Origin of the sequence: Streptomyces capitiformicae (assembly GCF_002214185.1) — a bacterium.
Lineage (GTDB): Bacteria > Actinomycetota > Actinomycetes > Streptomycetales > Streptomycetaceae > Streptomyces > Streptomyces capitiformicae.
This window is the reverse complement of the sequence record NZ_CP022161.1, coordinates 4,892,165-5,091,475: the sequence shown is the minus strand read 5'-3', so window position 1 is coordinate 5,091,475 and position 199,311 is coordinate 4,892,165. Positions and strand designations below refer to the sequence as shown.

The following is a 199,311-nucleotide window of genomic DNA, read 5'->3' as shown; positions in this document are numbered from 1 at the left end:
TGTGGGGTTCTCGCTGGCGGCGGGTCGTTCGGTGTTCGAGCACCGGGTGGTGGTGACGGGCCGGGATCGCGGCGAGCTGCTGGCTGGTCTGGGGGCGGTGGCGTCGGGGTCGGATGTGCCGGGTGTGGTGCGGGGTGTGGCGGGGGCTGAAGTGCCTGATGTCGCTGTGCTGTTTTCGGGTCAGGGTGCGCAGCGGTTGGGTATGGGGCGGGGTTTGTATGAGGCGTTCCCGGTGTTTGCGGGGGCGTGGGATGCGGTGTGTGAGGTGCTGGATCCGCTGCTGGGGGCACCGCTGACGTCGGTGGTGTGGGCACCGGAGTCCGATGGTGGGGGGTTGTTGGATCGGACGGTGTGGGCTCAGGCGGGGTTGTTTGCGTTCGAGGTGGCGGCGTTCCGGTTGGTGGAGTCGTGGGGTGTGGTGCCGCGGTTCGTGGTGGGTCATTCGGTGGGTGAGCTGGCTGCGGCGCATGTGGCGGGTGTGCTGTCGCTGGGTGATGCGTGTCGTGTGGTGGCGGCGCGTGGCCGGCTGATGGATGCGCTGCCTGGGGGCGGGGTGATGGTGGCGGTGGAGGCTTCCGAGGAGGAGGTGTCCCCGCATCTGGGTGAGGGTGTGTCGGTTGCCGCGGTGAATGCTCCGGGTTCGGTGGTGGTGTCGGGTGAGGCCGAAGCCGTGCGGGGGGTGGTGGAGCGGTTTGCCGCCCTGGGGCGGCGGACGCGGTCTCTGCCGGTGAGTCATGCGTTTCATTCGGTGTTGATGGAGCCGATGCTGGAGGAGTTCCGGCGGGTTGTGGAGGGGGTGTCGTTCGGCCCGGCGCGTCTTGCGGTGGTGTCGACGCTGTCGGGTGGTGTGGCGGGTGCGGAGTTCTGCACGCCGGAGTACTGGGTGCGTCAGGTGCGTGAGGCGGTCCGGTTCGCCGACGCGGTCGAGTGCCTGGCCGGACAGGGCGTGTCGGCGTTCCTCGAGGTGGGGCCGGATGCCGCGCTGAGTCCGATGGCCGCACGGTGCCTGGACGACGGGACCAGCGTGGTGGTGCCGCTGATGCGCGAAGGGCGTGGTGCCGAACCCGCGCAGTTCGTCGAGGCGTTGGCGCTTGCGTACCAGCACGGGGTACAGGTCAGGTGGGCTGAGCTGTACACCGGTGCTGGAGCCCGGCGGGTGCCCCTGCCGACGTATGCCTTCGAGCGTGAGCGCTTCTGGTTGTCAGGCACGGATCGCCGTACCGAGGTGGAGAATTGGCGTTATCGCGCGGTGTGGCGTCCGGCGCCGGTCGGGCCGAGTGCGGATCAGCGGCTGTCGGGCCGGTGGCTGGCCGTGATTCCGGCGGGTACGGCTGAACAGGCCGACATGCGCGCGGTGTTGGCGGCCCTGAACGCGGCCGGCGCGGAGGTCGTGCCGGTCGAGGTGGGTGCCGACGCCGACCGGAACGCCCTGGCCGGGCGACTGCGCGAGGTCGCCGAGGACGTGGTCGGTGTTGCCTCCCTGCTGGCGTTGGGGGATGACGCTGGGTTTGTGCCGAATGCTCCGGCGTCGTCCCGCAGCAACCACCGATGAGGGACAGACCGTACTCGTGGACGAAGTTCTCCTGGGCGTCGGCGAGTCCCTCGGGGCCGAGCGGGAAGTGGGCACCGTCCCGGGTGAGGATCGGCAGGCCGGCGTTCGGCATGCACAGCAGCGGGGTGCGGGAGTGGCGGGCGAGATAGCGCAGGTGCTCGCTCATCTCCGCGGGGCCCGTCGAACAGTTCAGGCCGATCATGTCGATGCCGAGCGGTTCGAGTGCGGTGAGCGCGGCGCCGATCTCGGAGCCGAGGAGCATGGTGCCGGTCGTCTCGAACGCCATCGAGACCAGCAGGGGGACCTCGACGCCGGTGGCTTCCATGGCGCGGCGGGCGCCGAGGATGGAGGACTTCGTCTGCAGGAGGTCCTGTGTGGTCTCGACGATCAGCGCGTCGGCGCCGCCGGCGAGGAGTCCCTCGGCATTGGCCTGGAAGCCGTCGCGGAGGGTGGTGTAGCCGATGTGGCCGAGGGTCGGCAGCTTCGTGCCGGGGCCGATGGAACCGAGGACCCAGCGCTGGCGGCCGTCGCGGGCGCCGAACTCGTCGGCGGTCTCGCGGGCGATCCGTGCCCCGGCCTCGGACAGCTCGTACACGCGGTCGGCGATGTCGTACTCGGCCATCGCCGAGTGGTTGGCCCCGAAGGTGTTCGTCTCGACGCAGTCGACGCCGACCTCGAAGTAGGCCTCGTGGACGGAGCGGACGATGTCGGGGCGGGTGAGGTTCAGGATCTCGTTGCAGCCTTCGAGGTTCTCGAAGTCCTCCAAGGTCGGGTCCTGGGCCTGGAGCATCGTGCCCATCGCGCCGTCGGCGACCACCACGCGGGTGGCGAGGGCCTGGCGCAGTGCGTCGGATCGGGCCCGGCCTGCGGAGGCGGCGGACGAAGGGGACGTGTTCGGCGACGAGGCCATGAAGGTGCTCCCTGGAGTGCGACGGCTGTCGGCTTTGCGTCTTCCCATGGAAGTCGATGGAAGGCGCACGCCGTCAGCCTAGCCCGGCGCACGCGCGGACGGTCAGGGGCGTCCACGGGGCGGACGGGTGTGGCGTCTGTGGCGAGGTGCGGTTTACTCCGACGACGAACGGACGACGGGCGCGAGGTGGGCACGGTACGAGCATCGGACGGGCACCGGATGCACACGGGACGGGCACGGGATGGACACCGAACGGGCACGGGACAGACACCGTAAATCCACGTGGTGACCCGCGCGGCCGAAGAACTGTTGACGGCCATTGGCGGGAGGTCGGCAAGGACCGGTAGTGTTCGGCATTGCCGAACGTGGGAAGTTCATGCGCGTACGGTGGTCGAAGGGGACGGAGGGCAGGACGGCGATGGCACGGAACATCCAGTCGCTCGAACGGGCGGCCGCGATGCTGCGGCTGCTCGCGGGCGGCGAGCGGCGGCTCGGCCTGTCGGACATCGCCTCATCGCTGGGCCTCGCCAAGGGCACCGCCCACGGCATACTCCGCACGCTCCAGCACGAGGGCTTCGTCGAGCAGGACGACGCCTCCGGCCGGTACCAGCTGGGTGCCGAGCTGCTGCGGCTCGGGACCACCTATCTCGACGTCCACGAGCTGCGGGCGCGTGCCCTGGTGTGGACGGACGACCTGGCCCGCTCCAGCGGCGAGAGCGTCCACCTCGGCGTGCTGCATCAGCAGGGCGTGCTGATCGTGCACCACGTGTTCCGGCCCGACGACAGCCGGCAGGTCCTGGAAATAGGGGCCATGCAGCCGCTGCACTCCACGGCCCTGGGCAAGGTGCTGGCGGCGTACGACCCCGTGGCGCACAGCGAGGTTCTGGAGGGCGAGCGCAAGGCGTTCACCGAGCGGACCGTCTGCGCGGCGGCCGACTTCGAGGGTGTTCTGGACATCACCCGCGCGCGCGGGTACGCGGCCGACGTCGAGGAGACCTGGGAGGGCGTCGCGTCCATCGCCGCGCCCATCCACGACCGGCGGCGCATGCCCGTCGGCGCGGTCGGCATCACCGGCGCCGTGGAGCGCCTCTGCCGTGAGGGCGAACTGCGCCCCGAGCTGATCGCGGCGGTACGGGACTGTGCCCGCGCCGTATCACGGGACCTGGGCGCCGGGCGGTTCTGACCGGGCGGTTCCGAGCTGCCACGAGGAGGGCCGGGGCGCACTGGGCGTCACGGCCCTTTCCGGCGTACCCGTTCCGCCCTTTCCGCCCCTTTCCGCGCCCCTTCGAGATCGACGGGGCCGATCGCTCAGTAACGATCGTGTTTTCGACAGCACAACTCTTGACGCACCCGTGACGCCAGAGCAAGACTCCCGTCCATCGGTCGACATTGTCGAACACCTACCGGCAATACGCGCTACAGTGTCACAGCGCCAAGGGCCGAACCTTTTCCCCTGGACGAAGGACAAAGGAGTCGCGGGTGTCCAGCTCCGACATCTTCATCGGCGAGACCATCGGTACCGCCATACTCATCCTGCTCGGCGGTGGCGTGTGCGCCGCCGTCACGCTGAAGGCTTCCAAGGCCCGTAACGCCGGTTGGCTCGCCATCACCTTCGGGTGGGGTTTTGCCGTTCTGACGGCCGTCTACACCTCCGCGCCGCTCTCCGGCGCCCACCTGAACCCGGCCGTGACCCTCGCGCTCGCGCTCAAGAACGACGGCATCGACTGGAGCCAGGTCCCCACCTACTGGGGCGGGCAGCTCCTCGGCGCGATGATCGGCGCCGCTCTGGTCTGGATCGCCTACTACGGCCAGTTCCACGCCCACCTCACCGACAAGGAGATCGTCGGCGGTCCGGGCGCGGAGTCCACCAAGGCCAAGGCCGTCGAGGCGCGGGAGACCGGCGCCGGCCCGGTGCTCGGCATCTTCTCCACCGGCCCGGAGATCCGGAACGCGGCGCAGAACATCGCCACCGAGGTCATCGGCACCGTCGTCCTCGTCCTCGCGGTCCTCACCCAGGGCCTCAACGACAGCGGCAAGGGTCTCGGCACCCTCGGCGCCCTGGTCACCGCTCTCGTCGTGGTCTCCATCGGTCTGTCCCTCGGCGGCCCGACCGGCTACGCGATCAACCCGGCCCGCGACCTCGGTCCGCGTATCGTCCACGCCCTGCTCCCCCTGCCCAGCAAGGGCGGCTCCGACTGGAGCTACGCCTGGATCCCGGTGGCCGGTCCCCTGATCGGCGCAGCCATCGCGGCAGGCGTCTACAACGTCGCATTCGCTTAAGAGCACCAGAGCCGCCAGCCGCCGGCCGCCAGAGCCGCAGTCCTACGGAACGCTCAGCACGCGCCGTACGTACAGCCCGTTGACCAGTTGAACCTTCAGGAGCACACCGTGACCGACGCCCACACCGCCGGACCGTTCATCGCCGCGATCGACCAGGGCACCACCTCCAGCCGCTGCATCGTCTTCGACCGGGACGGCCGTATCGTCTCCGTCGACCAGAAGGAGCACGAGCAGATCTTCCCGAAGCCGGGCTGGGTCGAGCACAACGCCACCGAGATCTGGACCAACGTCCAGGAGGTCGTCGCCGGGGCCATCGAGAAGGCCGGCATCACCCGCGACGACATCAAGGCCATCGGCATCACCAACCAGCGCGAGACCACGCTGCTGTGGGACAAGAACACCGGTGAGCCCGTCCACAACGCCATCGTCTGGCAGGACACCCGCACCGACGCCCTCTGCAAGGAGCTCGGCCGCAACGTCGGGCAGGACCGTTTCCGCCGTGAGACCGGTCTGCCCCTGGCCTCCTACTTCGCCGGTCCGAAGGCCCGCTGGCTCCTGGACAACGTCGAGGGTCTGCGTGAGCGCGCCGAGGCCGGCGACATCCTCTTCGGCACCATGGACACCTGGGTCATCTGGAACCTGACCGGCGGTGTCAACGGCGGCCACCACGTCACCGACGTCACCAACGCCTCCCGCACCCTGCTGATGAACCTGCACACCCTGCAGTGGGACGAGAAGATCGCCGAGTCCATCGGCGTCCCGCTGTCGATGCTGCCGGAGATCCGCTCCTCCGCCGAGGTGTACGGGGAGATCACCGGCGGCAAGCTGGGCGACCTGCTCGGCGGCATCCCGGTCGCCTCCGCGCTCGGCGACCAGCAGGCGGCCCTGTTCGGCCAGACCTGTTTCGCCGAGGGCGAGGCCAAGTCCACGTACGGCACCGGCACGTTCATGCTCATGAACACCGGCGAGAAGATCATCAACTCCTACTCCGGCCTGCTGACGACCGTCGGCTACCGGATCGGCGACCAGAAGCCGGTCTACGCGCTGGAAGGCTCGATCGCCGTCACCGGTTCACTGGTGCAGTGGATGCGCGACCAGATGGGACTCATCTCCACGGCCGCCGAGATCGAGACCCTCGCGCTCTCGGTCGAGGACAACGGCGGCGCCTACTTCGTGCCGGCCTTCTCCGGTCTGTTCGCCCCGTACTGGCGCTCCGACGCCCGCGGTGTGATCGCCGGCCTGACCCGGTACGTCACCAAGGCGCACCTCGCGCGTGCCGTCCTGGAGGCCACGGCCTGGCAGACCCGTGAGATCACCGACGCCATGACGAAGGACTCCGGCGTCGAGCTCGCGGCCCTCAAGGTCGACGGCGGCATGACCTCCAACAACCTGCTGATGCAGACCCTCTCGGACTTCCTGGACGCCCCCGTGGTGCGCCCGATGGTCGCCGAGACCACCTGCCTCGGCGCCGCCTACGCCGCCGGTCTCGCCGTCGGCTTCTGGACCAGCACCGACGACCTGCGCGCCAACTGGCGCCGGGCCGCCGAGTGGACCCCCCGCATGGACGCGGAGACCCGCGACCGTGAGTACAAGAGCTGGCTCAAGGCCGTCGAGCGGACCATGGGCTGGATCGAAGACGAGCACTGACGAGAGCTGACGAGAGAGCCCAGGAAGCTCTGATCTCGAAGCTCTGATGAGGAGTAAGAACCCGACATGACCAGTCAGTCCACCCTGCAAGCCCTGCCTGCCCTGGGGACGCGCCCGGCGTCCGGCTCGAACCCGAGCCGTGCCGAGACCCGGGAGCAGCTCTCCAAGGCGTCGTACGACCTCCTCGTGATCGGCGGCGGCATCCTGGGCATATCCACCGCCTGGCACGCCGCGCAGTCCGGGCTCAGGGTGGCGCTGGTCGACGCCGGTGACTTCGCCGGCGCCACCTCCTCCGCCTCCTCCAAGCTGCTCCACGGCGGTCTGCGCTACTTGCAGACCGGCGCGGTGAAGCTGGTGGCGGAGAACCACTTCGAGCGCCGAGCGGTCTCCCGCCAGGTGGCCCCCCATCTCGCGAACCCGCTCACGTTCTACCTCCCCGTGTACCGGGGCGGGCCGCACGGCGCGGCGAAGCTCGGGGCGGGCGTCTTCGCCTACTCCGCGCTCTCCGCGTTCGGTGACGGCGTCGGACACCTGCTGTCGCCGGCGAAGGCCGCGCAGGACGTGCCCGAGCTGCGCACCAAGAACCTCAAGGCCGTGGCCGTGTACGGCGACGACCAGATGAACGACTCCCGGATGGCCCTGATGACGGTCCGCGCGGCCGTCGAGTCCGGGGCGGTCGTACTGAACCACGCCGAGGTCACCGGGCTGCGCTTCACCAAGGGGCGCGTGACCGGTGCCGAGCTGCGCGACCGGCTCTCCGGTGACGAGTTCGGGGTCGACGCGCGGCTGGTGCTGAACGCGACCGGGCCGTGGGTCGACCACCTGCGCAGGATGGAGAACCCGAACGCCGCGCCGTCCATCCGGCTGTCCAAGGGCGCGCACCTCGTCCTGAAGCGGACCTCCCCGTGGAAAGCCGCGCTCGCCACCCCCATCGACAAGTACCGCATCACCTTCGCCCTCCCCTGGGAGGACATGCTGCTGCTCGGTACGACGGACGAGGTGTACGAGGGCGACCCGGCGGACGTCGCCGTCAACGACAAGGACATCGCTCAGATCCTGGACGAGGCCGCGTTCTCGATCCGGGACCAGCAGCTCGACCGTGGTCTGATCACGTACGCCTTCGCGGGTCTTCGGGTGCTGCCGGGTGGGCCCGGGGACACGGCGAAGGCCAAGCGGGAGACGGTCGTCACCGAGGGTCGGGGCGGGATGCTGTCCGTGGCCGGCGGCAAGTGGACGACCTTCCGGCACATCGGGCGCACGATCATGAAGAAGCTGGAGGCGCTGCCGGGGCACCCGCTGGGTGAGGACTTCGAGCCGGTCTCCAGGCTGCCGAAGAAGCTGCCGCTTCCGGGGGTCGCGAATCCGCGCGCGGTCGCTCACCGGCTGCTTGTCGACCGGCCCGCGCCCAGGCCCCGCATGGGCGCCGACACCGCGCGGCATCTGGCCACGCACTACGGGTCGCTGGCCTTCGACATCGCTCGGCTCGCCAACGAGAACCCCGAGCTCGGTGAGCGGGTGCACCCCGACGCGCCGGAGATATGGGCGCAGGTCGTGTACGCGCGGGACACCGAGTGGGCCGAGACGGTCGACGATGTGCTGCGGCGGCGTACGACGTTGACGATCCGGGGGCTGGCGACGGACGAGGTCCGCGCGAAGGTCCAGGACCTGCTCGACAAGAAGTAGGACAGTAGGCCCCAGTAGGCCAAGGGGGCGGCTGCACATCCATGGGCCGGTGGAGCCGTCCCTTTCCTTTGTCGTGTAAAGGCGCTGATGGAGGCCCCATAATGGCCTGAGACATCGGATGTCTGAACGACAGGGAGGGCCGCCATGGCAGTCACTGACGAGGCGATCGAGAAGATCAAGGGGATGATCGTCTCCGGCGCGCTGCGCCCCGGCGACCGCCTGCCCAAGGAGAGCGAGCTCGCCGCCGATCTCGGGCTGTCCCGCAACTCCCTGCGCGAGGCGGTGCGCGCCCTGTCGTTGATCCGCATCCTGGACGTACGACAGGGCGACGGCACCTATGTCACGAGCCTGGACCCTCAACTCCTCCTGGAGGCGCTGAGTTTCGTCGTGGACTTCCACCGCGACGACACCGTCCTGGAGTTCCTCGCGGTACGCCGCATCCTGGAGCCGGCGGCCACCGCGATGGCCGCCCTGCGCATCAGTGAGCAGCAACTGGACGCACTGAGCGCGCAGTTGGACAAACTGGGCACCGAGCCGTCGGTGGAGGAGCTGGTCGCCTGCGACCTGGAGTTCCACAAGGGCATCGTGCAGAGCTCCGGGAACTCCGTGCTCTGCTCCCTCCTCGACGGCCTGTCCGGCCCGACCACCCGGGCCCGTATCTGGCGCGGCCTCACCCAGGAGGACGCCGTCAGCCGCACCCTTCACGAACACCGCGCCATCCTCGCCGCCCTCCGCGACCGCGACGCGGAGGCCGCCCGTTCGTGGGCGACGGTCCATATCGCGAGCGTGGAGCAGTGGCTGCGGTCGTCGCTGTGAGAAGTCGATCACTCAGGGCGCCTGTGGTCCGCGAGTGTTTGAGCCGTGCGAACGGGGCATTGATCCGTTCACTCCCCCGTGCAAGGGGGCTGCGGAGGCCCCCTGGGCACGCCGTAAGGTTGAGGCGTACGCGAGGGCACGTCGGAAGGAGGCGCTGGGTGATCGAGCTGGAGGGGGTTCCCGAGCTGATCGACCCAGTCATGGTGGCCGCGTTCGAAGGCTGGAACGACGCCGGCGACGCCGCCTCAACCGCGGTCGCGCACCTGGACAAGGAGTGGAAGGGCGAGGTGTTCGCGGCGCTGGACGCCGAGGACTACTACGACTTCCAGGTGAACCGGCCCACGGTGTGGCTGGACGGCGGCGTACGGAAGATCACCTGGCCGACGACGAGGTTGTCCGTGGTCAGGGTCGGCGGCGAGAAGCCCCGTGATCTCGTACTCGTCCGAGGCATCGAACCGTCGATGCGGTGGCGCTCGTTCTGCAACGAGCTGCTGGGCTTCGCCCACGAACTGGGCGTGGAGCTGGTCGTCATCCTGGGCGCGCTGCTCGGCGACACCCCGCACACCCGTCCGGTTCCGGTCAGCGGTGTCACGTCCGACCCGGACCTGGCGCAGCGGATGGATCTGGAGGAGACCAAGTACGAGGGCCCCACGGGCATCGTCGGCATCCTCCAGGAAGCGTGCACGCACGCGGGCGTCCCGGCGGTCTCGCTCTGGGCCGCGGTGCCGCACTACGTGTCGCAGCCGCCGAACCCGAAGGCGACGCTGGCCCTGCTGAACCGGCTCGAGGACCTGATCGACGTGCGCATTCCACTGGGCGAGCTGCCCGAGGACGCGCGTGCGTGGCAGGTGGGCGTGGATCAGCTGGCCGCCGAGGACAGCGAGGTCGCGGAGTACGTGCAGACGCTGGAGGAGGCCCGGGACACCGCGGAGCTGCCGGAGGCATCGGGCGAGGCGATCGCTCGGGAGTTCGAGCGGTATCTGCGGCGCCGGGATGGGGGCGGGAACCCTGCGGGGCCGACCGGGCATGCTACGGCTGACGGGGGTGACGGGGGGGCCGGTACATGGCGTACGCGGCCGCCCAAACCGCCACGGCCGGATGCCGGTGACGAGGAATCGTCCGAGGAATGATCAGCTGTGTTGGGGACGCTGCGCGACAACCTGCGGGCCTGTTGTGGTTGATCGCGCAGTTCCCCGCGCGTTTTTATAAGTGACCTCAGCGTTCCACTGCGACAACGGCGTACGTCGTGTCCGGGGTGGGGGTTGTGGTGAAGCGGGCGTTGGGCAGGTAGAGGCGGTTCTTGAACGCGGCCACCGTCGTCGGGACGTCGAAGTCCGCGTCCGTGATGCGGCCCTCGAAGATGCCGCTGCGGCCGTCCTTCGAGAGCTTGAAGATGTCGATCGCGTTCTGGCGGTTCTGTACGACGTAGAGGCGCCGTCCCAGGAGCAGCAGGCCGTCGCCGTTGGTAAGGGGGGCGGCGTCGCCGAGGTCGACGAGCTTGGTCACGCCGGTCCTGGGATTGACGCGGTGCAGGCCGCCGACGCCGGACTGGACGACCAGCAGGGCCTTGCCGTCCGGGGTGCTGGTGATGCCGTTGGCGTTGACGGTCTCGCCCGGCGTCTGGGTCCAGTCGCCGCTGAGCGTGACCGTCACGGCCTCGTCCGCGTCCGGCAGGGCGCCGTGGCGGCCGAGCGGCAGGGCGTAGAGCGCCGGCTGGAACGAGTCGGTGAACCAGGCGCTGCGCGGGGTCAGGAAGACGTCGTTGGCGAAGGTCGGCGTCTTCGTGGTGAGCACGTAGGACGCGATGATCTCGCCGGTGCGCACGTCGACCACCCGGGCGCCCTGACCGCGTCCGGCGACGAACAGCCGCCCCCGGCCGTCGAGTTTGAGCCCCACGGAGGGCGTACCGGGGCCCGCGGAGATGATGCCGCCCTGGCCCGTACGGAGGTCGGCGCGGTAGATCGAGCCGTCTCCGAGGGAGCCGAGATAGGCGTACGGGCCGCCGCCGATGGTGATGCCCTCGGGGCGGAAGCCGTTGGGCAGTGGGATGACGTCGGGCCAGGAACTCGCGGGCGTCTCCGCGGTGCCGGCGGCCGTCTCCGCGGTGTCGGCCGCCGTCGCGGTGCCGGCCGCCGTTGCCCCGACGAGCAGCGCGCCCGCCGTGGCCGCGGCCGACGTGGCGAGCAGTCTTCGCCGGCTGATGTGAGGTGCGGAGGAGGAGTGCGGGGGTGCCACTGTTCGTCCCTTCCACGAAGGGACCGGCAGCTGGCCGGTCCGGCTTTCAACTGGCTCTGTCACCCCATCACATGCCGATGGTCCCCGTAGTGCTTCGCCATTCGAACGACAGCGTCTTGACAGCGTCACGACAGTTACCGGCCGGATTGTCACGTGACATCAATTTCCGGACGGATTGCTGAAGTTGTACCTGATGATCACCGGCTGACGGCGGGTCAACGAAGAGGGCGCCCCCTTCGGTCGAAGGAGGCGCCCTATGAGTCAGGATGTCACAGCGCCACACCCAGCAGCCCGTCCACGGCACGGGATACGACGCCGGGCGCCGCCTCGTCCGTACCGCCCTGCTCCTGCTGGAGCGTGGCCCAGCGGTCGACCGCGGCGAGCGCGGCCGGGGCGTCCAGATCGTTCGCGAGGGCCTCTCGGATCTCCTCGACGAGCGCCTCGGCGGGCGGCCCGTCGGGACGGGAGACGGCGGCGCGCCACCGGTCGAGCCGCGCGACGGCGTCTTCGAGGACCTGGTCGGTCCACTCCCAGTCGGCCCGGTAGTGGTGCGCGAGCAGCGTGAGCCGTATGGCGGCCGGGTCGACCCCGTCGCGCCGCAGTTTGGAGACGAAGACCAGGTTGCCCTTGGACTTCGACATCTTCTCGCCGTGCAGCGCGACCATGCCGGCGTGGACGTACGCCTTGGCCATGGGGAACTCGCCGGTCAGCACCTGGGCGTGCGAGGCGCCCATCTCGTGGTGCGGGAAGGCGAGGTCGGAGCCTCCGCCCTGGACGTCGAAGCCCATGCCGAGGTGGTCGAGGGCGATGGCGACGCACTCGATGTGCCAGCCGGGCCGACCGCGCCCGAGGGAGCCGCCGTCCCAGCTGGGCTCGCCCTCGCGCGCGGCCATCCAGAGCATCGGGTCGAGGGGGTTCTTCTTGCCCACGCGGTCCGGGTCGCCGCCGCGCTCGGCGGAGAGCAGGCGCATGGCGGCGGCGTCGAGGCCCGAGACCTTGCCGAAGTCCGGGTCGGCCTCGACGGAGAAGTAGATGTCGCCTTCGAGTTCGTACGCGGCGCCGGCGTCCCGGAGACGTTCGACGAGCGGCACTATGCCGGGGATGGCCTCGACAGCGCCGATGTAGTCCTGCGGCGGCAGCATCCGCAGGGCGGTCATGTCCTCACGGAAGAGGGCGGTCTCCTTCTCGGCGAGGGCCACCCAGTCGACGCCGTCGCGCTCGGCCCGCTCCAGGAGCGGATCGTCGACGTCGGTCACGTTCTGGACGTAGTGAACCTGCCGCTTGGTGTCGAGCCACACGCGCTGTACGAGGTCGAACGCGTTGTAGGTCGCCGCGTGACCCATGTGGGTCGCGTCGTACGGGGTGATACCGCAGACGTAGATACGGGCGACGGGACCGGGCTCGAGGGTGACGAGCCTCCCGGTCGCGGTGTCGTGGATCCGGAGGTCGCGGCCCTTGCCAGGCAGGGCGGGGACCTCAGAAGCGGGCCAGGCATGCATGTACATGAGCCTAACCCGATCCCTCCGGGGCTAAGCCGGGCGCCTGGTGACTCGGGGGTACGCGGGTGGGCCGGGGTGGGGCGCCCAATAGCTCGGGGATACGGCTTGTACGGCGGCCGCGGGTTGTGTGTGGCTGGTCGCTCCCCCACTCTCGGCTTCGCTCGAGCGGGGGGGGACCCCCATCGCGGCGGAGCCGCATATCGGCAGAGCCCCGCGCCCCTTGAGGGGCGCGACCCCGCCCGGCCACAGCCGAGGCGCACCTCACACCGGCGGCCACGGGATCGCCGGCCACTCTCCGCTGGGCTCCGGGTGCCGGCCGCTTTTCAGGAGGGCAGCCACCCGCTGCCTCGTGGCCTCCAGCTCCGCCCCCGTGATCAAGGGCGACAGCCGCGCCGCCAGCGGCCCGCCCTCCCCCAGCCCGTCCCGCAGCCGTTCCAGCACAGCCACGGCCTCGTCGGTGAGCGACTCCCCCGCCCAACCCCACAACAACGTCCGTAGCTTGTTCTCGACGTTGAAGGTCACCCCGTGGTCGATCCCGTACAGCCGCCCGCCACCCGTCGGCAGCAGATGCCCGCCCTTGCGGTCGGCGTTGTTGACGACCGCGTCGAGGACGGCGAGCCGCCGCAACCGCTCGTCGTCGGCGTGCACGAGGAGCGCGGTCTTCCCGTCCCCGACCTCGGCGAACCCCACGGCCTTCCAGCCCTCGCCCGCCTCCTCACCGTCGACGAGCGCGAGCAGCTCCGACCCGGGCTCCCCCTCGATCCACAGCTGGCACATGCCCTCCCCGTACGGGCCGTCCCGCAGCACGGTGGGCGGCACGAGCGCCCACCCGGTCGCCTCGGACACCTCGTACGCGGCGACCTCCCGCTGTGCCAGCGTGCCGTCGGGGAAGTCCCAGAGTGGCCGCTCCCCGGCGACGGGCTTGTACACACAGGCCGCCTCTCGGCCCTCGTACGAGACGGTGCAGTACAGCACCGCGTTGGACGCCTCACGGACGCGCCCGCGCACGGTCAGCTCACCGGCGGCGAGCAGCTCGACCACGGGGTCGGCGGCCGTCAGGCCCCGCGGCGGTATCCGTTCTGGCGCGGACATACGTGTCCCTCCGGGTCGAGCGGCAGGCTGCACAGGGGGCACGGCGGCCGCCCCGCGTTGACGACGTCGAGGGCGCGCTTGGCGAAGGCCCGGGCCTGCGCGCCGGTGAGGCGGACGCGTAGCATCGGCGGACCGTTCTCCTCGTCCTGGAGCATCCGCTCCTCCGCCTCGGCGAGGTCCTCCTCGGAGTCGGCGTCCAGCTCGACCAGGGCCTGGGCCTCGACGATCATGCGCTGCTCGTCGCCGTCCCAGGCCAGCGCCATGGTGCCGACCCGGAACTCCTCCTCGATGGGAGTGTCGAGCGGCGCCGTGTCCGCCACCTCGGTGGGCGCGACGGCGGGCACCGAGGCGCTGCCGCCGCTGCGCCGTACGACCTCGTCCAGCAGTTCGTCCATGCGTTCGGCGAGCGCGGCGACCTGGGTCTTCTCCAGGGACACGCTGGTGACGCGTTGTCCTGCGGTGGCCTGCAGGAAGAAGGTCCGGCGCCCGGGCAGCCCGACCGTACCGGCCACGAAGCGGTCCGGGGGGTCGTAGAGGAACACCTGACGGGACACGTCCTGTCTCCATTGGAATCGACGTCGGGACCGGCCGCGTCGGCGGCTGAGTGGTTCAGCGTGCCGCCCGCGACCGCTTCACCCTACTGCGGTTGACGATCACGGTGCCCCCGCACCGCCCCCGATGGTCGCGTCACCGCTCGGGGGCTCCTCGCGCGGCGCCAGGGACGAGAAGTCCCCGGTGTCGCCGAGACGGACGAGAAACGGCCTCAGGCGTGTGTAACGGATCGCGGTGATGGAACACGGTTCGACGGCGATCCGCTGGAAGAGGTCCAGATGAAGTCCGAGTGCGTCCGCGACGAGCGACTTGATGACGTCGCCGTGCGAGCACATCAGATACACGGCGTCGGCCCCGTGCTCGCGCTCCACGCGCGCGTTCCACTCCCGTACGGCCTCGGCGGCCCGGTGCTGCATGGCCCGCATCGACTCACCACCGGGGAACTCGGCCGCCGTCGGATGCGCCTGTACGACCTCCATCAGCGGCTCGTCCTTCAGTTCGGCGAGCTTGCGGCCGGACCAGTCGCCGTAATGGCATTCGCCGATGCGTTCGTCGGTGTGCGGGCTGAGCTCGGGCCGGGCATCGAGGAGGGGACGGAGCGTTTCCTGGCAGCGCTGCAGCGGGCTGGTGACGACCTCGGCTATCGGCAGCCCGGCGAGGCGGCCGGGCAGCGCCGCGGCCTGCGCGGCGCCGCGCTCGTCGAGCGCGACACCGGGCGTCCAGCCGGCGAGCACTCCCTCGGTGTTGGCGGTGGAACGTCCGTGCCGGACAAGGATCAACGTGGGCATGCGGCCCAGCGTAGGCGCTCCGCTGGAGGCGCAGTGATGAACCTGCGGGCCGGTGGGGGCCGGTCGCGCCCACGCGGCGGAGCCGCATATCGGCAGAGCCCCGCGCCCCTTTGGGGCGCGGTACCGCGCCGGGGGGCGGAAGGACGCTCCCGGAGACCGGAGAAAGGAATCTCCCGTGATCGTCGACTGCGCCGTCTACCGCGACGGCCATCGCACCGAGGGCCCCGACGACCTTTCCGACGCCCTGGCCACCGCCCGTGCGTCCGGCGGCTTCGTGTGGATCGGGCTGCACGAGCCGACGGAGAAGGAGTTCGCCCTGGTCACCGAGGAGTTCGCGCTGCATCCGCTGGCCGTCGAGGACGCTCTGAAGGCCCACCAGCGGCCCAAGCTGGAGGTGTACGAGGACTCGCTGTTCATGGTCATCAAACCGGTGGTGTACGAGCCGGCCGGTGACACCGTGACCACCGGCGAGATCATGGTCTTCCTCGGCGACTCGTTCGTGGTGACCGTCCGCCACGGCGAGGGCTCGCCCCTGGGTCTCGTACGCCGCCGTCTGGAGCGGGAGCCGGAACTGCTGGGCGAGGGGCCGACGTCCGTGCTGTACGCGATCACCGACGCCGCCGTCGACCACTACCTGGACGTGGCGACCGAGCTCCAGACCGACCTGGAGGAGCTGGAGGCGGAGGTCTTCTCCCCGGACGTCGGCGGTTCACGGAACACGGCGTCCAGGATCTACACCTTCAAACGCCAGGTGCTGGAGTTCCGCCGCGCCACCGGCCCGCTCGCCGCACCGCTCGTCCGCCTCTCCGGCACGGGCAACCACAGCACCGCGGTGCCCTTCGTCGACGAGAAGGCCCGGCCGTTCTTCCGCGACGTCAACGACCACCTCACCCGGGTGAACGAGTCCGTCGAGGGCCTGGACCGGCTGGTGTCGGACATCCTCTCGGCGCATCTGGCCCAGATGAGTGTGCGACAGAACGACGACATGCGGAAGATCTCCGCGTGGGCGGCCATGGCGGCGATCCCGACGATGGTCGCCGGGGTCTACGGCATGAACTTCGAGCACATGCCCGAGTTGCGCTGGGTGTGGTCGTATCCGGCGCTGGTCGCGCTGATGGCCGTGGCGGAGGTGTTGGTGTACCGGCTCTTCAAGCGGCGGGGGTGGCTCTAGGGGGTGTTCTGAATGCCCCCGCACGCGCGCGTGCGGCGGTGTTCGGCCGCACGCGCGCGTAAGGACGGTCGGGGTGCGGGCGGGGGTTCAGGCGAACTCGGGTGCCGTCGTCGCCGGGCCGCCCAGGGCGTCGCGGCGTTCCGGCATCGACAGGGTGACCATGCGGCGCCAGCCGAAGGCCCGCTCGTAGGCGTACATGGCGCGGATACCGGCGGCGAGGACGGCCGCCTTGGCCTTCGGCCAGCCGAGGATGCGCCCCATGTGGTCCATCACGGCGAGGCTGACGTCCCGGTAGATGCCGATCTCCGCGAGGGCGCACTCGCGGAGCGTCCGCTGGATGAGGCGGCCATGCCCGGCGGCGGCGAAGCGCAGCAGTTCCTCGTGGGTGTACGCGAGGTGGTTGTCCTCGTCGTCGGAGATCATCCGGACGGCCTTGCCGATCTCGGGGTGGCTCGCGAAGTGCTTGCGGAGCATCACCATCTGGTCGGCGGCCCGCTGTTCGGTGACCCGGCTGTGGGACAGGTAGACGATGATGTCCCGCACCGTGAGCGGCTGGTCGGCCTTCAGCTTGTCGTGTGCGAGGCCGATGCCGTGGCGCTCCAGGAGCATGGTGTAGTCGGTCTCGGGCGGGACCTCCATGGGCTGGAGGCCACGCTTCTTCATGAGGGCGTTGAAGATCCGCCCGTGTTTGTCCTCGTCGGCGCCGTGCCGGGTGATCTTGGGCGCGAGTGCGCGCTCGCTCTGCGGGACGAGCGCGGCGATGCGCGCGTTCTCCCAGCCGCCCTGTTTCTCCCCGCTGGCGGCGATGGAGCAGAACAGTCGGAACGACTCGTCGTTGTCGACGATTTCCTGGAACAGACTCTTGGCCGAAAGCATGTGAGGCACCTCTCTGCAGGACCCTGCAAAACGAGTCAAATGGGGTGCCAGGAGCCCGGCAACAGCTGTGTCGGACAAATCCGCCAAACGAAGGACGGCGGGCTCCGCGGGCGCGTAACCGAACGGGCCGGTGCCGCGTTGTCCCCCGTGACGGCCGTGGCGGGGAAGACCCCCGAGCCCCCACCACGGCCGTAGGGCCTGTCGTCAAATTCCCGTCGTCGCCCGAAGGGCGGCCCCGCGGCGTCTGGTGCGTGCTCTCGGCGTGCCGGGCGGAAGGCCCCGTAGATGGACTGGATGTACTTGGGCTTTCGCCCGGTGCGGCGGTGGGGCCCCTCCCGCTCATGGGGCCCCTCCCGCTCGAGCGAAGCCGAGAGTGGGGGAGAAGCCGAGAATGAAGGAGAAGCCGAGAGTGGGGGAGCATGCCAGGCGTCGCGGGGCAGACGGGAATTTGACGACAGGCCCTGCTTCGCCGGATCCCGCAGGGCCTGTGCCGTCCCGTTACGCGAGTCCGGCCCGCTCCAGGGCCTCGGAACCGGCCCGGAGCGAGGCGACCCGCTCCTCCAGCGTGAAGCCGGCCGGGGCCAGCGTGAGGGTGGTGACACCGGCCTCGGCGTACGCCTTCATCCGGTCGGCGATGCGCTCCACGGAACCGAGCAGCGTCGTCTGGTCGATCAGCTCGTGCGGGATGGCGGCCGCGGCCCCGGCCTTGTCACCGGCCAGGTACTTGTCCTGGATCTCGGCGGCCTCCTTCTCGTAGCCCATGCGCTGGGCGAGCTGGTTGTAGAAGTTCTGCTTGCGGCTGCCCATGCCGCCGACGTACAGCGCGGTGTACGGCCGGAAAGTGTCGGCGAGCGTCGTGACGTCCTTGTCGTCGCCGACGGCGAGCGGCAGCGTCGGGCAGACGTCGAAGCCGTCGAGGGTCTTGCCGGCTTTCTCGCGGCCGACGCGGAGGTACTTGATCGCGGTGTCTTCGAGGTGCTCGGCGGAGGGGAAGATGAGCAGGGCGCCGTCGGCGATCTCGCCGGTCTGCTCCAGGTTCTTCGGGCCGATCGCCGCGATGTACAGCGGGATGTGCTCGCGGGTGGGGTGCACGGTGAGCTTCAGCGGCTTGCCGGGCCCGCCGGGCAGCGGCAGCGTCCAGTGCTCGCCGTCGTGCGACAGCCGTTCCCTGGTCATCGCCTTGCGGACGATCTCGACGTACTCGCGGGTGCGGGCGAGCGGCTTGTCGAACTTGACCCCGTACCAGCCCTCGGAGACCTGCGGCCCCGAGACGCCGAGGCCGAGCCGGAAGCGGCCGCCGGAGAGCGAGTCCAGCGTCGCGGCGGTCATGGCGGTCATCGCGGGCTGGCGGGCCGGGATCTGGAAGATGGCCGAACCCACGTCGATGCGCTCGGTCTTGGCGGCGACCCAGCTGAGCACGGTCGCCGCGTCCGAGCCGTACGCCTCCGCGGCCCAGCACACGGCGTATCCCAGCCGGTCGGCCTCCTGGGCCACGGCCAGATTGTCCCCGTCCATTCCGGCACCCCAGTACCCGAGGTTGATCCCGAGCTTCATATAGACCAGCCTTCCCCTTACCGATCAGTAACGTCCCTTGTGTGGCCGACCCTACCGGCAGACCGCCGCCTTGGAGCTCGGGTGGTGCGGTGGTCGGGCGACCGCGGGTGAGTGGGCGATCGACCATGAGCGCCCCGCACGTACTCACTGACCGCAGAAATCGGTTATCCACAGGCACCCCCGTGGCGAACTCTGGACAGTAATGTCGGCGTTCATGGAGCAGAGGCATCTCGGCCGTACCGGCCTGCGTGTGTCCCGGATCGGGCTCGGCACCCTGACGTGGGGCCGCGACACGGACGAGCACGACGCCGCGGACATGTTGAAGGTGTTCTGGGAGGCGGGCGGCACCCTCGTCGACACGGCGGACGTGTACGGCGACGGGGAGGCCGAGTATCTGCTCGGGCAGTTGATGGACGGTCTCGTGCCCCGCCGCGACCTGGTCATCTCCACCAAGGCCGGCAGCGTCCCGGACCCCGACCGCCGCTTCGACGGCTCCCGCGGCCATCTCCTAGCCGCCCTGGACGCCTCCCTCGCCCGCCTCGGCACGGACTACGTGGACCTCTGGCACATCCACGCCTTCGATCCCGAAACCCCGCTGGACGAAACGCTGCAGGCCCTCGACCTGGCCGTCAGCAGCGGCCGCGCGCGTTACGCCGGCGTCTCCAACTTCTGCGGCTGGCAGCTCGCGAAGGCGGCCACCTGGCAGCTCTCGGCGCCAGGGATACGCACCCGCCTGGCCAGTACGCAGATGGAGTACTCCCTGCTGCAGCGCGGCGTCGAGCGCGAGGTGCTGCCCGCCGCGCTGGACCTGGGCGTCGGTCTGCTGCCGTCCTCGCCGCTGGGCCGTGGGGTGCTGACCGGCAAGTACCGACACAGCACGCCCCCGGACTCGCGGGGCGGCTCGGAGCACATGGCGCCGTTCGTCGCGCCGTACCTCGACGACACGGCGACCGGCATCGTGGACGCGGTGCAGACCGCCGCGGACGGCCTTGCCGTGACCCCGCTCCAGGTGGCCCTCGCCTGGGTGCGCGACCGGCCCGGCGTCGCCGCGCCCATCGTCGGCGCCCGCAACGCGCTGCAGCTCACGGCGGCGTTGTCAGTGGAGACCCTTAGTCTTCCTGACGAGATCTGCCGGGCGCTCGACGACGTGTCGGCGCCCGTGCACCACTATCCCGATCACGACTGGAGCACGCTGTGAGCACGGAGCCCGCGACCACGGAGCCGGAAGAGCCGGCGGGACGGGGCGACGGGACCCCCGACGGCGGGACCCCGACGACCGAGGGCGCTGGGACCCCGACGACGGAGGGCGCTCCCGGGTCCGGTGACGCCGAGGCCGCGCCCGAATTGTCCGAGGTGCAGGCCGAGTTGGAGGCGCAGCGGCTGGAGCGGGAGCGGATCGAGCGGCGCAAGGCCGAGAAGAAGGGGCCGATCGCGAGCGGGGCCAAGCTCAGCGGTACGGCCGCGGATCTGCTGGCCGCCGTACGGGCCGTGGAGGGTGGGCAGAAGCCCGCGGCCACCGTTTTCAGCGAGCCGGAGCCCGCGCCGCGTCGGCCCGCGCCGGAGCCGGTGCGGCAGCCGCAGCCTGTGGCGCTCCCGGCCGGTGCGGCCGCGCCCTCGGGCGAGACCGTCGAGGCCGTGCGCGCCGTGCTGGCCGAGGGCGGTGCTCCCGAGGCGCTCGTGCCGCAGGTCGCCGAGGTGCTCGGCGAGGGGGCGGGCGGCCGGCTGCGTGAGGATCCCTGGCAGTTGCTGCGGGTTCCCGGAGTGCGGCCGGAACAGGCCGACGGGTTCGCCCGGGCACTCCTCGGCGCGGAGTGCGGCCCGGACGACGAGCGGCGGGGGCGAGCGGTCACCGTATGGCTGCTGGACCAGGCGGCCGTCGCCGGGCATACGGCCCTGGAGGCCCCGGCGCTCGCCGCCGCGCTCGCCCAGCGGTCGGTTCCCGACCCGGACGCGGCGGTCCAGAGCACCGTCGCCGAGGGAGAGGCCCTGGTCTTCCAGGACGCACTCGACGACGCGCCGCCCGCCGCAGCGGCCGGCGATGCCGAGGACGACGAGGCGGAGCAGGAGCGCCCGGTGCGCGTCCTGATCGGCCTTGAGCGTTACGCCCTCGCCGAGGAGAGCCTCGCCGACGGTCTCGCCCGGGTCATGAACTCCCTGCCCAAGGACGAGCCGACGGACTGGGCCTCGGCGGCGGCGTCGGCGCCGAGGCCCGCCGCGGAGCTGATCCGCGCCGTCGCCACGCACGGGCTCGTGCTGCACACCGGCGGCGAGGCCGCACGCGCGGAACCGGCCGCCCTGATCGCCGCCGCCCGGGCGCTCGGGCTGCGGGCGTACGCGGCGACGCACAGCGCGGACGGGAGACTCCGGTTCGCCTCCCTCCTCGCCACCGCCGAGGCGGGCGACGGCACCGCCGTGGCCACCGTCGCCGGGCTGCTCTCCGGTGCGGAAGGGCCCGGCCGGGACGCCGACGGTGCGCTGGACATCGACCTCCTCGTGGTCCTGGACGCGCCGCAGCTCGATGTCGAGACGGCCGCCGTGCTCGCCGAGTCGCTGCCCGACGGTGCCCGGCTGGTGCTCAGCGGCGACCCCGGTGTGCTGTGGTCCGCCGGGCCCGGCCGAGTCTTCGCGGACCTCCTCGCCGCTCGCGCCTGTCCGCAGGTCGCCTCGCGGACGCCCGACCCCGGGCCCATCGGCGAACTCGTCTCCGGGATCGGGATCGGGGAGCTGAACCAGGTCGACGCGCCCGGCAAGGAGGTCGTGATCGTGCCGGTGCGGGACGCCGGGGAGGCGGTGCACCGGACCGTGCAGCTCGTCGTGGACTCCGTACCGCGGGCCTTCGGCCTTCCCGACGATGACGTGCAGGTGGTCACTCCCGGTCATGGGGGCGCGGCCGGGACGCGGGCGCTCAACACCGCGCTCAAGGAGCGGCTGAATCCCGGCCCGGGGCGCTTCGGCGGCTTCGACCCGGGCGACCGCGTCGCCTACTCCCCCGCGCCGGGGCGTACGACGCCGGGGCGCGTGGTCGGGGCCGACGCGGACGGGCTGCACCTGGAGTGCGGGGGTGCGGCCGTTGTCGTGCCGAAGGAGCGGGTGGAGCGGACCGTGCGGCATGGGTGGGCCCTGACCGCGCACCAGGCCGTGGGGCACCGGTGGCCGGCCGTGGTCGTCGTCCTGCCCGGGGACGCCGCGCAGGCCCTCAGCCGGCCCTGGGTGTATACGGCCTTCGGGCGTGCGGAGCGGCACCTGTCCGTCGTGCATGGTGTGGAGCAGGCGCTGCCTCGTGCGGTCGCCGAGGTGTCGGCCAAGCCCCGCACCACGCGGCTGCCGACGTTGTTGAAGGCCCAGGTGCCGTCTTCCGATTGACCTGCTGCGGGGAGGGTGCTGGGCGGGGGTGGGTTCCGCGGCTCGGCGGTTACGAGGTGCCGCCTGCGCCCACCCTCCCCCAACGCCCCAGCGGCACGACTGCCCGCGGCTAAGCCCGAGGTTTCAGTTCCTCGTCCTCCTCCTCGTCCAGTTCGAGGTCGAGGTCGTCCTCCAGGTCGTCGTCCGGCTCGTCGTCGAAGACGGCGCTGACGTCGAAGCGGCAGACGACGCGTTGGGGATCGACCTGGTCGAACGGGGCCTCAAGCCATTCGCCGGGATCGGCGGTGTCGTCCGCGGCGGTCACCCATAGCGTGGAGTCGCCCTCCTCCAGGCCGAACTCCTTGTGCCGGGAGGCGATCTCGTCCGGTTCGAACTCACCGAACAGCACACCCAGTGCTCCATGGACCGTGCCGGACGCCCCGTTCGAGTCCGACGGCTCCTCCGCGGCCTCCACCCGCTGCGCCTGCGCCAGCAACCGCTGCGGCTCGACCACCGCGTAGTCCCGGCGGATCAGCACGCTCAGTGCGCTGGGTCCCTCGGGTCCGGTGTACGGCGGCATGTCCTCGGTGCCGGGGATCTCGAAGGGAGTGACCTCGTCATAGCGGTCGTAGAGCAATTCGTCGTACTCCTCGGCGGCCGCGGCCAGCTCGTTGAACGCCTCGTAGACGGCCGGGTCGTCCTCTCCCGTCCTCCGCTCGACCGCCGCGAGATGGCGGTCGAGCGCGGTCTTGACCGCCTCGGCGGCGGCGCGTACCTCGGCAGCGGTGGGCTGCGCAGCATCAGACATAGTGCAGACGCTATCCGTACAGGGCCCCAGCCCGCACAATAGATTCCGATGCCGGAATACGAATTTGTCGACGTGTACGTACCGCGCGGGGTCTCCCGTAAGGACGCCACACGCCTGCTGACGGACCATGCCGAGTACGGACACTGGGAGCTGGACCGACTGAGCCTGCTGCGCGATGGCAGCCGCAGGGTGCGGTTGCGCCGACGGATCATCCGCCAGGTGCGCGCCACGTGGTAGGTGGGCAGACCGAACGGAGCGGGCCCCGCACCAGCGGGGCCCGCTCCGTTTTCCGTACCACTACAGTGCCGCGGCCCGGGCCTTGCGGTAGATCAGGGCGCCTCCAAGCAGCGCGCCGGCGCCCACCGGCAGTGCCAGACCGAGCGGCAGCTCGGCGCCGGTCTGGGCGAGCTGTGCGGCGCCGCCGGGCTGGGTGACGTGCTGCGAACCCGGCTCGTTGGTGTCGCCACCGGGCTTGCCCGGCTCGTTCGGCTGCCCCGGCTTCTCGGGCACCTGCGGGGCCGGCTGTCCGGGCTCGCCCGGCGGGTTCTGCTGGCCACCGCCCGGGTTCTCGTGCGCCCCTCCGCCGCCCGAGTTCCCGCAGTCGTTGTCCGTGACCCCGTTGCCGATGCCGGCCACGCTGACGCCGTTGCCGCACACGTTGACCGGCACGTCCACCGGGGCCTGCACATTGTTCCCGGAGCCCACGCCCGGCGAGTTGCTCGTGTGGCCGTCGGCCTGGGACCCACCGTTCCCGGAGCCGTCGCCGTAGTGGCCCCCGCCGCCCGAGCCGTTGGAGCAGTCGTTGCCCATGGCCGTGTTGCCGACGCCGATCACGTTGACACTGTTGCCGCAGGCATTGACCGGCACATTCACCGGGGCCTGCACATTGTTCCCGGAGGCCACGCCCGGCGAGTCACTGGCGTGACCGCGGGCCTGGGACCCACCGTGCGACGAACCGGAGCCGTCGGCGTGCTGGCCGCCGCCCGATCCGTTGGCACACTTGTTGCCGGCCGCCGGGTTGAGCAGCCCGACCACGTTCACGGTGTTGCCGCAGACGTTGACCGGCACGTTCACCGGGGCCTGAACGTTGTTGCCGGACAGCACACCGGGCGAGTTGCCGGCGAAGCCCTGCGCTCCGGAGTCGGCGTGTGCGTAGCCGCCGGCCGCGGCGAGCACGCCGGACGCGGCCGCCACCGTCATGAGGCGCTTGCGGGTGACCTGTCGCATTGCTGATTTACCTGCCTTAACCAGATGTTCTGAACCAGATGTTCTGATCTTCTGCACCTTGCCGAGAGACCGATCGGCCCCGGAGTGCATGGCGCGCACTCCGGGGCCGACGGTTTTCAGACCCTCACCGGGTGAGGCACAACGTCACTTGTTGATGCAGGTGTTGCCGAAGGCGGGGTTCAGCAGCCCGATCACGTTGACCGTGTTGCCGCACACGTTCGTGGCGACGTCGACGGGCACCTGGACGACGTTGCCCGACGCGACACCCGGGGAGTGCACGGCGGCACCGTGGGCACCGGCGTCGGCGACAGCCAGACCCGCACCCGCGAGCACCAGACCACCGGTGGCAGCCGCAGCAGCGACGACCTTCTTGATCATTATTCCTCCTTGTTGGCAATGCGACCCCGAGTAGCGAGTCGCATCACCTGTAACGAGGAGGGAGTAATCGAGCTACGAGCTGATGGTCCGATTCACTCGCCACGGTCGATCGTCGTACGAGCTGCCGAATACTGGAGTGTCGTTTCAGCGCGCAATTCGGGACAGAACAAAGCCGGTTGAGGATCAGGACGCGTCGATGAAACGGTCGAGCACGCGCACGCCGAACTTCAAACCCTCCACCGGCACCCTTTCGTCGACGCCGTGGAACATGCCCGCGAAGTCCAGCTCCGGCGGCAGCTTGAGCGGCGCGAAACCGAAGCCACGGATGCCGAGGTCGTCGAAGGACTTGGCGTCCGTGCCCCCGGAGAGCATGTACGGGACCGCCTTCGCGGCCGGGTCCTCGGCGACCAGCGCGGACTGCATCGCGTCCACGAGCGCCCCGTCGAAGGAGGTCTCCAGCGCCTTGTCGGAGTGCACGTCCTCGCGCCGCACGTTCGGGCCGAGGATCCGGTCGAGGTCGGCGAGGAACTCCTCCTCGAACCCGGGCAGGAACCGCCCGTCCACGTGCGCGGTGGCCTCGCCCGGGATGACGTTGACCTTGTAACCGGCGCCCAGCTGCGTCGGGTTGGCGGTGTTCCCGAGGGTCGCGCCGATGAGCTTGGCGATGCCGCCGAGCTTGGCGAGGGTGCCCTCCATGTTCTCCGGGTCGAGTTCGGTGCCGAGCGCGTCGCCGAGTTCGTCGAGGAAGGCCCGGGTCGTCTTGGTGACCCGCACCGGGAACGTGTGGCGGCCGAGCCGCGCGACGGCCTCCGACAGCTCGGTGATCGCGTTGTCCCGGTGGATCATCGACCCGTGCCCGGCCGTGCCGGCCACGGTCAGCTTCATCCAGTGCATGCCCTTCTCGGCCGTCTGGATCAGATAGAGCCGTCGCTGCTCGCTCACGGTGAACGAGAACCCGCCCACCTCGCTGATCGCCTCGGTGACACCCTCGAAGAGGTCGGGATGGTTCTTGACCAGGTACTTCGCGCCGTATGTACCGCCGGCCTCCTCGTCCGCGAGGAAGGCGAGCACGATGTCGCGCGGGGGCTTGCGGCCGCTGCGCAGCCGGTCCCGTACGACCGCCAGCGTCATCGCGTCCATGTCCTTCATGTCGACCGCGCCCCGGCCCCACACGCAGCCGTCCGCGACCTCGCCGGAGAACGGGTGGTGGGTCCAGTCCGCCGCGTTGGCCGGTACGACGTCGGTGTGGCCGTGGATGAGCAGCGCGGGCCGGGACGGGTCCTCGCCCTCGATGCGGGCCACCGTGGAGGCGCGGCCCGGGTGCGACTCGAAGATCCTCGGTTCGAGCCCCACCTCGGCGAGCTTCTCGGCGACGTACTCGGCGGCCTTGCGTTCGCCCGGGCCGGAGTGGTCGCCGAAGTTGCTGGTGTCGATCTGGATCAGCTCGCGGCAGAGGTCGACGACCTCGTCCTCGCCGGTCACGCGCCTGGCCGTGTCCGTCTCGCTCACGCTGGTTCCTCCCGCTGTCGCTGCTGGTGGTTCCCCCTCATCCTCCTCCTGCCCCACCTGCGGCATAAGAGCAGGACGGGCCCGTCACACGCCGTTCACGCCCGGCCGTCCCCGGAACGGGGCGTGATCGAGGGCCCTCGAAAGCCTGGTAATGTTTCCTTCGTCGCCGCGAGGGGAACCCCGCGCGACAGACACCTTGTCCGGGTGGCGGAATGGCAGACGCGCTAGCTTGAGGTGCTAGTGCCCTTTATCGGGCGTGGGGGTTCAAGTCCCCCCTCGGACACACTGTGGCGAAGGCCGCGACCATCAGGTCGCGGCCTTCGTTGGTTAACAGCGCCGAAATGTGGGGGACGTCTCTCCTTCCCGGAGAAACCCCAGGTCAGGGGGTATGCCCTGGAGGCTTCGGGTCGTCTCGCGGTTGCCCCCGCTTGGCCGTCTCAACAGGCCGTAGTCATCCGAGCACTAGAGTATTGGGCTTGTTCGGCGCCACAACGGAACATCCCCAGGCAGACCTGTGGGCCCGTCGGCGCCCCCGGATGGTCCGGGTTCGAGAGGCGAGGATCCGATGGCCGCCGTATACGACAGTCCCGACCTCACGCTGCTCGACGGCGAGCTGACGGAGGGAACGGGAGAGTCCGACGGCTCGGCCCGCTTCGCCGCGGGGCCCGCCGCGTCACCGCGGACGCTCGTCGACGTCTTCGAGGCGTCCGTACGGTCGTACCCGGACGAGCCCGCGCTGGACGACGGGAAGCGGAGGCTCACCTACCGGGAACTGGCCGTCGAGGTCGAGCGTCTGCGGCGGAAGTTGGGGTCCGCCGGGGTCGGGCTCGGCGACCGGGTGGGCGTGCGGGTGCCGTCGGGCACCAATGAGCTGTACGTGGCGATCCTCGCGGTGCTGGCCGCCGGTGCCGCGTACGTCCCGGTGGACGCCGAGGATCCCGATGAGCGGGCCGAGCTGGTGTTCGGGGAGGCCGAGGTGCGGGCGGTCGTCGGGGCCGGGCACCGGCTCACCGTCAACGGCACGTCCGAGGCCGCGGCCGCGCGGCCCGGGGTCGAGCACGACGCGTGGATCATCTTCACCTCCGGGTCCACCGGCAAGCCCAAGGGCGTCGCCGTGAGCCATCGCAGCGCCGCCGCGTTCGTGGACGCCGAGGCCGCGTTGTTCCTCACCGAGGAGCCGATCGGGCCCGGGGACCGGGTGATGGCCGGGCTGTCGGTCGCCTTCGACGCCTCCTGCGAGGAGATGTGGCTGGCCTGGCGGTACGGGGCCTGTCTGGTGCCGGTGCCGCGTGCGCAGGTCAGGAGCGGTGCCGATCTGGGGCACTGGCTGGTCGAGCAGGAGATCACCGTCGTCTCGACCGTGCCGACGCTGGCCGCGCTGTGGGAGCCCGAGGCGCTGGGCGACGTACGGCTGCTGATCTTCGGCGGTGAGGCCTGCCCGCCCGAGCTGGCGCAGCGGCTGGTGACCGAGGGCCGCGAGGTCTGGAACACGTACGGGCCCACCGAGGCGACAGTGGTCGCCTGTGCCTCGCTCATGTCGGGTGAGGAGCCCATTCGGATCGGGCTGCCCCTGGGCGGCTGGGAGCTGGCCGTCGTCGACGAGGCCGGGGAGCCCGTGCCGATGGGGGGCAGCGGGCAGCTGGTCATCGGCGGGGTCGGGCTGGCGCGGTATCTCGACGCCGAGAAGGACGCGGAGAAGTACGCGCCGCTCAAGTCGCTCGGCTGGGAGCGCGCCTACCGGAGCGGGGATCTCGTCAAGGCCGAGCCCGAGGGGTTGATCTTCCTCGGGCGGGCCGATGAGCAGATCAAGCTCGGCGGACGGCGGATCGAGCTGGGTGAGGTCGACGCCGCGTTGCAGGCGCTGCCCGGTGTCGCGGGTGCCGCGGCGGCCGTACGGACCGCGCGGAGCGGCAATCAGCTGCTCGTCGGGTACGTCGTCACCCAGGACGGGTGGGACCAGGCGGCGGCCGTCGAGAAGCTGCGGGCCGAGCTGCCGGCCGCGTTGGTGCCGCTGCTGGCGCCGGTGACGGAGCTGCCGACACGGACGTCCGGGAAGGTCGACCGGAACGCGCTGCCGTGGCCGCTTCCGGAGCTGGAGACCGCCGGTCCGGCCGAGGAGTTGTACGGGACCGAGGCGTGGCTCGCCGAGCAGTGGGCCGAGGTGCTCGGGGTGCCGGTCGGCGGCGCGGAGGACGACTTCTTCGCGATCGGTGGCGGCAGTCTGGCCGCCGCCCAGCTGACGACGAAGCTGCGGAGCCGGTATCCGAGCGTCGCCGTGCTGGACATCTACCAGCGGCCGACGGTGCGGAAGCTGGCCCGGTATCTGGAGGAGTCCGGCCAGGAGGACGGTGCCGAGCGTGCGGTGACCCCCGTGCCGGTACGGGCCCGTGTCGTCCAGTCGCTGCTGCTCGTCACGCTGTTCACGCTGCTCGGGCTGCGGTGGGTCGTCCCGTTGGCCGCGCTCGGGAATCTGCTCACTCCGTACGGCTGGCTGCCGACCGCGCCCTGGTGGGCGGTCGTGGCCGGGGCGGTGCTGTTCTTCAGCCCGCCGGGGCGGCTCGCGATCGCGGCGGGCGGGGCGCGGCTGCTGCTGCGCGGAGTCGAGCCCGGTCGGTACGCCCGTGGCGGAAGCGTGCATCTGCGGTTGTGGGCGGCCGAGCGGCTGGCCGAGTTCAGTGGCGCGACCTCGCTGACCGGGGTCTGGCTGGAGCGGTACGCCCGCGCCCTGGGCGCCAAGGTCGGGGCGGATGTGGACCTGCACACACTGCCGCCGGTGACCGGGCTGCTCAAGCTCGGGCGGGGTGCGGCCGTGGAGTCCGAGGTGGATCTCTCCGGGTACTGGCTGGACGGGGATCGGTTGGAGATCGGCGCCGTGAAGGTGGGCGCCGGTGCGGTGGTCGGGACGCGGAGCATGCTGCTGCCGGGGGCGCGCGTGGGCAAGCGGGCCGAGGTGGCCCCGGGTTCCGCCGTGGCCGGGCAGGTCCCGACCGGGCAGCGCTGGGCCGGGGCGCCGGCCGTCAAGCTGGGCAAGGCGAAGCGGAACTGGCCCAAGGAGCGCCCGCAGCGAGGCCTGTTCTGGCGGGCGTCGTACGGCGTGACCGGCGTCGGGCTGACCGCGCTGCCGCTGCTCGCCCTGGTCGCCGCGCTGGCCGTGCTCGGTCTGTTCGTGGACCCGGACGCCGGGCTCGGTGCGGCGCTGCGGGGCGCGGCGATCGGGCTGGTGCCGGCCACGCTCGCGTTCGGGGCGGCGTACGCGCTGCTGCTGCTCGTCGCCGTGCGGCTGCTGAGCCTCAGGCTGCGCGAGGGCACGCATCCCACGCACAGCAGGATCGGGTGGCAGGCCTGGACGGTCACCCAGCTGATGGACCGGTCGCGGGAGACGCTGTTCCCGCTGTACGCCGGGCTGGTCACGCCGGTGTGGCTGCGACTGCTCGGGATGCGGATCGGCAAGGGCGCCGAGGTGTCCACCGTGCTCGCGCTGCCGAGCCTGACCACGGTCGGGGACGGGGCGTTCCTCGCCGATGACACGCTGACTGCGCCGTACGAGCTGGGTGGCGGCTGGATGCGGATCGGGCGGGCGGAGATCGGGCGGCGGGCGTTCCTCGGGAATTCCGGGATGACCGCGCCGGGGCGGAGCGTGCCGGAGGGCGGGCTCGTCGGGGTGCTGTCGGCGACGCCGAAGAAGGCGAAGAAGGGCAGCTCGTATCTGGGGTTGCCGCCGGTGAAGCTGCCCCGGTCGACGGCCGGCGGCGACCAGAGCCGGACGTACGAGCCGCCGGCGCGGCTGTTGTGGGCGCGGGCGCTGGTGGAGCTGTGCCGGATCGTGCCGGTGTTCTGCTCGGCGGGGCTCGCGCTGCTGACGGTGGCGGCGCTGAGCGTGCTCGGCGGCTGGGCGTGGCTGCTGGGCGGGGTCGTGCTGCTGGGTGCGGGGGCCGTGGGAGCCGTGCTCTCGATCGTGGCGAAGTGGCTTCTCGTGGGACGGCATCGCAGTGGTGAGCATCCGCTGTGGAGCGGTTTCGTGTGGCGCAACGAGTTGGCGGACACCTTCGTGGAGGTGCTGGCCGTGCCGTGGCTGGCCGGGTCGGTGCCCGGTACGCCGGTGCTGAACCTGTGGCTGCGCGGGCTCGGGGCGCGGATCGGCAGGGGTGTGTGGGTGGAGAGCTACTGGCTGCCCGAGACCGATCTGGTCACGCTCGGCGACGGGGCCACGGTGAACCGGGGGTGCGTGCTGCAGACCCACCTCTTCCACGACCGGATCTTGCGGACGGATACTGTGGAACTCCGTGAGGGCGCCACCTTGGGCCCGGGCGGAATCGTCCTGCCCGGGAGTGTGGTCGGGGCCCGCACCACGCTGGGTCCGGCGTCGCTGGTCATGGCCGCGGAGTCCGTTCCCGACGACACCCGGTGGCTGGGCAACCCGATCGAGGCATGGCGCCGTTGACTGCGGCCCCGGCCGCGTCGGGGGACGATGGAGGTCGTACGAGAGCGGAGCGGGGAGCAGAAGCGGCAGTGGCGGTTCAGCAGTCAGTGGGTCCGGACCCGTACTTCCCGGCGAACGGTGATTCCCGTTACCGGGTGCACCGGTACGAGGTCGCCGTGGACTACCGCCCCGGTCCGAACCGGCTCTCCGGCACGGCGCGGCTGAACGCGATAGCGGGCCGTGCCGCGCTCTCCGAGTTCCAGCTGAACCTCGCCGACTTCAAGATCGGGCGGGTCCGGGTCGACGGCCGGGCACCGCACTACACGCACCGGGGCGGCAGGCTGCGCGTCCGCCCCGCCAAGCCGATCCGGGCCGGGGCCGCGTTCACCGTCGAGGTGCACTGGTCGGGCAACCCGAAGCCGGTGAACAGCCCCTGGGGCGGGCTCGGTTGGGAGGAGCTGACCGACGGGGCGCTGGTGGCGAGCCAGCCGATCGGGGCGCCGTCGTGGTACCCGTGCAACGACCGGCCGGCCGACAAGGCGTCGTACCAGATCTCGATCACGACGCCGTCCGCGTACCAGGTGGTGGCGGGCGGTCGGCTGCTGACCCGTACGGCGAAGGCGTCCACGACGACGTGGGTGTACGAGCAGTCGGCGCCGACGTCGAGCTATCTGGTCGGCCTGTCGATCGGCAAGTACCAGACGGTGCTGCTGGGCGACCCGGGTCCGGGTGGCGTACCGCAGCACGGGCACATCCCGGCGCATCTCCTCACGGAATTCTCCCGGGACTTCGCGCGGCAGCCCGCCATGATGGAGCTGTTCGAGGAACTCTTCGGGCCGTATCCGTTCGGTGAGTACGCGGTGGTGGTGACCGAGGAGGAGCTCGATGTCCCCGTCGAGGCACAGGGGTTGTCGCTGTTCGGCGCCAACCACGTGGACGGGGCGCGGGGTTCGGAGCGGCTGGTCGCGCACGAGCTGGCCCACCAGTGGTTCGGCAACAGTGTGTCCATCGCCGACTGGCGGCACATCTGGCTGAACGAAGGTTTCGCCAAGTACGCCGAGTGGCTGTGGTCGGAGCGCTCCGGCGGCCGGAGCGCTCAGCAACTGGCCGCCGCCGCGCACCAGAAGCTGTCCGCGCTCCCGCAGGACCTGCGGCTGGCCGACCCGGGCCGGAAGCTGATGTTCGACGACCGGCTCTACGAGCGCGGCGGGTTGACCGTGCACGCGGTGCGCTGCGTGCTCGGCGACGACGCCTTCTTCCGTATGCTGCGGGGCTGGGCGAACGTCCACCGGGGTGGTGCCGTCACGACAGCGGCCTTCACCGCCCACGCCGCGCGGTACGCGGACGGTTCGCTGGACGACCTGTTCAGGGCGTGGCTGCACGACACAGCCCTGCCGCCGCTGCCGTCGTTGCCGTCGCCGCCGGTGTCCAAGAGGGCCGCGGTGCCGGCGCGGCCGTCGTATCCGCCGACGAACGCGGGGTCCGCGTAAGGCGGGCACAATGGCAGGCATGTCGTCGCGCCGTCGCTCCAAGGCCACTCGGAAGCCAACGTCCGGGCCCTCCTCGACCGCCCCTCGGCCGTGCCCGTGCGGGCTCCCTGAGACGTACGACAGCTGCTGCGGCCGCCTCCACTCCGGTAACGTCGCCGCCCCGACCGCCGAGGCGCTGATGCGGTCCCGCTACGCCGCGTTCGTCGTACGGGACGAGGGGTACCTGCTGCGGACCTGGCACCCTCGTACGCGCCCCTCGAACGTCGACTTCGACCCGGGCATGCGGTGGACCGGGCTGGAGATCCTCGACACGCGTGACGGCTCGGCCTTCCACACCACCGGCACCGTCACCTTCCGCGCCTCTTTCCGGGGCGGCGCGCTGCACGAGCGGAGCCGGTTCGAGCGGGTGGACGGAGCCTGGGTGTATGTGGACGGGGAGTTTCTGACCTAGGCCAGAGTCTCCGACCTGGGTCAACCGGAGGCCGGGGCGTGGCCGTTGGGGGCCAGGACGTCCAGTTCCTGGAGGGCGCCGACGGTGATCTCGCGGGTGAGTTGTTCGGCTCGGGCCGCGTCGCCCTCGCGGATGGCTTCGGCGAGGTCGACGTGGAGGGTGACGGCGGCCGGGTCGGGGTCGTGGAACATGACCTCGTGGTGGGTGCGGCCCGCCAGGACTTCCTCGACCACGTCGCCGAGGCGGGCGAACATCTCGTTGCCGGACGCGTTGAGGATCAGGCGGTGGAAGGCGACGTCGTGGAGGAGGTAGCCCTCCAGTTGGTGGCCGCGTGAGTTGGCGACCATGCCGAGCGCGCACTCGGTGATCGCGGCGCACTGCTCGGCCGTGGCGTTACGGGCGGCGAGGCCCGCGGCGACCGGTTCGACGGCCGAGCGGAGCACGGTGAGCGAGCGCAGTTGGCGGGGGCGGTCGGCGCCGGCCAGGCGCCAGCGGATGACCTGGGGGTCGTAGACGTTCCACTCGGCGGACGGGCGGACGATCACACCCACCCGGCGGCGGGACTCCACCAGGTGCATCGACTCCAGGACGCGGACCGCCTCGCGCATCACCGAGCGCGACACCTCGAAGGTCTGGGCGAGTTCGTCCGTGCGCAGCACACTGCCCGGCGGGTACTCGCCCGCCGTGATCGCCGGACCGAGGGTTTCCAGTACTCGGCCGTGCAGCCCCCGGCCCGGTGTGGTCATGGGGATCAGGGTACGAGGCATGGAAGACGAAGGAAAAGTCTGATTTATTTATGCCTGGGGCTTGAAATCGTCGTATCTAATGAGCTTCAGTGTCGTCGTCGGGTGACGTCTCAGATGTCGACGAGGACAGCGAGGTAGTGATGGGTACCCCTCCCGTCGTCGTGGTGATGGGCGTGTCAGGAACCGGGAAGACCACGATCGGTCCCCTGCTCGCGGCCAGGCTCGGCGTTCCGTACGCCGAGGGCGACGACTTCCACCCCGAGGCCAACATCGCGAAGATGTCGGCCGGGATTCCGCTTGAGGACGTGGACCGGTGGCCGTGGCTGGACTCCATCGGCCGGTGGGCCCACGGCCGGGCCGGACTCGGCGGGGTGGTCAGCTGCTCGGCTCTCAAGCGCGGCTACCGGGACCGGTTGCGGTCCGCCGCGCCCGGGCTCGTCTTCGTGCACCTCACCGGTGACCGCGAGCTCGTCGAGGACCGGCTGTCGCACCGGCGGGGGCACTTCATGCCGACGGCGCTGCTCGACTCGCAGTTCGCCACGCTGCAGCCGCTGGAAGCGGACGAGGCCGGTGTCTCCGTCGATGTCTCGGGCGGCCCCGAGGAGATCACCGAGCGGGCGGTCGCCGCGCTGCGGGAGCTCGGTCCGGCGTCGTAAGCACCTTGCTCCTTGGCTCCTTGGCTCCTTGGCTCGTCCCAACTCCCCTTCCACACAAGGACTCATTCACCGTGCCCATACTCAACGTCGAGATGCTGGCAGCGGACCCCGTCGAGCCGATCACCTCGGCGGGCCACACTCAACTCGGCATCGCCGTGCTGGCAGGCATCGCCGTCATCGTCGTCCTCATCACCAGGTTCAAGGTGCACGCCTTTCTGGCGCTGACCATCGGCACGCTCGCGCTCGGCGCGGTCGCCGGAGCGCCGCTGGACAAAGCGATAGCCAGCTTCACCGCCGGGCTCGGGTCGACCGTGGCCGGGGTGGGCGTGCTCATCGCGCTGGGCGCGATCCTCGGCAAGCTGCTCGCGGACTCCGGCGGCGCCGACCAGATCGTCGACACGATCCTCGCGAAGGCCGGCGGGCGGGCGATGCCGTGGGCGATGGTGCTGATCGCCTCCGTGATCGGGCTGCCGCTGTTCTTCGAGGTCGGGATCGTGCTGCTCATCCCGGTGGTGCTGATGGTCGCCAAGCGCGGCGGCTACTCGCTGATGCGGATCGGCGTGCCCGCCCTCGCCGGTCTGTCCGTCATGCACGGGCTGATCCCGCCGCACCCCGGTCCGCTGGTCGCCATCGACGCGGTCAAGGCCAACCTGGGGGTGACGCTGGCGCTGGGCCTGGTCGTCGCGATACCGACCGTGGTCATCGCCGGGCCGCTGTTCTCCACGTACGCGGCCCGGTGGGTGGATGTTCCGGTGCCCGAGCGCATGATTTCCCTACGGGCCTCGGAGGAGCTGGAGAAGCGGCCCGGGTTCGGCGCGACCATCGCGACCGTGCTGCTGCCGGTCATACTGATGCTGGCCAAGGCGCTGGTGGACATCGTCGTGGACGACCCGGAGAACATGGTCCAGCGGGTCTTCGACGTCGTCGGGTCGCCGCTGATCGCGCTGCTCGCGGCGGTGATCGTGGGCATGTTCACGCTGGGGCGGGCGGCCGGGTTCGCCAAGGGGCGGCTGGCGTCGACCGTCGAGACGTCCCTCGCGCCGATCGCCGGGATCCTGCTGATCGTCGGTGCCGGTGGCGGGTTCAAGCAGACGCTCATCGACTCCGGGGTCGGGCAGATGATCCTGGACATCTCCGAGGACTGGTCGATACCCGCGCTCGTCCTGGCCTGGCTCATCGCGGTGGCGATCCGGTTGGCCACGGGGTCGGCGACCGTCGCGACGATCTCGGCGGCGGGGCTCGTGGCACCGCTGGCCGCGGACATGTCGACGACCCACGCGGCTCTGTTGGTGCTGGCCATCGGTGCCGGGTCGCTGTTCTTCAGCCATGTCAACGACGCCGGCTTCTGGATGGTCAAGGAGTACTTCGGGATGAGCGTCGGGCAGACCATCAAGAGCTGGTCGGTGATGGAGACGATCATCTCGGTGGTGGCGGGGGCGATGGTGTTGCTGTTGTCGCTGGTTATCTAGGGGCGCCGGAGAACTGGTGGGTGGTTGCCGGGAGTTCGGTTCGGCACCGCCGGAACCCGCCGTCGTGGCTTGGCGCCGCGGCGGCGGACTTCATCCGGGGACCCCTACGGCCGCCACAGCGGATGTTCCCGGTCCGCCCACTCCCGGCTCACCAGCCCTGTCCGCAATCCCCGCCTGGCCTCCGGGTCTCCGAGGGCCATGCCGATGTGGCCGGCCAGGACAATACCGATCGTCAGCGCGAGCCAGTCATGGACGAACGTCGCGCTGGTGCGCCACATCAGGGGGGTGAGGTGGGTGAACCACATCATCAGGCCCGTGGCGAGCATGACGAGGGTGGCGCCGGCGATCCAGGCGGCGTAGAGCTTCTGCCCGGCGTTGAACTTGGCGGCGGGGCGGGGCCCTGTCGCCACACTCCCGTCGTCCGCCCGAAGGGCGGGCCTCACGGTGTCAGGTGCGTGCTCTGGGCGTGCCGGGTGAAAGCCCTCGTACTGGATGTACTTGGGCTTTCGCCCGGTGCGGCCAGCGTGCGTGAATGGCGTCGTGAGGCAGCCGGGAGTGTGGCGACAGGGCCCAAGGCCCGGGACACGACAGCGGGCGGCGCGGAGCCAGAGGCGGTCGTGTGGACCCCAGCGGTTCAGGCGGCCGACGTCGGCGCGGAACGTGCGGGAGGCCAGGCCCGCGAGGACCGGGAGCGGGAGGAGCAGGCCCGTCCACTTGTGGAGCGTCACCACCAGGGCCCGGCGACCGACGAGTTCGGCGAGGGCGGGGACGTAGAGGCAGGCCGCCGTCGCCACGCAGACGCCCATCAGGGCGGCCGTCGTGCGGTGGATCCAGCGTTCGGCCGGTGTGAAGCGCCGGACGCGGGTCCCGGAGGCAACCGGCTGCGCCTCAAGTCGTTGGTTCATCGTCCCGCCCGTTCGATCGGCCCACCCACGCGTCGATGTCGTAGCCCCGCTTCTCCCAGTAACCCGGCTCGACCTTCTCCGTGACCTCGATGCCGGAGAGCCACTTGGCCGACTTGTAGAAGTACATGGGCGCGACGTAGAGGCGTACCGGGCCGCCGTGGTTGTGGCTGATGTCCTTGTCCTGCATGCGCAGGGCGACCAGGACGTCCGCGCGGCGCGCCTGTTCGAGCGTGAGGCTCTCGGTGTACGCCCCGTCGAAGCAGGTGAAGCGGATCGCGCCGGCCGTGGAGCGCACCCCGGCCGCGTCCAGCAGCTCCGAGAGCCGTACGCCCTCGAACGGGGTGTCCGGCACCCGCCAGCCCGTGACGCACTGGACGTCCTTCACCATCCGGGTCTGGGGCAGGGCCCGCAGATCGGCGAGGGTGTACGAGGCGGGCTTGTCGACCAGGCCGTCGACGGTGAGGCGGTAGTTCTTCGCGGACTTGCGGGGCACGGACGACGTCACCGAGTAGTAGCGGAAGCCGCCGCCGTTGGGGAGCAGACCGGTCAGGCCGGTGGGGTCCTTCTGAGCCGCCGCGCCGAGGAACGATTCCATGCCGCGCTGAAGAACGGGGGCGGCGACCACGCCCAGGGCGCCGAGGCCGAGAGTGCCGAGGAGGACGCGGCGGCCGATGGGCGCGCCGCGCTCCGGTTCCCTGTCCTGGTCTTCGGGGTCCGCCGGCGCTTCCCGCGCCTCGGGATGTTCAGGGTTCACATACCGATTCGAACATCCGCCACCCCGGTGGGGCCAGCGGCGGCGGAGGTTCGTCAGAATTCCGTCACTTCCGCGGAGACTTCAGGCCGTCGCCTTCGCCGCCGCCCGGCCCGCCATGCGGCCCGAGAACAGGCAGCCGCCGAGGAACGTGCCTTCCAGGGAGCGGTAGCCGTGGACGCCGCCGCCGCCGAAGCCGGCCGCCTCGCCCGCCGCGTACACGCCCTCCAGCGGGTCGCCGCCCTCGGTGAGGACGCGGGAAGAGAGGTCGGTCTCCAGGCCGCCGAGGGTCTTGCGGGTGAGGATGTTGAGGCGGACGGCGATGAGGGGGCCGGCCTTGGGATCGAGGATGCGGTGCGGGGTGGCGGTGCGGATCAGCTTGTCGCCGAGGTAGTTGCGGGCGCCCCGGATCGCCATGACCTGGAGGTCCTTGGTGAAGGGGTTGGCGACCTCGCGGTCCCGGGAGACGATCTCGCGGCGCAGCTCGGCCTCGTCGATCAGCGGTTCCTTGGTGAGCGCGTTCATGCCACGGACCAGGGAGCCGAGGTCCTTCTCGACCACGAAGTCGACGCCGTGGTCCATGAACGCCTTCACCGGGCCGGGGACGTCCGCGCGGGCCCGAATGAAGACGTCCTTGATGGACTTGCCGGTCAGGTCGGGGTTCTGCTCGGAGCCGGAGAGGGCGAACTCCTTGCCGATGATCTTCTGGTCGAGCACGAACCACGTGTAGTCGTAGCCGGTCTTCATGATGTGCTCGAGCGTGCCGAGGGTGTCGAAGCCGGGGAAGAGCGGGACCGGCAGTCGCTTGCCGCGTGCGTCGAGCCACAGGGACGAGGGTCCGGGCAGGACGCGGATGCCGTGGTTCTCCCAGATGGGGTTCCAGTTCTGGATGCCCTCGGTGTAGTGCCACATGCGGTCGCGGTTGATGAGGCGGGCGCCCGCCTCCTCGGCGATGGCGAGCATCTTGCCGTCGACGTGGGCGGGGACACCGGAGATCATCTTCTCCGGGGGGTTGCCGAGGCGCTCGGGCCAGTTGGCGCGGACGAGGTCGTGGTTGCCGCCGATGCCGCCGGAGGTGACGATCACGGCCTGGGCCTTGAGCTCGAAGGCGCCGGTGACGCCCCGGCTGCTGGCCTGGCCGCGCTCGATCGTCGAGGGTTCCAGGATCTCGCCGGTGACCGTGTCGACGGCGCCCGCGCTGCGCGACAGCCCGGTCACCCGGTGCCGGAACTTCAGCTGGACCAGCCCTCGGGCCACGCCCTCCCGTACCCGCCGCTCGAAGGGCGCGACGAGCCCCGGGCCGGTGCCCCAGGTGATGTGGAAGCGGGGGACGGAGTTGCCGTGCCCGTTGGCGTCGTAGCCGCCGCGCTCGGCCCAGCCGACCACCGGGAAGAACCGGACGCCCTGCTGGTACAGCCAGGACCGCTTCTCGCCGGCCGCGAAGTCGACGTACGCCTCGGCCCACTTGCGCGGCCAGTGGTCCTCCTCGCGGTCGAAGGCGGCGGTGCCCATCCAGTCCTGGAGGGCGAGGGCGTGGCTGTCCTTGATGCGCAGGCGGCGCTGCTCGGGCGAGTCGACGAAGAAGAGGCCGCCGAAGGACCAGTGCGCCTGGCCGCCGATCGACTGCTCCGGCTCCTGGTCGAGGAGGATCACCTTGCGACCCTTGTCGACGAGCTCCGCGGTCGCCGCGAGCCCGGCGATGCCCGCCCCGATCACGATCACATCTGCGTCGTACGACATGGAGGACGTCCTCTCGGGAACGGGGCAGGCAAGCGGGGCGGGGCATGACAGACAAGGCCCGCTCAGCGCTTTGTTACTGGCCGGTCAGCAGCTTTGGCATCTGATCCTTCGACAGAAGAGTGACCCAGTCAACTGCTCCGATGTGTCTCCTTTCACGGACAGCCCTCGGCCGGGTCGTTGGAGTCCCGCGGGCAGACGCCTTGCCCCTTATGCCCCCTGTTGATCACCCGAGGTACCCGGTGTGTCGGTTCTCGTCCTGATCCTCGCTGTGAGCGCCGCGTGCTGGGCTTCGGTTTCGTCCTTCAGCAGCAGGCCGCCACGCACGCCCCGCTGGGCGACTTCCTCTCGCCCCGGCTGCTCCTCGACCTGATCCGTGTGCCGCGCCGGCTCGGCGGGATCGGGCTGGTGGTGTGCGGCAGGGCGCTGGGGGCGATCGCGCTCGGCCAGGGCAAGATCAGCCTCGTGGAACCACTGCTGGCCACCAACCTCGTCTTCGCGCTCGCGCTTCCCGTCGGCGGACCCGGCAGCCGCTGGGCCGGCAGGGCTGGGCGGGGCTCGTCCTGCTCGCGGGCGGGGTGACCGCGTTCATCGTGGCCGGGCAGCCGGAGGGCGGGGACATGGCCTCCGACCCGTTCCGGCAGTGGCTGATCATCGGCGTCATGGTGGGCCTCGCGCTGCTCCTCACGACCTGCGCGAAACGGTCCCGGCTCAGTGCCGGGCCGGTGCTGCTCGCTGTCGCGGCCGGTCTTTTGTACGGCGTCCAGGACGCGCTCACCAGGGTCAGCGGGCAGCGGTTCGCCGAGGACGGCTGGGGCGGGCTGTTCACCATGTGGCAGCCGTACGGGGTGCTGCTGCTCGGGGTGACCGGGCTGCTGCTCGTGCAGAGCGCCTTCGAGACGGCGCCGCTGCGGATGTCGCTGCCCGCGCTCACCGCGGCGCAGCCGCTCGCCGGGATCGTGTGCGGGGTGGGGTTCCTCGGGGACCGGCTGCGTACGGATGCGGGGGCGCTCGCCTGGGAGGCGGCCGGGCTCGCGGGGATCGTCGTCGGGGTTGTGCTGCTGGGGATGCATCCGGCGATGCCGTGCGGCTCCGCCGGGGGCCGGGCGGGAGTACTGCAGCAGGGCTGAGCCGTCAGCAGTCGGGGCGGGCCTGCTTGGATGGGGATATGAGCGCCGCCGACGAGATCCTCGACATCGTGGACGAGAACGACCAGGTCATCGGGCAGGCCCCGCGTGGGGAGGTGTACGCGCGCGGGATGCGGCATCGGGCCGTGTTCGTGCTGGTCCGGGATGGGGAAGGACGGATCTTCGTCCATCGGCGGACGGCCACGAAGCTGGTCTTTCCGTCTCTGTACGACATGTTCGTGGGCGGGGTGGTGGGGGCGGGCGAGAGTTATGACGGTGCGGCGTTGCGTGAGGCGGAGGAGGAGCTGGGGGTCTCCGGGCTGCCTCGGCCCGTTCCGCTGTTCAAGTTTCTGTACGACGACGGGGGCGGGCGGTCGTGGTGGTCGGCCGTGTACGAGGTGCGCTGCGAGGTGGCGGTGGATCCGCAGGTGGAGGAGGTCGCCTGGTACGGGTTCCTGTCCGAGGAGGAGCTGTCCCGGCGGTTGGGTGAGTGGGCGTGGGTGCCGGATGGGGTGGCGGCCTGGGAGCGGCTGCGGGCCCGCTGACCCGCGCCCCTGAAGGGGCGCGGGGAACTGCACGAGCGACCACGTCGGACCCGCGCCCGCCCACGGACCCAGCCCCCGAGCTCTCAGGCGGGCCGGAGGCCAACGGTACTGTCCTGTACGTGAGCGAATTTGTGCGGAACATCCGGCTCTGGTTCGTGCCGGAGGGGATTCGGGAGGAGGGCGGGACGCCCGACTATCGGTTCTCGTTGGCGAATGAACGGACCTTTCTGGCCTGGCTGCGTACCTCGCTCGCGCTCATCGGCGGGGGTTTCGCGGTGGACCAGTTCCTGCCGGACCTGCGTTGGGGCTGGCGCGTGGGGCTGGCCCTCGCCCTGCTGGCCGCCGGGGTGCTGTGCGCGTTCCGCGCGGTGAACCACTGGGTGCGCTGCGAGCGGGCGATGCGGCGCGGCGAGGATCTGCCGGTGTCGCGCTTCCCGGCACTGCTGGGCGTCGTGGTCGCCGTCGTGGCCATCGCCATGGTGGTGGTCGTGCTGCTCGGGTGGGAAGGGTGACTCCTCGGCGCCCGGACGTCGAGCGCGACCCCGGTCTGCAGCCCGAGCGCACCCGGCTCGCGTGGCGGCGTACGACCCTGACGGGCGCCGTGGTCGCCGTACTCGCCGTGAAGTCGGCGCTGCGCGGCGGGCCGTCCGTGGCCGGGCTCGCGGCCGCCGGCCTGTGCGCGGTGCTGTGGCTGGGCCTCCTCGCCCTCGCTCACCGGCGCATCGGCACCCTCGCGGCAGCCCGCCCGGCTGTCCTCTCGCCCCGGACCGCCGTCGCGGCCGTCCTGTGCACGGTCGCCCTCGCGGTGTGCGGCGCGGTGCTGGTGTTCTGAACCGGAAGGCGGAAGACCGGATCGCCTGGCCGAAAACGCCTGACCGAAATCTGGGCCGTCCTTGGAACGCGCATGGGGTTTCGAAAAGGAACAAGTTGCGCTTCTGTGACTAGCCTGGAGGCGTTTGCGCGCGCACCGCCGAAGTGTTACCCCCGCACCACTGAAGGTGAGCACCATGACCACGCTCCATCAGGAACACCCCGTTCACGACCACACCCACGGCCCGGCCTGCGGACACACCGCCGTACCGCACGGCGACCACACCGACTACGCGCACGACGGGCATCTGCATCGCGAGCACTCCGGGCACTGGGACGAGTGCGAGCCGAGCGGGCACGCCGCGCACGAGGGGCACGCGCACGAGCACGGCTCGGCGTGCGGGCACGAGGCGGTCACGCACGGGGACCACGTGGACTATGTGCACGACGGGCATCGGCACGCCGCACACGACGGCCACTGGGACGACCACTGACGACCCCGGGTTCCCGTTGATCGTCGCCGGCTGGCAGGCTCTGACCACCAGTTGGCGACGATCCGGGGGATGGGGGGCACTATGACCGCGGGAGAGCCGTACACCGTCGAGCTGGCGAGCGACGTGTACGCGTATGTGCAGCCGGACGGCGGATGGTGTCTGAACAACGCCGGATGGGTGAGCGACGGTGTGAGCACCCTGCTCGTGGACACCGCGGCGACCGAGCGGCGCGCCCGCGCGCTGTACCGGGCTCTCGAGGACACGACGGTTCCCGCGCCGATGCTGCTGGTCAACACCCACCACCACGGGGATCACACGTACGGCAACAAGTACTTCATGCCGGCCACGATCGTCTCGCACGCCGCCTGCCGCCGTGAGGCGCTGGCGAGCGGGCAGCATCTGCATCTGCTGTGGCCGCAGACCGACTTCGGGGACGTCCCCATCATGGGCGCGGACATGACGTTCACGGACCGTACGACCCTGCATGTGGGCGACATCGACGTCGAGGTGATCCACCCGGGCATCTCGCACACGGTGGGCGACTCGTTCGTCTGGGTGCCGCACCGCCGGATCGTGTTCACCGGGGACCTGGTCTTCGAGGGCGGGACGCCGTTCTTCCTGATGGGTTCGCTGAGCGGTTCGCTACGCGCACTGCACATGCTGCGGGAGCTGGGCGCCGAGACCGTCGTACCGGGGCACGGGCCGGTCACCGATCCCTCGGCGTTCGACCGGGCCGAACGGTACATACGGTTCGTGGCCGACGTCGCCGAGAAGTCGCACGCGGCCGGGCTGACCCCGTTGGAGGCGGCCCGGATGACCGACCTCGGGGAGTTCGCCGAACTGCGCGAGAGCGAGCGGCTGGTGGCGAACCTGCGTCGGGCGTACGCCGAGCTGGACGGGGAACCAGAAGGTGAGGGCGTCCACCCGTTCGCCGGGTTCATGGACATGGCCGCCGTCAACGGCGGGGAGATGATGGCCTGCCACGCGTGAGGCGCGTGAGCGGCGAGAGTCCGATCACTTTTGCGGCGCCTACTGGACGACATACCGACCGGTCGGCATCATGAGGCGGGTACCGTTCATCCGCCTGTAGGAGCGATGATGCGCCCAGACCACCCACCCGGTCTCGATCCCGACCGGCTCCGCGCCCTCCTCGACGCCGAGCGGCCCGGACTGGTGGCCGGTCCGCTCACCAGCCGGCTGATCGAGGGCGGGCGGTCCAATCTGACGTACGAGGTCACGGACGGTGTCGCCAAGTGGGTCGTACGGCGGCCGCCGCTGGGCCATGTGCTGGCGACCGCGCACGACATGAAGCGCGAGCACCGGGTGATCAGCGCGCTGCACCCCACGAACGTACCGGTGCCGCGTCCCGTGCTGCTGTGCGAGAACCCCGAGAACGGGGCCGTGCCGGGCGCGCCCTTCTACGTCATGGACTTCGTGGAGGGCACTCCCTACCGCACCGCCGAGCAGCTCGCCCCGCTCGGTCCGGAGCGCACCCGGGCCGCCGTGCTGGGCCTGGTCGACACGCTCGTGGAGCTGCACGCGGTGGACCCGGCCGAGGTGGGCCTCGCCGACTTCGGGCGCCCGGAGGGGTTCCTCGACCGGCAGCTGCGGCGCTGGGGCAAGCAGTTGGACGCGTCCCGAAACCGCGAGCTGGCCGGCATCGACGAGCTGCACGCGGCCCTCGGGCGCCAACTGCCGCACTCCCCCGCCCCGGCCGTGGTGCACGGCGACTACCGGCTCGACAATGTCCTGCTGGGCGAGGACGACGAGATCAAGGCCATCCTCGACTGGGAGATGTCCACGCTCGGCGATCCGCTCACCGACCTGGGCCTGCTGGTCATGTACAGCGTGCCGCTCGCCATGCCCGACTCCCCCGTCTCCACGACCGCGGCGGCCGCCGGGCACCCGGAGCCGGACGAGATCGTCGAGCGGTACGCGGCCCGCTCCGGCCGCGATGTGTCCGCCGTCGCCTGGTACACGGCGTTCGCGTGGTTCAAGCTCGCCGTGATCCTGGAGGGCATCCACTACCGGTACACGCTCGGCCAGACGGTCGGCCGCGGTTTCGACCGCATCGGCGACCTGGTCCCCGTCTTCATCGAACACGGCCTGACGACTCTTCGTACCGGCTCCCAGGAGGGCTGATCGCCATGGACTTCGCATTCGACGCCCGTACGGAGGAGCTGCGTGCCAAGCTCCTCGCCTTCATGGACGAGTATGTCTACCCGGCCGAGGCGGTGGCCGAGGAGCAGCGGGCGGAGCTGGCCTCGCCGTGGGACACGCCGGCCGTGGTGGAGGAGCTGAAGGCCGAGGCCCGCCGCCAGGGCCTGTGGAACCTCTTCCTGCCCGACTCCGAGTACGGGGCCGGGCTCACCAACCTCCAGTACGCGCCGCTCGCCGAGATCACCGGCCGTTCCCCGCAGTTGGCGCCGACCGCGCTGAACTGCGCGGCGCCCGACACGGGCAACATGGAGGTGCTCACCCAGTTCGGGGACGACGCCCAGAAGAAGCAGTGGCTGGAGCCGCTGCTGGCGGGTGAGATCCGGTCGGCTTTCGCGATGACGGAGCCCGAGGTGGCCTCGTCCGATGCCACGAACATCACCACGCTGATCGAGCGAGCCCCCGAGGGCACGGACGAGTACGTCATCACGGGGCGCAAGTGGTACATCTCCGGGGCCATGAACCCGGACTGCCAGATCTTCATCGTCATGGGGAAGACGGATCCGGGCGGTTCCGATATCCGGCGCCAGCAGTCGATGGTGCTGGTTCCCCGGGACACGCCGGGTGTGACCGTGAAGCGCGCGATGCGCGTGTTCGGCTACGAGGACCACTACCACGGTGGTCACGCCGAGGTGATCTTCGACCACGCGCGCGTGCCGGTGTCGAATCTGATCGGCGAGGAGGGCGGTGGCTTCGCCATCGCCCAGGCGCGGCTCGGTCCCGGGCGCATCCACCACTGCATGCGGCTCATCGGCATGGCCGAGCGGGCGATCGAGCTGATGTGCCGGCGGGCGGTGGCCCGGGAGGCCTTCGGCAAGGCACTCGCCCAGCAGGGGGTCGTGCACAACTGGATCGCCGACGCGCGAGTGACCGTCGAGCAACTGAGGCTGCTGGTCCTCAAGACGGCCTGGCTGATGGACACCGTCGGCAACAGGGGCGCCCACACGGAGATCCAGGCCATCAAGATCGCGACACCGCGCGCCGTCGTCGACATCATCGACCGGGCGATCCAGCTGCACGGTGCGGGGGGTGTCAGCCAGGACTTCCCGCTGGCCGAGCTGTACGCGGGGGCGCGGACGCTGATGATCGCGGACGGGCCGGACGAGGTGCACCAGCGGTCTCTGGCTCGGCGGGAGTTGAAGCGGTACGTGTAGCGCGCGGCGGGGCGGGGGGCGCCTGACAGCTCGGGGGTCGGCGCGTTGGCGGGTGCGGGTGAGTGGGGGTTGTCGCGCCCACGCGGCGGAGCCGCAAATCGGCACAGCCCGCGCCCCTGAAAAGCAGGGCGCGGGGAACCGCGCGAGCAACCCCTACGGGCGCAGTGCTCGCAGTAGCAGGTCCGCCAAGTGGTCCGCGACCTCCTGGGGGGTCATCGGGCCGTCCGGGCGGTACCAGGTCGACAGGTGGTGGACCGAGCCGAAGTGGTAGTCGACGACCAGGTCCGCGGGGGTCGCCTTGGAGAAGACGCCCGCCTCCTGGCCCTCCTCGATGAGCGCGCGGAAGCGTTCGTGGTAGCGGCGGCGCTCGGCGCGGACCTGCTTGTTCTTCTCGGGGCTCAGATGGTGCATGGAGCGGAAGAAGATCATCGCGTCGTCGAGGTTGTCGATCGTGGTGACGACGACATCGGCCGCGGCCCCCCGCAACCGCTCCTCGACCGGCGCGTCGGCCCCCGCGAACGCGTCCAGCCGCTCCTGCTGGATGCGCAGCACGCGCGCGTACACCTCGTGCAGCAGATCGTCCTTGGAGCCGAAGTAGTGGTAGAGCGCCCCCTTGGTGACGCCCGCCGCCTCGACGATCTCCTGCACGGAGGTGCGGTCGTAGCCCTGCTCGGCGAAGAGCCGGGTGGCGGCGGCCAGCAGCCGCTGCGGGACAGGAGTACCGTCCCCGTCCGTCGTCCTGGGCACTGCCGCCACCTGCCTTCCGAGGTTCTGTTGTCGCCTGTCGCCCACTGGTCGTCCGTCGACCGCAGATCGGTTCCCGACCTGGCGGAATTGCGACTCCCGCCGAACGATCATCCCACCCTCCGGGCCCGGACCGCCGCGCAGGGCGGTCAGCCAGTCGCCTCCCACTTCTGCTGAATGTGGTTCATGTTCGTCAGCCACCGCTCCGGATCCGCGGCGCGCGCCTGGTAGAAACCGGCCACCTCGGGGTGCGGCAGGATCAGAAAACGGTCCTTCTCCATGCCCTCGACGAGCGCGTCGGCCACGTCCTCCGGCTCGATCGCGGTCGGCGCGAGCACCAGGTCGCCCGCGCTGCCGGACGCCGTCAGCATGTCGGTGCGCACCCCCTGGGGGCAGATCGCGTGAACCTTGAGGCCGCGGTGGCGGTACGTGAGCGACAGCCACTCGGCGAACGCGTACGCCCCGTGCTTGGTGACGCTGTACGGCGCGGCGCCGATCATCGTGAGCAGCCCGGCCGCCGAGACCGTGGACACGAAACGCCCACTGCCGCGCTCCAGCCAGTCCGGCAGCAACTCCTGCGCCGCCCGGACATGCGCCATCACGTTCACGTCCCAGGCGAGCGCCCACACCTTCTCATCGGCCGCCTCCGTACCCCCCGAGGCGACTCCGGCATTCGCGCAGTACACGTCGACCACCCCGCCGAGTGCCTCACGGGCCGCGCCGACAATCGTGGACGCGTCCCCGGGCACGGCGATCCCACCGATCTCCTCGGCCACCGCCCGCGCCCGCTCCGCGTCCAGGTCATTCACGACGACCCGAGCGCCCTCCGCCGCGAACCGCCGAGCCAGAGCCGCCCCGATCCCACCCCCGGCCCCGGTGACGACCACTCCCGCACCCTGCACGACTCCCACGATCGGTCTCCTTCGACACGGCGACGTACTTCGAATGGCTCCGGCCAAGCAGTCAGACTAACCGGTCGGTATGTCGCTGAGAAGGGCGCCCGGAGTACAAGCGACACGCGGAGCGCTTAGCTTGCATAGACACCGCTTCCCGCGTTGACGGAGGTCACCCCCATGCACCTCTCCCGCCGCACTCTGCTGGCCGCAGCCCCCGCGGTCCCCCTGACGGCAGCAGCCCCCACCAAGTCGGCCACCCCGAAATTCCACACCGGCTTCGAGCGCCTGGCAGCCACCGGCTACAAAGAACTCGGCGGTCAAAAAGTCGGCATCGTCACCAACCCCACCGGCATCACCAAAGACGCCCGCCACATCGTCGACGTGATGCACACCGACGACCGAGTGGACCTCAGGGCCGTCTTCGGCCCTGAGCACGGCTTTCGCGGCACAGCGCAGGCCGGCGGCTCCGAGGGCCGCCACGACGACCCGGCGACGGGGCTGCCCGTCTACGACACCTACCTGAAGAGCGGCCGCCCCCTCGCGGACATCTTCACCGCCTCCGGCGTGGACACGATCGTCTTCGACATCCAGGACGTGGGCGCCCGCTTCTACACATACATCTGGACGCTGTACGACTGCATGGAGGCGGCCCAGTCGGCGGGCAAGCGCTTCGTGGTGCTGGACCGCCCGAACCCGATCACCGGCCGCTCCGCCGAAGGCCCCGTGCTGCACAAGGAGTTCGCGACTTTCGTCGGCCGGCAGCCCATCTCGCAGGCGCATGGGATGACGGTGGCGGAGCTGGCGCGGCTGTTCAACGAGGAGTTCCTCACCACGCCCGTACCGCTGGAGACGGTGCTGATGTCCGGGTGGAAGCGGTCGCGGTTCTACGACACCTCCGGGCTGCCCTGGGTGCCGCCGAGCCCGAACATGCCGACGCCGGACACCGCTCTCGTGTACTCCGGGACGGGCCTCTTCGAGGGGACGAACCTGTCGGAGGGGCGCGGCACCACCCGCCCGTTCGAGCTGCTCGGCGCCGAGGGGATCGACCGGCGCTGGGCGGCCGCCGCGAACGAACTCGGCCTCCCCGGCGCACACTTCAGGGAGGCGTACTTCGCGCCCACGTTCTCCAAGTTCCAGGGGAAGACCATCGGCGGCGTACAGATCCATGTCCATGACCGGGCGGCGTACGACCCCGTACGCACCGGTATCGGCCTCCTCGTGACCGCGAGGAAGGTGTGGAGCGGCTTCGCCTGGCGCTCCGACAACTGGATCGACAAGCTGACCGGCTCCGCGCGTGTACGCACGATGATCGACGCGGGGGCGGACACGGACGACGTGGTGGCGGGCTGGCAGGAGGAGTTGGCGGCGTTCCGGAGAGTGCGGAAGGAATATCTGCTCTATCGGTAGCTACGTGGTCGTACGCACGCGTACGTGACGTATGGCCATCCCTCGCCGTTGGCAGGACCATGCGCGTGAGCGCACCACCAACGGGGGCCGAAGGGGGCTCGTCATGGCGGATCCGGAAATGAGCGTGACTCCCTACTGGGAACTGACCTTCGACGCGGACGGAGACGTGGACACCGGGCAGCGGGACCGGCTGTTCGAAGGGGTCGGGCGGCGCGGGATCGGGGACCTGGTCGTCTTCGCGCACGGCTGGAACAACGACCGGTCCGGCGCGACCCGGCTCTACAGCCGCTTCCTCGCCCCTTTCCCGACGCTCGCGCCGAAGGCGAAGCTGGGGTACGTCGGGGTGCTGTGGCCCTCCATGCGGTTCTCGGACGAGCCGATCCCGGACTTCAAGCCGGTCCCTGCCATGGCGCCCAGCCGTCCCGCGCTGGACAAGCACACCCGGCACGCGCTCCTCGATGTCTTCCCCGGGCGGGCAACCGTCGTCGAACAGCTGGCGCGGCTGCTCGACCAACGCCCGGACGAGGGCGCCTCGTTGGAGGAGTTCGGGCGGCTCGTACGGCTGCTGGTGGAGGTGCCGCCGCAGGGGCCGCAGGGCGCGTTCACGGCGGACACGATCGCGGAGGGGGTGCCGGAGGGCACGCCCGGGATGCTGTGCGGGGACGCGGTGACGGTGTGCGCGGACTTCGCGGCGGCGCTCGCGGAGGTAGAGACCGCGGGGGTGATGACCGGGATCGCCGTCGCCCCTCCCCAGGCCTGGGACGGCGCCCATGAACTTCTGCGGCAGGCCACCTACTTCGCGATGAAGCGCCGGGCGGGGACGGTCGGCGAGCGGGGGCTGGGGCGACTGCTGGGGCAGCTCGCCCGGACGGCGCCGAAGGTACGGGTGCACCTCGTCGGGCACAGCTTCGGGGCCCGCCTGGTGTCGTTCGCGCTGCGCGGTCTGCCGGAGGGCGTGCACACGGTGAAGTCGGTGACGCTCCTTCAGGCGGCCTTCTCCCACTACGCCTTCGCCGCCCGGCTCCCGCACGACACCCGCGCGAGCGGTGTGCTGAACGGCCAACAGAAGCGGATCGACGGCCCGTTGGTGTGCTGCCACTCCAAGCACGACTCGGCGCTCGGCACGATCTACCCGCTGGCCTCCCGGATGGCGGGCGACGCGCGGACGGTGCTCGGCCTGAGCGTGAACAGTCTGCTGGGCGCCAAGTGGGGCGCGCTCGGTTACGGCGGCATCCAGGCCGTCGCGGGCACCCGGTCGTTCAAGCTCGCCGACGCTCTCAAGGCCCAACTGCCCACCTCCGGCTGCGTGAACATCGACGCCGCGGCGGTGGTGAAACGCGGCGGCGCGCCGTCCGGCGCCCACAGCGACATCTGCCACAAGGAGCTGGCCCGGGTGGTACTGGCGGCGGGCCGTGTCGTCTGAGACCGGCCCGCCGCCGGCCGTCACCTGTGTGAGGTGAACTCCACGACCTGCTGGTAGGTCGGGCGGTTCTGCCAGCTGATCTTGTTGTGCTTGATGCCTCCCAGGGTCCGCTGGATGATCGAGTCGGCGCACCACTGGTCGCCGGCCGAGCAGTTCGCGTCACCCGGGTAGACCTGGGCGGCGGTCTTGCCGGCCGCCTCCTTGAGGGTGTTGATCAGGAGGGTGCGGCAGGCGCTGAGGCTGCCGCCGCCGCAGTACCGATTCGCCAGCGGGCCCTGCACCGTCTCACCCAGCACCGAGCGGATGTCCTTGTCGACATAGCTCCACCAGCCGTACTGGAAGGAGCTTCCGGCGTGCGAGCCGGTCGGGCCGTGCGCGGCCGACGGCGACTCGTCGATGGGGAGGTTGGCGGTCATGGCGGTGTAGAGGTCGGTACCGAGGCCGGGTTCGAACTGGGCCTTCACCAGCAGCGGCCACCAGGCGTCCAGGATGCGGATCGCCTCGGCGTGGGCGTAGGTCTTCGAACCGGCGGAGGTCTCCGTGCGTTTCGAGCCCGACGACACCCAGGTCTGGAGCTTGCTGACCGCCGCCGCTGCCGTGGAGTCGGTGACCGTGCTGCTGTTGATGACCTTCAGCAGGTCCGGCACGACGTCCTCGGCGCGCAGGTCGGCGAGGCCCGCCTCGGCCATGGCCTTGGTCAGTGAGGCCCTGGTGACGCCGCCCGCGGCGACGAGTCGCTTGACCCGGTCGTCGAGGAGGTTGCCTCGGTGGACGGAGCCGTTGCCCCAGGGGGCGGTGGTGTAGTCCTTGGCCTGCTTGTTGTTCCAGGAGATGTAGTAGTCCTGGTCGATGGAGTTGGGGTGCTGGGCGGGCGGCGTGTAGTCGGCGACGTTGGTGGCCGGGTTCCAGTTGCGCCACTCGTACGCCGACTGTGCCCAGGCCGGGAACTCGGCGTCGACGTTCGCGGCGCGGACCGGGTTGTCGCCGCTGTTGTAGTACGCGGTGTGCTCGGAGTCGGCGTAGAACCAGTTGAAGGTGTAGTTGATGTTCTGGACGGCCTTCTGGAAGTCCTCGGGGCCCTTCACGTAGTCCGGGTCGTTCAGCATCTGGAAGCCGATGATCGACTCGGCCTCGTTCAGGTACGAGGAGCGCAGGGTGGTGTAGGCGACCTTCTTGCCGCCGACCGTGGCGCGGTGGGTGACAGGGCCGTACTTGGTGCGCCAGATCTGCATGCGGTACGAGCCCGCCGGGGTGTTGTCGGCGGTGGTGGGCTTCCAGGCGTTGGTCTGCTCGACCTTCTCCATGGCCGTGCAGGTGCCGTGGTAGAGGTAGTGGACGTCGTCCTGGCACAGTTCGACTGCGTAGGAGTCGATGATGTCCTGGCCGGAAGTGGTGGCGCTCCAGGCGTAGTCCTGGCCGCGGCCGAGTTCGACGTACATGCTCAGGCCGGCGAAGGAGGCGCCGCGGGCGCTGATGCCCGGTCCCTGGATCTCCTGGAGCATGAGCAACTGCGGGGCGAAGTAGCCGGTCTGGGGCCCGAAGACGGCGATGGGGTGGCCGCTCGCGGTGTGCTTGCCGCCGACGACGAGGGCGTTGGACATACCGCGCCGGGCGGAGCTGAGGGCACTCTCGGTGGCTTCGGACGAGACGCCCTTGGAGGCGGTGGTGGCCGCGCTGCCGGTGCGGTCGTACACCAGGGGTTCCTCGGTGACGGCGCCGTTGTCGGGCAGGGCCATGCCCTGCGGGTTGGCGGGCTTGGTGGCGTACGGGAAGCTGCCGTCGTGGACCGTCAGGGCCGCCTCGATGTCGTTGCGCTGGCGGAAGGACTCCCAGACCTTGGCGCCCTCGGTGACGCCGTACTTCTCCTGGGCGGCCAGCAGGGACAGGGCGTTGTTGACCTCGCCGCCGCCTCCGGAGCCGAAGAGGGCGCCGATGACGGAGGCCAGGGCGACCAGGTCGGTGGGCTTGAACTTCTCGATGGTGCCGGCGTTGGTGATGGAGTCCTTGTGGCCGGTCAGCACGTACTCGCCGGGGAAGTAACGGCCGCTGTCGGAGGCGTCGATGTAGGCGTTGATGCCGTCGATGTAGGCCTTGACGTCGGCCAGGGCCAGTCGGCCGCGGTCGCCGTTGGCGGCCACCGCGTTGTCGATCTGGGCCTGGAGGTCGGCCTCGGTGTACGGGGCGTGGCGCCAGAACTCCTGCTCCAGGCCCTGGTTGGACGCGGCGCCGCCCGCGAACGGGGTCAGCTTGCCGCGCCCCACGTGCCGGAAGACGTCCATGAGCCACAGCCGGTCCTGGGCGGCGGCGTACCCCGCACCGAACTCGGTGCCGTAGCGGGTGGTGCCCGTGATGTGCGGCACCCCGGTCTTCTTGTCGCGGACGATGGTGACGTCGGTGCGGCCCGCCGGCTTCAGGGTGGAGGCCACCTGGTCGGAGGCGACACCGAAGGACGCGTCGTTGAAGAAGGTGTTGATGGTGGCGTTGGTGAGCCCCGAGTAGCCGGTGGCCAGGTTGTTGTAAGGCCCGAGCTGGTTGCTGGCGTTCTCCGGCATGCTGCCGAAGGCCTGGTTGAGAAGGACCTGGGCGAGGGTGGCGTTGCCGTTCTGGCCGGGCGGCAGGATGTCGGAGCACTGCCCGCCGCAGTGGTCGGTCACCGCGGCCGCCTCGACTGCCGTCTCCTCGGCGGCAGCCGTGTCGGCGGCCGCTGCGGGGGAAGTCGGGGAAAGAGGTGACAAAAGACCGGCAACGAGTGCGCATATGGAAGCGGCCTTGAGGAACTCCGGGAATCTGCGGGGAGTTCTCAGTCTGTCGAGTGTGTTGCGCGAGGTGCGTGGGGTGCGCCGTGGCATGGCAGCTCCTTGCGACGGGTGTGGGGCGGACGTTACCGCCGGTATCCCCGAGTTTGAAGATGAACATGCGTCACGTTTTCTGGATCTTCTCATCCCACGGCGCAGGGACAGGTGACTGACAGCGTGAACAGGTACTCAGAAGCAGTCGTAAGCAGACAAGAAGAAGCGAGAGACAGTCAGACATAGGCAGGAACGGTCCATGAACGGCTCAGCAGACGACTTATGGAGGTCATCGGAAATCGGATGGAGCCGAATCGCGTGTCGATACGTCTATTCGGCGACGTCGCGCGATGTCGCGACGGACGACGCCGAAGTGACCGAAGTACAGGTGCAGGTGTGACGGAGGTGCAGGGCGATGGCCGGTTTCCGGAGTCTGGCAAGACAGGTGCGCGACCCGAGGTGCGATCTGGCACTGCGGCGTTATTCGCTGCGCAAGTGCCTTGAGAGGTTTGCCCCTTACGGGCATCGGGCGACCTGGGACCACTTGTGCTCCCGGGCCGGGTTCGGTTCGGAGGACCGCAACCCCGATCCAGCGCGGCTCGTGGCCGCACTGGACGAACTGGAGGAGGCCCGCTCCGTCTGGCTCGACTATGAAGTGCAGTTCGCGCAGCGCCGCAAGAAGGAGAAGCACGACGGGCTGCGCAGGCCGGGCAGTGTCGACGACTGGCACCGGCTGACCTGGGGCGGTTTCGGTGTCGCGTGGTGCGACAACCCCAGGGTCCACCCCCATGAACCACTGGCAGAGGTGCTGCGCCGGCTGATCGCCGCGCTGGAGCGCGAGCCGGGCTCGACCTGCCCGGTGTGCGACGGCGAGCGCCTCATCTGGAAGTACGACCTGGCCCATGAACCGTCCTCGGGCCCGGTGTGCACGGAGTGCGGAATCGTGGTGCCACGACCGGTGCTGACGTCCGAGGCCCTGGCCGAGTCCAGGCGCGTACGGCTGCTGGTGTCGGCGTAGCGCGGCGGGGGTGCGCCGGGGATGCCGCACCCCCGTGTAGGTACGGCATGACCGCGGAGTGATCGGCGTGGCCCGCTTGGTGTCCCCCACGCCGCGCGCCGATTCAGCGGGTCGCGTATGAAGCGGGCCCGGTACTCCAGGACGTTCTCCCATCCCGAAGAGCGCGACCCTACCAGTCGCAAATCCCCTCGCTCCAGCCCTTTCCCGCAGGGACAGTTGGGGGCGATGAAACAGCCCTGAGGGAACGCAGGAACCGAGGAGAACCCCGATGTCGACGCTGCGCGTCACCGCCGAAGTGCTGACGATCCATGAACATCCGGGCGCCGACGCGCTGGAGCTGGCCCAGGTGGGCCTGTACCGGGCCGTCGTCGCCAAGGGCGTCTATCGCACCGGTGACACCGCCGTATACATCCCGGAGCAGTCCGTGCTCCCGGCGGAGCTGGTCGAGGAGTTGGGGCTGACGGGCCGGCTGGCGGGCGGCAAGTCGGACCGGGTGAAGGCGGTACGGCTGCGGGGCGAGCTGTCGCAGGGCATCGTGTGCCGCCCACGGGCGCTGGCGGACGTGGATCTGACGGCTGCCGCCGCCGAGGGCACCGACTTCGCGGAGCGGCTCGGCATCGTCAAGTGGGTGCCGCCCATCCCGCCCACGATGAGCGGCGAGGTCGAGTCGGCACCGGATCTGCTGCCCTGGGTCGACATCGAGAACATCCAGCGCTACCCGGACATCTTCACCCCCGGCGAGCCGGTCGTCCTCACCGAGAAGCTGCACGGTTCGGCCTGCCTGGTGACGTACTTCGCCGAGGACGGCCGCGTCCAGGTCTCCTCGAAGGGCTTCGGCTCGAAGTTCCTCGCGCTGAAGGAGGACCCGCGCAATCTGTACTGGCGCGCCGTCCACGGCCACAAGGTCGCGGAGGTCGCCTCCCGGCTCGCCGCGCGGCTCGGGGCACGTCGGGTCGGGCTCTTCGGCGAGGTCTACGGCGCCGGGGTGCAGGACCTGACGTACGGCGCCGACGGCCGCCGCGACACCCTCGGCTACGCGGTGTTCGACGTGTCGGCGGAGATCGACGGCCGGGTCCGCTGGCTGGACTCGGCGGAGCTGTCCGACCTGCTCGACGGTGAGCTGCCCCTCGTTCCGAGGCTGTACGAGGGCCCGTACGACGTCGCCCGGGTGCTGGCGGTGGCCACGGGCCGGGAGACGGTCTCCGGGCGGGACCTGCATCTGCGGGAGGGTGTGGTGATCCGCCCGGCGGTCGAGCGGTACAGCCCGGTGACCGGCGGGCGGGCCATCGCGAAGGCGGTCAGCCCGGCGTATCTCACCCGCAAGGGCGGCACCGAGTACGAGTGAGAGCGGTGAGACCCCCCACGGGATCTTCGGGGGACCCGTGGGGCCGGGGAGCCCGGGAACCGCCGGTCAACGGTAGTTCCCGGGCTCTTCCTGTTCGGCCGTACCCGGCGACGGAGGCCGTGACTCCTGTCGTGACTCCTGTCGTACGTCGGCGGTACGGCGCTCGACCATGAGGCGGGAGCCGCTCTGCCGTTCGCCGAAGACGTCGTCGGGGTTGGACAGCACGCAGGTGGCGAGGGACAGACAGCCACAGCCGATGCAGTCGGTGAGATGGTCGCGCAGCCGGTTGAGCTGCTTGATCCGCTCGTCCAGCTCGGATCGCCACGCCTCGGAGAGGTGGGCCCAGTCCTCACGGGTGGGCGTGCGCTCCTCGGGCAGTTCGGCGAGCGCCTCGCGGATCGTGGCGAGCGGGATGCCGACGCGCTGCGCGGCCCGCACGAAGGCGACGCGGCGCAGGGTGTCACGGCTGTAGCGGCGCTGATTGCCCGTGGTGCGGCGGCTGCTGATCAGCCCCTTGGACTCGTAGAAGTGCAGGGCGGAGACGGCGGCACCGCTACGCGCGGACAGCTGGCCGACGGTCAACTCGTGGATCTTCTCAGGAATCTGCGGCACCCCTCCGACCTTACCCACACCGAGTGGCGTCGCGGTCCGTTGACAGGAGCCGCGCACCCGACCATGCTAAGCAGTTGCTTAGACATTGACGCGCGGGACATGCGGGACATGCGGGAGGCCGGAACATGGCAGAGCCGAGGATCTTCACGTCCGCCGATGAGCTGAAGGCGGCGGTGGGCGAGCAGCTGGGACACAGCGACTGGCTGGAGATCGACCAGAAGCGGATCGACCTCTTCGCCGAGGCGACCGGTGACCACCAGTGGATCCATGTCGACCCCGAGAAGGCGGCGGCCGGCCCCTTCGGCACGACCATCGCCCACGGCTATCTGACCCTCTCCCTGCTGCCGCTCCTGGTCCCCCAGGTACTCAAGGTCGACAACGTCAAGATGGGCGTCAACTACGGCACCAACAAGGTCCGTTTCCCCGCACCCGTGCCGGTGGGCTCACGCCTGCGCGCCACGGCGACGCTCCAGGACGTCACGGAGGTCGGCGGCGGGGTGCAGGTCACGGCCGCGGTGGTCGTGGAGCGCGAGGGTGGGGAGAAGCCGGTCTGCGTGGCGGAGTCGGTGTCCCGGTACTACTTCTGAACCTCGTCTCCCGGTACTACTTCTGAACTTCTCGGTACCGGGTGTGGCGCGGCACCGTGGGCGCCGCGCCACGGGTGCGTGTTCCCTCGTCAGGACTTGAGGGCTGGGGTGACCGACACCGCCGTCGGAGCCACCGCGCGGCCCGTCTGAGGGGAGATCGTCCCGGCGCACAGGCCGCGACTCGCCAACCCCTGAGCTATGCGCGGGATCGCCGCGCGGGCGTTGGCCGACCAGTCGTGCATGAGCATGATCTGGCCGTTGGTCAGCCGGGCAGCGGCCTGCACGATCGCGTCCGCACTGGCGCCGTTCCAGTCCTGCGAGTCGACGTCCCAGATGATCTGGGTCAGTCCGTACCTCGCCGCGACCGCCTTCACCGTCGCGTTGGTCTCACCGTACGGCGGACGGAAGAGCCTCGGAGTGCCGCCACCCGCGCCCGCGATGGCCTGCTGGGTCCGGGCGATCTCCGAGTCGATCTGCGACTGGCTCAACTGGGTCAAGTGCGGATGGGTGTAGCTGTGGTTGCCGACCCACATCCCGGCGCTGACCTGGGCCCGGACCAGAGACGGATGGGCGGCGGCGTTACCTCCCTGGTTGAACATCGTGGCCCGCAGCCCGTTCTGCCGGAGGGCACCCAGCAGGGCCGAGGTGTTGCCGGACGGGCCGTCGTCGAAGGTGAGCCCGACGTAGCCGTTGCAGGCGGCGGCACGTGGCGGGGCTGCCGCGGCAGGGGTGAGCGTGAGGGCGACGGCGCCTGCGGCGGCCACCGCGACGACCACCGACCTCACGCCTGGGGCACGGATCGAGTAGCGCTGTGTGGCCCTCATGACTAGCGCACCGTGATGTTGGAGTTGCCGCTGCTGCGATAGCCCTCGGTCGCCATGATCATGTAGTAGCGGAAGCTGCCCAGGGGCATCCCGGCGCGGGTCCAGGCGTCGAAGTGGTTGCCGGTGGTGATGGTTCCGCCCGTCCGCTTCGACTGGCGGACGCTCCAGTACTGGTCGAAGGTCCTGGTGCCCTCGACGGACGGGGCGTTGTACCGCGTCGTCTTGTAGATGTCGTACGTACCGCCGTCGCTGGTGACGGTGCCCCTGTACGCTCCCGTGGGCCGGTACGTGCCCCAGTTGTCGACGATGTAGTACTCGATGAGCGGGCTCGACGTCCAGCCGTAGAGCGTCAGGTAGGCGTTGCCGGACGGATTGAAGGAGCCCGAGTAGGTCACGGTCCTGCGTGAGCCGGTGCTCCAGCCCTTGCCGCATACGAAGTTGCCGGTGTTGCTCCAGGAGGTCCGGTAGGCGCCGCCGGAGGCCAGGGTCATGGAGACCGTTCCCGGTGCGTCGGTCCAGAACGAGTAGTAGTAGCCGTTGTTGGTGCCGGTCTGGTTGGTCGTGACGACGGTGTCGGCGTGGGCGGTGCCGGGAAGGGCCACCGCCGTCGCGGCGGCCAGCGCGGTCGTACAGACACCGGTGACGAACAGCCTGCGGCTCGGCGAGCCGGGTGCGGGTGCGGGTGCGTCGGTCATGGGCGTGCTTCCTCCTCGTCCACGTGAGGTCGTGCCCTGTCAACGCGGAGTGTTGGCCTGCCCCTGTCAACTGTCAATAGTTTCGGCGGGAGAACCGAAACATTCGATCATCGAGGAGATCCGTGAGAAGGCGGCAAGAAGATATAGGGCCAGTTCAATGCGTGCGCTTGGCAAATCGGACCAGTCTGACCACAGCGAGCACCGATGAGGCCCCGAAGGGCCGCAGGATACTTCTTCGAATGTTTCGAAGCTTGTCCCGATCATGTCGGGAGAGGGGGCGAGGCGATGCCCCGCCGAGGCGCTACTTCTTCGCTCCCACCATCCGCAGTACCAGGTCCGCGTACAGGGCGCCGACCTCGTCGGGGGTGCGGGAACCGCCCACGTTGAACCAGCGGGCCACGTCGATGCAGAGGGAGAGGACGGCGACGGTGGTGCCCTTGATGTCAGGGACGTCGAAGTCGCCGGTGCCGACGCCGTCCTCGATGATGCCGCGCACGGCCGCCTCGTTCTGGCGGCGCAGGGTGACGATCTCGGCACGGGCCTCGGGGCCGAGGGCGTCGAGTTCGTACTGGACGACGCGGGCGACCGTGTGCTGGCCGGCATGCCAGCGGACGAAGGAGCGTACGGCCTCGGCGAGGCGGTCGGCCGGGCTGCCCTCGGAGTCGGCTGCGGTGCGCAGGACGTCGAGGGCCTTCTCGTGGCCGATGCGGCTGATCCGGTGGAGCAGCTCTTCCTTGGTCTTGTAGTGGATGTAGAGCGCGGCCGGGCTCATGCCCGCGCGGCCGGCGATGTCACGGGTCGTCGTCGCGTGGTAGCCGCGCTCGGCGAAGGCCTCCACGGCGGCCATCAGCAGCCGCCGGGCCGCTTCCGGGTTCACCTCGCCCCACGGCTGCGGCTCGCCGCCGGCCGTCTCCTCCGCCGCACTCATCGCTCGTTCGCCCCTTCCCATGGCCTGGCACCACCATACCGCCGAGGGTGAGCGAGCGCTTAGAGTGCCCGCTCAGGGCGGTACGGGACGGGGTCAGAACGTCTGGACGTCTGGACGTCAGAGCTTCTCGAAGGGGTCGTGTTCGGCGAGGAGCTTCTCCAGCCTCGCCTGGTCGACCCGGCTGACGATCTGCCCGGCCTCCTGCCGGTCGCGGATCACCTTGGCCAGGGTGAACGACGAGGTCACCAGGTAGAGGACCGCGATGGCCAGGAAGGAACGGACCCAGATGTCGGCGTCCAGGTTGTAGATGCCGATGGTGGTGGCCGCCATGGCCACGATGAAGGATGCGACGGCCTGGCCGTAGAAGGCGGCCGTGTTCTGCTGTTTGACCGGTGTCTCACTCATGGGGACAAGGGTCGGCGCGTTGTGGTCCGGGCCACATCCGTTCGGATACTCACATCAGGGGCGCGCGGACGCCCGCGTACTCAGAACGCCGATACACCCGTCAGCGCGCGGCCGATGAGCAGCTTCTGTATCTGGCTGGTGCCCTCGTACAGGGTCATCACGCGGGCGTCACGGAGGAGTTTGCCGACGGGGTACTCGTCGATGTACCCGTAGCCGCCGAAGACCTGGAGGGCGTTGTTCGCGGCGCGGACGGCGGCCTCCGAGGCGAAGAGCTTCGCCTTGCCGGCCTCCGTGGTGAAGGGCAGGCCGCGGTCGATGAGGTCGGCGACGCGCCAGGTCAGGAGGCGGGCCGCGTCGACGTCCACGGCGATGTCGCTGAGGAGTTCCTGGACGAGCTGATGGTGGGCGATGGTCCTGCCGAACTGCTCGCGCTCAGTGGCGTATCGGACTGCCGCGTCGAGTGCGGCCTGGGCGATGCCGACGCAGCCGGCCGCGACCGACATCCGCCCCTTGGCGAGCGCGGACATGGCGACGCCGAATCCCTTGCCCTCCGGGCCGAGCATCGCGGAGGCGGGGACGCGGACGCCCTCCAGGGCCAGTTCGGCGGTGGACTGGCCGCGCAGGCCGAGCTTGCCGTGGATGGTGCGGCGGGTCAGGCCGGGGGTGTCCGTGGGGACGAGGAAGGCGGAGACGCCCTTGTGGCCGGGGGCGTCGGTGGAGCGGGCGAAGAGGAGGACGACATCGGCCCAGGTGCCGTTCGTGATGAACATCTTGGTGCCGCTGATGACGTAGTCGTCGCCGTCACGGATCGCGCGGGTGGTGAGGTTGCCCGCGTCGGAGCCGGTGCCGGGTTCGGTGAGGCCGAAGCAGCCGATGCACTCCCCCGCCGTCAGGCCCGGCAGCCAGCGGCGCTTCTGTTCCTCGTTCCCCCAGGCCGCGACGGTCTTGGCGACCAGGCCGAGCGAGACGGAGACGATGCCGCGCACGGAGGAGTCGCCGCGGCCGAGCTCCTCCGTGACCAGGCAGTACGCGAGGTGGTCGCCACCGGAGCCGCCGTACTTCTCGTCGATCGTGAGGCCCAGGAAGCCGACTTCGCCGAGCTTCTTCACGACGGAGCGGTCGACGTTCTCGGCGCGGTCCCAGTCGATGACATGCGGGGCGATCTCGCGCTCCACGAAGTCCCGGGCGAGTCCGCGGACGGCGGTCTGCTCGTCGCTGAGCTCCAGGTTCACGCCGGATCACCTCGCGTTCACGGTTTAATTATCACTGCTAGTTTTATTGTCCAGCCCTACTATGTGCGCCATGGCCCGACCGCGCAAGCCCCTGTTGAGCACCGACCGCATCGTGGAGACGGCACGCGGGCTGGTGGACGCGGAGGGGCTGGCCGCCGTCTCGACGCGGCGGCTGGCCGCCGAGTTGGGCGTGAGCGGACCGTCCCTCTACAACCACTTCCGCACCAAGGACCAGATCCTCGAGGCGGTCGCCGACTCGGTGAGCGCGCAGGTCGATCTGTCGATGTTCGAGGACGGACGGGACTGGCGTACCGCGCTGCACGACTGGGCCGTCTCCTATCGGGCCGCCCTGCGCGACCATCCCAACATCGTGCCGATCCTCGCGCGCGGGCCCGGGCGGCGGCCGGCGGGGCTGCGTGTCGCGGATGTGGTGTTCGGGGCCATGGTCGACGCGGGGTGGCCCGCGGCACAGGCCACGTCCATCGGGGCGTTGATGCGGTACTTCATCATGGGGTCCGCGATCGGTTCGTTCGCCGGGGGGTTCGTGGACGACGAGAGCGCGTACGACCCGGCCGACTACCCGCATCTCGGGCAGGCCCATCTCCTGGCCGAACAACAGGAGAAGGTGGACGAGCGGGCGTTCGAGACGGGGTTGACGGCGTTGCTGGATGGGTTGGCTGTGCAGTACGAGCGGGTCGTGCGGAGGGGTTCGTAGGCGCCCGGGCGCAGCGGTCCGCAACGGCTCTGTCCGAGCCGTCACCTGCATACGCTCACCGAGATCAGCATCGTCAGCGGAGGGAGACTGTGCGTGGCAGGGAACATTGTGAGACGTGTGTGGTGGTTGGTGCCCGTCTCGGTGGTGGCGGCGGCGGTGGTGGCGGTGTCGGGCATCTCCTACGCCTTCGATGTGAAGAACAAGGCGTGCGCGGAGGACTTCGAGTCCGTGGCTCTGTCGGTGTCCGGCGTGGTCACCGCGGATTTCACATGCTCATCTTCGTTCGGCAACCCGTCAGAGAAGGGCACGATCACTCTCGACGCGAAGACCGAGGAGGAGGCGGTCGCGGTCATGGAGTCCGTCCTACGTGCCTACGCGGAAACGGACATGGATAACGCGACGACGCCGTTCGTCGACTATGTGAGCGAGGACGGCACCATCGCGGTGGGGCCCCCGGACGCGGGCTTCAACGGGCTCCCGAGCCTGAGGCAGATCCGCGATCACTACGGCCTCCAGGAGCACGTCGGGTGAGCAGTTCACTGACCATGAGGGTCTCCCGGGAAGGGATCCGGGCCGCCGCTCCCGTCGGCGTTCCGACCCCGGTCAAGGATGTGGTCCAGTTCTCCGACGGATCCGGACCGCCCCGGGTGGTCGCGTATGTGGAGCGCGAGCTGCCGCCGGGCGGCATACCCGCATACCTCGCGGCACGCGGCAGCGGCGCTCGCTCCTTCGTCCTGTGGGCCGACGAACACCGCCGAGAGCGGGTGGCCACCTTGTCGACTCCGTCGGCCACCGGCGGGGTCGCGACGTTTCAGGTGCTCGGTGCGCACGGCGAACTCATCGGCACGTTCGTGCGCGAGAAGGCGCTCCGCGGCAGGGGCCTGCGCACCCGCTGGACCGTGACGCAGGCCGGCGGCCCCGAGGCGGTGGGCTTCAAGGGCCGGATCTTCTGGTGGTGGGTGTGGTGGCTGTTGTTGCCCCTGCAGGTGCTGATTCTCGTGTTCGCCCTGTTCGACAGCAGCCCCGGCAATGAGGGGGTCGCGCGCGGCCCCCGGCGCATCGTGTGGCGCGCGGGTGGGCAGATCCCACTGGAGTTCAGATCCAAAGACGACAAGCTGCATGTGCACGCGCCGGAGTTGGACTGGCGGCTTGGGGCCTCGCTGGTCGTCCTGCTGCGCGCCTTCGGCCCCAACTCGTGGGACACCAGGAAGAAGTGACCGGAGTCGCTCCGCCGGTCGCGCCCTCGGCCAGGGCGCGACCGGCCCTGATCGGGCGCAGGCATGCGCAAGAACGGCAGTAGTCACGGCCGGCGGCGCGGTGTGCCTTGGTCAGGCACCGCCCGGGGCCGCCGGCCGCGCCAGGACGTTCAGCGAGGTGGTGCCGGCCGGCAGCGGTCAGGGCGCTTCTGATGGATCTCCGTGGGAGAAGGAGCGGCGTTCGGTGCATGCTCCCGGCGTGCCGGGCGGAAGCCCTCGCAGCGGAGCTACCAGGGCTTTGTCCGGTGCGGCGGTGGGGGCAACTCCCGCTCATGGGGGCACCTCCCGCTCATGGGGCCCCTCCCGCTCGAGCGAAGCCGAGAGTGGGGGAGAAGCCGAGAGTGGGGGAGCGTGCCGGGCGTCGCGACGCCGCGGAGATCCATCAGAAGCGCCCTGAGTGCCGCTGTTCACCGCCTGGCAGTCGAGCGCGCCCGCCGGACCCTGAACAGGACTGCCAGAGCGACGAGAGCCAATGATCCGGCCACCGTCAGCGCCCAGGCCGGGACACCGCCGACCCTCGTCACACCGCCCTCGTGGTACCACACGCGCTGGTACGGCTTGTCGGCCTTCGCCCTGCGCAGTTCATGGTCGCCGCTGATGCGATCCGGCTCGGGGAACCTCTGCTGGTACGCCGTGAGGAAGAGATCCCCGGAACCCGCGAAGTCCCGTACCGCGTCCTCGGGAACGACCTTCCCGGCGTAGAGCAGCTCCGGCTCCTGCCCCCCGATCGCCGAACGCGGCTCCATCCGGTGGTCGGCCAGCACATACAGCCCCAGCGACTGAGGGGTCTTCGCCAGCCGGGACAGCCGCATCGGGTACACCAGTTCCTCGCTGGTGAAGCTGAGCAGCAGCGGATCGAGGCTGCCCGTCAGCACCTCACCGCTCTCCTCGGGGGCCAGCCGGACCGCCACGTACTCCCACTCCGCGTCGACATACGGCTTCAGCTCGGTCGCAAGGGCGTCCGGGAGCTCGAAACCGTTGTCGGCCAGCCAGTCGCGCAGGGCGTCGGGATCGGTGGCGGTCAGCCGGGCAACGTCGAAGGGGCCGAAGCGCTCGCGGCCGACCACGCCGACGGAGTCGGAGTCCGGCGGGGCGGCGCCCGCGGAGTCGTAGCCGGAGAGCCAGTCGAAGGGCCAGTCGTCGCTGTCCGGCCAGAAGTGGGTGCGGGTGCGCACCACGGGCCTGATCTCGTTTTCCAGGGCGTCGAACAGCGAGGAGTCGCCCAGCTCGACCGTCGCCCGATCGGGTACGGGCATGATCCACGCGGCCTCCGGGGCGTTCCCGTCGACCGTCAGCCGCATCGCGATCTGCTCGGTGCGCCCGTCCCAGTGCACCGCCGAAACCTCCCGGTCCACACTGACCTGCATCGCCTCGTCGACCACCATCGCGCCGCAGCCGCACGCGTACGCAGGGTTGATCAGTGAGCCGAACTGGAGTCCGACCAGCATCAGCACGACCATCAGCAGCTTCTGTTTCACGTACTCGTCCCCCGATGTTGTTCCGCACGTACGGACGACGCGCGGACCCGGCCGGTTCCGGACCCGGTAACGGGATTGTGCCAGTGGGCGGTTCGGCGAGTTTCGGCTTCGGGGGCCCGCCCGGCATGTCGCGAATCAGGTCAACTACCCCTTTCTGCATGTCACTTGAGCGCATCCAATGACTCAATTCAGTCAAGTCTTGGTCGAATACGTTCTTGTGTGGCGTGCTCTTCCGGAACCATGCGGCACGGGCCGCGTACCTCGCGGACCTGAACCCCCCTCACCGTTGCGAGAGAACTCCATGAGAAGAAGCGCAGCCGTGTTCTGCGGCGCCACCGTCGTCCTGGCCGGGACGCTCACAGCCGTTCCCGCCAACGCCAGCGCGTCGCACTCCACGAACACCGTCCAGGCCGCCGCCGCGAAGGTCACCTGGAAGAAGTGCGCCACGGCCGACTACCCGACGCTCCAATGCGCCTCGGTCAGGGTGCCGCTCAACTACGCGAAGCCGAGCGGGAAGAAGATCACGCTGGCGCTGTCCCGTGTGCCGCACACCGCGAAGAAGTACCAGGGCCCGCTGCTGGTCAACCCGGGCGGCCCCGGCGGCAGCGGTCTGACACTGGCCGGATTCGTCGCGTCCTCCCTGCCCAAGAAGGTCGCGGCCCAGTACGACGTCATCGGCTTCGACCCGCGCGGAGTGGGCAAGAGCACGCCCGCCCTGGACTGCAAGCCCGGTTACTTCAACCCGGTGCGCCCGGACTCCGTGCCCAGCACGTCCGCGATCGAGAAGGCCAACCTCAAGCGCGCCCAGTCCTTCGCCAAGGCATGCGGCAGCAAGTACAAGGACGTCCTGCCGTACATCAACACGATCAGCGCCGTGAAGGACCTGGACTCGATCCGGAAGGCCCTCGGCGCGAAGAAGATCAACTACTTCGGATACTCGTACGGCACCTACCTCGGCGCGGTCTACGCCAAGTTGTACCCGGAGCGGGTGCGGCGCCTGGTGCTGGACTCGATAGTCGACCCGACGGGAGTCTGGTACGAGGACAACCTCGACCAGGACTACGCCTTCGACAAGCGCCACAAGGCGCTCATGGCGTGGATCGCCAAGCACAACTCCACCTACAAGCTCGGCACCGACCCGGCCAAGATCGAGGCGAAGTGGTACGCCATGCGGGCCGAACTCGCCAAGAAGCCGGTGGGCGGCAGGGTGAAGGTGGGCGCCTCCGAGCTGGAGGACACCTTCACCCCCGGCGGCTACTACAACGGCTACTGGCCCTTCCTCGCCAAGGCGTTCGCGGCCTACGTGGGGGACAAGAACGCCGACCCGCTGGTCGAGGCGTACCAGAACTTCGCCGCCGTCGACGCCTCCGGCGACAACGGCTACAGCATCTACACCTCGGTGCAGTGCCGTGACGCGTCCTGGCCGCGCGACTGGAAGAAGTGGACCAAGGACAACTGGGCCGTGTACAAGAAGGCGCCGTTCATGACCTGGAACAACGCCTGGTACAACGCGCCGTGTGCGTTCTGGCCGACCAAGTCGCTGAAGCCGGTGAACGTCGCCAACTCCAAGCTGCCGCCGGTGCTGCTGTTCCAGGCGACGGACGACGCGGCCACCCCGTACCAGGGCGGCGTCACCCTGCACAAGCTGCTCAAGAAGTCGAGCCTGGTGGTAGAGCAGGGCGGCGGCAACCACGGCATCACGCTGAGCGGCAACACCTGCCTCGACAAGTATCTGGCGACGTACCTCGACAAGGGCAAGGTGCCCCGCGGCAGCGGCAAGGTCGACGCCGTCTGCAAGAAGCTGCCCGACCCGAAGCCGCAGGCCGCGCAGCAGAACTCGGCACAGTCGACGCTGAGCACGGCACCGGGGGCCGCCGCGACGGGCGGTGACACCCTGCACGGCATCCTTGGCTTCCGCGGCTGAGTGTGCCTGCCTGAGCACCACCTCGTACGGCGATGACAAGGGCGCCCGGTATATCGCCGGGCGCCCTTGTCATTTCGCGACAGGACCTAGCCCACGGGCTGCCCCTCCTGTCGGCCCACCTGTTCGGCCTCGCGGGAACTCGCCCTGTTCGCGAGGACCTTGATCGAGACCAGGGCGATCAGCGACAGGCCGATGATGTACGCGGACACCGCCATGGACGTGCCCGTCGCCTCCAGGAGCAGGACCATGAGGAACGGGGCGAGGCCGCCGCCGAAGACCGCCGCGATCTGGTAGCCGAGGGAGGCGCCCGTGTACCGCATCTCGGGGGTGAACAGCTCGGCGAACAGGGCGGCTTGGGGGCCGTACATGATGCTGAGGAAGCAGCTCGCGACGAACGTGGCGACCGCCAGCCACAGCAGCGAGCCGGTGTCGATGAGCAGGAACAGCGGTACGGCCCACACGGCGATGCCGACCGCGCCGAACGCGTAGATCCTGATGCGGCCGATGCGGTCGGAGAGGGCCGCGGCGGCGGGGATCAGCACGAGTTGGGTGAGGCTGATGCAGAGGGAGACGGTGAGGACCGCCTCGCGCTTCATACCGAGTTCACGGGTCGTGTAGTCGAGAATGCCGGTGATGAGGATGTAGAACGTCGCGGTGTTCACGGCGAAGGAGCCGCCGGCGAGGAGGACCGTGCCGAGGTGGCCGCGGAGGATGGTCCTGAGCGGGGAGCTCTTCTCGCCCTTCTCCTGTTCCGCCAATGCCTGTTCGGCGGCCCGGAACTCGGGGGTCTCCTCGACGTGGCGGTGGATGTACCAGGCGAGTCCGAGGACGAACAGGCCGACCAGGAAGGGCACGCGCCAGCCCCACGCGGCGAAGGCACCGTCGCTGGTCGCCGCGCCCACGACGAGGAACATCGTGTTGGCGCTCACCACCCCGATGGGGACGCCGAGTTGGACGAAGCTGCCGTACACCCCGCGCTTGCCCTCGGGGGCGTACTCGGTGGCCAGCAGCATCGCGCCGCCCCACTGGGCGCCGACGGCGACGCCCTGGGCGGTCCGGAGGAGGACGAGCAGGACCGGAGCGGCGATCCCGATCGTCTCGTACGTGGGGAGGAGGCCGATGCCGGTGGTGGCCACGCCCATCAGGGTGAGCGCCAGGACCAGCATCGGCTTGCGGCCGCGCTTGTCGCCGAGGTGTCCGGCCACGATGCCGCCGAGCGGGCGGGCCAGGAAACCGACGGCGAAGGTGGCGAACGCGGCGAGGACTCCGGCGGAGGAACTGCCCGCCGGGAAGTAGAGGTCGCCGAGGACGAGCGCCGCGGCTATGCCGAAGACGAAGTAGTCGTACCACTCCACGGCCGAGGCGAGCGCCGCGGCGGTGGCCACCTTGCGATGGCTCCGGGGGCGGTCGGTGGCGGCGGAGGCGGAGTCGGGCTGCTCGGGACGCGATGCGGAAGGAGCGGTGTCCATACGTGCACACTCCGGTCGGTGCGGGGACGTTCCCGGGAACGTACTGACCGGACGGTATGCAGTCAACGGTCTTGCAGGGGTTGAATTCACGTGCTCGTTACATGTGGTTACACGTGTCCATACGTCCATGCGTCGCGGCCCGCCGCTCCCTGGCGGAAGGCTCGCCTAGAACACCACCAAGGCCCGGCCGCCCTTGCCCGCAAGCATGTTGTCGAACGCGGCGGGGATGCCCTCCAGGGTGATGCGTTCCGTCACCAGGGCGCCGAGGTCCAGGCGGCCCGTCCTGATGTGCTCGGCGAGGACCGGCAGGTCGCGGGCCGGGTCGGAGTTGCCGTAGACGCAGCCGGAGAGGGTGCGGCCCCAGTGGAAGATCTCCAGCGCGTTGAAGGTGACCTGCTGGTCCTTGCCACCGATGCCGACGACGGTGGTACGGCCGCCGCGCCGGGTGGATTCCCAGGCCGTGCGGATGGTGACCGCGCGGCCCACGCACTCCACGGCGACATCGACGCCCTGCTTGCCGGTGAGGGCGCGGATCTCGCGGGCGGTGTTCTCTGAGGCGACGACGTACTCCGTGGCGCCGGCCGCACGGGCCAGCTCCTCCTTCGCCGGGGAGACGTCCACCGCGATCACCCGGGACGCGCCCGCGATCCGCGCCGCCTGCAGCGCGGCCAGCCCGACCCCGCCGGCCCCGAACACCGCGACGGTCTCGCCCGGCTGGACCCGCGCCGAGTGGTGGACGGCGCCGTAGCCGGTGAGGACGGCGCAGCCGAGCAGGGCCGCGTCGGTGAGCGGGACGCCGGCCGGGGCGGGGAGTACGCAGCCGACGGCCACGACCGTCTCCTCGGCGAACGCGGCCACGTTCAGCCCGGGGTACAGGTCGGTGCCGTCGGAGGCCCGGTGGGCGTACACGTTCCCGGCGCCGGTCAGCGCGTTCGCGCACAGCCACACCTCATCCAGCGAGCAGGCATGGCAACTGCCGCAGGAGGGCGCCCAGTTGAGGACGACACCGTCGCCGGGCGAGACATGGGTGACCCCTTCGCCGACAGCGACGACCGTCCCCGCGCCCTCGTGCCCGAGCACGGCGGGCACCGGCACCCGCATGGTCCCGTCGGACAGGGACAGGTCGGAGTGACACACCCCGGCGGCGGCGAGCCGGACCCTGACCTGCCCCGGCCCGGGATCCGGCAAAGCGATCTCGGTGATTTCCAACGGGGCACCGATGGCGGGCAGTACGGCGGCGCGGACGGCAGCGGCCATGATCGTGCGACTCTCCTAGAACTGAAGGGACTTGGTCTGCAGGTACTCGGCAAGGCCGTGTGCGCCCAGTTCGCGGCCCACACCCGACTGCTTGTAACCGCCGAACGGGGCCCGCGGGTTGAAGCGGCCGCCGTTGATGTCGACCTGGCCGGTGTCCATACGGCGGGCGAAGGCGACCGCCTCGGCCTCCTCCCCCGCCCAGACGGCGCCGCCCAGCCCGTAGACCGTGCCGTTGGCGATCCGCAGGGCGTCCTCCTCGTCCTCGTAGCGCAGGATCGACAGGACCGGGCCGAAGATCTCCTCCTGGGCGATGGTCATCCCAGGGGTGACGTCGGCGAAGACGGTGGGGCTGACGAAGTAGCCCTGCTCACGTGGGGATTCGGGGCCGCCGGTGACCAGACGGGCGCCCTCGGCGACGCCCTTCTCGATGTAACTCCGCACCCGTTCCCGCTGCTTGGCGTTGACCAGCGGGCCGATGCGCTCGCCGTACTTCGCGGCGACCTCGGCGGCCAGCTCGACCGCCTGCTCGTACTGGGAGGTGTGTACCAGCATGCGCGTCCAGGCGCTGCACGTCTGGCCGGAGTTGGACATGACGTTCGCGACGCCGACGTTCACGGCCTTGGCGAGGTCGGCGCTCGGGAGGATCACGTTCGCGGACTTGCCGCCGAGTTCCAGGGCCACCTTCTTGAGGGCGCCACCGGCGGTCGCGCCGATGCTCCGGCCGACCGCCGTGGAGCCGGTGAAGGAGACGAGGTCGACGTCGTCGTGGGCGGCGAGCGCCTGCCCGGCGACCGGGCCGAGCCCGGTGACCAGGTTGAACACCCCGGCGGGTACGCCCGCCTCGTCCGCCGCCTCCGCGAAGAGCTGGGCGACCAGCGGGGTGTCCTCGGCGGGCTTGAGGACGACCGTGCAGCCCGCGGCGAGCGCCGGGGCGACCTTGGCGACGATCTGGTGCAGCGGATAGTTCCAGGGGGTGATCGCGCCGACGACCCCGATGGGCTCCAGGTGCACGGTCGAGTTGCCGACCTTCTCCTCGAAGGCGTAGGTCGCGGCCAGTTCCGCGTACGAGCCGGCGACCGCGACCGGCAGGTCAGCGTGCACCCTCTGGGAGAACGGCAGCGGCGAGCCGAGCTCCGCCGTCACGGTCTCGGCGATCTCCTCCCGGCGTGCGGCGAGCGCGTCGCGCAGCGCGCCGATGACCGCGCCGCGCTCGGCGGGCGAGGTCGCGGCCCAGCCGGGAAGGGCTGCGCGGGCGGCTTGTACGGCCGCGTCGACGTCCTCGGCGGTGCCCGCCGGGACCCGGCCGATCACCTGCTCGTCGGCCGGGTTCACGACCTCTGTCGTGTCGGTGCCGGCGGCGGGCCGCCAGGCGCCGTCGATGTACATGCCGTCATGTGCCTTCATCGTGCTGCCTTCCGATGCGGGTCCCGGCCGAGGCCCGGCGAGCCGTGTCGTACGCACCAAAAACTAGCCCTGATAGTTTTCCGGCACCAGAGTCTCAGGTTGTGGGTTCAGCCTCACTACCGGTGGGTTGATCTCAGAGGGCAGTTCTCAGAAGTTCACCCGCCCCGGGTCGTCGATCCTGGCCACCGCCTCCTGACCGAACGCCTTCTGGTAGTCGCCGCGGATCTCCTCGATCGTCCGGTCGCTCTTCCGCGCCGCCGTCACCGGATACAGCAGGATCAGCTCGTACGACCGCTCCTTCTCGATGGCCCCACTCGCGTCCCGCCACTGCCCGCGCCCCTGCTGCACGGTCAGCCCGTCCGGGAAGCCCGGACTCCGGCGCCGCCACGGAGCCGGTGAGGGCGTCGTCGGCGAGGGTGGCTTACGCGGTCGGGGCGCCGGCCACGAGCAGACAGGCGGCCGCGGCGAGGGCGACCCGGGTGCGGGTGACTCGGGCTGGGGCGGCGGGCGAGGTGCGGGTGGAGTGTCCGTTCAGGGCTCCACCTGTAACGGCAGCACCGGCCCCGGGGCCGTCGGCCGCGCCGGGGCCTCACCTCGTGTGCGCCTGTACGCCCCCGGTGCCCACAAGGGCGCAATCGCCGTGCCCGCTCGCTCGTTCAGGGTGTGCGCGCTGGGCCGCGGGTCGCTGTGAGGTGGGCGAAGACGACTACGTTGCTCTCGTAGCCCTTCCTCCGGTCGTACGCCCCACCGCAGGTGATCAGGCGCAGTTCGGGGCGGTTGCGGGTGCCGTACACCACCGTGTTGGGGAAGCGGGACTTCTCGTACTTCTTCACGGCGTCCACGGTGTAGACGGCGGTGCGGCCGTCGGCGCGCCGGACCTCCACGACGCGGCCTGGCTTGATCATCTCGAGCGCGGCGAAAATGGCGGGCCCCGTCCTGGTGTCGCGGTGGCCGACGGCGACCGCGGTGCCGGGGCCGCCGGGCGCGGGCCCCGCCGAGTACCAGCCGACCAGCTTCGGCTTGTCCTCCGGAGGTGCCGGGAGGCGCCCTTCACTGTCGAGGCGGAGCCCGATGACCGGGACCGCCTTGATGCCGAGGTAACGGATGGTGAGGCCCTTCGCCGGGGAGGGCGGGAGGGGACGGGGGGAGGCGGGTCCCTTCGGCTTGGCCGGCCTGGTGGGGGTGGGCCTTCGAGGCCCGGTCCGCCCGGTGGGCGTCGACCTCGGAGTCGCGGTGCGTGAACGTGTGCTCGATGTGGGCGTGGGTCTGGGTCTGGGTCTGGGTGTGGTTGTGGGTGTGGGTGTGGCGGGCGGGGGCGTGAAGTACAGGGGCTCCCGGGTGCGCGGTGCCCCCGCACCGCGCACCCGGGTGTCGGCGTCGGCGTCGGCGTCGGCGATGCGGGCCTCGGCGGGGTCGGTCCGCTCGTCGTGCTGCGCCCAATGGACGCCGCCCACCACCAGCGCGACAGTCATCGCGATCGTCCGCGTCAGGCGGTAGGCGCGCGTCCGGTGCCAGGGCCTCGGGGCGCGTCTACGCGGCGCCATCGGGGCGGCGACGGCGCAGCCGGAGGTAGACCACCCCGCCGACCGCGGCGAGGCCCACGGCAGCCGCGCCGGCGACCGGTGTGAAGTCCTGGGTCATGGCGAGACCGCCGCCACCGGCCGGGGGGCCGCCGTGGGGGGCGGTGGGCGGGCAGTTGACCGTGAAGTCCCTGGTGACCACGCCCGGGCTCGGGCTCGGGCTCGGGCTCGGGCTCGGGATCGGGTCCTCGACGATCTGCCAGGTCAGCCTGTACTGCCCGTTGGGGAACCGCACCTGGCCCCTGGGCATCACGGGCTGGGTGTACCCGTTACCCGCGTTCGGATTTGTGCCGTTGCCCGCAACCGTGATGGAACCCGTGGCAACGGGACCGGCGTCGCCCGGGAGGGGGGGCTGATTGTCGATCCTCCAGCTGATCTCCTGGCCCGGTTCGAAGTTGAACGCGGCGAGGTAGAAGTCGCAGACCCTATCCCGGTGGTTGTCCGGGTCGTTGAAATCATCGCGGCCCACCCGGTGGATCTCGACGACGTCGGGGTCCTCCGGCGCGGCGACGGCCGCCGGTGCCGTGATCAGGCCGGCTCCCGTGACGGTGAGTGCCGCGAGGGCGGCGGCACTCACGCGCGCTCCGGCACGGCGTGGACGGGACGAGGTGGACATGCGGGACCTCCGAGTCAGATGATTTTCATACAAATCACGCTGTTGTCTGACTCTCTGTCACATCACCTGACGTGCGATGGAAGCCACGCCTCACACCCCGTCAGATTTCCCTCTTCCGGCCCAAGGACGCACCGGACCGGGAGCTGTCTCCCCTTCCCGCGTCATCCTGGTCCCCCTTCTCCCCCTTCTCCCCCTTCTCCCCCATCTCGCCCCTCCCCCGCTTCGGCGCGGCGGTCGAGCGCAGGGCTATCCCCGACGACACCAGCAGCAGCGCGCCGAGCATCACGAACGGCGCGGCCACACCCGCGACACCGGCGACCAGACCGGCGGCGGCGGGCGCCGCGGCCTGTCCGAGACGGTTGCCCGTAAGCCGCAGCGCGAGGGCGGTGGAGCGGGCCTCCTCCGGGGCCGCCTGCACGACCGTCGTCATGGACAACGGCTGCCCGACGCCCAGACAGAACCCGAGGGCGGCGAGCATCAACGCCAGCCCCCACACCGGCACCGGGAACGCGATCCCGGCGCAGATCAAGGCCCCCAGCCCACAGGTCACGGTGAGCAGCGCGGTCCTGCCGAGCAGCCGCAGCATGGGCGTCATCACCAGACGGCACGCGATGGTGGCGGCCGCGCGCAGACTCAGCAGGACGCCGATCACCGACGGCGCGATGCCCCGGTCCTCACCGACCACCGGAAGGTACGCGGTGAGGATGTCGGTCGCCGACAGCACGGCGAGGCTGATGAAGATGCCGCCCGGCACCCCCCGGGTGCGCAGTATGCGGTGCACCGGGACCCGCTTGCCCTGCTCCGTACGGGACTTGGGCTCGACCGGAAGCTCAATGCGCCACAGCGAGGTGAACGCGACCGCCGCACCCGCCCCCGCGACCACCAGCGCGAGGGCACTCGTACGCGCCATGTCCGGGCCGCCGATGAGGACACCCGCCGCGATCGGGCCGACCAACTGGCCGAGCGAGGCGCCGATGGTGAAGTGGCCGAAGTTGCGGTCGTGTTCGTGCGGTGCGGACTGGCGGGCGACCAACGACTGGGCGCCGATGACGAAGGAGAGATGCCCGAGCCCCATCACACCGCTCCAGACGGCCATCGCCACCAGGGAGTTCGCCAGGCCGCTCAGCGCGCAGCCGCCGGCGATGAGGACGACGCCCGCCGGCAACAGGGGCGCGCACCGCCCCTGGTCGGTACGGCGGCCGAGCGGTACGGCGGCGAACAGCGGGAGCAGGGCGTAGACACCCGCGATCACACCGACCGCCCGCTCGTCGGCGCCCAGCGCGAGGGCCCGGTAGGAGACGGCGGGGCGGGCCATCGACACCGCCCCCTGCGCGAAGCTGAAGGCGATGACGAGGCGGAGCAGCCAGCCGCGGTTCCTACCGGGCCTCACGATGCGTTCCTCCTTGGGGAGTTGGGGCTCTTCCCGAGTCCGATACCCAGGAGGTCGGCTCAGATGATGCCCATCAGGATTCCGGCGCCCAGGATCACCAGCGAGGTGAGCGCCGCCCACTTCACGACGAACTTCGTGTGGTCGCCGAACTCGACCTTCGCCATACCCACCAGCACGTACACGGCCGGGACGAGCGGGCTGGACATGTGCAGCGGCTGGCCGACGAGCGAGGCGCGGGCGATCTCCAGCGGCGAGACCCCGTGCGCGGCGCCGGCCTCGGCGAGCACCGGCAGGACACCGAAGTAGAAGCCGTCGTTGGACATGAAGTAGGTGAGCGGCAGGCTCAGGAAGCCGGTGACGAGGGCCATGTGCGGGCCCATGCCGGATGGGATGCCGTCGACGATCCACTTGGCCATCGAGTCGACCATGCCGGTGCCCTGGAGGACGCCGGTGAAGACGGCGGCGGCGAAGACCATGCCGGAGACGTTGAGGACGTTGTCGGCGTGGGCGGCGAGGCGGGCCTTCTGGTCGGGGATGTGGGGGAAGTTGACCGTCAGGGCGAGCGCGGCGCCGAGCAGGAACAGCACCGGGATCGGCAGCCACTCCATGATCATCGCGGTGAGCAGCGTGACCGTGAGCAGCGCGTTGAACCAGTACAGCTTGGGGCGCAGCGTCGGGCGGTTGGGGTCCAGGCCCTGGAGGCGGACGTCCTCGACGTCGTCATCGTCGGCGTCGTCCGCGTCGGTGTCGGCGTCGGTGCCGGAGCCCGCGCCGCCGGTGGTCTTCTTCGTACGGACCTTGCCGTCACCGGAGTTGCCCGCGCCGACGAGGACCGTCTCCTCGGACTCCTGCTTCTCGCCGGCGTCTGCGTTCCCGTCCTTGACGATCTTCTGCTGCTCCAGGACGTCGTCGAGGCTCAGCACACCGAGGCGCTTCCGCTCCCGGATGCCGAGGAAGTAGGACAGGACGAAGACGAAGAGCAGGCCGACGAGGAGCGCCGGGATCATCGGGACGAAGATGTCGCCGGCGTCGAGCTTGAGCGCGGTGGCGGCACGGGCGGTCGGGCCGCCCCAGGGCAGCGTGTTCATCACGCCGTTGGCGGTGGCGGCGACACCGGTCATCACGACCAGGCTCATCTTCAGGCGCTTGTACAGCGGGTACATCGCCGAGACCGTGATCATGAAGGTGGTCGAGCCGTCGCCGTCCAGCGAGACGATCGCGGCGAGCACGGCCGTGCCGACGACGATGCGCAGCGGGTCGGCCTTGCAGAACTTCAGGATGCCGCGAACGATCGGGTCGAAGAGGCCGACGTCGATCATGAGGCCGAAGTAGACGATGGCGAACATCAGCATCGCGGCGGTGGGCGCGAGATTGCCCACCCCCTCGATGACGTAGTCGCCGAGATGGGCACCCTTTCCTACGAACACGCAGAAAAGTGCCGGAATCAGCACGAGCGCCGCGATCGGCGACATCTTCTTCATCATGATCAGGACCAGGAAGGTCGCGATCATGGCGAAGCCGAGGATGGTCAACATGTGTGGATACCTAACGTTCGCCCTTGAACTCCCACCAGGGCACCGGCGGTGCGACGACGTTAGGGCGGCTCCACAAGCGTTAACAAGACGTTGACATACGAGCAATAAGCGCAAAACTCCAGGTCACAGCGTTGCGCCTGCTCGGGACAGGTCCACGGGGACGCCATTCAGGACCGCGTTTCCGGACAGCGGGTCGAGCAGCGAGCCGTCGAGGAGCTGGTTGACGTTGACGCCGGGGTCGAGTGCGGCGTGGCTCAGGCGGGTGCCGGGGCGGTCGTGGCCCCAGCCGTGCGGGAGGCTCACCACGCCCGTGCGGACGCCGTCGGTGACCTCGACGGGGGCGGTGACCTCTCCCCCCGCGCCCTTGATCCGTACGGCGTCCCCGTCGGCGAGGCCGAGGCGGGCGGCGTCGTCGGGGTGGATGTGCAGGGTGCAGCGGTTGGTGCCGCCGGTGAGGGCGGGGATGTTGTGCAGCCAGCTGTTGTTCGACCGCAGATGCCGTCGGCCGATGAGGACGAGGCCGTCCGGGCGCTCCCGCAGGGCCGTCCGGAGCCTCGGCAGATCGTCGACGATCGGCCGCGGCAGCAGCTCGACCTTGCCGCTCACCGTCTTCAGCGGCTGCGGCAGACGCGGCCGCAGCGGCCCGAGGTCGATGCCGTGCGGGTGCGCGAGCAGTTTCTCCAGGGTCAGGCCGTCCGGGTCTGCGCCGAATCCCTCGCCGTAGGGGCCGAGGCGGAGCATCATGTCGAGCCGTCGCTCGGGGCCGGTCTCGCCCGTCAGCAGGCCGGCGAGTTCCTTCGGGTCCCGGCCGTGGACGGGCGAGTGGGCCTCCTTGACGGCCTTGCCCAGGGTCTGGCCGATGACCAGGTCGTCCACGGCGGAGGGATCGGCGCCGTGCATGCCGGTGGCGGCGAGGGTGAGCCGCGCGAGGATCTCCGTCTCGGCCATCCGCCCCTCCTCCAGGGGCACGGCGGCGCGGTTGTAGCGGACCTGGTTGCGTACGGCGAAGGCGTTGAACGCGAAGTCGAAGTGCGGGGCCTGGGAGGGCGGGGGCGGCGGCAGGACGACGTCGGCGTGGCGGGCGGTCTCGCCCAGATACGGGTCGACGCTGACCATGAAGTCCAGCGAGCCGAGCGCCTTGTCGAGGCGGTCGCCGTCGGGCGCGGAGAGCACGGGGTTGGCGGCGACGGTGATCAGGGCGCGGACGGGGCTGCCCTCGGGGGTGGCGGTGTCGATCTCCTCGGCGAGCGAGGACAGCGGCAGCTCGCCCTTGGCCTCGGGGTGCCCGCTCACCCGGCTGCGCCAGCGGCCCAGACCGAAGCCGCGGCCGGGCCCGGCGGGCCTGGGCGTCTTGTCGGTGGCGGACTGGGGGAAGAGCGCGCCGCCGGGCCGGTCGAGGTTGCCGGTGAGGATGTTGAGCACGTCGACCAGCCAGCTCGCGAGGGTGCCGTGCGGAACGGTGCAGCTGCCGATGCGGCCGTATACGGCGGCGGTGGGCGCGGCGGCCAGTTCCCGGGCGAGCGCGCGGATGGTGCCGGCGTCGACGTCGCAGGCGTCGGCGACGGTCTCGGGGGTGAACTCCCGTACCGCGTCGGCGAGTTCCTCGACGCCCAGCACATGCGGGGCGAGGTCCCCGAGGTCGACGAGCCCCTCCTCGAAGAGGACATACGCCATCGCCGCGAGCAGCAGCGCGTCGGTGCCCGGCCGGATGGCGATGTGCCGGTCGGCGAGCTTGGCCGTGCGGGTCAGGCGGGGGTCCACGACGGTCAGGGTGCCGCCGCGGGCCTTGAGGGCCTTGAGCTTGCCGGGGAAGTCGGGGGCGGTGCACAGACTGCCGTTGGACTCCAGGGGGTTGGCGCCGAGGAGCAGCAGGTGGTCGGTGTGGTCCAGATCCGGTACGGGGATGGCGTGGGCGTCGCCGTAGAGCAGTCCGCTGGAGACGTGTTTGGGCATCTGGTCGACCGTGGAGGCGGTGAACAGGCTGCGGGTGCCGAGGCCGGCGAGGAGGATGGGCGGGTAGAGGGCGCCGGCCATGGTGTGGACGTTCGGGTTGCCGAGGACGACGCCGACCGCGTTCGGCCCGTGCGCCTCGACGACAGGCCGCAGCCCGGCGGCGACGGCGTCGAAGGCCTCCTCCCAGGTGGCCTCCTTCAGCTCCCCGTCCTTACGGACCAGCGGGGTGCGCAGCCGGTCGGGATCGCCGTCGGCCGCACCGAACGAGGCGCCCTTCGGGCAGATGAACCCCTTGCTGAACACATCGTCCCGGTCACCGCGCGCCTTGGTCACCCGCGTGCCCTCGATGGTGAGGGTGAGGCCGCAGGTGGCCTCGCAGAGCGGGCAGATCCGCAGTGCGGTGCGGGAGTCGGTGGTGGTGGACACGGGTCCTCCCGGAGGGCGGCGGCGATGGCGCTGGGACGGGGTGCCGCACGCGTGGATTCGCACGGCACCGAGGCCGAGCATACCGACCGGTATGCACCAGCGGGAGGGTCAGCGGCGAGGTTCCGGCCGCCGCCCCCACCGGGGCCGGTGCCGGCCACCGCTCACATTCGGTCCAGGACCCGCGCCAGATACGCCCGCAGCAGTTCCCGCATCTCCTCGATGATCCGGGCGTCCCCCTCCGGGGAGACCCGGAAGGCGAGGTGGACGAGGGTGTCGGCGGTCTCGACGGCGACAAGGAAAGCGCGGCGGAGATCCTCGTCGGGGGCGCGGTCGAGGTAGGCGGAGAGCAGCTCGGAGAGGCGGTCGGCGACGCGGTGGTTGGGCTCTTGGCGGTGGCCGCCGACGGGGATCTGGTTGCCGAAGTCGATGAGAGCGAAGCCGGGTGTGTTGCGCTTCATGTCCAGGTACTCGTCGAGGACGGCGTCCATGGCGGTGCGCCAGTCCCCGCCGCCGGTTCCCTGGAGGCGATGGGCGACTCCCTCGGTGAAGCGGTCGAGGTTGCGTTCGGCGAGCGCGTCGGCCATCGCACGCTTGTTGCCGAAGAAGCGGTAGACGGAGCCGATGGGCACACCCGCGCGCAGCGCGACGGCGCGGGTGCTCAGCGCGTCGTAACCCACCTCGTCGAGGAGGTCGGCGCAGGCGTCGAGGATCCTGGTCAGTCGTTCGGCACTGCGGCGCTGCACGGGGGCGCGGCGCAGGGAGGTCGCCTGGGGCACGGGCTTCATGATGCCTTTCCGCCGAGGTCCGATGAGGTCATGAGTTCCGATGAGGTCCGATGAGCCTTCCGTTGTCTGTACGGCCGGCGCCGTCGCTCCCGCTCGGGTGTGGAGCGCGGCGGAGGGCGAACGAACATCCGCACGCCCATGGCCTGCCGGGAGAGTAGAGCACCGCACTGACAGACGGATCCGCGCCGGATCTGGTTCGGGGCATTTTCTCGCCACCGCCGCTCCTACCCGCCCCATCCCCAGGGACTGCGCCCCTTCGACCCGTGGCGGGTACGGGTTTTGTGTGGTTGCTCGCGCGGTTCCCCGCGCCCCTTTGGGGCGCGTCTGGTGCCCTCTTGCGTCGGGCCACCCTCATTCCTACGGTTAAGCATAGGAATCAGCTTGGCGAGGGAGCCGACATGAGCGAGGACCTGCGGAAGAGGGCCGAGGGGCTGGAGTATCTCTCCGGGTTCGGCAATGAACACGCCTCGGAGGCCGTCCCTGGCGCCCTGCCGCAGGGGCGCAACTCCCCGCAGCGTGCGCCGCTCGGCCTGTACGCCGAGCAGCTCAGCGGGACCGCGTTCACCGAGCCGAGGGCCCATAACCGCCGCTCGTGGCTCTACCGGATCCGCCCGTCGGCCGCCCACCCCGCCTTCGCGCGCACCGACAACGGCAGCCTGCGCACGGCCCCCTTCACGGAGACGGTCCCCGACCCCAACCGCCTGCGCTGGAACCCCCTCCCGGAGCCCCCACCCGGCACGGACTTCCTCGGTGGCCTGTGGACTCTCGGCGGCAACGGCGACGCGGCCCAGCGCACCGGCATGGCCGTGCACCTCTACCACGCCAACGCGTCCATGGACCGGGTCTTCAGCGACGCGGACGGCGAGCTCCTGATCGTGCCTGAGCGCGGCGGTCTCCTCCTGCGCACGGAGTTCGGCCCGCTCCACGCCGAACCCGGCGAGGTGGCCCTGATTCCCCGAGGCGTCCGCTTCCGCGTGGACCTCCTCGACGCCTCCGCCCGTGGCTACGTCTGCGAGAACTACGGCGCTCTCTTCCGCCTCCCCGACCTCGGCCCGATCGGCGCCAACGGCCTCGCGAACGCCCGCGACTTCCGGGCCCCGGTGGCGGCGTACGAGGACGTCGAGGGGCCGGTGGAAGTGGTGAACAAGTTCTGCGGCAACCTCTGGACGGCCACGTACGACCACTCGCCCCTGGACGTGGTCGCCTGGCACGGCAACCTCACGCCGTACGTCTACGACCTGCGCCGCTTCAACGTCATCGGCACGATCTCGTACGACCACCCGGACCCGTCGATCTTCACGGTGCTGACCTCGCCGTCCGACACCCCGGGCCTGGCCGGCGTGGACTTCGTCGTCTTCGCTCCGCGCTGGCTGGTCGGCGAGGACACGTTCCGGCCGCCGTACTTCCACCGGAACGTGATGAGCGAGTACATGGGCCTCATCGAGGGGGCGTACGACGCCAAGGCCGAGGGCTTCGTGCCCGGCGGGGGCTCGCTGCACAACATGATGTCGGCGCACGGACCGGACCGGGAGACGTTCGAGAAGGCGAGCGCCGCCCAGCTGAAGCCGCAGAAGGTGGACGACGGGCTGGCGTTCATGTTCGAGACGCGGTGGCCCGTCCTCACGACCGAGCAGGCCGCACGGGCCGAGCACCGGCAGCAGGGGTACGACGACGTGTGGTCGGGTCTCCAGCGCCACTTCGGCCCGTTGCACTGAACGCGTGACGCCGGGTACGGATACCGTCGTGACCTCCTTCGCGCCGGACTCGATCGTCCTGAACCGCAAACTGCCCCTCTGGTATCAGGTCTCGCAGTCCCTGCGCGCCTCGATACTCGGCCGCTCGCCCCAGGACCCGCTCCGGCTGCCCACCGAGGAGCAACTGGCCGGGCACTACGGGGTGAGTGTGCTGACCATGCGGCAGGCGCTGAAGGAGCTGGAGGACGAGGGCCTGATCTCCCGGCACCGCCGGCGCGGCACCTTCATCGAGCAGGACGCCCAGCGGGGCTCGCCCGTGCGGCTGCTCGGCTCGGTGGACGCGATCGTGGCCCAGCAGTCGGGCATGACGACCGAGCTGCTGGACCATGGCAAGGCCCCTCTGTCGGGTGAACTCTCGGAGTACTTCCCGGACTTGACCGAGGTGGCCACGTACCACCGGCTGCGCGGCGACGAAAGGACGGGCGAGCCCACGAACCACGCCCGCAACTACGTCCGCCCCGACCTGGCCGAACGCATCGACCGGCAGGACCTGATCCGCTGGCCGATGACCAAGGTGCTGCGCGACGTGGTCGGCGTGGCCATCAGCCGCATCACCGACACCGTGGAGGCCCGCCTCGCGGACCCCGAGACCGCCCGCCTGCTCCACGTCCCGCTGCTCAGCCCGATCCTGCACTACACGGGCGTCACCTACGACGAGGACGGCCGCGTCCTGGACGTGGCGGTCATCCACTACCGCGGCGACCGCTTCTCCTTCACGGTGACCCTCGATGCCAACGGATGAGGTCGTACGATGCCGAGCGTGACGCACGACGACGCTCCGCCGCTCGCGGACCTCATGCCGTGGTCCGTCGCACCGCCACGGCTGGGCCGGGGGTGGCCGACGGGCCCCGACGCGGCATCCCTGAAGTCCCGCTGGGACGCCCTGATCAAGGCCGAGGGTCCGGACCGCGAGACCCTGTTCGAGCCCAGTCGCTCACGTACGCTGCGGTCGGCGGTGGGACAGCTGCCGGGACAGTCCAGCGGCACGGAGAAGCTGGCCCGCGCGTCCGGCCCCTGTTCCGAGCCGGTACGGGTGCTGGCGGCGCCCTTCGACGAGCAGTGGCTGATCCCCGACCACCGGCTGATCGACTCCGCCCGCCCCGAGCTGTGGAGGGTCACGGACGAACACCAGGTCTTCGTCGTCGAGACGCCCACGGAGGGCGACGGCCCCCACCTGCTCGCCACGTCCTGCCTCCCGCTCCTGCGCCCCGGCCGCGTCCGCCCCCTCTACCGCCGCCCCGGCGGCACCGAACCCAACCTGGCGCCCGGCCTGCTGGACCACCTGAGCGCCCGCCTGGGCCTCACCCCCACCGCCCCGGACGTCCTCGCCTGGACCCTGGCGACAGCCCGCCCGCCCCTCACCGTCCCCCTCACCGACGACCCGGAACTCTGGTCCGAGGGCGTCGAGTTGGGCCACCGCCTCCTCTGGCTGATGCGCCGCCACGGCGACCGCCCCAAACTCCCCGGCGGCCGCCGCCCCTACGTCCGCGCCCCACTCCCCTCCTCCCCCCTCGAACTCCGCTACGACCCCGAGGAAGAGGCCCTCCTCATCGACGCGGGCCGCATCTCCCCCGTACCGGCCGAGGCCTGGGACTTCCACGCGGGCGGAGTCCGGGTCCTCGAGGAATGGTTCACCCGGCGGACCGAGCCCGCCGAGCCGGGAACGCTGGCAGCCATCCGCCCGGCAACCTGGCCACAGCCGTGGACATCGGAACTCCTGGAGCTGATCACGGTCCTGGCCCTGCTGGCCGAACTGAGGCCCAGGCAAGCCGAACTGAAGGTGGAGAACCAGATCACAACGGCCGAGCTGCGCGAGGCAGGAGTACTCCCCGTACCGGACGCGTCCCGCAGGCCGGCCTCAGTCCTGGACCACCCCGAGGAGGGCCCGGAGGGCCAGTTCGCGCTGTTGTGAGAAGGGGGAACCGTCGCAGCCGCTCCCGAACCGACCCGCCCTACGGCGAGAACGAATCCAGCACCCTCCCCACCATCCACTCGAACACGGCCTCCAGATCGATCGGCCCCGAATCCTCCATAAAAGCCGCCGCCAACCTGGGATAGGCCCCGGACGCGATCTGCCCACCCAAGTAGGCGATCCGCACCGCGTTCTCCTGCTCCTCCGACCACGGCAGCGACCGCACCCGCTCAGCCGTGGCCAACTCATTCGCGACATAAGTCGTCACGCACCCGTTGAGCATCCCCAACAGCTGCATCTTCGTCCCGTACGACGCCTCAAGCGGATCCATGCACGCCAGACAGTGCTCCAGATACCGCATCGCGTTGGGGCTGAACCCGTACACCGGCGACATCAGCCGCGGCATCCACGGATGCCGACGCAGGGCGTCCCGCGTCTGGTAAGCCACCCTCCGCAGATCGGCCCGCCAGTCCCCACTCAGCTCCCACAGCTCGTGCTCACCGCCGACCGCGTCGACCATCAGCTCGTACAGGTCTTCCTTGCGCGGCACGTAGTTGTACAGCGACATCGTGCCGCAGCCCAGCTCGGCCGCGACATGCCGCATGGAGACCGCGTCCAGCCCGCCTTCGTCGGCGAGCCGCACCGCTGCCGCCGCGATGTCCGCACGGCTGAACGCGGGCCTCGGCCCGCGCCCGGTGCGCTCGGGGCGCGCCCAGATCACTTCGGGTACGGCCGGTCGGACAGTCATCGATCATCACCTCGGCCACCATCCTAGTTACGTACAGCGTACGTAATGCGCTATGGTCAACTCATGACTACTACGTACGCTGTACTTAGTGAGGGTCTGGAGAAGCGCTTCGGCGACGTCCACGCGGTCCGCGGTCTCGATCTGGCCGTCGCGGAGGGCACCGTCTGCGGCATGCTCGGCCCGAACGGGGCGGGCAAGACGACGGCCGTGCGCCTGCTGACGACGCTGCTGCGGCCGGACGCCGGCTCGGCCCGTGTCGCGGGGCACGACCTCGTACGGGAGCCGGGGGCCGTCCGGCGGGCGATCGGGGTGACCGGGCAGTACGCCTCGGTCGACGGGGATCTCACCGGGCGCCAGAACCTGCGGCTGTTCGCCCGGCTGCACCGGGTCCGGGACACGGCGGCGCGCGCGGCCGAGCTCCTTGACCGCTTCGGGCTGGCCGAGGCCGCCGACCGGGCGGCGTCCACGTACTCGGGCGGGATGCGCCGCCGTCTCGATCTCGCCGCGAGCCTGATCCGGCACCCGGCGGTGCTCTTCCTCGACGAGCCCACGACCGGCCTCGACCCGGTCAGCCGCAACCAGATCTGGGACGCGGTGGGCGAGCTCAAGAAGGAGGGGACGACCGTGCTGCTGACCACGCAGTATTTGGAGGAGGCCGATCAACTCGCCGACCACATCGTGCTGATGGACCGCGGCCGGATCGCGCACAGCGGTTCGCCGCCGCAGCTCAAGGCGCTCATCGGCTCGTACGCGGAGGTCGTGGTCGCCCACGCGGACGCGATGGTGAAGGCGGCGGGGGTGCTCGATCAACTCACCGGCGCGGAACCGTCGTTCGACCGGGAGCGGCACGCGGTCGGTGCCGTCACCACCGACCCCACGCTGACGCTCCCGAGGCTCGTGCGCGAACTCGACGCGGCGGGTGTGCCGTTGATCGACGCGAGCCTGCGTCCGCCGACCCTCGACGACGTCTTCCTCCGTCTGACGAGCGGCAAGACGAGCGACAAGGCGAGCGACAAGGAGCTGGTGAAATGAGCGCGTTGGCGTACGACGGCACGGCGATGCTCGGCCGTCAGCTGCGGCGGGTCAGGAACAACCCGGGGTTGCTGATCCTGACGCAGACCATGCCGATCTCGATGCTGCTGTTCTTCGGCTACGTCTTCGGCAGCGCCCTCGCGGTGCCGGGCGAGGCGTACCGTTCGTTCCTGGTGCCGGGGCTGCTGGTGGCGACAGCCGCCGGCGGGATCATGACCGGGATGTTCCAGGCCGCGCAGGACACCCATCGGGGCGTGATGGACCGCTTCCGCACGCTGCCGATGAGCCGGGCGGCCGTGCCGCTCGGGCAGGCGGCGGCGGACGTGGTCGTCACGGCCGCCGGGACCGTGCCGTTCCTGCTGGTCGGGCTCGCGGTGGGCTGGCGGATCGAGGGGAGCGCCACGGCGGCGGTCGGTGCGTTCGCCCTGTTGCTGCTGTTCCGGTTCACGGCGGTGTGGATCGGCATCTTCCTGGGGCTGCTCACCCGGAACGAGGAGGCGGCCGGGCAACTGGGCGGCGCGACCTTCCTGCTGCCGCTGCTGTCCAACGCGTACATCCCGACCGAGGGCCTGCCGGGCTGGCTGCGCACCGTCGCCGAGTGGAACCCGATCAGCGCGGTCACGACGGCCCTGCGCGACCTCTTCGGAAACGCGCCCGTGCCGGAGGGCGCCGCCTGGCCGGTGAGCCATCCGATCGCCGGCTCACTGGCCTGGTGCGCCGTACTGCTCGCGGTGTTCGTGCCGCTCGCGGTCCGGCGGTACGCGGCCGGGGGCGAGTGACCCTCGGCACGCCCCGGTGACAAGGGCGCCGCGTGGGCGACATGATCCACACCATGGACCGTCTCCCGGCGCCCCTGGAGGGCATCACCGTCGTAGCCGTAGAGCAGGCCGTCGCGGCGCCCTTCGCCACCCGGCAGCTCGCCGATCTCGGCGCGCGGGTCATCAAGGTCGAGCGGGTGGACGGCGGTGACTTCGCGCGCGGCTACGACACCGCCGCGGGCGGGCTGGCCTCGCACTTCGTGTGGTGCAACCGGGGCAAGGAGTCCCTCGCGCTCGATCTGAAGGACCCGCGTGGCCTGGACGTCGTACGGCGGCTGATCGCGGACGCGGACGTGTTCGTGCAGAACCTCGCGCACGGCGCGGCGGCTCGGCTCGGTCTCGACGCCGCCGCGCTGTGCGCCGCGCACCCCCGGCTCGTCGCGGTGGACATCTCGGGGTACGGGGCCTCGGGGCCGTACGCGGACAAGCGGGCCTACGACATGCTCGTGCAGTGCGAGGCCGGGCTGGTGTCGGTGACGGGGACCCCGGAGCAGCCGGTGAAGGCGGGCATCCCGGCGGCGGACATCGCCGCCGGGATGTACGCGTTCTCGGGGGTGCTCGCCGCCCTCGTACGGCGGGGCAGGACCGGGCGGGGCGGGCCGGTGGAGGTGTCGATGCTGGAGGCGCTGGCCGAGTGGATGGGGCATCCGCTGCACCATGCGATGCACGGCGGGACTCCCCCGGTGCGGACGGGGCTGGCGCATGCGGTGATCGCGCCGTACGACGCCTATCCGACGGCGGACGGTGGGCGGGTGCTGCTGTCGGTCCAGAACGACCGGGAGTGGCGGCGGTTGGCCGAACTGGTGCTGGGGCGGCCTGAGTTGGCGGACGAACCGGCGTTCGCGACGAACGCGGCCCGCGTCGAGCACCGGGACCGTACGGACGAGGCGGTGGCGAGGGCACTGGGTGTGCTGGACGCCGACGAGGCGGTGGCCCGGCTGGAGGCGGCCGGGATCGCGTGCGCACGCCTCAGGGACGTACGGGAGTTGGCGGAGCATCCGCAGTTGGCGGCCCGGGACCGGTGGCGGGAAGTGGGTTCGCCGGTGGGGCCGCTCAAAGCGCTGCTGCCCCCCATCACGCTGCCGGGCGGGGACGAGGCGCGGATGGGTGCGGTGCCCGCGCTCGGGGAGCACACCGAGTCGCTGCTGCGTGCCGTGGGGATGACGGACGATGAGATCGCAGCGCTGCGCCGGGACGGTGTGATCGCCTGAGCGCGGGCTTCCTCCAGGAAATCCGTGGTGCTAGCGGCTGCCGAAGAGCGAGCGGCGCAGACGCTTCAGGGGTGCGAACAGCGAGACCCTGCCGACGCGCGTGTCCTTGCGGGCCTTGCGCTCGTGCGGGGTACGGGCTGTGATCTCGCGCATCAGCGAGGTCGCCTCGGCCGCCTCACGCTGTGGCACGGCTGGGCCGCTCAGCACCGAGAGATGGCGGTCGAGGCGCGAACTGGCCGCGCTGCTCCCATGGGTGATCGCAGGGACTCGCGCCCTGCGTACTGTTATCTGTTCCATGTCACTCCCCACCCGTACGAGTCCACCCGGCCCGGGCAGCGTAACCATATCGCTCCACCCGAGCACTCGGGAATCACCGCCCTGCTATTCCCCTTCCCTGTAACAGGGTTGTTGATTACTCTCCGAATCCGACCGATTCCAGGGCGAGTTGGACAATTGGCTGGCTGGTTGGTTGCGGTGATCCACCGTCGGGTTCGACGGTCACGGCGAGTGACGTCGCGTCGGTGTTCATTCCGCTCGTGACCAAGGGCGTGTCGCCGTCGAACAGGCCCAGGGAGCGCGGTTGCACGTCGGGGCGCATGAGCCAGAGCTGATGCACCCGGTCCTTGGGGAGGTCCTCGAACCCGCTGAGGGTGACGATGGCGCTCCCCTCTTCGGCGGAAGCGATCACTCCGATTCCATTGCCCTCCGCGTCCCGTTCGCTGGTCGCCTCGGCGTCCGGCGCGGTGAGAACGTGGGCGATCTCACGTGCCCGGTCGCGCTCGGCGGCCAGTTGGTCCTGGGTCCGGTTGGCCTGGACGGCGAAGAGCGAGGCCACGACGAGCGCGGCGGCGGCCGTCGCGGTGGCCAGCGGGGCGAGGAAAGGGCGCGAACGGGGCGCACGAGTACGCGACTTCGGCGGCGGCTCGGTGCCCCACACATGCGCCGGCAGATGCTGCTGGGGGCGCGCCTGCGCCGGAGCCTCCTGGGGTGTGTTGCGTACGGCGGCGAACACCCGGTCGCGCATCGCGGCCGGCGCCGGGGCGGCCGTCGACCACGCCAGCCGCACCGCGTCCTCGGACAGGGCGCGCACCTCGGCCGTACAGCGGTCGCAGCGCTCCAGGTGCTTCTCGAAGCGGCGCCGCTCGCCCGGATCCAGGGCGTCGAGCGCGTAGGGGGCGGCGAGCGAGTGCAGGTCCTCGCGGCGGAACAGACTCACGCGACTCCTCCCAGGCATTCGCGCAGCCGTGTGAGTCCGTCGCGCATGCGGGTCTTGACCGTGCCGAGCGGTAAGGAGAGCCGCTCGGCCACTTCTCGGTAGGTGTAGCCGTCGTAGTAGGCGAGGGTGACGGACTCGCGCTGGATGCTGGTGAGCTTCTCCAGGCAGTGGCGCACCCACTGGCGTTCGAGTCCGGCCTCGACCTCCTCGGCGACCTGGTCGAAGGCCGGGTTGTGGGCCTTCCAGCCCTCGCGCTGCTCACGCTCGGTGGCGGCGCGGGCGCTGCGCACGCGGTCCACCGCGCGGCGGTGCGCGAGGGTGAGGATCCATGACAGGGCGCTGCCTCGGGCGGGGTCGAACCGGCCCGCGGAGCGCCAGAGTTCGAGCAACACCTCCTGAGCCACCTCCTCCGACTGCGCGGGATCCCGTACGACCCGGCGGACCAGCCCGAACACCGGGCCGGACACCAGTCCGTACAGCTCCTCGAACGCTCTCTGGTCGCCTCCGGCCACCCGGACCAGAAGCTTGTCCGCCTCCACTCGCTCCCCCTCGCCTCCCGCTGAGCACGGCCATCCCCGCGCGTAAGGCATTCGCAACGAACCCACCTCCGGATGGGGTTACGGATGAGCCTGCCCAAAACGCGGGTGCCCCGTCGAGGAATCGGTTCGACGAATCACGTTCGTCACTGAAACAACTCGTCAAACGCGCCGTAAGAACGTTTGGGATTCGACCAATCCACCCCGGCGACCGCTCCGAATGGCGTTCGTCAGGCAAGTTGGGACAGAGGACGGACGGCATGACACCTACTTCCAGGAGCGGCGCGGGACGCAGGAGCATCGCGTCCCTCATCTGTGGTTCGCTGGCCGCCGGAGGGCTCGCAGCCGCCGGCGTGACCGCGCTGGAACCGGGGGCGGCCTCCGCCTCCAGCCATCGCGAGGCCCCGCTGATCTCGGGGCAGCCCCAGTTCGACAACACCGACGTGTACGCCTTCGTGAGCCCGGACAAGCCGGACACGACGACGATCGTCGCGAACTGGATCCCCATGGAGGAGCCTGCGGGCGGCCCGAACTTCTTCACGTTCGCCGAGGACGCCCAGTACGACCTGCGGATCGACCAGGACGGCGACGCGCAGGAAGACCTCATCTTCCGCTACACGTTCAAGACGAAGACGAAGAACAAGGACACGTTCCTCTACAACACGGGCGTGGTCGAAAGCCTGGACGACCCGGACCTCAACATCACGCAGACGTACGACATCGAGCTCATCAAGCTCAAGAACCGCAGCGCGGTGTCCAAGACGAAGCTCGCGGACGATGTGTGGGTGGCGCCGTCGAACGTCGGCAAGGCGTCGATGCCGGACTTCAAGAAGCTGCGCGACGAGGCCGTGTACGAGACCGCCAGCGGTGTGACGACGTACGCCGGTCAGGCCGACGACCCGTTCTTCCTGGACCTGCGCGTCTTCGACCTGCTGTACGGCGGTGACCTGTCCGAGGTCGGGCGGGACACGCTCAAGGGCTACAACGTCAACTCGATCGCCCTGCAGGTGCCGAGCGAGGCGCTCATCGAGTCGAAGGACCAGCCGATCCTCGGCATCTGGTCCACGACCCAGCGCAAGGGCGCCAACGGCCAGTTCCGCCAGGTCTCGCGCCTGGGCATGCCGCTGGTCAACGAGGTCGTCAACCCCATCAAGGACAAGGACACGTTCAACGCGTCCGCGCCCGTGGACGACGCCCAGTTCCTGAAGAACGTCACCGAGCCCGAACTGCCCAAGCTCATCGAGGCGATCTACAAGATCCCCGCCCCGGCCGAGCCGCGCAACGACCTCGTCGACGTCTTCCTCAAGGGCGTCGAGGGTCTCAACCAGCCCGAGCACGTGACGCCTTCGGAGCAGCTGCGCCTCAACACCTCCATCCAGCCCACCAAGGAGCCGAAGCGGCTCGGTGTCCTCGACGGCGACAACCAGGGCTTCCCGAACGGCCGCCGCCTCACCGACGACGTGATCGACATCGCGCTCCAGGTCGTCGAGGGTGAACTGGTCGGCGCCAAGAACGACCTGGGCGACGCGGTCGACAAGAACGACAAGAAGTTCGGCAAGTCCTTCCCGTACGTGGGTCTGCCGACGGCCGGTTCGCGCGGCAAGACCGTCAAGGGCAACAGCACGAACAACGTGCGCAGCGCCATCGGCACCGGGGTCGCCGAGTCCGGCATGGACGACACCACGCTGATCGCGGCCTCGGCCGGCGCCGGCGCGGCCGGTGTCCTGCTCGTCGGCGCGGGTCTGCTGTGGTGGCGCCGCCGGATGAACGACCGGGCGTACTACTAGGCCCACTCCGACCGGGCCCGTCCCCAGGGGCCCGGTCCACCGACCGGCGCGGCCCGCTCGTACCCATCCCCCACGGCGCGGGCCGCGCCTCACCACCGTAACTCGGGTTCACGGCACGGAATTTGAGGAGAGGGAATGTCCCCGCGTACGAACGAGAGCGCGCCGGAGGACCGGCGTCCGCGTCCCGACGAGGGGGCTCCCGCAGACGATCGACGCGACGACGGTCGCGACGACGACAGTCGGAACGACGACAGTCGGGACGACAACGGTCGGAACGACAACGGTCGCGACGACAACGCTCGGAACGACAACGCTCGGAACGACAACGGTCGCGACGGGGACGGTCGGGACGACAACGGTCGCGACGGCGACGGTCGGAACGACAACGGTCGGAACGACAACGGTCGCGACGACAATGGTCGGAACGACGACGCTCGCGACGACGAAGTGCACGACCACGAGGGCCGTGACGACGCCGGACGTGACATCGCCGCGTCCGGCCCCGCCCCGGCCCGTGCCCCCGAGTCGTTCCGGCGGCGGGTGGTGCGGTACACCGCGTGTGCGGCGGCGCTGGCGGTCGCGTTCACCGGGTTCGCGGTGGCGCTGGGGGCCGGGGAGGACGAGCGGACGGTGATCACGTCCACCTCGCCCGGGGTCTCGGCGGCGCAGCTCGCCGGTGGTGATCTCGACACGGCGGTCACGGCGTTGCAGGCCCATCTTCGGGAACAGCCGAAAGACTTCGGCTCCTGGTCCACGCTGGGTCTCGCGTACGTCGAGCAGGCCCGCACGAAGGGCGACCCCTCCCGCTATCCGCAGGCCGAGAAGGCGCTGAAGCGTTCACTGAAGCTGCGGCCGGACAACGACCCGGCGCTCGCGGGCCTCGCCGCACTCGCCGCCGCGCGGCACGAGTTCGAGGACGCGCTGCGCTACGCGGACCGGGCGCTGAAGGAGAACCCGTACAGCGAGCGGGCCTTGTGCAGCCGGATCGACGCGCTGGTCGAACTCGGCCGCTACGACGAGGCGTTGAAGGCGGCGCAGCTCGCCGACACCCGGCGCCCCGGGATCCCCGTCTTCACGCGGTACGCCTACGTGTACGAGCTGCGCGGCGACGTCAAGACCGCCCGGCGGGTCCTGGAGCAGGCGCTCAACTCGTCGGTGACGCGCGGTGACATCGCCTACGTGGCCTCCCAGCTCGGCCAACTCGCCTGGAAGCAGGGCGACTACAAGACTTCCCTCGACCACTACGCCCGTGCCCTCGGCGCCGACGACACCTACCTCCCCGCACTGGAGGGCCGCGCCCGCGCCCAGGCCGCGAGCGGTGATGAAGGCAAGGCGATCCGCGGACTTGAGCCGGTCGTGGCCACCTACCCGCTGCCGGGCCCGCTGGTGGTGCTCGGCGAGCTGTACGAGGCGAAGGGCGACAAGGCCGCGGCACGCGAGCAGTACGCGCTGGTGGACGCCTACACCGCCATCGCCCGCGTCAACGGCGTCAACGCCGATCTCGACACCGCGATGGCCGCCGCCGACCACGGCGACAAGAAGGCCGCGCTGCGGGCCGCCGAGGCCGAGTGGAAGCGCCGGGAGACGGTCCACACGGCGGACGCCCTCGCCTGGGCGCTGCACGTCAACGGCCGTGACGACGAGGCCCTGCCGTACGCCCGCCGCGCGACCAGGACCGGGTACCAGGACGCGACGGTCCTGTACCACCGCGGCATGGTCGAGTACGCCGCCGGCGACAAGAAGGAGGCGCGGGCGTCGCTGAAGGCGGCGCTCGACCTCAACCCCGGCTTCTCCCCGCTCGGCGCGGCGGAGGCCCGTAGGACCCTGAAGGCTCTGGAGGCCGCCAAGTGACGTCCCGTCGGCGCGTGTTCGCCTCCTGTGCGTCGGTCCTCCTGGCCGCCTGCGCGCTCATCCTCGTCCCCACCGGGACGGCGAGCGCCCATCCTCTCGGCAATTTCACCGTCAACCGCTACGACGGCCTGGTCGCCGCCCCCGGACAGCTCAAGGTCTTCCACGTCGAGGACCTCGCGGAGATCCCGGCCACCCAGGCCGGATCCGCCATCAAGCGGCAGGGCATGGGTGATTGGGCCCGCGAGCGGTGCGAGACGGCCTCCGAGGGCACCGAGGTCACCGTCGACGGGAGTACCGTCGAGGTGACGCTCAAGTCGAGCCGTGCCGTGGAGCGGCCGGGCCAGGCGGGGCTGAAGACGCTGCGCGTGGAGTGCCGGCTGACGGCCCCGCTGCCGGACCGGGCGGCCGACGTACGCTTCCACGCCGCCGTGGAGTCCGGTCCCGGCTGGCGTGAGGTCACCGCTCAGGGCGACCGGATGACGCTGACCGGTTCGGACGTGCCCGAGGAGTCGGTGTCCAGGCAACTCACCAGCTACCCCGAGGAGTTGCTGCAGTCGCCGAAGGACACGGCGAAGGCCTCCCTGCAGGTCCGGCCCGGCGGCCCCGCCCTGGCGGAGGCGGAGGAGCGCGACGCGCCCGGTGCCTCGATCCTGCCGCGCGGCGCGGACCGCTGGACCCGGGCCCTGGACGACCTGGTCGCCGGCAACGACCTCACCTTCGGCTTCGGCGCCCTGGCCTTCGGCATCGCCATCTTCCTCGGCGCGATGCACGCCCTCGGCCCGGGCCACGGCAAGACCCTGATGGCCGCCACAGCCGCCGCCCGGGACCGGGCCCGGATGCGTGACGTCCTGCCCATGGCCGCGTCGGTGACGGTCACGCACACCCTGGGCGTGGTCGCCCTCGGCCTCCTGGTCCTCGCCGGTTCGGCCGCCGCCCCGGCCGTCATCACCTGGCTGGGCATCGCGAGCGGCCTCTTCGTCCTGGCGGCGGGCGTGACACTCGTACGCCGCGCATGGCTGAACCGCAAGCTCGCGCTCATGCACGAGCAGGCACACGGGCACGGAGATGCGCACGACCACAACCACGATCACGGGCACAGCCACAATCATGACCACGATCACGGGCACAGTCACGATCACGGGCACTCCCACGAGCCCAAGCGTGAACTCGTACTCGCCCATGCCCACACGAACACACAAGGCGAAGCCCACTCCCCCACACACGCCCACGCGTCGACCGAGGCGCACACCCACGAGCACAAGCACGACCACGGTCACGGCCACAGGCACGACCACGGTCACGACCACAGGCACGACCACGACCACGGTCACGACCACGACCACGACCACGGTCACGACCACGACCACGGTCATGACCACAGGCACGACCACGACCACAGCCACGACCAGAAGCGCTCCCTCTTCGGCGGCGGCATCACCCACACCCACGGCGGTTTCACCCACACCCACCCCACCGCGCCCACCCTGCGCGGCACGATCCTGCTCGGTTTCGCGGGCGGCATGGTGCCGAGTCCCTCGGCCGTGGTCGTGCTGGTCGGCGCGGCGGCGCTCGGGAAGGCGTGGTTCGGGCTGCTGCTCGTGCTGGCGTACGGGATCGGGCTGGCTCTCACTCTGACGGCGGCCGGGTACGCCGTGGTGAAGGCGGGCGGCTGGGTGACGAGGGTGCTGGACAAGGGCCAGGGCAGGCTCGGCGGTCCGACGGCGGCGCTGGTGCGGCGGACGGTGCCGCTGGCGTCGGCGGCGATGGTCGTCGTCCTGGGGGCCGGTTTGGTGCTCAAGGGGGCGGCATCCGCGATCGGCTGAGCTACTTTTGGGGAGAAATCACACGGAGTGGAGATTTCACGCGGATGCGAATGGGGGACGCCCGTGTCCGAAGAACCGGGCAGTGAACGTGTGATCGCGGGCCGCTACCGCCTGCTGACCCCGCTGGGCGAGGGCGGCATGGGAACGGTGTGGCGGGCCCGCGACGAGGTTCTGCACCGCGAGGTCGCCGTCAAGGAGGTGCGCGCGCCGGGCGGGATCGCGACGTCCGACGTGGAGCGGATGTACGCCCGGCTGGAGCGGGAGGCCTGGGCCGCGGCCCGGGTCGCCAACCGCAATGTGGTCACGGTGTACGACGTCGCCATGGAGGACGGCCGCCCGTGGATCGTGATGGAGCTGGTCCGGGGGCTGTCGCTCGCCGACCTGCTGGACGCCGAGGGCCCGCTCTCCCCACAGCGGGCCGCGCACATCGGCGCCGAGGTGCTGGCCGCGCTCCGCGCCGCGCACGAGGCCGGCGTTCTGCACCGGGACGTGAAACCGGCCAACGTGCTGATGTCCAACGAGGGTCGGGTCGTCCTCACCGACTTCGGTATCGCCACGGTGGAGGGCAGCTCCGCGCTGACCATGACCGGCGAGGTCATCGGCTCACCCGAGTTCCTCGCCCCCGAGCGGGCGCTCGGCCGGGCGTTCGGCCCCGAGTCGGACCTGTGGTCGCTCGGTGTGCTGCTGTACGCGGCGGTCGAGGGCAACTCGCCCTTCCGGCAGAACACTCCGCTGAGCACCCTGCGCGCGGTCGTCGACGAGGAACTCCCGCCGCCCCGCCGCGCGGGGCCCCTTGCCCCGGTCATCGAGGGGCTGCTGCGCAAGGACCCGGCCGAGCGGATCTCCGCCGAGGACGCGGAGCGGGATCTGCGGATCATCGGGTCGGGCGGCACCCCACGCGCCGACACCGTCACCTCGACCCCGTACACCCCGACGGTGGCCGCCCAGCCGACACCGGCCCCGACGCCGAGCCGGGCACCGGCCCCGGGCGCGAACGGGTTCGGGCCGCCGACCCCGCCGCACCCCTCCCCGGCCGCCGCCTCGACGCACCCCTCGGCGGTGCCCGCGGGCGAGCCGGACCGCAATCGCCGAGCCCTGCTCTTCCTGGTCGCGGGGATCGCCGCGATCGCGCTGGCGGTCGCCGGACTGACGTACGCCCTGGTCAACCAGAACGACGGCGGGAAGAAGAACGACACCACGAACGGCGCGGGCACGAACGGCGGTGCGGGCGGCGGGACGGGCGAAGAGAGTTCCGGCGGGAGTCCGGGTGACGACGAGAGCACGGACGACAGCACCGACGACGGGGACGACAGCGAGTCGCCCTCCGACGACCCGCCCGACGACGGCACCGGCTCTCCGCCGCCCGCGAGCCAGACCGTGCAGGTGAAGGTCACGGGATCCCACACCGACTACTCCGGTGCCTGTCCGCCGCCCGACGGCGAGGCGCCCGCCTTCACCGCGACTTTCACGGTGGGCCGTGCCCCCGTGGATGTGCAGTACCGCTGGGTGACGAAGAGCGGCGGGATCTCGGATCCGGGCTGGCAGACGCTGTCGTTCCCCTCGGGTGGCGGGACGACGAAGGAGGACCAGGTCGTCGTCACCACGGACCAGACCTCCGGAACCTTCGAGGACGAGATCACCGTGGAGGTGCGCGGCCCGGTCGAACTCTGGTCGAACTCCGTGGCGTTCTCGGTCACCTGCGAGACGGAGGCCCCGACCACGGGCGGGGCCTCCCCCACGCCTTCCTGAACGCTTTTCAGCACGCCTTCCTGACGGTGACGGTGCGGGTGCGGGTGCCGGGGCCGGTGCCGGTCAGGCGACCTGGCGGAACACCGGCAGATAGCCACCCGACTGCCCCGCGGCCTTCGGGTGGTACGACTCACCGATGTTCAGCAGGTTGAGACCGTGCAGCCACGCGCTGCCGGAGCACAGTTCGTGGCCGGTGAACACGGAGCGGACGTCGCCGAAGGTGAAGCCGTGGTCGGCGGCGCGTTTGGCGATCGCGCTGTTCAGGTAGTCGGCCGCGTTGTTGATGGCGGACCGCTTGTTCTGGGACAGCCCGGGGCAGGTGCCGCCCAGTTTGTAGAACCGTGGGTAGCCGAGCACCACCACATGGGCGGCGGGTGCCTTCGCCCTGATCGCCGAGTAGACACTGTCGAGCCGGCCGGGCAGAGTCGAGTCGACGTACGCCTTCGCGGTGTTGATGCGGGAGGCACAGGCGCTGTCGGACTTCAGGACGCAGGTGGTCATGACGTCGGCGAAGCCGGCGTCGTTGCCGCCGATGGTGAGGGAGACCAGCCCGGTGTTCGGGCCCAGCGGGCCCAGTTGACTGGCCAGAACATCACCCGTTCGGGCGCCCGAGCAGGCCGTGAAGTTGAAGGACGAGGGTGAGTTGGCGGCCGCCCAGAGGTGCGGGTAGGCCTTCGTGCTGCGCTTGCAGTCGCCGCTGGAGGAGATGTAGCTGCCCGCGCCGACACCCGAGGAGTACGAGTCGCCGAGGGCCACATAGCCGGTGGGGGCGGCCTGTTGGGACGCCTGGGCCGTTGTCGCCCCGGTGAGGGCGGTACCGGCGGCGAGGAGGAGTGAGGTCGCGTATGCCGCAAGTCGGGAACGTCTCATGGAACCTCCCTTTAGCAGGATCTCTGCCTCAACCGTCGTAGCAACTACGCGGGTTGATGGGAAGTGTTCATGTCAATACTTTCCCGGCCCTACCGGAACGTACCCACCTTCCTCAACCTGTGTTCGATTACGGATGTGTGACAGAAACATGACAAGGCCTCAACTCTCTTGAGCTACCTGCCCGGATCGATCAATCTGCTTACAGCCGTGAGCGGAACGCGACGCTCCTGGTCGTGAGTGCGAGCACGCACACACCCCCCACAGACGCGCGCCCCACCCAGGCGCGCGCCGCCTATGAGGAGGACTCCCTCGTAATGGCAGAACTGCGTAGCAAGAAGACCCGTGTCGCCGCCGTCACCACCCTGGCGACCGCCGCCCTGCTGGGCGGCCTCACCGCGATGCCCGCCCAGGCCGCCCCGGCCGAGGGCAAGGTACTCGCGGCCGACTCCCCCACCGCCATCAAGGACAGCTACATCGTCACGCTCAAGAAGAGCGCGGGCCTCAAGGCGGCGTCGAGCCAGGGCAAGGACCTGATCAAGGAGTACGGCGGCACGGTCAAGCGGACCTTCAAGACCGCGCTCAACGGCTACTCGGCCGAGCTCTCCGCGACCGAGGCGAAGAGACTCGCCGCCGACCCGGCGGTCGCCTCCGTCGAGCAGAACCAGGTCTTCACGGCCGACGCCACCCAGACCAACGCCCCGTGGGGCCTGGACCGTTCCGACCAGGCGTCGCTGCCGCTCTCCGGCACGTACACCTACCCGGACAGCGCCGGCAGCGGCGTGACCGCGTACGTCATCGACACCGGCGTCCGTATCTCGCACTCCCAGTTCGGCGGCCGGGCGGTCAACGGCTTTGACGCGGTGGACGGTGACAGCGTCGCGCAGGACGGCAACGGCCACGGGACCCACGTGGCGTCCACCATCGCGGGCTCCACGTACGGCATCGCCAAGCAGGCGAAGATCGTGGCCGTGCGTGTGCTCAACAACTCCGGCTCCGGCACCACGGCCGGTGTCGTCGCGGGCATCGACTGGGTGACCGCGAACCACAGCGGCCCCTCGGTCGCCAACATGTCGCTCGGCGGCGGCGCGTCCAACGCGCTCGACACGGCCGTCCGCAACTCCATAGCCAGCGGCGTCACCTACGCCCTCGCCGCCGGCAACAGCAGCACCAACGCCGCCTCGACCTCCCCGGCCCGGGTCACCGAGGCGATCACGGTCGGCTCCACCACCAGCACCGACGCCAAGTCCAGCTTCTCCAACTTCGGCTCGGTCCTGGACATCTTCGCCCCGGGTTCGTCGATCACGGCCGGCTGGCACACCAGCGACACCGCGACCAACACCATCTCGGGCACCTCGATGGCCACCCCGCACGTCGCGGGCGCGGCCGCCGTCTACCTGGCCGGCCACACCTCGGCCACCCCGGCGCAGGTCGCCTCGGCACTGACCGCCGGGGCCGTCACGGGCAAGGTCACCAGCCCGGGCGCCGGTTCCCCGAACCGTCTGCTCCAGATCGTCCAGTAACACCAACCGGCCCGTTCTGAACGGGAGTTCCCCGGAGGCGCAGCCCGCCTCCGGGGAATCCTCGTATTCGGGCGTCTTGACTGCCCCTCACCCCCTGCGCGACATTGAAGCCCGGCATCCGGCGCTTCGGGGGGCAAAGTCGCCAATGCAGACCATAGGTATCAAGCCGTCTCCCTCTTCGTCGAGCGGTGCGGGGCCGCCGCGAGGGGAAACCCGGAGGGATCTGTCGCCGCTGTTCGCGGGCGCGGCCGCGGCCGTCGCGGGGGTCGGCGCGGTGCTCGCGTTCGCCGACGCGGACTCGGTGCTGCGCGGCCCGTTCACGCTGTTCTTCCTCCTCGTCGCGCCGGGAGCCGCCATCGGCACCGGCTTGCGCGGACTGGCACCGCTCGGCCGCATCGTGGCGTCCGCCGCCGGTGCGATCGCGGTGAACCTCCTCGTCGCGCAGGGCATGATCGCCACGCATTCGTGGTCGATGCCCGGCGGAATCGCGGCCGTGACCGTGATCAGTTCGCTCGTTCTCCTGCTGACTCCACTGCGGCGCCTGCGCGGCCGCACGGAGAGAAGACGGACCTGACGTGGACATCAGTGTGTACCGCCCCGGCGAACTGACCGCCGCCGACCGGGCGGCCTGGACCGCTTTGCAGTCGAAGGCCCATCTCCACGGCGCGCCCGAGCTGGCGAACCCGTTCCTGTCCCCCGAGTTCGCCCTCGCGGTCGGCCGCTGCCGGCGCGGGGTGCGGATCGCGGTCGTACGCGAGGACGGTGAACCGGCGGCCTTCTTCCCGTTCCAGAGATCCGCCGTCGGTGTCGGCAGAGCCATCGGCCTCGGCCTCTCCGACTGCCAGGGCGTGGTCCACCGCCCCGGCTTCACCTGGGACGCCCACGCGCTGCTGCGGGCCTCGGGACTGGCCGTATGGGAGTTCGACCATCTGGCGGCGGGCCAGACGCCGTTCGCACGCCACGTCACCGGCACCTTCCCGTCGCCGGTCATGGATCTGGAGCAGGGCTACGAGGCCTATCTCGGCCAACTGCGCGCCGACTCACCGAAGTTCATCAGGACGACACTCGCCAAGGAACGCAGGCTCGGCCGGGCGGTCGGCGAGGTGCGCTATGTGCACGACGAGCGCGACCCGAGGGTCCTGCGCACCCTGATGGCCTGGAAGTCGGCGCAGTACCGCAGGACCGGGCGCAGCGACCGCTTCGCGCACCCGTGGATCACCCGGCTCGTGCACCAGCTCTTCCACACCCGCTCCGACTCCTTCACCGGCCGGCTGTCGGTGCTGTACGCGGACGGCAAGCCGATCGCGGCCCATTTCGGGCTGCAGTCCGAGCGGGTGCTGACCTGCTGGTTCCCGGCGTACGACCCGGCGTTCGCGAAGTTCTCGCCGGGGCTGCTCCTGCATCTGCACATGGCCGAGGAGGGCGCCGCCGACGGCATCGCGTACCTCGATCTGGGCCGTGGTCAGAAGCAGTACAAGGATTCCCTGAAGACACGGGAGATCTCCGTGTCCGAGGGGTGGGTCACCCGACGCCATCCCGTGGCACTCGGGCACCGGGCTCGCAGGGCCCCGGTCCGGGCGCTGCGGAACACGGTGTTGGCACGACCGGAATTGTTCGAACCGGCAGACAAACTACTGAAGCAGATGGGCAAAATCCGGTCAGGACGACAAGTATCGGACACAACAACAAAAACGTGAGGCCGAGTAATAGGCCTTGCCATACGGGCTCAATCATCAATACCTTCATACATCGTTGTACATCCACCCGCATCGGTCCGTCGGCACATGCTCCAAGGGGAGGGCTCGAGGAGCGAGACGGTCCCGGCGCGGGGCGCGGTAGGGGGGTGCCGTGCTCGGTGATCACGCTGTTGCCGAGTCGTGCCGCGCGACCGACTGCCGAGTCGCGACAGTCGGCCGGCTTTTTGCCAGCTCACCCGGTATGCACAAAAGATCGATACGGAGATCGATACGGAGATCGATACGGAGATCGATTTCGCATGCCGTAAGTGAGAACCCCCCTTTCGAACCGGACACAAAGCCGGACCGCCCAGGGGCGGGCGGTCCACCGGACGAGAGGGACCAGACTCATGAGCTCAGTTCTGCGCCCGGCCATTTCCGAACCGGCCATATCCGATTCCGAGTCCGATACCACGCCGGCCGAGTCGGAGGCGCTCGCCAAGTACCGGCCGATCTCCCATCACCTGGCCATCGCGCCGCCGGTGAGCGTGGTGATCCCCGCCATGAACGAGGCGGAGAACCTGCCGTACGTGTTCAAGACCCTGCCGGGCTGGATCCACGAAGTGGTCCTGGTCGACGGCAACTCCACCGACAACACCGTCGAGGTGGCCCGTGAGTTGTGGCCGGACGTCAAGGTCGTGCCGCAGCGCGGGAAGGGCAAGGGGGACGCCCTGATCACCGGGTTCGAGGCGTGCACCGGCGACATCATCGTGATGGTCGACGCGGACGGCTCGGCCGACGGCCACGAGATCGTGTCGTACGTCTCCGCCCTGGTCTCGGGCGCGGACTTCGCCAAGGGGTCCCGCTTCGCCAACGGCGGCGGCACCGACGACATGACCCTGATCCGCAAGCTCGGCAACTGGGCGCTGTGCACCACCGTGAACCGGAAGTTCGGCGCCCGTTACACCGACCTCTGCTACGGCTACAACGCGTTCTGGCGGCACTGCCTGGACAAGATCGACCTCGACTGCACGGGCTTCGAGGTGGAGACCCTGATGAACATCCGGGTTGTCAAGGCGGGCCTGAAGGTCCAGGAGATCCCGAGCCACGAGTACCTGCGCATCCACGGCGCGAGCAACCTGCGGGCCGTGCGCGACGGGCTGCGGGTGCTGAAGGTGATCCTGAAGGAACGCTCCAACCGGCGTGCGCTGCGCAGCCGTTCGCACGCGACGATGCTCACCGCCGGTCAGGGAGAGTCGTCTTGAACGAGCCGGCCGTCTCGGTCGTCATCTGTGTGTACACCGAGGACCGCTGGGAGGACATCCTCGCGGCGGTCGCCTCGGTGCGCGCCCAGTCCCGGCCGGCCCTGGAGACGCTCCTGGTGGTGGACCACAACCAGGGCCTGCTGGAGCGTCTCACCAGGGAGTACAAAGAGGTCGCCGAGGTGAGGGTGCTCGCCAACGCGGGCCCGCGCGGACTGTCCGCCGGCCGCAACACCGGCATCGCCGCCTCGCACGGCGAGATCATCGCCTTCCTCGACGACGACGCCGTCGCCGAGCGCGACTGGCTCGCGTACTTCGCCGAGGGGTACACCGACCCCCGGGTCATGGCCGTCGGCGGCCGTACGGTCCCCATCTGGGCGTCGGGCCGCCGCCCGGCCTGGTTCCCGGAGGAGTTCGACTGGGTGGTGGGCTGCGCGTACAAGGGCCTGCCCGGCGGGGTCGCCCGGGTGCGCAATGTGCTCGGCGGCAACGCCTCGTTCCGCCGCACCGCGTTCGACGCGGCCGGGGGCTTCGCGACCGGCATCGGCCGCGATGGGGACAAGCGTCCGCTGGGCTGCGAGGAGACGGAGCTGTGCATCCGCCTCTCCCGCGCCAGACCGGACGCGATCCTGCTGCTCGACGACCGCGCGGTGATCCACCACCGGGTGCCCGATGTGCGGGAGCGCTTCGGGTACTTCCGCACGCGCACCTACGCCGAGGGCCTGTCCAAGGCGCTGGTCGCCCGGAGTGTCGGCGCCGGCAAGGGTCTGGAGTCGGAGCGCCGCTACACCACCCGCGTGCTGCCCGCCGGGGTGGCGCGCGGGCTGCGGGACGCGCTGCTCGGCCGTGCGGGGGGCGCGGGGCGCGCGGGCGCGATCGTCGCGGGGGTGGCCGCGGCGGCCGGGGGGTACGTTGTCGGGAGCGTCCGGGCCCGCAGGGGTGACGTCACGTTCTCGGTGGGCGAACTCGCCAAGAGCACAGCGGGCGAGGGGGGCTCGTCATGAACGAAGCGGCGGTACCGATCCTGATGTACCACGCGCTGTCCACCGCGCCGAACGACGCCACCCGGGACCTGTCCGTGGCCCCGGAGGCGTTCGCGGAGCAGATGGCGCTCATCGGGGACCTGGGCTTCACCCCGGTCGACACGGCCGCTCTGGCGGCGAGCTGGCGGGACGGCCGCCCGCTCCCCGCCCGGCCCGTGCTGATCACCTTCGACGACGGCTACGAGGGCGTGCACCGCCACGCCCTGCCCGCCCTCACCAAGCACGGCTTCGCCGCCTCGCTGTTCGTCACCACGGGCTGGCTCAAGGGCTCGTACGACAACGGCGGCGGCCTCGACACCATGCTCGACTGGGACCAGGTGCGCGAACTCGCCGAGAACGGCGTCGAGATCGGCGGCCACAGCCACACCCACCCCCAGCTCGACGACCTCGACGAGGACCGGCTCCGGTACGAGCTGCGACGGTGCCGGCAGATCGTCGCCGACGAACTGGGCACCCGGCCCGCCTCCTTCGCGTACCCCTACGGCTACTCCAGCCGCCGGGTGCGCGTCGCGGTGCGCGAGACGGGGTTCGCGCAGGCGCTGGCGGTGGGCAACGCGCTCGCCCGGCGCGACCAGGGCCCGTACGCGCTCAGGCGGGTCACGGTGCGCCGCTCCACCGGAGTCGAGGAGTTCGAGCGGCTGATCGAGGGCCGTGCGATCGGCCGCAACTTCGCCCGGGACCGTGCCCTGACCAAGGGGTACGCCATGGTCCGAAGAGCACGACAGGTCCGGAAGGCCATCCGTTCCCGTGTCTGACACGACGACCACCACGGCCGAGCAGGCCGAGACCACCACGGCCGAGGCCACCAAGGGCGCCGAGCAGCGGTCCGGCTCCGGCCGTCGGCTGCGACTGCCCGGACTGGGCAAGGGGGCGGGAGGCAACCAGCTGTTCCGCAACGCCTACGCCCTGATGCTCAACACCGGTATCTCGGCCGTACTCGGTCTCGGCTTCTGGCTGGCCGCCGCCCGCTACTACACCGAGGACGCGGTCGGTCAGGGCTCCGCCGCGATCGCCGCGATGAAGCTCCTGGCGGGGCTCACCGCGCTGACGCTGACGGGTGCCCTGGCCCGGTTCATCCCCGTCGCCGGACGCGGCACGGGACGGCTGGTCTTCCGTACGTACGCGGGCAGTTCGGTGGTCGTGGCGCTGGCGGCGGGCATGTTCCTGCTGACGCTGGGCCTGTGGGGGTCGTCGTACCGCTTCCTGCACGACCCGGTGAACGCCGTGTTCTTCGTGCTCGCGGTGGTCGCCTGGTCGGTGCTGACGCTTCAGGACGGGGTGCTCACCGGGCTGCGCAGCGCGGTGTGGGTGCCGGTCGGCAACACCGTGTTCTCGGCGGTGAAGCTGGTGCTGCTGGTGCTGTTCGCGGCGGCGGTCCCGACCATGGGTGTGTTCGTGTCCTGGGTCGCGGCGATCGCGATGTCCGTGCTGCCGCTGGGCTGGCTGGTGTTCCGGCGCCTGATCCCCCAGCACGTCAAAGCCACCGAGGACCACGCGCGTCCGCCGTCGTGGAAGGAGATCGGCCGCTTCCTCGCGGGCGACTACACCGGCTCGCTGTTCTCGCTGGCCGTGGTCTATCTGGTCCCGGTGATCGTCGCCGCCCAGGTCAGCTCCGCCGACAACGCGTACTTCTACATCACCACCACCATCGGCGGCACGGTCAATCTGCTCGCCATCAACATGGGCGCCTCGCTGACCGTCGAGGGCGCCCACGACCCGGCACGCCTCGCCGCCAACACCCGGGCCGCGCTGAAGCGGATGGCGCGGATCATGCTGCCGGTGTGCGCGGCGCTGTTCTTCGGGGCGCCCTGGATCCTGGCCGTCTTCGGGCAGGGCTACGCGGACGCGGCGACCGTGCTGCTGCGCTGGTTCGCCGTGGGCGCCCTGCTGCGGGTCGTGATGGAGACGTACTTCGCGGTGCTGCGCGCCCAGAGCCGTACCGCCGGACTCGCCTGGCTGCAGGGCCTGTTGTGCGTCCTGGTGCTCGGCCTGACGCTGCTCCTGCTCCCCCGGATGGGCCTGACCGGCGCGGGCATCGCCGAGGTCGCCAGTCTCGCGGTGATCGTGCTGGTCGCCGCGCCCAGGCTGTACAGGATCGTACGGGGAGCGCCGCCCGCCGAGGTACCGGCGGACGCGGCACCGGACGGTGACCTCGCCGACCTGGGCAAGGTGGCCTCCGCGGCGAAGAAGCAGAGCGGCGCCTGGTCCCGGCGGCTCGACTCCGACACCCTCGCGCTCGGCCTCCACGTCGACTTCGACCATCTGGAACGCCGCCCCGACGTCCGCCCCGGCCCGGGCACCCCGCCCACCGGAACGGCGGCGCTCCGCAGGGACCACCGGCCGACCTGGGCCCTCAGGACACCACCGGCGGTGGGCCTGCCCGTGGAGAGCCGGGCCCCCGGCTCGGAGGCCTCACTCGGCCCGGCCGAAGTACCGGAGGTGGACGCGCCGTTCGAGGAGGGCGAGGAGTCCGTGTCGGAGCGCGAGGAGGCCGTACCGCAGGCGACCGCCGCACGGCAGGAGTCCATCCCCCGCGAGACCGTGACGCCGCGGGCCGCCCAGAAGCCCGTACGGGAGCCGGTGAAGCCGTCCGAGGTACCGCTGCGGGAACGGCTGCTGCACCCCACGATCACCGGCGTGGTCCTCGGCTGTCTCCTGCTCTCGGCACTGCTGCTCTACTGGGTGCCCGCGCTGGCGCTGAACGACAACGACCTGGACCGGATGGACGGGCTCGGCCTGATCTCCGTGCTGCCCGCACCGACCCTGGTCGGGGCCGCGCTGCTGGCCACGGTCTTCGCCTCACTGCTGTGGCTGGGCCGCGAGCACAAGGGCCTGCTCCTCATCACCCTCCTGGCCACCGTCGTGTCCCTGCACGCCCTGCCTGCCGTGATCGAGACCGAGCCCCGCTTCGCGACCGCCTGGCAGCACCTCGGCTTCATCGACTACATCGACCGCACCGGCTCGGCCGTACCCGACCTGGACGCCCGCTGGAGCTGGCCGGGCTTCTTCGCGGCGGCCACGTTCGTCGCGCAGGCCTGCGGGGTCACCGACTTCACGGAGATCATCCGCTGGTGGCCGACGGCCATGCAACTGCTCTACCTGGCGCCCATGTTCCTCCTCACCCGCCATATGCGGGCGGGCTGGCGCGCGAAGTGGACGGGCATCTGGATCTTCGTACTGAGCGGCTGGGTGGGTCAGGACTACTTCTCCCCCCAGGGCTTCACGTACCTCCTCTACCTGGCCTTCGTGGCGATCCTCCTGGTCTGGTTCCGCGCCCCGCGCATGCTGTGGGGCAAGGTGCGCCCAGGCGAGGCGGAGGTGGAACCGGCCGACCGCCGCCAGCGGGCCGTCCTCCTGATGGTCCTGATCGCGCTCTACGCGGCAACGGTCCCCGCCCATCAGCTCACCCCGTTCGTGATGCTGGGCGTGCTCGCGGTCCTGGTCCTCGTCGGCCGTTGCGAACTGCGCGGCCTGCCGATCCTGTTCGCCGTGATGGTCGCCGTGTGGCTGGGCTTCCTGGCCGAGCCGTACTGGTCCGGCCACTTCGACGAACTCTTCGGCGGCGTCGGCGGCGTCGGCGGAAACGTCACGTCCTCCGTCTCCGGCCGTATCGGCGAAGGCAGTTCGACCCACAAACTCGTGCTGTACGCGCGCGTGGCCCTCGCCGGCACCGTGATGCTCCTGGCCTGCTACGGCTTCTGGCGCCGCCGCGAGAACAAGTACCGCGAACGCTCCCTCCTCGTCCTGACCTTCATCCCGTTCCTGGGCTTCGGCATGCAGTCGTACGGCGGCGAAATGGCCCTGCGCGTCTTCATGTTCGCCCTCCCGGGCGCCGCCCTGCTGGCCGGGCTCGCCCTGTTCCCACGCACCGGCGTCACCGCCAAGGAGCGCGACAAGGACCGGGTGAGCCTCGCCCCGCTGGCCGCCCTCATGGCCGGCGTCGTCCTCATGGGCGGCTTCCTGATCGCCCGCTGGGGCAACGAGCCCTTCGAGCGCGTCCGCACGGGCGAGGTCGCCGCCATGGAGTACGTGTACGCCCACGACGACCCGACCCTGCGGCTGCTCTGGCTGAGCGACGACCCCGTGAACTCGGTGACGCCCGCGATGCCGTGGGGCGCCCGGGACATGGAGAAGGTCGAGTACGTGCCGACGCTCGCACCGAGCGACCCGGTCCTGGTGTCGGGCCTGGTCAAGTCGTTGAAGGACGCCGGCCCCAACTCCTATCTGATGGTCAACCGCAGTCAGGTCGTCTCGCTCCAGCTGGACTCCGGTTACTCCAGGAACTGGGAGTCCCGGCTCATCCAGAACCTCGACAAACGGGGGGAACTGAAGCGGGCCTTCACCAACGAGGACGTCACGATCTTCGCCCTGCGGGACCAGCCCGGAAAGGCCCCCGAGCCCGACCCCGGCCCCATCGGCCCCCAGGTGACCTGGACCCCGTGGTCGGTGGTGGGCGGCCTGGCGGCGATCGCCCTGATCCTGCTGCTGAGCGCCCGCGAGTTCGTCCGGGTGGCGGTCCGTCCGAGCGTGCGCCAACTCCGGTGGTTGCAGAGCAGCTTCTGGTTCAGCCTGCCGCTGCTGGCGGTGTTGCTGGCGTCGCTGGTGCAGAGGTTCCTGACGATGGGCTCTTCGTAGGAGCTCAGCGCTTGAGCCACTTCACCTCGTACGCGCCCATCTCGAACTTCTCCCCGTCGATGTCCGCGCTGATCGAGCGATCCAGGGTGTTGACCACCAGCACGGCCTTGTCGTCGGCCAGCACCCGCACGTTCGGCTTGTCATCGTCGGCGACGGACACCGTCTCGTACGTCGTCCCAGGCGGGAACTCCCTGCTGAACCGGGACAGCAACCCGAACATCGGCAGCGACTCACCACCGTCGCTCTTGTCGGTCGGCGTCCACAGGCACCCAGGGCACTCCCCGGTCTTCTCCTCCGGATTCCAGTAGAACCCGGAGGTCGCCCCGCCCTTCGCCATACCGATCAACCCGGATGCCTGGACGGCGACGCGACGGGTCTCGGACCAGCCATGGCGGTTGTCGTCACCGTCGGCGGGCTCGACGTAGTACTCGGCCCACCACAGCGGCAGATCGCCGGAACGCTCCCGCACCCACTGACTCACGGCCGTGAACTTCTCGGTCGCCGCGAACTCGTCCGGCAGCAGATCGTCGTCCTTGGTGTAACTGGAGCCGTCGACGACCACGAAATCCGCGCCGGCCTTGTTCTTGTTCCAGTAGTCGAACGCGTCGAGGACCCGCTGGTCCATCGCCCCCCACGCGCCCTTCAGGGACGTGGACGCATCCTGCTTCTGGCGCGGGTCGACGCTGTCCATGACGAGATACGGCCCGCCGACCATGATGTCCTCGTCGACCTTCTTCAGGGCCTTGTGGACGAGGTTGTACAGCTCGGTGTAGCCCTCGTAGTCCCAGCGGGCCTCGCTGTCGTTCCAGAAGCCCTTGAACTCGTTCCAGACGATGAAGTGCCGTACGTCGGGGTACCGCTTGGCGACGGTCGCGGCGAGGGCGGCGTAGTCCTCGAAGTGCTCGGGCTCGGGGGCGGTCTCCAGCGCGGCCTGGCTCCAGTCCGTGCTGTCGGCCCCGGACTCACCGCCCTTCATCCAGTCGGGGGCGCAGCACAGGGTGACGACGGGCGTGCCACCGGTGGCGCGGACGAAGTCGATACGCCGGTCCATCTCCTCGAAGTCGTAACGCCCCTTCACGGGTTCGGGATTGCCGGCGCCCCAGCCCATGATGTGCTGGATCTGCGGCAGGGGCTGATCGGCGAGGCGTTCCTCGACCCGCTTCACCGCAGCCTCGCTGCCCCTGTCGGCGCTGTACTGGGTGTGGGTGAAGCCCCAGCCCACGTCGGGCCCGATGTCGCCGGACGGGACGGCGGGCGTGCCGTGCACCTTGTCGCCGTCGCGGGAGGTGCCGGCGGTGCTTCCGCCGTCCCCGGGAAGCGTGTTGACCAGGGTCACGACGAGGGCCACGGCGGCCGCCCCCACGCCGAGGAGTGCGGTGAGTCGCCACCGCCGCTCCCCCGAATTCCACCCATGACGTGCCATCAAGGGCAACAGTAACGGCGCGAGGTGGCGGTGGGGGAGCTTCCGCGGTGAACTCCTGAGCCGGGGTCGCCGTCGCCGCCGACAGGATTCGGCGCGCTACGGAAAGCGGATGCACGGGAGCCCTCGGTGACGGATCATGTCGGCATGTCCGCGAACCCACACGACGCACTGCCGATCCGGCTCAACGTCGACGACAGCGACTCCCCGTCCGATGTCGTCGACGCGCTGTTCCTCGGCCGTTTCGCGACGGGCGAGCAGCCGTACGCGCACGCGGCGAACATCGACCGCGTACGGACGGGCGCCACCCTGCTGCCGCTGGACGCGCGGGTCCTGCGCTCCGCGCGCGACGACGACCGCAGCGCGACCCTCGCCGAGGGCGACGGCTGGACCGTGCTGATCTCCCGCTGGAACCGCGGCGCCGACATCACGGTGACGGCGACCAGTGCCGAGCTGGCGGAGAAGGTGCTGGGCCAGGCCACGGACGGCGCGGCCGACGAGCCCGAGCCGCAGCCGGAGAACGTGACGATGGGCTTCTGGTACGTGTCGCCGCGCCGGGGCCCGCACCGTACGACCCGGCAGATCTCGGCGGGCACGTGGGAAGAGGTACGGCCGAACTACACGGCCCCGGTGGCCGACGCGATGGACCGGCTGATGAAGACGACCCCCGAGGACATCGCGGGCCGTCTCCTGCTGCTGCACGGCCCGCCCGGCACCGGCAAGACCTCGGCCCTGCGCACGCTGGCCCGCTCCTGGCGGGACTGGTGCCAGGTGGACTGCGTCCTGGACCCGGAGAGGTTGTTCAGTGATGTCGGCTATCTGATGGACATCGCGATCGGCGAGGAGGACGCGACGGGCAAGGGCCGCTGGCGGCTGCTCCTGCTGGAGGACTGCGACGAACTGATCCGCGGCGAGGCCAAGCACACGGCCGGCCAGGCGCTGTCGCGGCTGCTGAACCTGACCGACGGCCTGCTCGGCCAGGGTCGCAACGTCCTGGTCGGCGTCACGACCAACGAGGACCTGGAACGCCTCCACCCGGCGGTCGTCCGCCCGGGCCGCTGCCTGGCCCGTATCGAGGTGGGCCCGCTGACCCGCGACGAGGCGGTGAACTGGCTCGGCACGGACGAGGGTGTCGGCCGCGACGGGGCGACCCTGGCGGAGCTGTACGCGCTGCGCCGGGGGACGTCCCCCACGTCGGTGCCCGAGCCGCGGGGCGGGGCGGACGCGGGGCTGTACCTGTAGGGCTTCCATGAAACCTGTGGTGCCTCCACGAACGGTGCTTTCATGGAGGTATGACCCTGTTCGTCGGCACGTCGGGGTGGCAGTACAAGGACTGGCGGGGCGCCCTCTACCCGGAGGACTGTCCCACCCGGCTGTGGCTTGAGGAGTACGCCGAGCATTTCGCCACGGTGGAGAACAACAACGCGTTCTACCGGTTGCCGGCACGCGTGACGTTCGAGGCCTGGCGGGAGCGCACCCCGCCGGGTTTCGTGGTCGCGGTGAAGGCGAGCCGCTTCCTGACCCACATCAAGCGGTTGCGGGACCCCGAGGAGCCGGTGGACCGCCTGATGACCCGTGCCGCGGGCCTGGGCGACCGCCTGGGCCCGATCCTCCTCCAGCTCCCGCCCACCCTCCGCGCCGACCCCGACCTCCTGGACGCCTGCCTGGCCTGTTTCCCTCGCGGTACCCGAATCGCCGTGGAACCCCGCCACGACTCCTGGTGGACGGACGAGGTCCGCGAGGTCCTGGAGAGCCGGGGCGCGGCCCTCTGCTGGGCCGACGTCGAGTCCCGCCCCGCCACCCCTCTCTGGCGCACCACCGACTGGGGCTACCTCCGCTTCCACGTGGGCCGCGCCCGCCCCTGGCCTCACTACGGCCGCCAGGCCCTCACGACGTGGGCGCACCGCATCACCGACACCTGGCCCGCCGACCGCGACGTCTACGCGTACTTCAACAACGACCCGCACGCGGCGGCGGTGGAGGACGCGATGACGTTCGCACGGACGGCGAGGGGGGCGGGCCTGAAGGTGACACGAACACCGGAGAAGCTGGCACGGGCGTAGCCGCGGAAATCCGGGAAAATCCGTGAAAAAAGACATTTCGGGATGCCTACTCCCCGTACGCCGCCCGCAGGGCATCCCGGGCCGCGGCCAGCGCGTCCGGCTCACTCAGCCCCAGGCGCCGCACCCGCTCGGCGTAGGCCTGCGCAGCCCCGGCGGCCTCCCGTTCCGCGGCCGAGCCGGCGGCAGCCACGAACGTTCCGTTGCGGCCCCGTGTCTCGATCACCCCGTCCGTCTCCAGCGCCCGATACGCCTTGGCGACGGTGTTGGCGGCGAGCCCGAGTTCCTCGGCGAGCCCCCGCACGGTCGGCAATCGATACCCCACGGGCAGCGCCCCGGAGCGGGCCTGTTCCGAGATCTGGGCCCGCACCTGCTCGTACGGCGCGGCCCCCTCCACGATACGAATGTTCAAGGTCACGCGGCGATTGTCCCGTACCCACCGGAAAATCGAAGGCAGCCAACCGCACCTCACGCGTACCGTGCGCTCACATGACACTGATCGTGCGCGACCTCCGCACCGCCGACCCCGCGGACGCCGAGGCGTTCGCCGACGTACGAAGGCGGGCCCTGCCCTTCATGGTCAGCACCGCCGAGTCCCTCCTCCACGCCGCCACCAGCGCACCCGCCGAGGCCCACTACCAGCAGTTGGTGGCCGAGGCGGACGGCGAGGTGATCGGCACGGTACAGCTGGGCATCGTCCACGACAGCCCCGTACCGGGCCAGGGCAGCCTCAACGTGTATGTGCACCCGGAGCACGTGCGCCGGGGCGCGGGCGGGCTGCTGGTGCGCGCCGCCGAGGAGCGGCTGGCCGCGGTGGGGGCGATCCGGCTGCTCTCCTGGGTGCTGGACACCCCGGACAACCGCGCGTTCGCCGAGCGGCGCGGCTACACGAGCAGCCGCTCGGCCCACTTCCTCCGCCTGGACCTGGCGAACGGCACCCTCCCGCCGATCCAGTCCCCACCACCGGACGCCGAACTGCGCACGGCCGCCGACTTCGCCGACGACCCGCGCCCCCTGTTCGACCTGGACGCGGAGGCGACACTGGACGAACCGAGCGATCTGGACGCGGAGTTCGACGACTACGAGCAGTGGGTCGCCGAGACCTACCGCCATCCTCTTCTCGACCACGACCTGAGCACGGTGGTCATGGTGGACGGCACCCCGGCCGCGTTCACCGCGGTCCATACGGACGGCCGGAACCGCTACTTCACCGGTATGACGGGCACGGCCCGCGCCTTCCGCGGCCGGGGCCTCGCGAAGCTCGCCAAGAACGACTCCCTGCACCGCGCCCGCGCCGCCGGTTACACGGAGGCGTTCACGAGCAACGACGCCGGCAATGGGCCCATGATCGCGATCAACAAGTGGTTCGGCTACGAAATGTGCGCGACGGAGGTGCGCTATGTCCGCGAACTCGGCTGAGTCGACTGTCGAGTTGGACGTCGTCCTGCTCAAGGCGGGCCGTACGAAGATCCGTTACCCCGCGCGGCTGCTCGGCGACGACGGCGTCCGGGTCACCGTGCGCGCGGACTGGGCGAGCGACGGCGTACGGGACTTCGGCTTCGTACGGTTCGAGCCGGGTGATGTCTTCACCGAGTACTACTGGCGCGACCGGTGGTACGCCGTGAAGGAGGTGCGCGACGGGCAGGGCCGGCTGAAGGGCTGGTACTGCGACATCACACGCCCGGCCACGCTGTCCGGCGGTGAACTCGTCGTCGAGGACCTCGACCTGGACCTGTGGCGCTCCGCGGACGGCACGACCGTACTGCGGCTGGACGAGGACGAGTTCGAGGAGAGCGGGCTCTCGGAGAGCGACCCCGAAGCCGCGGCGGCCGCTGTCGCCGCCCTCGACGAGCTGGAGGTGTTGGCCACCGTCGACGGCGGCCTGGAGTCGCTGCTGGCCTAGGGCGTGTTGCGAAAGTCCCGTCGTCCGCCCGGAGGGCGGGCCGAGCGGCGTCTGGTGCGTGCTCTCGGCGTGCCGGGCGGAAGCCCTCGTACTGGATGTACTTGGGCTTTCGCCCGGTGCGGCGAGAGTGCGTGCCAGGCGTCGGGCGGCAGGCGGGACTTTCGCAACACGCCCTAGCCGGTCAAGGACGGGCCACCACCGCGTACCGCTCGTCCTCGACCGCCTTCCCCCACAGCGACGCCTCGTCCGACAGCAGCTCCACCCGTACGTCGGACACCAGCGGCGCGAGCAGCCCGGTCAGCCGCTCGGCGGACATCCCGACCGGACCGACCGTGCCCCACACCCCCTCGACCAGCACGAGCCGCCCTCCGGGCCGCAGCAGCCCGCACCAGTGGCGCAGGGCGCGCCCCGGATCGGGCAGGGCCCACAGGACGTGGCGGACGAGGACGACGTCGAAGCGCTCCTCCCCCACCGGCGGGGCCACCGCGTCGCCGACGAGGAACACGGCGGGGCGCCCGGCGAGCTTGCCGCGCGCGAGGCCGACCATGGCCGGGGAGCTGTCGACGCCGGTCGCCCGGTGCCCCTGTTCGGTCGCGAGAAGCGACAGGGTGCCGGTGCCGCAACCGACGTCCAGTACGTCGCAGGGCCGGCGCGGCAGCCAGCCCCGCAGCCGGGTCGCCCAGGCGTCCCGTACGGCGGGATCCCGCAGGCCATGATCGGGTTCGTCGTCGAACGCGGCCGCCTCCGCGTCCCAGTCGACGGTCGCGGGCGGGTCGTTCGCCGCCGAGTTCTTCGGGGTTTCGGGGGCTCGGGAGGTTTCGTCGTCGTCGATGTTGGTCATGCCGCCAGAGTGACACCTGCCACTGACAGTCCAGATGGTGACAACCGCCACTGACAGAGCACGACCGATGAGTAACGCTCCCGGAAAGGGTCTACCTCCGTGAAACCGCGGAATCCGGTAGACGCAAGGAGGCAGCCATGCGCCGTACGACCGTGCAGAAGCCCCTGAGGAAGTCCGAGTCCCGCCGGATGCGGGAAGAGGCGGACGAACGCCCCGTCGAGCGCCGGGAAGTGCGAAAGGACATCGCACGCACCTGGTGGCCGGACGGCTGAGGCCATCCGGCCCCGCCCGTCCGCCCCAAGCAACCGACCGTCAGGCAAGCCGTTTGCGGTAGTGGACCAAGTCGTGGATCCCGTCCACGCGACGCTCCACGACCACGTACCCGAACCTCGGGTAGATCTTCTGGTTCTCCCACATCAGCGCGTTCGTGTAGAGCCTGACCTCGGACAGACCGAGGGCACGCGCGCGTGTGTCCACGAATTCCAGCAGCCGCCGCCCGACGCCCCGACCGTGGGTGTCGGGGTGGACGGCGATGTTGTCGAGGAACAGATGGTCCTCGCGTGCGTCGACGACCACCAGGCCGATCACGGGGTCTCCGGTGACGAAGACCCGCCCCGCGGCCACGTTCGCCGCGTGGTCCGACTCCATGGGCTGCGGCAGCCGTCCGATGCGCTCGATGTAGTGGTGGTACGCGGCATCCGTCACGGCCTTCACGGCGGCCACGTCGGCGGGGCCCGCCTGCCTGATGCCTGGGTCACCGATGCCGTGGTCGCCCGGCACCTCTGTCATGACCGGGCCTTCAAAAGAGCGCGGTCGAACAGGTCCAGCAGCGCGGCCCAGTGGCGTTCCGTCGCCTCGGCGTCGTACGCGGCGGTGTCGGCCTGCGTGTAGCCGTGCGCGGCGCCCGTGTACACCTCGGTGCGGTGGCGGACTCCGGCCTCGGTGAACGCCTTGTCGAGCAGGTCGATCTGCTCCGGCGGCAGGGACGGGTCGTTGTCGGCGTGACCGAAGTACACCTCGCCGGTGATGCGGGGCGCCGCCAGGTGGGGGCTGTCCGGGGCGTCGGTCGCGAGCCGGCCCCCGTGGAACCCGGCCGCGGCCGCGACCCGCTCCGGGAAGGCGCCGGCGGTCATCAGGGCCAGGCGGGCGCCCATGCAGTAGCCGGTGACGCCGACGGGCCCGGCGGCGGCCCGCGGGCAGTCGGCCAGCCATCCCAGGTACGCCTCCGCGTCCCGCATCGCCAGTTCCGGGGTCAGCGAGAGCATGACCGGCAGGATCTGGTCCCACAGGTCGGGTCGCGCCTCCGTGTCGATGAAGTCGGGCAGGTCGAACACGGGGGTCCGCTTCCTGCGGTGGAAGAGATTGGGCACGAGGACCGTGTATCCGGCGCCGGCCAGCCGGTCGGCCATCGCCTTCAGATGGGGCCGCAGTCCGAACGCGTCCATGTAGAACAGGACCGCCGGGTGCGCGGCGTCGTCGTCGGGGTGGGCGAGATAGGCGTCGGCCGTACCGTCCTCGGTGGCGATGTCCACGGATGTTCCACGCACGGCGGTCATGGGCGCTCCTCTTCTGCTCTCCAACTGACAGGAACGACCACAGTGTCACGCGTCCAGGTAAGAAACGGATCATCTCCGGTCACCTTTGCGCCCTTCAACCCCCGTTCCTGAGCCCTCGGTTAGCCCATCCTTAAGGCGACCATAAGGATCTTCCGTACCCGCCCTCAGCAGCGGATCTCGCGGTTTCCTGAGGCTCAGCAGATCGGGCGAAGTCCGCTGAGGTCCGGCCGCACCCTGACGGGGCGCGGGGCGGAACATTCTGCGGCTCCGCCGCGATGGGGGTCCCCCCGCGCGAGCGCAGCCGAGCGTGGGGGAGCGACCAGCCACGACGGCGCCGAAGACGATCGTCGGCGTGTCTCGGTACTTCCAGCGGAGCGCTTGGCTTGCTGCGGGGCCTGTCCGGCGGCTCAGGCCGGACAGGCCCCGGCGCGGCACACGTACGTGTCACCGGATGTGTTGCACGTGTCAGCCGACGACCGAAAGGCAGGTCGTCGGGGTCGCGTGCGCCGGGTCGAGGGCGTTGGCGACCTCGTGGAACGCGATGCGGTCGATGAGCCCGATCGCCGCGTGTTCGGAGAGGTCGGCGGCGCACAGGTCCTGGATGAGGATGTTCCGCACGTTGGGCCCGTTCAGGAACTGTGACCGGTACGGCGTGACCACCTCGTCGTACTTGGTGGCGAGCACCGTGTACGTGACGCCCGGGACGGTGTCGCCGCCCGCGTTGAGCTTGGTCATGAAGGGCGAGCCCACCACCTGGTCGGCGAGGGCCGGGGTCGAGGACGACAGCAGATCGCCGACGCCGGGGAAGTACTTGAGGAGTTCGGTGAGGCCGCCCAGGTTCGTGCCGTGGTTGGAGGGTGCGATACCGACGAGGGCGTTCACCTCCGCGGCTCCGCCGAGGAACTTGAGGTAGTAACGGGGCATCATGCCGCCCTGTGAGTGTCCGACGAGGTCGGCCTCGGCGGCGCCGGTCGCGGCGAGCACCTTGTCGACGAAGGCGTCCAGTTGTTCCGCCGACTTGTCGATGGGGCCGAGGCCGTTGAAGAAGGCGACGCCGGGCAGTTGGCCGTAGTCGAGGGAGTAGACGCAGTATCCGCGGTTGACGAGATACGGCGCGAGGCCCAGCCAGTTGTCGACGGAGTTGGCGAGGGTTCCGTGGACGAGGACGACGGGGCGCGGGTGGGCCCGGGAGGGTTTGCAGGAGTAGTCGTTCCAGCCTCCCCCACTCTCGGCTGCGCTCGAGCGGGGGGACCCCCATCTCGGAGCATCGGCCGTGTCTGCCGTGTCGGCCGCCTCCGCGGTGGTGGCGGGGACGACGGTCACGGCAGAGGCCAGCAGCAGGGCGGCCAGGGGTCTGATCAGGCGCTTCCAGGGCAGCATCGAGTGATCTCCTTGCGGCTCAAGGGACATGCGACGGCGTGCGCCCAGTGATCCGGATCACGAGGATGCTGTTCTACTTCGCCAAGTTACGGGCGAGTAGAAAAAGTGGGAAGTTACGCGTCAGTAAAATCTTCAACCGTCACCAGGCAGGCCGGATGGGGCCGTAGGGCGCGATGCGCGTCAACTGATCGCGCAGCACCCGCACATCACCCTCCCCGCCGAGCAGTTCGACCCACTCCCGGACGACCTCCGCGGCCGCCTCCTCCGCCGCCCGAGTGCACCCCCAGCCCCGCTCGGTCAGCACGATCAGCCGGGCGCGCGCGTCCCCGGGATGCGGCCGCCGCTCGACATACCGTTCCTCTGGACTGAGCAGGAGTGAGTCCGCTCAGCCGCACGCCCCGAACGGTCTTGGGCGCTCCCCCAGACTTCGTCCGGGGGGACCCCCAGGTTCCCCGGCGTACTCAACCCCGGGGCAGCGACACGCATCCCGTGCGTGGTCCGATCCCGGGAGGCCCCCGCGGCCGGAGGCCGCTATGGACACTGCCCTGTACGACCTGCCTGTACGACCTGGCCAAATGGGTACGGCCAGAGGCGACGGGGAGGCCCCGAACCATCACTCCGGCGGAGCAGGGGCCCCGCCTGCTGGCGCCGTACCCGGCGTCCCAGATCGCACGATCACGTTGACCCGGACGGCCCAGGACGCCGCAAAACCGGAAGCCGACCATCACACGGTCGAGTTAAGCCGCCCTCGTGCACGCTCCCCCGCAAGCAGCTGACAACCCCTTGCGGACGAGCTCCACAACATCCTCTACGGGAAGGCAGCCATGCCAGTCATCCGCTCGTCCGAAGCCGTCGTCCACGAGTTGCACGGCGCCCGTTTCCTCCCGCACGCGTCTCCCCGCACCGGCAGCAAGGAACTCTGCGCCTGGCACGGCGAGATCCCCGTGGGCACGAAGGCCCCCGCTCACACCGTCGACCGGGAGGAGATCTTCCATCTGCTCGACGGCGAGCTCCTGATCACCCTCGACGACCGGACCCACCGCATCACCGCGGGCGACACGGTGATCATCAACCCGGGGGCGACCCTCGCCGTCGAGAATCCGACGGCGACGGTCGCGGTCTCCTGGGTCACCACGTCCATCGGACTGGAAGCGGTGCTCGCGGACGGTACGCGGATCGCTCCGCCCTGGGCGCGCTGAGGCCCCCGGCCGCAGGCACCGATCAGGTGGTCACGCCGCATGAGGTCCCCTGTTGATGAAGCAGGCGGCCGGGCCCACCGTGCCGGGTCCGTACCGTTCGTTGAGGGCGTCGATGACGGGCTCCGCGCGCAGCCGCGCCTCCCTGCCACGGTCCAGTGTCAGCTGGGTGTGGGCCAGGGCGGCGTCCACGATGTGCTCGGCGGTCAGGGTGAGCCGCCGGATACGGGCGCGCTGGAGGCCGTAGCCGTCGAGGACGGCGTACACCGCCTCCCGCAGGTCGTCGGTGTGGGCCGAGGGCGCGGGCAGGGTCCGGGTCCTGGACAGGTCCCGCCGGTCGGCCGTCCGTACCGTGACGGTGATCCGGCGTGCCGCCCGGTCGTGGGTGCGCAGTCGTGCGCCGAGTTCCGTGGCCAGTCGCAGTGCGGCGGCGCGGATCTCGACGCCGTCGAGTGTGTCGAGCGGGAAGTCCGCGCGGACGCTCACCGACTGCGCGCCCCGCCCCGGGACAACCGTACGGCGGTCGATCCCGCGGGCACGTTCCCGCAGCTCACGGCCGGCCTGGCCCAGGATCCGCAGGACGGTGCCGGCCGGGAGCCCGGCCAGTTGCCCGACCGTCTCCACGCCCAGGCTCCGCAGCTCCGCCGCCTGCGCGCGCCGGATCCCGTACAGGTCCTCGACGGGCAGCGGGCCCAGGAACGCCTCGGCCTGTTCCGGTACGACGCACCGGATGCCGCCGGGGCCGGTACGGGCCGAGGCCATCGCGGCGACCGTCCAGGAGGGGCCGATGCCCACGGCCGTGTCCAGCCCGTACCAGGCCAGGGCCCGCACCCGGATCCGCTCCGCGAGATCGACCGGCTCCGCCCCGAACAGCCGTAGCGCACCGCTGAGTTGGGCGACAGCGGCGGACGGCGCCAATGCCTGCACGGCAGGCGTGAACCGCTCCAGCACCGCCATCAGCTCGGGCAGCCCTTCGGGGCGCGACAGCCGTACGTGGAAGAAGGTGGACGGCTTGTCGTCAGGTACGCGAACGATGTTCATCCCGCACTCCCCGGACTCTGGTGCCACAACTTCCGTGTCTTCGTGGGCTCTTCGCCCGCGGGCCGCAGATCGGCCCATGGATTCATCTCGTATCCGGTGGGCATGCGGATGCGTCGGCCGTTCGTGGGGTCGCGGTGGGTGCCCTCCGCCACCGGCTCCGCCAGCCGTGGCATCACCGCGTCGAGGCCGCCCTCGCGGCGCAGTTCGACGAGTTCGGCGAGGTTCCAGGCGGCCGCGCCGACCACGCTGAGGCTGCGCGGGCCGCGCCGCTGCACCACGCCGCGCACCAGCAGCAGCCAGGAGTGGAAGACGGTGTGGGCGCACGCGTCGTGGGAGTCGTCGAAGAAGGCGAGGTCGACCAGGCCCGTACCGTCGTCGAGGGTGGTGAAGATGACCCGTTTGCCGGAGCGGATCGGCGGGGTCTGGGTGGCCGCCTTGGCGCCCGCGACCAGGACCGTCTCACCGTGCCGTGCCTCGCGCAGCCGCCGCGCCGGCACCACGCCCAGCTCGTCGAGGAACTTCCGGTGGTCGTCCATCAGATTGCGCGAGACGTCCATCGACAGCACGCCCAGCTCGGCACTGAGCCTCTCGGCGGAGGACAGGTCCGGCAGCCCGGCCGGCGCGGTCCTGCGCCCGCCCGCCAACGGCAGCTGGCCGCCACCCGCGCCTCGGGCGCCCCGGTGCAGCTCCGTCAAGTGCAGCTGCAGATCACGCCGGTTGGCGCCGAAGTCGTCCAACGCGCCGACCTGGGCGAGTCGCTGGGCGAGCGGTCGGCTCGGCCGCGCCCGCTCCCAGAAGTCCAGCAGCGAGGCGTACGGCTGCCCGGCCTCGATCCGCGCCGCCTCAGCCTCGTTGATGCCGTGCACGTCGGAGAGGGCCAACCGCAGCCCCCACACCCTGGATTCAGACACCAGTTCGATATGATGTGCGACCGCCGACCGGTTGACGTCCACCGGCAGGATCGGCACCCCCCGCCGCCGCGCGTCCGCGAGCAGCAGCCGCTTCGGATACATCCCGGGGTCGTGCGTGAGCAGCCCCGCGTAGAAGGCCGCCGGATGATGCGCCTTCAGCCACGCCGACTGGTACGTCGGCACCGCGAAGGCCACCGCGTGCGCCTTGCAGAAACCGTACGACCCGAAGGCCTCGACGATCTCCCAGGCCCGTGCGACCGTCTCGGCGTCGTACCCCTTGGCCGCCGCGTGCTGCGCGAACCACACACGGATCCGCCCCTGCGACTCGGGGTCGGACAGCCCGCGCCGCACCCGGTCCGCCTCGTCCCGTCCGCAGCCGGTCATGATGTCGACGATGTGGATGATCTGCTCGTGGAAGACGACGACGCCATATGTCTCCTTCAGCGGTTCCTCCAGGTCCGGATGCGGGTAGCGGACCGGCGCCCGCCCGTGCCGGGCCGCGATGAACGGCCGCACCATGTCGGCGGCGACCGGCCCGGGCCGGAAGAGGGAGATGTCGACCACCAGGTCGTGGAAGGTGGCCGGCTGCAGCCGCCCGACCAGGTCCCGCTGTCCCGGCGACTCGATCTGGAAGCAACCCAGCGTCTCGGTGGAACGGATCAGTTGATACGTCGCCGGGTCGCCGTCGCCCCGTTCGAAGTCGAGCGCGTCGAGGTCGAGCCGCTCCCCCGTCGCCCGCGCCACCTCCGCCACCGCGTGCGCCATCGCCGACTGCATCCGCACGCCCAGCACATCAAGTTTGAGCAGTCCGAGGTCCTCGACGTCGTCCTTGTCGAACTGGGACATGGGGAACCCCTCGCCGCTGGTCGGCATCACCGGCGTACGGGACAGGAGGGAGGCGTCGGAGAGCAGTACTCCGCACGGGTGCATGGCGACTCCGCGCGGGAGGGCGTCGAGCGCCTCGACCAGCTCCCACAGCCGACCGTATCGCGCGCCTTCCCGCTGAAGCTCCCTCGCCAACTTCCTCAGTTCCGGGAGTTCTTCGAGGGCCGCGCGGGCGTCGCGGGCCCGGATGTGCGGGAAGGACTTGGCGATCCGGTCGATGTCGGCGGGGTCCAGGGAGAGGGCCGCGCCCACGGCGCGGACGGCGTGGCGGACGCGGTACGTCTCCGGCATCGCGACGGTGGCGACCCGCTCGGTGCCGAAGCGGGCGATGATCGCGCGGTAGACCTCCAGACGGCGCGCGGACTCCACGTCGATGTCGATGTCGGGCAGCACGGTCCGCCGTTTGGACAGGAACCGCTCCATCAGCAGGCCGTGTTCGACGGGGTCGGCGTGCGCGATGCCGAGGAGGTGGTTGACGAGGGAGCCCGCGCCGGAGCCTCGTGCGGCGACCCGGATGCCCATCTTCCGCACGTCATCGACCACTTGGGCGACCGTCAGGAAGTAGGAGGCGAAGCCGTGGTGGGCGATGACGTCCAGTTCCTGGTGCATCCGGTCCCAGTAGGCGCGCCGGTTGTCGTAGCCGTACAGCACCATGCCCGCCGCCGCGCGTGAGGCCAGCGTCCGCTGGGCGGTGCGGCGGCCGGCGCCGACGAGGTGCGGCTCGGGGAAGTGGACGGTGCCGAGGCCGAGGTCGTCCTCCGGGTCGACCAGGCACTCGGCGGCCGTGGCACGGGTCTGCTCCAGCAGACGGTACGCGGTGTCGCGGCGGTACCCGGCGGCCTCGACGACCCGCTCGGCGACGGCCAGCATGGCGCCCGCGTCCTTGAGCCAGGCCTCGCCGGAATCCAGCTCACCGCGGGGGTCGACGGGGACCAGGCGGCGGGCGGCGTCCAGGACGTCGGCGACCGGGCCCATACCGGGGTCGGCGTACCGGACCGCGTTGCTGAGCACCGGGCGGATCCGCTGCTCGGCGGCGAAGCCGACGGTACGGGCGGCCAGGCGCAGCGAGCCCGGACCGGTGCCTTCGCGGCCGTGCCACACCGCCTCCAGACGCAGGGCGTCGCCGTACGCCTCCCGCCAGGGTGCGAGGAGCTTCGCGGCGCGGTCGGGGCGCCCGGCGGCGAGCGCGCGCCCCACGTCGGAGGCGGGGCCGAGCAGGACGGTCAGGCCCTCGGCGGCGCACTCCGCCCAGGGCAACAGGGGTGGGCTCCCCTCTCTCTCACTGTCGCCCGCATGCGCTGCCGTAACGATTCTGCAGAGCTCGGCCCAGCCGGTCGCACCCTCCCGCGCGAGGAATGCCACTCGGGGTGTCGACTCATCGATGAAGGCACCCCCGCGCACGGGAGCACGCCGCCGCGCCTGCCGTACGGGAGGCGCGGGCTCCCCCACCGCCAGCTCCACCCCGAACAACGGGCGGATCCCCGCCGCGGCACAGGCCTTGGCGAACCGGACCGCGCCCGCGAGGGTGTCCCGGTCGGTGAGGGCGAGGGCGTCCATACCCCGTTCGGAGGCGCGCTCGGCCAGCCGCTCCGGGTGCGAGGCGCCGTAGCGCAGGGAGAACCCGGAGACGGTGTGCAGATGCGTGAATCCCGGCACGCACACCTCCGTGGTTCGCACGCTAAGTCGAACATCAGTTCACAACCTTCCCGCCTCCACCATAGACCACTTTTCGAACCTCTGTACGATCCCCGTCGGCCCCCGTCCCACCTGCGCAAACGCCCGGCAGCTCGGACCGTGCGCACGGTGGACGCGACCTCGGCGCTGTGCGGGCTAGTAGTGCTTCGTTAGGTTGTGGGCTGTCTGCGGCTGCTCCGAGGGCTGGGCAGGGGGTGTCCGCAGGTGGTGCAGGTGGTACCTGCACCACCTGCGGACACCCCCTGCCCAGCCCTCGGAGCAGCCGCAGACAGCCCACAACCTAACGAAGCACTACTAGGCAGTTTCGTTTGGATCAGCCGGTCGTTGGTCCGGGTGTGCCGTTGACTGACGCGCAGTGGGCGCGGATCGGGCCGTTACTCCCGGACCGCACGCCGAAGCGGGGTGGCCTCTGGCGGGACCACCGGGAAGTGATCGACGCGATCGCGTTCAAGTTCCAGACCGGAACGCAATGGGTCCACCTGCCGGAGAAGTACGGCAACTGGCGAGGTGTCTACCACCGGCTGCGGATGTGGGCCGTCGACGGCACTTGGGAGCGGGTGTTCATCGCGTCACGAGCGAAAGGCAGCTGCCGTCATGAAGTCCAACCGCCAGATCGTCGCCGACGCCATCGCCGCATGGGCGGCCGACGTGCACTCGAGGGCCGCGTCGGTGGAAGCGGTGGCCTGTGGAGGTGATGGCTCCCTCACTGAAGCGGAGGGCGCCACGACGGAAAGCAGCGTCCCGCAGCGTGTTGGGCAGGGCGGAACAACCAGCATCGGCGACACGGGTGGGGAGCCGTGACCTCGCCGAGGCGTGTTCGATCCAGCGCGGCAGCCTGCCTTTCACAGCCATCGGGCGGAGGAACTCCAGCAATGCAGGTGTGACGACAGGAGTCGGTCCGATCCGGACCGGCAGTGCGGCATCGGCGAAGATCGAGCCGGTCACCGGATGGTCGAGGCCACCTCCCCGGGCCGAGAGCCCTCGAATGGCATCTCCGTCTGGCTTCATCCACAGTGAAACGTAGCGAATGGCGGAATCGAGCCTACTTCGTTGGTGTTCCGCATGCAGTGCTCTACGTCCGGCCCTTTCGCTCATGAAGGGCAGGCGCGGTTCGTGCAAGGAGGGTGAACGGCTACGGGCATTCCTTTCGGTCCGCAGTTGTCGGTGCCGGGGCTGTCACCGGCGCGCGGCGTGGGTGTCGAGGCGAGCAAGGCAGTCGCACGTCTGGCCCGGCTCCCGCTCGACATGGCCGCCGAGGGCGTTGGGCAGCTGACGGGAGTGCTGGGCCGTGCCCTGCACGGGCGGCCGGAGGGCCCGGCTGACCCGCTGCCCGCCAGTTCGGGGATTCCCGTGCTGTTGGTGCATGGGCTGGCCGACGGGCAGTCGGTCGTCCCGCCGCTGGAGCGTGAGCTGCACGGCGACGGCGTGGGCCCCTTTGTCCCGGTCGCCTGCAACCCGTTCGGCCCGGACATCCGCACGGCGGCCCGGACCCTGGGCCAGCAGGTCGAGTCGGCGTGTGCCGGCGGCGCGGGGCGGACCGCGGTCGTGATCGGGTACAGCCTGGGCGGGCTGATCGCCCGCTACTACGTGCAGCGGCTCGGCGGTGACGCGCACGTACCGCTGCTGATCACGCTGGCGACGCCGCACGGCGGGACCGCCACCGCTCTGCTGGCCCCGGCCCATCCGCTACTGCGCCAGCTACGGCCGGGGAGCGAGCTGCTGACCGAACTCGGCGAACCGGCCCCGAACTGCCACACCCGGTTCGTGGCCTTCTACAGCGACCTGGACGAGGCCGTCATCCCCGCCGCCAGGGGCCGCATCAGCCATCCGGACCTCAATGCCCGCAACGTGCTGGTGCCGGGTGTCGGCCACCTGACGCTGCCCCTTCACCGGCCGGTCATCGGCGAGATGCGCGCGCTGCTGGCCGCTGCCCAGGTCCTGTTCGCCGTCTGTGCCCCGGACGGTGACTCTCCGCAGCCCGGTGGGCCGGTCGGCCGCGACACGGACACCGGTTTCCCGTGACAGCAGGGGCAGAACGCAGGAGGCTGAAAGAGAGTCGGTAAAGACGTCAGCGCATGTGCGGACGGACATCCATAGCCTCTTCGTCCCACCCCCGACAGCGGGTCGACGGTACGCCCGTTTCGTCCCGACGACGAACCGCGGGTGCGGGAACTGATCGATGCCGAGCGCCTGCCGGGACAGCCGCACTACACCCCGCGAAGGCTGGCCGCCGCGCGGCGCGGTCCTGCCCCCGGCCGGCTGGGTGGTACCGGCCCGGCCGGGGCAGTGTCCTGGCCTATGCCGGGGACCGGCCTCAGGGCGTCATCGCGTATCTGTCCTGGGTCGATGTGCACTCCGAATGATTTGCTGGCTCTCCGGATGATCTGCTGGCTCTCCGGATGATCTGCTGGCTCTACGCCCTCGAGAAGCCCTCTGCCCTCGTGCCCTGATCGAGCACGCGCCCTCGCCGCGCTCGCCCACTGCCCGCTGATCGAGGCATTCGTCGGCGGTCCGCCAGGTCACTGTCTGCACTGCGCGCTGTCTGCCGAGCTCCCGCCGGCCAAACCGGTCGCCGACGTCGTCCCCTGCGGCTTCCCCCCAGGACAGCGGCTGATCGTCCACGAGGCAGCCGAGTCGTGCCTCGCCCTGCGGCCGGCGACGAGGGTACTGCCCGGACGCGGCCGGAGGCTTGAGGCCATTCGGCGCGTCCCTGGTGCCTGCGCCGTGACGGGGTTCTTGTCCTTCTGACGGTCGGCGGCCATGGAGAACAGCACATCGCCGCCGTCCCACTTCACCCACACCGACAGCAGACCGCACCACTGCGCGGTCCGGTCGGCGTGCTCGCCGCCGGGCGGGGTCAGGCGAGGCCGTTCTCGGACCCGGTCGGGGCTTGCACCGGGAAGAAGGTGATCAAGGTGGCGGTGTCCTCCGGGTCCACGACCCGGACGGCCGCCTCAGGGACGTCCTGGGTGGAGACATCGATCGCGCGCTCCGGTGAAGCACTCGATCGGCGCTGTATTGCCGATCGAGGCAAGGGGTACCCCAGTCGCATGGCTGGCATCGAGCTGAAAAGCAGCGCGTTCAATGACCACTCCTTCATCCCGTGCCGGTACGCGCGCGAGGGGGAGAACACCTCCCCTCCGCTGACTTGGTCCGAGGTACCGGAGGAGGCAGCTGAGCTGGTCCTGTTGTGCGAGGACCCCGACGCACCGTCGGGCACCTTCGTGCACTGGATCGTGGTCGGCATCGACCCGCGCAGCGGCGGCGTGGAGGCGGGGCAGTGTCCCCCGGGCGGCACTGAACTGATCAACGGCTTCGGCGGGCCCGGCTGGGGCGGACCACACCCGCCGCCCGGGGATGAGGCACACCGCTACTTCTTCCGCCTCTACGCCCTGTCCGAACCCTGCGCCCTGCCCGACGCCCCGAGCGCGGACCAGGTGCACCAGGCCGTCGAGAAACACCAGACCGCCATCGGCAACTTCGTCGGCCTCTACCACCGCTGAACGGCCGCTCTATCACGCGAACACCGGCCTCGCCCGGCCACCGCACCGCCGCGTGACACCCTTCACGGCGGCCTCCACTGCCGCCGTCGGATCACGGCCAGTACCTTCACCAACTGGCGGACGGCTCTTCGCAGGGGCCCTTGGCACACATGAGCCACTGGCCCTCACCCCCGCCCAGCCCGAGCCCATCAACACGATCGTCCTGGTCGATTTCGCCTGCACGTCTCCCTTCGAGGAGTCGTCGGCCGATGAGATCCCACGGTCCTCGCCGCCGCGGCTCCCATCAGTGGCCGTGACCGTCTCGGAGACGGTCACGGGCGGCTGTCCGGGGAACCTTCTTCGGGAGAAGGTGAGGCGCCTTACCGCATGGCCGGTGGTTCGGCGACTTCCGCCTGGGCGGGGCGCAGGATTTGGTCGCCGACGCGGTAGCCAGGGCGCAGGATCGTGGTGCATGTGGGCTGTTCGACGTGGTCGGCGCGGGTACAGGAGACGGCCTCGTGCCAGGTGGGGTCGAAGGGGTCGCCGGCCGTGCCGAAGGACTGCAGTCCCAGGGCGGCGAGTTCGCTTTCCAGCACGTCGGTGACGCGCTGGAAGCCGCCGGTGACCTCTCCTTGCTTACGGGCCTGGTCGATGGCGTCGAGGACTGGGAGAAGGCCGGTGAGGACGTTGGCCACGGCTATCTCGCCGACCGTGCGGCGGTCGCGGCTGACCCGCTCGCGGTAGTTGTCGTACTCGGATTTCAGGCGCTGCAGGTCCGCTGTGCGTTCCCGCAGCTGCGCGCGCAGGGCGTCGGTCTCGCCCGCGGCGTCGGCCTGCCTGGCGCGCTCGGCGGGCTCGACGTCGCCGTGGCGGCGCGGCTCCAGGCTGGTGCCCGGTTCCCGCCGCCCGTTGTCGCGGATGATCGACAGCGGGTGCTCACCGGGGCGGTGTGTGTCACTCGGACGGCTCATCCGGCACCCTCCTGCCGCTGGTCGTCGTCGACGATCTCGGCGTCGACGACATCCTCGTCCTGCCCGGCGGTGCCTGCCGCGCCACCGCCCGCGCCACCACCGGCAGTAGCCTGCTGGCCCTGTGCCTGCTGTGCCTGGGCGTACATGGCGGTGCCCACCTTCTGAGCCGCCGCCATCGCCTTCTCCGTCGCCTGCCGCAGGGCCACCGTGTCGCCACCCTCGGCCGGCTGGGCCTTGATGGTCTCCTTGAGCTCCGACAGAGCGCTCTCGACCTCGCTCTTCACGTCCCCGGGGATCTTGTCGGCGCTGTCGGTCAGCAGCCGATCGGTCTGGTAGACGACCTGCTCGGCCTGGTTGCGGGTCTCGGCCACCTCGCGCCGCCTGCGGTCCTCCTCGGCGTGCTTCTCTGCCTCGCGCATCATGCGGTCGATGTCCTGCTTCGGCAGCGAGGAGCCGCCGGTGACGGTCATCTTCTGCTCCTTGCCGGTGCCGAGGTCCTTCGCCGTGACGTGCATGATGCCGTTGGCGTCGATGTCGAAGGCGACCTCGATCTGCGGGACGCCGCGGGGCGCCGGCGGCAGACCGGTCAGCTCGAACATCCCGAGCTTCTTGTTGTACGCCGCGATCTCGCGCTCGCCCTGGTAGACCTGGATCTGCACGGACGGCTGGTTGTCCTCGGCGGTGGTGAAGGTCTCGGACCGCTTGGTCGGGATCGTCGTGTTCCGCTCGATGAGCTTGGTCATGATGCCCCCCTTGGTCTCGATACCGAGCGAGAGCGGGGTGACGTCGAGGAGCAGGACGTCCTTGACCTCGCCCTTGAGCACACCGGCCTGCAAGGCGGCGCCGACCGCCACGACCTCGTCGGGGTTGACGCCCTTGTGCGGGTCCTTGCCGGTCAGCTCCCGCACCAGATCGGTCACCGCCGGCATCCGGGTGGATCCGCCGACCAGGATGACGTGGTCGATGCTGGACACCTTGATCCCGGCGTCCTTGACCGCGTTGTGGAACGGGCCCTTGCACCGCTCCAGCAGATCCGCCGTCAGCTGCTGGAACTGGGCGCGGGTGAGCTTCTCGTCCAGGTGCAGCGGGCCCTGGGCGGACGCGGTGACGTACGGCAGATTGACCGTGGTCTCCGATGAGGAGGACAGCTCGATCTTCGCTCGCTCGGCGGCTTCCCTCAGCCGCTGGACGGCCATCTTGTCCTTGGTGAGGTCGACGCCGTAGTTGTTCTTGAACTGCCCGGCCAGGTGGTCGACGATCCGCTGGTCCCAGTCGTCGCCGCCCAGGTGCGTATCGCCGTTGGTGGCCTTGACCTCGACCACGCCCTCGCCGATCTCCAGCAGCGACACATCGAACGTACCTCCGCCCAGGTCGAAGACGAGGACGGTCTGGTCGTTCTCCTTGTCCAGCCCGTAGGCCAAGGCCGCCGCGGTGGGCTCGTTGATGATCCGCAGCACCTTCAGCCCGGCAATCTCTCCCGCCTCCTTGGTCGCGGTGCGTTGGGAGTCGTTGAAGTACGCCGGCACCGTGACGACCGCGTCCGTGACGTCCTCACCGAGGTACGCCTCCGCGTCGCGCTTCAGTTTCTGCAGCACCCGCGCGGAGATCTCCTGGGCGGTGTACCGCTTGCCGTCGATGCTCCCGGTGTCCGGGAACCGCCACTGCGCGTCACCCATGTGGCGTTTGACGGAGCGGACGGTGCGCTCGACGTTGGTGACGGCCTGGCGCTTGGCGACCTCACCGACCAGCACCTCGCCGTTCTTGGCGAAGGCGACGACCGACGGGGTGGTCCGCGCTCCTTCTGTGTTGGTGATGACCGTGGGCTCTCCGCCCTCCAGCACGCTGACCACGGAGTTGGTCGTGCCGAGGTCGATTCCCACTGCACGTGTCATGGGTCTTCTCCTTCATCTGCAAGCAGACGCGGGCCTTCCAGGACGCCGCCACCTGCGGATCCGAAACAAACGTTTCACTGCTTGTCGGTATATTCCAGTTTTTACCTCCTTGGGGGCTTTCGTGACGAGCGGGATGTAGTCGCCCACGAAACGTGCGGTCCCACCACGCCCCGGTCGAGCGCAGCTTGCGCCAGGTCGTGAACCGGTAGCGGTAGACGCACCCGGACGAAGGCGGGCGGCGCGTGGAGGGGGAAGGGGTTGTGGCGCAGCAGCCGCAGGACGACCCGGTTGCCGTCGAGGAGAGCGACGAGGAGGGCCAGCAGCCAGGGCGCCGCGTACGCGGGTGATCGGGCGGCGAACCACATCAGCAGGTTGCGCACCGGCCAGTAGCCGAGCACCGCCACCACCACGGTGCCGCCAGCACCAGGACCACCAACCACGCGGGAGTCGCACCGAAACCCGGCGGGGCAGGCAGGCCAGCGCATCAGTGGTTGCCGAGCCGCCGAGGACGGGCAGTGCCAGCACGATCGTCAGCCAGGCGAAGGTGCCTGCGGGGTGAACAGCGCGAACGGTACGACGAGCTGGGCGACGTGGTTGGCTGCAACCTCCACCCGGTGCACCGGCCCCGGCAGGTGGTGGAAGAACCAGCTGAGCGGACCCGGCAGGGGCTGGGTCTCGTGGTGGTAGTGCAAGCAGGCCGGATTCCGCCAGCACGGGTCACCGCGCAGCTTGATCAGACCCGCCCCGAACTCCAGCCGGAACAACAGCCAGCGCAGCAGCCACAGCACCAGCACCAGCACCAGCACCGGTGGCGCCGTGTCGTCATTGTTCAAGGAACGGGAACGCACGGGCGTCCTGCGCCGCAGCACGCGCCGGACGGGCCGGTTCGAGTACCGGGCCGTGCCGCCCGGCGAGGTCAACGCCGAAGGCGTCAACGCCACCCTGACGGACGGCGTGCTGACCGTGAACGTCTCCGAGGTCGAAGCGGCCAAGCCCCGCCACATCGAGATCACCAGCGGGGAGTGACCACCCGCCTCTGCCACGCGCTGCTCCGGTCCCCGGCAGGCACCCCCGGCCGCCCGGAGGGAAGCGTCATGGCCACTCGACTGCGAGCACCGGCCCCTGCGCCAGGCGTCGGTTGACAGCCTCCTTCCTGGTGGACACCACGACCTGCTCACCCAGACGGGCTAGGCACAGCCCGCCGGCAGACTTGCGGCCGTGGGCATGCCACCTGCCATAACCGCCCGGCCGCCCCCTGTTGGACGGGGTTTGCCGCCAGGCGATCCTGAGCTCCGTCCCACAGTCTGATCCCGTACTACGCCCGCGCCCGGCGGACGGCACACCGCCGCCTCTGACACCTCGAATCCCAGGGAGTACGGCCATGACAGTGATGACGGACGCGCTCATTCCCGCACTGGAAGACGTCCGGGACGCCCACGCCGCAGTCATCGACCGATTTCGCGCCGATATGGCCCTCACCCCCGTCGGCCCACACCGCCAGACACTCCAGCGCCACGTCCATGACACCGAGGACCACATGGACCGGATCGGCGACCACCTCCGTGAGATCCGCCCCCGGACGCTACTGCGGAACACATCCGAGCTGGTCCGCAGCGTCTCCGACGGCGCGGTCCGCACCGCCAGAGTCCCGCTGGAGATCGGCGCGGTGATCGCCGGCCGTCTCCTGTGGGCAGGGCGTCAGACCACCGAACGCGAACTGCTGAAAACCGCAGAAGGCGAGTACGCGGCCGCCGCCCGGGCCCTCATGGCCTGCCGGGCCGGGGAGAGCATCGCCGTTGTCGCCGATGATGAGGAAGCCGTGGACCTGCTCGCCACGCTGCGCCGCCAGAACGAGCAGCTGATGCAGAGGCTTCAGGACAGCGTCGAGGAACAGGCCAGGGCCCTGGCCGCCAACGGCAGCCGGCCGGCCCGCGGCAACGGCGGACCCGGCGCCGCGGCTTCCCAGGCCGTGCGCACCGTCATCGCCCGGATCCGGGAGGCCGCCCGGACCGGCGGGCAGCTGACCCGCCGAACGGCCGCCGGTACAGCCCGTGAAACCACGAGCGTGACGCGGATGGCCGAACACGTGCAAGGCGCTGTCACCCGGGAGGAGGATCTCCCGATCTCCGGCTACGGCCGGCTGACCACCACCGACATCACCCAGCGACTGCGCGATCTCTCCCAGAGCGACCTGACCGTCATCGAGGGCTTCGAGCGCGCCCACGCCAACCGGTCCCCCGTGCTGGACGCCGTCGAGGAACTGCGTGGGAGGCAGCCCTGGCCGGACTACGACGCCATGAGTGTTGACCAAATCGCTGCCCACCTGCAGAGCGCGGAGCCCGCCCTGGCCCGGCAGGTGCTGGACTACGAGCAGCAGCACCGGCAGCGTGATCAGGTTGTCGCCGCCGCCAGGCAGCACCCGGGCGCCACAACACTCTGACGAAGTCGGTCACCACCGCCGCAGCAACGACATCCCGGCCCCGATCCCCACACGGGCCGGCGTGCCGGCCGGACGGCGAAAGCCCGTGGGCCCCGGCCGTTTCCGGTCGGGCCCACGGGTCTGGACGCCTGGCCGTCAGCCGGCGAGTACCTTCCTCTCCTCGGCGTGACTGATCTCGATCTTGCGGGGCTTGGCCTCCTCAGCCACCGGGATCTCGACCGTCAGCACCCCGGTGGCGTAGCCGGCCTCGATGCGCTCGACATCCAGGGTCTCGCCGAGGAACAGCTGCCGCCGGAACACCCCGTACGGCCGCTCGGCCACGACCATCTCCGACTCGCCGGCATCCGGCGCGGGGCGCTCGGCTCGCACCGTCAGCACGTTCTGCTCAACACTCAGATCGATGCTGTCCGGGTCGATTCCGGGGAGGTCCAGGTGGACCCAGAACGCACCCTCACGCTCGTAAGCGTCCATCGGCATGGTCACCGGCCGGGCCACGGTCCCCAGCAACTGCTCGGCCAGGCGGTCCAGTTCACAGTGGCAGGTTCCGCCGCTGCCTGAGCCCTACTGCCACTGATCGTCCTCACGATCCACGTCGGTGATCGGCCCGAGGATCACCCACCCCGGCTTCAGTGACCGGGTGCTCCGGAACCCGTGGTCCTTCGCGTACACCGCCACGTCCGTGCCGTCGGACGCGTGCATGATCGTGTAACGCGGCGGGTCGTCCCCGTAGAAACGGAAGAACGTGCGCCCGTCGTCCTTCGACTGATGCACGATCACGTCGACGCCTGGCAGAGCCTCGTACGCCGCCTGGTCCCGCGGGGTCGTCGGCTTGCAGGCTTCGGCCCGTCCGGCGTCGCGTACGCAGATCAGCGCCAGGCTCCAGGCGATTCGTTCGGCCTGCGGGTGGGCGGCCGCCAACTCCCGCATCCGGGCGTCGGCCTGCGCGAAGGCCGTCTGCCGGTGATCGAACTCCGTCTCCAACTTGTCGAACCGCCGGTCGTCGAACCCGCTGCCGAAATGCGCCTCCAGTGCGCCGAAGACGACGACTCGCCAGGCCAGGATGAGAGCCGCCACGACGATCAGCGTGACGAGCACGATCCGGCCCGGCGAGCGCCGCCTCAGGCGCCGCTCCAGTTCGAGGGCGTCAGAACGAACCACTGATGGGTACTTCGACGTCCGCCACCGCGATCGCCGGGGGGTACTTCCCGTCGAACCGGTCATAGTGCTGGAGTGTAAACCAGTCGATGAAACCGTAGTTGGTGATCTCGTCGTCGGGGTCGAGCCCGAAGTGGTCGTATGAGTGGAAGACCAGGGTTCCGGAGAACGTGTTTCCGGTGACCTTGTAGTCCTTCAGCCGGATCGTGTGCCCGTGGAACTGATGGATGGCGATGGAGAGGGCACGCTGGTTGGCGTCGCCGACGGAGAAGTCGTACACCGGGTACTGCAGGCCGCTGTTCTTGAACAGCTGGTACAGCAGGTTCTCGTTCAGGTCGTCCTGGACCTGGAACTGCGCCGTTCCGCCCCGGTTCTCCGTGATGGACTGGAGGATGATCCCCTTGGCCTTCTCGATGTAGCTCTGCTCCTGCGGTGATGCCGCGACTGCCCGGGACAGGGCGCTGCCGGAGCCGACCTGGAGGTACTTGGCGGGGTCGTAGTTGTCGTCCACGGTGACGGTGCCCGCGCTCTGCCCGTTGTGGCCGTAGCGGAAGGCGTTCCGCAGGTCGTCCACCGCCTGCTGGTTGTCGGCGTCCGCGCCGAGCTTGCCGATGTTCATGATGTCGTTGAACTCGGCCCACATCAGGAACTCGGGCGTGAACGAGGCGACCCAGAACTGCCAGCTCAGATCGGTCAGCTCGTCGTATGTGTAGTCGTTGAACGTAAGATCGTCCGCCACCTGCCGGCTCGGCGGGACCGGGAAGTTGTCGGGGTCGGGCTCCTTGCGCCGGCCCTCCCGGTTCTGGGACTGGTGGATCAGCATGTCCGTCGGGTCGGAGACGAGCGGCTGCTGGTCGGCGCTGTCCCGGGTGCCGTCGCCGTCGGTGTCCTGCTTCAGCGGATTCGAGGTCAGCTTGGCGTAGACCAACTCCTTCGTCCCGGACAGCTCGTCCGTGACGATCTGGACCTCCTTGCCGTCCTTGAGCGAGTCGCCGTCCGTGTCCGGGTTCTTGGGGTCCATCGCGCCGACGGGCACACCGTTGCCCTGGAGGAGGTTCCCGTCCCGGATCTCGTTCTCGTAGTAGTCGCTGACCCCGTCGTTGTCGGTGTCCTTCGACAGGTCCGGCGCCTCGGCGGAACCCTTGCGGAGGGTCTGATCCCACACCTGGTCGAAGACGCGGCTGTCGAGCACGACGTACTTGGAGAGGCTCCCGGTCGTGGCCGTGATCGTGTCGCCGTCGACCCGCTGGCCCGCGAGCTTGACCAGCCGCTGGGACTTGTCGTCGTAGCGGTAGACGGCGGGCTTGACGTCCGGGCCCGCCTGCTTCGGGTCGACCCTGAAGGAGATCTTCGCCTGGTCGAATCGGCTGTCGACCGCGAACTCGTAGCCGTGGCCCACGTAACCCGGAGTGGATGTCGGGAACTGCCGCTGGTCGGCCGGAAGCTCGGTGATCCGGAACGTCGACACCTGCTGAGGGCTGAGACCCTTGATCGTGGCCGAGGCCGTGGTGGCGCCGCCGTTCACGGACCGCGTCACGTCGAAGGCGGACTCAGCGGCACGCGGGTCCGACCCGATCCGCGTCTCCTGGCCGTCGTCCACGCCGTCGCCGTCGGTGTCGGGCTTGGCCGGACTCGTGTGCCGGGCCAGCTCTTTTCCGTCGGCCAGTCCGTCGCCGTCGGTGTCCGCCCGCGCGAGTGCGGTCTTGAACTGTACCTCGCGCTGATTCGGCACCTTGTCGCCGTCCGGGTCCTCCCTGCTGTCCTGGACCCCGTCACCGTCGCTGTCCGGCTTCAACGGACTGCTGCCGGTGCCGAGTTCGAGGAAGTCGGACAGACCGTCACGGTCCGTGTCCTGGCTTGACGGGTCGAGCTTGGCGCGCTGCTCCATGTCGTCCGGGAGTCCGTCGCCGTCGGTGTCCGTCGTCGGCCGCGCCCCGCCCTTCGCGAAGGTCGCCCACGCGGGCGTGTGCGCCGCCGTCTTTCCGTCCTGCGCGCGATACCAGAGGGTCGAGGTCGTGCCCGGCTCGATCAGCTTGTCCGCCGGGTCGTTCTGGATCGTCGTGCGCATGCCCTGCCGGGCGTCCAGCTTCGCCGACTCGGTCGCCGTGATCCTGTCCGGTGACTCGAACGACAGCGACCAGCCGTTGATGTCGTGCTTGGAGACGTTCTTGATCTGCAGCTGCGCGATGTAGGAGCCCTCCCGCACCTTGTCGCGGAACTTCCGGGGCACCTTGTTCCACTGCGGATCGTCCGCCGCGAGCTGCCGGTAGGACACGTCGACCGTGTCGTCCACGTAGATCGTCTTCCCGGGAGCGGAGCTGTTGTCGTCGTTGCCTGCGACGGCGGGCGCCGCAGATCCGAGCAGGAGTAACAAGGCACTGAGTGGCATCGTGACGCGTCTGTTCATTGTGCCTCCCACGTATGGAGACCTACATGGCGTCGCGAAGTAGCCCCCGTTTCACGGCTCTTCGCCAGTCGAACGGGGAACCTAACAGGTGTGGGTGATGGTTCCTTGACCTTACGGAGGGGAGACTGAGGACGTTTGAAAGGGTGTTATGTCCGGTCCTGACGATGTCGTGTCGCCCGTTCGTGGGCGATGGGACGGTTCCGTCCTCGTGTCATGTCGTGTGCAGGATGGGGTCGCGGGTATGGAACGGATGCCGTACGCAACCAACTTGATCGGCGAGCGGTGGGCGTTGACTGAACCTCTGGTCACCATCTGGAAGCAGGAGCGGGTGGCGCGGTCGGCCACCGGGAGCCGGGCTCCTGCGACCTGCGCGAGCTTGTGAACGCGCTGCTGTACCGGAACCGGACGGGCTGTCAGTGGCGGCTCCTGCCACACGACTTCTCGGCCTGGTCGGCGGTTTTCCACTACTTCACCCTGTGGCGCGAGGACAGCCTTGACCAGCGGTTCCAGGAGATCCTGCGCTGCCAGGTGCGGAAGCGGGCCAGACGGTTATAGGACCCGTCCCTGGTGATCAGGAAAGATGTCCCGCTTCCTGTCCTGGCACCCCCGACCGGCCACGACCACCCCAACCGCTGCGACGCCCCGGCGAAATGCTGCAGGTCATCGGCGCCGTCCTGCCTCCGCCAGACCCGTAAGTCAACGGCATTGTCACCAGGGCGTGTCTGGTGGAACGCGCGGGCGGTTGGCGTTACGGCAGGATCTCCAGCTGAACGGAGCTCTCGCTGCCTTGGAGACCAGACGTAAGACAGTCCGTGAGCAGTTGCTGAGGCAGGGCGGCCACGGTTCGCCGTACATGATGGCCGGCGCCGCGCCCTTCGGTGACCCGGCCCGATTGCAGGACGACCAGAACGCCCGCGACACGGGCCGTAGTGGCAGTGTCGATGGCGATCACGGACCGTCCGCCGTCGGCGTACCGGACGGTTTCCACGCCGCCTCCCCTGGACACCGAAGCACAGGATGCCAAGGCCGGGGAGGAGTCGAAGGAGCTGGTGGCTGCGACGGTGCGGCCGGGTCCGACGCTGCACGTATACCGCACGTCCGCGTGGTTGCGGGTCGGCCGGGGCAGGAGGGTGAGCGGTGGGTCGTACCGGCTCTTGGAATTGCCCGTGCAGGTGACGGCCCCGTCCCCACCGGCCCAGGCCTGACCAGCCGGCGCCCATACCAATGACGAGAACAGCAATGCCAGGGACCCCAACGTCACTGCCGTGCCACGCATTCCGAACACTCACCCTCCAACACGTCCGCACCGCTACCGCCCCTTGCCTACCCCTGCCCCCAGCCGCCACCCAGGCGGCTTGAAGTACGCCTCCCGCGCGCACCCGCCCGGGCGCGCACCCTCATGCTCCACCGCTCCCGCCCGTTGCCACGGCCGCGTGAGACGCGAAGCACGCACGGGCAGGAAGGGCAGGACGAGTCCTCGTCGAGCTGAAGCCAGCAGGAGGAAACCGAGTGGACCGTACGACCACCAAAGCCGCCGCCACTCCCACAAGGCGCGTCTTCGCCACGATGGACGCGGACGGGGACGGCGTCATCACGGCACATGACTACCTCTCCCGCATCGAACGGGTGGTCCAGGCGACGGGGCGCACGGAGGACGACCCGCTCGTCGTCACCGCCCGTGCCGAAGGGCTCAAGGCTTGGGAGGTGATGGACGCCAACGCAGACGGCCGGCTGACCTTCGACGAGTACGACGCATGGGTGGACGCCGACAAGTTCGACAACGTCTGCCGGTTCGCACTCGGCTCGCTGTTCGACCTCGTCGACACCGACGGCGACGGCGCCCTGGACCGGGCCGAGTTCACCACCCTGCGCACCGCGCTGAACAATCCGGCCGACAACGCCGAGGCCGCCTTCAACACACTGGACATCGATGGCGACGGCCGGGTCGCCCGCGACGCGTACCTCGCGGCGATCCGCGCCTATGTCATCGGCGACAGCTCCCCGATGGGCGAAGCCCTGTACTAGGGACTGTCCTGTGAGTTGAGCCCGCAGCCATAGCTACGGCTCCGAAGCCCTTGAGGACATTGAAGGTCCACTCCACTTCGTTCCTGCGCGCGTACGGATCCCGTTCCCGGCCGGAACCAGCGGGCCTACTGCCTGCACCACCACGGCTGCGGCAGTGGGCCCACCGGGCCCCGGCGCCCGGGAATGACGTGCCGGTTGTGGGAGCCGTCCACGCACGCGCGGGACCAGTCGAGTTCGCCGGCCGCGTTGAGGTCGGCGAGCAGGATGCGATGGTGCAGCTGGTCGAAGACTCCGCCCTGCTGCCAGCGGTCCAGGCGCCGCCAGCAGGTCTGTCCGGAGCCGAAGCCCAGCTCCAAGGGCAGAAGTTGCCAGGCTATGTCGTTGTGGAGCACGTACGGGATGCCCCCTGCAGACACAGCCGGTCCGGCACCGGCTGCGGGCCCGGCGCCTTCTCTGGGGCCAGGGCGGCGGCAGCGGCTCGAGCAGTGCCCACAAGTCGTCGTCCACGATCCGCAGCCGAGTACACACACCCTTCCGAACGGCCGAATCGTCACATCGGTCACGCCAGACCGGGTGCGCTTCAACAGCAGGTGGTCATCGTCGGCCGGTCGCCGGACAAGACCTTGTCCGAGTCGGGCCGGAGCTGGGCATCCGGCGGATACTTCAAGAAGGAGTGGAGGCGGACCGTCGAGACCGTCCCATCTCCGCTGAATTGTGGTTCCAGAGCGCCCAGTCGGCCGGCCTGGAGCAGTAGCGCTCCGCGATCAGCGCACCCACCGTCACCGGCGCGCTGCCCGGGCTCACGTCATGGGCATGAAGTCGGGCAGGGTGAGGGCCGAGTGGGCCGGTCGTCCCTCCGCGGAGGGCATGGTGCTGAGACTGCGCAGCATGTCGTTGCGCTGCTCCAGCGCCCGGGCGGTGGTGGGGAAGAGTGTGGCGTCGCCTTCGCCGACCTGTTCCTGGTTCACGGTCACAACCTCACGGGTGCTGTGCTCGTAGGCGGCGAAGCCCGCGGCGTGGTCCCGGTCGGCCAGGCAACCGGCGAGCATGTACGCGCCGACGAGCGCGAGGCTGGTGCCCTGTCCGGTAAGGAACGAGGGCGCGTACGCGGCGTCGCCCACCAGCGCGACCCTGCCGCTGGACCAGCGGGGCATGCGGATCTGGCTGACCCCGTCGAAGAACAGGTCGTCCGCGTCGCGCATGGCGGCAAGCATGCCCGGGACCTCCCATCCCGCGTCGGCGAAGACCGCGGCGACCAGGTCCCGTTGGGCTTTGGGGTTCCGGAACTCGTCGAACGGCGGTTCCGGGTGGGCGAAGTTCAGGAAGGCGTGCACTTCGTCGTTGTCCCCTACGGCGTAGAGTGCCGCGGCTCTGCCCGGGGTGGTCCACATCACGGTCTCGTGGGAGAGCCCGAAGGTGTTGCGCATGGTGAACACGGCGAAGCAGTAGCCGAGGTACCGGTGGAACTGTTTTTCGGGGCCGAACAGGAACTCGCGGGTGCGTGAGTGCAGACCGTCCGCACCGAACACCATGTCGAACGTACGCCTGCCGCCCCCGTGGAAGGTGACGTCGACCCCGTGGCCGGACTGGTCGAAGGTGTCGATGGAGTCGTTGAACAAGAACTCCACGTCGTCACGGACCGCCGTGTAGAGAGCGCGAGTCAGATCCCCGCGCCGCACCTCCAGGTCCCGTCCCGCGACACCGCCGGTGACGGTGTGCGGGTTGACCGAGGCCACCTCGCTGCCGTCCCTGTCGAGGAAGGTCAGCCGGCGCAGGTCGATGTGCGCGTCCTGCAGTCGCGGCAGGATTCCCATCCTCCGGACGACCTCGAGTGCGGTGCCGCGCACGTCGATGGGGTAACCACCGTCACGAAGTGTGCCCGCCTTCTCGACTACCGTGACCGCGAATCCGTAGCGGTTCAGCCAGAACGCGAGGGCGGGCCCCGCGACGCCGGCCCCGGATATCAGGACCTTGCGCCTCGGCGTGGTACGGACATCCCTCAACAGATCAGTGCGGGTCATTCCTTGACTCCTTTGCTCATGGTCCGGGCGACAAGCAGGCACAGCGCCGTGACGGCGCCGGCTATGACGAAGCCGGTGACGAAGGCCGATTCGGCCGGGACATCCGACCCGGAAGGGGTCCCGGCGGTGAGGACCGCACCACCGACCTGCGAACCTACGGCGTAGCCGATCACGCGAGTCACCAGGACCAGGCTGGTGGCGATGCCTGTGTCACTCTGATCGACGGAAGTGGCGGTGCCGGTCACCATCGCCGTAACGCACAGGCCGTTGGCAAGCGAGATCATCACCTTGCCGATGACGAGGTGCCAGACCTCGGTGTGCACGGCTGCCAGGGCGATCAGGGCGGCGGCCATGATGACGATCCCGGCGATGACCATGGCACGCGAGCCGAAACGCCGCGCCCCGATCCCACTGATCGGCCCGGCCAGCGACGCGGACACGGCGCCGGGCAGCAGGAAGAAGCCGATCTCGGTGGCGCTGGCCCCGAAACCGTACTCGCCGGCGGACACCGCGAACAGTTGCGGGACGAGATACACCGCCACCGAGGTACCGACGCACATCACGAACGTCAGCACGCACGACTTCCAGATCGCAGGCCGTGCCAGCATGCGCAGATCGACCATCGGCGAGGCCGCACGACGCTCAACGGCTGTCCATCCGGTCACGAAGGCGGCCAGAACCACGATGAGGGCGCCGAGCACGAGTGGCTGCGAGCCGATGTCGGGCGCCAGTGCGAGCACGAGCATGAGCGTGACCAGCGTCCCGCTCAAGAGAAGCAGGCCGGGCCAGTCGACCCCGGCGTCGTCCGACCGGCCCGGCGGATCATGCGGCATCAGCCTGTTCACCAGCATGGTGGCCCCGATGACCGCGATCGTCGGCAGCGCGAACATCCAGTGTCGGGACAGCCCTTCCGCCACGGGCCCGGCCGACAGCGTTCCCGCCATCCCGCCCCCCACGAACAACCCGCTGACCACCCCGATGGCCACCTTCGACTCTCCCGCGGGGAGGTGTTTGCGCACCACGATGAACGACAGGGGCAGCGCTCCCACCATCGCCCCCTGCAGTACCTGGCCGAGCAGCAGCACAGGCAGGTTCGGCGCCAGGGCGGACACCAGGCCACCGGCCGAGACCACCGCCATCAGCCGGATCAGAACTCGTTTTCCGCCGTGCCGGTCGCCGAACTTGCCTGCGACTGGCGTGACCAGCGCGCCGGTGATGAGGAGCACGATGCTGAGTAACGCCCCTTCGGCTGGACTCATATCCAGCTCGCGTTGCAGGAGCGGGAGCGTCGGCGTCACCACCGACTCCAAGGCACCAGTGGCGACTGCGAGCATGCCGAGGGCACCGACAGCGGCCTTCCCGATGCGGACCGGGGGAGCCAGAGTTGCGGTCATGGACGTCCTTTCCGTGATTACCGGGCGAGTGAAGGGCCGGCCGTACGCGTAGCGCTGCCGCTTTGCCGGGCCCGGCGCGGATGCAGCGGCCATGCACCCGGGGCGCGGTGTGCATGGTGCTTTGCGCACAGGTCCGAGGTGGTCCGGCGGGGTGAACCCGGCGAAGCGGTACCCGAGGTGACGCATGCGCGGCTCCGCCGGGCGAAGCAGGTGTACGAGTGCGGCCCGCGCCGAACCAGTACTACACTACACCGTGCAGTGTAGAACAGTTAAGATGCACCCATGCCGACCACGAAGACACTGCGCGAGGGGTCCGCGCGGAAGCGGGCCGCCATCCTCTCGGCGGCCCGGGAGCTGTTCCTCGCCGACGGCTTCGACCGGTCCAGCGTCGACGCGATCGCCGCCCGGGCCGAGGTGTCCAAGCGGACGGTCTACGACTACTTCGGCGACAAGCAGACGCTGCTGCAAGCAGTTGTCGACGCCGTCGGCCAGTCACTGATCACCACGATCCGGCGCACCCTCGACGACACCCTCACCGATCGCACCGAGGCCGCCGACCTCGAGGACGCCCTGGTCACGTTCTCGATGCGCATCGCAACCGACATGCTCGGCTCGGCGGAGTACGCAACGCTGCAACGTCTGGTCCAGGCGGAATCCGGCCACCTGCCGCACCGGGGCTACAACTCCATGGCCGACACCCCCGACGAGGCAATCGCCGAGCGGTTCGCCGCCTTCGCCGCGGCCGGGCTGCTCGACGTCCCCGACCCCCGACTCGCGGCCGACCAGTTCATCGCGCTGACCTTCGGCGTCGCGCTGGACAGGCTCGGTTCCGCGAATGCCGCGGAGGACACCCGCGTCCGGCCACTCATCGTCGAGGGAGTGCGGACCTTTCTCCGGGCATACCGAACCATGTAGGGCTGGGGCAGCACGAAAGAACAGTGCGCCGTCAGCCCACGTTTCCTCCCTCTTCTCCGCCCCCCTTGGTACTCCAGTTGCAGTTCGCTATCGCCGCTGGTCAGGAGCCTGTTTCTGAGTGTAGCGAGCTGATGGGTCGTCACGTGGCGGGAGTTCGTGACCGGCGGTGCGTCGCTTCTAGTGCCGCATCAGACAACGTTTGCCCTGTAGTGACGTGACGCGCCGTTCGGATGCTGGTCCGGACGACGCGGTGTCGCCAGGCTGTCCGGGTGGCAGAACGAGTACGCGTCCGCGAGAGATGACGATGAGGGACAGCGCCTGCTGTGGATCATCCGCAGGGGCACCGGGTCAGTGGTGACGTGGCGGCGGGCCCAGATGGTGCTGCTGTCCGCGCAGGGCATGCCCGTGGCGAAGATCGCCGAGGTGACGTTCACCAGTGCGGACCGGGTCCGGGACGTGATCCACAACTTCAACGCCGACGGCTTCTAGTACTGCAACGGTGCTTGCCGTGACTGCTGGCAGATCTGTCGTTGGTGGGGTTATGGGTGGGGACCTTGCCGATGGCAGCGTGTGCGGCGGCCTGGTGACGGCGGCGCCAGACGGACCGTCTCAGTGCCCGATCAATGTGGCGGCGGAGGTGCGCTGTTCCGGGGCGACAAGCTGCCATGAGCCTTCGGATTTCTGCCAGGGTGATGTGCCGGTACCAGGCCGGGGGTCATGTCCTCTGTGGTGGTGTAGCCGGACAATCTGATCGTTGTTGGGGGAGATCTTGTCCATGCTGCCTTCGGGAAGGAGCGGCGCCAGCGCCACTTCAACTTGCTGTGGACAACGGTGACCGTCCTGATGATCTCGCGGCCGGGCTCCACCACAGGTGCCTGACCGCACGGACGCGTGGGAGACGGTTCACGGCTGGTGCGGCTCGTGTGCCCGGAGCACCCATCCCTCCTCCGCAGGAGGCTCACTTCGGAGTTTGCGGAACCGACGGGCCACCGCTGCGACGAGCAGCCCCCAGGCAGCGATCACCAGCGTCCACGCACCCCACAGATGCGGCCAGAAGTGTCCGGCGGGCGACTCGAAGTCGGAGTGGGCGGGGAGCAGTAGCACCCAGATCACGACGGAGGGCGGGACAGCCACCACCAGCAGCGGCCAGGCCAGGGTGTCCCGATGGCCGAAGTAGGCCGCCAGCGGCAACAGGGCGGCGGCCAGGACCACGACGCCCGAGACGGTGAACGGGGCCACGTCCTCGATCGATTCCCGGAACCCGAGCCGGAGAGAGCGGTCGCGGGGCAGGCAGAGGACGTAGACGGCAGCAGACAGAGCGGCCCCGGCCAGGCGAGTCAGCCAGCGTTCGGGCCACGAACGTGCGCGGAGAGGACTCAGCAGCTTCACGCGTACGAGGCGTTCCGCGGAGGGCCGGGGGCCGACAGAGTACGCGTACTCAGAGTCTCGTACTCAGGTGCTCAAAGCGGTTGGTGACGCACCTTCCCTGGGCCCATCCCCTAGCCCAGCGGGGCCGGGAACCTGAAGAGACTTCGCCGGCGTGTAAAGAGAATCCCGGACTCGTCCCTCTTCAGTGGTGACGGCCGCTTCCGCACAGGGGCGCGCAAGACCGCTACCCGAAGGAGAAGAAGATGGATCCCATCACCATCCTGCTCGTCGTCCTGGGCTTCCTGCTGCCGAGCATCACCTCGCTCATCAACAGCAAGGCTGACAGGACCCGCGACGCCGGGAAGGCAGAGATCATCAGAGCCCAGCGCGGCGGCCCCCATCCCGGCCCCAAGCGGCGTGGGGGACGACGCAATGTCTGAGGCGGGCCGGCGTGTGGACGCCACTCTGGGGGAGATCCACACACGCCACTACGGCGAGTTGGTGGGGTTTGCGCGCAAGAAGTTGCGCGCGGCGAACGTACCGCAATCGTTCATCGACCCCGAGGACGTTGTGGGGAACGCCTTCGTCAAGGCTGCCGCGACCCAGCCCGCATTGAGCAGCCCAAGGCCTACCTGTTCCAGATCGTGAGGCGGGAGATCCTGGAGCACACCCGACGAAAGCGGCACTACGAGCAGGCGGCAGAAGCATCGCAAGCCGATCTTCGATGGGAGGCCGATGACGTCAGCGATGTCATCTCCGCTCGATGCGATGTACACCACGCCCTGGCCGGCCTGCCTGCGCAACAGCGTGCGGCGGTATGGGCGACCAAAGGGCTGGGCTGGTCTCAGAAGCCGTTGCCATACCGATCATGGAGTCTGTCGATCGAACGGGAGTCTCGATCGGGTGATCGCGGGCCCTGCCCAGCATGAGAGCAGGGTCTGGCGGTATGCGGGGAAAATCCAGGGGAGCGGACGGCCGCGCGCTGCTACGGTCGGGCGCCATGAGCTGGCTTCCCGATGACTTCGTCCACCCCGTCCTGGTACCGCTGCCGGGCGGTGGTCATCACCTGCGGCCGATCCGGGAGGCGGACACCCCGCTCGACTATCCGGCTGTGATGGGTTCGCGCGAGCGGCTGTGGACCATCTTCGGCCCGGCCTGGGGCTGGCCCGCGGCCACCATGACCTACGAGGCCGACCAGGCCGACCTGTTGCGGCACGAGAAGGAGATCGCCGCACACCAGTCCTTCAACTACGCGCTGTTCGACGCGGCGGAGACAGCTCTGCTCGGCTGTGTCTACATCGACCCACCGGAGAGGGCCGGCGCGGACGGCGAGATCTCCTGGTGGGTGGTGGACGAGCTGGTGGGCAGCAAGGTCGAGCAGGCCCTCGATGCGCTGGTGCCGCAGTGGATCGCCGCCGACTGGCCGTTCGAGCAGCCGCGCTTCCTCGGCCGCGAGATCTCCTGGTCGGACTGGCTCGCCCTGCCGGAGCATCCCGACACGTAAGTGGTTGTTGCACGTACCGATCTCGAAGGCTGTCGATCGAACGGGAGTCTCGATCGGGTGACTGCGGCGGTTTCCGCGCGTGAAAGCAGGGCCTCCTGGTAGCTCGGGGGTGCGATCCCATTCCGAGTGGTTCCCGGAGGCCCTGTTGTTTTTGTTGTACGTGCCCGAGCACGTTGACTTCAACCCGCCCGCCGTGTCGTGCGATTGCCTCGCGCACGTGTACGGCAACGCGGCCGACCATCCGGACCGGGTGCGCCGGTATCCGTCGGACATGACGGACGCCGAGTGGGCGGCCGGCCGGCCGTTGCTGCCGGTGCCGGCCTGGTTCCAGGGGCGGGGTGGACGGCCCGAGGGCTACTGCCACCGGCAGCTGTTGGACGCGATCCGCTACCTGGTCGCGGGCGGGATCTCATGGCGGGCGATGCCCGCGGACTTCCCTGCATGGGCCCGGGTCTACGCCTTCTTCCGCCGCTGGCGCGAGCACGGGCTGATCGCCGAGTTCCACGACCGGCTGCGCGGGACGCTCCGTGAGCGCGAGGGCCGCGAGGCCGAGCCCACTGCGGGGATCATCGACGCGTAGTCGGTGCGGGCCGCCGCGACGGTGCCGACCGCCTCACGCGGCTACGACACGGGAAGAAGGTGCCGGGCCGCAAGCGGCACATCGTGACCGACACCCTCGGCCTGCTCCTGGCCGTCGCGGTCACCGCCGCGAACATCGGCGACCGGGACGCCGCGGCGGGCCTGCTGATCCGGCTGCGCCGCGACATCACCCTCGTGTGGGCCGACGGCGGCTACACCGGCTCCCTCGTCGGCTGGTGCCGGGACAAACTCGCCCTGACCTTGGAGATCGTCAAGCGCACCGACGACATGGCAGGGTTCGTGGTGCTGCCCAGGCGCTGGGTGGCCGAGCGCACGTTCGCGTGGCTGATGAACTCCCGCCGTCTGGCCCGGGACTACGAGACTCTGCCCGCCACCAGCGAGGCGATGATCCGGTGGTCGATGGTCACGCGGATGAGCCGGCGTCTGGGACGGCCACGGTCCGCCGGCCGGCACTGAACGCCCCCGACGCCTCCAGGAGGAGCCACCCGCGCTCCGCCAGGCGCCGGGCTTTCGACGGCAGTCCCTCGACCTTCGCCGGCGTCGCGTCAAGGCCCAGCTCCACCGCGATCTCCTTGGCCCGAAGCGGTCCGTGACCCGTGGTTCGCTGCTGTTCCAGCACGCCCAGAATGCACTGATAGTCCGGCGCCAGAACCGTCACCGGCAGCCCTTCCCGCCAGGGCGGCACCGTCGAGCCCGGCACCGGCGCGAGCGACAGCACCGCTTTCTCCTCGGCCTCGGTCCCGGCGGTGGTCTCGGCAGCCGAGGCTGCTAGGGCCTCGACCAGCTCTTCCCGCGCGATCACCCGCCGGTCCAGCTCGATCTCGGCGGCCTCCAACACCTCAGCCAACCGGGCGACTTCCTCCCGTATCCCTTCCGCCCGCACACGGGCCGCTGTCTCCCGCTCCTCCAGCATTCCCAGCACCGACGCCATCGCGCACCCCTCGCTCACGGAGCGGAAACAAGACGCCGGATGCCTCTCTCATTCCGAGCTACACCATGCCTGACCAGCAAAAATCAACGGATCACGTTCGGTTGAGATACGGCTTCTCAGGCCGGATCTTGCGGTTGTTCTCACCATGGCGGGTCTCCTCGCGGAAGCCGTGCCGCTGGTAGAAGGCATGAGCACGCGTGTTGACGGTGAACACGTCAAAGAGCAGGTCCTGATCCCATTGGGCTGCGGTGTCGATGAGGGACTGGAGGAGCTGGGTGCCGATACCGCGTCCCTGGTAGCGGGGTGGAGTTCGATGCGCCCCAGGTAGACGTCGGTCGCGCCGTACTCGACGATCAGAAGGCCTGCGTCGGTTCCGTCGACGGTGATGATCTGCCAGCGACCCGGGCGGAAGCTGCGCTCGTGATGGGCGCGTTGGTCTTCGTCGTCCCAGCCCCACACGGCCGTGACGTAGCTGCCCATGGCGGCCTTGTGGAGCTGGAAGCAGAACTCGCTGTCGGCCGGCGTCGCCGGGCGCAGATCCACGGTGTTCATGCCGCTACCACCTCGGTGCGTTCAACGAGGCGGCCGCGTTCGACGAGGCGGCCGCGTTCGAAGCGGGCTCCGGCGCGGACGAGAGCGACGAGGTGGGGCGCGTTCACCGCGCGCCAGCGGACATGGGCAGACTCGACGAGCTTGAACACCATCGCCAGGGCGGCGGTGCGGAAGCCGACGCCGCAGGTGTCCTTGGTCCGCAACCGGACGGTGGCGAACGTCGACTCGATCGGATTCATGGTCCGCAGGTGGACCCTGTGCTCGGCGGGGAAGTCGAAGAATGCCAGCAGCTCGGCTTCGGCGTCGGTGATCCTCTTGACGGCCTTGGGGAACTTTGCGCCGTAGAGCTGGGCGAGCGTCTCGACCACCGCTTGAGCGTGCTGCTTGTCCTCGGCGTTGCAGATGTCCTGGGTCGCCTTCTTCGCGCCCGGCTGCGCGGACTTCGGCATGGTGTCGAGCACTCTTGTGGCGCCGTCGCCGACCGCAAGGATGGGAGCGCGCATGCCCCGGTGGGCGCAGTCGCGCACCAGGTCGGCCCAGGACTCGGCGGCCCCGCGGTAGCCGTCCTTGAGCGCGACCAGTTCCTTGGAGCCGTCGGCCCGCACGCCGACCAGGACGAGCACGCAGGATTTGGCCTTCTCCAGGCGGACGTTGAGGTGGATGCCGTCGGCCCACACGTACACGTAGTCGACCTCAGCGAGGTCGCGGTCCATGAACGCGGCGTGGTCGGCCTGCCACTGCGCGGTCAGCCGGGTGACGGTCGCCGCCGACAGGCCGGCCGCCGAGCCGAGGAAATGCTCCAGCGCCGAGGAGAACCGCTTACCCTCGCCCGTTGCCTCATCGACGCGCTTATCGTTCGCGCGCGTGGCGTTGACCTCGACCAACCCGGCCGCGGTGGTGACCTTTCTCGGCTGGTGGTAGCCGTTGCGGACCAAGAGCCGCTGTCCCGCCTCGTCGCGCTGATCGGCCAACTCGGCCATATACGCGTCGACTTCGGCTTCGAGCGCGGCGGCCAGCATCCGCCTCGCGCCCTCCCGGACGATCTCGTCGATCAGGGAGGAGCAATTGGCGGTGGTGGTGCTGTCGTTGTTGACTACGCTGTGCACGGGAGTGCCTTCCCAACCGGTGCTGTGAACACCGGCTACTCGATACTGAATCACGACCCAGCCTTCGGCGACGCCTCGTACCGGAGGGAAGCCAGGCGCTCTGTGCGCGTATCGTCAAGGGGAATCCAGGGCAACAGGAGCTGCCGCCGACACGAGAGACGCGGGAACCCGGACAGATACAGGAGTTGGTTCCGGCCAGGTTGAGTAGCATCCGCCACACACAGCGACCCCGATTCCGGAAGAGGGCAACCATCATGGCTGAAGACACTCTCAACGCTACGGATCTCAAAGCGCAATACACCGCCCAGGTAAGTGCAGATCTCGAACGCAACGCCAAGGAACAGGACCGTATCGGTGCTGAGATCGCAGGCCTGCAAGAACAACTTGAGGCACTGCGCCGGGACCAGGCCGTGCTGATGAGCGTGCAGACAGCGCTCGGCGGACCGGGCGCGGCTGCTGCAGCCGAGACAACAACTGGCGGCCCGGCCGCCGCGGTGCCCCAGCAGAGGCCGGCTTCACCCCGGAAGCAGCCTCGTAAGAAGGGTTCCGCGAAAGGGAAGAAGCCGACCGACACGGCAGCAGCCAAGACCGCCAAGGCGCCGACCTTGGGCGAGCTCATCCTCGGTCACCTCCGCCAGCACACCGAGCCGCGCTCCGCATCAGAGGTCACCGACACCCTCGCTCAGGCCCACCCGGAACGGGAGACCAAAGCCAAAGTGGTACGCATGACCTTGGAGTCCCTGGTCGCCAAGGGCTTGGCCGAACGCGCCAAGCAGGGCAGGTCCGTCTTCTACTCAGCAGTTGCTACCGCACCAACCACGAGCTCCACACCGTCGGCCGACCTCGCGACGGAGGATTCTGCAGAGCAGACCGAGTCCTAGAAGACAACGGCAGCAGCGGCGCTCCCCGGCCGCCTCTCCCCCCTTCAGCCTGACGGTTCTGGTCCGGTACCCCGCGTCGTAACATCGCGAGCGTGGACGCAGGTTCGCGCAGGGCGCGCGACGTTTCGGCGCGGGTCGCGGATGTCTTGTCAGCGATCGGTTCATGGGCGTTGCGGTGACTTTCCGTCTCGGGTCGGCGCCGTGGCACGAACGTAGAGCTGGGTACAGACGCTTGGTTCGCCCGGCACGGGCACGAAGCGGTCAGGGCCCGTTGATTCACGCATACCAGTGAGCCAGTAGGCGAAGGCGAACACGGCCTTCCCGTCAAGCCCTTCGATGGTGACGCGGACGCGCCAAGCTGGGATCGTTCATATGTGCTGCGCCCGAGGAAGTGGTCATGCAGCAGACGCAGACAGCAGCGAACGGCCTGCGAATTGCGTTCTGGACAACCCTTGGGTTCGGTTCTTGGGGACACGGTCCGGGACGCTGCTGCAGCCCTTCGTTGCGCCGGTTGGTCGACACAGCTGTTGGTATTCCAGCAGGGTGGTGCGGGTTGATGTTCGGCGAGGGCGTTGGTGCGCGTGTTTGTTACTGACCTTGCCGACTCTGGCCTTTCCCCCCGCCACCGCTGGTACAGCTCGCGTGCCGGCGCCTCGTTCGACGCGACGAGCACGGCGAACGGCTTGGTGCGGTCGGCCGGCAGCAGGTCCAGCAACTCGCGCCCGTACCCACGGTCCCTCAGCTCGCGCAGGCCGCGCCCCCGGACTGTCCCAGCTCTGTCCCAGGGGCAAAAGGAGCTGTCGGTGCTGTGGCTGAGGCCGGGTCCCGACCGGCACCCTGGTACAGGTAGCCATATTTTCCGTACAACGGGATCATGGCTACCCGCCCAGAACCCGACGACCTGTCACCGCCGGCTGACTGGAGCGCTCCTGAACGCCGCCTGTGGTCAGCTTTCCGGGACGGCAGCATGCTGGACCTTCGTACGGGAATGGCGGTTGATGACGACCCGGCGGCTGGGGCAGCGTGGGGTCCCGAGCGGCAGATAAGCGCTCACGTGATCGCGCTCCTGCTGCTTGACGGCCCGCCCGCGAATCCCGGGAAGGTTCATGCGCTCCGTGTCACGGGCGCACGAGTGACGGGTGAACTCGACCTGACCTCCGCGGCTGTCGACTGCGAGATCGACTTCGACGCCTGTTCCTTCTCCGATGCCTTGACCCTTCGGCACGCTACGACTCTCGCCGTCAACCTGCAGAGGTCTCACCTGCCCGAGTTCAGCGCGGAAGCGCTGCGTTGTCCGGGCCTCGACATGCGCGACGCGGTCGTGGAGGGAAACGTATGGATCCAAGGGAGCGACATCACGCTCGACCTCAACCTCGATCGTGCGAAGGTCGGTGGTTGGATCAACGGAAACCTCCTCACGATCGGGTCATGGTTCAACGGCCGCTACGGGCTGTCCACAGGCAGGTGGCTGTCGCTGGCCAGCGCCCGGATCGGCGGTGTGGACCTGCGCCAAGCCGACATCGGCCATATGGGAAGCACCGAACAGGCACTCGGCGCGCATCTCCTGACCTGTGACATCTTCTGGGCTTCGGACATCCTGGTGGCGCACGGCATCATCCTGAGCGGCGCACAAATCAACGGTGAAGCAGTCTTGTCGAAAGCCGTTGTGCACGGAGCCCCTCTCCCGAACCGGCGATCCGCCTCGATGAGATCCACGCGCGACGCCTGGACATCGGCACCGCACGGGCGGACACGAAGTCGGTCTCACCACGGGGAGCGACCATCGGCAAGCTGGTCGACCGTCCGCAAGGAGGTCCCTTGCTGGAACTGGACGCCCTCACCTACGAGCGGCTCGAGCCGCTCCCGCCTCGCTCGACCAGCATTCGGCTCGCCTGGCTCAAGGAGAGCCTCGGCGGTCAGTACTTGCCTCAGCAGGGTCGCCAGCCGCCGCCGTGTGACCGCGTCCCACAGCACCACCGTACGGTCGCGGCTGGCCGTGGCCAACGTACGGCCGTCCGGGCTGAAGGCGGCCTCGGAGACGGCGTCGTCGTGGCCGGACAGCTCGGCCTGGTAGTACTGATGCGCCGAGACGGTCAGCATGGCGCTGCGCGCCTCGAACGTCGGCGCCGCACGGAAGGCCTCCACACTCAGCAGCATCGCCGCGGCCGGTCGGGACTCCACAAGACCGAGCGCCTCGGCCGCCAACTGCCGCGAGACCGCAACCCGCTGGGACCGGAGGGCGTCCTGACGCTGTTGCAGAGCGACCACACCAACGCCCGTGACCACCAGCAGCAGCGCAAGACCGGCGGTGAGGAGACGCAGACGGCGATTGCGCCGCACGGCCGTGGCCCGCTCACTGTCTTCCAGACCGATGCTGGCGTCGAGGAACTCGCGCTCCAGGGTGTTGCGTTCATCGCGGCTGCCGTCGCGGGAAGCCCATTCACGCAGGATCGCCAGACGCGTTCCCCGGTACAACGCACCGAAGTCACGCTCAAGTTCCTCCCAGGCCTGGGCGGCCTCGGTCAGCCGGCGGTGGATACGCAGCCGCTCGCGGTCCTCCTCGACCCAAGCCCGCAGCCGCGGCCAGGCAGTGATCAGCGCCTCGTGCGCGAGATCGACGCTGCCCTCGTCCAGAGTGATCGCCGGGCAAGCGCAAGTCGCTCCAGAACGAAGTCGAGGTCCTCGGCCCGGGCCGTGGTAACCAGTTCAGACCAGTCAGTGGGGCGACGAGTGTCCTGCGCCCCCTCACCCGGGGTGATGAGTCTGAGCAGCACACGGCGGGCCAACTCGGCGCGCTCGGGGGTGAGCTGGGCGTAGGTGTGCTCCGCGGTGCGGGCGATGGCGCCGTGCAGACCACCCGCCGCCTCGTAGGCGGCCTCGGTCAGCGAGCGGCCGCGGCGGCGCCGCCACGTCTCCAGCAGGACATGGGACAGCAGAGGCAGTCCCCCGGGCTCGTCGGTGACCTCCTCGACGAGCCGGCTGGTCAGGGCGCGTTCCACGATCAGCCCCGCGGCGGCAGCCGGCTTCACGATCGCCTCTCGCAGCTCGGCCGGACCCATCGGCCCGACCAGCAGGGTGGACTTGCGAAGCGCGGTGGTGAGCCCGCGGTACTCGGCACAGCGTTCGAGGAAGTCGGCACGCACCGCGATGACCACGCGCAGTCGGCTCCCGGGCTCCCGCGCCGACAACAGCAGGTCGATGAACGCCGCCCGCTCGGCGGGATCGGCGCACAGGGTGAAGACCTCCTCGAAGTGGTCGACCACGACGACCGTGTCGCCATCGGAGTCCTTCGGGATGAACATTTCGGCATGGGTACGGGCGGGATGCGCTCCAGGGGTGAAGATCCTGATGGCCGCGGGGCGTACGTCCTGCGAGGCCGCGGTCTGCAGGGCCGGGATCAGACCGGCACGCAGCAGCGAGGACTTCCCGCTGCCGGAGGCGCCGACGACAGCGGTCAGACTACGTCGCACCAGTTCCAGCAAGTCGGCGACCAACTCCTCGCGGCCGAAGAACCGGCTGCGATCGCGGGGTTCGAACCGGGCCAGGCCCTGGTACGGCGACTCGGCGTCGTCGTGGTCGACCGCCTCGGCGGCCACTTCCTCCTCCTCCTGCCTCCAGCGCCGTTCCCATTCCTCCAGGTCTCCTCCGCACCCCTGGACATAGGCCATGGTGACCTGCAGCGAGGGCAGTTGCTCACCCCCGGCGGCCCTGGACAGAGTCGAAACCGTGTACGACGTGCGCCGGGCCAGCGCCCGGTAGGTGAGCCCGCCGGCGTCCTGGCGCAGCTTGCGCAGCTCCAGTGCGAACCGCTGTACGGGCCCGCCGGCCGGATCCAACGGAGCCTCTGGACGGCCCGGACGGCCCAATTGATGCCCCTCCCCCGGTTCCTTCATGTGCCGCGTCAGGCCTTCTTCATATGTGCCGCGTTCGCCTGATGTGTGCCGCGTTCGCCGCGCTCGTCAGGTTCGCCGGGCGGGCGCGTCGTCGCCCGCTGTCTGCAGCACGCGCCCAGCAACCTACGCAGCCGCAAAGCGCCGGACAAGGCTCCGCTGCGGCGGGGTGTCGCCATCCGGCCGCCGCTGCCCCTCGGACGACGGATTGTCGCGGACTGCGGAAAGGGCGGCGCAACGACCCAAGGGGCATGGAGAGCCGGTGGCGAACAAGGTCGCCACGCCTTTTTCCCACCTCGCACGACGAAAACGTCGTCCAAGAGACAGAAACGTGAGGGGCAGGCGAAAGTGGTGTGGAAGTTCGCCAACCCCTGCTGGGCCGTGCCGAACAACGACGTCTCGCACCTTCCAGGGGATCTGGCTCAACTTCTGTTCGTGCCCTGATGCACTGCTGGTGCGAGCGGAGGTGGAAGACCCGCACCAGCCGACTGCGAAACCCCATCCGCGACGTATGGCGAAACCACCCAACGGCGGCCGGGAGCGGCGATCGTGGACCACCTCGCCGAACTGGCCAGGCCCGGCGGTGGCACGGCGTACCCCGTCGACGCCAACGCGACCGGCTTCCGGCTTCCGGCTTCCGGCTGTGGGGCGCAACCGCCGCGTACGACGAGATGGACGAGCGCTACCGCGAAACTGCACCGATGCCGGGGCAACAGCTTCGGCATCGACACCCAGCTCTACGAACTCCTCACCACCGCCGGTCCCGAAGTCACCGCCTACAAGGGCCACATCAACGTGATGACACCCCGCCCGGCCTGCGCGGGCCTGCCTGGGCCTCGTCAACACCTGCAGCGCCATCGGCCGCCGCGCCTGACACCCGGGCCCGTGAACACCACCGGGTTCGACGGCATACGGGGTCCGGGCCATCCGCCGGGTGATCACTCGAAGGAGCAGCCCGGGTTCGGGGCGTCCTCGGAGAACGGGGAGCCGTGGGGCAGGACGTAGAGGACGACCAGGACGAGCGGGGTGTCGCCCAGGTTCCGGCCGATGTGGACGTAGTCGGGTCCGGCCGGTTCCTGGATGGTATCGCCGGAGCGGTAGACGCCGTCGGTCTCGCATGTGGAGTCGTAGTGGCTGAGGGTGCCCTGCTTGACAAAGCCGTACAGCGGCCCGTCGTGGTAGTGCCAGCCGGTGGCCTGGCCGGGCGGGATCGTGACCTCCCGCAGAATGTAGTCGGTGCCGTTCGCGGTGGTCTGACTGATCACACGGCCCGTGACCCCCGGTCCTGCGGGCGTGGTATGGGCGGTGCCGCCCACCACAAGGGCGGCGGCGGTCACCACCCCGGCTAGGGCGGTTCGGAGCGTGCGGCGCATTCAGGGCCTCCTGCGAGGCGGGTACGCAGCGGTTGTCGTCGTGAACATAGGCTGCCGCAGGGGCTGTTGGGGCAGAATCCCGTAGATCCGCACGTGTCCCGGCGCAAGTCGACGCGTTCTCGTGGGTCCGGCCGTGCCGGCCCTCAGTGTCATGGGGCCCACCTCAGGTTAAGCGGCGCCGACGGCTACAGGGCGTGCACTCCTACGCCGCCCGGGCACTGCATCGGCATTGCCGCCGACGCCCCGCGCGGGGCAGCGTAGCTGTCCCGGTCTCGGCAGTCAGCCCGCTCTGCTCATGTTGCGGCCACAGTCAGCAAGGGCGGTGGCGATCAGGTGATGGTCTTCCTCGCTCCCGAGCGCGATCGCGTGCGGCTCGTGACGGCGGTCCCCTGGGGGGATGGGACCGCCGCCTTCAGCCGTGTCGGGCGTCAGCGCGAGCCGTTGCCGATCTGAGCGTGGTGGGTGCGGGCGCCCTTGCCGGTGACGAGCTGGTGCTTCTTGATGACCGTGGTGCCGGCGCTCTTGTACTTGGGGGTGGCGGTCCAGTTGGTCACACCGGTGAGCTCGTTGGCCTTGAGCGCGGTGCGGGTCTTGGAGAGCTTGATGGCGAAGGCGGCGTTGTGGTTGCTGCCGTAGTTCTTGGTCTTCCAGCCCTTGCCGGTGATCTTGTTGCCCTTGGTCTCGTAGGTCAGCTCGGTCGACAGCTCGGTGACCGGGATGTTGAAGATGCGCTGGATCGACCTGGTGGACAGGGTGATGGTCTTGCTGTCCTTGGTCCCGCGGGCCGCGGCGGACGTGCGCGTGGTGAAGGTGATGTCCTTCTTGTAGGTGACGGTCGTTCCGTAGGAGAGGCTGGGGATCTTGCCGTCGTGCCCGACGACGAACGCCTTGAGCACCTTCGGGTCCTGCAGATAGCCGACGAACTTCTTCTGCTTGGCCGCGGGCAGCCTGTTGAACTCCTGGAGCGTGTCCTTGGCTTCCTCGCCCGGGGTCTTCTTCAGCCACTTCTTGTAGGCGTCCACGGTCAGCTTCGAGGGCGCGGCGGGCCTGGTGGCGGCCTGACTGTCGGCCAAGGCCTGCCCGGCGCCGCCGATGAGGGCGACAGAGGCGGCTGTGGCGATGGCGGCGGCGGTGATGCGGTTGCGCACGGTGTTGTCCCCTTGTCGAGCGGTGGTTCTTGCGGCGGTCTGCGGCCGTACTTGCTGCCGCGACGAAGTTACGGGCGTGCGCAACGGGGCGAAATTGTCCCTTGGGGCACTGTCCTGGAGGGCAGTGTGCAAGTGTTCGATGAGGGCACCGCGAAGCAGCGGGCCTGGGGATCGAGGGCCGCCGCCTTCAGCTCAGCTGCTGTGGGCGCGTGCACCGTGAGGTGCGGGACTGGCCACCGCGGCGGTGTCCGCCGCCGACGCTGCGCTCGCGTACGCCGAAGCCGCCACCGGCCCGGGCAGGGCTGGCCACTTTTCTCGACGCGTCGGCGAACGGGTCGTCGAGGTCTGCCGCCCCAAACGGCCCTCGCAGCACGTCGGTCGGAAGACCGACGCGATCGACGCCGTTCGCGAGGCTCGCGAGGTATTGACTGCCGAGCACCTGATTCACCCACGTCGCTGCGGTGACCGGGAGGGCTGTGGGAGCTGCCGGCCACCCGGCAGGGCGCCGTCACTCCGTGCACGGCGGCTGTCCATCACCTCAAGGCGCTGGTCGTGTCTGCCCCGAGGACCTGCGGGCCGAGCTGCGTGGGCAAGGGCCGTACAGCAGTGATGTCTCGCTGCGCCATGCTCCGGGAGCGGCCTGTCCAGACCGTTGAGCATCGCATGACCGTTCGCGCGCTGCGGTCCACAGCTGCTCGGATCCAAGCGCTGCGAGCGGAAACCACGGAGCCGGAGACCGAGATCGTCGGTCTCGTCGAGGCTATGGCGCCCGAGCTGCTCCGACTCCCCGGTGTGGGGACCGATCAGCGCGGACCAGATCCTGGCGAGCTGGTCGCACCCGGGGCGCTTCCGGTCCGAGAGCACGCTCGCCGCGTTCACCGCGTTCGCCGCGTTCGCCGCGTTCGCCGCGTTCGCCGCGTTCGCCGCGTTCACCGCGTTCGCCGCGTTCACCGCGTTCACCGCGTTCACCGCGTTCACCGCGTTCGCCGGCACGGAGTCCTAATAGTTGTCGCGGCTCGACTTCAGCGCCGTCTGGAGCATCGCGTGCCGGAAGCGATGGGTGAGGCCGTCCTCGCGGAGCACGCCGGCGTCGTGCGCCCGAGTGAGGAACGTGCCGTAGCGGAACGGGAGTTGACCACGCAGGCCGTACCAGGCGTGTGCGGCGCGGAAGACCGGCCACACGGCGAACATGCAGGTGCCGAAGACGGCTGCCGCCGAGACGGACGCCAGAGCGAACGCGGTCGGCGGTCCGTCGCCCGCCGCCAGATACCAGGCCGTCCACGTGACGACGGCCCCGGCCGCGGCGAAGCAGACGGCGACTGCTGCCGAGGCTCGCCTGTCACGGCGCAACGCGTCGCCGGGTCCGCCGGCGTTCGTGGGGGCGACCGTCGCGTCCAGGGTGAAGGCCTGGTTGAGGACGACACCCGCGGTGTGACCGCCGCACGCCCCGATGACGAAGGCGCTGGCCAGCCCTTGAGCCAGCAGGTCACGCAGGCCGGCCCTGTCGAAGGGCTCGATCACCAGCCCGTTCGCGGCCGCGGCGACCATCGCCGCGACGGCCACGAGCGGCAGGACCCGGGCCAGCCGCAGCACTGTGTCCCGGACGGACACCGTCGAACGGAAGCCGTCCGGTGCGGCCAGTCTGGTCTGGTATTCGAGGTGTCGGGCCAGCACATACGCCCCGGTGAACGCGGCGCCGCACACCGCACCCCACAGCGCGCCGGCCAGGAGCCCGGTGCCCGTGGCGCGGGAGATCCGGCCCAGGCCCACGGAGAGGGCGGCGAGCAGGAGGCCGTAGACCGCGGCGAGCTGCGGCTGTGCCGAGCGGTGCAGCTCCCACCAGCGGATGGAGCCCTCGCTGTGCCGCTCGGCGTGGCGGGCCAGGAACGCCAGCCAGCGGCGTGCGTGGCGGGCCGCGCCGGGCACGCCCGGGTGTGAGAAGACCACCGGCACCAGGGTGCCCAGCAGGTGACGCTCGATGGCACGGGAGGTGGGGAAGCGGCTCCGGTCGGCCAGTTCGCGGGGATCGGCACCGGCATGGCCGTACACCTGCAGCCCGAGCCACTGCATCAGCGGAGTGGTGAACGCCTCGGCGAGGGCCGGGGCCCGGCCTTGGCGCATGGTCTCGAGGAGCGGCTGCCAGGCGGGCAGGCTGGGAGGGCGGCGACCGGTGAGAAACCCCTCGAACTGATCCGGAGTCAGAGGCGAGAGACGGACCGCGACCGACCGCGGGATCGGGCCCGCCACCGCTGCAGCCTCCCGGAACTGCTCGGTGCGGGAGGCCAGCGCGACGGGCAGCTCCGCTCCCATCTCGCGCTGCAGAGCCTGGAGCAGCAGAACCCGGCGGTCCTTCGCCACCTCGTCGAAACCGTCCAGGAACGGTATGACGGCCGCGTCCCGGAGCAGCGCCCGCAACAGGTCCTGCTCGTCGACCTGACTGAATAACTCCGGGTAGCGCTCCACCAGTTGGCGTCCGATCCAGGAGTGCAGGCGGTGGCGCGGATCCCAGTCGGCCAAGGAGAGGACGACGGGCACGGGCCCGCCTTGCGCCAGCAGCCGTCCGGCCAGCACCTCCAGGGCGATGGACTTGCCGGAGCCCGCCGGGCCCACGACGATCAGACGCCCGGACCAGACGCCCCGCAGCCCATCCACGTCTCCGCTCGCCACGACGTGCGGCGGCACGTCTCCGAGCAGAGGTTCCGCCTGCCACGGTACGGCTATGGGGGCCACTTCGACTCCGCGGAACCGCAGGTCGTCCTGGATGCGCTCACGCTCGGCACGGGCGAGCTCGGCAAGCCACTCCTCGCGTGGCCGCAGGGCTCCTGTCCCGGCCCGGCCGCCGCCCCACCGGCGCCACAGCGCCGCGGACACCGGAAGCAACGCAATCCCGGCCATGCCCAGGAACGTATCGAGCCGTTCGGCGTAGCGGGAGGTCAGCGACGACGCGTAGAGGAGCTGAGTGGCCAGCACGAGAAGCGAGACGAGGGCCAGAACGCAGACGACGAACAGCCCCTTGTTCCGCCGCTCCATGGCCCCTGGCCCCTTCCTCCTCCGACTCGGACCCGATCATGCCGCAAGGGAAGGCAAGTCCCCATGCCCGCACAGCGGCAGACCCAGCGAACCAGTGTGAGGACGGTGACGGTACACCAGCACCACGCCCGCCCGATCCCGCCCAATCCACAGCATGACGGCCGCGCCCTGACGTTCGTCGGCTCACCGAGGCCGATGACCAGGCCGTTCACCCCGGCCGCGAGGGCGATGTCGATGTCGCGGTGTCATCACTCTCGACGCGTACGTGCCCCGCTGGGCGAGTTCAGCCGGCGGGAGCTGCGAGCTGCCCGGCATCGCCCCAGTGGCGGGTGTCGACGCGTTCCATGACGGGATGCGCGGCTGCACGCAGTTGCGTTCCGAGCCCTGGATGAGGCGGTAGATCCGCGCGCACGGCCCGAAGCCGTGTTCGTGAGACCGGGCGTTCTACGCAGGTCAGGCGATCTGTCGCCGCGAAGGTTGAGCGTTGTCGCCGAAGGGTGGTGACTGCTGGGCGTTCTCAGGGAATCTCGCCGTCCGCTTTCAAGCGAGTCCCATGAAAGTGGACGTCGAGCTTCCCTATTTGCCCCCGTCTGGTGCACAACCTTCCGGCACCCCCGGCCGTCTCACCCGGCATCAGAGTTACGCGACCAGGCGCGACAGGCGCGACCAAGCGCGACCAAGGGGGACATGATGCGACGTATCGGAGCAGCACTGGCGGTGCTCGCGCTCGCGGGCGCCACGCTGGGGACGGCGGCGAGCACCGCGGGCGCGGCCCCGGCCGAGGGCTCGCGCGCGGCGGCGGCCTGCCCGACGGGCTGGGGAAGCGGCGCCAAGGGCGGTGCCGCCATAGGGGCCGATCACCTGGAGGACATCAGGACCGGACAGCACGAGTGCTACGACCGCATCGTGTTCGACGTGCCCGGCGGCGACCAGATCGGCTACCACGTCCAGTACGTGGACCGGTTCTACGCGGACCCCTCGGGCGAGTACATACCGGTCGCCGGTGGGGCGATCCTCGAGATCCGCGTCGGCGCTTGGAGCTACGACCTGGAGGCCGGCGTGCCGACCTACCCGGGCGAGGTGGGCAAGCGCCTGCCCAGCGTGAACATCAGCGGGTACAGGACCTTCCGGGACACCCGGTTCGGCGGCACCTTCGAGGGCCAGACGCAGGTCGCTGTCGGCGTCCGCGCCCGACTGCCGTTCCGCGTGATCCAGTTGGACGACCGGGTCGTGGTCGACGTGGCCCACAGCTGGACGAGCTAGGGTTTGCGGTAGGGAACGGGGAGCGCGTCCGGCACGGTCGAGCCGGACGCGCGGCCACACCCTCGGAGCGTCCGGCAACGGAACGTTGCTGAACGGCCCCAGCAGCGGCCGGCGTCCGCCCGCGAGGGGATCGAGAAGGCACCGAGAAGACCAGGACATGCCACGGATCGAGGCGAATGGCGTCGAGCCGTTCTACGAAGTCAATGGTCTCCGCGCACCTGATCTTCTTTCACGAGGAGGAGCGGCCGGGCCGGTACGGCCACGTTCTCGGCTTCGCGTCACGACCAGCCAAGACGTGGCCACCCGGATGCCCGCTGCCGGGACCGCCGCCGGACTCTTACCGCCGCCGACCATGCCGCCGCGGCCGCCCGTCGTGCGCAGAAGAAGGGCTGCTGGCCGCCCGCACTGCGACCTTGGAAGTCACGAACGTCGACCAGAACGGCAAGGCCTCCTCGCCTCCCGCCGGACCAGCACGCAAACCGCCGCCGACCAGGCCTGCCACGCCTGGGCGATGAAGGCCCCAGCCCTCTTGGACGCCGCCGAACGACTCGCCGAGTGGGCCCGCGAAAAGTCCTGGGCCCACACCGAATACCCGGTCGCCTGCTTCCACCGCGAAGCGGCCGCCCACGAGTCCCACGGCAGCGCAGCCAGAGTACGAGCCGCAAAGCTCCCCCACGATCAGAACGATCGACGCGATCCGGGCCTGCCCGGCCGGCCACCGCGTCGCGTTCGCCACCGCCGCAGAATGGGTCGACCGCCTGGAGGCGCCCACTGCACCGGGCGCCTTCAGGCCGAGTTCACCAAGCTCGGACGCTGTCCGGGCGAACCGCCGCACGAAGCGAACTCGCATGCCCAACGGCCCTGCAATCGACCGCCGACTGCAGTTGGCCTCCAGCAGGGCGTGAACCTGAGCGTGCTTTGCACGCGTGCGATCCGCGAAGCGACGGCCGGCCCCACGGCGAGGTGGGTGCGGTGAAGGACGTCCGCCCGGTCCCGGAATCCCACGGTGTCCGGTCTCCCCGCGTCAACAGCCCGTTTCCGTACGCCGGACGACATCGCCAGATTCCTCGCCCCCGGACGAAACCAAGGTCAAACCCGGTGAGTTGATTCCCAGCCAGCCCTCACGCCGTGACCAGCAGCAACCTGCGGCATCGGGAGTGAGAAGTCCCAGTGACACCGGCATGAGACGTAGCACCATTGGGGCACGCGAAGCGTCGCACGCCCGCGGGACGGCTTCTCCGAGGTCGTCGCCCAGTTGCCTCGCCCCCACCGCATTCCCCATATCATGCCGTTGAACAGGTCAACTGAAGGAGTCAGGGTGCAGTGTCAGGCACCGCGACAAGGTCTGCGGGAGACGAAACCCATCTCCAACACTTTCTGGAACCGTTCCTGTTCACCCCGTTGACACCCAGCACGTCCCCTTTTAAGGTCACGGCCAAGATTCCGGCCATCTGTCGCCATTTCGAACACGTGAAAGGCATATGCCCTGCGCATCACCGAAAGCAGCCAGCATGTGGCCGGAGCGCTGTGGCACGGCCTGATGTACTCACAAGTGCACACCGGCAAAGGGATCACGAGAGTCCGCGAGAGCCGGATGCCGTGGCGCGCCGACGCACTGATCGGCGATCCGCGGGATACCGAGGCTCCTGAGCACCGACGCGAGCGAGGCGCCGGGGACCTGGCCCTCAAGCATTTCGGCGAGATCCGCCGCCTGTTCACCCGACCTGCACCAGGTGTGCCAAGGCCCCGACAACCTCGGCGGCTACGAGCAGGTCTACGAGGCAGCCGAGTCGATCCGCCGCGGCACACCACTCCCCCGGGTTCGGTCCGTTCAGGGCGCCCCCAGGACCTGCCCGCACGGCACCCATCCGCGGGACCTGATCCCCGACACCGCCCGGGAGCACGTCCGAATCCTCGCGACCCGCACGCCGACTGACGGCCCCGCTCCACCGTTTCCCTGTCGACATTCTGATACGCCGCCATCCTCCCAACACCGAAAAGAACAAGGAACGATCACAATGCGTAACCGAAGAGCCGCCCTTGCCACCATCGCCGGAGCGGTCTCCCTCGCACTCACCTTGTCCGCCTGCGGCCAGAACAGCGAGGGCAGCTCCGGGGGCAGCGAGGGCAGCTCCGAGGGCGCCACCATCGGGATCGCCATGCCGACCCAGGCCTCCGAGCGCTGGATCACCGACGGCAAGAGCGTCGTCGAGGACCTGCAGGCCAAGGGATACAAGACCAAGCTGGTCTACGGCGAGGACAACCCGAAGACCCAGGTCTCACAGATCGAGAAACTGATCAAGCAGGGCGTCGACGCACTGATCATCGCGGCCATCGACAACAAGTCGCTGAACGGCGTGCTCCAGAAGGCCGCCGACGCGGGTACGCCGGTGATCTCCTACGACCGGCTCATCCTCGGCACCGAGAACGTCGACTACTACGTCTCTTTCGACAACGAGCAGGTCGGCCGGCTCCAGGCCCGCTACATCATCGAGAAGCTCGGCCTGGAGGACGGCAAGGGCCCGTTCAACATAGAACTGTTCGCCGGCTCCAGCGACGACAACAACACCAAGTACTTCTTCGACGGCGCGATGAACCTCCTGCAGCCGTACCTGGACAGCAAGCAACTGGTCGTCCAGTCCGGCCAGACCGAGCTCGACAAGGTCACCACCCTGCGCTGGGACGGGCCCACCGCGCAGAAGCGCATGAACCGCATCCTCACCCAGTCGTACAAGAGCGAGAAGGTCGACGCGGTCCTGTCGCCGTACGACGGCATCTCGATCGGCATCCTGAATGCGCTGCAGTCGGACGGTTACGGCTCCGGCAGCAAGCCCCTCCCGGTCATCACCGGTCAGGACGCCGAACTGGCCTCGGTGAAGTCGATCGTCGCGGGTCAGCAGTCCCAGACCATCTACAAGGATCTCCGCCAGCTCGCCGAGGTCGCCGCGAACATGGTCGACGACATTCTCCACGACGACGTGCCGCAGGTGAACAACAGAAGGACCTACAACAACGGCGTCAAGGCCGTGCCCGCCTACCTGCTGCAGCCGACGAGCGTCGACAAGACCAACTACAAGGACGTTCTGGTCCAGGGCGGCTACTACACCGACGCCGAACTCAAGTAGCCGCTGGCAGGAGGCCAGACGACGCCCTTCTCCAGGTCGGTGAGTTCGTCCTCGTCCAGCCGAGCCAGTCCCGGTACACGAGGTGGAGTTCCGCTCGTGCGGGCAGGCATGCGCGGAACTCGGCAAGGTGCTCATCGAGCCGGTCCGCGTGTCCTTCGTTGCCCAAGTTCGCCTGTCATGGCCCAGTTGATGGTGGCGACGGTGCCGGGCATCCTGCGCGGCCCCGTGCCACCCGCGTTCGGGATCGGCGTGGTAAGTGAACCAGGCCGGCATGAGCGGTTCGGCTTCCTGCTCCTCCGTGCGGTGCGGCAACTCCTCCAGGGCGCGGATCCGCTCCTGCTGCTCTGTGGACATGCGGCGGTCGCATCGCCAGGTCGGTACCGTAGGAGTGCCCGATCAACACGGCATTGGGCACGCCCCATGCGTCGAGCAGCTCGGCGAGATCGTCGACATGCCGGGCGCGGAATGGCGGCCCCGCCGCGGAGATTGGCCCGTACCACGTTGGTCGCACCGGTACACGGGCGCGAGGTCCACGACCATGGGAGCGACAGCGCCCAGATAGTCCGACAGCCCCGCACCACCGTGGAGCATGACCACGGGCGGTTGTTGAGCCATGTCCCCCAGCACCTGCAATGCGACTGCGCCCCGTCGGTCATCGACGCGAAGCCCTACGTCTCCATCGAGGTCACCGCGGGGAACCTACCGGTGTCACTGAGGCTCCGCATCGGCATCACGGGTGGGCAGGCTGTCCGGGACAGCTCCGGACAGCCCCGGACAGCGTGAAGTGCTTGCCGTGTCGGCGTGAATCCGGGCAGCGTTCCTGTCACACGAGCGGCGGGAATGGACTTCTCGCTCGTGCCTCACATGACCTTTGATTGGGGGAACACCCATGCGCAAGCACCTGCGCATCGGTCTGCCGTGCCTGGCGACGGCCGTGATGATGCTGGTTCCGAGCGGGCCGGGGGCGCAGGCCGCTCCGGCCGGGGGCGAGGATGTCACCGTTTACGTCGGCTCCGGCGGAACCTCGCTTGCCGGGCTTTCGGAGAAGTCTCTTCTGCGGGTGGCCGGGAAGGCCGGTCTCACTGCTCAGAGTCCGGTCAGGTCCCTGCGTGACGCCCAGGCCGTGCTCCGGGCCAGGCACACGAAGAACGCGACGATCATGCTCCGCGGCGGCACCTACACCGATGCCGGGGTGGAGTGGGGGCCGGGCATCGCCAGTGCGGTCACCGTCAAGGTCCAGCCGGGGACAGGCCCGGTCACGTTCGACGGGCGGGCGGCCAAGGCCGGGTACTGGACGAAGGTCGGCCCGAAGTCACCCAAACTGAACTTCCAGGGGCCATTCACCGTGCAGCGCTACGGCGACGGTGGGATCAAGGCCACGGGGACCAGGCAGGACGGCCCGGTCAAGAGCCTCGTGGTCAACAGGATCACCTTCCAGCAAATGGGCAACGCCTGGGTCAAGGGCGGCAAGGGCTACGCAGGCGTGCATCTGAACTACGTCTCGAAGGCCAAGATCACCAACAACTGGTTCGTCAATCTCGAGAACAAGAATGCCCCGGGGAACACCCACGGTGTCTACCTCGCCTTCAACCAGACGCAGAAGACCCCCGGGAGCAACGGGAATCTGGTGAAGGGGAACACCTTCAAGGTCATCTCGGGCGACCCGGTCCGCGCCAGCGACGGCAGCAGCGGCAACAAGGTTCAAAACAACGTCTTCCGGAAGGGTCGCGACTACAAGGGGATGACCCGGGGGAACGGCAACTACGGGGTGTTCACCTACTGGGTGTTCCCGAGGGCCGACACATGCGGAAAGGGCGGCAACACGTTTTCGGGCAACACCTACACCGTGAACTACTACAACAAGAAGAAGCCGACCGTCCGCTCAGGGTCCGACACCGGTCGCACCTGCAAGTCCGTCAAGGACACGGGCGGCAACACCTACAAGCGCTAGCACTCCAGCCGGACTTCTGGACTTGCCCGCATGGGGCCCACCGTCGCGGCAGGCCCCATGCGCGCGTTGTCAATCGCTGTTCGGAGCTTGGGTGGCTCATTGGCCCTTCTCGGTGAACATGTTGATCAGAGCGTGGGCTGTGTTGTCCTCGGAGTCGATCCCGTGGATCTCGGCACCTTCAAAAGTGGCGACCTCGGCACTGCGGGGGAACATGGCCTGCTCGTACTCGGTGAGCGCGCCCTCGATGTCGTCGGGGTGCGCGGCGAGGGCCTTGCCGACTTCGGCGCCGTCGAGCATGGCCAGGTTGGCGCCTTCGCCGTTCGGGGCGGCGAGGTGGGCGGCGTCGCCGAGCAGGGTCACCCCGGGCACGCGGTCCCATCGGAGCCCGAGTGGCAGGGCGTGGTGGGGGCGCAGGACGGGCGCGGTGTCGCCGTCGGCTATCAGCGTGGTGAGTTTCGGTGCCCAGCCTTCGAATTCGGCCGCGATCCGCGCGGTGGCCGTGGCGGCATCGGTGAAGTCGATGGCGGCGAACCAGTCCTGCGGCTTGGACAGCGCCACGTAGGTGTGCAAGGTGTCGCCGCTTTCCCGGTGAGCGAAGATCTCCTTGCCCGGGGCGGGCGCCATCATCGATCCGCCGCCGACCGCTTCGGCGGCGGCCGGGTGCCGGGTGTCGGCGTCGAAGAGGTAGGTCTCGACGAACGACGTACCGGCGTACTCGGGGACCGCGTCGGAGAGCAGCGGCCGGACCCGTGACCAGGCGCCGTCCGCGCCGACCAGCAGGCCGGTGACGACGGCGCCGCCGTCGGAGAACGTCACCTCGTGGCGGCCCTCACCGAGGGCACGGACAGCGCTGGCCTTGTGCCCCCACCGGACGGTGCCGGCCGGGAGCGAGTCGAGCAGCATCTGCCGCAGCTCGCCGCGCATCACCTCGGGGCGTCCGCCCGTGCCGTCGTCGGCTTTGTCCAGGAGGAGGGTCCCGTCCTGGTCGAGGACCCGCATCGTCTGGTGACCCTCCAGGACGATGGCGTGGAACTCGTCCATCAGATCGGCCGCCTTGAGGGCGAGCTGCCCGTTGTAGTCGTGGATGTCGAGCATTCCGCCCTGCGTGCGCGCCGACGGTGAGGGGTCGGCCTCGTAGACCGTGACCGGGATTCCGTGGACGTGCAGAACGCGGGCCAGCGTGAGTCCGCCGAGTCCGGCGCATGATCGTGACGGCAGTGCGCATGATGGCTCCTTCGGGGTCATGCCGCCCGGTGAACTCCGGTCGGCCGTCTCCGGAAAAGTGCCAGCCCCCGCCGACGAGTCACCGACACCCGACCGACAGCCCCCGACAGGTGACCGACACCCGCAGGAAGCGAACGGGGTGACGGTAGCGGCCCTCGTCGACCGCGGTGTGGGCGAGGAACTCCGCCACCGGATCGGGCCGTACGAGATGGATCTCCAGCTCGCCAGGGGCGCCCCAGCCCGCGCTGAAGTGGGCGCCCGTGCAGGGGTGATCAGGGCCGGCCGGACGCAGCCGTGGCGAGATCGCGCCGGACGGCGGTGGGCACGGGCGTGGCGCGGGCGATCAGCCGCAGGCGTCCTGCGGTGTGGGTTTGTTCTCCCCCGGGCTCCGGGGCAGGGGGAGAACAAACCCACACCCTCCTGCGATCGTCCGCCTCGTCGCCGCGCGCGCTCGCCCGATCCGGGTGATCCGGAGCCGACACCACACCAGAACCCGTGTCAGTGGGTCAGGACGAGTTTGAACAGGATGATCAGTAGACCGAGCAGCAGGTTCACCGACCCGGTCACGGCCATCACACTCCGGGAGGCGCCCGCACGCCGTGCCGCGGCGACCGACCAGCCGACCTGCCCGGCCACGGCCACGGCGAGCGCGAGCCAGAGGGAACCCTCCACACCGAGACCCAGCAGCGGACTGGCGGCGACGGCCACAGCCGGCGGGACGGCGGCATTGACGATCGGCCACTCGTCGCGCAACACATGCAGCACGGTCCGGCGGTCCAGGTCCCGCTGTGCCAGGCGCGCGCCGAACAGTTGGGCATGCACGTGCGCGGCCCAGAACACCACGCCGGTGAACAACAGCAGCAGCACCAGCTCTGTGTGCGGGTACGAACCCAGGTCGCCGGCGCCGACAATCACGGAGGCGGCGAGCATGGAGCCGTAGACGCCGCCGGTGTAGTGGGCATGGGCCCGGTGTTCGGCACCCCGCGGCGGGGGCATGTCCCGGTCGGTCCGGTTCATCGCGGCCTCCCTGCGGGCTCGGCGCGTCGCGTCCGGAGCGTCACTCGGCGCGGTGGAGCCACGGGGCTGCGTACCGCCGCCCCGTGCTGACGGCAGACGTGGGGTGACCAGGAAGCCGGCCTGCGAGGTGAGCAGGCCCGTGCCCACGCCGAGCAGGACCATGGCCGCGGCGAACTGCGCGTCATCGATGACCGGGTCGATGGTGGCCGGCAGCCACAGGACGGTCCCCGCCAGGGTCGCCAGGATCGCCAGGGCCGGGCGGGCCACCCGGCGCGGTCCCCCCGCTCGCCCCATCCGGGAGCCGACCGTGGAGGCGACCGGCATGGCGGCGGACACCGGGAGCAGCCGCAGACCTGTCTTGAAGGCGTCGAAGCCCTGCACCACCTGCAGACACAGCGGGATGGTGAGGAACAGGCCCGCTCCCGCCATCACCGGTTCCTGATCGCGATCATCGGTCACGGCACCTCACGACCACCGTCCGTTCGGGCTATGGGCAGGACTTCCCTCGCCCAGCATCTCAGCCTCCGCCCACCCGCGCGCGCCCACGATGTGTCATGGGGCGTGGCGGGGCGCGCGGTCCGTCGCGGAACGGCCTTCTCCGGTTTGTCGGCGGATTTGAACCCAGCGCACAATCGGCCAGAAACCACCTGCAGCGGGCGATGCGGCTGTCGCATGAACCGGCGTTGGCTGGGTGCACACGGCCACCCACCGCTTCGACAGACAGGGACACCGAACCATGTGCCGCTGGCTCGCCTACTCGGGCACCCGTGCTGCTCGACTCACGGATGGACGTCGAGACGACCAACGGCGACGGCTTCGGTGTGGCCTGGTACACACGGCAGGACGGCACCCCGGCCGATGGCGCGACACTGAGAGGGCCGTCGAGCCGCCCGCGGCGCTCTGCGGCGGATGGTTTCGGAGTCGGTCGGAACGACAGGATCGTCAGGAGAGTGGGGAACCTTGGCGGAGTCGGTGCGGGGGCCGGTGGGGGCGGCGGCTACGCGGGGACGTCCTGTCGGTCTGTTCGTCGGTCTGTGCACACTGGACGTCATCCAGTTGGTCGACCATGTGCCGGGTTCCGACGAGAAGCTGACGGCGCGTGAGCAAACCGTGGCCGCGGGCGGTCCGGCCGCGAACGCGGCCGCCACCTTCGCCCACCTGGGCGGCGCGGCCACGCTGCTCACCGCGATCGGCTCCCATCCCCTGGGCGTCGCTGTCGCGGCGGACCTGGGCGAGCTGGGCGTGACCGTGGTGGATCTGGCGGCCGACTCGGTCGAGCCGCCCGCCGTGTCGTCCGTCCTGGTGACCGCGTCCAGCGGAGACCGTGCCGTCGCCTCGACCAACGCGACGGGGTGCCGGCTCACCCCGCCCGATGATCTCGACACGTTGGTGGCGGCCTGTGACATCGTCGAATTCGACGGTCACCACGGGGAGTTGGCCGTGGCCGCGGCCCGCGCCGCGCGGTCCGCCGGCCGGCGGACCGTTCTCGACGGGGGCAGTTGGAAGGCCGGCACGGAGAAGCTGCTGACGTCGATCGACGTGGCCGTCTGCTCGGACGACTTCCATCCGCCCGGCACGAACACTCCGACGGACACCCTGCGGTTCCTGCGGGACCACGGGGTCGGCTGGTCGGCGGTCAGCCGGGGAGGTCGACCCATCCTGTGGGCGGGCCCCGACAGCGGGGGCACGGTGGACGTGCCCGCCGTACGGGTGGCGGACACACTGGGCGCGGGCGACGTCCTGCACGGGGCCCTCACCCATCGCCTCGCGCTTCAGGGCGACTTGACATCGCGGGCCTTCGCCGAGGCCCTGCGCGGTGCCGCCGCGGTGGCCTCGCAGGCGTGTGCCTCGTTCGGAACTCGGGCGTGGATGCGGGAGGGGTGAGGGCGAGGACGCGCTGCGATACCCCGATGTCCCTCACTCAAAGGTCCCTACCAATAAACACTGCATGAGTCCTTTCCTCCTCAAGGGCGCCGTGGCATGCTCACCGCTCAACGCACCTATGAACATCGTTCACATCCATGAAAAGACCGTGGGAAGGGCGAACGGGCATGAGAGACGCGCACAGGGTTGCCACGGACGGTCTGAATGTCATGAGCATGAACATGAGCAGGCGCTCGTTGCTGGGAAGCGCCATCGCCACAGCGGCCGGCGCCGGTGCGGCGGCGGTAATCAGCTCAAGCACAGCGGCGGCGGCAATGGGCTCAGGCCCAGCGGCCGGCGTCGGCTCGGACGCACGGTCGGCCGACATCCCGCTCCTCTGGCGGGAGTTCAGGCGCGCACCTTTCACGCATCCGCAGATCCCGTACATCGGCCGAGCCGGTTGCCGCGGCGGGGCGGTCCGCCTCCCCCGCCGCCCCGTGATCGCCGACGTACGCGATTTCGGCGCCGTCGCGGGCGGCACGGTCGACTCCGCCCCCGCGATCAACCGTGCCATCGCCGCCGCCGGCAGGGCCGGCGGTGGCACGGTCACCATTCCGCCCGGCACGTTCCGGATCGACGACGTGATCCGCCTGGACCGCTCGAACGTGATCCTCAAGGGCGCCGGCAGCGGCCGTACGACGCTGTACGCGACGAAGAACCTCACCGAGCTGATCGGGGCGTACGGCTCCCGCTACGGCGGCGACAAGTCGGGCTGGTCGTGGGCGGGCGGCATGATCTGGCTGGCCCCCAGGGCCCGCTGGGCCTCTCTCGTCGCCGCGATCAGGGCGAAGGCATGGCCCTTCGAGGGCTGGACGGGCAACCGGCGCGACGAGTGGCGTCCGCTCACAACGGTCGCCCCGGCCCGGCAGGGCTCATGGACGATCACGGTGACGGACGCGTCGTCGCTGCGCCCCGGCGCCCTCGTGCTCCTCCGGCTCGCCGACGACGCGGACCACACACTCCTTCAGCACATGTGCGGTGGCGGCCCGGGCCCGGAGGGCTACCTCTGGGACGACAAGACGAAGCTGACGTCGTACGTCCCCTACGAGTGGCCCGTGCGCATCGTCCGGGTTCAGGGCCGGAAGGTCACCCTCGAACGCCCGCTCCCGCTCGACGTACGCCCGGAGTGGCAGCCTCAACTGACCACGCATATATCGGAGTTGACGGGCTCAGGCGTGGAGGGGCTGACCCTGGAGGCACCGGAGACCCCCCAGCAGCCGCATCTGCTGGACAAGGGCCACAACGGGGTCGTCCTCCAGTGCGCGTACGACTGCTGGGTCGACGACGTGACGGTCCGCCACGTCGACAACGGCTTCGGCCTCGTGTCCGCCTCCGCGTGCACCCTGCGACGGACGCGTGTCACCGGCCGCGGCGCCCATCACCCGTACTTCTGCCGTGAGGGGTCGCACGACAACCTCATCGAGGACTTCACGATCGAGGAGCGCACCAGCCCCGCGCCCTCGAACACCCAGCTGCACGGCATCAACGTCGAGGGGCTGTCCTCGTACAACGTCTGGTCCCGCGGCGACATGCGGATGGGCACCTTCGACAGCCACCGCGGCCTGCCCTTCGCCAACGTCCGCACCGACATCACCGTGAACAACAACGGCCGCCACGGCGGTGACGCGAGTGCCGGTCCCCTGTTCGGCGCCCGCTTCACGCACTGGAACATCCGCGTCACCAACGGCCGGGCGGGCCTGGTCAGGATCGACGGTCTGGCGCCGTACTCCGCCACCGTCGGCATCGACGAGGTCAGGGAGTTCGACCAGATCGACGTCCCCGACTTCACCGGCGACCTGCATACGCGCCTGGAGTTGTACGGCAGCCCGCACGAGGTACGGCCGCGGAACCTGCACGCGGCGCAGCGCGGAGTGGGCCGATGAGCGCACCGTCACGCCTGGCTGTCCTCCTGGTGGCCCTGGCCGCGTTCACCGCCGGCGCCCTGCCCGGCGTCTCTGCGCGGGCAACGGCACATGCCGCGACCGGAGTCCCGCGCACAGTCGTCCTGGACGGCAGCCGGCTGCATGCGACCAAGCTGCGCCTGGATCGCGACGACCCACGACTGCGGCGGGCCGTCGAGGCGTTGACGGCCCGCGCCGACACCTGGCTGGGTCAGGGGCCCTGGACGGTCGTCGACAAGCCCAGGCCGGCGCCGAGCGGCGACGTCCACGACTACCTCAGTCAAGCCCCGTACTGGTGGCCCACCACGGCCCCGACCGCCGACAACCCCTGGGGCTGCCCGTACGTGCAGCGCGACGGCGAGCGCAACCCCGAGGTCGACTCCGGCACCGACCGGCGGGACGTCGAGAAGACCTTCGACGCCGCGTACGACCTCTCCCTCGCCTGGTACTACACCGGCGAGCGGCGGTACGCCGAGAAGGCCGGACAGGTACTGCGCACCTGGTTCCTCGATCCGGCCACGCGGATGAACCCGCATCTGAACCACGCGCAGTTCATCCCCTGCAAGTACGACGGCCGTGCCATCGGCATCATCGACTTCTCGCAGTCCTTCACCAGCGTCCTCGACGCGCTCGCCCTGCTGAACAGCGGCGCCCCGGGCTGGACCAGGAAGGACCGCACCGGCATGGCGAAATGGAACACCGACTTCCTCGACTGGCTCAGGAACAGCGGCTTCGGTAAGGAGGAGGCCGCCGCGACCAACAACCACGGCACCTTCTACGACATGCAGCTCGCCGCACTCGCCCATGCGACCGGCGACAGGGAACTGGCCCGCCGAACGGTCCTGAACGCGCGGAGCAAGCGCGTCGCCCCGCAGATCGCGGCCGACGGCAGCCAGCCGCAGGAGCTGGCGCGGACCAGGAGTTGGCACTATTCGACCTTCGCCCTGGTCGCCCACACCCGGCTCGCGGCCATCGGTCGGAACGTCGGCGTGAACCTGTGGGCGTACCGGGGCCCGGACGGGCAGAGCCTGTTCAAGGCGGTGGACTACCTGTTGCCGGCCGCGACGGCGTCCGTCGCCTGGCCGCATCAGGAGCTCGCGTTCCACCGGTACGCGGCGACGGACGTCGTCCATGCGGCCGCCGACGCCGGGGACGCGCGGGCGCGAAGGGCGGTTCCGTTGCTTCAGGAGCCGCCGGGCGGTGACCTGTGGGCCCTGCGTCCGGCGGCGGAGCAGTTGGACTCCCTCGTGGGCTGATCGGCGTCCGCCCCGCTCCGAGGCATCCTCGTGGTGGTCCCGCGCACTGCGTCGTCAGACCGAGGACAGGTCGATCGCCCGGTCGACGTCCTTCGGCCGCAGCACACGCAGGATGCCTTCGAGCAGGTAGTAGTCGGCATACGGAAGGGAGATCTCGATCCCGTCCTCGTTCGGCCGGTGGCGGGTGCAGCGGGCCACGACCGCCTCGGCGCGGGCGGAGTTCGTCGTCAGGCAGGTCTCCGAGAGCGCGGTGAGCAGTCGTAGCGCCACCTCACGATAGGACCGCCGGCCCGTGGCCGCGGCCAGGTCGAGGAGTCCGCAGGCCGTGATCGCGCCGGCCGACGCGTCCTTGATGTCGTGGGGCTGTTGCGGCGCGCGGTAGTCCCACACCGGAACGTGGTCCGGGGTCAGGGCCCGTACCGCGAAGTCCGCGAGTCTGCGTGCCGTGGCCAGGAACTCCGCGTTCCCGGTCCGCCGGTACATCGTGGTGAAGCCGTACAGGCCCCACGCCTGTCCGCGCGACCAGCACGACGTGGGGCTGTAGCCCTGCACGGTGTTCGGGCCGATCGGCGCGCCGCTGTCCGGGTCGAAGTCGAACACGTGCGGGGTCGATCCGTCCGGGCGGGGGAACACCCGCTGGGTGGTCCTCGCGTGCTCCACGGCGATGTCCAGGTACTTCGCGTCGCCGGTCCGCCGGCTCGCGAACGCGAGCAGGTCGAGATTCATCATCGTGTCGATGATGACCCGGCCCGCGTTCTTCGGATCGGTCAGCGCGCCCCAGGCACGGATGAAGTGCCCGCGCGGGTTGTACCGCTGGATCAGGGAGTCGGCGGCGCGTATTGCGCCCGTCCGCCAGACGTCGTCGCCGGTCAGTCGCCAGGCGGTGACCCACGACGGGTAGAAGAGGAAGCCGAGGTCGTGCGTGCCTGTGTCGTACTGGCGAGGGGCCAGTTTCTCCGCCGACGCCATCGCCCAGGAACGGAAGGCGTGGTCCTCGGTGTGCAGCCACGCCATCCACAGGGTGCCCGGCCAGAATCCGCCGACCCAGCTGCCGTTCTGCGAGTAGACCCATTTCTCGAACTTCGTGCCGACCGGGAAGGCGGTCACGCTCGGCGCGACGGTACGGACCTTCTCGACCGCGTAGTCGGCCGCCGCGCGGAGCGTGCGCAGGGCGGGTACGGGAATCCGGTCGTCGGCCGCGGCTACCGCCGGTGTCGAGGTGGCACCCACAACGGCGGCACCGGCCGCCGTGGTCAGCACAGTGCGTCGGGAAACACTCATGTCCACGCCTCCAACTGAGCAGCAGGAGAAAGGAGTTGCCCGAGCGTTACACAGGGACGCGACCGATGTACACCCACGTGAGCCGTGTTCATCACCATGAACGTAGATGTGTGGGCGCCGTCAGGGTGCGCAGTTCGGGGAGTACCTGCGCGTCCGTGCCGTCCAGGGCGGACAGCGCGCCGAGCCATCGGGTCAGGGCCGCCTGTTCGTCCCCGAGCGCCCTCAGGACGTGGCCCAGCTCGTGCTCGGCGAGGCCCCGCCCGTACGAGTCGCCGCGCGCGGTGGCTTCCTCGAGCAGCGCCCCGCATGCCTCCCGGGCCGCTCCGAGGCGTCCGAGCGCCCGCAGGGCCTGGGCGCGGCCCAAGCGGGTCTCCCGCTCCGCGTTCCAGTGGGCCGCGCCGGACTCCATGACACGCAGCGCCTCGTCGAAACTCCCGATGGCCTGGGCGGGCTCGCCGAGGGTCAGGTGGGCACGGCCGGCGTTGCACAGGGCGACCTGCTCGATCACGGTGCTGCCGGCCTCGCGGGCGAGTTCCCTGCTGCGCCGGTGGAACGACAGGGCCACACGCGGGTCGGTGAGTTCGGCCACGTAGCCCTGGTGCCCGAGGAGCACCGCTTCCTCCGTGCGGGTGAGGGTGGCGGGCCGCAGCGCGAGACACCGTGCCAGTGTCGTCCGGGCCTCGGCGCCCCGGCCGAGTTCCCTCAGCAGCGCGGCCCGGTTGCCGAGGTGACGCATGCGGGCCGCGTCGTCGCGGAGGTGCTCGCTGAGCTCCACGGCCTCGTCCAGCAGCAGCAGCGCCTGTCGGACGTGTCCCACGGAGTAGTGCGCGGAGGCGAGTTGGCCCAGCGCCCGTGCTTCGGCGGCGCCGTCGCCGCCGGCCCTGGCGAGGGTGATGGCACGACGCGTCAGACGTTCGAGGTCCTGCGCGCGGCCACGGTCGTGCAGGTAGGGGAACAGGGCATGGATCAGCTCCACGGTGCGGGTCGGCCCCAGGCGCCCGTGCGCACCGGAGCCGGCCAGGAAGAGGAGGTTCGCCGCCTCCGCGTCGCCCCAGGCGAGTGCCGCCGCGGCGTCGGTGAACGCCGTACCGTCCCCGGGCTGCTCGGGCGCCCGCCCACGGCCCGGCCGCAGGATCGCGGCGCATCGCGCGAGCCGCTCCTCGTACCAGCGCAGGGACCGTTCGACGGCGCCCGCGTTCCCACCCCCTAGTTCGCGGGCGAAGTCGCGGACCAGGTCGTGCGGGACGTAGCGGCCCCAGCCCGCCTCCTGGAGCAGCGCCACCTCCACCAGGCGGTCCAGGGCCTGCTCGGCGCGCCCTTCGGTGGAGTGCATGGCGGTGGCCATCAGCGGTGTGCCGTACTCGGGCAGGTCCAGCGCGCCGATGAGGGCGAGGGCCCTGGCGGCGTCACCGTCGCGCGGGTCGCCCGAGCCGAGGAGCGCCTCGTGGGCCGCCGTCAGGGAGCGGCGAACGCTGAGGTCCTCCAGTTCGAGGTGGTCCAGGCGGTCCTCCTGCCGGGCGAGGCGTTCCGCCAGTTTCCGGACCGGGAGCGTCCTGCGGCTTCTCAGGCGTGCCGCGCACACGCGCAGCGCCAGGGGCAGGTGGCCGCACAGGGCCGCCAGATCGGCCACCGGTCCGGCGTCGGACTCGGCCCAGGAGCGGCCCGAGGCCCGCTCCAGCAGAAGGGCGCTGTCCTGCGGTGGGAGCGGGTCCAGTCGGACGTGCGTGGAGGCTCCCAGGGTGGCCAGTGGCTTTCTGCTGGTCAGCAGTACGGCGCAGCCGGCGCCTGCCGGCAGCAGGGGACGTACCTGGCTCACCGAGGCCGCGTCATCGAGGACGAGCAGCGTGCGGGTGGGGGCGAGCGCGGAGCGCAGCAGGGCTGAGCCGACCGCCACGTCGCACGGGATCCGCCGGGCGTCGACCCCCAGGCCGTGCAGGAGAGCAGCGAGGGCGTCGCTGGGTGCGAGAGGGGCGACGCCCGGTGTGGCTCCGTGCAGGTTGAGGTAGAGCTGACCGTCCGGGAAGGCGTGCTTGAGCTGTTCGGCGATGTGCAGGGCGAGGCCCGTCTTGCCCACGCCCGGCATTCCGCTGATCACGGCGAGCGCGGTGTGGCTTCGATCCGGCTCCAGCGCGGAGCGGATCTCGGCGATGTGCTCGGCGCGGCCGACGAACCCGGCGGGCGCTGCGGGAAGCTGCGCCAGCCGCGAAGGACTCGCGGGGGTCCACGCGGGTGCGGGCGGTTCGCCGTGCCGGACAGCTGTGCCGCGGAGTACCTCCCGGTGGGCGTCCTGGACGGCCGGGCCGGGATCCACCCCGAGTTCCTCGATCAGGGTCCGGCGCAGGGCGCCGAAGACCGCCAGTGCTTCGGCCTGGCGGTCGGTGCGGCCGAGGACGAGGATCAGCTGGCGGTGCAGCGTCTCCCGGAACGGATGCTCTTTGACCAGGACGCCCAGTTCGGCGGCGAGCCCGTCGAGGCGGTCGAGGTGCAGGAGGGCCTCGTAGCGGCATTCGAGCGCCTGCAGCCGCTGCTCCTGGAGGAACGTCAGGGCGGGGTGGCCGACGAGGGCGGGCACATCCGCGAACGGTGCACCGCGCCACAGCGCCAGCGCGGTGCGTGCGTCGCGCTCCGCCGTCTCCCAGTCACCCCGGCTGCGGGCCTCCTGCGCCCGGCGCACCTGCTTCTCGAACACGTGGCGGTCCAACTCGCCCTCGTCGACACGGAGTTCCAGCCCGCGGTTCATGGTGCGCAGCCGTGTGCCGTCGGCGTCGCGGAGGCTGCGCCGCAGCCGGGCGACGTGGTTGTGCAGCGAGGCGGTGGCCGTCGGCGGCGGAGTCTCTCCCCACAACGCCGCCATCACCGTGTCCAGTGGCACGGTGCGGTTCGCCTCGAGCAGCAGGACGGCGAGCAACGTACGGGGTTTCGCCCCTCCGACGACGACGGCCACGCCGTCGTCGTCGGCTGTCGTCAATGACCCCAGTACCGCGAACCTCACCGGGCCATCCTCCATCAGCACCGGGCGGTGATCAAAGAGCGTCACATCATCGCTGTTAACGGCCTGTTAGTGGCCTGTTGGAGTCGCTCGGCACGATGCGTGTCCCGCAGGCCGAGAGAGGTTGGTGCACATGTCGACACGCCTGATACGGACGACGCTGGTGGGCGTGACAGTGATCGCGGCGGCAGGTACGGCTCTGCTGACCACGCCCGCTGCCGCGGCCGGCGGCACGGTGGCCGCCGCCGAGACGCGGCAGGTGGGGCACGACGCCACCCAGGCCGCCATGGACGCGGCCGTTGCCGCGGGCGTGCCGGGAGTCGTGGCCGAAGTACGCGACAGCCACGGTGTGTGGAAGGGCACTTCGGGCGTCGCCGACCTCACCACGGGTCAGCCGCGCGGGTACGGCGACCGGTTCCGCTCGGGAAGCGTCACCAAGTCGCTGGTGGCGACCGTCATGCTCCAACTGCAGGCGGAAGGAAGGGCCGACCTCGATGCCACGGTCGACCACTACCTGCCTGGACTCGTACGAGGCAACGGCCACGACGGCACGAAGATCACGGTGCGTCAGCTGATGAACCACACCAGCGGCGTCTTCAACTTCACCGAGGACGCCACGTTCGCGAAGAAGGTGCTCGGCATCGAGTTCCTCAACTCCCGCTACGACGACTGGACTCCGCAGCAGGTCATCGCGCTCGCCCTGCAGAACCCTCCCCAGTTCGAGCCCGGCACCGCCTGGAAGTACTCCAACACCAACTACCTCCTGCTCGGGCTGATCATCGAGAAGCTGACCGGCAGGCCCTACGCCGAGGAGATCCAGCGGCGCGTCACCAGGCCGCTCGGGATGAGCGCCACGCACTTCCCCGGCACCGATCCGCACGTGCCCGCGCCCACCCGGCACTACTCCACCTTCACGGAGGACCCGGGCAAGACCTACGACGTGACCGAGCTCAACCCGTCCTGGGCCTGGGCGGCGGGCGAGATGATCACCAACTCCTCCGACCTCAACCGCTTCTACGCCGCCCTCTTCGGCGGCAGACTGCTGCGCCCCGCCCAACTCCAGCAGATGACCAGCGCAGTCTCGACCGAGGGCAACCTGCCGCGCCAGCGCTACGGCCTGGGCCTCATCGGGTACGAGACGACCTGCGGGGTCAAGGTCTGGGGCCACTCCGGCGGTATCCACGGCTCCTCCACCCAGGCCTTCGGCACCAAGGACGGCCGCCACATGATCACGCTGAACTTCAACGGCGACTGGGTCGGCGGCGGCAAGAACGTCGTCTCGGCCGAGTTCTGCCCGCCCTCGGCCTGAGCGAGGTCCCTTCCCTTCACCGCTTCCGCATCCACCTGCGCCTCGACTTCACTTCGGCGTCGGTGAGTTGGGCGTGGCTGCCCCGGATCCTGTGAAGCATGCGGAACGATCTGTTGGCATGCTTCATGGTGCATACGGTGGCATGACGAGCGTCGGTGCGCTCGAGGTCGCGCGGCTCGGTGGTCTGTGGCGGATCACACGGCCCTGGCATCCGGGGTTGCGGCCGTTCCTGCGCAGCTACGTCGGTTACGGGGAAGCGGTGCCCTCACCGTACGAGGCGCGGTTGGTGCCGTCCGGGCGTGCGACCCTGTTGATCAACCTCGCGGAGCCGTTTTCCGAGGTCCGGCGGTTGGGCGTTCGGGACGGCGTCAGCGGGAACGTCGGGTCGCTGGTGGTGGGGCTGGAGGACCGGCCGGCGATCTGTGTGCATCCCGGCGGCCAGGAGGCGATCCGCGTCGAGTTCACGCCGCTGGGCGCCTACCGGCTGTTCGGCATGCCGATGTGCGAGTTGACGAACCTGGCCGTCGGGATCGAGGACGTGCTGGGCCCCGAGGCCGGGACGCTGGTGGATCGGCTGGCGTCCATCCGGGACTGGGCGGCCAGGTTCGACCTGCTGGACGCGGCGTTGCTCGACCGGCTGGGGCGCGGGCCGGAGCCCGCGCCCGAGGTCGGCCACGCCTGGCGGCTGCTCTCCTGCAGCGCGGGGGCGATCCCGATCTCCCGTATCGCCGCCGAGGTGGGGTGGAGCCAGGGGTACTTGATCCGGCGGTTCACCCAGCAGATCGGGCTGACGCCCAAGGGGGCGGCCCGGATCCTGCGCTTCCGCCACGCGATGGCCCTGCTCAACCACGGGGCCGCGAGTCTGACGGAGATCTCGACGGCCTGCGGCTTCTACGACCAGGCGCACCTCAACCGGGAGTTCCGGGCCATCGCCGGTGCCACCCCCGGACAGATCGTGGCCGCTCGCTGCGTGGAAGGGGCACTGGCTCTCCCGGCGAGAGCAAATTCGTCCAAGACCGCGTCGGCCACCGGTCGATAACCTCCCCGCCGTACAGCCGAAGGCCGGGTCGGCGGCGCGAGGGGATCGTCCGACCAGCCTGCCAGGGACGGCTGGACCAGGACACCTTCATCCACTCAGGGACCAAGTTGGCTGACAATGGCGTACGGCCGTACGGGAGTTCGACCACGCCGTACAACGGCGCCTCCCCCGAGCAACGGGCCCGCTGGGAGACGAGGGGCAGGCGCTCCATCGAGTTCGGTGTGGCCTGGCTCATCGGGGGCCTGCTCGTCGCCGTCACCACCCACGAGCAAGCCCAGGGCGTGGGCGCGTACTTCGTGACCTGGGGGCCGATGCTCTGCGGCATCTACCAGATCATCTCGGGCCTCCAACTCCTCAGCAGGAGCCGCAAGCAGCCATGAGCGCTCCTCACGTGCTGAATGTACTGAATATGCCGAATCAACACGCGTCGCACATTGATCCGGAGATTGCCCCATAGGGAGCAGCTCTCCGGCCTCGTGGCGCGTTCACTGTCTATGGTGAAAGATCAACGCAATGGCTACCCGGGTCGAGGCAGGCAGTACATGAGGGAACCGAGGATCGACTATGCGGCGGTCTTCCAGGCCCTGCCCGGCATGGTGGCGCTCCTGACCCCCGAGCTGGTGTATGCGGATGCCAACGAGGACTTCCAGCGCCTGGCCGGCCGCACCCGCGAGCAACTCGTGGGCCGCTACATCTTCGACGTCTTCCCCGAGAACCCGAACGACCCGGCCGCGGCCGGCAGACGGGAGACGCAGGCATCGATGCTGCGGGTGGTGGCCACCGGCGAGCGGGACACCATGGCGCTGCTCCGCTACGACATCGAGGACCCTGAACGGCCCGGCCGCTGGGAGGAGCACTACTGGAGCCCGGTCAACGCGCCCGTCCTCGACGCCGAGGGCCGCGTGGTGCTCATCGTGCACAGGGTGGAAGAGATCACCGAACTCATGCGCGCCCGCGGCGGCCCGGGCGGTGACACCGATCGGGCCCGCGTGCTGGAAGCCGAGCTCTACACGCGCGCCCGCGAACTGCAGGAGGTCAACGACCGCCTGCGCAAGGCGCACGCCCGGGATCGAGAGGTCGCCCTGGCCCTGCAGGCGGCGATGCTGCCCTCCCCCGGCCCGACCGGACGGCACGGGGCCGCGGTGCGCTACCGCCCGGCCGTCGGCGCCCTGAACGTGTGCGGCGACTGGTACGACCTGGTCGACCTGCCCGGCGAGAGCCTGGCGGTCGCCGTCGGGGACGTCGTCGGCCACGGTCTCGCCGCGGCCTGCGCCATGGGACAGCTGCGCAGCGCGCTGAGCGCGGCCTGCCGCGTCACCGACGGGCCCGCCGAGGCCCTGGAGGCCCTCGGCCTGTACGCCCGCTCCGTCGAGGGCGCCGAATCGACCACCGTCGTGACCACGTTCATCGACTGGGACGACCACACCATCACCTACAGCTGCGCCGGGCACCCGCCGCCCGTCCTCGTGCACCCCGACGGCACGGCGGCCTTCCTCGACCAGGCCACCGACCCGCCTCTCTCCGCCCGCCCCGAACATCTCCCCCGCCCTCAGGCCCAGACGCCCTTCACCGAGGGCGCCACCCTGGTCATGTACACCGACGGGCTGATCGAACGCCGCACCGAGGACATCGACACCGGCCTGGCCCGCCTCACCGAGTCCCTCACCCGCCACCGGCACGCCGACCCCGAGATCCTGGCCGACGCCCTCCTGGCCGACCTCCTTCCACCCGCCGGCAACACCGACGACACGGCCCTGGTCGTCATCCGCCTGTGACGTGACCGCGATGGATCGGCCGCCCTGCCCGGTACGGCCGCCGTCGCCCGGACGGTTAGCATCAGGGTCCGGCGTGGTTCCCAGCAGAGGCGGCATTCATGGATCCGGCCGCGGTGTCTCCGGCCACAGCGGGCATCAGCCTGCGCCAGTTGCTGATGGCGCTTGGTGACTCGCTGGTGGAGGTGCAGGCCGCTCCCGCCGGGCTGGACGTCGAGATCCGGGGCGTTGCCCTGCTGGATCCCGAGGATCCGCCGACTGCCGAGCCGGGCGAGTTGGTCCTCGTCATCGGTGCCCGTGGCCGAGCCGCCTTTCCCGCGCTGCGGGCCGCCGCCCGTGACGGAGCTGCCGCCGTCGTGGTCAAACTCGACGGTCCCGGCCAGGCCACGGCGCTCAGTGAGACCGCCGCCGAGGCCGGGGTGGCTCTGCTGTCGTTGCGCGGTGAGGCGCGTTGGGAACAAGTGACCGCGCTGGCCCGCGCCGCCCTCGACGACGCGCCTCCGGGCCCTCCCGGCGAGGGTGCCCAGGAGGGCGACCTGTTCTCGCTCGCCCAGACCACCGCCGTCCTGACCAGCGGCATCGTCAGCATCGAGGACGCCGCGAACCGGGTGCTGGCCTACTCCCGGTCCACCGACTCCGACGAGATCGACGATCTGCGGCGGCGCTCCATCCTCGGCTGGCAGGGACCGGAGGCGTATCTGGCGAAGCTGCGCGAGTGGGGGGTGTTCCAGCACCTGCACTCCAGCGACCAGGTGATCGGCATCGACAGCCACCCGGAGCTGGGGATCCGCCGCCGGCTCGCGGTGGCCATCCGGTCCGGGGAGCGGCAGCTGGGAACGATCTGGGTGCAGGAGGGTTCGACGCCGTTGTCCGAACACTCCGAGCAGGCACTGCTCGGCGCCGCCCGGGTGGCCGCGCACCACCTGGTACGCCGCCGCCGGGAGCTCACCGAGGACCTGACGCTCACCCGGACCCTGCTGGCCGGACTTCTGGAGGGGAGCACCGGGCCGCAGCCGCTCGCCACCCACCTGGGATTCGACGCCACCCGCCCGGCCGCCGTCCTGGGCTTCTCGTACGGGACTGCGCAGGTCGTCGCCGCGCCGGAGAGCAGTCCCGCCGGCGCCGCACCGGAGCTGACCCACACCGAGGCCACCAACCTGATCTCCGTGCACATCGCCGCCCGGCACCGCAGCGCGCTGGTCACCCAGCTCGATCCCCGTATCTACGTCCTCCTGCCCCAGCTGCCCCGCAGCATCGACACGGACATACTGCGGGGCTGGGGCCAGGAGATCACCGACGCCGCACACCGCCACCTCGGCCTGCCGCTGCGCGGCTCGATCGGCTGTGTGGTGCCCGGGCTGGGGGACGCCACCGAGTCGCGCCGGGAGGCCGACCGCATCCTCGACGCCATGGTGGGAGCCGACGTGTCCGTCGCGGTCGCCACGCTGGAGGACATCCAGGCGGAGGTGGTGGTCAGCGAAGTGCTGACCCTGCTCTCCGCCCATCCCGAGATACGGGATCACCGGCTGACCGCCCTTGTCGCGCACGACGACCGGCACCAGGGCCGACTCGCCGAGTCCCTGCTGGCGTACCTGAATTCCTTCGGTGACGTCCGGGCGGCCGCCGCCCAGCTGCACGTGCACCCCAACACCCTGCGCTACCGCATCCGCCGGGCCGAGGAGCTGACCGGTCTCGATCTGAGCCGCCCCGACCAGCGTCTGCTGGCCATGCTCCAGCTGCGGCTGCCGCCCACCGTCTGAACCCGGCACCGCATTGGCCGATCGGACAGCCATCGGGCGCGACTTTGTCCTCGGGAACAAACACCTCGCCCGCTGACGCCTCATACGCTTGCGCAAATCCATTTCCGTAGGTGATGCGGCCCGGGATGCGGTCCACCTCCCACAAGGAGACGAGCGAAGCACGGACATGCGGTGACGACCACGTCACGGCATCCGAACACCGCTCAGGCCGTGATCGATGCCGTGATCGCTTTCGGGAATCGTCAGGACCGTGACCGCCCCTGCCCCGCTTTGCGCCCGGCCGGCTCGTCCCCCACCGAAGAAGCCATCCGGCGATCCCTCGGTCGATCCGTCGAGGCGGGCAGCCACTCCCCCATGGCCCTCCCAACCACGCAATGGATGTCGACATGACTACTCGTCCCCCTGATTCCCTGGCCCCTGACACCGCTCCGCCCACGGGTGGTCGGCCTCCGGAGCAGCAGGCAGGTCTGCGGGCCGGTCTCAAGAACCGCCATCTGTCGATGATCGCCATCGGCGGAGTGATCGGCGCCGGACTCTTCGTGGGCTCCGCCTCCGGTATCGCCGCCGCCGGTCCCGGCATCCTGGTGTCGTACGTGCTGGTCGGCGCCCTGGTCGTCTTCGTCATGCGCATGCTGGGCGAGATGGCGGCGGCGAATCCGAGTTCCGGCTCCTTCTCCGCCTACGCGGACCGGGCGCTCGGTCGCTGGGCCGGCTTCTCGATCGGCTGGTTGTACTGGTTCTTCTGGGTCGTCGTGCTGGCCGTGGAGGCGACCGCGGGTGCCGTGATCCTGGAGAGCTGGGTGCCGGCCGTACCGCAGTGGGCCTGGGCACTGATCGTGATGGTGGTCCTCACCGCCACCAACCTGGCCTCGGTGGGCTCCTTCGGCGAGTTCGAGTTCTGGTTCGCCGGCATCAAGGTCGTCGCCATCAGTGGCTTCATCCTCATCGGCGGCCTGGCCATCTTCGGTGTACTGCCCGGCTCCGACAACGCCGCGACGGGTTTCGCGAATCTCACCGAACACAACGGCTTCCTGCCGAACGGGCCCGGCGCGATCCTCACCGGCATCCTGCTGGTCGTCTTCTCCTTCATGGGCAGTGAGATCGTCACCCTCGCCGCCGGTGAGTCCCCTGACGCGCAGCGCGCGGTCGCCAAGGCCACCCGGAGCGTGATCTGGCGGGTCGGTGTCTTCTACGTCGGCTCGATCCTCGTCGTGGTCGCCCTGCTGCCGTGGAACGACCCCTCGATCGAGGAGAAGGGCTCGTACGTCGCCGCCCTCGACTCGATCGGCATCCCGCACGCCGGCCAGATCATGAACTTCATCGTGCTGACCGCCGTGCTGTCCTGTCTCAACTCCGGCCTCTACACCGCCTCCCGGATGGCCTTCTCCCTCGGCCAGCGCGGCGACGCCCCGCAGTCCTTCGTGCGGACGAACAGCCGGGGTGTGCCGCAGACCGCGATCCTGGCCTCCGTGGTCTTCGGCTTCGTGGCGGTCGCCTTCAACTACCTGTGGCCGGACACGGTCTTCCAGTTCCTGTTGAACTCCTCGGGCGCGGTCGCGCTCTTCGTGTGGCTGGTCATCTGCTTCTCGCAGCTGAAGATGCGAGGGATCATCCTGCGTGAGAGCCCCGAGAAGCTCGTCGTACGGATGTGGCTGTTCCCTTATCTGACGTGGGCGACGATCGCGATGATCTCCTTCGTGCTCCTCTACATGCTCACCGACGGCAAGGAGGGCGGCGGCCGGAGTCAGGTACTGCTCTCGGTGCTCGTCGCCGCGCTGGTGATCGCGATCTCGTTGGTCCGGGAGCGGATCCGCCGTAACGGCACCAAGGAGGAGGCTGTCGCGCCCCGGTAGCCGCCGAGGAGTGCCGTAACGCGGTCCGTGCTCCCCACCGTGAGCGGTGGGGAGCACGGCCTTGTCCCCGTCAGGAGTGGGTGACCTGGAGACCGGAGATGCGGACCTCGCCGTAGTTCTTGCCGCTGCACGGATCGGAGTTGTCGCAGTTGGCCTGTGTGTAGGCCCCCGCCTTGAAGTAGTTGGTGTCGCCGTCGTGGGAGATCGTGGTCTGCAGGTCCCCGTTGTAGTACACGTCGATCTCGCCGTCCTCCGCGACGAACCTGGCCTCGAACTCGGTACCCAGTTCGTAGTCGTCGGTGACGAGGTGGTGGTGGCGGTCGTCGCCGTCGGTGATGTAGAGGCTGCTGCCTTCGAGGCGGAAGACCGTGACGTCGTCGTCCCCACCGTGGACCTGCGCGCCGACCAGATGCGGCTTCTTCTTGGGCAGTGCCGTGAACGCCTCGGTGACGACGAGGGTGTGGGTGCCGTCCGTCGTGGACCAGGCGGCTTCGTCGCTGCCGTCCTCGGTCATCTCCCGCAGCTCGGCCCGCGGATAGCTGGAACCTCCCGTCGTCACGCCGTTGACGGCGGCCCGGAACCGGACCGCGTCACAGGCGGCGTTGACCTTGAACCAGGGACCGGCGGAGAAGGTCGCCAGCTTCGGCTGCCGGATCTCGGTGGGGTCCTCGTCGTCGCCCGTGGGCAGGGTCAGCTTCCAGTTGGACAGGTCCAGGACCTCGGACGGGTACGCGCACCGGGCGGCCGCCCGCTCGTGCGGGGCCGGGGTGCCGGCCTGGGCGGGCAGCGCGAGCGCGGCGGTCGAAACAGCCGCGGTGATGCCCACCAGCACGCAGGTACGAGTGCCTGGCATGGGGTTTCCTCCCTGTAAAGGTGTGCTGCTGTAAGGCTGTTCGGCTTTGAAGCCGGCGTAAGTCACCGTGCGGACGTATCCGACTTGGTGATCCGGAGCACCGCCCGCTTCCCCTGCACGGTGACGGTCAGGTCGTACCCGTCGAGTTGCAGCCCGCCGTCCGGCGACAGCAGGGTGATGCTGGTGCGTGACCCGTCGCCACGCCGCCACTCGAGAGTCACCTCGCCGTTGTCGATCTTCGTCACGTTCATGACGGGAGCGCCGAAAGGCTCCTCCGGAACCGGGACCTCGTCGCCCGCCCTCACACCGACCTCGCACTGCCCGTCGGCGCACGCCGACAGCCGTGTCCCGTCGGCCGGGGAGGTGGAAGAGGGCGAGGTGGAAGAGGTGGGAGTGGGGGGCGGCGATGGCGTGGCCGAAACCGTGGGAGGTCGTGAACTCGGCGGGGACACCGCCGTCGACCCGCCGGTCGGGGACGGGGGGACGGACGGATCTTCCGAACCCGAGGACGTGGAGCATCCCACGAGCGCGGCAAGTGCGCCCATGGTCACTGCGACACGGCGAAGTGAGGGGGCCATGGCCGAAGCATGCGATCCGACTCACGGGACCGGTCCCGGGGCGTCCCTCCGGCGGAGGCCGGCCACCGCCCATTTCGCCCGGGTGGACAGCCCGCTGAGTGCCTTCGCCGACTCCTTGCCGATCGTGTCCAGCAGGCGCCTGCTGTGCGCCATCGTCGTGCGGGCGAGTTCCGTGTCCCCCGCCTCGACCGCGGCGAGGGTCAACTCCAGGTGCTGCTCCGTGATCAGGCGGCCGAGCCCTCGGCGGTGCCACTGGCGCACGGGGTCGTCCGGCCCGGCATCAAGCCTGGTGGTGCCATCGGCGCCGACCGCTGCCCGTGCCCGCACCAGCGCGCGCCCGGCTGCCGCGAGGTCGCCCTTTCGGCGCTCCAGTCGGGCGAGGACGTACGCCGCCGAGGCCCGGTCCCATGCCGTGTCCTGAAGGGAGAGAAGGCCGAACTGGGCGCGGGCCGCCTGTGCGTGGTCGCCGATGCGCTCCAGCGCGCCGCTCAGCTCCCGGAGCCGGTCGGCGAACGGACCCGTGTCGTCCAGCATGCGGATGAGCGCCACCCGGGCGTGCTCGACACGACCCTGCCGGTGAGCCAGCTCGATCCAGGTGAACTCGCTCTCCGCCGCCACGTCCCGCCCGTACCGCTTCGCCTCCTCGGCGCGGGCCCACTCCACGGCTCCGGCGCGGTCGGTGACCTGCCCGGTGGTGGCCGACCGCAGCAGCGGAACGTCCGCCTGCCGACCGTACGACGCCACCAGCACCGCGGCCAGCCGCCGTTCCTCGAACCACTCGGTCCGCGCGCTGTTCTCGTGCTCCAGCAGAAAACGCAGCAACGGCAGGTCCTGGTACCGGCGGTCGTACTGCGCCGCCCGCAACACGCCCGCCCGCAGGACCGGATCGGCAGTCGCCTCCTCCCACGCGCCGCGATCGCCGGAGCGCATCCGCTCCAGTGCCTCGCGTCCCGGGCCGAGGACGACGTCGTACAAGGGCCGCCGGCAGGACTCGTCCAGCCGGTACGCGCGCAGGTCGCGGGAGTGGAGCAGGACGTGGTCCGGCTCCGTGCGACGGGCGGCCGACTCCCCCATGGCGACGAGTTCGGCCAGCGGCCGGTCCGGCAGCCCCAGGGCGCTGAGCAACGCCGCTCGCCGCGCGTCCAGTTCGGCGGGGCCGTGTCCGCACCGCTCCGGCAGCCGGACGAGTATCTGGAGCGCCTCGCCCACGCTGTCCGCGATCAGCACCGCGTCGCCCGCGGAGGATGCGTGGAGCACGGCCGTTCCCCCGCACAGGAAGTAGGTACCGCCGGTGTCGTCACCGGCGATCGGTTCCAGAGCCGCGCCGGACGCCAGACGCACCTCTTCCACGTGGTACGCCCGGCTCACATCGAAGCCGAACGGAAACGCGGCCAGCGCGGCCAGATCAGGGTGGGCGCGCAGCAGCTCCAGAACGCGGTCGGTCATACGGCCGAACCCTAGGGGGTGTTTCGGCTGCCGTTGCGGGTCAGTGGGCGACGGGCCGTCCGGTGCTCCAGTTCAGGAGGTTGATGCCCAGTTCGGGGGTGCCGCCCGCATTGCCGTCGTAGTAGTGGTAGACGATCAGGTCACCGTCCGAGTCGTTCAGTAGCCGCTCCGCTTGACGATGTACGGCGCTTCGACGGCCTTGGTGCCGGTGGGCCGTGCGGCGAGCGAGTACCGCGTGGTGTTGGTGGACAGCTGTTTGCCTGTCGACGAGTTGATCTAGATCATCTTGATCCCGGTCCACCAACTGCCGAAGGACAGCCACCACTTGCCGTTGCCGTCCACGAAGAGGTTCGGGTCGATGGCGTTGTAGTCGCTGGAGGTGGTGGAGGTGTACACGATGCCCTAGTCGGACCAGGAGTCCGGCTCGCCCGTCGTCGAACCGGCCAGGCCGATGGCCGACTTGTTGGAGCCGAACGTGGAAACCGCGTAGTACATCAGGTACTTGCCACCGTGGTATGAGATGTCGGATGCCCATGCCTCCGTCGCGTACGACGACCACCAGCTCGGCTTGGTGGTGAACGCGTCGCGGCCGGAGGTGAACGCGATCCGGTTGGTGGAGGACCGCTCGACGAGGCCGCCGCCGGTCGCGTACAGCACGTACTTGCCCGCCGATGTGCGGATCATTGTGGGGTCGTGGACCACCGTGGCGCCGGTGACCGTGCCGGGGTTGGGGTTAGGCCGACGCTGTGGACGGGACCAGCGCCAGCAGTGCGGCCGCCGACAGCGTCATGACGGCCTTGCGGCCGAAGCCGGCGGGTTTCCTGTCCGATGCCCTGCGGTGGGTGTGCTTCGTACGGCTCATACAGCTCTCCCTGCGGGTACGAAGTGTGCGGGCTCTCCTTGCCAGTGCTTGCGAACGCCTGCGAGTACGCGGTACGCGGGGCCGGTGCGGTAAGTGGTTGCCGCCGCGCACCGCCAGGTTGCCGTCGAATCAGCCGCGGACAGGCCTTAGGGTCGGGCCATGGACAGGACCGATCGCGTCAGCAGGGTGATCGCGGCACCACCGGCGGCTGTCTACGGTGCCCTCCTCGTCCGGGAGTCCCTCGAGGCCTGGTTGCCGCCGGACGGCATGCGTGGGCGGATCGAGCGGTGGGATCCTCGGCCCGGTGGCGGCTTCCGGATGGTCCTCACCTACCTCGACGCCACCGGGAGCCCCGGCAAGACGTCCGACGCGACGGACGTCGTCGAGGTCGGGTTCGCCGACCTGGTGCCGGTGGAGCGCGTGGTGCAGCGGGCGGTGTTCGAGGCCGACGACCCCTCGTACGCGGGCACCATGACCATGACCTGGCACTTCGCCGCCGCCGGTGACGGGACCGAGGTGACGGTCACCGCCACGGGCGTGCCGCCCGGCATCGACCGAGCGGCACACGAGGCCGGCATCGCCTCCTCCTTGGCCAACCTGGCGTCGTACGTCGAAAGGACCGACTGACGGGGGTCGGCTGCTTAACGGGGCGGGCCGGACGGGACATCCGGTGCCGAAGGTTCCCCCACCTCCAGACGCGGCCAGTCCGTGAGCTCCCGCACCAGTTGCCGGTCGTGCGTCGCGACGACGACCGCGGCGCTCGTGTCGCGGATCGCAGCGGTCAGTTCGTCGGCAAGGGTCGATGACAGGTGGTTGGTCGGCTCGTCGAGCAGGATCAGCGCGGGCCGCGCGGCCAGTGCCAGCGCCAGGTCGAGGCGCCGTTGCTGCCCCTGCGACATCCGTCCTACCGGCGTGCGCATCGCGTCGGAGTCCAGCAGACCGAGCGCCCCGAGAGGAACGGCGTCGGCGTCGCGGAGTGCGCCGCGGGCCACCAGCCGTCCCACGTGGCGGTCGTGCACCTCGAGGGCGGTGAGCCCGGGGTCCTGTTCGACGGTCTCCTGGGTGACCCGGACGATCCGTGCTCCCTGCGCCGTCCGGACGTACCCCTCCGTGGGCTCCAGCGCACCCGCCAGCACCGCGAGCAGCGTGGACTTCCCGGCACCGTTCGGTCCGGTGACGAGCAGCCGGTCGCCGCCGTCGAGGGTGAGGGCGACCGGGCCCGCCAGCCGCCCGTCGACGGCGACGCCGTGCATCCGTAGCTGCGGCGCACCCGGCCGGACACCCAGGTCCGGCCACCACAACGCGGGCGGCGGCTCCGGTACGTCGATCCGGTGCGCCTCCAGGGCGTCCTGCTGCCGCTTCAGTGCCTGTACGACGCCCGGTGCGCGGGACTGGCGCTGGTGCTTGCCCGTCCCTTTCTCCGGCCGCCAGCCGGTGGAGAGCCGGTCGCGGGCCTTCGACACCGCGTCGTGCAGCCGCCGGTGCTCGGCCTGCTGCTCCTCGTGTTCCTGTTCCCAGCGCTCATGCTCACGCCGCCGGGCGTCCTGCCAGGCGTCGTAGCCACCGGCGTACAGGCGGGGCTTGTCGTCGCGGGTCGGGTCGAGATCGAGGTATCGGTCCGCGACGTCGCGCAGCAGTGCCCGGTCGTGGCTGACGACGGCGAGGCCGCCGTCGTGCTCGCGCAGCCTGCGGGTCAGGAAGTCCAGTCCGTCGGCGTCGAGGTGGTTGGTCGGCTCGTCGAGCAGCAGCACGTCGTGCCGCGCACCGAGCAGGCAGGCCAACCGGACCCGGTAGCGCTGCCCGACCGACAGCGTCGACAAGGGACGGTCGCGGTCGGTGCAGGCGCCGAGGGCTTCGATGGCGACGTCGACGCGGCGTTCGGCATCCCACGCGTCGAGCCGGGTGGCGGAGTCTAGCGCGGTGGCGTAGCGGTCGCCGGCGGCGGGGTCGCCCCCGGCCATGGCGAGGGTCGCCTCGTCCAGCGCGGCAAGGGCCGCCGGTGACGCGGCCAGCGCCTCGGACGTCAGGGTGCCGACGGTCTCGCCGTCCCGCGCGGACAGTTCCTGACGGGCCAGGCCGATCGTGCCGGCCCGGTGGACGGTGCCGTCGTCGGGCGTGATCAGTCCGGCGAGGACGTGCAGCAGCGTCGTCTTGCCGCGGCCGTTCTCGCCTACGACGGCGACCCGCGACCGGGCGGAAACGGTGACCGAGACGTCGGTCAGGACACGCCGGGACCCTCGGGTGACGGTGAGGCCCTCGGCGCGGACGTGTGCACTCCCGCCCGCCTCGACGGGCAGGGACATGGCTCCGGGAGTCGGAGTGGGGTTCAACAGATGCTCCGCAGCTCGCAGTGGAGCCGGGCAGCGACAAGAGGCCGCCCGGCGGGAACCGGGACGGCGAGCGCGGATTCAACAGGGAGAAGGCGCCGCCGTCAGCGGGCGGATCGAACCTTCTGCGACCAGATACCTCGTGCCATACCATTCATGCTACCAACGCCACTTCCCCCCGTGCGCCGAATAATCCACCGCGGTCACGGTCGAGGACCTCGCGTCGGGCCGCGAGTCACCGGGCGCACGGAAGTTGGTGCGTCTGGTCAGAGGGCGTCCAGTTGTCCCGTCGTGCGGCCGAGGTAGGTCACCGGTCCGGGGTCCGGGACCTCGATTTGATGGAAGCCCAGGCGGGCGTAGAAGGCTCGGGCGGGCGTGTTGGTGCTCACCATGCTCAGGTGGACGGACGGCACCGCCGTGTCCTGCAGGGCCTGGAGGAATGTGCGCATCAGCACGCGGCCGTGGCCCTTGCCCTGCCAGGCGGGGAGCAGGTCGATGTGCAAGTGGGCGGGGTACGAGGCGAGTTCCGCGACGATCATGCGCTCAGGGTGGTGCAGGAGTTCGATGATCGTCTCGTCGGGCGTGCTCGGTGGACCGCTGGGCTCCGGGAAGCGGTCCGTCACCATGGGGAGCCATTTCTTGCGGTAGTTCTCCACGAACTCCGTGGTGTTCGCGGTGCCGAGGACGTAGCCGACGGCCTGGCCCTCGCCGTCGTCCAGCACGAAGGCCAGTTCCGGTTCCAGGTGGGCGTAGGGAGTCGCGAACGTCGCCGGGAAGATGTCGGGGTCCGTGTAGACAGGGCGGCTGTCCCCGCCGTTGTGGGCGGTGCGGATACAGATGTCCTGGAGGGCCACCAGGTCCTCGCGGCGGTACGGGCGCACTGCGGGAGCCGATGTCATCACAGCATCCTGCAGCACCGGCACCACCATGCGGGAGACCGCCGCCGACATCACCGCCGGCTCTTGAGGCTCATCCGGTGGCCGCGCTGTCCCGGACGGTCTGCGACGGCTGGGTCGCGTCGGCGGATGTCTCGTCGGTGAGCCAGCGTTGCGACCGGCGGATCCTGTCCTGCGGGACGGGCTTCAGCAGGATGATCGCCCCCAAGGTGCGGCGAATGGGCGTCACGGCCAAGTCGGGTTCGGGCGCGACGGTGAGGAGGCCGTCGGCCGCCAGGTTGTACCGGGTGTCACCGGACTCCTCGTCGGCCGAGTCCTCCTGGGCGGCACACGGCCGCAGGGCGAGGCTGCCGGCCGGCTGGGCGTTCAGACAGAGCCCGGGGGCCGCCTGGTTCCACATGCGTCCGTCGTCCCCCAGCAACCACACCTGGGTCGCCGACTCCCCGCACTCCGCCGTCACCGCGAGCGCGCCCACCACCTGCTCCGTAACGGCCACATCGAGGCACAGTCCGGTCCTCGTGTTGCGCAGGCGCGTGACCAGGGCCTCACCCGTGCCGGGCACCGAGGAGGCGCTGGGCGGTGTGGAGGCGGCGGGCGGGGGGTCGGCGGTGGACGAGCCGGGGGCGGAGTCGGCGGGGCTTCCGGTGGTGGGGCCGGGCGCCGGGCCGCCCGCGCCCTCGCGGTCGTCCTCGGCTCCGCTGAGAGCCACGGGGGCGGCCGCGATCACTCCGCACAGCACCACCCCCATGGCGACGAGCAGCGGCCATCGGCGGCGCGGCCGCGCCGTGGGGTCACCGGCGACGGGCGGCTGGGCCTCGGCCCACGCAGGGTCCGGGACGGGCGCCGAGCCCATGCGCGCCGGCGTGATCGACAGTCGGGCGGGCCGGGTCGCGAGGTAGTCCGCCGCCCGGAATCCCAGGACGGCCTCGGCGAGCAGGGCGGGGAGCCGGTCCGGTGACTGGTCCAGTTGGTCGGCCGCCGCCCCGCAGTAGGCGCAGCCGTCCAGGTGCTCGAGCACCTCCGTCATCGTCTCACCGGTGCCGGGGCGGGCGTGGATGTCGATGAGCCGGTTGTGGCGGCGGCAGTGCTCGTCGGGGGCGAGGTCGAGGTGGGCCTGCACACACTTGTCGCGCAGGAGGGTGCGGGCGCGCTCGGGGTTCAGCAGCGAGGGATCGGCGTCGAGCAGGGCCGCCACCGCCTCGATGTCCTCCACCTCGACCTCGGTGTGCCACAGCAGTGCCTGGGTACGGTCCGGCAGATTCCGGAAGGCGTACAGGAGCAGACCCCTGTGGCCCCTGCCACCGCGGTCGGTGTCGTACGCCGCCCGGCGCTTGGCACGGGTTTCGTCGTCCCGCAGGTCCGGGTGGAGGGACGAGCGCCTGTCGTCGGTGCTCCATTCCCGGGCGGCGTCGAGGACCGCCGCGAGCAGCCTGGGCCGCCAGGGGGAGTCCGCGCCGGCATGCGAGGCCATGTCACCGTACGTGTTCCGGAAGGCCTGACCGGCGAGCAGCTCCGCCGCTTCTGGCAGCGGTCCGGTGCATAACGCCGCGTAGTCCAGAAGGGCTTTGCCGTGCAGCGCCAGCACTTCCTCGACCAGGGGCGCCGTGCCCCGTCCTTCCGCGTTTCCCCGCTCGGCCCGCCCGGAGACGAATTCCTCTCCGGACATGGAGCGCTCTACTCCGTGCAGAAGGGCTTCAGCCACGGGAGCACCATCCATGAGACCGGTCTCCTCCCTGTTCGGTACCACCGGTGCGGCCGATCGCGGTCCCGGCTCGGGCGCCCGAGCCGGACAGTCGCGATCACGCCGGGATCAGTGAGGAGTACGTTCCGTACAGTGACACGGTTCACCGCATTCGGAAGGAGCCGGTGCCGAATTCGAATCCGCCGGTTCGCGCGACGGCGCCGGCCGTGCCCACAATGACGCTGGGCAGAGGAAGCGGGGTACGCGTTGCGTTCCTGTGGTCCCTTCCAAGCGCCGGGACCGCTCTCTTCCTGGCCGCCTGGAGAAGGGAGTGTCCCCCATGTTCGCGTCCGTGAAGGGTCCGGGTGTGGCCGTGGCCTCGCCCGGACCCGGATCCGTCCCGGGGCGGGGCCTCAACGGCTCAGGCGTCGGCTCAGGAGTTCTTTGCCCAGCTCGGCGCCCTTGCGGCTGTCTGCCTGGGCCTTGCGGAACAGTTCCACCACTTCGGTGTCCTTCGCCCGCTCCGCGTCCTGGATGTAGGTCTCAAGACGCAGTGTGTTCTCCAGGCAGGCCTCGACGTACCAGATCAGGTCGTAGTCCTTGTCGGGGGTGCCGGTCACGTGGCCGGTCTCCGTGGTGCTGGTCACGTTCATCTCCTCCATGGTGGGGGCAGAGGGCCGTGTCTGCCCGGCACGGCTCCCGGGGCGCCGAACGGGTACCCGTACCGTCGCCGCGTACACGGCGACCTCGGCATACGGCGAGGTGTCCCGGCGTCGTCCGAGGGAACACGGCTTTCACCACCTAGCGCAGAAGGGCCACATGACGTGCGTACGGTCGGAGTGGAAGAGGAACTCCTCCTGGTCGATCCCGAGACCGGCGAGCCCCAGGCGCGGGCCACGGCGGTGCTCGCGCGCGCTGCGCAGGAGGGCGCGGGACAGGACGTGTTCGAGAAGGAGCTCCACGACGAGCAGGTCGAGTTCGCCACGCACCCGCAGTCGAAGATGGCGGACCTGGGGGCCGAGATCATCCGCTGCCGCAAGGACGCGGCGCGCCATGCGGAGGGGCTCGGCGGGGCGGTGGTGGCCCTGGCCACGTCGCCGCTGCCCGTGAAACCGACGATCACCATGAACAGCAGGTATCTCTGGATGGCGCGGGAGTTCGGCCTGGCCACCCAGGTACGGCTCGTCTGCGGTTGCCATGTCCATGTTTCCGTGGAGTCCGAGGACGAGGGTGTCGCCGTCCTGGACCGTATCCGGCCGTGGCTGTCCGTCCTGACGGCGCTGAGTGCGAATTCGCCGTTCTGGCAGGGCCTGGACACCCAGTACGCCAGTTACCGCAGCCAGGTGTGGGATCTGTGGCCGATGGCGGGCCCCGCGGAGATCTTCGGCTCGGCCGAGCGGTACCACCAGTGCGTCGCGGACCTGATGGCCACGGAGGTCGTGCTCGACAAGGGCATGGTGTACTTCGACGCGCGGCTGTCCCAGCGGTATCCGACCGTCGAGATCCGGGTCGCGGACGTGTGTCTGCACCCCGACACCGCAGTCCTGGTCGCGGCCATCGCCCGGGGCCTCGTCGACACGGCGGCACGGGAGTGGCAGGCGGGCCGGGAGCCGTTCGGGCACACCGCGGGACTGCTCCGGCTGGCAACGTGGCGAGCTGCCCGGTCCGGCCTCTCGGAGAACCTCCTGGATCCCCCGACGATGCGGCCCAGGCCCGCCGTCGACGTGATCCGCGCCCTGCTCGACCACATCGGGGACGCGCTCGACGACAACGGTGACCTCGACCGGGCCCACGAGGCCGTCGCCGCGCTCATGCGGCGCGGCAACGGTGCGCGGGTGCAGCGGGAGGTGATGGAACGGACGGGAAGCCTGCGCGAGGTGGTCGTCGCGTGCGTACGGCATACGCAGGCCTGAGGTGTGGAGTCCGGCCCACATCCACCGGAAGTCTCCTTCCCTTCCCTCGGGACCACACAGTTCCCCGGTCTTTCGAACGCGTAGCCACTCCTTTCCTGGGATACACGAGCGTCGGAGGAGTACGCGACATCGCGTCCGCCTCGGAGCGCTGAGCGGAAAGACGAGATGGCGAGAGAACCGCACAGGGACGAGAGGGCACCTGCCGAGGAGATCCGGAGCCGGCACGCCGACTTCGAGGGAGAACTCGGCGACGTGACGAGCGCCCGCACGGTCGCCGAGGAGTTCCTGAACGCGCTCGCACGCACCTCGCCACCGGCGGCCCTGGAGCACTGGGACGACATCCTGCTGGTGGTGACCGAGCTGGCCGCGAACGCGGTGCAGTACGCCCCCGGTCCCTTCGGACTGACCATGCGGCGCACCCATGACGGTGTGCACGCGATGCTGCGGGACACCAGCACCACCTCGCCGACGCCGCGGCCCTTCCACGCCGGCAAGGGGGGCGGCGGCATCGGCTGGTACCTGATCCAGACCCTCTGCGACGAGGTGAGCGTGGTGCCGCACGACCAGGGCAAGGACATCCATGTGTTCCTGCCCTGGTGAGGTCCGGTCTCCGGAGAACCCGGCTGATCAGGCCGTCGACCGGTGCGCTACGGCTTGAAGGCCACTCCGCCGTACACGTCCGTCGGCTCCGGAGTCGTCCCCGGCTCGGGTCGCCACAGGGGGCAGGAGACGATGCCGGGCTCCAGGAGTTCCAGTCCCTCGTAGTACGCGGCGATCTGGCGGGGGCTGCGCAGTACGTACGGGACGGCGCCGGTGTCGTCGTAGCCCTCTTGGGCGCGCTTGAGTTCGGCGTCGGTGTCAGTGCTGTCGTAGTGCACGAAGTAGCTGCCCGAGGGCAGTGCCGCCTGGAGGCGGCGGACGATGTCCTTCGCCTCCTCGTAGTCCTGGATGTGGCCGAGGATGCCCATCAGCATGAGGGCCACCGGCTTGTCGAAGTCGAGGATCTTGCCGGCCGCTTCGAGGATGGCCTCGGGGTCGTGCAGGTCGGCGTCGACGTAGTCGGTGGTGCCTTCGGGGGTGCTGGTGAGCAGGGCCTGGGCGTGGCGCAGGACCAAGGGGTCGTTGTCGACGTAGACGATGCGGGACTCGGGGGCGACCTTCTGGGCGACCTGGTGGGTGTTGTCGTACGTCGGCAGGCCGGTGCCGATGTCCAGGAACTGGCGGATGCCGAGCTCACGGGCCACGAAGGTGACCGTGCGGATGAGGTAGACGCGGGAGGCGCGGGCCATCGTCTCGATGTTGGGGGCGATCTCCCGGTAGGCGTCGCCGGCGACGCGGTCGACCTCGTAGTTGTCCTTGCCGCCCATCCAGTAGTTCCAGATACGGGCCGAGTGCGGCACCGTGGTGTCGATCTTCGACAGGGCTTCCTGGTCGGGAGTGGGGTGGCCGTCTGCCATGGGAACTCTCCTGCCTCACATCGCGTCGTCTTCGCTAACCTACCGTCAACTGCCCTGTTTTTCGCCATGGTTGCGGCTGACGAGAGGCCGGGGCACGGATGGGTCGGCCCGGCTCGCCGACGCCGATGGTCACGACCGGCACATGCTGGGCGAGGGTGTGGAACGCCCGGGCGTAGGCGAGGGCGGCCTCCATGGCCTCCGTGCCCTGCCCACACCCCTGCTCCGGGCTCTGCTCGTACGCGGCGCGGTCTGCTCTCGAGGTCAGGTGGAGCATGGCGCCGTCGCGTTCGGCCACCGCCTCGGCGAAGTCCAGGGCCTGGATCCAGGTCACGCGGGAGCGGCCGCGGCGCAGCGGGCCATAGACGAGTTCCGCGATCAGTCCGCTGTCGACGGCCAACCTGCCCGGTCCGGCGAGGAGTTCGCGGTAGGGCAGGGCCGGGTCGAGGTGGTGGAGGCCGGGCGGCATGTGCCGGATCTGGAAGCCCAGGTGGGCCAGTTCGGCGATCAGGCGGGCCCGGCCGAGCCCTTCGCGCCCCTCGATGATCAGCGTGCGGTACGGGGTGAGTGTCGGTGGCGGGGTCATCCCCGCCCCTCGGGAGCGGCCCGGCCCGGGACACGAGGCGGCGTACGCATGCCGCTCCCTTCGCGTGGAGCGCGGCTGATTCCAACTCCCCCAGTGTGTACGGGGGTTGGCGATGGCGGGAGCCCGTGCGGGGGTTGTCAGGTTGTGAAGGCGTAGTGATCCGGCGGGACCCTCCGGACGTCCGCGAAGGCGTCCCGCCACACAGCCATCAGACGCACGCCTGCGATCCGTGCGATGCCTCAAGCGATGAGGAAGTCCGCCTGGCCGGCCTTCGCGCCCTCCAGGAACGCCACCATCTCCTCCCGTGAGTAGACGAGGGCGGGGCCGTCCGGGTCGGTGGACTGGCGGAAGGCGACGCTGCCGTCGGGCAGGCGCTTGGCCTCGACGCAGGAACCGCCGTTGGTGCCGCTCCAGGGCTTGTGCCAGCCCTCGGGGCCGAGGTCGGGAGCGGGGATGCCGCTGCGGATGGGGCCGTTGGGTGCCATGGTTCACAACTCCTTGCGTAGTTCCGCCAGGATGTCCCTGGTTCGGGCCACCGGTTCCGCCTGCACGGACATCCGGTCGAGTACCTCCAGGTAGGTGACGACGTCGGCGGGCTGGTCGACGTACTGGGCGCCCGCGAGGCCTTCGGTGTAGACGATGTCGGGGAGTTCGGAGAAGCCGAAGCGGAAGTAGTGGAAGGGGCCGTACGCGCCGGGGTGCGGTCCGGCCGCGAAGCGCATGATCTGGATCCTGACCTTGGGTCGTTCCGTGGCCTCGGCGAGCCGGTCGATCTGTGCCCGCATCACGGCGGGGCCGCCGACCGCCCGGCGCAGCACGGTCTCGTCGAGGATGGCCCAGATGGCGGGCGCCTCGGGTTTGACCAGCAGGTCCTGGCGTCTGAGGCGCAGCGTGACGTGCCGCTCGACCTCCTCGGCGCTCGCGTTGGGAAAGCCGACGCGGATGAGGGCGGCGGCGTAGTCGTGGGTCTGCAACAGGCCGGGGACGTACTGGGGTTCGTAGAGGCGGATGACGGCGGCTTCGCTCTCCAGGCTCACGTACGCGCTGAACCACTCGGGCAGCACGTCGCGGAACTTGTGCCACCAGCCCGGCTGGTTGGCCTCCCGGGCGAGGGAGAGGAAGTCCTCGATCTCGTTGCCGGAGACTCCGTAGGTGCGCAGCAACTCCTTGACGTAGGGGATACGGAGGCCGACCTCGGCCTTCTCCATACGACGGACCGTCAGGGCGGTGACCTCGATGGCACGGGCGGCCTCGTCGAAGGACACTCCGGCCTGCTCCCGCAGCTGCCGAAGCCGTTTGCCGAGAACCATGCGCAGGACAGTGGGCCGCCGCGGGGGCGCTCCCTCCGACGCGGGTCTCACTCACGCGCAACCTCCCGGGGCGGGATTCACAGCGTGCAGTGTGCCACGCGATCCATTGACACGGACAGTTCCATGCACTTCATTTTGAAATTATCAGAACGCAGGTTGCGGGCCGAGTTGTTCGGCCACCATAGTGAGCGAGTGACCTGCCGCACATTGCGGGCAGCGTCCCTCGAACTCCTCCGGCCCGCCCAGGAGTTGGCGCCACGGCGGGCACCGGGTCAAGACACGCGCCGACACGATGCGACACCTGGATGGCCGCCGTGACGAACGGATTACCGAGGAACCCGGTCAAGGGAACCGGCGGGCCCAACAAGCCCCTGGCGGCCGCGCTGAAGGAGGCCGGCTGCTCGTACGCCTCCCTCGCCCTCAGGGTCAATGAGCTGGGCCGCTGTCAGGGCTTGGAGACCAACTACGACAAGGCGTCGGTGACCCGCTGGCTCCAGGGCCAGCAACCGCGCGGCAGCACACCGGAGTTGATCGCGGCCGTGCTCGGTGAGCGGCTGGGCCGCGCGCTGACGCCGGCGGATCTGGGCTTCCCCCTCGATCGCGGGCGACCGGTGACGGGGCGGGCGTTGCAGTACGGGGAGAACGTGGCGGAGACACTGCACACCTTGGCCGAGCTGGGTTCCACCGACATCTCCCGGCGCAGTCTGCTCGGCTCGGTGCCGTTCGTGCCGGGCGCGCTGACGAACCCTCAGCGGGCTTGGCTGCTCTGGCTGGTGGAAGAGCGCGACACCACCCGTCCGACGTCCGTGTCGGGTGCCGGGCCGGTGGAGCAGGTCCACGCGATGATCCGCATGTTCGACGAGATGGACAACCACTACGGCGGCGGCGGGGTGCGCACGAGCATCGTGCAGTACTTGACCGCCCAGGTCATCCCCCTGCTGCAACAGCGTGGCACGCCCGCGAACCAGCGGCGGGAACTGTTCGCCGCCGCGGCCCGGCTCGCCGCGATGGCGGGCTGGAGTTCGTACGACGCCGGGGAGTACGGCCTGGCCCAGCGGTACATGACGCAGGCGCTCAGGCTCTGCGCGGAGGGCCGCGACCGTGTACTGGGCGGGCAGATCCTGGCCGGGCTGTCCCATCTGGCGACCAGCCTGGGCCGTCCCGACGAGGGTGTGGCCCTGGCCCGGGCCGGGGTCGCGACCGCCAAGGACGCGGGCAGTCCGCTCGGCCTGATGCGGCTGCACGCCATGACCGCGCGCGGCCACGCGGCGCTGGGCCGGCCGCGGGAGACCGCCGAAGCCCTGCGCGCGGCGGAGAAGCAGCTCGACGCGAGCCGCGACGCCGCCCAGGAGTCGCCCTGGGTGCGCTTCCTGGACCACCACTACCTCCAGGCCGAGTCCGCCGTCTGCTTCCGCGACCTGGGCCTTGCCGCGCAGGCCGAGCACACCGCGGGCGAGTCGGTGCGCGCCCACGCCGACCGGCGCCGGCGCCAGGCCATCAGCCGGTCCGTACTGGCGACGGCCCATCTGCAGCAGAACCGTCTGGACGAGGCTGTCGCCACGGCCACCGACGCTCTGGAGGCACTCAGCGGGGTGCACAGCGAGCGGTCCATCCAGGCCCTGCGCGACTTCCGCGGGAGACTGGCGTCCCGTCGCCACGAGCCCCTCGTGCAGGACTTCGAGCGGCGGTCACGGGTGGTGCTGGGGGTGGCCGCCTGACGGCGGCCGGGCGAGGCGCCTGGGCTCAATGGCTGTGGATGTGCGTGCGATGGTTCTGAGGAGTGTCGATCTCGTCGAGCAGGGCAATCGCGAAGTCACTGTGGGAGATGCGGCCGGCCATGTTGACGTCGGCAGCGGAGTACCGGCCGGATCGCGCCTGCTCGCTCCAGCCCGCTTCGGCTGCTCACCACCCCGGACGGCTTCGAGTACGTCGGCATCCAACTCGACGCCTTGTGCAACCTGGCACCGGGGCGGCGTGAGCGGCGGGGACCGGTGAGGCAACTTCGCCTTGTCCGCGGCGTCGTAGGCGTAGGAATCGGTCCAGCCGACGGGCGGCGGTGATGCGGGTGGGGCGGCCGATCGGTCGAGGGGCGCCTACCGGGGCGTCGGCCATCAGCCATCCGTGGGATGCACTGGACAGCGGGATTCTGGCATGTCCTCGTCCGGCACGGTCGTCCGGGTGGGGACAGGGGGCGTTTGCCGCCGGTCCAGACGGATCCGCAGCCCCTCCGGAATCAGCGTCATCCGCTCGGCGACGCTCAACCGGTACCCCGGGTCGGGCCGCAGCTCGTAGCGGCGCAGCAGCAGTCCGAGCACCAGCATGGCCTCGTGGAGCGCGAACTGGCGTGCGATGCAGGCCCGAGCCCCCGTACCGAACGGCTTGTAGGTGTGCGCGGGACGCGCGCGCACGGCCGCCGCGTCGAACCGGCCCGGATCGAACCGCTCCGCGTCTGCGCCCCAAACCCCGGGGTCGCGGTGCAGCAATGGTGTGAGCAGCAGCGCCCAGGCACCGCGCCGCATCGGATGCTCACCGCAGAGCGCCGTGTCCTGCCGGGCCTCCCGCATCAGAACGGGCGCCGTCGGCCACAGTCGCAGTGTCTCGTCCACCACCTTGCGCACATAGCGCAACTTGGCCACCTGGTCGTATGCCGGAACCGCCGTGTCCCCCCAGACCCGGTCCACCTCCTCCCGGGCTCGGGCCGCAATCTCCGGGTTGGCGGACAGGTAGTGCAGGGCGAAGGAGAGGGTACCTGAGGTGGTGTCGTAACCGGCGGCGAGGAAGGTGAGGATCTGCCGGCGCACGTTCTCGGCGGAGAGCCGCTCACCGGTCTCGGGGTGGGGCGTGTCGAGCATCCGGTCGAGCAGGTCCCCGTTCCCGCCGCCGGCGTCGCGCCGGGCCCGAACGATGTCGTCGACGGTGCGGTTGAGGTAGGCGATGTCGGCCTCGTTACGTCGTGCGGCACCCTTTGCCAGCCCCGGGAACGGAGTGCTGTTGAGATACTGGGCGTAGGTGAGTGTTCCGATCATCGCAGTCACGAATGGATGAGGACGGTCCAGTTCGAACAAGCCGAAGTCATGCCCGAATCCGGTGCGCGCGATGATCTCCAGAGTCAGCTTGGTCATGTCCCCGAGCACATCCACCGGCCCGCCCGCGGCCAGCTCCCTGTCCCAGTGAGCGGTCAGCCGGTCGGTGGCGTCCAGCATCATCGGGTGGTAGACCGCCATGGCCTCCCGGCTGAACCCGGGCGTCAGCACGTCGTGTGCCAGCCGCCAGTTCGGTTCGTGGTCGTACGCTGTGAACAGAGCGTCTCCGCCCACTGCCCGCAGGCTGGCGATCCCCAGCCCTATGTGCTTGCCGAACCGTGTCTCGTCCGCGATGTCCGCAGCAAGTTCGGCCCCCCACACGAACACGAACTCCTTGCGGAACACCTTGCAACGGAAGATCGGTCCCAGGCCGGCGTACTTCATGGTGCTCAGCAAAGGAGTGCGCTGACTCGCCCCGAGGATGTCACCGAGCACCGGTATCCGGTACGGCGGATGGGGGATGCGACGCAACTCGGGCCAGCCCAGCTCGGCGCTGCGTCCCCCGTCGGGCACGTCCCCCCGTGTGGTGCTGCCGGTCTGCCTCGCCATGACCGATCTCCCTTTCCCCAACGACGGATCGAACGTGTCGGCGGACTGCATATGTGCTGAGCGCACTCCCCCGGCCCGCACCGGGCCGTTGCAGCAGCGGCCCGGTGTCGGCGCGGCGCGGGTGATCCGCGCCGAAGTGCGCTCCTCTCCCGGCTACGTCACCAGGTGACCGGGAGGGTCTGTGGGCTGCGCGTGAGCAGGCCCCGCCGCCAGTCGATCGCCTCGGGGGCCACGGCCAGCTTCAACCCGGGCAGGCGCTTGGGCAGCCGGTGCAGGGCCAACTCCATCTCCATCTTCGCCAGCCAGGCTCCCAGGCAGTAGTGCGGACCGGCGCCAAAGGCCAGATGAGGGGTGGCCGGCGGAGTGAAGGGTTCGGCACGCCAGTCCTCCGGATAGACCTCCGGGTCCAGGTTGGCCATGACCGTATCGGCCGCGACCACGCTCCCCGCCGGGATCAGTACCCCACCGATCTCCACGTCCTCCACCGCCCGGCGCAGGAATCCCGGGAGTACGTCGCGGTCGCTGATCGCGATACCGCGTAACAGCTGATCGACCGCAGCCGGGACCACAGCCTCGTTCTTTCCCAGCTCATGCCAGGTATCACGGCCGTCGGTGAGCAGATAGACCATGGTATTGCCGAACACGGTCGTCGAGACCTCATGGCCTGCCATCACCAGCAGGATGACGAGAGAGACGATGTGCAGCTCCGTCACCTCGCCGTCCTCGTCGGCAGCTTGGATGAGCGAGCTGACCAAATCCTCGCCGGGTTCGGCACGTCGCTGGGCCACCAAGCCGATGCCGAAGTTTATGAAGTCCTCCATCGCCTTCTGGACCTCCTGCGGCGCAAACGCCGTGGTGGCGAAGGCATGGTCACCCCAGTAGGCCAGGCGCTCGCGGTCGAGATCGTCGAGATCCATCAGACGGCTGAACACCGCGATGGGGAGCGAGCGGACGAAGCCGTCAACAAGGTCTGTCGGCCGGTCACTCTCGATGAGCCGGTCGATCAGGTCGTCGACCACCGAGGAAATCCAGGGGCGCCAGCGGGCGAGGGCGCGCGGTGTGAACGCTCTGCCTACGGTGCGGCGCAGCCGCCGGTGCTCCGGGCCGTCC

General features: G+C 70.1%; 171 protein-coding genes, 1 tRNA gene and 10 pseudogenes (1 of these 182 running past the window's edge). 91 read left to right on the top strand and 91 right to left on the bottom strand.

Going from position 1 to position 199,311, the window contains the following annotated elements; translation table 11 throughout:
• The coding region (locus tag CES90_RS22715) for an acyltransferase domain-containing protein (protein ID WP_208921438.1) at positions 1–1,552 on the top strand (1,552 nt) is incomplete at its 5' end.
• Here the strand turns inward: CES90_RS22715 and CES90_RS22710 are convergent.
• A pseudogene (locus tag CES90_RS22710) lies at positions 1,458–2,462 on the bottom strand (homocysteine S-methyltransferase family protein); the annotation flags it as partial. The gene CES90_RS22715 and the pseudogene CES90_RS22710 overlap by 95 nt on opposite strands.
• Before the next feature lie 418 nt (positions 2,463–2,880).
• Between CES90_RS22710 and CES90_RS22705 the strand changes: the two are divergent.
• From CES90_RS22705 to CES90_RS22680, 6 genes are all read left to right on the top strand, one after another.
• On the top strand, positions 2,881–3,645 hold the full coding sequence (locus CES90_RS22705) for an IclR family transcriptional regulator (RefSeq protein WP_189788623.1): 765 nt from the start codon (positions 2,881–2,883) through the stop codon (positions 3,643–3,645).
• Positions 3,646–3,941: 296 nt separating this feature from the next.
• Positions 3,942–4,742: an MIP/aquaporin family protein gene (locus CES90_RS22700; protein ID WP_189788622.1), complete on the top strand. Its 801-nt coding sequence runs from the start codon at positions 3,942–3,944 to the stop codon at positions 4,740–4,742.
• Positions 4,743–4,850: 108 nt separating this feature from the next.
• Entirely contained in the window at positions 4,851–6,389 is a 1,539-nt protein-coding gene (gene glpK / locus CES90_RS22695; RefSeq protein ID WP_189788621.1) for a glycerol kinase GlpK, read from the top strand.
• 66 nt (positions 6,390–6,455) lie between these two features.
• A complete protein-coding gene (locus CES90_RS22690) occupies positions 6,456–8,072 on the top strand; it encodes a glycerol-3-phosphate dehydrogenase/oxidase (protein ID WP_189788620.1) in 1,617 nt (538 codons plus the stop codon).
• Positions 8,073–8,216: 144 nt separating this feature from the next.
• A complete protein-coding gene (locus CES90_RS22685) occupies positions 8,217–8,888 on the top strand; it encodes a FadR/GntR family transcriptional regulator (RefSeq protein ID WP_189788619.1) in 672 nt (223 codons plus the stop codon).
• 158 nt (positions 8,889–9,046) lie between these two features.
• Positions 9,047–10,018: a PAC2 family protein gene (locus CES90_RS22680; RefSeq protein ID WP_189788618.1), complete on the top strand. Its 972-nt coding sequence runs from the start codon at positions 9,047–9,049 to the stop codon at positions 10,016–10,018.
• Positions 10,019–10,103: 85 nt separating this feature from the next.
• Here CES90_RS22680 and CES90_RS22675 read toward each other — a convergent pair whose 3' ends face one another.
• The 5 genes from CES90_RS22675 to CES90_RS22655 form a co-directional block, all read right to left on the bottom strand.
• Positions 10,104–11,123, bottom strand: coding sequence for an SMP-30/gluconolactonase/LRE family protein (locus CES90_RS22675; protein ID WP_189788617.1), 1,020 nt, complete (start codon positions 11,121–11,123; stop codon positions 10,104–10,106).
• Between the two features lie 269 nt (positions 11,124–11,392).
• Complete coding sequence (gene mshC, locus CES90_RS22670) at positions 11,393–12,622, bottom strand: cysteine--1-D-myo-inosityl 2-amino-2-deoxy-alpha-D-glucopyranoside ligase (protein ID WP_189788616.1); 1,230 nt, start codon at positions 12,620–12,622, stop codon at positions 11,393–11,395.
• 261 nt (positions 12,623–12,883) lie between these two features.
• The gene (locus CES90_RS22665; RefSeq protein WP_189788615.1) at positions 12,884–13,714 is read right to left on the bottom strand and encodes an SCO1664 family protein; all 831 of its coding nucleotides are present in this window, start codon (positions 13,712–13,714) and stop codon (positions 12,884–12,886) included.
• A complete protein-coding gene (locus CES90_RS22660) occupies positions 13,678–14,268 on the bottom strand; it encodes a DUF3090 domain-containing protein (RefSeq protein WP_189788614.1) in 591 nt (196 codons plus the stop codon). The genes CES90_RS22665 and CES90_RS22660 overlap by 37 nt, the downstream gene beginning before the upstream one ends.
• A 99-nt stretch (positions 14,269–14,367) precedes the next feature.
• Positions 14,368–15,054 carry a histidine phosphatase family protein gene (locus CES90_RS22655; protein WP_189788613.1) on the bottom strand — a complete coding sequence of 229 codons (687 nt, stop codon included), beginning with the start codon at positions 15,052–15,054 and terminating at the stop codon, positions 14,368–14,370.
• 175 nt (positions 15,055–15,229) lie between these two features.
• Between CES90_RS22655 and corA the strand changes: the two genes are divergently transcribed.
• The gene (gene corA, locus CES90_RS22650; protein ID WP_189788612.1) at positions 15,230–16,225 is read left to right on the top strand and encodes a magnesium/cobalt transporter CorA; all 996 of its coding nucleotides are present in this window, start codon (positions 15,230–15,232) and stop codon (positions 16,223–16,225) included.
• Between the two features lie 87 nt (positions 16,226–16,312).
• Here the strand turns inward: corA and CES90_RS22645 are convergent, their stop codons facing one another.
• Complete coding sequence (locus CES90_RS22645; protein ID WP_189788611.1) at positions 16,313–17,101, bottom strand: ferritin-like domain-containing protein; 789 nt, start codon at positions 17,099–17,101, stop codon at positions 16,313–16,315.
• A 498-nt stretch (positions 17,102–17,599) separates the two neighbouring features.
• On the bottom strand, positions 17,600–18,655 hold the full coding sequence (locus tag CES90_RS22640) for an LLM class F420-dependent oxidoreductase (protein WP_189788610.1): 1,056 nt from the start codon (positions 18,653–18,655) through the stop codon (positions 17,600–17,602).
• Positions 18,656–18,869: 214 nt separating this feature from the next.
• Between CES90_RS22640 and CES90_RS22635 the strand changes: the two genes are divergently transcribed.
• Both CES90_RS22635 and CES90_RS22630 read left to right on the top strand, forming a co-directional pair.
• Positions 18,870–19,853, top strand: a complete 984-nt coding sequence (locus CES90_RS22635) for an aldo/keto reductase (protein ID WP_189788609.1) — start codon at positions 18,870–18,872, stop codon at positions 19,851–19,853.
• The gene (locus CES90_RS22630; RefSeq protein WP_189788608.1) at positions 19,850–22,018 is read left to right on the top strand and encodes a helix-hairpin-helix domain-containing protein; all 2,169 of its coding nucleotides are present in this window, start codon (positions 19,850–19,852) and stop codon (positions 22,016–22,018) included. The genes CES90_RS22635 and CES90_RS22630 overlap by 4 nt, the downstream gene beginning before the upstream one ends.
• A 109-nt stretch (positions 22,019–22,127) precedes the next feature.
• Here CES90_RS22630 and CES90_RS22625 read toward each other — a convergent pair whose 3' ends face one another.
• The gene (locus tag CES90_RS22625) at positions 22,128–22,805 is read right to left on the bottom strand and encodes a hypothetical protein (protein ID WP_189788607.1); all 678 of its coding nucleotides are present in this window, start codon (positions 22,803–22,805) and stop codon (positions 22,128–22,130) included.
• A 48-nt stretch (positions 22,806–22,853) separates the two neighbouring features.
• Here CES90_RS22625 and CES90_RS22620 point away from each other — a divergent pair, with 48 nt between their 5' ends.
• Positions 22,854–23,042 (top strand): DUF5703 family protein, encoded by a 189-nt coding sequence (locus tag CES90_RS22620; RefSeq protein ID WP_005485166.1) that lies wholly within the window; start codon positions 22,854–22,856, stop codon positions 23,040–23,042.
• A 60-nt stretch (positions 23,043–23,102) separates the two neighbouring features.
• Here the strand turns inward: CES90_RS22620 and CES90_RS22615 are convergent, their stop codons facing one another.
• From CES90_RS22615 to CES90_RS22605, 3 genes are all read right to left on the bottom strand, one after another.
• Positions 23,103–24,032, bottom strand: coding sequence for a chaplin (locus CES90_RS22615; protein WP_208921437.1), 930 nt, complete (start codon positions 24,030–24,032; stop codon positions 23,103–23,105).
• 144 nt (positions 24,033–24,176) lie between these two features.
• Complete coding sequence (chpH, locus tag CES90_RS22610) at positions 24,177–24,410, bottom strand: chaplin ChpH (protein WP_189786956.1); 234 nt, start codon at positions 24,408–24,410, stop codon at positions 24,177–24,179.
• 183 nt (positions 24,411–24,593) lie between these two features.
• The gene (locus CES90_RS22605; protein ID WP_189786957.1) at positions 24,594–25,919 is read right to left on the bottom strand and encodes a M20/M25/M40 family metallo-hydrolase; all 1,326 of its coding nucleotides are present in this window, start codon (positions 25,917–25,919) and stop codon (positions 24,594–24,596) included.
• A gap of 198 nt (positions 25,920–26,117) precedes the next feature.
• On the opposite strand from CES90_RS22605, the gene CES90_RS22600 reads away from it, so the two are divergent.
• The 4 genes from CES90_RS22600 (at position 26,118) to CES90_RS22585 (ending at position 32,280) form a co-directional block, all read left to right on the top strand.
• A tRNA-Leu gene (locus CES90_RS22600) sits at positions 26,118–26,202 on the top strand.
• Positions 26,203–26,484: 282 nt separating this feature from the next.
• On the top strand, positions 26,485–30,360 hold the full coding sequence (locus tag CES90_RS22595; protein WP_189786958.1) for a Pls/PosA family non-ribosomal peptide synthetase: 3,876 nt from the start codon (positions 26,485–26,487) through the stop codon (positions 30,358–30,360).
• A gap of 68 nt (positions 30,361–30,428) precedes the next feature.
• The gene (locus tag CES90_RS22590) at positions 30,429–31,829 is read left to right on the top strand and encodes a M1 family metallopeptidase (protein ID WP_189786959.1); all 1,401 of its coding nucleotides are present in this window, start codon (positions 30,429–30,431) and stop codon (positions 31,827–31,829) included.
• A gap of 10 nt (positions 31,830–31,839) precedes the next feature.
• Entirely contained in the window at positions 31,840–32,280 is a 441-nt protein-coding gene (locus CES90_RS22585; protein WP_373313569.1) for a YchJ family protein, read from the top strand.
• Between the two features lie 20 nt (positions 32,281–32,300).
• Here the strand turns inward: CES90_RS22585 and CES90_RS22580 are convergent, their stop codons facing one another.
• Positions 32,301–33,026, bottom strand: a complete 726-nt coding sequence (locus CES90_RS22580) for a FadR/GntR family transcriptional regulator (RefSeq protein WP_189786961.1) — start codon at positions 33,024–33,026, stop codon at positions 32,301–32,303.
• Positions 33,027–33,166: 140 nt separating this feature from the next.
• On the opposite strand from CES90_RS22580, the gene CES90_RS22575 reads away from it, so the two are divergent.
• Both CES90_RS22575 and CES90_RS22570 read left to right on the top strand, forming a co-directional pair.
• On the top strand, positions 33,167–33,682 hold the full coding sequence (locus tag CES90_RS22575) for a gluconokinase (protein WP_189786962.1): 516 nt from the start codon (positions 33,167–33,169) through the stop codon (positions 33,680–33,682).
• 71 nt (positions 33,683–33,753) lie between these two features.
• Complete coding sequence (locus CES90_RS22570; RefSeq protein ID WP_189786963.1) at positions 33,754–35,151, top strand: GntP family permease; 1,398 nt, start codon at positions 33,754–33,756, stop codon at positions 35,149–35,151.
• 104 nt (positions 35,152–35,255) lie between these two features.
• Here the strand turns inward: CES90_RS22570 and CES90_RS22565 are convergent, their stop codons facing one another.
• From CES90_RS22565 to CES90_RS22555, 3 genes are all read right to left on the bottom strand, one after another.
• Positions 35,256–36,056: a cytochrome b/b6 domain-containing protein gene (locus tag CES90_RS22565; RefSeq protein ID WP_189786964.1), complete on the bottom strand. Its 801-nt coding sequence runs from the start codon at positions 36,054–36,056 to the stop codon at positions 35,256–35,258.
• A complete protein-coding gene (locus CES90_RS22560) occupies positions 36,040–36,810 on the bottom strand; it encodes a molybdopterin-dependent oxidoreductase (RefSeq protein WP_189786965.1) in 771 nt (256 codons plus the stop codon). Before CES90_RS22560 ends, CES90_RS22565 begins: the two co-directional genes overlap by 17 nt.
• Positions 36,811–36,891: 81 nt before the next feature.
• Positions 36,892–38,547 carry an FAD-binding dehydrogenase gene (locus CES90_RS22555; protein WP_189786966.1) on the bottom strand — a complete coding sequence of 552 codons (1,656 nt, stop codon included), beginning with the start codon at positions 38,545–38,547 and terminating at the stop codon, positions 36,892–36,894.
• Positions 38,548–38,788: 241 nt separating this feature from the next.
• Here CES90_RS22555 and CES90_RS22550 point away from each other — a divergent pair.
• The 8 genes and pseudogenes from CES90_RS22550 (at position 38,789) to CES90_RS22515 (ending at position 44,891) form a co-directional block, all read left to right on the top strand.
• A pseudogene (locus CES90_RS22550) lies at positions 38,789–39,674 on the top strand (DMT family transporter).
• 38 nt (positions 39,675–39,712) lie between these two features.
• Complete coding sequence (locus CES90_RS22545) at positions 39,713–40,216, top strand: NUDIX hydrolase (RefSeq protein WP_189786967.1); 504 nt, start codon at positions 39,713–39,715, stop codon at positions 40,214–40,216.
• A 119-nt stretch (positions 40,217–40,335) separates the two neighbouring features.
• Positions 40,336–40,728 carry a YidH family protein gene (locus tag CES90_RS22540; protein WP_189786968.1) on the top strand — a complete coding sequence of 131 codons (393 nt, stop codon included), beginning with the start codon at positions 40,336–40,338 and terminating at the stop codon, positions 40,726–40,728.
• Complete coding sequence (locus CES90_RS22535; RefSeq protein ID WP_189786969.1) at positions 40,725–41,048, top strand: DUF202 domain-containing protein; 324 nt, start codon at positions 40,725–40,727, stop codon at positions 41,046–41,048. The genes CES90_RS22540 and CES90_RS22535 overlap by 4 nt, the downstream gene beginning before the upstream one ends.
• Positions 41,049–41,223: 175 nt before the next feature.
• Positions 41,224–41,520, top strand: coding sequence for a hypothetical protein (locus tag CES90_RS22530; RefSeq protein ID WP_189786970.1), 297 nt, complete (start codon positions 41,224–41,226; stop codon positions 41,518–41,520).
• A gap of 81 nt (positions 41,521–41,601) precedes the next feature.
• Positions 41,602–42,510 carry an MBL fold metallo-hydrolase gene (locus CES90_RS22525; protein ID WP_189787030.1) on the top strand — a complete coding sequence of 303 codons (909 nt, stop codon included), beginning with the start codon at positions 41,602–41,604 and terminating at the stop codon, positions 42,508–42,510.
• Between the two features lie 108 nt (positions 42,511–42,618).
• The gene (locus CES90_RS22520) at positions 42,619–43,662 is read left to right on the top strand and encodes a phosphotransferase family protein (protein ID WP_189787031.1); all 1,044 of its coding nucleotides are present in this window, start codon (positions 42,619–42,621) and stop codon (positions 43,660–43,662) included.
• Positions 43,663–43,667: 5 nt separating this feature from the next.
• Positions 43,668–44,891: an acyl-CoA dehydrogenase family protein gene (locus CES90_RS22515; protein ID WP_189786971.1), complete on the top strand. Its 1,224-nt coding sequence runs from the start codon at positions 43,668–43,670 to the stop codon at positions 44,889–44,891.
• A gap of 153 nt (positions 44,892–45,044) precedes the next feature.
• On the opposite strand, the gene CES90_RS22510 is transcribed toward CES90_RS22515, so the two are convergent.
• Positions 45,045–45,638, bottom strand: a complete 594-nt coding sequence (locus tag CES90_RS22510; protein WP_189786972.1) for a TetR/AcrR family transcriptional regulator — start codon at positions 45,636–45,638, stop codon at positions 45,045–45,047.
• A gap of 146 nt (positions 45,639–45,784) precedes the next feature.
• A complete protein-coding gene (locus tag CES90_RS22505) occupies positions 45,785–46,549 on the bottom strand; it encodes an SDR family oxidoreductase (RefSeq protein ID WP_189787032.1) in 765 nt (254 codons plus the stop codon).
• A gap of 159 nt (positions 46,550–46,708) precedes the next feature.
• Between CES90_RS22505 and CES90_RS22500 the strand changes: the two genes are divergently transcribed.
• Together CES90_RS22500 and CES90_RS22495 are read left to right on the top strand one after the other, a co-directional pair.
• The gene (locus CES90_RS22500) at positions 46,709–47,938 is read left to right on the top strand and encodes an exo-beta-N-acetylmuramidase NamZ family protein (protein ID WP_189786973.1); all 1,230 of its coding nucleotides are present in this window, start codon (positions 46,709–46,711) and stop codon (positions 47,936–47,938) included.
• A 103-nt stretch (positions 47,939–48,041) separates the two neighbouring features.
• Positions 48,042–49,361: an alpha/beta hydrolase gene (locus CES90_RS22495; protein WP_189786974.1), complete on the top strand. Its 1,320-nt coding sequence runs from the start codon at positions 48,042–48,044 to the stop codon at positions 49,359–49,361.
• A 20-nt stretch (positions 49,362–49,381) separates the two neighbouring features.
• Here CES90_RS22495 and CES90_RS22490 read toward each other — a convergent pair whose 3' ends face one another.
• Positions 49,382–52,210, bottom strand: coding sequence for a penicillin acylase family protein (locus tag CES90_RS22490; protein WP_189786975.1), 2,829 nt, complete (start codon positions 52,208–52,210; stop codon positions 49,382–49,384).
• Positions 52,211–52,565: 355 nt separating this feature from the next.
• On the opposite strand from CES90_RS22490, the gene CES90_RS22485 reads away from it, so the two are divergent.
• Together CES90_RS22485 and CES90_RS22480 are read left to right on the top strand one after the other, a co-directional pair.
• Positions 52,566–53,168 carry a hypothetical protein gene (locus CES90_RS22485; protein WP_189786976.1) on the top strand — a complete coding sequence of 201 codons (603 nt, stop codon included), beginning with the start codon at positions 52,566–52,568 and terminating at the stop codon, positions 53,166–53,168.
• 268 nt (positions 53,169–53,436) lie between these two features.
• Complete coding sequence (locus CES90_RS22480; RefSeq protein ID WP_189786977.1) at positions 53,437–54,513, top strand: RNA ligase (ATP); 1,077 nt, start codon at positions 53,437–53,439, stop codon at positions 54,511–54,513.
• A 66-nt stretch (positions 54,514–54,579) separates the two neighbouring features.
• Here CES90_RS22480 and soxR read toward each other — a convergent pair whose 3' ends face one another.
• Entirely contained in the window at positions 54,580–55,125 is a 546-nt protein-coding gene (gene soxR, locus CES90_RS22475) for a redox-sensitive transcriptional activator SoxR (protein WP_229914299.1), read from the bottom strand.
• A gap of 125 nt (positions 55,126–55,250) precedes the next feature.
• Between soxR and CES90_RS22470 the strand changes: the two genes are divergently transcribed.
• Entirely contained in the window at positions 55,251–55,712 is a 462-nt protein-coding gene (locus CES90_RS22470; RefSeq protein ID WP_189786978.1) for a MaoC family dehydratase, read from the top strand.
• Between the two features lie 89 nt (positions 55,713–55,801).
• On the opposite strand, the gene CES90_RS22465 is transcribed toward CES90_RS22470, so the two are convergent.
• The 5 genes from CES90_RS22465 to CES90_RS22445 all read right to left on the bottom strand — a co-directional run bounded on the left by CES90_RS22465 (position 55,802) and on the right by CES90_RS22445 (position 59,796).
• The gene (locus CES90_RS22465; protein ID WP_189786979.1) at positions 55,802–56,536 is read right to left on the bottom strand and encodes a polysaccharide deacetylase family protein; all 735 of its coding nucleotides are present in this window, start codon (positions 56,534–56,536) and stop codon (positions 55,802–55,804) included.
• 2 nt (positions 56,537–56,538) lie between these two features.
• Entirely contained in the window at positions 56,539–57,231 is a 693-nt protein-coding gene (locus CES90_RS22460; RefSeq protein ID WP_189786980.1) for a glycoside hydrolase family 11 protein, read from the bottom strand.
• A gap of 301 nt (positions 57,232–57,532) precedes the next feature.
• A complete protein-coding gene (locus tag CES90_RS22455) occupies positions 57,533–58,159 on the bottom strand; it encodes a TetR/AcrR family transcriptional regulator (protein ID WP_189786981.1) in 627 nt (208 codons plus the stop codon).
• 117 nt (positions 58,160–58,276) lie between these two features.
• Entirely contained in the window at positions 58,277–58,564 is a 288-nt protein-coding gene (locus CES90_RS22450) for a YiaA/YiaB family inner membrane protein (protein ID WP_189786982.1), read from the bottom strand.
• Positions 58,565–58,644: 80 nt separating this feature from the next.
• Positions 58,645–59,796, bottom strand: coding sequence for an acyl-CoA dehydrogenase family protein (locus tag CES90_RS22445; protein WP_189786983.1), 1,152 nt, complete (start codon positions 59,794–59,796; stop codon positions 58,645–58,647).
• A gap of 70 nt (positions 59,797–59,866) precedes the next feature.
• On the opposite strand from CES90_RS22445, the gene CES90_RS22440 reads away from it, so the two are divergent.
• The 3 genes from CES90_RS22440 (at position 59,867) to CES90_RS22430 (ending at position 61,728) form a co-directional block, all read left to right on the top strand.
• Complete coding sequence (locus CES90_RS22440) at positions 59,867–60,511, top strand: TetR/AcrR family transcriptional regulator (protein WP_189786984.1); 645 nt, start codon at positions 59,867–59,869, stop codon at positions 60,509–60,511.
• A gap of 93 nt (positions 60,512–60,604) precedes the next feature.
• Positions 60,605–61,042, top strand: a complete 438-nt coding sequence (locus CES90_RS22435) for a hypothetical protein (RefSeq protein ID WP_189786985.1) — start codon at positions 60,605–60,607, stop codon at positions 61,040–61,042.
• Positions 61,039–61,728 carry a hypothetical protein gene (locus tag CES90_RS22430; protein WP_229914300.1) on the top strand — a complete coding sequence of 230 codons (690 nt, stop codon included), beginning with the start codon at positions 61,039–61,041 and terminating at the stop codon, positions 61,726–61,728. The genes CES90_RS22435 and CES90_RS22430 overlap by 4 nt, the downstream gene beginning before the upstream one ends.
• A gap of 446 nt (positions 61,729–62,174) precedes the next feature.
• On the opposite strand, the gene CES90_RS22425 is transcribed toward CES90_RS22430, so the two are convergent.
• A complete protein-coding gene (locus tag CES90_RS22425) occupies positions 62,175–63,215 on the bottom strand; it encodes a DUF2330 domain-containing protein (RefSeq protein WP_189787034.1) in 1,041 nt (346 codons plus the stop codon).
• A 331-nt stretch (positions 63,216–63,546) separates the two neighbouring features.
• Between CES90_RS22425 and CES90_RS22420 the strand changes: the two genes are divergently transcribed.
• Positions 63,547–65,169, top strand: a complete 1,623-nt coding sequence (locus CES90_RS22420) for an alpha/beta hydrolase (protein ID WP_189786986.1) — start codon at positions 63,547–63,549, stop codon at positions 65,167–65,169.
• An 86-nt stretch (positions 65,170–65,255) separates the two neighbouring features.
• Here the strand turns inward: CES90_RS22420 and CES90_RS22415 are convergent, their stop codons facing one another.
• From CES90_RS22415 to CES90_RS22370, 10 genes are all read right to left on the bottom strand, one after another.
• The gene (locus CES90_RS22415) at positions 65,256–66,638 is read right to left on the bottom strand and encodes an MFS transporter (protein WP_189786987.1); all 1,383 of its coding nucleotides are present in this window, start codon (positions 66,636–66,638) and stop codon (positions 65,256–65,258) included.
• A gap of 165 nt (positions 66,639–66,803) precedes the next feature.
• Positions 66,804–67,895 (bottom strand): Zn-dependent alcohol dehydrogenase, encoded by a 1,092-nt coding sequence (locus tag CES90_RS22410; RefSeq protein ID WP_189786988.1) that lies wholly within the window; start codon positions 67,893–67,895, stop codon positions 66,804–66,806.
• A 15-nt stretch (positions 67,896–67,910) separates the two neighbouring features.
• Complete coding sequence (locus tag CES90_RS22405) at positions 67,911–69,299, bottom strand: aldehyde dehydrogenase family protein (RefSeq protein WP_189786989.1); 1,389 nt, start codon at positions 69,297–69,299, stop codon at positions 67,911–67,913.
• Positions 69,300–69,446: 147 nt separating this feature from the next.
• Entirely contained in the window at positions 69,447–69,647 is a 201-nt protein-coding gene (locus tag CES90_RS49800; RefSeq protein ID WP_229914301.1) for a DUF3574 domain-containing protein, read from the bottom strand.
• A gap of 308 nt (positions 69,648–69,955) precedes the next feature.
• Positions 69,956–70,771 carry a class F sortase gene (locus CES90_RS22395; RefSeq protein ID WP_229914302.1) on the bottom strand — a complete coding sequence of 272 codons (816 nt, stop codon included), beginning with the start codon at positions 70,769–70,771 and terminating at the stop codon, positions 69,956–69,958.
• A gap of 58 nt (positions 70,772–70,829) precedes the next feature.
• Positions 70,830–71,456, bottom strand: a complete 627-nt coding sequence (locus CES90_RS22390) for a hypothetical protein (RefSeq protein WP_308437919.1) — start codon at positions 71,454–71,456, stop codon at positions 70,830–70,832.
• Positions 71,457–71,595: 139 nt separating this feature from the next.
• Positions 71,596–72,885 carry an MFS transporter gene (locus tag CES90_RS22385; protein ID WP_189786992.1) on the bottom strand — a complete coding sequence of 430 codons (1,290 nt, stop codon included), beginning with the start codon at positions 72,883–72,885 and terminating at the stop codon, positions 71,596–71,598.
• Between the two features lie 59 nt (positions 72,886–72,944).
• The gene (locus CES90_RS22380) at positions 72,945–74,420 is read right to left on the bottom strand and encodes a CitMHS family transporter (RefSeq protein WP_189786993.1); all 1,476 of its coding nucleotides are present in this window, start codon (positions 74,418–74,420) and stop codon (positions 72,945–72,947) included.
• A 123-nt stretch (positions 74,421–74,543) separates the two neighbouring features.
• The gene (locus CES90_RS22375) at positions 74,544–76,799 is read right to left on the bottom strand and encodes a molybdopterin oxidoreductase family protein (RefSeq protein ID WP_189786994.1); all 2,256 of its coding nucleotides are present in this window, start codon (positions 76,797–76,799) and stop codon (positions 74,544–74,546) included.
• A 161-nt stretch (positions 76,800–76,960) separates the two neighbouring features.
• The gene (locus CES90_RS22370) at positions 76,961–77,584 is read right to left on the bottom strand and encodes a TetR/AcrR family transcriptional regulator (protein ID WP_189786995.1); all 624 of its coding nucleotides are present in this window, start codon (positions 77,582–77,584) and stop codon (positions 76,961–76,963) included.
• 398 nt (positions 77,585–77,982) lie between these two features.
• On the opposite strand from CES90_RS22370, the gene hmgA reads away from it, so the two are divergent.
• Genes hmgA through CES90_RS22355 form a run of 3 tightly spaced genes read left to right on the top strand, consistent with a single transcriptional unit; the run spans position 77,983 to position 81,250 of the window.
• Positions 77,983–79,299, top strand: coding sequence for a homogentisate 1,2-dioxygenase (hmgA, locus tag CES90_RS22365; protein ID WP_189786996.1), 1,317 nt, complete (start codon positions 77,983–77,985; stop codon positions 79,297–79,299).
• 28 nt (positions 79,300–79,327) lie between these two features.
• Positions 79,328–80,080, top strand: a complete 753-nt coding sequence (locus CES90_RS22360; protein ID WP_189786997.1) for a GntR family transcriptional regulator — start codon at positions 79,328–79,330, stop codon at positions 80,078–80,080.
• 9 nt (positions 80,081–80,089) lie between these two features.
• Complete coding sequence (locus tag CES90_RS22355; RefSeq protein ID WP_189786998.1) at positions 80,090–81,250, top strand: type ISP restriction/modification enzyme; 1,161 nt, start codon at positions 80,090–80,092, stop codon at positions 81,248–81,250.
• Positions 81,251–81,290: 40 nt separating this feature from the next.
• On the opposite strand, the gene CES90_RS22350 is transcribed toward CES90_RS22355, so the two are convergent.
• A complete protein-coding gene (locus tag CES90_RS22350; RefSeq protein ID WP_189786999.1) occupies positions 81,291–81,998 on the bottom strand; it encodes a TetR/AcrR family transcriptional regulator in 708 nt (235 codons plus the stop codon).
• Positions 81,999–82,061: 63 nt separating this feature from the next.
• On the opposite strand from CES90_RS22350, the gene CES90_RS22345 reads away from it, so the two are divergent.
• From CES90_RS22345 to CES90_RS22335, 3 genes are read left to right on the top strand one after another with little or no spacing between them, the layout of a single operon-like run.
• Positions 82,062–83,030 (top strand): ATP-binding cassette domain-containing protein, encoded by a 969-nt coding sequence (locus CES90_RS22345; RefSeq protein WP_189787000.1) that lies wholly within the window; start codon positions 82,062–82,064, stop codon positions 83,028–83,030.
• Positions 83,027–83,809 (top strand): ABC transporter permease, encoded by a 783-nt coding sequence (locus CES90_RS22340; RefSeq protein WP_189787001.1) that lies wholly within the window; start codon positions 83,027–83,029, stop codon positions 83,807–83,809. The genes CES90_RS22345 and CES90_RS22340 overlap by 4 nt, the downstream gene beginning before the upstream one ends.
• A 53-nt stretch (positions 83,810–83,862) precedes the next feature.
• The gene (locus tag CES90_RS22335) at positions 83,863–85,059 is read left to right on the top strand and encodes a CaiB/BaiF CoA transferase family protein (protein ID WP_229914303.1); all 1,197 of its coding nucleotides are present in this window, start codon (positions 83,863–83,865) and stop codon (positions 85,057–85,059) included.
• 30 nt (positions 85,060–85,089) lie between these two features.
• On the opposite strand, the gene CES90_RS22330 is transcribed toward CES90_RS22335, so the two are convergent.
• The 3 genes from CES90_RS22330 to CES90_RS22320 form a co-directional block, all read right to left on the bottom strand.
• Positions 85,090–85,356: a hypothetical protein gene (locus tag CES90_RS22330; protein WP_189787002.1), complete on the bottom strand. Its 267-nt coding sequence runs from the start codon at positions 85,354–85,356 to the stop codon at positions 85,090–85,092.
• A 115-nt stretch (positions 85,357–85,471) separates the two neighbouring features.
• The gene (locus CES90_RS22325) at positions 85,472–86,275 is read right to left on the bottom strand and encodes an anti-sigma factor (protein WP_189787003.1); all 804 of its coding nucleotides are present in this window, start codon (positions 86,273–86,275) and stop codon (positions 85,472–85,474) included.
• A complete protein-coding gene (locus CES90_RS22320; RefSeq protein WP_189787004.1) occupies positions 86,272–86,814 on the bottom strand; it encodes a sigma-70 family RNA polymerase sigma factor in 543 nt (180 codons plus the stop codon). The genes CES90_RS22325 and CES90_RS22320 overlap by 4 nt, the downstream gene beginning before the upstream one ends.
• Positions 86,815–87,071: 257 nt before the next feature.
• On the opposite strand from CES90_RS22320, the gene CES90_RS22315 reads away from it, so the two are divergent.
• Positions 87,072–88,598, top strand: coding sequence for a DUF4331 domain-containing protein (locus tag CES90_RS22315; protein ID WP_189787005.1), 1,527 nt, complete (start codon positions 87,072–87,074; stop codon positions 88,596–88,598).
• 108 nt (positions 88,599–88,706) lie between these two features.
• On the opposite strand, the gene CES90_RS49795 is transcribed toward CES90_RS22315, so the two are convergent.
• Entirely contained in the window at positions 88,707–89,051 is a 345-nt protein-coding gene (locus tag CES90_RS49795; protein WP_229914304.1) for a hypothetical protein, read from the bottom strand.
• Between CES90_RS49795 and CES90_RS22310 the strand changes: the two genes are divergently transcribed.
• From CES90_RS22310 to CES90_RS22300, 3 genes are all read left to right on the top strand, one after another.
• The gene (locus CES90_RS22310) at positions 89,046–90,449 is read left to right on the top strand and encodes a tetratricopeptide repeat protein (protein WP_229914305.1); all 1,404 of its coding nucleotides are present in this window, start codon (positions 89,046–89,048) and stop codon (positions 90,447–90,449) included. The genes CES90_RS49795 and CES90_RS22310 overlap by 6 nt on opposite strands.
• A complete protein-coding gene (locus CES90_RS22305) occupies positions 90,446–92,272 on the top strand; it encodes a HoxN/HupN/NixA family nickel/cobalt transporter (protein WP_189787007.1) in 1,827 nt (608 codons plus the stop codon). The genes CES90_RS22310 and CES90_RS22305 overlap by 4 nt, the downstream gene beginning before the upstream one ends.
• 63 nt (positions 92,273–92,335) lie before the next feature.
• Entirely contained in the window at positions 92,336–94,021 is a 1,686-nt protein-coding gene (locus CES90_RS22300) for a serine/threonine-protein kinase (protein ID WP_189787008.1), read from the top strand.
• A gap of 63 nt (positions 94,022–94,084) precedes the next feature.
• Here the strand turns inward: CES90_RS22300 and CES90_RS22295 are convergent, their stop codons facing one another.
• The gene (locus CES90_RS22295; RefSeq protein WP_189787009.1) at positions 94,085–94,891 is read right to left on the bottom strand and encodes an SGNH/GDSL hydrolase family protein; all 807 of its coding nucleotides are present in this window, start codon (positions 94,889–94,891) and stop codon (positions 94,085–94,087) included.
• A gap of 314 nt (positions 94,892–95,205) precedes the next feature.
• Here CES90_RS22295 and CES90_RS22290 point away from each other — a divergent pair, with 314 nt between their 5' ends.
• The 7 genes from CES90_RS22290 to CES90_RS22260 all read left to right on the top strand — a co-directional run bounded on the left by CES90_RS22290 (position 95,206) and on the right by CES90_RS22260 (position 105,027).
• Positions 95,206–96,411 (top strand): S8 family peptidase, encoded by a 1,206-nt coding sequence (locus tag CES90_RS22290; RefSeq protein ID WP_189787010.1) that lies wholly within the window; start codon positions 95,206–95,208, stop codon positions 96,409–96,411.
• A gap of 145 nt (positions 96,412–96,556) precedes the next feature.
• A complete protein-coding gene (locus CES90_RS22285; protein ID WP_189787011.1) occupies positions 96,557–96,985 on the top strand; it encodes a hypothetical protein in 429 nt (142 codons plus the stop codon).
• 1 nt (position 96,986) lies between these two features.
• A complete protein-coding gene (locus CES90_RS22280; RefSeq protein ID WP_189787012.1) occupies positions 96,987–98,108 on the top strand; it encodes a GNAT family N-acetyltransferase in 1,122 nt (373 codons plus the stop codon).
• Between the two features lie 389 nt (positions 98,109–98,497).
• Positions 98,498–99,352: a glycosyltransferase family 2 protein gene (locus tag CES90_RS22275; RefSeq protein ID WP_189787013.1), complete on the top strand. Its 855-nt coding sequence runs from the start codon at positions 98,498–98,500 to the stop codon at positions 99,350–99,352.
• The gene (locus CES90_RS22270; protein ID WP_189787014.1) at positions 99,349–100,353 is read left to right on the top strand and encodes a glycosyltransferase family 2 protein; all 1,005 of its coding nucleotides are present in this window, start codon (positions 99,349–99,351) and stop codon (positions 100,351–100,353) included. The genes CES90_RS22275 and CES90_RS22270 overlap by 4 nt, the downstream gene beginning before the upstream one ends.
• Complete coding sequence (locus CES90_RS22265; RefSeq protein ID WP_189787015.1) at positions 100,350–101,147, top strand: polysaccharide deacetylase family protein; 798 nt, start codon at positions 100,350–100,352, stop codon at positions 101,145–101,147. Before CES90_RS22270 ends, CES90_RS22265 begins: the two co-directional genes overlap by 4 nt.
• Positions 101,140–105,027 carry a lipopolysaccharide biosynthesis protein gene (locus CES90_RS22260; RefSeq protein WP_189787016.1) on the top strand — a complete coding sequence of 1,296 codons (3,888 nt, stop codon included), beginning with the start codon at positions 101,140–101,142 and terminating at the stop codon, positions 105,025–105,027. Before CES90_RS22265 ends, CES90_RS22260 begins: the two co-directional genes overlap by 8 nt.
• Positions 105,028–105,031: 4 nt before the next feature.
• Here CES90_RS22260 and CES90_RS22255 read toward each other — a convergent pair whose 3' ends face one another.
• A complete protein-coding gene (locus tag CES90_RS22255) occupies positions 105,032–106,450 on the bottom strand; it encodes a GH39 family glycosyl hydrolase (protein WP_189787017.1) in 1,419 nt (472 codons plus the stop codon).
• A gap of 144 nt (positions 106,451–106,594) precedes the next feature.
• Between CES90_RS22255 and CES90_RS22250 the strand changes: the two genes are divergently transcribed.
• Positions 106,595–107,689 carry a DUF5925 domain-containing protein gene (locus CES90_RS22250; RefSeq protein ID WP_189787018.1) on the top strand — a complete coding sequence of 365 codons (1,095 nt, stop codon included), beginning with the start codon at positions 106,595–106,597 and terminating at the stop codon, positions 107,687–107,689.
• A 50-nt stretch (positions 107,690–107,739) separates the two neighbouring features.
• A complete protein-coding gene (locus CES90_RS22245; protein WP_189787019.1) occupies positions 107,740–108,510 on the top strand; it encodes a DUF72 domain-containing protein in 771 nt (256 codons plus the stop codon).
• Between the two features lie 46 nt (positions 108,511–108,556).
• Here the strand turns inward: CES90_RS22245 and CES90_RS22240 are convergent, their stop codons facing one another.
• Positions 108,557–108,925: a GntR family transcriptional regulator gene (locus CES90_RS22240; protein ID WP_189787020.1), complete on the bottom strand. Its 369-nt coding sequence runs from the start codon at positions 108,923–108,925 to the stop codon at positions 108,557–108,559.
• Between the two features lie 71 nt (positions 108,926–108,996).
• Here CES90_RS22240 and CES90_RS22235 point away from each other — a divergent pair, with 71 nt between their 5' ends.
• Both CES90_RS22235 and CES90_RS22230 read left to right on the top strand, forming a co-directional pair.
• Entirely contained in the window at positions 108,997–109,926 is a 930-nt protein-coding gene (locus CES90_RS22235; protein ID WP_189787021.1) for a GNAT family N-acetyltransferase, read from the top strand.
• Positions 109,907–110,410 carry a DUF402 domain-containing protein gene (locus tag CES90_RS22230; protein ID WP_189787022.1) on the top strand — a complete coding sequence of 168 codons (504 nt, stop codon included), beginning with the start codon at positions 109,907–109,909 and terminating at the stop codon, positions 110,408–110,410. Before CES90_RS22235 ends, CES90_RS22230 begins: the two co-directional genes overlap by 20 nt.
• A 181-nt stretch (positions 110,411–110,591) precedes the next feature.
• Here CES90_RS22230 and CES90_RS22225 read toward each other — a convergent pair whose 3' ends face one another.
• A complete protein-coding gene (locus tag CES90_RS22225; RefSeq protein WP_189787023.1) occupies positions 110,592–111,251 on the bottom strand; it encodes a class I SAM-dependent methyltransferase in 660 nt (219 codons plus the stop codon).
• 137 nt (positions 111,252–111,388) lie between these two features.
• On the opposite strand from CES90_RS22225, the gene CES90_RS51300 reads away from it, so the two are divergent.
• Positions 111,389–111,523, top strand: coding sequence for a hypothetical protein (locus CES90_RS51300; protein WP_268257058.1), 135 nt, complete (start codon positions 111,389–111,391; stop codon positions 111,521–111,523).
• Positions 111,524–111,563: 40 nt separating this feature from the next.
• Here CES90_RS51300 and CES90_RS22220 read toward each other — a convergent pair whose 3' ends face one another.
• The 4 genes and pseudogenes from CES90_RS22220 to CES90_RS22205 form a co-directional block, all read right to left on the bottom strand.
• A complete protein-coding gene (locus tag CES90_RS22220) occupies positions 111,564–112,040 on the bottom strand; it encodes a GNAT family N-acetyltransferase (protein WP_189787024.1) in 477 nt (158 codons plus the stop codon).
• Positions 112,037–112,807 (bottom strand): dienelactone hydrolase family protein, encoded by a 771-nt coding sequence (locus CES90_RS22215; RefSeq protein ID WP_189787025.1) that lies wholly within the window; start codon positions 112,805–112,807, stop codon positions 112,037–112,039. Before CES90_RS22215 ends, CES90_RS22220 begins: the two co-directional genes overlap by 4 nt.
• Before the next feature lie 465 nt (positions 112,808–113,272).
• A complete protein-coding gene (locus CES90_RS22210) occupies positions 113,273–114,187 on the bottom strand; it encodes an esterase/lipase family protein (protein ID WP_189787026.1) in 915 nt (304 codons plus the stop codon).
• Positions 114,188–114,326: 139 nt separating this feature from the next.
• A pseudogene (locus CES90_RS22205) lies at positions 114,327–114,539 on the bottom strand (MarR family transcriptional regulator); the annotation flags it as partial.
• A gap of 472 nt (positions 114,540–115,011) precedes the next feature.
• Here CES90_RS22205 and CES90_RS22200 point away from each other — a divergent pair.
• The gene (locus CES90_RS22200; protein WP_189787027.1) at positions 115,012–115,386 is read left to right on the top strand and encodes a cupin domain-containing protein; all 375 of its coding nucleotides are present in this window, start codon (positions 115,012–115,014) and stop codon (positions 115,384–115,386) included.
• A 30-nt stretch (positions 115,387–115,416) separates the two neighbouring features.
• Here CES90_RS22200 and CES90_RS22195 read toward each other — a convergent pair whose 3' ends face one another.
• Positions 115,417–116,424: a DNA polymerase Y family protein gene (locus CES90_RS22195; protein ID WP_189787028.1), complete on the bottom strand. Its 1,008-nt coding sequence runs from the start codon at positions 116,422–116,424 to the stop codon at positions 115,417–115,419.
• On the bottom strand, positions 116,421–119,876 hold the full coding sequence (locus tag CES90_RS22190; RefSeq protein WP_189787029.1) for a DNA polymerase III subunit alpha: 3,456 nt from the start codon (positions 119,874–119,876) through the stop codon (positions 116,421–116,423). Before CES90_RS22190 ends, CES90_RS22195 begins: the two co-directional genes overlap by 4 nt.
• Positions 119,877–120,250: 374 nt before the next feature.
• Here CES90_RS22190 and CES90_RS52025 point away from each other — a divergent pair, with 374 nt between their 5' ends.
• From CES90_RS52025 to CES90_RS22170, 4 genes are all read left to right on the top strand, one after another.
• Positions 120,251–120,610: a transposase gene (locus CES90_RS52025; RefSeq protein ID WP_373313542.1), complete on the top strand. Its 360-nt coding sequence runs from the start codon at positions 120,251–120,253 to the stop codon at positions 120,608–120,610.
• Positions 120,510–120,716 carry a hypothetical protein gene (locus CES90_RS22180; RefSeq protein ID WP_189786391.1) on the top strand — a complete coding sequence of 69 codons (207 nt, stop codon included), beginning with the start codon at positions 120,510–120,512 and terminating at the stop codon, positions 120,714–120,716. The genes CES90_RS52025 and CES90_RS22180 overlap by 101 nt, the downstream gene beginning before the upstream one ends.
• Positions 120,717–121,079: 363 nt before the next feature.
• Complete coding sequence (locus tag CES90_RS22175; protein WP_229914222.1) at positions 121,080–121,937, top strand: alpha/beta hydrolase; 858 nt, start codon at positions 121,080–121,082, stop codon at positions 121,935–121,937.
• Positions 121,938–122,965: 1,028 nt separating this feature from the next.
• Positions 122,966–123,418 carry a YbhB/YbcL family Raf kinase inhibitor-like protein gene (locus CES90_RS22170; protein ID WP_189786295.1) on the top strand — a complete coding sequence of 151 codons (453 nt, stop codon included), beginning with the start codon at positions 122,966–122,968 and terminating at the stop codon, positions 123,416–123,418.
• Between the two features lie 359 nt (positions 123,419–123,777).
• On the opposite strand, the gene grpE is transcribed toward CES90_RS22170, so the two are convergent.
• From grpE to CES90_RS52020, 3 genes and pseudogenes are all read right to left on the bottom strand, one after another.
• Positions 123,778–124,368 carry a nucleotide exchange factor GrpE gene (gene grpE, locus CES90_RS22165; RefSeq protein ID WP_189786296.1) on the bottom strand — a complete coding sequence of 197 codons (591 nt, stop codon included), beginning with the start codon at positions 124,366–124,368 and terminating at the stop codon, positions 123,778–123,780.
• Positions 124,365–126,260 (bottom strand): molecular chaperone DnaK, encoded by a 1,896-nt coding sequence (gene dnaK / locus CES90_RS22160; protein ID WP_189786297.1) that lies wholly within the window; start codon positions 126,258–126,260, stop codon positions 124,365–124,367. The genes grpE and dnaK overlap by 4 nt, the downstream gene beginning before the upstream one ends.
• 112 nt (positions 126,261–126,372) lie before the next feature.
• A pseudogene (locus CES90_RS52020) lies at positions 126,373–127,093 on the bottom strand (lipase maturation factor family protein); the annotation flags it as partial.
• Here CES90_RS52020 and CES90_RS22145 point away from each other — a divergent pair.
• Positions 127,077–127,286, top strand: coding sequence for an Hsp20/alpha crystallin family protein (locus CES90_RS22145; RefSeq protein ID WP_373313536.1), 210 nt, complete (start codon positions 127,077–127,079; stop codon positions 127,284–127,286). The pseudogene CES90_RS52020 and the gene CES90_RS22145 sit on opposite strands and share 17 nt — an antisense overlap.
• Before the next feature lie 355 nt (positions 127,287–127,641).
• Positions 127,642–128,700 carry a hypothetical protein gene (locus CES90_RS22140; protein WP_189786299.1) on the top strand — a complete coding sequence of 353 codons (1,059 nt, stop codon included), beginning with the start codon at positions 127,642–127,644 and terminating at the stop codon, positions 128,698–128,700.
• Between the two features lie 135 nt (positions 128,701–128,835).
• Here the strand turns inward: CES90_RS22140 and CES90_RS22135 are convergent, their stop codons facing one another.
• The 3 genes from CES90_RS22135 to CES90_RS22125 are packed head-to-tail and all read right to left on the bottom strand — an operon-like array spanning position 128,836 to position 132,262.
• Complete coding sequence (locus tag CES90_RS22135) at positions 128,836–129,228, bottom strand: Hsp20/alpha crystallin family protein (RefSeq protein WP_229914224.1); 393 nt, start codon at positions 129,226–129,228, stop codon at positions 128,836–128,838.
• Positions 129,229–129,261: 33 nt separating this feature from the next.
• A complete protein-coding gene (locus CES90_RS22130) occupies positions 129,262–129,858 on the bottom strand; it encodes a hypothetical protein (RefSeq protein WP_189786300.1) in 597 nt (198 codons plus the stop codon).
• Positions 129,845–132,262 (bottom strand): DUF3289 family protein, encoded by a 2,418-nt coding sequence (locus CES90_RS22125; protein ID WP_189786301.1) that lies wholly within the window; start codon positions 132,260–132,262, stop codon positions 129,845–129,847. Before CES90_RS22125 ends, CES90_RS22130 begins: the two co-directional genes overlap by 14 nt.
• Positions 132,263–132,640: 378 nt before the next feature.
• Here CES90_RS22125 and CES90_RS52015 point away from each other — a divergent pair, with 378 nt between their 5' ends.
• Complete coding sequence (locus tag CES90_RS52015) at positions 132,641–132,817, top strand: transposase (protein WP_373313537.1); 177 nt, start codon at positions 132,641–132,643, stop codon at positions 132,815–132,817.
• Between the two features lie 193 nt (positions 132,818–133,010).
• Here the strand turns inward: CES90_RS52015 and CES90_RS22115 are convergent, their stop codons facing one another.
• Positions 133,011–133,250, bottom strand: coding sequence for a hypothetical protein (locus CES90_RS22115; RefSeq protein WP_189786302.1), 240 nt, complete (start codon positions 133,248–133,250; stop codon positions 133,011–133,013).
• 521 nt (positions 133,251–133,771) lie between these two features.
• On the opposite strand from CES90_RS22115, the gene CES90_RS22110 reads away from it, so the two are divergent.
• The gene (locus CES90_RS22110; protein ID WP_189786303.1) at positions 133,772–134,287 is read left to right on the top strand and encodes an EF-hand domain-containing protein; all 516 of its coding nucleotides are present in this window, start codon (positions 133,772–133,774) and stop codon (positions 134,285–134,287) included.
• A gap of 125 nt (positions 134,288–134,412) precedes the next feature.
• On the opposite strand, the gene CES90_RS22105 is transcribed toward CES90_RS22110, so the two are convergent.
• From CES90_RS22105 to CES90_RS22095, 3 genes are all read right to left on the bottom strand, one after another.
• Complete coding sequence (locus tag CES90_RS22105; protein WP_189786304.1) at positions 134,413–134,679, bottom strand: transposase; 267 nt, start codon at positions 134,677–134,679, stop codon at positions 134,413–134,415.
• Between the two features lie 408 nt (positions 134,680–135,087).
• Positions 135,088–136,308, bottom strand: coding sequence for an FAD-dependent monooxygenase (locus CES90_RS22100; protein WP_189786305.1), 1,221 nt, complete (start codon positions 136,306–136,308; stop codon positions 135,088–135,090).
• The gene (locus CES90_RS22095) at positions 136,305–137,702 is read right to left on the bottom strand and encodes an MFS transporter (RefSeq protein WP_189786379.1); all 1,398 of its coding nucleotides are present in this window, start codon (positions 137,700–137,702) and stop codon (positions 136,305–136,307) included. The genes CES90_RS22100 and CES90_RS22095 overlap by 4 nt, the downstream gene beginning before the upstream one ends.
• A gap of 282 nt (positions 137,703–137,984) precedes the next feature.
• Here CES90_RS22095 and CES90_RS22090 point away from each other — a divergent pair, with 282 nt between their 5' ends.
• Positions 137,985–138,617, top strand: a complete 633-nt coding sequence (locus CES90_RS22090) for a TetR/AcrR family transcriptional regulator (protein ID WP_189786306.1) — start codon at positions 137,985–137,987, stop codon at positions 138,615–138,617.
• Positions 138,618–138,886: 269 nt separating this feature from the next.
• Positions 138,887–139,103, top strand: a pseudogene (locus tag CES90_RS22085) (helix-turn-helix domain-containing protein); the annotation flags it as partial.
• Between the two features lie 417 nt (positions 139,104–139,520).
• Here CES90_RS22085 and CES90_RS22080 read toward each other — a convergent pair.
• Entirely contained in the window at positions 139,521–140,006 is a 486-nt protein-coding gene (locus CES90_RS22080; RefSeq protein ID WP_189786307.1) for a hypothetical protein, read from the bottom strand.
• Between the two features lie 242 nt (positions 140,007–140,248).
• Between CES90_RS22080 and CES90_RS22075 the strand changes: the two genes are divergently transcribed.
• The 3 genes and pseudogenes from CES90_RS22075 (at position 140,249) to CES90_RS22065 (ending at position 142,545) form a co-directional block, all read left to right on the top strand.
• Complete coding sequence (locus CES90_RS22075) at positions 140,249–140,425, top strand: hypothetical protein (protein ID WP_189786308.1); 177 nt, start codon at positions 140,249–140,251, stop codon at positions 140,423–140,425.
• Between the two features lie 560 nt (positions 140,426–140,985).
• A complete protein-coding gene (locus CES90_RS22070) occupies positions 140,986–141,489 on the top strand; it encodes a GNAT family N-acetyltransferase (protein WP_073492597.1) in 504 nt (167 codons plus the stop codon).
• Between the two features lie 271 nt (positions 141,490–141,760).
• A pseudogene (locus CES90_RS22065) lies at positions 141,761–142,545 on the top strand (IS5 family transposase).
• On the opposite strand, the gene CES90_RS22060 reads toward CES90_RS22065, so the two are convergent.
• The 3 genes from CES90_RS22060 to CES90_RS22050 form a co-directional block, all read right to left on the bottom strand.
• The gene (locus tag CES90_RS22060) at positions 142,493–143,020 is read right to left on the bottom strand and encodes a hypothetical protein (protein ID WP_229914209.1); all 528 of its coding nucleotides are present in this window, start codon (positions 143,018–143,020) and stop codon (positions 142,493–142,495) included. The pseudogene CES90_RS22065 and the gene CES90_RS22060 overlap by 53 nt on opposite strands.
• 91 nt (positions 143,021–143,111) lie before the next feature.
• Positions 143,112–143,477: a GNAT family N-acetyltransferase gene (locus tag CES90_RS22055; protein ID WP_208921435.1), complete on the bottom strand. Its 366-nt coding sequence runs from the start codon at positions 143,475–143,477 to the stop codon at positions 143,112–143,114.
• Between the two features lie 91 nt (positions 143,478–143,568).
• Positions 143,569–144,678, bottom strand: coding sequence for a transposase (locus CES90_RS22050; protein WP_189786309.1), 1,110 nt, complete (start codon positions 144,676–144,678; stop codon positions 143,569–143,571).
• Between the two features lie 254 nt (positions 144,679–144,932).
• Here CES90_RS22050 and CES90_RS22045 point away from each other — a divergent pair, with 254 nt between their 5' ends.
• A complete protein-coding gene (locus CES90_RS22045) occupies positions 144,933–145,559 on the top strand; it encodes a BlaI/MecI/CopY family transcriptional regulator (protein WP_189786310.1) in 627 nt (208 codons plus the stop codon).
• A 1,764-nt stretch (positions 145,560–147,323) separates the two neighbouring features.
• Here CES90_RS22045 and CES90_RS49780 read toward each other — a convergent pair.
• From CES90_RS49780 to CES90_RS49775, 3 genes and pseudogenes are all read right to left on the bottom strand, one after another.
• On the bottom strand, positions 147,324–148,034 hold the full coding sequence (locus CES90_RS49780) for a WD40 repeat domain-containing protein (protein WP_229914211.1): 711 nt from the start codon (positions 148,032–148,034) through the stop codon (positions 147,324–147,326).
• A gap of 69 nt (positions 148,035–148,103) precedes the next feature.
• A pseudogene (locus tag CES90_RS51630) lies at positions 148,104–148,154 on the bottom strand (hypothetical protein); the annotation flags it as partial.
• Positions 148,154–149,395 (bottom strand): helix-turn-helix domain-containing protein, encoded by a 1,242-nt coding sequence (locus tag CES90_RS49775; protein ID WP_229914212.1) that lies wholly within the window; start codon positions 149,393–149,395, stop codon positions 148,154–148,156. The gene CES90_RS49775 and the pseudogene CES90_RS51630, both read right to left, overlap by 1 nt.
• A gap of 603 nt (positions 149,396–149,998) precedes the next feature.
• On the opposite strand from CES90_RS49775, the gene CES90_RS22035 reads away from it, so the two are divergent.
• A complete protein-coding gene (locus tag CES90_RS22035; RefSeq protein ID WP_189786311.1) occupies positions 149,999–150,454 on the top strand; it encodes a hypothetical protein in 456 nt (151 codons plus the stop codon).
• On the opposite strand, the gene CES90_RS22030 is transcribed toward CES90_RS22035, so the two are convergent.
• The 3 genes from CES90_RS22030 to CES90_RS22020 all read right to left on the bottom strand — a co-directional run bounded on the left by CES90_RS22030 (position 150,388) and on the right by CES90_RS22020 (position 152,418).
• The gene (locus CES90_RS22030) at positions 150,388–150,822 is read right to left on the bottom strand and encodes a cupin domain-containing protein (protein ID WP_189786312.1); all 435 of its coding nucleotides are present in this window, start codon (positions 150,820–150,822) and stop codon (positions 150,388–150,390) included. The genes CES90_RS22035 and CES90_RS22030 overlap by 67 nt on opposite strands.
• 428 nt (positions 150,823–151,250) lie before the next feature.
• The gene (locus CES90_RS22025; RefSeq protein WP_189786313.1) at positions 151,251–151,970 is read right to left on the bottom strand and encodes a hypothetical protein; all 720 of its coding nucleotides are present in this window, start codon (positions 151,968–151,970) and stop codon (positions 151,251–151,253) included.
• A gap of 187 nt (positions 151,971–152,157) precedes the next feature.
• Positions 152,158–152,418 (bottom strand): hypothetical protein, encoded by a 261-nt coding sequence (locus tag CES90_RS22020; RefSeq protein WP_189786314.1) that lies wholly within the window; start codon positions 152,416–152,418, stop codon positions 152,158–152,160.
• A gap of 342 nt (positions 152,419–152,760) precedes the next feature.
• Between CES90_RS22020 and CES90_RS49770 the strand changes: the two genes are divergently transcribed.
• On the top strand, positions 152,761–152,973 hold the full coding sequence (locus CES90_RS49770) for a hypothetical protein (protein ID WP_229914213.1): 213 nt from the start codon (positions 152,761–152,763) through the stop codon (positions 152,971–152,973).
• Here the strand turns inward: CES90_RS49770 and CES90_RS49765 are convergent.
• Positions 152,970–155,000 carry an NACHT domain-containing protein gene (locus tag CES90_RS49765; protein WP_229914214.1) on the bottom strand — a complete coding sequence of 677 codons (2,031 nt, stop codon included), beginning with the start codon at positions 154,998–155,000 and terminating at the stop codon, positions 152,970–152,972. The genes CES90_RS49770 and CES90_RS49765 overlap by 4 nt on opposite strands.
• 690 nt (positions 155,001–155,690) lie before the next feature.
• On the opposite strand from CES90_RS49765, the gene CES90_RS22010 reads away from it, so the two are divergent.
• The 3 genes from CES90_RS22010 (at position 155,691) to CES90_RS22000 (ending at position 161,339) form a co-directional block, all read left to right on the top strand.
• Positions 155,691–156,263 carry an AMIN-like domain-containing (lipo)protein gene (locus CES90_RS22010; protein WP_189786382.1) on the top strand — a complete coding sequence of 191 codons (573 nt, stop codon included), beginning with the start codon at positions 155,691–155,693 and terminating at the stop codon, positions 156,261–156,263.
• A 2,018-nt stretch (positions 156,264–158,281) separates the two neighbouring features.
• Positions 158,282–159,388, top strand: coding sequence for a multiple monosaccharide ABC transporter substrate-binding protein (chvE, locus tag CES90_RS22005; protein ID WP_189786315.1), 1,107 nt, complete (start codon positions 158,282–158,284; stop codon positions 159,386–159,388).
• 889 nt (positions 159,389–160,277) lie between these two features.
• Complete coding sequence (locus tag CES90_RS22000) at positions 160,278–161,339, top strand: right-handed parallel beta-helix repeat-containing protein (protein ID WP_189786316.1); 1,062 nt, start codon at positions 160,278–160,280, stop codon at positions 161,337–161,339.
• Positions 161,340–161,435: 96 nt separating this feature from the next.
• Here CES90_RS22000 and CES90_RS21995 read toward each other — a convergent pair whose 3' ends face one another.
• From CES90_RS21995 to CES90_RS21985, 3 genes and pseudogenes are all read right to left on the bottom strand, one after another.
• Entirely contained in the window at positions 161,436–162,584 is a 1,149-nt protein-coding gene (locus CES90_RS21995) for an FAD-dependent oxidoreductase (protein WP_208921434.1), read from the bottom strand.
• Between the two features lie 477 nt (positions 162,585–163,061).
• Complete coding sequence (locus tag CES90_RS21990) at positions 163,062–163,580, bottom strand: hypothetical protein (RefSeq protein WP_373313543.1); 519 nt, start codon at positions 163,578–163,580, stop codon at positions 163,062–163,064.
• A gap of 105 nt (positions 163,581–163,685) precedes the next feature.
• Positions 163,686–163,997, bottom strand: a pseudogene (locus CES90_RS21985) (MFS transporter); the annotation flags it as partial.
• Positions 163,998–164,316: 319 nt separating this feature from the next.
• On the opposite strand from CES90_RS21985, the pseudogene CES90_RS52010 reads away from it, so the two are divergent.
• The 4 genes and pseudogenes from CES90_RS52010 to CES90_RS21970 form a co-directional block, all read left to right on the top strand.
• Positions 164,317–164,437: pseudogene (locus CES90_RS52010) on the top strand (class II glutamine amidotransferase); the annotation flags it as partial.
• 103 nt (positions 164,438–164,540) lie between these two features.
• The gene (locus CES90_RS21980) at positions 164,541–165,464 is read left to right on the top strand and encodes a PfkB family carbohydrate kinase (RefSeq protein ID WP_229914215.1); all 924 of its coding nucleotides are present in this window, start codon (positions 164,541–164,543) and stop codon (positions 165,462–165,464) included.
• 314 nt (positions 165,465–165,778) lie between these two features.
• Positions 165,779–167,386: a glycosyl hydrolase family 28-related protein gene (locus tag CES90_RS21975; protein WP_373313539.1), complete on the top strand. Its 1,608-nt coding sequence runs from the start codon at positions 165,779–165,781 to the stop codon at positions 167,384–167,386.
• Positions 167,383–168,660, top strand: coding sequence for an alginate lyase family protein (locus CES90_RS21970; RefSeq protein ID WP_189786318.1), 1,278 nt, complete (start codon positions 167,383–167,385; stop codon positions 168,658–168,660). The genes CES90_RS21975 and CES90_RS21970 overlap by 4 nt, the downstream gene beginning before the upstream one ends.
• A gap of 54 nt (positions 168,661–168,714) precedes the next feature.
• On the opposite strand, the gene CES90_RS21965 is transcribed toward CES90_RS21970, so the two are convergent.
• Entirely contained in the window at positions 168,715–169,941 is a 1,227-nt protein-coding gene (locus tag CES90_RS21965) for a glycoside hydrolase family 88 protein (RefSeq protein ID WP_189786319.1), read from the bottom strand.
• A 91-nt stretch (positions 169,942–170,032) separates the two neighbouring features.
• Positions 170,033–172,933, bottom strand: coding sequence for an AfsR/SARP family transcriptional regulator (locus CES90_RS21960; protein WP_308437906.1), 2,901 nt, complete (start codon positions 172,931–172,933; stop codon positions 170,033–170,035).
• A gap of 130 nt (positions 172,934–173,063) precedes the next feature.
• Here CES90_RS21960 and CES90_RS21955 point away from each other — a divergent pair, with 130 nt between their 5' ends.
• The 6 genes from CES90_RS21955 to CES90_RS21930 all read left to right on the top strand — a co-directional run bounded on the left by CES90_RS21955 (position 173,064) and on the right by CES90_RS21930 (position 180,663).
• A complete protein-coding gene (locus tag CES90_RS21955; RefSeq protein ID WP_229914216.1) occupies positions 173,064–174,239 on the top strand; it encodes a serine hydrolase domain-containing protein in 1,176 nt (391 codons plus the stop codon).
• A 142-nt stretch (positions 174,240–174,381) separates the two neighbouring features.
• Positions 174,382–175,278: a helix-turn-helix domain-containing protein gene (locus CES90_RS21950; RefSeq protein WP_229914217.1), complete on the top strand. Its 897-nt coding sequence runs from the start codon at positions 174,382–174,384 to the stop codon at positions 175,276–175,278.
• Positions 175,279–175,385: 107 nt separating this feature from the next.
• Positions 175,386–175,658 carry a hypothetical protein gene (locus CES90_RS21945; RefSeq protein ID WP_189786321.1) on the top strand — a complete coding sequence of 91 codons (273 nt, stop codon included), beginning with the start codon at positions 175,386–175,388 and terminating at the stop codon, positions 175,656–175,658.
• A 162-nt stretch (positions 175,659–175,820) separates the two neighbouring features.
• Positions 175,821–177,053: a PP2C family protein-serine/threonine phosphatase gene (locus CES90_RS21940; protein WP_189786322.1), complete on the top strand. Its 1,233-nt coding sequence runs from the start codon at positions 175,821–175,823 to the stop codon at positions 177,051–177,053.
• Positions 177,054–177,151: 98 nt separating this feature from the next.
• Positions 177,152–178,810, top strand: a complete 1,659-nt coding sequence (locus CES90_RS21935) for a PucR family transcriptional regulator (RefSeq protein ID WP_229914218.1) — start codon at positions 177,152–177,154, stop codon at positions 178,808–178,810.
• A 386-nt stretch (positions 178,811–179,196) separates the two neighbouring features.
• The gene (locus CES90_RS21930) at positions 179,197–180,663 is read left to right on the top strand and encodes an amino acid permease (protein WP_189786323.1); all 1,467 of its coding nucleotides are present in this window, start codon (positions 179,197–179,199) and stop codon (positions 180,661–180,663) included.
• A gap of 70 nt (positions 180,664–180,733) precedes the next feature.
• Here the strand turns inward: CES90_RS21930 and CES90_RS21925 are convergent, their stop codons facing one another.
• From CES90_RS21925 to CES90_RS21910, 4 genes and pseudogenes are all read right to left on the bottom strand, one after another.
• Positions 180,734–181,516: a polysaccharide lyase family 7 protein gene (locus CES90_RS21925; RefSeq protein ID WP_189786324.1), complete on the bottom strand. Its 783-nt coding sequence runs from the start codon at positions 181,514–181,516 to the stop codon at positions 180,734–180,736.
• A 62-nt stretch (positions 181,517–181,578) separates the two neighbouring features.
• Positions 181,579–181,761: a hypothetical protein gene (locus CES90_RS21920; protein WP_232791329.1), complete on the bottom strand. Its 183-nt coding sequence runs from the start codon at positions 181,759–181,761 to the stop codon at positions 181,579–181,581.
• A gap of 354 nt (positions 181,762–182,115) precedes the next feature.
• The gene (locus tag CES90_RS21915) at positions 182,116–183,540 is read right to left on the bottom strand and encodes a hypothetical protein (RefSeq protein WP_229914219.1); all 1,425 of its coding nucleotides are present in this window, start codon (positions 183,538–183,540) and stop codon (positions 182,116–182,118) included.
• A gap of 40 nt (positions 183,541–183,580) precedes the next feature.
• A pseudogene (locus tag CES90_RS21910) lies at positions 183,581–184,402 on the bottom strand (arabinan endo-1,5-alpha-L-arabinosidase).
• Between the two features lie 159 nt (positions 184,403–184,561).
• Here CES90_RS21910 and CES90_RS21905 point away from each other — a divergent pair.
• Positions 184,562–185,029, top strand: coding sequence for an SRPBCC family protein (locus tag CES90_RS21905; protein WP_189786326.1), 468 nt, complete (start codon positions 184,562–184,564; stop codon positions 185,027–185,029).
• A gap of 14 nt (positions 185,030–185,043) precedes the next feature.
• Here CES90_RS21905 and CES90_RS21900 read toward each other — a convergent pair whose 3' ends face one another.
• The 4 genes from CES90_RS21900 to CES90_RS21885 form a co-directional block, all read right to left on the bottom strand.
• Positions 185,044–186,705 carry an ATP-binding cassette domain-containing protein gene (locus CES90_RS21900; protein WP_229914220.1) on the bottom strand — a complete coding sequence of 554 codons (1,662 nt, stop codon included), beginning with the start codon at positions 186,703–186,705 and terminating at the stop codon, positions 185,044–185,046.
• 290 nt (positions 186,706–186,995) lie between these two features.
• Positions 186,996–187,628, bottom strand: coding sequence for a GNAT family N-acetyltransferase (locus CES90_RS21895; RefSeq protein WP_189786328.1), 633 nt, complete (start codon positions 187,626–187,628; stop codon positions 186,996–186,998).
• A gap of 70 nt (positions 187,629–187,698) precedes the next feature.
• Positions 187,699–189,291 carry a ricin-type beta-trefoil lectin domain protein gene (locus CES90_RS21890; protein WP_229914221.1) on the bottom strand — a complete coding sequence of 531 codons (1,593 nt, stop codon included), beginning with the start codon at positions 189,289–189,291 and terminating at the stop codon, positions 187,699–187,701.
• A 428-nt stretch (positions 189,292–189,719) separates the two neighbouring features.
• A complete protein-coding gene (locus CES90_RS21885; RefSeq protein WP_189786330.1) occupies positions 189,720–189,953 on the bottom strand; it encodes a hypothetical protein in 234 nt (77 codons plus the stop codon).
• Positions 189,954–190,130: 177 nt separating this feature from the next.
• Between CES90_RS21885 and CES90_RS21880 the strand changes: the two genes are divergently transcribed.
• Together CES90_RS21880 and CES90_RS21875 are read left to right on the top strand one after the other, a co-directional pair.
• On the top strand, positions 190,131–191,219 hold the full coding sequence (locus CES90_RS21880) for a glutamate--cysteine ligase 2 (protein WP_189786331.1): 1,089 nt from the start codon (positions 190,131–190,133) through the stop codon (positions 191,217–191,219).
• Between the two features lie 165 nt (positions 191,220–191,384).
• On the top strand, positions 191,385–191,819 hold the full coding sequence (locus tag CES90_RS21875) for an ATP-binding protein (RefSeq protein WP_189786332.1): 435 nt from the start codon (positions 191,385–191,387) through the stop codon (positions 191,817–191,819).
• A 47-nt stretch (positions 191,820–191,866) separates the two neighbouring features.
• On the opposite strand, the gene CES90_RS21870 is transcribed toward CES90_RS21875, so the two are convergent.
• From CES90_RS21870 to CES90_RS21855, 4 genes are all read right to left on the bottom strand, one after another.
• Positions 191,867–192,676: an SAM-dependent methyltransferase gene (locus CES90_RS21870; RefSeq protein WP_189786333.1), complete on the bottom strand. Its 810-nt coding sequence runs from the start codon at positions 192,674–192,676 to the stop codon at positions 191,867–191,869.
• A gap of 34 nt (positions 192,677–192,710) precedes the next feature.
• Complete coding sequence (locus CES90_RS21865; protein WP_189786334.1) at positions 192,711–193,259, bottom strand: hypothetical protein; 549 nt, start codon at positions 193,257–193,259, stop codon at positions 192,711–192,713.
• Between the two features lie 239 nt (positions 193,260–193,498).
• Positions 193,499–193,744, bottom strand: coding sequence for a DUF397 domain-containing protein (locus CES90_RS21860; RefSeq protein ID WP_149830514.1), 246 nt, complete (start codon positions 193,742–193,744; stop codon positions 193,499–193,501).
• A gap of 3 nt (positions 193,745–193,747) precedes the next feature.
• Positions 193,748–194,569: a helix-turn-helix domain-containing protein gene (locus CES90_RS21855; RefSeq protein ID WP_189786335.1), complete on the bottom strand. Its 822-nt coding sequence runs from the start codon at positions 194,567–194,569 to the stop codon at positions 193,748–193,750.
• Between the two features lie 305 nt (positions 194,570–194,874).
• Here CES90_RS21855 and CES90_RS21850 point away from each other — a divergent pair, with 305 nt between their 5' ends.
• Positions 194,875–196,287: a tetratricopeptide repeat protein gene (locus CES90_RS21850; protein ID WP_189786336.1), complete on the top strand. Its 1,413-nt coding sequence runs from the start codon at positions 194,875–194,877 to the stop codon at positions 196,285–196,287.
• Positions 196,288–196,680: 393 nt separating this feature from the next.
• Here the strand turns inward: CES90_RS21850 and CES90_RS21845 are convergent, their stop codons facing one another.
• Positions 196,681–198,201, bottom strand: coding sequence for a cytochrome P450 (locus CES90_RS21845; protein WP_189786337.1), 1,521 nt, complete (start codon positions 198,199–198,201; stop codon positions 196,681–196,683).
• Between CES90_RS21845 and CES90_RS21840 the strand changes: the two genes are divergently transcribed.
• Positions 198,200–198,370, top strand: a complete 171-nt coding sequence (locus CES90_RS21840; RefSeq protein ID WP_189786338.1) for a hypothetical protein — start codon at positions 198,200–198,202, stop codon at positions 198,368–198,370. The two genes, CES90_RS21845 and CES90_RS21840, sit on opposite strands and share 2 nt — an antisense overlap.
• Here the strand turns inward: CES90_RS21840 and CES90_RS21835 are convergent.
• Positions 198,360–199,311: the 3' portion of a cytochrome P450 gene (locus CES90_RS21835; RefSeq protein WP_189786339.1), read on the bottom strand. It continues 212 nt past the right edge of the window; only the last 952 of its 1,164 coding nucleotides appear in the window; the start codon falls outside the window, past its right edge; the stop codon is at positions 198,360–198,362. The two genes, CES90_RS21840 and CES90_RS21835, sit on opposite strands and share 11 nt — an antisense overlap.

Coding starts and splice junctions, on each gene's coding strand:
- CES90_RS22705 (WP_189788623.1), top strand. CDS start 2,881: ATGGCACGGAACATCCAGTCGCTCGAACGGGCGGCCGCGATGCTGCGG.
- CES90_RS22690 (WP_189788620.1), top strand. CDS start 6,456: ATGACCAGTCAGTCCACCCTGCAAGCCCTGCCTGCCCTGGGGACGCGC.
- CES90_RS22685 (WP_189788619.1), top strand. CDS start 8,217: ATGGCAGTCACTGACGAGGCGATCGAGAAGATCAAGGGGATGATCGTC.
- mshC (WP_189788616.1), bottom strand. CDS start 12,622: ATGCATGCCTGGCCCGCTTCTGAGGTCCCCGCCCTGCCTGGCAAGGGC.
- CES90_RS22665 (WP_189788615.1), bottom strand. CDS start 13,714: ATGTCCGCGCCAGAACGGATACCGCCGCGGGGCCTGACGGCCGCCGAC.
- CES90_RS22655 (WP_189788613.1), bottom strand. CDS start 15,054: ATGCCCACGTTGATCCTTGTCCGGCACGGACGTTCCACCGCCAACACC.
- CES90_RS22645 (WP_189788611.1), bottom strand. CDS start 17,101: ATGCTTTCGGCCAAGAGTCTGTTCCAGGAAATCGTCGACAACGACGAG.
- CES90_RS22640 (WP_189788610.1), bottom strand. CDS start 18,655: ATGAAGCTCGGGATCAACCTCGGGTACTGGGGTGCCGGAATGGACGGG.
- CES90_RS22635 (WP_189788609.1), top strand. CDS start 18,870: ATGGAGCAGAGGCATCTCGGCCGTACCGGCCTGCGTGTGTCCCGGATC.
- CES90_RS22625 (WP_189788607.1), bottom strand. CDS start 22,805: ATGTCTGATGCTGCGCAGCCCACCGCTGCCGAGGTACGCGCCGCCGCC.
- CES90_RS22620 (WP_005485166.1), top strand. CDS start 22,854: ATGCCGGAATACGAATTTGTCGACGTGTACGTACCGCGCGGGGTCTCC.
- CES90_RS22615 (WP_208921437.1), bottom strand. CDS start 24,032: ATGCGACAGGTCACCCGCAAGCGCCTCATGACGGTGGCGGCCGCGTCC.
- chpH (WP_189786956.1), bottom strand. CDS start 24,410: ATGATCAAGAAGGTCGTCGCTGCTGCGGCTGCCACCGGTGGTCTGGTG.
- CES90_RS22595 (WP_189786958.1), top strand. CDS start 26,485: ATGGCCGCCGTATACGACAGTCCCGACCTCACGCTGCTCGACGGCGAG.
- CES90_RS22585 (WP_373313569.1), top strand. CDS start 31,840: ATGGCAGGCATGTCGTCGCGCCGTCGCTCCAAGGCCACTCGGAAGCCA.
- CES90_RS22580 (WP_189786961.1), bottom strand. CDS start 33,026: ATGACCACACCGGGCCGGGGGCTGCACGGCCGAGTACTGGAAACCCTC.
- CES90_RS22575 (WP_189786962.1), top strand. CDS start 33,167: ATGGGTACCCCTCCCGTCGTCGTGGTGATGGGCGTGTCAGGAACCGGG.
- CES90_RS22565 (WP_189786964.1), bottom strand. CDS start 36,056: ATGAACCAACGACTTGAGGCGCAGCCGGTTGCCTCCGGGACCCGCGTC.
- CES90_RS22555 (WP_189786966.1), bottom strand. CDS start 38,547: ATGTCGTACGACGCAGATGTGATCGTGATCGGGGCGGGCATCGCCGGG.
- CES90_RS22545 (WP_189786967.1), top strand. CDS start 39,713: ATGAGCGCCGCCGACGAGATCCTCGACATCGTGGACGAGAACGACCAG.
- CES90_RS22530 (WP_189786970.1), top strand. CDS start 41,224: ATGACCACGCTCCATCAGGAACACCCCGTTCACGACCACACCCACGGC.
- CES90_RS22525 (WP_189787030.1), top strand. CDS start 41,602: ATGACCGCGGGAGAGCCGTACACCGTCGAGCTGGCGAGCGACGTGTAC.
- CES90_RS22520 (WP_189787031.1), top strand. CDS start 42,619: ATGCGCCCAGACCACCCACCCGGTCTCGATCCCGACCGGCTCCGCGCC.
- CES90_RS22515 (WP_189786971.1), top strand. CDS start 43,668: ATGGACTTCGCATTCGACGCCCGTACGGAGGAGCTGCGTGCCAAGCTC.
- CES90_RS22500 (WP_189786973.1), top strand. CDS start 46,709: ATGCACCTCTCCCGCCGCACTCTGCTGGCCGCAGCCCCCGCGGTCCCC.
- CES90_RS22495 (WP_189786974.1), top strand. CDS start 48,042: ATGGCGGATCCGGAAATGAGCGTGACTCCCTACTGGGAACTGACCTTC.
- CES90_RS22490 (WP_189786975.1), bottom strand. CDS start 52,210: ATGCCACGGCGCACCCCACGCACCTCGCGCAACACACTCGACAGACTG.
- CES90_RS22485 (WP_189786976.1), top strand. CDS start 52,566: ATGGCCGGTTTCCGGAGTCTGGCAAGACAGGTGCGCGACCCGAGGTGC.
- CES90_RS22480 (WP_189786977.1), top strand. CDS start 53,437: ATGTCGACGCTGCGCGTCACCGCCGAAGTGCTGACGATCCATGAACAT.
- CES90_RS22470 (WP_189786978.1), top strand. CDS start 55,251: ATGGCAGAGCCGAGGATCTTCACGTCCGCCGATGAGCTGAAGGCGGCG.
- CES90_RS22465 (WP_189786979.1), bottom strand. CDS start 56,536: ATGAGGGCCACACAGCGCTACTCGATCCGTGCCCCAGGCGTGAGGTCG.
- CES90_RS22460 (WP_189786980.1), bottom strand. CDS start 57,231: ATGACCGACGCACCCGCACCCGCACCCGGCTCGCCGAGCCGCAGGCTG.
- CES90_RS22455 (WP_189786981.1), bottom strand. CDS start 58,159: ATGAGTGCGGCGGAGGAGACGGCCGGCGGCGAGCCGCAGCCGTGGGGC.
- CES90_RS22450 (WP_189786982.1), bottom strand. CDS start 58,564: ATGAGTGAGACACCGGTCAAACAGCAGAACACGGCCGCCTTCTACGGC.
- CES90_RS22440 (WP_189786984.1), top strand. CDS start 59,867: ATGGCCCGACCGCGCAAGCCCCTGTTGAGCACCGACCGCATCGTGGAG.
- CES90_RS22425 (WP_189787034.1), bottom strand. CDS start 63,215: ATGCTGGTCGGACTCCAGTTCGGCTCACTGATCAACCCTGCGTACGCG.
- CES90_RS22420 (WP_189786986.1), top strand. CDS start 63,547: ATGAGAAGAAGCGCAGCCGTGTTCTGCGGCGCCACCGTCGTCCTGGCC.
- CES90_RS22415 (WP_189786987.1), bottom strand. CDS start 66,638: ATGGACACCGCTCCTTCCGCATCGCGTCCCGAGCAGCCCGACTCCGCC.
- CES90_RS22410 (WP_189786988.1), bottom strand. CDS start 67,895: ATGGCCGCTGCCGTCCGCGCCGCCGTACTGCCCGCCATCGGTGCCCCG.
- CES90_RS22405 (WP_189786989.1), bottom strand. CDS start 69,299: ATGAAGGCACATGACGGCATGTACATCGACGGCGCCTGGCGGCCCGCC.
- CES90_RS22395 (WP_229914302.1), bottom strand. CDS start 70,771: ATGACTGTCGCGCTGGTGGTGGGCGGCGTCCATTGGGCGCAGCACGAC.
- CES90_RS22380 (WP_189786993.1), bottom strand. CDS start 74,420: ATGTTGACCATCCTCGGCTTCGCCATGATCGCGACCTTCCTGGTCCTG.
- CES90_RS22370 (WP_189786995.1), bottom strand. CDS start 77,584: ATGAAGCCCGTGCCCCAGGCGACCTCCCTGCGCCGCGCCCCCGTGCAG.
- hmgA (WP_189786996.1), top strand. CDS start 77,983: ATGAGCGAGGACCTGCGGAAGAGGGCCGAGGGGCTGGAGTATCTCTCC.
- CES90_RS22355 (WP_189786998.1), top strand. CDS start 80,090: ATGCCGAGCGTGACGCACGACGACGCTCCGCCGCTCGCGGACCTCATG.
- CES90_RS22350 (WP_189786999.1), bottom strand. CDS start 81,998: ATGACTGTCCGACCGGCCGTACCCGAAGTGATCTGGGCGCGCCCCGAG.
- CES90_RS22345 (WP_189787000.1), top strand. CDS start 82,062: ATGACTACTACGTACGCTGTACTTAGTGAGGGTCTGGAGAAGCGCTTC.
- CES90_RS22340 (WP_189787001.1), top strand. CDS start 83,027: ATGAGCGCGTTGGCGTACGACGGCACGGCGATGCTCGGCCGTCAGCTG.
- CES90_RS22335 (WP_229914303.1), top strand. CDS start 83,863: ATGGACCGTCTCCCGGCGCCCCTGGAGGGCATCACCGTCGTAGCCGTA.
- CES90_RS22330 (WP_189787002.1), bottom strand. CDS start 85,356: ATGGAACAGATAACAGTACGCAGGGCGCGAGTCCCTGCGATCACCCAT.
- CES90_RS22315 (WP_189787005.1), top strand. CDS start 87,072: ATGACACCTACTTCCAGGAGCGGCGCGGGACGCAGGAGCATCGCGTCC.
- CES90_RS22295 (WP_189787009.1), bottom strand. CDS start 94,891: ATGAGACGTTCCCGACTTGCGGCATACGCGACCTCACTCCTCCTCGCC.
- CES90_RS22290 (WP_189787010.1), top strand. CDS start 95,206: ATGGCAGAACTGCGTAGCAAGAAGACCCGTGTCGCCGCCGTCACCACC.
- CES90_RS22285 (WP_189787011.1), top strand. CDS start 96,557: ATGCAGACCATAGGTATCAAGCCGTCTCCCTCTTCGTCGAGCGGTGCG.
- CES90_RS22275 (WP_189787013.1), top strand. CDS start 98,498: ATGAGCTCAGTTCTGCGCCCGGCCATTTCCGAACCGGCCATATCCGAT.
- CES90_RS22265 (WP_189787015.1), top strand. CDS start 100,350: ATGAACGAAGCGGCGGTACCGATCCTGATGTACCACGCGCTGTCCACC.
- CES90_RS22255 (WP_189787017.1), bottom strand. CDS start 106,450: ATGGCACGTCATGGGTGGAATTCGGGGGAGCGGCGGTGGCGACTCACC.
- CES90_RS22250 (WP_189787018.1), top strand. CDS start 106,595: ATGTCCGCGAACCCACACGACGCACTGCCGATCCGGCTCAACGTCGAC.
- CES90_RS22245 (WP_189787019.1), top strand. CDS start 107,740: ATGACCCTGTTCGTCGGCACGTCGGGGTGGCAGTACAAGGACTGGCGG.
- CES90_RS22235 (WP_189787021.1), top strand. CDS start 108,997: ATGACACTGATCGTGCGCGACCTCCGCACCGCCGACCCCGCGGACGCC.
- CES90_RS22230 (WP_189787022.1), top strand. CDS start 109,907: ATGTCCGCGAACTCGGCTGAGTCGACTGTCGAGTTGGACGTCGTCCTG.
- CES90_RS22225 (WP_189787023.1), bottom strand. CDS start 111,251: ATGACCAACATCGACGACGACGAAACCTCCCGAGCCCCCGAAACCCCG.
- CES90_RS51300 (WP_268257058.1), top strand. CDS start 111,389: ATGCGCCGTACGACCGTGCAGAAGCCCCTGAGGAAGTCCGAGTCCCGC.
- CES90_RS22220 (WP_189787024.1), bottom strand. CDS start 112,040: ATGACAGAGGTGCCGGGCGACCACGGCATCGGTGACCCAGGCATCAGG.
- CES90_RS22215 (WP_189787025.1), bottom strand. CDS start 112,807: ATGACCGCCGTGCGTGGAACATCCGTGGACATCGCCACCGAGGACGGT.
- CES90_RS22210 (WP_189787026.1), bottom strand. CDS start 114,187: ATGCTGCCCTGGAAGCGCCTGATCAGACCCCTGGCCGCCCTGCTGCTG.
- CES90_RS22200 (WP_189787027.1), top strand. CDS start 115,012: ATGCCAGTCATCCGCTCGTCCGAAGCCGTCGTCCACGAGTTGCACGGC.
- CES90_RS22195 (WP_189787028.1), bottom strand. CDS start 116,424: ATGAACATCGTTCGCGTACCTGACGACAAGCCGTCCACCTTCTTCCAC.
- CES90_RS22180 (WP_189786391.1), top strand. CDS start 120,510: ATGAAGTCCAACCGCCAGATCGTCGCCGACGCCATCGCCGCATGGGCG.
- CES90_RS22170 (WP_189786295.1), top strand. CDS start 122,966: ATGGCTGGCATCGAGCTGAAAAGCAGCGCGTTCAATGACCACTCCTTC.
- grpE (WP_189786296.1), bottom strand. CDS start 124,368: ATGAGCCGTCCGAGTGACACACACCGCCCCGGTGAGCACCCGCTGTCG.
- dnaK (WP_189786297.1), bottom strand. CDS start 126,260: ATGACACGTGCAGTGGGAATCGACCTCGGCACGACCAACTCCGTGGTC.
- CES90_RS22140 (WP_189786299.1), top strand. CDS start 127,642: ATGACAGTGATGACGGACGCGCTCATTCCCGCACTGGAAGACGTCCGG.
- CES90_RS22125 (WP_189786301.1), bottom strand. CDS start 132,262: ATGAACAGACGCGTCACGATGCCACTCAGTGCCTTGTTACTCCTGCTC.
- CES90_RS22100 (WP_189786305.1), bottom strand. CDS start 136,308: ATGACCCGCACTGATCTGTTGAGGGATGTCCGTACCACGCCGAGGCGC.
- CES90_RS22095 (WP_189786379.1), bottom strand. CDS start 137,702: ATGACCGCAACTCTGGCTCCCCCGGTCCGCATCGGGAAGGCCGCTGTC.
- CES90_RS22090 (WP_189786306.1), top strand. CDS start 137,985: ATGCCGACCACGAAGACACTGCGCGAGGGGTCCGCGCGGAAGCGGGCC.
- CES90_RS22075 (WP_189786308.1), top strand. CDS start 140,249: ATGGATCCCATCACCATCCTGCTCGTCGTCCTGGGCTTCCTGCTGCCG.
- CES90_RS22070 (WP_073492597.1), top strand. CDS start 140,986: ATGAGCTGGCTTCCCGATGACTTCGTCCACCCCGTCCTGGTACCGCTG.
- CES90_RS22060 (WP_229914209.1), bottom strand. CDS start 143,020: ATGGCGTCGGTGCTGGGAATGCTGGAGGAGCGGGAGACAGCGGCCCGT.
- CES90_RS22045 (WP_189786310.1), top strand. CDS start 144,933: ATGGCTGAAGACACTCTCAACGCTACGGATCTCAAAGCGCAATACACC.
- CES90_RS22030 (WP_189786312.1), bottom strand. CDS start 150,822: ATGCGCCGCACGCTCCGAACCGCCCTAGCCGGGGTGGTGACCGCCGCC.
- CES90_RS49765 (WP_229914214.1), bottom strand. CDS start 155,000: ATGGAGCGGCGGAACAAGGGGCTGTTCGTCGTCTGCGTTCTGGCCCTC.
- CES90_RS22010 (WP_189786382.1), top strand. CDS start 155,691: ATGCGACGTATCGGAGCAGCACTGGCGGTGCTCGCGCTCGCGGGCGCC.
- chvE (WP_189786315.1), top strand. CDS start 158,282: ATGCGTAACCGAAGAGCCGCCCTTGCCACCATCGCCGGAGCGGTCTCC.
- CES90_RS22000 (WP_189786316.1), top strand. CDS start 160,278: ATGCGCAAGCACCTGCGCATCGGTCTGCCGTGCCTGGCGACGGCCGTG.
- CES90_RS21995 (WP_208921434.1), bottom strand. CDS start 162,584: ATGACCCCGAAGGAGCCATCATGCGCACTGCCGTCACGATCATGCGCC.
- CES90_RS21990 (WP_373313543.1), bottom strand. CDS start 163,580: ATGAACCGGACCGACCGGGACATGCCCCCGCCGCGGGGTGCCGAACAC.
- CES90_RS21975 (WP_373313539.1), top strand. CDS start 165,779: ATGGGCTCAGGCCCAGCGGCCGGCGTCGGCTCGGACGCACGGTCGGCC.
- CES90_RS21970 (WP_189786318.1), top strand. CDS start 167,383: ATGAGCGCACCGTCACGCCTGGCTGTCCTCCTGGTGGCCCTGGCCGCG.
- CES90_RS21965 (WP_189786319.1), bottom strand. CDS start 169,941: ATGAGTGTTTCCCGACGCACTGTGCTGACCACGGCGGCCGGTGCCGCC.
- CES90_RS21955 (WP_229914216.1), top strand. CDS start 173,064: ATGTCGACACGCCTGATACGGACGACGCTGGTGGGCGTGACAGTGATC.
- CES90_RS21950 (WP_229914217.1), top strand. CDS start 174,382: ATGACGAGCGTCGGTGCGCTCGAGGTCGCGCGGCTCGGTGGTCTGTGG.
- CES90_RS21940 (WP_189786322.1), top strand. CDS start 175,821: ATGAGGGAACCGAGGATCGACTATGCGGCGGTCTTCCAGGCCCTGCCC.
- CES90_RS21935 (WP_229914218.1), top strand. CDS start 177,152: ATGGATCCGGCCGCGGTGTCTCCGGCCACAGCGGGCATCAGCCTGCGC.
- CES90_RS21930 (WP_189786323.1), top strand. CDS start 179,197: ATGACTACTCGTCCCCCTGATTCCCTGGCCCCTGACACCGCTCCGCCC.
- CES90_RS21925 (WP_189786324.1), bottom strand. CDS start 181,516: ATGCCAGGCACTCGTACCTGCGTGCTGGTGGGCATCACCGCGGCTGTT.
- CES90_RS21915 (WP_229914219.1), bottom strand. CDS start 183,540: ATGACCGACCGCGTTCTGGAGCTGCTGCGCGCCCACCCTGATCTGGCC.
- CES90_RS21905 (WP_189786326.1), top strand. CDS start 184,562: ATGGACAGGACCGATCGCGTCAGCAGGGTGATCGCGGCACCACCGGCG.
- CES90_RS21900 (WP_229914220.1), bottom strand. CDS start 186,705: ATGTCCCTGCCCGTCGAGGCGGGCGGGAGTGCACACGTCCGCGCCGAG.
- CES90_RS21895 (WP_189786328.1), bottom strand. CDS start 187,628: ATGACATCGGCTCCCGCAGTGCGCCCGTACCGCCGCGAGGACCTGGTG.
- CES90_RS21890 (WP_229914221.1), bottom strand. CDS start 189,291: ATGTCCGGAGAGGAATTCGTCTCCGGGCGGGCCGAGCGGGGAAACGCG.
- CES90_RS21875 (WP_189786332.1), top strand. CDS start 191,385: ATGGCGAGAGAACCGCACAGGGACGAGAGGGCACCTGCCGAGGAGATC.
- CES90_RS21870 (WP_189786333.1), bottom strand. CDS start 192,676: ATGGCAGACGGCCACCCCACTCCCGACCAGGAAGCCCTGTCGAAGATC.
- CES90_RS21865 (WP_189786334.1), bottom strand. CDS start 193,259: ATGACCCCGCCACCGACACTCACCCCGTACCGCACGCTGATCATCGAG.
- CES90_RS21860 (WP_149830514.1), bottom strand. CDS start 193,744: ATGGCACCCAACGGCCCCATCCGCAGCGGCATCCCCGCTCCCGACCTC.
- CES90_RS21855 (WP_189786335.1), bottom strand. CDS start 194,569: ATGGTTCTCGGCAAACGGCTTCGGCAGCTGCGGGAGCAGGCCGGAGTG.
- CES90_RS21850 (WP_189786336.1), top strand. CDS start 194,875: ATGGCCGCCGTGACGAACGGATTACCGAGGAACCCGGTCAAGGGAACC.
- CES90_RS21840 (WP_189786338.1), top strand. CDS start 198,200: ATGACCGATCTCCCTTTCCCCAACGACGGATCGAACGTGTCGGCGGAC.
- CES90_RS21845 (WP_189786337.1), bottom strand. CDS start 198,201: ATGGCGAGGCAGACCGGCAGCACCACACGGGGGGACGTGCCCGACGGG.